This window comes from Actinocorallia herbida (assembly GCF_003751225.1).
Classification (GTDB): domain Bacteria; phylum Actinomycetota; class Actinomycetes; order Streptosporangiales; family Streptosporangiaceae; genus Actinocorallia; species Actinocorallia herbida.
Genome location: NZ_RJKE01000001.1, coordinates 1,406,839 through 1,634,010, shown reverse-complemented (window position 1 = coordinate 1,634,010; position 227,172 = coordinate 1,406,839). Strand labels below are relative to the sequence as shown.

Sequence of the window (227,172 nt, the reverse complement as noted above, 5' to 3'; positions counted from 1 at the left end):
GCCTCGGGGGCTCGGCACCCCCACCGCCGTGATCCGCCCGTCCCCGTCCAATGAAAAGGCCCCCTCCGCAACGGCCCGACAGCAGAGAGCTTAGCGTCGCGAGAGGGGGACTTGGGAGCGCGAAACCCCTTACGGATAAGGGTTTTCCGGGCTTTGTCCGGGGTGGTGGCCGCCGCCGGAGGCGGCAAGGGTCAGGGCGTCCTCGACCCCGTCGGCGATCGGCACGCGCCGGTGCAGCCCGGTGATCTCGAACAGCCGGCGCTGCGCGGGGCGCACCCCGTAGAGCCAGACGCCGCCACCGTGCGCGGCGGTGCGGTTCGCCAGCGCCACCAGCGCGTTCAGCCCGGAGGCGTCGCAGAAGGTGACGCCGCGGAAGTCGATGACGATCGACGTGAAACCCGCCTGGAGCACGCCGGACATGTGATCGCGCAGCGTCCGGGCCGACCTCAGGTCGATCTCCCCCGCGACCCGCACCACGGCGGTCTCGTGGCGGCCTTCCACCAGTTCGGCGCGCAGCGCCCGGTCGTCCGCGGCTCCGTGGCAGCGCAGGGCGCCTGAGCGCATCGGCTCGGACCTCGGTCGGCGGAGCATGTACTCCCTCTCGTAGGCCAATGGGATCGGCCGCGCGCCCGCACCCGGGCCGGGGCCATCATGGTCATCCTCGCAGTCCGGACGATCCGGGCATCGGAGCGCCATGGTCCGCAACCGGCCGGGGCCGTGAGCAACCTCAGGGCCCTGACTGGGTGGTCAGGATCTAGCTGACGGAACGCTGCGCCCGCGCCGAAGCGTAGAGACAGACTGCCGCGGCGGTGGCCAGATTGAGGCTTTCGGCCTTGCCGTGGATCGGGACGCGCACGACGTCGTCGGCCAGCGCCCTGACTTCTTCGGGAAGACCCCACGCCTCGTTGCCGAACACCCATGCGGTCGGCCTGGCCAGGGAACCGTCGTCGGCGAGGTCGTCCAGGGTGTGCGTGCCCGCGCCGTCGGCGGCCAGCACCGTCAGGCCCGCCTCCTTCAGCGCCGGGATGAGGGTGGTGTAGCGGGGCCCGGTCACGACCGGGAGATGGAACAGACTGCCCGCGGACGCCCTGACGCACTTGCCGTTGTAGGGGTCCACCGACGCGTCCGTGAAGATCACCGAGGCCGCGCCCGCGGCGTCGGACGCGCGCAGGACCGTGCCGGCGTTGCCGGGGTCTCGCACGTGGGAGAGGACCGTCACCAGCTTCGGCGCGCCGGAAAGGGCGCGCTCCAGCGGGACGTCCAGGAAGGCGCAGACCGCCAGCAGCCCCTGCGGGGTGACGGTCTGGGCGAGTTCGGCCATGACCTCGCCGCTTGCGCGGAGGACCGGGACACCCGCCTGGAGGGCGAGGTCGACCAGGTCCGCGTGGCGGGAGGCCGCCTCGGCCGTGGTGTAGAGCTCCACCAGGCCGGTGCCCGAGGCGGTCTCCAGGGCGAGCGCTTCGCGCACCGCCTGCGGGCCTTCGGCCAGGAACTTGCGATCCTGCTGCCGGAAGGCCCGCTTGGCGAGCCTGCGAGCGGACTTCACCCGAGGGGATCGGACACTGGTCAGCTCGACGAGGCCCGCCATCTCGGCGTCCTCAGGCCTCGGCCGGGAGAGCGCTCTTGGCGACCTTCACCAGCGCCGCGAAGGCGTCGGCGTCGTTCACCGCGAGCTCGGCCAGCATGCGCCGGTCGACCTCGATCTCCGCGATCTTCAGGCCCTGGATGAACCGGTTGTAGGTCATGCCGTTCAGGCGGACCGCGGCGTTGATGCGCTGGATCCACAGGCGGCGGAACTGACCCTTGCGGTCCTTGCGGTCCCGGAAGGCGTACGTCATGGAGTGGAGCTGCTGCTCCTTGGCCTTGCGGTACAGGCGCGACCGCTGGCCGCGGTAGCCGCTCGAACGCTCCAGGACGACCCGACGCTTCTTGGCGGCGTTGACCGCCCTCTTCACGCGTGCCACGTGACTGACTCCTTCGTGGGGGTGGGGCCCTTTGTCGTGGCCCTACCGGTCGTACATGTGGTCGGAACGGCTGCTTACTTGCGCAGCAGCTTCTTGATCATGGGGGTGTCGGCGGCGGAGACCACCGCGTTGCCGTCCAGGCGCCGGGTGCGCTTGGTGGGCTTGTGCTCCAGCAGGTGGTTCTTGTTGGCACGGCGGCGCACCACCTTGCCGGAGCCGGTCAGCTTGAAGCGCTTCTTGGCACCGCTGTGGGTCTTGGTCTTCGGCATGGCGGCCGTCTCCCTCTTTCTTCTAGGCGTGGCTGACCGGACGTGCAGGGGAAAGATGCACGCCTGGTCAGCTTTCTGCGTACATCCCGACCGGGGGTCTCGCTCTCGCAAGACCCCCGGTCGGGTGGGTCTCACTCGGAGCCGGGCTCCTCCGCGGATCCCTCCACGGTCGCGGATCCCTCCGCGGTCGCGGTCTCGTCTGCGGGCGCGGATTCCTCCGCGAGCGCAGATTCCTCCGCGGGTGCCTCCGACTCGCCTTCCGCATCTCGCGGGGCGTTGCGCTGGGCGCGGGCCTCGGCCTGCTCGGCCTTGGCCTCGGCCTTCTTCTTGTGCGGCCCGATCACCATGATCATGTTCCGGCCGTCCTGCTTGGGGTTCGACTCGACGAACCCCAGGTCGTTGACGTCCTGCGCGAGCCGCTGGAGCAGCCGGTAACCGAGTTCCGGACGGGACTGCTCGCGACCGCGGAACATGATCGTCACCTTGACCTTGTCCCCGCCCTTGAGGAACCGCTCCACGTGACCCTTCTTGGTCTCGTAGTCGTGCGGGTCGATCTTCGGGCGGAGCTTGATCTCCTTGATGATCGTGTGCGCCTGGTTGCGCCGCGCCTCACGCGCCTTCATCGCGGACTCGTACTTGAACTTGCCGTAGTCCATGAGCTTGGCCACCGGAGGCCGCGCGGTGGGCGCGACCTCGACGAGGTCGAGGTCGGACTCGCGGGCAAGGTCGAGCGCCTTGGCGATGGGGACGATGCCCACCTGCTCGCCATTGGGCCCGACGAGCCGGACTTCCGGCACGCGAATGCGATCGTTGATGCGCGGTTCGTTGAAACGCGTTTCGGCGCTGATGGGACCTCCCGGGGCCTGCTCTACGTGGATGGAACCTGTCGCAGGAGCCCCCGAAAAGAGATAAGCCCCGCACGACGCGCATGCGAGGCCACCATCGGTCGACCCCTGTGCACACATCCCACAATACGCGATGCAACACAGCAGCCTGTCGGCGCATTCCTACGCCGGACCGATACCCATCAGCCTCGAAGGCCGATCAGGTGGGAGCAGTCTCCACTTGCGCGCTCGAACCCCCAGAGGGGCCCAAGCCGGTCAGTGTCCAAGGCTACCAGAGCGTCAAGACAACCACGAATTGACCGACAGAACACCGTACGCGGCCGACTCATCGGCGGTCGCGCTCCACCGCGTCGAGGACGAGGGGCCACGGCGGTTCCGCCCACGGGCCGCGGGGCGGGTCCGGCTCGAACTCCCCCGGCCCGTAGATCACCCGGACGCCCATCGCCCGCAGGTAGGCCAGTGAGGACTCGAAGACGGGGTTCGCCGCGAGGCGGGTGTTCACGAACGGCAGGACTCCCGCCGGAATCCCTGTGGGCACCCACTCGGCGAGCAGCCCGAGCGCGTAGTTGTCCGCGATCCCCTGCGCCCACTTGTTGATCGTGTTGTACGTCGCCGGCGCGACGACGACCGCGTCGGGATCCGGCAGCCTTCGGGGCTCGTCCGGCCGCCGGTACCTGCTGAAGACCGGCCGCCCGGTGATCTCCTCGATCACCGGGACGTCGAGGAACTCCTCCGCCGCGGGCGTGGCCACCACACAGACGTCCCAGCCCCTCCCCCGCGCCTCGGTCAGCAGTTCGGGCAGCCGCGCGGCGGATCCGGCGGCGCAGACGATCACATAGAGCACACCCCGGCGATCACTCACCCGCCAAGTCCACAGGTCCCGGCGGCTTCGCGCAACCCGGCCCGACGGCGAAGGCCGCCCCGGGTGGGGGCGGCCTTCGGGCGGGTGCGGGGAGCGGGTCAGCGCTTGCGGCCGAAGCGCTTGTCCCGGTCCTTCTTCTTCTCGCGGATCTTCATGGTCACCGTCACGGGCGAGCCCTCGAAGCCGAACTCCTCGCGGATGCGGCGTTCGATGAACCGGCGGTAGCCGGGCTCGAGGAACCCGCTGGTGAACAGGACGAACCGGGGCGGGCGGGTGCCCGCCTGGGTGGCGAACAGGACACGGGGCTGCTTGCCGCCGCGGATGGGGTGCGGGTGCGAGGAGACCAGGTCGGTGAAGAACTGGTTGAGCTTGCCCGTCGGGACGCGGTGGCCCCAGCTGTCCAGGGCCGTCTCGATCGCGGGGACCAGCTTCTCCATGTGGCGGCCGGTCTTCGCCGAGATGTTGACGCGCGGGGCCCAGCGGGCGCCCACGAGCTGGCGCTCGATCTCGCGGTCGAGGTAGAAGCGGCGCTCCTCGTCGACCAGGTCCCACTTGTTGTAGGCCAGCACCAGGGCTCGGCCCGCCTCCACGATCGTGTTGACGATGCGGAGGTCCTGCTCGGCGAGCGGCTCGCTGGCGTCCACCAGTACGACCGCGACCTCCGAGCGCTCCAGCGCCGACTGGGTGCGCAGGATCGCGTAGAAGTCGGCGCCCTGGTTCTCGCGGTGCCGCTTGCGGATGCCCGCGGTGTCGATGAAGCGCCAGGTCTTGCCGCCGAGGTCGATCAGCTCGTCGATCGGGTCGCGGGTGGTGCCGGCGACGGAGTCGACGACCACCCGGTTCTGCTTGGCCAGCTTGTTCAGCAGGCTGGACTTGCCGACGTTCGGACGTCCCATGAGCGCGACCCGGCGCGGACCGCCGACCGCCTCGCCGAGGCGCTCGCGCGGCGCGGGCTCGGGCAGCGACTCCAGGACCCGGTCCAGGAGGTCGCCGCTGGAGCGGCCGTGCAACGCCGAGACCGGCATCGGCTCGCCGACGCCCAGGCTCCACAGGGCCGTGGCCTCCAGCTCCGTGCGGGTGTCGTCGGCCTTGTTGGCGGCGAGCACGACGGGCTTCTTGGCGCGGCGGAGGATCTCCACGACGGCCTCGTCGATGTCGGTCGCGCCGACGTTGGCGTCCACCACGAACAGCACCACGTCGGCGAGCTCGACGGCGAGCTTGGCCTGCTCGGCGATGGCCGCGGCCAGGCCGCGCGAGTCGGGCAGCCAGCCGCCGGTGTCCACCACGGTGAACTCGCGGCCGTTCCAGTTCGCCTTGTAGGAGACGCGGTCGCGGGTGACGCCGGGAACGTCCTCCACGACCGCCTCGCGACGGCCGATGATCCGGTTCACCAGGGTCGACTTGCCGACGTTCGGACGGCCCACGACGGCGACGATCGGCAGTACGGCGGGCTCCGCCTCACCGTCCTCGGTCAGCTCCTCGTAGGCGGCCGGGTCGAAGTCGTCGGGGTCGTAGGTCTCGAACTCTTCTTCGAGCGTGAAGTCCTGCTCGGTCATGATGTCCTCTTCGGTTGCGTCCCGCCCGCACCGGAGGACTCGTCATCCGGTGCTAGGCGCGCTCTTTCACGAGCCGCACGACCGCGTCGATCACCTCGGCGAGCCCCAGCTCGGTCGAGTCGATCTCCACGGCGTCGTCGGCCTTGGTCAGGGGGGACGTGGCACGGGTGGAGTCCAGCTTGTCCCGCCTCGCCTGGTCGGCCTGAGTGGCCTGGACCGAGACAGAGGGGTTGGCGATCTCCTTGGCCCGGCGCTGGGCCCTGGCCTCCTCGCTGGCGGTGAGGAAGACCTTGACGGGGGCGTCCGGCGCGACCACGGTGCCGATGTCGCGGCCCTCGGCCACGATGGCCCCGGCGGCCATGATCTCACGCTGGAGGCGGACCAGCAGCCCGCGCACCTCCGGCACCCGGCTCACCGCGCTGACCGCTCCGGTGACCTCCGCGGAGCGGATGGGCTCGGAGACGTCGGCCCCGCCGACGAAGACGCCGGGGGCGTCGGGGTCGGTGCTGATCTCCAGGGAGACCTCGGGGGCGCGCAGCGCGACCGTCGCCGCGTCCTCGACATCGACGCCCTGATCGAGCATCCACCAGGTGACTGCTCGGTACATGGCGCCGGTGTCCAGATAACGGTACCCGAGGACGCGGGCCACTCCCTTGGCCGCGCTCGACTTGCCGGAGCCGGACGGGCCGTCCATGGCGATGATCAGCGTCATTTCTCACTCTTTCGCGGGTCTGCCGGGCCGCGCGGACCGGCGGAAGGGGGTCAGGGCAGGACGGGGACGGACCAGCCGCGCTCGCGCAGGGCCAGCGCGAGGGTCTCGGCGGCCTCGGGCTTGACGGAGAGTTCCGCCACACCGACGGGGAGGCCGGGCGAGTGCTCGATCGACACGTCCTCGATGTTGACCCCGGCGTCGCCGGCGGCCTCGAAGATGCGGGCGAGTTCGCCGGGCCGGTCGGGGATGACGACCTGGACGAGCGCGTCCGTCACCGGGGTGCCGCCGTGCTTGCCGGGGATGCGGGCGCGGCCGGTGTTGCCGCGGCCGAGCAGATCGCCGACCTTGGCCATGATCACCTCGGCGACGTCGGGTCCGGCGCTGGAGGAGGCGCGCAGCATGGCCGCGGCCAGGGCCAGGTCGGCGGCGACGGCGTCGAGCACCTCGGCGACGGGTTCGGCGTTGGCCGTGAGGATGCCGACCCATAGGGCCGGGTCGCTGGCGGCGATCCGGGTGACGTCGCGCACTCCCGTCCCGGCGAGGTCGAGGGCGACGTCGGGGGCCTGCTCGAGACGGGCCGCGACGGCCGCGGACACCACGTGCGGGCCGTGGCTGACCAGCGCGACCGCCTTGTCGTGCTCGATCGGGTCGACGAGGTGGACCTCGGCGCCGCACGCGCGGGCCAGTTCCGTCACGGCCTCCAGGGCCGCGGGGTCGGTCGCCGGGGTCGGGCACAGCGCCCAGGGGCGGCCGAGGAACAGGTCGGCGCGGGCCGCGGCGGGGCCGGAGCGCTCGCGCCCGGCCAGCGGGTGCCCGGGGACGTACCCGGCGAGGTCGCAGCCGAGTTCGATCGCGTCCATGACGGGGCGGGCCTTCACGCTGGCGACGTCGGTGTAGTACCGGGCCATGCCCTCCTTCTGGGCCTCGGCGAGCACCCGGGCGACCGACGCCGGGGGCACCGCCAGGACGGCGATGTCGGCGGGGCCGCCGGACGACTCGGCGAGGGCGGTGCCCGCGCCGAGTTCGACCGCCATGGCCAGGGACGCGGCGTCGGAGTCGGCCAGCAGCACCTCGGCGCCCTGGCCGCGCAGAGCGAGCGCCACCGAGGTGCCGATGAGGCCGGTGCCGATCACGACGACTCGCGGGTTCTGCGTCACGGGAGGGACCTTACCGGGGTGGGAGGGCGTCACTGGGCGATGTCGACGCGCAGCGCGGTCGCGCCGCGCAGGTAGACGTGCTGCATCGCCGAGCGGGGCTTGTCGGTCTCGATGTGCGCCATGAGCCTGATCACCAGCGGCAGCGCACCGGGCTTGTCGATCTCGGTGGCGCAGATCAGCGGGACCTCGCTGAACCCGAGCTTGCGCGCGGCCAGCGCGGGGAACTCGGACGTCAGGTCGGGGGTGCTGGTGAAGATCACGCTGATGACGTCGTCGGTGGTCAGCTCGTTGCGGGACATCACCTCGGCCACCAGCTCGGTGGTCGCCTCAAGGATCTGGTCCCTGTCGTCGGCGTCCACCTGGATGGCTCCCCGCAGGGCGCGTACTGCCACTTTTCCTCCTGGACTCAAACTGAACCGCGGCGCTCGGGGACGGCTACAGGCCGACCGCCTTGTAGAGCTCCGCCACTTCCTTCTCCGTCAGCGCGCGCACCCCGCCCGGCTTGAGCCTGCCGAGCTGGATCGGGCCGAACGCGGTGCGGGCGAGGCGCCGCACCGGGAATCCGACCTCCTTGAGCAGGCGCCGGACGATGTGCTTGCGCCCTTCGTGCAGGACGACCTCCACGAGCGCGCGCTTGCCGGTCGTCTCGACGAGGCTGAACCCGTCGACCTTGACGGGCCCGTCCTCCAGCACGACGCCCGTGCGCAGCCGGCGGCCGAGGTCGCGCGGGATCGGCGCGGGCACGTCGGCGAGGTAGGTCTTGGTCACGCCGTACGACGGGTGGGTCAGGCGGTGCGCCAGCTCCCCGTCGTTGGTGAGCAGGAGCAGGCCCTCGGTGTCGGTGTCGAGGCGGCCGACGTGGTAGATCCGCTCGGTCAGGTCCTCGACGAAGTCGATCAGGGTGCGGTTGCCGTGGCCCTTGGCCATGGTGCTCTCCACGCCGATCGGCTTGTTGACCGCGTAGTAGCGGAACTCGTTCCAGGTGGAGATCTTGCGCCCGTCGACCTGGATCTCGTCGGTCTGCGGGTCGACGCGTTCGCCGAACCAGCTGACGGTCTGGCCGTTGACCTTCACGCGGCCCGCGGAGATGATCTGCTCGCAGGCGCGGCGCGAGCCGACCCCCGCGTCGGCGAGGACCTTCTGGAGGCGGACGCCCTCGCCGCTGGTGGCGTCGCCGGTGGTGTTCATGCTGAGACGTCCTCGATGTCGGTGATCTCGTCGGGCAGGTGCGGCGCGAGCTCGGGCAGCTCCTCCAGGGAGCGCAGCCCCAGCCGCTCCAGGAAGTAGCCCGTGGTGCGGTAAAGGGTGGCCTGGGACTCGGGGTCCTGGCCGGCGTCCTCGATGAGGCCGCGCAGCGTGAGCGTCCGGATGACGCCGTCGCTGTTGACGCCGCGGATCGCCGAGACCCGTGCCCGGCTGACGGGCTGGCGGTAGGCGATCACCGAAAGGGTCTCCAGCGCCGCCTGGGTGATGCGGGTCTGCTGTCCTTCGGTGACGAAGCGCTCGACCACGGGGGCGCAGAACTCGGCGGTGTAGAACCGCCAGCCTCCCGCGATCTCCCTCAACTCGAACCCCCGGCCCTGCGCGCGGTATTCCCCGGCGAGCTCGGCGAGGGCCGCGGCGACCTGCACGGTGGGGACCTCGAGGAGCTGGGCGAGGGTGATCTCGGCCACGGGCTCGTCGACGACCATGAGGACGGCCTCCAGGGACGCCTTGAGCGGCGGAAGCTCCTCGGTCGGGACGCTCATGGCCGGCCTCCTGGGTCGTGTTCCTCGTCGGGTCCGGGGTCGCCGGCCTGGTCTGCGTCCTGCGCGGGCGGCGACTCGAACTCGTCGTCGAGCGCGATGTCGCCTTCCTCGCTTCCGGTCCAGGTGACGTGCAGCTCACCCAGGGGTTCGATCTGCTCGAACGCCACAGCCTGCTCGCGGTAGAGCGTCAGGAGGGCCAGGAAGCGGGCGACGACCTCGAAGGTGCCCGCGCAGTCTGCGGTCAGCGTCCGGAAAGTGGCCTTTCGCAGGCGCCGCAGCATCGCCACAAGGATAGCGCCCTGTTCCTCCACGCTCGCCTGCGGCGTGTACATGTGGGTGACCGAAACACCCGGCGGGGCGGGTTTGGGCTGGAAGGTCCGCCGGGCCAGGGAGGCGAACTCCGCGGGGCCGAGTCCCAGCAGCACCTCGGGCAGCAGGTTGGCGAACCGAGGCTCCATGGGCACCAGGCGCGGGTAGCGCCGGGCCTCCTCGGCCATCCACGCCTCGAACGCCTTGGCGACGGACTTGTAGGCCCGGTACTGGATCAGCCGCGCGAAGAGCAGGTCGCGCGCCTCCAGCAGGGCCAGGTCGTCTTCGTCGTCGACCTCGCCGGACGGAAGCAGCCGAGCCGCCTTCAGGTCCAGCAGGGTCGCCGCGACGAGCAGGAAGTGGGACGCCTGATCGAGGTCCCAGCTCCGCCCGAGGGTCCGGATGTGGGCGATGAACTCGTCGGTGACCTTGTGGAGCGCGACCTCGGTGATGTCCAGCTTGTGCTTGGCGATCAGGCCGAGGAGCAGGTCGAAAGGACCGGAGAAGACGTCCAGGTGAACCTGGAAGCCCTTGCCGGTCTCCTCTTCCCTCTGCAGCTCCTCCACGGCGTCGAGCCTAGTGGAGGCGAACACCCCTAAGTGAGCTGCTGCCAGCGCTGGATGACCTCTTTGGCCAGCTCGCGGTAGTGGCTGGCGCCCATGGAGGACGGGTCGAAGGTGGTGATCGGCTCGCCCATGACGGTGGCGTCGGGGAACCGGACCGTGCGGTTGATGACGGTGTGGAAGACCTTGTCGCCGAACGCCTGGACGATCCGCTGGAGCACCTCGCGGGTGTGCAGGGTGCGCGAGTCGTACATGGTGCCGAGGAAGCCGTCGATCACCAGGGTGGGGTTGATCCGCTGCTGGACCTTCTCGATGGTCTCCATGAGCAGCGCCACCCCGCGCATCGCGAAGTACTCGCACTCCAGCGGCACGATGACGCCCTGGGCCGCGGCGAGCGCGTTGATGGTGAGCAGGCCCAGCGACGGCTGGCAGTCGATGAGCACGTAGTCGTAGTGCTCGCAGGCCGACTTGAGCTTGCCCGAAAGGATGTACTCGCGGCCGACCTCGTGGACGAGCTGGACCTCCGCGCCGGAGAGGTCGATGTTCGACGGCAGCAGGTGCATGCCGTCGACCGTCGTCTCCAGGAGGATGTCGTCCCACTCGGTGTCGCTCTCGAGCAGCATGTTGTGGACGGTGACCTCGAGCTGCCGCGGGTCGCCCTGGCCGAGGCCGACCGACAGGGCGCCCTGCGGGTCGAAGTCGACGAGCAGGACGCGGCGGCCCTGCTCGGCGAGCGCCGCGCCGAGGTTGATGGTCGTCGTCGTTTTGCCGACGCCGCCCTTCTGGTTGCAGATCGCCACGATGCGGGCCGGGCCGTGCTCGGCCAGCGGCGCCGGGTCGGGGAACGTCGGGACGGGCCGTCGGGTGGGACCCAGCGCGCCTCCGGGCTCGGTGGCGATCGCCGCTGAGAGCACGCTTTCCGCGCCTGCGTCTGGCATCAGGTTCAAACCTCCCCGACGGCGCGGACACGCCATCGTCGTCGCGAGCCTAAGACGCCACGGGCAGCAGCGGCAACACGACTCGCGGGAGTCACGGAGGCCGCGCTGCTGGCGCGGGAGTGCGCCGGCGCGAACGCCTCACGCGGATCTCGGTCCGTTACCCGAGTGTAGACCTGCGCCGTCGCCGCCGAGGCGTCTCCCGTCGAGTTCCTGGCGGACGCGCGTGTCGGCGGCACGGTTCCGCAGGTGCACGGCGCGCGCGGCGCAGGGGGGTGTGTCAGGCGTCACCGGCCCCGGCGGGAGCCTGCGGGCCGAACGGGACCTCCCTGTCGCGCAGGTCGGCGAAGTCGCGCGCCCGCGCGGCGAACAGCGCGAGGATCGCCGAGACGGCCAGGGCGTTGTGCACCCGGCCGCCGAGCACCGCGGCGACCGCCTCGTCCAGCGGCACCCACTCCTGCGCCAGGTCGGCCTCCTCGTGCACCCGCACGAAGTCGATCTCCGCGGCGGGCACCTCGGACAGGCCGCGGGCGAGGAACACCCGGACCTTCTCGTCGCTCATGCCGGGCGTCTGGAACGTGTCGACGAGGGTGTGCCAGGTCTCCGCCCGGTACCCGGCCTCCTCCAGCAGCTCCCGCTCGGCGGTGCGCCACATCGGCTCGCCGTCGACGTCCCTGAGCCCCGCGGGCAGCTCCCACAGCAGGTGGGCGCACGGGTGGCGGTACTGCCGCAGGAGCAGGACCCTGCCCTGGTCGTCCAGGGCGAGGGTCCCGACGGCGCCCGGGTGCGTCACGTACTCGCGCCGCACCGTCTCGGGGCCGTCCGCGCCGGGCATCACCACGTCGTCCTCGACGACGGTGATGATCCGGCCCTTGAAGTGCTGGGTGGACCCGACGGTGGGCCACCTCTCGGGGATGTCGCGCAGGTCCATGGCGATCATCTTCCCCCTGATCAGCCCTTGCGGTCGAGCGCCGCCGCGACCAGGCCCGCGAACAGCGGGTGCGCGCGGGTCGGCCGGGAGCGGAACTCCGGGTGCGCCTGGGTGGCCACGAAGAACGGGTGGACGTCGCGCGGCAGCTCGACGTACTCCACGAGCCGGCCGTCGGGCGACAGGCCGCTGAAGACGATCCCCGCCTTCTCCAGGTCGCCCCGGTAGGCGTTGTTGACCTCGAAGCGGTGGCGGTGCCGCTCGGAGACGCGCGGGGCGCCGTCGTACAGCTCACGGACGATGGAGCCTTCGGCGAGGTCGGCCGGGTAGAGGCCGAGCCGCATGGTGCCGCCGAGGTCGCGCTCGCCGGAGATCACGTCGAGCTGGTCGGCCATCGTGGACACGACCGGGTGCTTCGTGTGCTCGTCGAACTCGGCGCTGTCGGCGTCGGGGATCCCGGCGACGTTCCTGGCCGCCTCGATGACCATGCACTGGAGGCCCAGGCAGATGCCGAGGGTCGGCAGGTGGCTTTCGCGGGCGTGCCGGATCGCGCCGAGCTTGCCCTCGATGCCGCGGACGCCGAAGCCGCCCGGGATGAGGACGCCGTCGACGCCGTCGAGCTGGGCCTTGGCGCCCTCGGGGGTCTGGCAGTCGTCGGACTTGACCCAGCGGATCTTCACCCGGGCCTCGTTGGCGAAACCGCCGTGGCGCAGCGCCTCGGTGACCGACAGGTAGGCGTCGGGCAGGTCGATGTACTTGCCGACCATGGCGATCTCGACCTCGTGCTTGGGCTCCTTCACGCGGCGCAGGAGGTCGTCCCACACGCCCCAGTCGACGTCCCGGAAGGGCAGGTCGAGGCGGCGGACCACGTAGGCGTCCAGGCCCTCGGCGTGCAGCACCTTGGGGATGTCGTAGATCGACGGGGCGTCCACGCAGGACACGACGGCCTCGCGGTCGACGTCGCACATGAGGCTGATCTTGTGCTTGATGCTCTGCGAGACCGGGCGGTCCGAGCGCAGCACGATCGCGTCGGGCTGGATGCCGATGTTGCGCAGGGCCGCGACGGAGTGCTGGGTCGGCTTGGTCTTGAGCTCGCCGGACGGGCCGATGTAGGGCAGCAGCGACACGTGCAGGAAGAACACGTTGTCCCGGCCTATCTCGTGCCGGATCTGGCGGACGGCCTCCAGGAACGGCAGCGACTCGATGTCGCCGACCGTGCCGCCGACCTCGGTGATCACGACGTCGACGTCGGGGCCCGCCATGCCGCGGATGCGGTCCTTGATCTCGTTGGTGATGTGCGGGATCACCTGGACGGTGTCGCCGAGGTACTCCCCGCGGCGCTCCTTGGCGATCACGTTCGAGTAGACCTGGCCCGTGGTGACGTTCGCGCTGCCGTGCAGCTCGGTGTCCAGGAAGCGCTCGTAGTGGCCGATGTCCAGGTCGGTCTCGGCCCCGTCGTCGGTGACGAAGACCTCACCGTGCTGGAACGGGTTCATCGTGCCGGGGTCGACGTTGAGGTACGGGTCGAGCTTCTGCATCGTCACCCGCAGGCCGCGCAGCGTCAGCAGGCGCCCCAGGCTGGAGGCCGTCAGACCCTTGCCGAGGCTGGAGGCGACGCCGCCGGTGACGAAGAGATGCTTGGTCGTGCGCGAGGAATCTGCGAGGCGCAAAAGAACTCCCGTGGTCGTTGTGCGGCGGTTTGCGGTGGGCCGGCGGTGCGGGCTATGCCCACCGCTCCGGCGGTGCCGACCAGGTGGAAGACCACCCTGTCCACGGGGTACCAGAATAACACTTGCCCGACGCCGCAGCGTCGCGGCCTGATCGCGACGCTCGCGATCAGGCCTCCCCGACGGCGCGAACGAACGCCCCGGCCGCGTTTCGCGGCCGGGGCGTTCGTCAGGTCGCGGGGGTTATCCCGGGAAGCCGTTGCGGTCGGTCATGGTGGCGCCGACCTCGGAGAGCGCCGCGTGGTTGTGCAGCGGGGAGGACGGCATGATGACGCGGAGCTGGCGGGTGAGCTCGTCGATGAGGCTGCGGGCCTGGTCGGCGGCGTTGCGGGCGGCGTCGCGCTCCTGGGACAGGGCGCCGAGCTGGGCGCGCTGCTCGGTGACCGCCTCGGCGAGCTGGTCGACCCAGGCGTCCCGCTCCTTGATCTTGGCGAGGGCGTCGTCGCGCTCGGTGGCGATCTGGCGGACGGCGCTCATCGCCCCGTCGCGCTCGCGGGTGAGCTGCTCGGAGCGCGAGAGCGCCAGGGTCGCCTCGGACTCGGCGCGCGCCTTGTCCTGCTGGGCGGCCTCGCGGGCGGCCTCGGAGATCTTGGCCTGCTCCAGCGCCTGTGCCGCGGTCTCCATCGCGTTGGCGCGCTCGCCCTCGGCGGCGTCGGCCCGGCGGCGGGAGTCCTCGGCCTGGCGGGCCGACTCGGCGGCCTGACGGCCCGCCTCGCCCGCCTGACGGCGCGCCTCGTCGGCCTCCTGCGCGGCGTTGCCCGCGGCCACCTGGAGGGCCTGGGAGGTCTTCTCGGCGTCCGTGAGGGCCGCGCGGACCGAGGCCAGCTCGGTGCGGACGGTCTCCATCGCCCGGGACAGCTCGGCGATCCGTTCCTCGGCGACGCGCCGGGCGTTGGAGGACTCCTCGACCGAGCGCAGGGCGTCGTCGCGGGCGGCCTGCATGTTGTCGTGCTGGGTGACCAGCTGCCGCATCGCGGCCTCGGTCTCGGTGACGCGCCGCTCCGCGGTCTCGGCGCGGGTGCGGGTGCGCTGCACCTCCGCCCACGCGGTCGCGGCGTCGCGCTGGGACTTCTCCCGCTCGCTCTGCGCGGCGGCGAGCTGGGCCTGGGCCTCGGTCTGCACGTCGCTGATGCGGCGCTCACCGGCCGACAGCGCCTCGCCCAGCAGCTCGGCCATCTGCTTGAGCCGGTCGACGAGATCCCAGCCCGCGGCGAGGGTCGGGTCGTTCGACGCGGCGGCCTTGCCGGTGGGCGCGGCCAGCGGAGGCGCGGTGAGGAGTTCCCGGGGCGCCTGCGCGGGGGAAGGCGACCAGGACAGGCCGCCTGGCTGTGCGGGGCGCTGGCCGCCTGTTCCGTTGAGGTCACTCACGGTAAAGACTCCATCAGGGGATCATCACGACGTCGTTGAGGGAAGACTCTACGACCGGGCAGCGGGTCTGTCTCCCCCGTCCCACCATACGGGCACCGTCACGGGAGTTCGGCTGTGCTGACAGAATGTCAGATCATGGAGCCGCGCACCCTGTATCCACAGATCGAACCGTATGACTCCGGAACGCTGACGACGCCGGACGGCGACGAGATCTACTGGGAGGTCTGCGGCAACCCGCAGGGCAAGCCGGTGGTCATGCTGCACGGAGGCCCCGGCGGAGGCTGCACGCCCGCCCACCGCCGCCAGTTCGATCCGGAGCGGTACCGGATCGTCCTGTTCGACCAGCGCAACTGCGGGCGGAGCCTGCCTTCGGCGGCCGACCCCGAGGTGTCGCTGGCGCGCAACACCACGTGGCACCTCATCGACGACATGGAGCAGCTCCGCGAGCACCTCGGCATCGAGGCGTGGCTGGTCTTCGGCGGCTCCTGGGGCAGCTGCCTCGCGCTGGCCTACGCGATCACCCACCCGGAGCGGACGACGGAACTGGTCCTGCGCGGGATCTTCATGCTGCGCCCGTTCGAGCTGTTCTGGTTCTACGAGTACGGCGCCTCGCTGATCTTCCCCGACCTGTGGGAGAAGTACGTCGCGCCGATCCCGGAGGAGGAGCGGGAGAACCTCCTGGAGGCGTTCCACGAGCGGCTGAACGACCCCGACCCGGCCGTCCGGGTCCCGGCCGCCCTGGCGTGGGCCACCTGGGAGGGCGCCACGATCACGCTGCTGCCGGACGCCGAGCACGCCGGGCAGTTCGCCCACCCCGACTTCGCGGTCACCTTCGCCCGGATCGAGAACCACTACTTCACCAACGGCGGGTTCTTCTCCTCCGACGAGTGGATCCTGGACAACCTCGACAAGATCCGGCACATCCCCGCGGTGATCGTCCAGGGCAGGTACGACATGTGCACCCCCGCCGCGACCGCCTGGGACCTCCACCAGGCCTGGCCGGAGGCCGAGTTCCACCTCGTCGACGGCGCGGGCCACGCCTTCGACGAACCGGGCATCCTGCACCGCCTGATCGAGGCCACGGATCGTTTCGCAGGAAAGTGACGACCGATATCCGATATGCGAAAAATGCCTGCCATCTGATCGACACCTGACGGCCATCCTGCGGAGCCCCCGAGGACGCCGTGCGCGGAGAGAACCGAAGCGCACCGTCCTTCCTCCCAAGGAGACCCCCCATGGACCGTCGTGTCTTCATGCGCGCGAGCGTGCTCGCCGCCGGAACCGCAGCATTCTCCGGATCCCTGGTGAAGGGCGCGCTCGCCGCGCCCGCGCAGAACGCCACGTCCCCCTACGGCGCGCTGCTCGCCGCCGACGCCAACGGCATCCAACTGCCCTCCGGGTTCACCAGCCAGGTCGTCGCCCGGACCGGCCAGGTGGTGTCCGGCACGTCCTACAGCTGGCACCAGGCCCCGGACGGCGGCGCGTGCTTCGCCGACGGCACCGGCTGGATCTACACCTCGAACTCCGAGGTGAGCGCCGGCGGCGCCTCGATGATCAAGTTCGACGCCTCCGGCAACGTGACGGCGGCGTCGCGGATCCTGTCGGGCACCAGCACCAACTGCGCGGGCGGCAAGACCCCGTGGAACACCTGGCTGTCGTGCGAGGAGATCAGCCTCGGGCGGGTCTGGGAGACGTACCCGTTCGGCGGCACCGCCGTCGCGCGCCCGGCGATGGGCCGCTTCAAGCACGAGGCCGCGGCGGCCGACCCCGTCCGCCAGGTCATCTACCTGACCGAGGACGAGACCAACGGCAGGTTCTACCGGTTCGTCCCGACCACCTGGGGGAACCTGTCCGCCGGCACCCTCCAGGTGCTGGTCGCCGGGACCGCCACCTCCGGCTCCTTCACCTGGACGACCGTCCCCGACCCCGACGGCTCCCCCACCACGACCCGCACCCAGGTCTCCGGCTCGAAGTCCTTCAACGGCGGCGAGGGCTGCTGGTACGCGAACGACACCGTCTGGTTCACCACCAAGGGCGACAACCGGGTGTGGCAGCTCAACCTGCTGACGAACACCTATGAACTCGCCTACGACGACGGCCTCGTCACCGGCACCGCGACGCTCACGGGCGTCGACAACATCACCGGGTCGTCCTACGGGGACCTGTACGTCGCCGAGGACGGCGGCAACATGGAGATCAACATGATCACCCCGGACGACAAGATCTCGGTGTTCCTGCGGATCACCGGGCAGTCGTCCTCGGAGATCACCGGCCCGGCGTTCAACCCGGCCGGGAACCGCCTGTACTTCTCGTCGCAGCGCGGCACGTCCGGCTCGTCCTCCGGCGGCATCACCTACTGCGTCACCGGCCCGTTCCGCACCTGATCCGGCCGGATCCGCCCCGGACGGACGGGCCTCCCCGCCCGTCCGTCCGGGCCCGGTCAGTCCAGAACGGGGAAGTTGCTCCGGAACGTGCCGTGCGGGTCGTAAGCGCGCTTCACCTCGCGGAGCCTCTCCAGGGTCTCGGCGGGGAACGCCGCCGAGACCCGTTCACCCCCGGCGAGGAAGGTGTAGGGCTTGCGGCCCGCGAGTACCGGGCCCATCGCCGCGACGATCCGGTCCAGCGTGGCGGCCACGCCGGCGGCGGCCTCCGCGCCGGGCGTGACGCCCATCATCGACAGCAGGAACGGCTCGGCGACCGGGCCGCAGGCGCCGGAGTCCACCCGGGTGTAGGCGCCGCCGAGGTGGCGGAGCTGGACGAACACCAGCGGGTGGACCGTCCCGGCGGCGGCCAGGTCGCGCAGGACGGCCGCGGCGCCGTCCAGGTCGGTCAGCAGTTCGCCCCGGTGCAGGCTCGGCATCGGGTCGGTCGGTTCGGCGCAGATCATCCCGAGCGCGGCGGGGGGCAGTGCTCCTCGGGTGTCGAAGACCACGCCGTCCACCGCCTCGAAGGCGGCGAGCAGGGCTCGGCCCTCCTCTGCCGGGCCGAGGTGCGCGGCGTCCACGACGACCGCCGAGAGCCCGCGCAGCGGCTCGGGCAGCTCGGGGAAGGGCGGGAACTGCATCAGGGAGCACCAGACGCTCAGTTCCTCAGGCGCCCCCGCCGTCGCCTTGGCATAGGCCTCAAGGACCGCGAAGGCCTGGTGCGCGGGCCAGACGAGCCGTCCGCCGTAGACCTCCGGGGCGGGGAAGAGCTCGACCTCCAGGGCGGTGACGAGCGCGTGGTCGCCCCCGCCGCCGCACAGCGCCCAGAACAGGTCGGGCTCGGCCACGGCGGAGATCCTGCGGAGCACGCCGTCGGCATCCACGACCTCAAGCGCGCGCACGGACGCCGAACCCGGGCCCCTGCTGCGGCCGTACCAGCCGAGGCCGCCGCCGAGCGTGTAACCCGCGACGGTCACCACCGGCGAGCTGCCCGCCGGGAAGGTCAGCCCGTACGCACCCGCGGCCTCCAGCAGCGCTCCGCAGGGCACGCCCGCGCCGACCCTCGCCACCCGGTTCTCCGGGTCGATCTCGACGGCGTTCAACGCGCCCGTCCTGACCACGACCGCGCCGTCCAGGGCGGTGGTGGCGCCGTGGCCGCTCGGCTGGGCCGCCAGCGTCAGGCCCTCCGCCGCCGCGTAGCGGACCAGCGCCGCCGCGTCCTCGGCGTCGGCGATCTCGACGACGGCGCGGGGGCGCTGCGGCACGCCGACCGACCAGCCGAGCGCGGCCCGCTCGAAGCCGGCGTCACCCTCGATCAGGACCCTGCCGCGCACCGCCGTGCGCAGTCCTTCGATCGGCCGCTCGTTCCCCGTCATGTGCTCTCCCTTTCCAGCGGCCCTGGGCGCGTGCCCGGGCCCGTCTCCCCGTCGGTTCCGGCGGCCCGCCGTCCCCGCCGTTCTTGCCGCGCCGGGTGGTCTCGCCGACGCGGTCCCTCACTGTCGCGGTCGTCTCTTGTGGGCCGTTTGCGCTGTGTTTGCGGGCTGATTGCGCCCGATCGAAAGAGCCGCCAACCGGGGACCTCCGCACGAACGTCCAAGAGGTGTCGAATGTCGCGGAGGGCACAATGGCGGAAGTGGCGGTGCGTCTGTTCGGCGTGCTGGAGACCGACCTCGGGGCGCGGACCGCGCGTCCCGGCACGCCCAGGCAGCGGGCCCTGCTGGCGGTCCTCGCGCTGGAGCCGGGCCGCGTCGTCCCGCGCGACAGGCTCGTCGCCGCGGTGTGGGAGGACGCCGCGCCGCCGAGCGCCACGGCGACGCTCCAGGCGCACGTGTCCCAGCTCCGCCGCGCGCTGGAACCGGACCGGGCGCCGCGCGCGGAGCCGCGGTTGCTGCTCACCCGCGAGCCGGGCTACCTGCTCGCGCTGCGGCCGGACCAGGTGGACCTCGGCGCGTTCGAGGCGCTCGCCGAGGACGGCCGCAGGGCGCTGCGCGGCGGCGCGCGCGCCGAGGCCCGCGCCCTGCTGGACCGGGCGCTGGCGCTCTGGCGCGGCGAGCCGCTCGCGGAGTTCGCCGGGCTCGCCTTCGCCCAGCCGGTCCGGACCCGCTTCGGCGAGCTGCGGGCCACCGCGCTGGAGCACCGCATGGAGGCGGCGCTGGACCTCGGGGAGTCCGCCGCGTGCGTCGCCGACCTGGAGCGCCTGGTGGCCGAGCACCCGTACCGGGAGCGCCTGTGGGCCCTTCTGGTCCTCGCCCTCTACCGCACGGGCAGGCAGGCCGACGCGCTCGCCGCGCTCCGCCGCGTCCGGGCCCTGCTGGCCGAGGAGCTGGCCCTGGAGCCCGGCCTCGACCTGCGCGACCTGGAACGCGCCGTCTTCGAGCAGTCCCCCGCCCTGGACGCCCCCGCACCACCGTCCGTGCCCGTCTCCCCCGGCCATGCCTCCCCCGCCGCGGCACCCGCCGGCCCGCCTCCCGGCGCGTCAGACCCCGGCGCCGCCGGTTCCGGTACGACCGGCCCCGGCGTGGAGGGATCCCGGATCGACGTGCCGGGGGCCGGTGCGGCGGGCGGGGTGTTCGTGGGGCGGGTGCCCGAGTTGCGCAGATGCGCCGAGCTGCTGGCGGAGGCGCGGCGCGGCAGGGGCGGCGTGGTGCTGCTGAGCGGTGCGGCGGGGGTGGGCAAGACGCGGCTGGCGCGGGCGATCGCGGCGGAGGCCGAGGCGCTCGGCCTGCCCACGGCGTGGGGCAGGTGCGCCGAGGACACCGGCGCCCCCGCGTTCTGGCCGTGGCTCCAGGTGCTCGGGGACTTGGGCGCGCGGGACGCGGAGCTGATGCTGGCGGGTCGCGACGGGACCGTGCGGGAGCCTTTCGCGCTGCACTCCGCCGCCGTGGCGGCGCTGGCCACCGGGCCCGCCAAGGTGATCGTCCTGGACGATCTGCACTGGGCCGACGCGGCCTCGCTGCGGCTGCTGGCGTTCGCCGCGGCCGACCTGCACCGGCTGCCGCTCGTGGTGGTCGCGACGCTGCGGCTCGAACCGGGGGCCGCGCCCGAGCAGCTCGGCGACGCCCTGGGGGTCCTCGCCCGCGAGGACAGGGTGACGCGGATCGATGTGCCGCCCCTGACCGTCGCCGAAGTCGGCGCGTTCCTCGCGGCGCACGGTGCGCCCGGCGGCCGGAGGGTCGAGGTCCGCCTTCACGAGCGGACAGGGGGCAACCCCTTCTATCTGGGCGAGCTGCTCCGGCTGCCGGTCTCCGAGCGCTGGGTCGGCGACGGCGTGCCGGTGACCGTCCGGGAGGTCATCGCCCGGCGCGTCGCGCGGCTGCCCGCCGGGACCGGCGCGCTTCTGCGGTGCGCCGCCGTCCTCGGCCGCGAGTTCTCCCCCGAACACCTCGCCGCCGCCTCCGGCGCGTCCGCCGCCGACGTCCTGGACCGGCTCCAACCCGCGGTGGAGGTGGGCCTGCTCACCGAGGCGCCGGACGGGTTCGACTACGGCTTCGCCCACCCGCTCGTGCGGGACGCGCTGTACTCGGGGCTGAGCCGGCTGGACCGCTCGCGGCTGCACCTGCGCGTGGGCGAGGCGATCGAGGCCGCCGCCGGGATGGACCGGACGGTCCGGCTGCCCGCCCTCGCCCACCACTACGGCATGGCCGCACCCGTGGGCGGGGCGGCCAAGGCCGTCGAGTTCGCCGTGCTCGCGGCCCGTCAGGCGACCGCCCAGAACGCGCACGACGAGGCCGCGGCGCACTGGCGGCGGGCACTGGCCGCGCTCGGGACCGCCGACCCCGCCCGACGCGGCGCGCTGCTGGTCGAGCTGGCCGCCTCGCACCAGGCGCGCGGCGACGCCACGGGCGCCCGCGCGGCCCTGAACGACGCGATCGACCTCGCCGGGCAGGCCGGCGACCGGGAGATCCTGGTGGCCGCGCTGGGCGTCTCCGGCGGGCACTCCCAGTGGTTGTTCCGCGACTACGGCGAGAGCGACGACCGCACGATCGCGCTGCTGAAGGCGGCGCTGTCCGGGCCGCTGCCGGACGCGCGCAGAGCAGAGCTGCTCGGCACCCTGGCGCAGGAGCTGCACTACTCGGGCAGGTCGGCCGAGGGCGGGCCGCTGGCCGCCGAGGCGGTCGCGACGGCGCGGCGGACGGGCGACCCCGCACTGCTGGCCCGCACCCTGAACAACCTCGTGCTCGTCCTCTACGTGCCGGGCAGGGAGGCCGAGCGGCTGGCGGCCCTGACGGAGATGCTGGCGCTCCCCGGGCTGGTCGGCGCCGCCGAGGCGGTGGCGCGGGTGTTCCTGGCGACGGAGCTGGTGCGCGGCGGTGACCTGCCCGGCTGCCGCCGCGAACTCGCCAGGGCCGCGCAGATCGGGACGGCGACGAGGGACCGGACCGTCCAGGGCATGGGCCGGGTCGCCGAGACCGCCCTGGCCGTCCTGGAGGGCCGCTGGGGAGACGTCGAGGCCCTGATCGACGACTACAGCGCCCTGCTCGCCGACTCGACGCTGTGGGGCCTGGAGTTCTGCCGGTGGAACGCCCTGCTGTCGTGCCACGAGGCGTGGGGAACGGTCGGTGAGCTGCTGCCGGGACTGCTGGAGGCCGCGGAGCGGATCGAGCCGCTCCGTCCGGTCGCGGTGCTGGCCGCGCTGGACGCGGGGGACGAGGCGACGGCCCGAGCGCTCGTCACCCGGTGGGGCGCGGTCATCCGGCCGGTGTGGACGCAGTGCTATCTGACGGCGGTGTGGGGCGAGGTCGCCGCCCGTCTGGGCACGCCCGACCCGGGCGAGCTGTACCGGCGGCTGCTGCCGCACGGCGACGAGCTGATCATCGCGGGGATCGGGATCACCGCGCGCGGCTCGGTGCACCGGGTGCTGGCGGAACTGGCGGCGGCGATGGGCGAGCCCCGGACGGCCCGCGCGCACGCCGAGCGCGCACGGCTGGTCCACGCACGGCTCGGCCTGCCGCACTGGGAGCGGGAGAGCGCGGCCCTCCTGGACCGGCTCCGCGATCCGGTGGGGCTCTGACGCGGCCGGAGCCGCGAACCGGGGAGGCCGGGGGAATGGCACGAGGCCCCCGCGGTCTCCCACGGGGGCCTCGGCTCACGTTCGGTCAGAGGCCGCGGACGTTCTCCGCCTGCGGACCCTTGGGACCCTGGGTGATGTCGAATTCCACCCGCTGGGCCTCCTCCAGGTTCCGGTAGCCCGAACCCTGGATGGCACTGAAGTGGACGAACACGTCCGGGCCGCCCTCATCCTGGGAGATGAAGCCGTAACCCTTCTCACCGTTGAACCACTTGACGGTGCCCTGCGCCATACTGCACTCCTGGTTTGTCGCTCGGGCCCGCACCGCGCGGGCCCGTGGCCGCTGCGAGGCAGTTTCCCCCATAAATGACGAAAACCCGCGAAAGATGAACTCCGCGGGCATCGACACTCGATCAGGCGAAAGTACAGCTACGACCGCTGCACAAGGTAGCACACCGAGAACTCCCGGTGTCTTAGGCGCTGATCAAGTCGTCCTACTACGGCCACCTTGTTATCGCCTGACCGAATCCCATTCGGTATGGTTGCCGCAAAAGTACCGGGAGGTGGCTCAGGGTGGGAGCGGCGATCGCCGGTCTCGGCATGACCGAGATGGGCAAGGTGTACGGGCGCAGCGCGCGCAGGCTGGCGGCGGACGCCGTCCGGCTGGCGGCGGCGGACGCGGGCCTGGCGCTGGAGGAACTGGACGGGCTGCTGATCAGCCACGGCATGGGCGGGTCGCCCGGCATCGAGCTGGCCGACGTGCTCGGCCTGCGCGACCTGCGGCTGCTGACCGTCATGAACGCCTTCGGCGCGACGGCCGGGGCGATGATCGCGAGCGCGGCGATGGCGGTGCAGAGCGGGTCGGCCTCGGCCGTCGCCTGCGTCTTCGCCGACGCGCCGCTGCGGCCCAAGGTGTCCGCGGGCGCGGCCTACGACAGCACGCCGCGGGAGTTCCGCGGCTACGGCGGCATGACCGCCGCGCAGGGGTTCCGGTCCGTCAACGCGCTCTACGCGCTCGCGGCGCAGCGGCACATGGCCGAGTACGGGACGACGAGCGAGCAGCTCGGCGCCGTCGCGGTCTCCACCCGTGAGTGGGCACGGCTCAACCCGATCGCGCAGATGCGCGACCCGATGACGACGGCCGACCACCAGGCGTCCCGCTGGGTCGTCGAACCCCTGCACCTGCTGGACTGCTGCCTGGTCTCCAACGGGGCGGTCGCGGTGATCGTCACCGCCGCCGACCGGGCCGCCGACCTCGCCCAGCCCGCGGTGCACATCCTCGGCTGGGGCCAGGGCCACCCGGGCAACCGGTACGAGCGCGGCAGCGACTTCGGCCTGACGACCGGGGCCACGATCTCCGGCCCCGCCGCGCTGAAGATGGCCGGGATGACCGTCGCGGACATCCAGATGTGCCAGCTGTACGACTGCTACACCATCACCACGCTCCTCACCCTCGAGGACTACGGGTTCTGCGCCAAGGGCGAGGGCGGCGAGTTCGTCGCGTCCGGGGCGCTCGGGCCGGGCGGCGCGCTGCCGACCAACACCGGCGGCGGCCAGCTCTCGGGCTACTACATGTGGGGCATGACGCCGGTGTCCGAGGCGATCATCCAGGCCCGCGGCCAGGCCGGGGAGCGCCAGGTGGCGCGCAACGAGACGATCCTCGTCAGCGGCAACGGCGGCATCCTCGACCACCACAGCACCCTCATCCTCAGCCCGGCGCAGGCCGGCTCCAGCACCACGACGGGACGGTGACCCCGATGACCCCGCCCACGATCCGCCGCGACGGCCGCTCCGACGCGTTCTTCGACGCCGCCGGCCGCGGCGAGCTCGTCATCAAGCGCTGCGCCGACTGCGCGGCCTGGCACGCCCCCGAGGCGAGCGGCTGCCATCTGTGCGGCGGCGCCGCGCTGGAGTGGACCCGGGCTTCCGGCGACGCCGTCCTCATCACCTGGGCGAAGGTGCACCCACGCGGCGAGGGCGACGCCCTGCACATCGCGTTCGTCGAACTGGCCGAGGGCCCGTGGCTGCACGCCGCCCTCGACGGCGTCGACGACCCCTCCGCCGGTCTCGCCCTCAAGGCGGCCTTCGTCCGGCCCGACGACGGCGAGCCCCTGCTCGTCTTCCGCACGGCCTGACTCCCACCCCACCCTGATCATGAGGGAGCACCATGAAGACCGATGTGTGCGAGATGTTCGGGATCGAGTTCCCGATCTTCGCGTTCAGCCACTGCCGGGACGTCGTCGCGGCGGTCACCAACGCGGGCGGGCTCGGCGTCCTGGGCGCGGTCGCCTACAGCCCTGAGCGGCTCGAGGAGGAGCTGGCCTGGATCGACCGGGCGACCAACGGCCGTCCCTACGGCGTCGACGTGCTGGTCCCGGGCAAGATCGACGCCTCGGCCCGCGAAGGCGGCGACCCCCTGGCCGCGGTCCCCGCCGAGCACTGGAAGTTCCTCACCCACCTGTTCGAGAAGTACGGCGTCCCCGCGCCGGAGCTCGGCCGCGGCGCGAACGCCGACAAGGCGGCGCGCAGCGGCTCGCGGGCGGTCACCGGCAGCGGCGCGACCGAGCTGATCGACGTGTCGCTCAACCACGGCATCCGGCTCATCGCCAGCGCGCTGGGCACCCCGCCGCCCATCATGGTGGAGAAGGCCAAGGCCGCGGGCGTCCCCGTCGCCGCGCTCGTCGGCACCGTCGAGCACGCGGCGCGGCAGGTCGCGGCGGGCGTCGACCTCATCGTCGCGCAGGGCGGCGAGGCCGGCGGGCACACCGGCGAGATCTCCACGATGGTGCTGGTGCCCCAGGTCGTCGACGCGGTCGCGCCGATCCCCGTGCTGGCCGCGGGCGGCATCGCCACCGGCCGCCAGGTCGCCGCGTCGATCGCGCTCGGCGCGTCCGGCGTGTGGTGCGGCTCGGTCTGGCTGACCACCGAGGAGGCCGAGACCCCGTCGACGGTCAAGGCCAAGATGCTGGCGGCGACCGCCAAGGACACCATCCGGTCGCGCTCGCGCACGGGCAAGCCCGCCCGCCAGCTCCAGTCCGCCTGGACCGCCGAGTGGGAGGGCCCCGACTCCCCCGGCGCCCTGCCGATGCCGCTCCAGATGATCGTCGCCGAGGCCGCCATGCGCCACCTCGTCAAGCACGCCGAGAACGGCAACGAGGGCGCCACCCAGCTCGTCAACTACTTCGTCGGCCAGGTCGTCGGCCTGATGAACACCGTGAAGCCCGCGAAGCAGGTCGTCTACGACATGGTCGAGGAGTTCGCGGACAGCGTCGACCGCCTGTCCGCCCTCACCGCGCAGGACTGAGCCCACGGCCGCGGCTCCCCCCGCGGCGATGATCCATGCGGGCCTGACGGGCCGGGCCGCGGGCCCCGCATGGATCCCCGCCGCTCGGCACCGGGAGCGGGGCGGGTGCGTCCAATGACCGGAAAGGGAGTTCCGCCGGGCCCGGCCGGGGGAACCTCCGGTCCGGAGGGGGACAGATGCTCGCGTTTCTGACTGGGCTCGGGCTTGCCGGCGCGGCGGGGCTCAACGCCTACATTCCGATCCTCGTGGTGGGCGTGCTCGCCCGCTACGGGGACGTGGTCGTGCTGCCGTCGCAGTTCGCGTGGATGGAGAACGGGTGGGCGCTGACGGCGCTCGCCGTGCTCCTGGCCGCGGAGATCGTGCTGGACAAGGTGCCGCTGGTCGACAGCCTCAACGACACGGTGATGACGTTCGTGCGGCCCGCCGCGGGCGGCGCCGTCATGGCCGCGAGCACCGCGGCCGAGAAGATCGACGCGTCGATCGGCACCGGGGCGTCCCTGCTGCACGACCAGCCGTGGATCGGCTGGGTCATCGGCATCGTCACCGCGCTGACCGTGCACGGCACCAAGAGCGCGATCCGGCCGATCGCCAACGCCGGGACGCTCGGCACCGCCGCGCCGGTCCTCAGCACCACCGAGGACGTGTTCTCACTCGGCCTGAGCGTCGTGGCGATCCTCGCGCCGCTGCTCGGCATCATCCTCGTGGTGATCCTGCTGGCCGTGACGACGCGGCTCATCGTCCGCGCGCGGCGCCGCAAGGGGCGGGAGGGACGGGCCTGGACCGTCCGATTCGCCAGGGGAAACCCGCCCGAGCGGTAGGCGAGGCGGGGACGGGTAGAAGAATCGTTCCTCGCCGCAGGAGATGTCAGAACTTTTTGCTGGAACACCCTCCGGACGACCCGTCGTATTGCCACACTTTTCACCATTCTGAGTAACCGAAGAGCAACCGACTGCGAAGGCGGGGGCGTGATCCTGACCAACCAGGAGACCCCGGCGGGGTCTGCCGCGCGCGGCCCGATCTACGCCGCGGTCATCGAGGCGTTCCGCACGGACCCCGCGCTCACCCACGAGGCCGTGGCCGACCGGGCCGGGGTCTCCCTCCCCGCGCTGCGGCTGCGCTGGCCGGCGATCGCCGACCTGCTGATGGAGGCGCTGGTCGCCGGCTGCTTCCCCACCCCGCCCGACCCGGGCGAGCTGGGGCTGCGCGAGGAGCTCGTGGCGTTCATCTCCGACCTGCTGCGCGAACAGGCCCTGCACCACGACCTGATGACGGCCTTGGCCGCCCGCCTGCCGGTGGACCCCGAGCTCAACCGGGCCTACCGGCGCCGGATCATCCTGCCGCGCAACGAGGTCGCCAAGCGCATCGTCGGCAGGGCGGTCCTGCGCGGCGAGGTCGACCCCGACGCCGACCTCGACCTGGCCTTCTCGGCGGTCCCCGCCTACCTCGGCTACCGGATGGCGCTGCTCGACCCCGTCAGCGACCCCGGGGCCGCCGAGCGGCTCGCCGACCGGCTGGTGCTGCCGCTGCTCAGGAGATGCCGGCCTCTTTGAGGTCGCGCAGCTCCCGCTTCAGCTCCTTGATCTCGTCCCGCAGCCGGGCCGCGACCTCGAACTGGAGATCGGCGGCGGCCTGGTGCATCTGGTCGGTCAGCGAGGCGACCAGGCCCTCCAGCTCCGCACGTGGCCGGTCGGTGACCAGATCGGCGGTGTGCCTGCCGACCTCGGCGCGGCTGCCGAAGCCCGGCACGGGGGCCTTCCCGCGCGACTGGGCCCTGCCGGAGCCGCCCATCATCACCGCGGTGTCCTCGTCCTCGCGGACGATGGAGTCGAGGATGTCGGCGATCCTCTTGCGCAGGGCCGTCGGCTCGATGCCGTGCTCGGTGTTGTAGGCCTCCTGCTTGGCCCGGCGCCGGTTGGTCTCGTCGATCGCCCGCTCCATCGACGGGGTGATCTTGTCGGCGTACATGTGGACCTCGCCGGAGACGTTGCGGGCCGCGCGGCCGATCGTCTGGATCAGCGATGTCTCCGAGCGCAGGAAGCCCTCCTTGTCGGCGTCCAGGATCGACACCAGGGAGACCTCGGGCAGGTCGAGGCCCTCGCGGAGCAGGTTGATGCCGACCAGCACGTCGAACTCGCCCTGGCGCAGCTCGCGCAGCAGCTCGATCCGGCGCAGGGTGTCGACCTCGCTGTGCAGGTACCGGACGCGGACGCCCAGCTCCAGCAGGTAGTCGGTGAGGTCCTCGGCCATCTTCTTGGTGAGGGTGGTGACCAGGACCCGCTCGTCCTTCTCGGTGCGGACCCGGATCTCGTGCACCAGGTCGTCGATCTGGCCCTTGGTGGGCTTGACGACGATCTGGGGGTCGACCAGGCCCGTCGGGCGGATCACCTGCTCCACCACGTCGCCTTTGACCCGGCCGAGCTCGTACGGGCCCGGGGTGGCCGACAGGTAGACGGTCTGGCCGATCCGCTCCAGGAACTCCTCCCACTTGAGCGGCCGGTTGTCCAGGGCCGAGGGGAGCCGGAAGCCGTGGTCGACGAGCTGGCGCTTGCGGGAGGCGTCGCCCTCGTACATCGCGCCGATCTGCGGGATGGTCTGGTGGGACTCGTCCACCACCAGCAGGAAGTCGTCGGGGAAGAAGTCCAGCAGGGTGTTCGGGGCGGTGCCCGCCTCGCGGCCGTCCATGTGCCGGGAGTAGTTCTCGATGCCCGAGCAGGAGCCGATCTGGCGCAGCATCTCCAGGTCGTAGGTGGTGCGCATGCGCAGCCGCTGGGCCTCCAGCAGCTTGCCCTGGCCCTCCAGGACGGCCAGGCGCTCGGCCAGCTCGGCCTCGATCCCCTCGATCGCCTTGATCATCCGCTCCTCGCCCGCGCCGTAGTGGGTGGCGGGCAGGATGTGCAGCTCGGTGTGCTCCTCGAGCACCTCGCCGGTGAGCGGGTGCAGCGTGGACAGCTTGTCGATCTCGTCGCCGAACATCTCCACCCGGACGGCGAGCTCCTGGTACTGCGGGATCACCTCGATGGTGTCGCCGCGGACCCGGAACGTGCCGCGGGTGAAGGCGAGGTCGTTGCGCGCGTACTGGATGTCCACCAGGCGGCGCAACAGCTTGTCGCGGTCGATCTCGTCGCCGACCTTGAGCTTGATCATCTGGTTGATGTACTCCTCGGGCGCGCCGAGGCCGTAGATGCAGGAGACCGAGGCGACGACCACCACGTCCCGCCGGGTCACCAGGGACGAGGTCGCCGAGTGCCGCAGGCGCTCCACCTCGTCGTTGATCGAGGAGTCCTTCTCGATGTAGGTGTCCGTCTGCGGGACGTACGCCTCCGGCTGGTAGTAGTCGTAGTAGGAGACGAAGTACTCGACCGCGTTGCCCGGCAGCATCTCGCGCAGCTCGTTGGCGAACTGGGCGGCGATGGTCTTGTTGGGCAGCATCACCAGGGTCGGCCGCTGCACCTGCTCGATGAGCCAGGCGACCGTGGCGGTCTTGCCGGTGCCGGTGGCGCCCAGCAGCACCGAGTCCTTCTCCCCCGCCCAGACCCGTTCGGCCAGCGCGGCGATCGCCCCCGGCTGGTCCCCCGACGGCGTCATCTCGGTGACGACCTCGAAGGGCTTGCGGATGCGCTGAAGATCGAGTTCGTCCCGCACGGTCCACCTCCCACAATGTCCACCTCCACCGTACGGCCCGCCACCGACAGAATCGCCCGCGCGGGAACGGCGGGCCCGGGCTCGCGAACGCCAGGGGGACCGGGAGGCCGCCGTACGGCATCCCGGTCCCCTTCCGCCTCCGCGCCCTACCGGCGGTCGGGCCTGCCGCCCGGGTCGATCGGCGTGTCGCGGCGGGTCGTCTCGGCCGGGTTCCCGGCGCCGACGTGGCGGCCGACCCCGTCCTCGAACCGCTCGACCTCGATCCGCTCGCGGCGGATCTCGTCGCGCATGATCCGCTCCTCGGGGACCTGCTTGACGTTCAGCCTGACCCGCTCGACCGCGTGCGTCTCCTTGACCGCGAAGGCCCGCTGGCCGCGCAGCACGATCTCGACGGTGTCCTCGCCGATCTGGTCGGCGCCGGGCGTCTGGGACTCGGTCACCGGGACCCGCTCCAGGTCGAACTCCTCGTGCACGAGCCGGACGCGCTCCTCCACGGGCACCACGTCGACGTACTTGTGCAGCCGGACCCGGCCCAGCTCGACCTGCTCGGTGCGGAAGTGGATGCGCTCCTCGCAGCGGGTGAGCGACAGCTCCTCCGGCCGGTGCGCCTCGAAGTCGCGGGCGCGGGCCGACTCGCGGCCCAGGTCGCGGGCCGAGGTCTCCCGGGTCCCGCCGGGCGTCGCGGTGCCCGCCATGCCGGCGATGTTGGTCATGCCCGTGTCGCCCGTGGTGCTCTCGGCGCGGGTGTCCCGCCGGCCGGTCGTCCGGCCGGCCGCGCCCGCGGCCCCCGCCGCGCCCGCCGCGGCGGCCGAGGTGGCCTTGCCGGACATGCCCGTCGGGGTCGTGGTGGTGGTGCCGAGGCCGTAGTAGCTGCGCAGCCGCGCCTCCTGCTCCGGCGTGATGTGCCGGTCGACGGCCAGCTCGGGCGAGTCCTTGACGCGGTTCTTGTCGTAGGGCACCACGAGGTCGCGGCCGGACAGGGAGCTGCCGGCGAGCGGGACGAACCTGTCCTTGCCGCCGAGCATCCCGCCCATGCGCAGGCGCGCCCATTCCTGGTTGCCCGTGACGTCGTCGAAGAAGATCTGTTCGACGGTGCCGAGTTCCTCGCCGCCGGGCCCGGTCATCCGGGCGCCGAGCAGTTTCTTGATGTCCATCGGTGTGCTCATGGTGTCTGCTCCGAAATCGCTGGATCGGGAACGGGCGGTCAGCGAGCCTTGACCGTCGTCCAGTCGGTGCCGCCGTTCTGGCGGAGACGCACCTCCCTGAGAGTGGTTCGGGACGGGATCTGGAAGACGTAGGCCCCCTGGACCGACTGGCCCGGGGGAACGGCGGTCTCCAGGGCCTGCCCGCCCTCCAGCAGCTGCCCCACCTTCCGCTTTCCGGCGAAGTAGGTGGTCGGCCCGGTGTAGCCGCGCTGGAAGCCCGCGGTCGCCGAGCAGGGCTGCCCGCCGTCGTTCTTGACCGTGGTGGTCACCACGGCGAAGGACTGGCCGCTCGGCGCGGTCACCGTCGCCCCCGTCTGAGAATTGCGAATGGCGCCCACGGGGGCCGAGAACGTCGTCCCGGTGAAGACGAGGCGGCAGGACCCGCCCCCGGCGGTCGGGGCGACCGGCGCGGCCGGGACCGTGACGGTCTGGTCGACCGCGGTCACCGTCACCGTCGGGGTGGTCCGGACCACGGGCTCGCGGGACATGTTGGCGATGCCGAGCCCTCCGAGCATGAGGCCCGCGGCCGGCACCAGCAGCCATGCCGGGTTGAAGTCCTTGCGCGGCCTGGCCGACCGGTCGGTCCCGGTGGCGCCGGAGTCCACGCGCGCGGTCCCGAGCGGCTCTTTGCGCGCCTCTCTCTGGCCGCCGCCTTGCGCGGCGCGCTCTTCGGTGAAGTGCTCCCCGGTGCCCTCCGTGGCGCGCCTTTCGGTGCCGTAGGCGCCGGATTCCTCGGGTCCCAGGTGCTCTTGCGGTCCCCGGAGGGTCCCGAACGCGCCGGACTCCTCGGCGCCCGGTCCTTCCCCGGGGGCGCCCTTGCCCGGGGGGACGCCCGGACCGGGCTCTTCGCGTCCCGTGCCGCCGCCGCTCCCGTCCCGCTCGTCGCCCGCCATGTACGGCTCCCCCGATACTCGGTGGTCCTCCTGGACCGCTAGATCGCTCATTCCCCCCAGAAAGGACAGGGCTGCGCGCCCCGGCCATTCTTTGGGGAATTCTTGAGGCTGTCGCCGACCCGGGTTCTTTGTTTACGATGGCCAGGCCGCCGACAGGTACGGGGATCGCATTGGCACGGTTCGCCCTCTGGCTCGTCAAGAACGCCGACGGCGCGATCGCGCTGCTCGTCGCCGCGGTCGTCGCCGTCATCGGCCTGACCGACGACCCCGACCCCCAGCTGGTGTCGGGCGCCACCCTGCTGGTCCTCGGCCTGCTGTCCGCGGGGATCCTGCGCGACCGCTACCGGCGCGTGCCGGTCGAGGAGGAGGTCCGCGCGTCCCTCTCCAGGCTCACGGTGCTGCCCGAGCGGCTGGAGCGGATCGAGGAGTTCGAGCAGCTCGTCCGGCGCTCCCGGCTCGCCCTCGACGAGTCGTCCGCGGTCCAGATCCTCGGCGGCGCCGAGGTCGCCGCGGCGCTGGCCACCGCGCGGGAGGGCACCGACCGGTGGACCTTCAAGGGCGGCACCGGCACCTACATCCGGGCGGTGACCCTGCCCGAGCTGGTGACCGCCGCGCGCGTGGGCGGCCGGACCCTGCTCGTCCGCCTGGAGATCATCGACCCGTCCGACGGCGACGTGTGCGACACCTACGCGCGGTTCCGCCGGGCCGGGGCCGACAGCACGGCCGCCGCCGAGCCGTGGACCCTGGAGCGGACCCGCAAGGAGTCCTACGCGACCATCCTGGCCGTCTGCTGGTACACCGAGCGGTTCCGGCTGCTGGAGGTCGTCATCGGGCTGTCCCGGCAGATGACGACGTTCCGGTGGGACCTGTCGGCCTCGTGCGTGATCATCACCCGCGAGGAGCCCAGCGGCCCCGCGCTCAAGGTCGACAAGGGCAAGTTCTACTACGACTGGTGCGCCGCCGAGCTGCTCAACAGCCTCGACCAGGCCCGCCGGGTCCCGCTGGAGCAGGCCCGCAGCGCCCCGTTGTCGGACGAGCCGACCATCGAGGAGGTCCGGCGGCTCTTCCAGGCGCTCGGCCTCGCCCTGCCCCGCTCGTTCTCCGACCGGGACGTCATGGACATCGCGCGCCGGGCCCTGCGCGCCGTCGACCCGTACCCGGACGAGCGCGCTCCCCGGGAGCGGTAGCGATGCGCTACGCGGAGCTGCACCGGCTGTGCTCGGCGGGCCCGGCGCCGGAGGTGGCGCGCTGGGCGCACGAGACGCTCACCGAGGCGTCCGCGGGGAGGATCGAGGGGGTCCTGCATCCGCTCGGCTTCCTGTGCCTGCCCGTCGAGCGGCACTCGGGGACCGGCGTCTGCCTGCACCTGTGGTCGCCCGAGCTGCCTCCGGCCCCCTCCACCACCTCGCTGTGGCACTGCCACAGCTGGGAGCTGCTCAGCCTGCTCCTGTACGGCGGCCTGCGGAACACGCTCGCCACCCTCGCCGACGGGCCCGACCTGCGGGTCTTCCGCGTGGTCAGCGCGCCCGACGGCGACACGCTCGAGGCGACGGACCGGACCGTGCGGGCCGTGCCGTCCGACGGGGGCACCTTCACCCGCGGCGCCGTCTACCGGCTGCCCGCGGGCAGCTTCCACCGCACCGAGGTCACGGGCGAGACGGCGACCGTCGCGCTCGGGGCCGACCGGACGGGCGCGCACGACCTCACGCTCGGCGCGCCCGGCCTGCGCTCCCACCGGGTGCGCCGCCGCCGGGGCGACCCGCGGCAGACGGCAAGGCTCGCGCGGCGGGCCGCCGACCTCCTCCTGGCGAACGGAGCACACCCATGATCGACCTTCGGCGGGCGCACGCGGTGGCGGTCGAGGCGGCGGAGGCAGCGGGGGCGGTCCTGGCGCCCGGCGCCCGGTTCGACGTGCGGGCGAAGGGCGGCGCGGGCGACCTGGTCACCGACCTGGACCTGCGGTCCGAGAAGATCATCATCGACCGGCTGCTGAGCGCCTTCCCCGACCACGCCGTCCTCGCCGAGGAGTCCGGGAGGACGCCGGGGAACGGGCCGCTGTGGGTGATCGACCCCCTGGACGGCACCCACAACCTGACGATCGGGCTGCCCGCCTACTCGGTGGGGGTGGCGCTCTGCGTGGACGGGGCGCCGGCCGTCGGGGTGGTGCACGATCCCGTCACCGGGCAGACGTGGTCGGCGGTGCGGGGCGGCGGGCCGCTCGGTCCGGGCGGGACGCCGCTGCCGCCGCCGGAGGCTTCGCCCCGCAAGGGGCTCATCGTTTCGTACATCGTCGGGTACCCGGTGAGCCGGGACGATCCGACCGCGATGGCGCACCTGTACGTCCTCAACCGCAGGTGCAGCCGGGTCCTCGCGCTGTGGTCGCCGCAGCTCACCTGGATCATGCTCGCGCGCGGCCTCATCGACGCCGTCATCGGCTACCGCACCGGCCCGGTCGACCTGCCCGCGGGCGCCCTCATCGCCACCGAGGCGGGCGCCCGGCTCACCACGCTGGACGGCGCGCCGTTCCCGGTGTGCGTGGAGGCGCCCGAACACACCTTCGTCGCGGCCCGCCCTGAGGCCGCCGCCGAACTCCTGCCGATGCTGGCGTCGGCCGCGGCGCTCCGGATGCCCGAACCCGCCTGATCTCTCCGGTGGCGGCGGGCCGGTGCGCGCGGCGCCGCGGCCCGCGGCCGTGGCTCCCCGGGCCCGGCCCGCCGCGGCGGGCCGGGCCCGGTGCCCCGGGTCAGAGCGCCTTGAGGAACTTCGCGGCGACGGGGGCCGCGGCCTCGGCGCCGGTGCCGCCGTCCTCGACGATGACGGCGAAGGCGACATCGCCCTTGTAGCCGACGAACCAGGCGTGGGTCGGCGGGTTCTCGCCCGACCCGTACTCGGCGGTCCCGGTCTTGCCCGCGCTGCCCGCGGGGAACGCGACGGCGTGCGCGGTGCCCTCGGTGACGACCGCGGGCATCAGGACGCGCAGGGCCTTGCGGACCCCGGGGTCGAGCGCGTGGTCGGGTTCTGCCTTCTTGCCCCCGGCGTCCAGGGCCGCGCCGACGAGGTCGGCGGGGACGAGCCGGGGCGAGCGCCAGGTGCCGTCGGCGGCCGCGGCGGCGACCGAGGCCATGTTGAGCGGGCTGGTCAGCACCTCGCCCTGGCCGAACGCGGCGGCGGCCAGCGCGGTGTCGTCCTCGACCGCGGGGAACGCGGCGCGGACGGCGGGCAGGCCGGCGAGCACGGGGGCGTTGAAGCCGAACTGGGCGGCGACCTCCGCGAGCCGCCCGTCGCCCAGGTCCTTGACGGCCAGGTCCGCGAAGGTGGTGTTGCAGGAGTGCGCGAAGGCGTCCCGCAGGGGCACGCTTCCCAGCTTCTCGAAACCGGCGTTCTTGAAGGTCCGGCCGCCGATCTCGGTGGTCGCCGGGCACGGCACGGTGTCGGTGACCTTGAGGCCGCCCGCGACGAGCGCCGCGGCCGTCACGATCTTGAAGGTCGAGCCGGGAGGGTACTGGCCCATCAGCGCGCGGTTGTATCCGCCGGGCTTGTTCGCGACGGCGAGGATCTCGCCGGTGGAGGGCCGCACGACCACCATCGAGGCGTTCTTCTTGACGGAGGACAGCGCGTTCCCCGCCGCCCGCTGGACGCGCGGATCGATGGTCGTCTCCAGCGGCTGCCCGTCGGCCCCGTCGAACGAGGCGAGCTTCGCGACGGCCTTCCCGTCGCCGTCGCCCTCGACGATCCGGACCTCGAGCGACGGGGTTCCGGCGAGCCGCTCGTCGTACTGCCGGTTGAGTCCGTCCTGGCCGATCGGGTCGCCCTCCCGATAGGGCGCGCCGAGCTCCTTGACCTGGTCGGCGGTGGCCGGTCCGACGGGGCCGAGCAGCTGCTGCACCGAGCCGGACGAGCTGCCGCGCAGGTCGGCGCCGTCGGCCCCGGTGATCGCCGCCCGGTCCGGGAAGACGCGGACGGCCGTGAGCCGCCGTCCGTCGGCGAGGTCGGGGTGCAGGACGGACGGCGCCCAGGCCACCCGCCACTCACCGTCCTTCTCGGTGAGACCGAAGGTGCCGTCGTACTTCCACACCTGGCCCTCGCCCAGGGTCAGCTCGGCCCGGTAGTGGGCCTTGGCCGTGTCGCCGTCCCCCACCGAGACGATCTTGATGGTCTGGGCGGTGACGCCCAGATCGCTCCAGGTCTTCGTGAGCCGCTCGGGCAGATCGGCGGGATCCCCGTCGGCGATCCGCGCCATCGTCGCGGCGTCCTCGCCCTGCCAGGCGGCCGCGAACCGCTCCGCGACGGGCTGCGGCCCGTCTCCCCTGGTCAGCGCCCACAGCGTGCCCGCTCCGGCCGCCACCAGGACCGTGGGCACCGCCGCGATCACCACTGCCTTGCGCCGCATCGACGTCTCCCCTTCCCCCGATAGGAGATCCCAGGACAGCAGAAGATCACGAATATGTCCAAGTTCAGTATTGATCACATATTGATAGGTAAAGCGATATAGTCCCTGCTCATGAACCTCGTGGGGCATCTGGAGTGCTTCGTGGTGGTCGCCGAGGAACTCCACTTCGGCCGGGCCGCGGCGCGGCTCGGCATGGCCCAGCCACCGCTCAGCCAGCGCATCCAGCGCCTGGAGCAGGAGCTCGGCACCCGGCTGTTCGACCGCTCCAGCCGCCGGGTCGCGCTCACCGAACCCGGCAGGGTGCTGCTGGAGGACGCCCGCGACCTCCTGGTGCGGGTCGAGCGTATCCGCGGCCTCGCCGACCGGGCGGGCGACCGCGCCGTGCTGCGCGCCGGCCTCCCCGAGGACCTCGACGGACGGGTCGTCGCCGCCCTCATCGGCGCCTACCGCGACGTGCGCCCCGACCTCCCCCTCGACCTGCGGCCCGCCGCCACCGCCGACCACCTGCGCGCGCTGGCCGAAGGGCTCCTCGACGTCGCCGTGCTCCGCCACCCCTGCGACGTCTCCGGACTCGCCCTCGGGCCGATGCTCGGGCAGCCGCTCGGCGTCCTGCTCCCCGAGGACTCGCCCCTCGCCGCCGTCCCCGTCCTCCCCCTGGCCGACCTGCGCGGCCACGACCTCGTCGTCGACGGGAGCGCCGCGCCGCGCGCGGACCTGCTCGCCTCCTGCGCGCGCCACGGATTCACGCCCGAGGCCGTGCACGAGTCCCCGCATCCGCAGTTCACGCTCGGCCTCGTGCTCGCCGGGGACGCCGTCGCGCTCGTCCCGCGCGCCCGCGCCGTGCCGGGCACCGCGTGGCGTCCCCTGGACGGCGACCCGCTGCTGTGGCGGACGTCCTGCGCGTGGCGGGCCGACACCGCGCCCGACGGGCCGCTCGCCGACCTCGTCGACGTCACGACCCGCGTCCTGCGCGCCGAGGCCGCCATGGCCCCGGTGGCGTCCCGGGTCGTCCCCCGCCCGTCGTCCGGGTTCCTCGCGTGAGCGCCGGGACCGGGGCCGTGGGCCGGATCGAGGCCGAATTCCGCGACGCGGGAGTGCACGGACGGCTGCACGCGCTCGACCTGGACTCCGGCGCGGAGGTCGCGGCCGGGGCCGACGAGGCCGTCGTGCTCGCGTCGGTGTTCAAGGTGCCGCTGCTCGTCGCGTTCTTCCGGCGGGCCGCCGCCGGGGAGCTCGACGCGCGCGCCCAGGTGGTCCTGCCGCCCGAGGCGCGGATCGCCGGGGCCACCGGGACGTCGGTACTGCTGGACGAGGTGCGGATGTCGCTCCGCGACCTCGCCTGCCTGATGATCACGGTGAGCGACAACACCGCCGCCGACGCGGTGATGGACCACGTCGGGCTCGACCACGTCAACCGCGCGATGGCCGAGCTCGGCCTTGACCGCACCCGGATCGTCGGCAACGCCCGCGACCTGCACGCCTCGATGCTCGCCGACGCGGGCGCCGACGACGCCGCCGCCCTGTGGGCGCGCCTCGGGGAGCCCGGCGTGCTCGCGCGGCTGTCCGCGCTCGACCCTGCCCTGGCCACCCGCGGCACGCCGCGCGAGATGACGCGCCTGCTCGCGGCGGTCTGGCGCGACGAGGCCGCGCCGCCCGACGCCTGCGCGCTGATGCGCCGGATGCTCGGCCTCCAGGTGTGGCCGCACCGGCTCGCGTCCGGATTCCCCTATGACGACGTCGTCGTCAGCGGCAAGACCGGCACCCTCCCGACCGTCCGCAACGAGATCGGCGTCGTGGAGTACCCCGACGGGGGCCGCTACGCCGTCGCGGTGTTCACCCGCTCGCGGAGCACCGCCTCCGCGCAGCCGCGGGCCGACGCCGTCATCGGGACCGCCGCGCGCCTGGCCGTCCAGGCCCTGCGCGCCGGAGGGTGACCCGGGCGGCTACAGCAGGACGAGCGCGGCGACCGAGGCGGGGAGCGCCACCGCGGCGAGGAGCGCGCCGTGGGCGGCGAACCTGCCGATCGGCACGGTGAGTTCGAAGCGGCGGCACCACTCGAACCACAGCAGGGTCGCCAGGGACGCCCAGGGGGTGACGAGCGGGCCGACGTTCGTGCCGATGAGCAGGGCGAGGAGCTGGTCCTCGTGGCCCAAGGGCACGGCGGGCTCTCCCGCGGTGTAGGCGGGCAGGTTGTTGATGACATTGGACAGGCCCGCGCCCACCGCCGACGCGCGCAGCGCGCCGCCGAGCCCGTCGTCGGTGCCGATCAGCGCGGTCATGACGGCGTCGAGGCCGAACCTGACGAGCACGGGCACCACGAGGAACAGCCCGGTGACGAACACGAGCAGCCGCCAGGGCACCAGCGACGGCCGCAGCGCGGACGCGTCGCGGACGCCGAACACCAGCACGAGCGCCAGCGCCGCCCCGCCCGCCGCGAACTCGACGGGGACGCCCGCGAGGACCCCCGCGACGAAGCCGAGGCAGGCCACCGCCGCCGCCCCGCACAGGACGCGGTCCCTGACGCGCTCGGGGGCGGGCGGCTCATAGGCGTCGGCCCCGCGCGCCCCGCGCCGCCAGTACAGGAACCACAGCGCCACCATCGTCACCGCGATCGCGACGACCTGGGGCGCCCACATGCGGGCCGCGAAGTCCCGGGGGGCGAGGTCGACCCGTTTGGCCGCGAGCAGGTTCGTCAGATTCGAGACCGGCAGAAGGAGGCTCGCGGTGTTCGCGAGCCAGACCGTGGTCATCGCGAGCGGGAGCGCGGCGATGCCCGAGCGGACGGCCAGCGCCAGCATGACGGGGGTGAGCAGGACCGCCGTGGTGTCCAGGTTCAGGAAGATCGTCGTGAGCGAGGCGAAGGCCGTGCACAGCAGGAACAGCCTGCCGTACCGGCCCCGTCCCGCGATGGCCATCCGGGCGGCGACGACGTCGAAGACCTGCGCGGTCTTCGTCAGTTCCACCAGCACGATCACCGCGACCAGGAACACCAGCAGGGGCGCGATCCTGCGCAGACCGGCCTCGGCGTCGGCGGCGGGCAGCAGCCCGGTGAGCACGAAGACCACGCCCGCGGCGAGCAGCCCGAAGCGGATCCAGTCCAGCACGGGGACACGGCGCACCCAGGTCATCCGGCGACGGCCCCTCTTCTCGCGGTGTGGAAGCGCAGTCATGATCTCCTGACGGGGCCCGTGATCTCAACCGGACGACGATCTCCGCCGTCTTCCGCCGGGGGATTCTCATCCACCGGTGATCCAGTGATACTGACCAGATGACGACGGGGCAGCGGACGGACGTCTTCGTTTCCTACTCGCCCGCCGACGAGCGCTGGGCGGCGTGGATCGCGTGGGAGCTCGAGGACGCCGGGTACCGGACGATGATGCAGGCCTGGGACTTCGTGCCGGGCACCAACTTCATCGACTTCATGGACCGCGGGGTGAGCGAGGCGCAGGTCGTCGTGGCGGTCCTGTCGAGCAACTACCTGCGCTCGCGGTACGGCCGGATGGAGTGGCAGGCGGCGATCCGGGCCTCGCCCGACGACCCGTCGGCGAAGCTCATCACGGTCCGGCTGGAGGACTGCGAGCTGGAAGGGCTGCTCTCCACCATCACCTACGTCGACCTCGTGGGCGTCCCCGACGAGGAGACGGCGCGGGACCTCCTGCTCACCCGGGTCCGCCAGGCCGTCGAGGGCCGCGCCAAGCCCGCCGAGCGGCCGCCCGGCCCGTTCGCTCCGGTCCCGGCCGAGCCGCTGCCCGCGGAGGGCGCCCGGCCCGCCCGCCGCGCGCCCTCCGCGCAGCCCGGTTTCCCGTCCGGCGCGGCCGACGCGGCGGCGGGACCCGACCGGGTCACCGTCCTGCACCTCGCCGGGCCGCGGTTCGGCCGGACGCTCGCCGCCGAGCCGTTCGACGCGGCCGAGCTCCAGGAGCGGGTCGCAGCCGACCTCGCCGAACTGCACGCCAAGCCCGATCTGGTGGTCGTCACCGGCGACCTCACCGAGTCCGGCAGCCGCCGCGAGTGCGCCGAGGCCGCCGCGTTCCTCACCGGGCTGCGCGCCCAGCTCGGCCTGGAGCCGCACCGCATCATCGTGGTGCCGGGCGTCCGGGACGTCACCAAGGCCGCCTCGCGGTCCTACTTCGAGCTGTGCGACGCCGACGACGTCGAGCCGCAACCGCCGTACTGGCCGAAGTGGCGGCACTTCGCGGGGCTGTTCGCCGAGCTGTACCGGGGCCTGGACGGCACCGTGTTCGACAGCGCCCAGCCGTGGACCCTGTTCACCGTGCCCGAGCTGCGCCTCGCCGTCGCCGGGCTGAACTCGACGATGGCGGTCAGCCACCGCGCGGGCGAGGACCACGGCCAGGTCGGCCACGCCCAGGCCGCCTGGTTCGCCGGACGGCTGCGCGGCCTCGGCGAGGACTGGCTGCGCGTCGGCGTGGTCGCGCACAGCCCCGAGACCGACTCCCCCGGCCGGCTGCGCGACGCCGACCTCCTCGGCCGGATCGTCGTCCCGTCCCTCGACCTCGTGCTGCACGGCGGGACGGGCGCGGCGGCCGACCTGCCGTCCGGCGCCGCGGTGTTCCCCTCCCCCGCGCCCGGCCGCCTCCAGGTGCTCACCGTCGACCACACCGGCGTCACGGTGGCCCGGCTCGGTGCGGAGCCGGTGCGGGTGGAGCGCCCCGGCCTGCTGCGCCGCAGGCCGCCCCCGCCCGCCGTGCCCGCGCCGCGCCCCGCCGCCGACGACCCGCCGGGCCCGGCCGAGGTGCTGCTCGACCAGATCACCGAGGCGTGCGAGACGCGCTTCCCCGGCGCCCGGGTACGCCGCGTGGCGGCCGACCCGCCGCATCTGCTGGTGACCCGGATGGAGGACGGGTTCGTCCGCCAGTTCCGGATCGGCGCCCACCCCGGCACCGTCGGCGAGGCCGAGATCGCCGAGTTCCTCCGGCACGTCCACGCGGGCGGCGACGCGCACGGCTCGGAACTCGTCCACCTCGGCGAGCCGCCGTCCCGAGAGCTGCGCGAGGACGCGCTGCGGCGGGGGGTCAGGCTGCGCAGCCTGACCGAGTTCCAGGGCCTGCTCGACCTCTCGGCGTACGTCGCGGGCCAGACCGCGCGCCTGGAGGCCGACCCGCTCTACCCGCCCGGCATGTACGTCCCGCAGCGGTTCCGCGAACTCGACGGCGGCGACAGCACCGCGGTCCGCGAAGGGCTCGTGGCCGAGATGCTCCGCATGCTCGGCGCCGACCACGGCAGGTTCCTGCTCCTGCTCGGCGACTTCGGGCGCGGCAAGACGTTCTCGCTGCGCGAGGTCGCCCGGCGCATCCCCCGGGAGCTGCCGTCGCTCATCCCGATCCTCATCGAGCTGCGCGCGCTCGACAAGGCCCAGTCCGTCGAGGCGCTGGTCGCCGCCCATCTCGCCGCGCACGGCGAGGAGCTGATCGACCTGCGCGCGTTCCGCTACATGCTGCGCCAGGGCCGGATCGTGCTGCTCTTCGACGGATTCGACGAGCTCGTCACCCGGGTGACCTATGACCGGGCGGCCGACCACCTGGAGACCCTCCTGGCCGCCGCCGAGGGCGAAGCGAAGATCGTCGTGGCCTCCCGGACCCAGCACTTCAAGTCGCACGCCCAGGTGTTCACCGCGCTCGGCGAGCGGGTCGGGACCGTGCCGAACCGGCGCGTGTGGGGCGTCGAGCCGTTCACACCCGCGCAGATCCGCGCCTACCTCGGCAACCGGTACCGCGACGAGGGCGCCGCCGACCGGCGGATGGCGCTGCTGCGCGGGGTGGAGGAACTGCTCGGCCTCGCCCAGAACCCGCGGATGCTCGGGTTCATCGCCGACCTGCCGGAGGAGCGGCTCAGGCTCGTCGCGCAGGCCCGGCGCACCGTCAGCGCCGCCCACCTCTACCAGGAGATCCTCACCTCCTGGCTGGCGCACGAGGAACGGCGGATGCGCGGCATCCCCGGCTCCCCCGACGGGCTCTCGCTGGCCGACCTGTGGCTCGCCGCGGGCACCCTGGCGCTGCGGCTGTGGGAGACCGGCGAGTCGCACCTGCGCCTGGACGAGCTGGGCGAGGTCGCCGAGACGCTGTCCGGCCTCGCCGAGACCGACATGTCGCCCGGCCAGACCACGCACGCGGTCGGCGCGGGCGGCCTGCTCGTGCGCAGCGACGACGGCATGTTCGGGTTCATCCACGGCTCGGTCCCCGAATGGCTGGTCGCCCGCAGGATCGCCGACGACCTCGCCGCGGGCGCCGACCCCGCCCCCCTCGGCCGCCGCGCGCTCTCCCAGCTGTCCGTCGACTTCCTGTGCGACCTCGCCGACCCCGAGGCGTGCCGCCGCTGGACCGCCGAAGTCCTCGCCGACCCCTCGGCCGGCGACGTGCAGCGGGCGAACGCCGTCAAGATCTCCACCCGGCTCCGCACGCCGCCGCGCACCGACCTGCGCGGCGCGAACCTCCAAGGCGAGGACCTGTCCTACCGGAACCTGTCCGAGGTCGACCTCACCGGCGCCGACCTCACCGACGCCCATCTCGTCGGGGCCGACCTCACCCGGGCCGTGCTGCGCGGCGCGTCCCTCGCCGGAGCTCGGCTGGACGAGGCGCGGCTGACCGGGGCCGACCTCACCGGCGCCGACCTCAGCCGGGCCCGCCTCGTCGGCACCGACCTGCGCGACGCGGTCGTCACCGGCGGCACCTGGACGCGCGCCGCGCTGATCGCCACCCGCGGAGGCGCGGCCGAACGGGTCGGGCCGCGCGGGGCCGCCGTGGTGCCGGGCGACCCGGTGGACGCGCAGTTCGCGCCCGCCGCGATGGGGATCCCGTTCGGCTTCCACTTCCAGAACAGCCGCATCCCCGCGCCCGTCTCCTACAGCCCCGACGGGTCCACCGTCGCGTTCGGCGCCGAGGACGGCTCGGTGCTGCTCTGCGACTCGCGCACCGGGCTCCCCCTGCGCACGCTGCGCGGCCACCACGACCGGGCCTACGCGGTCGTGCACGCCGGAGACGACCTCCTCGTCACCGGGGCCGCCGACGGCACCCTGCGAATCTGGGACGCGGCGACCGGCCGTGCCCACGGGCCCGGGGAGCGCCGGGTCATCGAGGTGCACCCGGACGGGGTCTGGCCGGTCGTCGCCGACGGTACGAGGCTCGCCGCGGGCGCCGCCGACGGGGTCGTCCGGCTGTGGGACCTGACCGTCGAGGACGGTCCCTACCTGTCCCTGCCCGGACACGACGCCCCCGTCTACACGTGCGCGTTCAGCCCGGACGGGGCGTGGATCGTCACCGGGGACAGCCGCGGGACCGTCCGGGTGTGGACGGCACGAGGCGAACCGGCACACCGGATCGAAGGCGACGGACCCGTCTACCGGCTGCTGTTCACCGACGAAGGACAGCTCGCCACCTGCGACTCCCTCGGCAAGGTCCGCCTGTGGGACTTGCCTTCCGGGGCGGTCCTGCGCGAGTTCTCCGGGCACACCGGACGGGTCTACGCCCTGTGCTCGCGCGGCTCCCTGCTGGTCTCCGGCGACACCGACGGCGGCGTGCGGCTCTGGGACCTCTCCGGCCGCAACCCGTCGCGGTCCCTGACGGGGCACACGGGGGCGATCTACAACGCGCTGCTCGACCCGTCGGGAGAGCTCCTGGCCACCTCCGACAGCGACGGCGCCATCTTCCTGTGGGACGTCGCGGGCGCCGAAGGCGTCTGGCCCGCCTCGTTCGGCCGACGCGCGCGGGTGCTGAGCGGGCACCGCGGCGCGGTCTGGCCGCCCGTCTTCCGGCCCGACGGCGGCCAGCTCGCCACCGTCTCCAACGACGGCACCGCGCGGCTGTGGGACACCGCGACCGGCGCCGGCCGGCACACCCTGCGCGGCCACGGCAGGCGCATCACCACCGTCACGTTCAGCCCCGACGGGTCGACCCTGGCCACCGCGGGCAACGACGGCGTCGTCCGCCTGTGGGACCCCGCGACGGGCGCCCCCGCGGGCACGCCCCTGACCGGCGAGGCCGACCGGCTCACCTCCGTGGTGTTCAGCCCCGACGGGCAGCGCCTCGGCACCGCGACCAACGACGGCGGCGTCCAGCTCCGCCAGGCGGCCACCGGCGCGTTCGAACGCGAGCTGTCGGTCGGCACCGACCACGTGTGGGCGCAGGCGTTCAGCCCGTCCGGCGACATCCTCGCCACCGCCAACGACGACGACACCGTCCGGCTCTGGTACCACACCACCGGAAGGGAGGTCGGCAACCTCGACGCCCACCGCGGCCGTGTCAGGTGCATCGACTTCTCGCCCGACGGCGCCCGCGTCGCCACCGGCTGCGACGACAGGCTGGTCCGGATCTGGGACACCGCGACCGGCGCGCTCCTGCACACCCTGGAAGGCCACGGCGACCGCGTCTACCAGGTGGTGTTCGACCCGTCCGGCGCGCTACTGGCCAGCGCGAGCAACGACGGCACCGCCCGGCTGTGGAACGCCGCGACCGGCGCGACCCTGCGCAGCCTCGGCGGCCACGCCGGCCGCCTGTGGACCGTCGCGTTCTCCCCCGACGGCGGGACCCTCGCCACCGCCGGCGACGACCTCGTGATCCGGCTGTGGGACGCCGCGACCGGCGAGCCCATCGCCGCCCTCACCGGGCACACCCGCCGGGTGTGGTCCGTGGCCTTCTCCCCCGACGGCGACCTCCTGGCCAGCGGCGGCGACGACGGCACCGTCATCCTGTGGACGGTGCCGCCCGACCCGTCCCGCGCCGCGCTCCGCTGCACGCTGCTCGGCCTCGCCGAAGGTTGGGCGATGGTCGCGCCCGACGGGCGGTACAAGCACGAGGGCGCGGTCACCGGCCAGTTCTGGTGGTCGGCCGGGCTCTGCCGGTTCGAGCCCGGCGAGATGGACGAGCACCTGCCGTCGGTCCGGCGGCTGCCCGTCGAGGAACCGCTCTGACCGGGCCGCGCCCGCCGCACCGCGTAACGGTTACGCACGGTAGCGGGGAAGGTGTGGCGGGAGGGTCCGAGGTGGCCTACGGTGGTCGTCGCCCGCCGTCCCCGGCGGTCCTTTGCTCCCGTGGAGGGTTGCGCATGCCACGACTCGGCGCCGTGCTGGTGACCGCCGTCTCCCTGCCCCTCGTGCTCCCCGCCGCACCCGCCCTGGCCGGCCCCGCGGCCGCGCCCGCCGCCCGCGCGGACGCCGGCGACGTCGTCGTCATCGCGCACCGGGGGGCCTCGGCGTACGCGCCGGAGAACACCGTCTCGGCGATCCGCGAGGCGGGCCTGCGCGGCGCCGACCTGGTCGAGGTCGACCTCCGGCAGACCAAGGACGGCAAGCTCGTCGTCATGCACGACGCCGGGCTCACCCGCACCACCGACGCGCGCCGCAAGTTCCCCAAGCGCAAGTCGTGGCGGGTCCACGACCTCACCCTCGCGCAGGTGCGCAAGCTCGACGCGGGCCTGTGGTTCGGCCGTGTCCACCGCGGCGAGAAGGTGCCGACCCTCACCGAAGCGCTCAAGGCGGTCAAGGCGGCGCGACTCGGCGTGATCCTGGAGTTGAAGAACCCCGGGCAGTACCCGGGCATGACCTCCCAGGTGGCCAAGGCGCTCAAGTCCGACTCCTACTGGCTCACCGAAGGCCGCGCGCTCGTGCAGAGCTTCGACTGGCCCGCGGTCCGCGAGATCAACGGCAAGCTGCCCGCGGCGGTCCGCACGGGCGTGCTCGGCCGCCCGAACTTCGCCGACATGCTGGGCGCCCGGTTCTACGCCGACGTCCTGCACGTCGAGAAGGGGTCGGCGGGGGCCGCCTACGTGGCGCAGGCGCACAACGCCCTGTACAGGGTGTACGCCTACACCGCCAACGACGGCGCGGCGGCCCGCCGCCTGGTCGCCTCCGGCGTCGACGGCATCACCACCGACCGGCCCGACGTCCTGCGCGCCGCCCTCGACGCCTGACGGACCGGGGCCCGGGGGCGTCCTACAGGGACGCCCACAGTTCGTCGACGCGGGCGTGCAGCTCCGCCAGCGTGCCGGAGTTGTCGATGACCCGGTCGGCGATGGCCAGGCGCTGCTCCCGGGTGGCCTGCGCGGCGATCCTGGCCCGCGCGGCCTCCTCGGCCATCCCCCGCTGGGAGGTGAGCCGCTCGATCTGGACCTCCACCGGCGCGTCCACCACGACGACGAGGTCGTACAGCGGCTTCAGCCCGTTCTCGGCGAGCAGCGGCACGTCGTAGACCACGACCGCGTCGTCGGGCGCGGCCTCCAGCAGCTCCTGGCCGCGCGCGCCGATGAGCGGGTGGGTGATCGCGTTCAGCGCCTTCAGCTTCGCGGCGTCGGCGAACACGATCGCGCCGAGCGCCTCCCGGTCGAGCGCGCCGTCCGGCCGCAGGACGCCCTCGCCGAACTCCTCGACGATCGCCGCGAGACCCGGCGTGCCCGGCTCCACGACCTCGCGGGCCAGGGCGTCGGAGTCGATGAGCACCGCGCCGTGCCCGACGAGCCGGCGCGACACCTCGCTCTTGCCCATTCCGATGCCACCGGTCAGGCCGACGCGCACTCTCGGCATGCTCTCCTCATTTCTGGCTGTCCCCGGCCGCGGGGGCGGGTCCGGGGGACGATGGGGACCGCTCAGTCGGCGTCCGGCAGGGACTTGCGCAGATGGACGTGCACGAGCTGGTCGGAGACCCGCTCCCGGCGGAACTCGGTGTAGCCGTGCCGCCGGTACAGCCGCAGGTTCTGCTCCGACAGATGGCCGGTGAACAGCACGAGGGACGTCGCCAGGCCGCGCATCTCCGCCTCGACCGCGCGCAGCAGGGCGGTGCCGATGCCCTGCCCCTGCCGGTCGGGGGCGACGACGAGCCGCCCCACCAGGCAGGTCGCGCCCTCGACCGCGGTGCGGACCGCGCCGACCAGCCTGCCGTCCTCCACCGCCTTGAGCACGACCGCCGGGCCGTCCAGCAGCGCGACGACCCGCTCCTGCCGCTCCACCAGGGGCGGCAGGAACGGGTCGCCGTACAGCTGGGCCTCGGAGACGTACGCGGCGCGCTGGAGGGTGATGATCTCCCCCGCGTCCGCGACCTCCGCCGCGCTGATCTCGATCAACGGCCGACCTCGGCGGTGACCGCGACGAGCCCGCCGTCGTCCACCGACGAGTCGCCGAACACCACGTCGTCGGTGCCGAAGATGTTCTGGGTGACGCCCTTGGCCAGGGTGCCGGGGGCCCTGCGCAGGCCCGCCGAGGTGAGGACGCCGATCTCCTCGGCGTCAGCCTCGGTGCTGAGGTCGCCGGTGACGATCGTGCGCGGCGCGCCGCTCCACGCCTTCACCAGCGCCGACATCTCCACGGCCCTGGCGTCGTCGTGCTCGTCGCCGGGGGCGAGCCGGGTCGTCCACACGTCGACCGTCGCGTCGCCCTCGCCGAGCCGCGCCCACACGTAGCCGCGGACCTGCTCGCCGCTGAACACCCGCGCGCTGCCCGTCGACTGGACCGGGACGGCGGTGAGGATCGCGTTGCCGTACTGGGAGTCGGCCGCGGGGCCCCACACCAGCTTCATCTCCAGCCGGTCCGACAGCCAGACGCCGAGGTCGGCGGTGCCGGAGGCGGTCGCGCCCCGGCCGACGTCCTGGAGCGTCACCACATCGGCGTCCTGCGTCTCTACGAGCCGGGCGATCCGCTCGGGGTCGAGCCTGCCGTCGTGCATGGCCTGGTCGATGTTGAGCGACACCACCCGGATCTCGGCCGCGCCGCCCGTGGGCGCCTTCGTGGCGGCCGACTGGCCGAACAGCACCGGCGGCACCAGCAGCAGGAGGCAGCCGCCGAGTGCCGCCAGGGCGCGCTGGGGGGCGCGCGCGGGCAGCGGGCCGCCGCGCGCCGCGGCGATCGCGGCGAGCAGGCCGAGCAGGATGCCCGCGAGGCCCGACAGGGCGTTGTTGGGGAACGGCAGCGGGTGCTCGGGGTTCAGCGTGTAAGGCACGAGGATCGCCACCAGCGCGAGGCCGCCGAGGGCCGCGCCGAGGTCGACCCGCCAGATCGGGCCGCCGGTCCCGGCCAGCCGCAGCGGCGCGCGGCAGGCCACCGCGAGCAGCCAGGCCGCGAGCAGCTGGGCGGGCACGACCGCGAAGACGACGAGCTTGCCGTCGAGCGCGTAGGTGCCCGCGACCGCGCCCGCGCAGACGCCCAGCAGGGTGCCGCCGAGGACGCCGACGCCGCCGGGCACGGCCCGCACCGCGAGGCCCGAGGCCAGGAACGCCAGGGCGAGCGCCTGGCCCGCCCAGACGACGTAGCAGGCCGTGGTCAGCGAGAGCCAGCCCGCGGACGCCACGAACGCCGGATTGGACAGGACCAGCACCTGGAGGGCGATGAAGGGGCCGAGGGCCGCAGCGCCGAGCGCGTCCCGCCAGCTGATGCCGGGGAACGGCACCGCGGGCGAGGACATCTCCCTGGCCAGCGCGGCGATGCCGGCCGCGACGACGATCAGGCAGACCGCCCACGGGCCGATCCCGCCGCGCCACACCCCGTCCCAGGTGCCGAACAGCATCCTGATGCTGGTGTCGAAGGCCAGGCCCGCGGTCGCCGCGATGGAGAACCCCACGCCGGAAAGGCCGCGGGAGCTCTCGTACAGCGCGGGCAGCGCCAGCAGGCCGAACGCCGTCCCGACGACGGCGAGGTTGAGCACGGGGCCGGTGCCCTGCGCCACCACGCGGGTGAGCAGGAGGCCGCCGACCCCGATCACCACGAGCCAGCGGGGGCCGCGCAGGGCCCGGATCGCCGGGGCGAGGAAGGCGACGGCGGCGGCGACCAGGCCGAGCCCGAGCGCCGCGCCGACGGAGGTGTTGGCGAAGGCCGGAAGGCTGTAGCGCAGTGTCTCGGCGAAGACCGCCACCGTCACGGCGATGAGCGTCAGCCGGGCGACGCCCCGGGGAACGATCGAGGGCCCCGCCGTACCTCCGGCAGGGCCCTCCATCTGGGCGCCAATGTCAGTCGTGACCACGTTGGTTGCAATCCCTCTCAGGGGACGGCCGCCGGCCACGCGGCGGGCGGCCGCTCATCGATCAGGCACCTCATTGCCAAACGACCAGCCGCCGGAGACGAATCCAGCGGCTGGTCGATGGGTTGTCCTACTGGTTGCCCGACAGCTTCTCGCGGAGAGCCGCCAGAGCCTCGTCGGTCGCCAGGGCGCCACCCGTGGTCTCCTCAGCGCCACCGCTGTAGGAGGTGGTCTGGCCGCCGCCCTCGCCGCCCGCAGCCTCGGCGTCGGCCTTGCGGGCCTCGTCGATCTGCTTGCGGTGCGCCTCGAAGCGGGTCCGGGCCTCGGCGTACTGCCGCTCCCAGGTCTCGCGCTGCGAGTCGAAGCCTTCCAGCCACTCGCCGGTCTCGGCGTCGAAGCCTTCGGGGTACTTGTAGTTGCCCTCGGCGTCGTACTCGGCCGGCATGCCGTACAGGGTCGGGTCGAAGTCCTCGTCGGTGACCTCGACGGCGCCCTCGTTCGCCTGCTTCAGCGAGAGGCTGATGCGACGGCGGTCGAGGTCGATGTCGATGATCTTGACGAAGATCTCGTCGCCGACCTGGACGACCTGCTCCGGGATCTCCACGTGGCGCTCGGCCAGCTCGGAGATGTGGACCAGGCCCTCGATGCCCTCCTCGACCCGGACGAACGCACCGAACGGCACCAGCTTGGTGACCCGGCCGGGCACGACCTGGCCGATCTGGTGGGTGCGGGCGAACTGCTGCCACGGGTCTTCCTGGGTCGCCTTCAGCGACAGGGAGACGCGCTCGCGCTCCATGTCGACGTCCAGGACCTCGACCGTGACCTCCTGGCCGACCTCGACGACCTCGGACGGGTGGTCGATGTGCTTCCAGGACAGCTCCGAGACGTGCACCAGGCCGTCGACGCCGCCGAGGTCCACGAACGCACCGAAGTTGACGATCGAGGACACGACGCCCTTGCGGACCTGGCCCTTCTGGAGGGTGTTGAGGAACGTCTGGCGGACCTCGGACTGGGTCTGCTCCAGCCAGGCACGGCGGGACAGGACCACGTTGTTGCGGTTCTTGTCCAGCTCGATGATCTTGGCCTCGAGCTCCTTGCCGACGTACGGCTGGAGGTCGCGGACGCGGCGCATCTCGACCAGCGACGCCGGGAGGAAGCCGCGGAGGCCGATGTCGAGGATGAGACCACCCTTGACGACCTCGATGACCGTACCGGTGACGATGCCGTCCTCGTCCTTGATCTTCTCGATCGTGCCCCAGGCCCGCTCGTACTGAGCGCGCTTCTTGGACAGGATCAGGCGACCTTCCTTGTCCTCCTTCTGGAGGACCAGGGCCTCGACCTCGTCACCGACGGAGACGACCTCGTTGGGGTCGACGTCGTGCTTGATCGAAAGCTCGCGGGACGGGATCACGCCCTCGGTCTTGTAGCCGATGTCGAGCAAGACCTCGTCTCGGTCGACCTTGACGACGGTGCCTTCGACGATGTCGCCGTCATTGAAGTACTTGATGGTCAGGTCGATCGCGGCGAGGAAATCCTCGGCGGAACCGATGTCGTTGACCGCTACCTGCGGGGTGGTCGAGGTGGCTTCGGTGCTGCTCGTCATGTGTGGACTGGCTCCGGGTACGGACATGAGTCGACTGGAAAAGCGCGAGGGCCCATTTCGTCCCTGCCCAAGACCGGAGATGAGGAGCCGAGCTCCCCGAGATGACCGATGTCGACCAGATCGAGCGTGCGCCTGCTCCGTCCGAGGTGCCGCAGGCCCATAGCGCAGCGATCAGCATATGAGATGAGAGGCCACGAGGTCAATCCGGCCATCCGGGAGGAGATCTACCCGGGGACTCCCGGGGCGCGGGCGGCGCCCCGGGAGGCGCTCAGTAGAAGCGTCCCTGGGCCGCCCAGTCGGGGTCGAGGCCGCCGATGACCGACGACGGAGCGGTGACCGTGGCCTTGTCCCCGTCGGAAGTGAACCGCTGCTCCGGGTTCTTCTCCAGCCATTCGATCCAGGCCGTGGAGCAGAACTTGTCGCAGCCGTCCTCCTTGACCTTATCCTCCGACCGGATGCGGGCGATACTGGTCGGGTCGAACTCCTTGGCGAAGACCGAGACCGACGGCCGCCACCCCGCAAGGAAGATCCCCTTGAAGTCCCAGGTCGGGCCTTTGGCCACGAACGCGTTGTCCTTGGCCTTCGAGCGCGGCGGATTGCCGAACGGATACGCGAACGTGACGGACCGGGTGCCGGAGATCTTCTCCACGACCGACTCGTTCTTCGAGATCTCCGACTCGACGCTCTTGCGCGCCATGCCCGCGAGGTTCGGATGCGTCTGGGTGTGGTTGCCGATCTCGAACCCGTGCTGGACCAGCCACGTGACGCCCGGGTTGGCCTCCTCGCCGAGCTGGAACGGGTCCTTGTTGATGTAGAACGTCGCCACCGGACGGAAGGACGGGTACCGCGACGCCACCTCGAACAGGACGCCGACCGCGGTGTCCGGCACGGGGTTGCCCGCGGGGTCCAGCGCGAACTGGGTGGGATTGCCGTCGTCGAAGGTCAGCACGACGGGGTGGGCCCCGGCCGGGATGTCGATCGTCCCGCGCACGAAGTCGGCCGCGGTGATCGGCACATAGTTCCCCTTGGCCAGGGACTCCAGCTCCTTGCGCAGCTCCTCGGGAGTGCGGTCGATCGAGGAGAACGGCTTGGCGATGATCCGGTGGTACATGATCACCGGCACCTGGCCGAGCTCGTTGGCCTTGGCCGCGATGGCCGCCGCCGAGGCGGGCTGCGGAGGCGGCGGGGTCGTCTTGGTCGGCGTCGGCTTGGCCGTCGGCGTGGCGGTCGCGGCCGCGGGCGCGGCGGTGGCCGCCCCCGAAGGCCGGGCGACGACCTCGGAGGCGTCCTCCTCCGGCCGTGGCGCGAGCAGGAGGCCGAACAGCAACGCTGCGCCGAGCACGAGCACGGCGAACTTGTGAAGGGTGGGCACGGGATCTCCGGGAGAAACGGGAGGCACCAGACTAGAGCGGTGGGACCCTTTGCGTCCCGTATCCTGCCGCGCGCCGCGCGCGTGTCTGGTTCAGCCGGTGGCGATGATCCCGGCGGCGGCCAGCGCGAGGACCGCGGGCCCGGCGAGCCCGGCGAGCAGCCCGGACAGCGTCGCCGAGCCGCAGGCCAGGCGTTGCCCGGCCATCAGGGCCGCCGAGGCGCAGGCGAGCGCCGCCACGGTCCAGCGCAGCCAGGGCTGGAAATCCGGCTCGGTGCCGAGCACGAGGAACGCCACGGAGGCGGTGCCGAGCACGCAGCCGGACAGCACCGCGGGCCACGGGCGCCCGGTGCGCCCCATGAGCGCGGCGCCGATCCCGGCGAGCGCGGCGATGCCCGGCGGCACGAGCACGGTGAACGCCTCGCCGTTCGAGTGGCCGAGGGCGTATCCGAGGTAGGACACCGCGGTCCAGTCGCCCCACAGCAGCAGCACGGCCACCCGGGCCCGGTCCCGGCGCGCGATCGCCAGGCCGGCGGCGAACGAGACCGCGGCGAACGGCAGCAGCCAGACGAAGGGGCCGCCCGGGACGTCGGCGAGGCTCCCTGCGCCGGCGAGGAGGTTCGCGCCGTGGAGGTCGGTGTCGAAGCCCCAGGGCTCGGCCTCCATCACCGCGACGCCCGCCCCGCCGAGCACGAGCGCGCAGGCCGCGCGCACGAGGATCGGCCCGCGCGCGGCGACGGCGTGGGCTGCGAGGATCAGAAGGAGCAGCGCGAGCGCGTCGGAGGCGGAGGTCCGGCCGATGCCGACGGGGCTCAGCGCCAGCGCGAGGCCCGCGAGAACGCCCGCGCCATGCCCGAAGCGCGTACCGACCGCGGCGTACAGGGCGAAGACGGACGCACCGGCACAGGCCGTGCCGATCAGGTAGTAGGGGTGCGGATCGGCGCCCATTCCCAGGAAGTGCAGGAGAGCGGCAAGGGCGGCGAGCACCCAGAGGACCGGACGGGCCCACCGGGGGTCTTCGGGGCCACCGAGCAGGGTGCTCCGGATCATGCGCATAAATGCGAGATTGACACGCGATAACGCCCTCCGCAAAGGTCTGCGGAGGGCGTTATCGGCTATTTCATCTGGCCGAATATCTCAGTCGGCGCATCTCACTCGGCCGACAGCAGGTAGAGCGAGCCGTCGCCGACCTCGTCCACCACCGTCGCGTTCTCCTCGACCCAGGTGTCGACCTCTCCCCCGCCGTCGCCCTGGGGCCCGCGGCCCCCGCCGACGACGATGTACCTGAGGCTGCCGTCGGCGACGAGCGCCTTGAGCCGCTCGACCGTCATCGCGTCGTCCGAGCCGGTGAACCCGCCCATCGAGATCACCGGACGGCCCGTGCCGAGGATGAGCGTCGCCGCGGTCTGCGCGTCGGAGACCGCCACGAGCCACTTGGCCGAGCCCTGGTTCTCCTCCAGGTAGGCCACGGTCTCGTCGTCGAGACCGCCCCGGCCGCCGAAGCCCCCGCCGCCGCCGAACCCGCCCCGGCCGTCCTGGCCGGACGTGTCGGCCTGTCCGGTCTGGTCCGTCTCGCCGGTCTGGTCCGTCTCGCCGGTCGGACCCGGTTGCGCGTCCTGGTCCGTCTGGCCGGTGCCCGACCCGTCCTGGCCGCCCGGGAACCCGGTCGGCGCCTGGCCGCCGGGGAAGCCCTGGCCGCCCCCGCCGGGGAAGCCCTGGCCGTCCGGCGTCCCGGACGGTCCCTGGCCGCCGCCGGGGAAGCCGCCGCCCCCGCGGCCCATCCCGCCGAAGCCGGCGCCGGTGTCCGGCCCCGCGGTCGGGTTGGTGCCGTTCACGGGCCCGCTCGCCGTCGAGACGGCGTAGGCGGCGGGGCCGGCGAGCCCCGCGACGAGCGCGGTCGTCAGCGCGCAGGCCGTGAGCACCCGGCCCGCGCGCGGTCCATAGGCCACGATCAGCAGCGCGAGGACCGCGGCGAAGGCGGCGCCCGCGACGACCCAGGCGACCCACGGCTGCCAGTCGGGCGTGCGGTGCAGCACTTCGAAGGCCCAGACGCCGGTGACCGCGACGGTCAGCGGGAGCACCCAGCCGAGCGCGCGGGGCGCCCGCCACAGCAGCGCGCCGCCCGCCCCGACGAGCGCGGCCACGGCCGGGGCCACGGCCGTCGTGTAGTACGGGTGGAAGGTGCCCTCGGCGAAGCTGAACACGGCGTAGTGCAGCAGCAGCCAGCCGCCCCACAGCACGAGCAGCGCCCGCGCCGGGTCGGTGCGCCCGGCGCGCCCGACCAGCGCCAGGGCCGCGACGCCGAGCAGCACGGCCGCGGGCAGCAGCCAGGAGATCTGGCCCGCGATGATGTCGTTGAACAGCCGGCCGGCCCCTGCCTCGCCGCCGAAGCTCGCCCCGCCGCCCATGCCGCCGCCGCCGGACTCGTTGCCGAAGATCCGGCCGAGCCCGTTGTAGCCGATCACCAGGTCCCACACCGTGTTGTCGGTGCTGCCGCCGATGTAGGGGCGGCTGTCGGCCGGGATGAGCGCCACGACGCCCATCCACCAGCCGCCGGCGACGATCAGCGCGACGCCCGCGAGGAGCAGGTTCCTGATCCTCCGGAAGAGCGACGCGTCGGCCAGCACCAGGTAGGCCGAGGCGAAGGCGGGCAGCGGCAGGAAGCCCTGGAGCATCTTGGTGTTGAAGGCGCAGCCGAGCAGCGCGGCGCAGCCGAGCAACGGGAGCAGCCTCCCGTTCGCGATCGCCCGCCGGCAGCACCAGGCCGCGCCGACGAGCAGCAGCACCAGCAGCGTGTCCGGGTTGTTGTCCCGGTTGATCGCCACCGTGATCGGGGTCAGCGCGAGGACCAGCGCGGCGACGCTCGCCGCCGCGGCGGCCCCGCCCGCGCCGAGCCGCTCGGCCAGGCCGCGGCGCACCGAGGAGTACAGGACGCCGACGGCCGCGACGCCCATGAGCGCCTGCGGGAGCAGCATGCTCCAGCTCGAGTAGCCGAAGATCCGCGCCGACAGGCCCATCACCCACAGCGCGAACGGCGGCTTGTCGACGGTGATGAACGAGCCCGCGTCGAGCGCGCCGAAGAACCAGGCTTTCCAGCTCTCCGCCCCGGAGTAGACGGCCGCGGCGTAGTAGGTGTTGGCGTCGCCGGACGCCGAGAGGTTCCAGGTGTACAGGGCGCCGGTGAGCACCAGCAGCGCCCAGAGGAGGGGACGGGCCCAACGGGGGTCGTCGGCCCTTCCGAGGAACACGCGCGCTATCAGGGGGCGCTCCTTCACGGACGGCGCCCCTGCGGGCGCGTCGAGGACTGCGGTCATGAGGCGTTCTCCTTGGCGGTGCGCGGGCCGAACACCCACACGCGCATCAGCAGGAACCGTAGAAGGGTGGCCAGGGCGTTCGCCACGAGGACGACGGCGACCTCCAGCCCGCGCGAGGGCCGGTCGGCCAGCCCGTGCAGGAGGGCGAGGGCGCCGGTGGACAGGCCGAGGCCGATGAGGAAGGCGATGCCGCCCTGCACCTGGTGGCGCAGCGCGTCGGCCCGTCCGGTGACGCCGAAGGTGAAGCGCCGGTTGGCCGCGGTGTTGCCGACGGTCGTGATCAGCAGGCTCAGGGCGTTCGCCGCGAGCGGGGACATGATCGAGCGCAGCAGGACATAAAGGACGAGCTGTGCGACGGTGCTGGCGATCCCGACGAGGGCGAACCGCGGGATCTGGCGGGCCATCCCGCGCGGGAGGTCCCGCGAGAGCGGGGTGGGCGCCTTGGCGCCGAACCGGCCCCGCGCGATCCGGCGGGCGACCCTGGCCATGCCCTTGAGGTCGTCCAGGGCGGTCTTGGTGACGTCGACGCGGCTGTCGGGGTCGTCCACCCAGTCGACGGGCACCTCGTGGATGCGCAGGCCGGTGCGCTGGGCCAGCAGCAGCAGCTCGGTGTCGAAGAACCAGGCGTCGTCCTCCACCTGGGGCAGCAGCGCCTGGACCACCTGGGTGCGGGCCGCCTTGAAGCCGCACTGGGCGTCGGAGAAGCGGGCCGCGAGGGTGGTGCGCAGCAGCAGGTTGTAACAGCGCGAGATGAGCTCCCGTTTCATCCCGCGCACCACGTTCGAGCCCCGGCCGAGGCGGCTGCCGATCGCGAGGTCGGAGTGGCCCGTCAGCAGCGGCGCGACCAGCGGCAGGAAGCCGTCGAGGTCGGTCGACAGGTCGACGTCCATGTAGGCGACCACGTCGGCGTCGCTGGCGCTCCACACGTGCCGCAGCGCCAGGCCCCGGCCCTTGCGGTCGAGCCGCACCGCGCGCACCCGGGGCAGGTCGGCGGCGATCCGCGCGGCGACCTCGGAGGTGCGGTCGGTGCTGGCGTTGTCGGCGACGGTGATCCGGAAGCCGTAGGGGAAGCCTTCGGAGAGGTAGGCGTGCAGGCGGCGGACGCTGGCCTCCAGGACGTGCTCCTCGTTGTAGACGGGGATGACGACCTCGACCAGCTTCTCCGGACGGCGGGGCGCCGGAAACGCGGCCCGCGCTTGACTCCCTTCGGGGAGGTCGATGGTTGCGCTCATGGCAGTGAAGATGCCTAGTGGCCCTGGGAAGGCCCTGATGCGCGGCTTAACGGCGGATGAGAGTCCCCGGGAGGGCCAGCCGGGCGACCGTTCCGCCGCCCGTGGCGGGCGCCAGGGAGACGTCCCCGCCCGCGTCCCTGGCGACCTGCGCGACGATCGACAGGCCGAGCCCGGACCCGGGCAGGCTGCGCGCCGACGGCGACCGCCAGAACCGCTCGAAGACGTACGGGAGGTCGTCCTCGGCGACGCCGGGGCCGTGGTCGCGCACGAGCAGGACCCCGTGGTCGAGGCTGACCTCCACGGACCCGCCGGGCGGGCTGAACTTCACCGCGTTGTCGCAGAGGTTGACCACCGCGCGCTCCAGGCCGTCGGGGTCGCCTTCCACCCACCACGGCTGGAGGCTCGCGCTGACGGTCAGCGTCGGCCCGCGCAGGCGGGCGCGCTCCACCGCGCGTTCGACCACCTCGTGGAACGCGACCTCGGTGTGCTGGCGCGGCTTGGCGGCGGGGCTGCCGAGCTGGAGGAGGTCGCCGATGAGGGAGGTCAGCTCGCGCATCTGGGCGCGGACGCTGTTCAGCAGCCGGGACTTGGTGTCGGGCGGCAGCTCCCGGCCGGTCTCCTGGCTGCGGATCAGCAGGTCGATGTTGGTGCGCATGCTCGTCAGCGGGGTGCGCAATTCGTGCCCGGCGTCGGCGACGAGGTTGCGCTGGCGCTCCTGGGACGCGGCGAGCGCCGTGGTCAGCGTGTTGAACGACCTGCCGAGGCGGGCGATCTCGTCGGTGCCCTCCTCGGGGAGGCGCACCGACAGGTCCTCGGTCCGCGCGACCTCCTCGACGGCGTCGGTGAGGTTGTCGACGGGCTTCAGCGACGCGCGGGCGATCATCAGCCCGGCGATGGCGGAGCCGACGATGCCGCAGGCCGACACCAGCAGCAGGGTGAGGGCGAGTTCCCGGAGCGGGTCGGTGACCTGGCTGAGCGGCAGCGCCGTCATCGACGTGATCCGGTAGTTCTCGGCGTTCAGGACCTCGGAGGTGGTGATGATCCGGACGTCCACCGTGTTGCCGTCGGTGTCGAGGGCCGAGCCGTCGTGCACGACCCGTTCGCTCTCCCCGCGCGCCACCGCGAGGTCGGCGTCGGTGACGGTGATCTTGCCGCCGTTGGGAATCGTGCAGACGCTGCCGTCGGGCAGGACCACCTGCTGGAGACGGCCGCCGGGCCTGGGCCCCCCGCCGAACGGGCCCTCGCTCTCGTCGGTGAGCGGCTCGGACGTGCACTGCCCGGCCGCGATGTCGATCTCGCGCCTGCTCCAGTCGCCGAGACCGTCGCGGCCCGGCGGGCGGTCGGCCTGGATGCCGAGCTGCCGGTCGAGCTGGCTGTACAGGGCGTCGCGGACGAGGAACCAGCTCGCGACGGCGCAGGCCGCGACGGCGACGGCGACGGCCGCCGAGGCCAGCAGCGCGATCCGCCCGCGCAGCGGAAGCCGCCTCATGAGCCCGGACGCAGCACGTACCCGACGCCGCGGACGGTGTGCACGAGCCGGGGCATCCCGTCCACCTCGGTCTTGCGGCGCAGGTACATGACGTAGACGTCGAGCGAGTTGGAGGCGGGCTCGAAGTCGAAGCCCCAGACCGTCTCCAGGATCTGCTCGCGGGTGAGCACCTGGCGGGGGTGCGCCATGAACATCTCCAGCAGCATGTACTCGGTGCGGGTCAGCTCCAGCGCGCGGCCCTCGCGGGTGACCTCGCGGGTGAGGGTGTTCATGCGCAGGCCCGCGAACTCCAGCACCTCGTCGGTGTCGCCCTCGGCGGGGCGCGGCCCGCCCGTCATGGCGCTGCGGCGGAGCAGGGCGCGGACCCTGGCGAGCAGCTCGTCGAGCTCGAACGGCTTGACGAGGTAGTCGTCGGCGCCCGCGTCGAGGCCGGTGACGCGGTCGCCGACCATGTCGCGGGCGGTGAGCATCAGCACGGGGGTGGCGTCCCCTCCGGTGCGCAGCCGGCGGCAGGCCGTCAGCCCGTCCATGCGCGGCATGAGCACGTCGAGGATCACCAGGTCGGGGCCGAGCTTCTCGGCCTGCTCCAGCGCCTCGACGCCGTCGCCCGCCTCGCTGACCTGGTAGCCCTCGAAGATCAGGCTGCTGGCCAGGGACTCGCGGACGGCTGGCTCGTCGTCCACGACGAGAATGTGGGCGCGCGGCTCGTCCGGAGTAGTCATGCCCTCACGGTAGCCACCCGGCGCGGGTGCTCCGTGGACCGCCGGGCTTTCTCAGCGCACTCTCACCGATTTCTCAGGCGTCCTCGACCGCCCTGGTCAGAAGGCTCCCGGCCACGGCCCGAGCGGGCGCTCCCAGACGCGCTCGACGCTCTCCTTGGTGTCGTAGACCCGGAAACCGCGCCTCGTGTAGTTCGGGAGCGCGGCGGGGCCGTCGAGGGAGCAGGTGTGCAGCCAGACGCGCGAGGTCGCGGGCAGGTCGTGCCGGTCGCCGACGGTCCAGGCGCGGCGGACGGCCTCGGTGAGCAGATGGCCGCCGAAGCCCTTGCCGGTGAAGGACGAGAGCAGGCCGAAGCAGATGATCTCGACGGCGCCGTCGGGGCCAGGGCTGAACTCGGCGTATCCGGCGGGCGTGCCGCGGTCGTAGGCGACCCAGGTCTCCGCGCCCGGACGGGCCAGCCACTCGGCCCAGTCGGCGTAGTTCCAGGGCAGGCGGTCGCTCCAGTTGTAGTCGCCGCCGACGCCGAAGTACAGGTACCGGCTGAGCTCGGGGCTGGGCACCTCGGCGCGGACGACCTCCAGCGCGGCGGGACGGGCCGGGACGAGGTCGTCCGGCGAGGTCTGCTCCAGGTACCAGGTGGTGATCTCGGTCTCGACGGTCTCCATGAACGCCGATGATAGGGCCAGGTCAGCGGGTTCCCGGTGATCCGTCCTGGTTCGTGTGACCTATCAGACTTTTCGGTAGGATCCCCGCATTATGACCACGCCGACCCGGCCACTGCGCAAGGACGCCGCACGCAACCGAGCCCGTGTGCTGGACGCCGCCCGCGCGCTGTTCGCCGAGCGCGGCCTGGACACCACCCTGGAGGAGGTCGCCAAGACCGCGGGAGTGGGCATCGGCACCGTCTACCGGCGCTTTCCCACCCGCGAGGACCTCGTCGACGCGGTCTTCGCGCTCCGCCGCGAGGAACTCAGCGCCCTCGCCGAGGACGCACTCGCCGAACCCGACCCGTGGACGGCCCTGGAACTGTTCCTCCAGCGCTTCTCCGACGAGCACCTCGCCGACCGGGGCCTTCGCGAGCTCATCCTCGCCCCCGGCGAGGACGACCGCCTGAACAACGCCCTGGGCCTGCTCATCCCGCCGATCGAGCTCCTCCTCGACCGCGCCAAGCTGGCCGGCGCCGTCCGCCCCGACCTCGGCGTGGGCGACCTCACCCTCCTCCTCATGGCCGTCGCCACCATCGCCGAGCACACCCGCCACGCCCCCGGCCGCCCCTGGCTCCGCTACCACACCCTCGCCCTCGAGGGCCTCCGCCCCACCCCCACCTCCCTCCCCGTCGCCCCCCTGACCGGCCCCGACCTCAACGCCGCCGTCCGAGCCTGGATCAACGGCTCCTGACGGCCCACCGAGCCGGTCGCCCGAAGTCGCGGCCGGACCCGGTCACCGGGCGGGCGGCGTCCCCGGGCCCCGTCGCCGCCGATCGCCCGCGCCCCGCCGAGGCGCCCGGCGGCCTGACGCCGACGTCACGAATCCGACGACCGTGGCCGGTACCAAGAGCCCGTGCGCGAAGGGCGGGCCCATAAGCGGCGACCGGTGCCGACGACGCGGGGCGCGGACGCACGGCCTCGGGTCGAAGCCGGTGCGGAGACGCGCGCGGGGCCGGGTCGCGGGGTTATGGGTCGGGGCCGGTGCGGAGCGTGCGGGAGCGGGGCGAGCCGGGGGCTCGGGGGTGGGATCGGCGGGTTTTCCGGGGCTGGTGGAGCGGGCGAGGGTGGGGCGGCCGTAGGGTGGGCACCGCCGCCACCTGCCACGACATTATGGAAAGCACGCCATGAACACCTCAAGTGATGCCCGGTTCGCCACCGGAAGCCATGATCTGCCGGTCAGTGATGCTCTTGCCGAATTCTTCCGGCACGGGTGGGCGGCGAGCGACGTGCCGGTGGAGCCGGTGCCCGCCGCCGTCTACGCGGCGAAGCGGCGGGCCGCGGTGTCGGCGCGGTTCCCCGGCGAGCGGCTGGTGATCCCCGCGGGCGGGCTCAAGGTCCGCAGCAACGACTGCGACTTCGCCTTCCGGCCGCATACGGCGTTCGCGCACCTCACCGCGGAACTCGCCACCGAGGCGGTGCCGGACGCGGTGCTGGTCCTGGAGCCGACCCCGTCCGGCCACGAGGCGGTGCTGTACACGCACCCGCGCTCCCCGCGCGACGACACCCCGATGGGCGCCCAGTTCTACCGCGACCGCCGCCACGGCGAGCTGTGGGTCGGGCGGCGCCGGACCCTCGGCGAGACCGAGCGGGCCCTCGGCCTGGAGGCCGCCGACCTGGAGTCCCTGCCCGGCCGGATCACCTCCGGCGGCGCGCCCGTGCGGGTCGTCCGCCAGGTCGACGAGACCGTCGACGGCCTGGTCCCCGCGCACGCGAACCCGACGGCCGACCACGAGCTGCACGCGGTCCTGGCCGAGCTGCGCCTGATCAAGGACGAGTACGAGGTGGCCCAGCTCAAGGCGGCCGTGGACTTCACCGTCGCCGGGTTCGGCGACGTCGCCGCCGAGCTGCCGTCCGCGCTGCGCCACCCGCGCGGCGAGCGCTGGGTCGAGGCCACCTTCAACCGCCGCGCCCGCCTGGACGGCAACGGCACCGGCTACGAGACGATCGCCGCGGCCGGCGCGCACGCCTGCGTGCTCCACTGGATCCGCAACGACGGCCCCGTCCCCGACGGCAAGCTGCTGCTGCTCGACGCCGGCGTCGAGACCGACTCGTTCTACACCGCCGACATCACCCGCACGATCCCCGCGAACGGCCGCTTCACCGACGCCCAGCGCCGCGTCTACGACCTCGTGTACGCCGCCCAGGAGGCCGCGATCGCCGCGGTCAAGCCCGGCGCCCGCTTCCGCGACTTCCACAACGCCGCGACACGCGTGCTCGCCGAGGGCCTCGACGACTGGGGCCTCCTGCCCGGCGGCGCCGAAGCCGCCCTCGACCCCGACTCCGGCCTCTACCGCCGCTACACCCTGTGCAGCTCCGGCCACATGCTCGGCATGGACGTCCACGACTGCGCCAAGGCCCGCGCCGAGACCTACCTCGACGGCGTCCTCGAGCCCGGCCACGTCCTCACCGTCGAACCCGGCCTCTACCTCCAGCCCGACGACCTCACCCTCCCCGAGGAGCTCCGCGGCATCGGCGTCCGCATCGAAGACGACCTCGTCGTCACCGAGACCGGCGCCGTCAACCTCTCCGCCTCCCTCCCCCGCCAGGCCGACGACATCGAAGGCTGGCTGGAGAGCACCCGCTCCTGACCCGTGTCCCGCGGGCCGCGCACCGACCTCCGATCGGTGCGCGGCCTTCGCCCTTCACACCATGAGTTCACCGATCAGGACGATCACGGCCTGGCCGGTGAGGTGGACCCGGCCGCCTTCCAGGCGGACGCCCACCTTGCCGGAGCGAGCCGAGACCTGGACGCCGGTGAGGGTGTCGCGGCCGAGGCGCTCGGCCCAGTAGGGGGCCAGCATGCAGTGGGCGGAGCCGGTGACCGGATCCTCCGGAACCCCGACCGAGGGCGCGAAGAACCGGGAGACGAAATCGGCGTCGCCCGCTTCGGCGTCGGCGGGCGCGGTGACGCAGACACCCCGCGCGTCCAGGGTCTCCAGCAGCGCGAAGTCCGGGCGCATCCCGCGGACGACCGCCGCGTCGGGCACCGCGACGAGCAGGTCGTTCTGGGCGTTGCGCGCGGTGAACACCGGTTCGGCCCCCAGCGCGGCGGCCAGCCCCGCCGGTGGCTCGACGCGTTCGGCGGGCACCGCGGGAAAGTCCAGCCGCAGCCCTTCATCCTCCTGCTTGACCGTGAGCAGCCCGCTCAGCGTGGAGAACTCCAGTGTCTGCCATGGCTCGGCGAGCCCCTCGGCATAGATCGCCCGCGCCGCCGCCAGCGTCGCGTGCCCGCACAGCCGCACCTCGGTCGCCGGGGTGAACCACCGCAACTCGAACCCCTCGTCGAGCGCCCGCACGAACGCCGTCTCCGAGTGCCGCATCTCCGCAGCCACCGCCTGCATCCACCTGGGCTCCGCGGGCTTCTCCAGCAGGCACACCCCCGCCGGATTCCCCTGGAACGCCTGATCCGTGAACGCGTCCACCACAAAGATCCGCATGCCCCCACCCTACGCACACCCACGCTGACCTGCGCGAACCCCTGTGGAGAACCCCCGGCGCTTCCTGCGGACCGGACCGGGCCTCCCTCACCTCACAGAGCCCACCGCCGGAGGCCGCGTCGTCTTCAAGGCGCTCCAGGACGCGGCTCAGGAGGGCCGACGTGCGGCGTGGGTCCGGACGAGTCCCTCGACGCCGCGGAGGAAGGTGTCGCCGATCCGCACCGGGTCGAAAAGGCAGCCGGCCGCCGTGGCGCCGTCGCGGAGCATGACGAAGTGCTGCGCGGCGGGCCCGGCCTCGGTCTGCCGGATGTTCATCGCGACCGCGTCCCCGGACGGCCCGACCCTGACCAGCGCGATCGGCTGCGCCGTTCCCGGCGCCCTCTTCTTCCTCATGTCCGCCGTCCGTCTCGGCCGCACGGCGAGGGGAGACCGACGCGGAACCGGCCGGGCCGGGCGCCGTGCGGTTCAGTCCATGCCGCGCTTGCCGGGGGTCCAGAAGGGCTTGACGACGATGTCGCGGCGGGGCCAGGAGCGGTCGTGCAGGAGGTGGCGCTTGACGGACTGGCAGGTCTTGGCCTCCCCCGCGAGGTAGGCGATGGTGCCGGGCTTCAGGTCCGACAGGGCCGCGACGGCCTCGACGAGGCGGGCGGAGTCGTGGGCGGAGTCGGTGCCGCGGTCCAGCCAGGTCACGTCGGCGTCGAGGGGCAGGCGGTCGGCCGGGTCGCCGGTCTCCACGACGGCCCGCGCGGCCGCGCCGAGGCCGCGGGTCAGCGCGCCGAAGGCCACCGAGGCCGTCTCCTCGCCGACGAACAGGTGCCCCGCCGCACCCTCGCGGAGGGTGAGATTGCCTTCGGGGGCCTTGAACATGATCTCGTCACCCGCCTTCACCTCCCTCCCCCAACGCGCGCCGGGGCCGTCCCCGTGGGTGAAGACGCGCAGTTCGACCGCGCCGCCTTCGTAGTCCCACACCGAGTACGTCCGCAAGAGGTCGAACGCGCCGCGCAGCGACAGCTCCCCCACCTGCACCCTGACCTGCTGCCCCGGCTTCCACTCCAGCCCGGGCACCCCTTCGACCCGCACCCGCCGCCACCGGCCGCCCGCGTCCTCGGCCGCCGCCACGGTGCCGCGCACCAGCAGCCTGTCGAGCACCCATCCGCCCCTGGCCATCGCGACCCCTCTCGATATATCGCTGAGAATCTAAAGAATAGGACGCGACATATCGCCAAGACAATGTGACCCCCATCACATGACCGAAGGGCGCGTCCCCGGAACGGGGGCGCGCCCTTCGGCGGTGCTCGGGTCGCGTTACGCGATCGGGCGGGCGTTCGGCGGGATCGGGTACGGCAGGGCGGTGGAGCCCTGGAGGTCCTGGTCCACGCGGGAGGCCGCGGAACGGCCTTCGGCGATCGCCCAGACGATCAGGGACTGGCCGCGGCCCATGTCGCCGGCGACGTAGACGCCGTCGACGGAGGTGCGGTAGTCCAGGTCGCGGACCACGTTGCCGCGCCCGTCCAGCTCGACGCCGAGCTGCTCGAGCAGACCCTCGCGCTGCGGGCCGAGGAAGCCCATCGACAGCGTGACGAGCTCGGCCGGGATCTCCCGCTCGCTGCCCTCGATCGGCTTGAAGCCGGTCGACGGGCCCTCGACGTCCACGAGGCGCAGCGACTTGACGTTGCCGTCCTCGTCGGCGGTGAAGCCGAGCGTGTTCGCCGCGTAGACCCGGGGGCCGCCCGCGGCCTCCAGCTCCTCGTGCGCGCTCTCCATCTTGAACAGGATGGGGAACGTCGGCCACGGCTGGTGGCCCGGACGGGCCTCCGGCGGCCGCGGCATGATCTCCAGCTGCGTCACCGAAGCGGCGCCCTGGCGCAGCGCGGTGCCGATGCAGTCCGCGCCGGTGTCGCCGCCGCCGATGACGACGACGTGCTTGCCCTCGGCGGAGATGGTCGGCTCCGCGATGACGCCCTCGGCCACCTGGTTGGCGATGGGCAGGTACTCCATCGCCTGGTGGACGCCCTTGGCCTCGCGGCCCGGGACGTTCAGGTCGCGCCAGGCCGTCGCGCCGCCCGCCAGGACGACCGCGTCGTACTCGGCGCGCAGCTCCTCGGCGGTGATGTCGACGCCGACGTCGACGCCGGTCTTGAAGACCGTGCCCTCGGCGCGCATCTGGTCGAGGCGCCGCTCGACGTGGCGCTTCTCCATCTTGAACTCGGGGATGCCGCGGCGCAGCAGTCCGCCGAGCGCGTCGGAGCGCTCGTAGACGACGACGTCGTGCCCGGCCCGGGTGAGCTGCTGGGCGGCGGCCAGGCCCGCGGGGCCCGAGCCGATGACGGCGACCTTCTTGCCGGTCTTGACGGCCGGGGGCTGGGGCTTGACCCAGCCTTCGGCGAACGCCCGGTCGATCAGCTCGACCTCGACCCGCTTGATGGTCACCGGGTCCTGGTTGATGCCCAGGACGCAGGCGGTCTCACACGGCGCGGGGCACAGCCGCCCGGTGAACTCCGGGAAGTTGTTCGTCGCGTGCAGCCGCTCGATGCCCTGGCGCCAGTCCTGCTTGTAGACCAGGTTGTTCCACTCGGGGATGAGGTTCCCGAGCGGGCAGCCCTGGTGGCAGAACGGGATGCCGCAGTCCATGCACCGGCTGGCCTGGCGCTCCAGGGTCGGGCGCTGGAAGTCCTCGTAGACCTCCTTCCAGTCACGGATGCGCACGTCCACCGGCCGGCGGGCGGGCAGCTCCCGCTGCGTGACCTTCAAGAACCCCTTGGGGTCTGCCATTTCTCGCCTCCTATCCCTGAGCAGCGGCCATGATGGCCTCGTCGACGTCGCGGCCTTCGGCTTCGGCGGCGGCCTTGGCCGCCAGCACCCGCTTGTAGTCCCGCGGCATGATCTTGCTGAACCGCTCGACCGCGCTCTCCCATTCGGCGAGCAGCTTGGCCGCGACGGTGGAGCCGGTCTCCTCGGCGTGCCGGGCGACGAGCCCGTGCAGCGCGTCGCGGTCGTCGGCGCCCAGCGCCTCGATCTCGACCATCTCCGGGTTGACGCGCTGCGGCTGGAGGTCCAGCACGTAGGCGACGCCGCCGGACATGCCCGCCGCGATGTTGCGGCCGGTCGGGCCGAGGATCACCGCGCGGCCACCGGTCATGTACTCGAGGCCGTGGTCGCCCACGCCCTCGACGACCGCGGTGGCGCCGGAGTTCCGGACGCAGAACCGCTCGCCGACCAGGCCGCGCAGGAACGCCTCACCGGAGGTCGCGCCGTACAGCAGCACGTTGCCCGCGATGATCTGGTCCTCGGCGTTGAACTGGGCCGACGGGTCGGGCTGGACGGTGATCCGGCCGCCCGACAGGCCCTTGCCGAGGTAGTCGTTGGCGTCGCCGATCAGCCGCAGGGTGATGCCCGCGGGGACGAACGCGCCGAACGAGTTCCCGGCGGAGCCGGTGAAGGTGACGTCGATGGTGTCGGCGGGCAGGCCCTCTCCGCCCCACTTCTTGGTCACCTCGTGGCCGAGCATGGTGCCGACGGTCCGGTTCACGTTCCGGATCGGCAGCTCGAGCTTGATCCGGTCGCCGAACGCGACGGCGCCTTCGGCGAGCTGGATCAGCGTGTTGTCGAGCGCCTTCTCCAGCCCATGGTCCTGGGTCGTGACGCACTGGAGCGCCGCGCCCTCGCGCAGTTCCGGCAGGTGGAAGATCGGCGACAGGTCGAGGCCCGCGGCCTTCCAGTGGTCGATCGCCGCGCGGGTCTCCAGGACGCCGACCTGGCCGATGGCCTCTTCCAGGCTGCGGAAGCCCAGCTCGGCCAGCAGCTCGCGGACCTCTTCGGCGATGAACTCGAAGAAGTTGACGACGAACTCGGGCTTGCCGGAGAAGCGCTCGCGCAGGACCGGGTTCTGGGTGGCGACGCCGACGGGGCAGGTGTCGAGGTGGCAGACCCGCATCATGACGCAGCCGGACACCACCAGCGGGGCCGTCGCGAAGCCGTACTCCTCGGCGCCCAGCAGGGCGGCGATGACGACGTCGCGGCCGGTCTTCATCTGGCCGTCGGTCTGCACCACGATCCGGTCGCGCAGCCCGTTCAGCAGCAGCGTCTGCTGGGTCTCGGCGAGGCCGAGCTCCCAGGGGGCGCCCGCGTGCTTGAGCGAGGTGAGCGGGGACGCGCCGGTGCCGCCGTCGTGGCCGGAGATCAGCACGACGTCCGCGTGCGCCTTGGACACGCCCGCCGCGACCGTCCCCACGCCGACCTCGGAGACGAGCTTCACGTGGATGCGCGCCTGCGGGTTGGCGTTCTTCAGGTCGTGGATGAGCTGGGCGAGGTCCTCGATCGAGTAGATGTCGTGGTGCGGCGGCGGCGAGATGAGGCCGACGCCGGGCGTCGAGTGCCGGGTCTTGGCCACCCACGGGTAGACCTTGTGGCCGGGCAGCTGGCCGCCCTCACCGGGCTTGGCGCCCTGGGCCATCTTGATCTGGATGTCGTCGGCGTTGGTCAGGTACTCCGAGGTGACGCCGAAGCGCCCGGAGGCCACCTGCTTGATCGCCGAGCGGCGGGAGTCGCCGTTGGCGTCCGGGGTGAACCGGCGCGGGTCCTCGCCGCCCTCACCGGTGTTGGACTTGGCGCCCAGCCGGTTCATGGCGATCGCGAGGGTCTCGTGCGCCTCGGCCGAGATCGAGCCGTAGGACATCGCGCCGGTCGAGAACCGCTTGACGATCGAGGCGACCGACTCGACCTCGTCGATGGAGATCGACGGCCGGTCGGACTTGAAGGAGAACAGCCCGCGGAGCGTCATCAGCTCGGCCGACTGGTCGTCGACGAGCCGGGTGTACTCCTTGAAGATGTCGTACTGGCGGTTCCGGGTGGCGTGCTGGAGCTTGAACACCGTCTGCGGGTTGAACAGGTGCGGCTCGCCCTCCCGCCGCCACTGGTACTCGCCGCCGACCTCGAGGGTGCGGTGCGCGGTCTCGTTGCCGCTCGCCGGGTAGGCGCGGGTGTGCCGGGCGGTGACCTCGCGGGCGAGGTCGTCGAAGCCGATGCCGCCCATCTGCGAGGAGGTGCCCAGGAAGGCGCGGTCGATGACCTCGGCGCCCAGGCCGATGGCCTGGAAGATCTGCGCGCCGGTGTAGGACGCGACGGTCGATACGCCGATCTTGGACATGACCTTGAGGACGCCCTTGCCGTACGCCTTGACCAGGTTGCGCGCGGCCTTGGCCTGGTCGACGCCCTTGAGCTCGCCCGCGCGGACCAGGTCCTGGACGGTCTCGATGGCCAGGTACGGGTTCACCGCGGAGGCGCCGTAGCCGATGAGCAGCGCCATGTGGTGGCACTCGCGGGCGTCGCCGGTCTCCACGACGAGGCCGACCCGGGTGCGGGTCTTCTCGGCGATGAGGTGGTGGTGCACGGCGCCGGTGAGCAGCAGCGACGGGATCGCCGCGCGGGCGGAGTCCGCGCCGCGATCCGACAGGACGATCATGCGGGCGCCCGCGGCGATCTCGCGGGACACCTCGGAGCAGATCTCCGCGAGCCGCTTGACCAGGGCCGCGCCGCCGCCGGCGACCGGGTAGGTGCCGTGCACGACGTGGGCCTGCAGATGCGGCAGGGAGCCCTCGTCGTTGATGTGGATGATCTTGGCGAGCTCGTCGTTGTCCAGGATCGGGCTCTGCAGCACGAGGCGCTTGCAGGAGTCGGGTCCGGGGTCCAGGAGGTTGCCCTCCGGGCCCAGCGTGGACTGGAGCGAAGTGATCATCTCTTCGCGGATGGCGTCCAGCGGCGGGTTGGTGACCTGCGCGAACAGCTGCTTGAAGTACTCGAACAGCAGCCGCGGCTTCTCCGAGAGGGCGGCGACGGGCGTGTCGGTGCCCATCGAGCCGATCGGCTCGGCGCCGGTCGCGGCCATCGGGGTCAGGATGATCCGCAGTTCCTCGGCGGTGTAGCCGAAGGTCTGCTGGCGCTTGACCAGGGTGTCGTGGGTCGGCACCTCGCGCTCGCGCGGGGGCAGCTCCTCGAAGCGCACCAGGCCCTCGTCGAGCCACTCCTGGTACGGGTGCTCGGCGGCGAGGGACGCCTTGACCTCGTCGTCCTCGACGATCCGGCCGGCCTCGGTGTCGACCACGAAGATCTTGCCGGGCTGGAGGCGGCCCTTGCGGACGACCTTGGCCGGGTCGATGTCCAGCACGCCGGACTCCGACGACAGCACGACCAGGCCGTCCTCGGTCACCCAGAAGCGGCCGGGACGCAGGCCGTTGCGGTCCAGGACCGCACCGACGACGGTGCCGTCGGTGAAGGAGACGGACGCGGGGCCGTCCCACGCCTCCATGAGGGTCGAGTGGAACTCGTAGAACGCCCGCCGGGCGGGGTCCATCTCGGTGTGGTTCTCCCACGCCTCGGGGATCATCATCAGCACCGCGTGCGGCAGCGACCGGCCGCCCAGGTGCAGCAGCTCCAGCGCCTCGTCGAACGACGCGGTGTCGGACGCCTCGATGTCGATGACCGGGAAGATCCGGGAGATGTCACCGGGCAGCACGTCGGAGGCGAGCAGCGCCTCGCGGGCGCGCATCCAGTTCCGGTTGCCCTTGACGGTGTTGATCTCACCGTTGTGCGCCAGGTAGCGGTACGGGTGCGCCAGCTCCCACGCCGGGAAGGTGTTGGTGGAGAACCGGGAGTGGACCAGCGCGATCGCCGTGTCGTACCGGCGGTCGGAGAGGTCGGGGAAGAACGGCTCGAGCTGGGGCGTGGTGAGCATGCCCTTGTAGACGATGGTCCGGCTGGACAGGCTCGGGAAGTACACCGGCACGTCCTGCTCGATGCGCTCGCGGGCGCAGAACACGACGCGGTCCAGCTCGATGCCGCGCCGGCCGGCGAAAGGCCCGTCGGCGGCCGCGGTGAGGAAGAGCTGGCTGAAATGCGGCATGACGCGCCGCGCGGCGGGGCCGCAGAAGGTCGAGTCGATCGGCAGCTCGCGCCAGCCGAGGACCTCGAGGCCCTCCTCGGCCGCGACGGCGTGGATGTGCGCGACCGTGGCCGCGCGCTCCGCTTCGTCGGCGGGCAGGAAGGCGAGTCCAGCCGCGTAGGTGCCGGCTTCGGGAAGCTCGAAGTCGACGACCTCGCGGAAGAAGGCGTCAGGAATCTGGGTGAGGATGCCGACCCCGTCGCCGTCGTCCGGCTCGGCGCCGACGGCGCCGCGGTGGTCGAGGTTCCGCAGGACCGTCAGCGCGTTCTCGACGATCTCGTGCGTCTTGCGCCCGTGAAGGTCGGCAACGAGGCCGACGCCGCAGGCGTCGTGCTCGTTGGCCGGGTCGTAGAGCCCCTGCGCTTCAGGCTGACCAGGTGTGAGGGCAGCAGCCGCCATCAACCCTCCCGTAAAGTTCACTGTCAACTGACAAGTGCAGTTCGGGACGGCGTTGGCCCTGCTGCGAGTATTACCTAAAGGTTACATCAATGCCCAGATCATGCCCGACTGGGTGGGTTGGCGAAACTTTCGAGAACGCATCATTTCGCCGGTAGCTGTCTTCGTCGATCAGCTCCAGGGCACGCCGTCGGACGGTTCCGACCCTTACGGACCGGGCCGTCTTGTATGCCTACCCCATCATAGCCGGACAAACCAGACCCACCAGGTCTAGACCTGTCCGTTCATCCGTGATCAACCTCACGGAAACACGCAGGTCATGCAGGTCATCAGGCTGCGCGGCCGTACAGGGCATCGGCTTCGGCGGCCGTCACCAGCACGGAGAGGAGCGCGGCACTGCGCCCATCGCCGGTGCCGTCCGTCCGCTGCACCCACGCGATCAACGCGTAATGGCCCATCGCTATTCCACGGGCCATGCTGAAGCCCTCCCCGAACAGCTTGGGCGCGCCGTCCGGCACCCGGACGAAACCGCCGGAACCGGCGCCGAACGCCTCCACGGCGTCTCCGGCGGCCTCGGCGTCAGTCAGGTTGTAGACCGCGACGACCGCGGCGAAGCCCTTCTTGGGGTCGGTGTAAAGTCCGCGGACCGCTTGACTGCATCCGGCCTTGCCGAGCGCCTCGGCGAGGCCCTTGCCCCAGATCGCGTCGGCGCAGTCGGCGTCCTCGACCGAGGACCTGCGGACGATCTCGGCGCCGGTGGTCTCGTCGCTCAGCGAGCCCTTGGGGAACATCTCGTCGGCGGTCAGCGGCTCGGGATCGAGCTCCCGGGTCTCGATCTGCGCGAACACGTCGGTGGACGGCGACGACGAGTAGGTGCCGGGGCTGAAACCGGTCAGCTCGGGCACCCCCAACCGGACGCCGCCGTCGGCGGTGCGGCCCGCCGTCTTCTCGGACGGGCGCAGCGCCAGCACCGCGACGACGGCGACGCACGCCAGCGCCAGCAGGGCCGCGGCCGCGCCGAAGAACAGCCGGGACCGCCGTTTGCCCGCGCCGGGCCGTTTCTGGGACTTCTTGGCGCCAGGCTTCGCCGACCCCGTCTTGGGGGCGGGCTTCCGCCCGCCGCTGGAACCGCCGCTCCGCCCGTCCCGGCCGCTCTCCTCGGCGAGCTCGGGCCGCACCGGGTTCGGGCCGGTGGGCGCCGCCTCGGGCTCGGAAGGGCGCGGTACATGGCGGCCCTGGGCCGGATGCGGCGCGCCGTGGTGCCGCGGCGGCCCCGCGTGCGGGTGGGGACGGCGGGGATCGCTCATCGGGGGTCGAGCAGCACGATCCGACCCCAGGCGAACTCCTCGGGCTTCTGGACGGCCAGGCTCGTGTCGATCAGCTCGTTCATCGCGTCGGGCGTGCCGCCGTCGGCCCGGCCGACCCAGCTCATGATCACGTAGTGGCCGATCGCCTGGCTGTAGGCGGCGGTGAAGCCCGAGCCGAAGTCGGCGGAGGCGCCGTCGACCGCCAGGGTGCGCACGAACCCGCCCTTGAGCTCGGGGTCGAGGGCGTTCAGCACCTGCTGGGCCGCACGCTGGTCGACCAGGTTGATCGCCACGAACATGCCGGCGCCGGTGCCGTCCTTCGACAGATAGGCGCCGCGGGCGATCTGGGTGCACTCGCCGCGCGCCAGGGTCTCGGTGAGCAGCTTGCCCCAGACGGCCGAGGCGCAGTCGTCGGTGACGTCGGAGTCCTTGAGCTGGAACGTGTAGTTCCGGTAGGTCGTCTGCTTCATCTCGTCGAACACCTCGCCCTCGGTGAAGGGGCGGGTGTCGGTCTTGCGGGCCGTGACCTTTCCGGCGCTCTGGCCGGGCGACTGCGGGACGTACACGTCGGGCACGTAGGAGCTCGCCCCGCCCGCGTCGGCCTTGTCCTCCTCGCCGCCGGACGGCAGGAGCAGCCACGCGGCCACCGCCGCCACGATCAGGACGACGACCACGCCGATCACGACGAGGATCTTCGTCCTGCCGCGTCCCGCGTTCCCGCCGGCCTCCGGCCAGATCTCGTCCTCGGCGGGTTTGGTCCGCGCGCTCGTTCCGCCCACCGGTCCTCCTGGCATTTCAGACATCGCGTCGAGAGCTTACCGAGCATCGGCGCGGCAGGGGCGCGGTCCGCGACCCTGCCGCACTTTCGCCGGGACGGATCGGCCGCCCCGGCCCTCGCTCAGGCGCGGTCCTTGACCGCCGCGTCGTCGTCCACCGGCCGCTCGGCGTCGTCCTCGGCGTCCTCGGCGTCGGCGTCCTCGGCGGGCGCGGTGGCACCGGCGGCGACGGGCTCGGAAGCCTCGTCATCGGCTTCGGCGTCCGCGGTGTCGGCGCCGCTCTCGGCGGACGGCGCGGGCACTTCGGCCTTGGCCTCCTCGCGGGGCTCCTCGGCGTCGTCCTCCGCCACGGCCTGGTCCTCGGCCTCGGCGTCGACCTCGGCCTTGGCGTCGGTCCCGGCCTCCTCCGCCTCTTCGGCGTCGGGCTCCTCGGCGGCGTCGGCACGGGCCGCCTCGGCCGTCGCCGCGGCCTCCTCGGCGGCGCGGGCGCGTTCCTCCGGCGGGACCGCGGACAGGTCCTCGGTCGGCTCGGTGTCGGCGGGGTCGAGCGGCTTGTCGCCCTCGGGGTCGGGGACCGCGTCGGCGTCGGGGAAGTAGCTGTGGCCGTCGTCCAGCCGCTCGGGGACGCTGCCCTTGCCCCGGTTCAGGTACAGGTAGGCGGCCGCGGCCAGGAACCCCACGAGCGACGTGTAGGTGTTGAGGCGCAGGCCGAGGAACTCGTGCGCGTTGTCGATGCGCAGCAGCTCGATGCAGCCGCGGCCCAGGGTGTAGCCCGCGACGTACAGGGCGAAGGTCCGGCCGTGGTTGAGGTTCCACTTCTTGCCGGCCCAGATCAGCACGACCGCCAGGACGAGGCACCACAGCGACTCGTACAGGAAGGTCGGGTGGTAGGTCGAGACATCGGCGAACTCGGGCTTCACGACGCCGAAGGAGTCCTTCGGCCGGTGCGCCAGGTCGATCTCCACCGCCCACGGCAGGGTGGACGGGCGGCCGTACAGCTCCTGGTTCCACCAGTTGCCCCAGCGGCCGATCGCCTGGGCCAGCGCGATGCCCGGCGCGACCGCGTCGGCCAGCGGGGCGAGCCGCACCCCCTTCTGGCGGCAGCCGAGCCACGCGCCGAGCGCGCCGAGCGCGATCGCGCCCCAGATGCCGAGGCCGCCGTGCCAGATCTTCAACGCGTCGATCGGGTCGCGGCCCTCGCCGAAGTACATCTGGTAGTCGGTGACGACGTGGTAGAGCCGTCCGCCGACGAGGCCGAACGGCACGGCCCAGACGGCGATGTCGATGACGGTGCCGGGTTCGCCGCCCTTGGCGACCCAGCGCCGGTCGCCGAGCCAGACGGCGACGATCACGCCGATGATGATCATCAGCGCGTAGGCCCGGAGGGGGAACGGGCCGAGGTGCCAGACGCCCTGGGACGGGCTCGGGATCGAGGCGAGCAGCATGCCCGTGACGTTACCGCGTTCGCGCCCCTTCTTGGGCACGCGAAAGGCGGCGGGCGAACGCCCGCCGCCTCCGTGACAGGCGCGTCAGGACGTCCCGGTGACCGCCTTGGTGAGATCCTCGGCCGTCCAGGCGCGGTCGGTGATGTTCTTGCCGTCGAGCAGCACCGTCGGCGTGGACTCGACCTTGGCGACATTGAACGCGTGGTCGGTCATGGCCTGGACCTGCGCGGACTTCTCGTTGCCGTTCACGCATTTCTCGAAGGCCGAGCCGCTGATCCCGTACTCGGCGGCCCAGGAGATCAGGTCGGCGTTCGCGAAGCCGGTCTTGCCCTCCTCGGGCTGCTCGGCGTAGATCCGGTCATGGAATTTGACCCAATTGTCGCCTGGCGCGCAGAGTGCGGCGTTGGCGGCGCGCTCGGAGTTGGACTTCAGCGGGTCCTGGCTGAACAGCCGGAACGGCCGGTAGACGACCTTGGCCTTGCCCTGCTCGGCGAGCTGCTTGAACGTCGCGCCGTTGGTCTCCTCCAGCTTCTGGCAGGCCGGGCACTGGAAGTCCTCGTAGATCTCCACGACGGGAGAGGTCACCCCTTCCTTGGCCATGACGATCGAGCCGTCGTCCTGCCTGCTCGTCGGGGCCAGCGGGCCGCTGTACTCGGCCTTGTCCCCTCCCCCCGAGTTGGCCAGCACCACGATCCCGACCGCGACCGCGATCATCGCGAGCGCGCCCCCGGCCACCGCAAGCGTCTTGACCTGACGGTCCCGCTTGGCCTGGATCCTGCGCTCCTCGGCGATCCTGTCCCGCGCGGAACGCTCCCGCGAGGCCTTGCCCATCCGATCCCCCTCGATCGTTCGCTGTTGCGCCGGCCCCGCCTACAGGCCGAGCCGGCGGTCCACCGCCAGGCGGCCCGGCGCGAAGACGGTGATCCACACCGCCAGGGCCAGATATCCGACGTCCCGCAGGATCTCCTGGAGGTACCTGGTCTCCCCCGCGGCCACGGTGCCGCCGCCGCCGAAGCAGCCGCAGTCGATCGTGAGCCCGCGCGCCCAGGCCGAGGCGATCCCGCCGATGAACACGAGCATCAGCACGCCGGCGAGCACCGCGCTCAGCCGGGTCGCGAAGCCGAGCACCAGCAGCAGCGCCAGGACCATCTCCAGCACGGGCAGCCCGTGCCCGACCGGCCCGATCAGCGCGTCCGGCAGCAGCTCGTAGGCCTCCACCGCCTGCCGCTGGAGCGGCGCGGGCTCGGTGAACTTCGTCCACCCCGCCCAGAACAGCACGCCCGCGAGCACGAGCCGGGCCGCGAAGGTCACCCACTCGGTCCGGGCAGGACGGCGCGGCTCGGCCGCCCACTCCGGTTCCGCGCCCTCGCGTGTCTCGGCCACCATGCCCCCCACCTCACCTTTCCCGCCGGATCGCACCGGCAGGCCGGCCGGACGCGTGCAAGACCCCGATGAACGCCGATCGGGCATGACGAACGCGCTGCGTGCACTATGCGTCACCGAGAGCAAAGACTACCGGCACGAAAGAGCCGGTGCCCCAGTCCTCGGGGCACCGGCTCAGGGCCTTTGGTCCTCTGTCCGTCGGCTATCCGCGGGCGCGGACGCCCGCGGCGAGCTCCTCGGCGAGCGTGCGGGCGTCCCGGACGCCGTCGGCGAGGGTGGGCGCGTCGAGGATCCGGCGGATGAAGGCCGAGCCGACGATGACGCCGTCGGCGAAGCCCGCGACCTCCGCGGCCTGCGCGCCGGTGCCGACGCCGAGGCCGAGGCCGACCGGCAGGTCGGTGTGCGCCTTCGTGCGGGCCACCAGGCCGGGCGCCCCGGTGTTGATGGCGCTGCGCGCGCCGGTGACGCCCATGAGCGACGCGGCGTAGACGAAGCCCCGGCAGACGTCGGTGATCTTCTTGATCCGCTCCTCGGTGGAGCTGAGCGCGACGAGGAAGACCTTGTCGAGGTCGAGGGAGTCGGCGACCTCGAGCCACTCCCCGCCCTCTTCCGGCGTGAGGTCGGGCGTGATGAGGCCGGCGCCGCCCGCGCTCTTCAGCTCGCGCGAGAACCGCTCGACGCCGTAGCGGTCGACGGGGTTCCAGTACGTCATGACGAGCGTGGCCGCGCCGGTGGCCGCGACCGCCTCGACCGTGCGGAACAGGTCGGCCAGGTGGGTGCCGCCGGTGAGGGCGCGGTGCACCGCGTCCTGGATGGTCGGGCCGTCCATCAGCGGGTCGGTGTACGGCAGGCCGATCTCGATGACGTCGCAGCCGCCCGCGACCATCGCCTTGGCGACCTCGATGCCTCCCTCGACGCTGGGGAACCCGGCGGGCAGGTAGCCGACGAGGGCCGCGCGGTTCTCCGCCCTCGCCTTGTCGAACGCGACGGAAACGCTCACTGTCCATCCTCCGGCATCAGGCCGAAGTAGGCGGCCGCGGTGTGCATGTCCTTGTCGCCGCGGCCCGACAGGCACACGACGATGGTGGCGTCCGGGCCGAGCTCCTTGCCCACCTTGATGGCCCCCGCCAGCGCGTGCGACGACTCGATCGCCGGGATGATCCCCTCGGTGCGGCACAGCAGCGCGAACGCGTCCATCGCCTCGGCGTCGGTGATCGCGGCGTAGGTGGCCCGGCCGGTGTCCTTGAGCCACGAGTGCTCCGGGCCGACGCCGGGGTAGTCCAGGCCCGCGGAGATCGAGTGCGACTCGATCGTCTGGCCCTCGTCGTCCTGGAGGAGGTAGGTGCGCATGCCGTGGATGACGCCGACGGAGCCGGCGGTCATGGTGGCCGCGTGCCTGCCCGTCTCCACGCCCTCGCCGGCGGCCTCGAAGCCGTACAGCTTGACGCCCTCGTCGGGGATGAACGCGTGGAAGATCCCGATCGCGTTGGAACCGCCGCCCACGCAGGCGACGATCGCGTCGGGCAGGCCGCCCCACTTGTCCAGGCACTGCTCGCGCGCCTCGACGCCGACGACCCGGACGAAGTCGCGGACCATCATCGGGAACGGGTGCGGGCCCATCACGGTGCCGATGACGTAGTGCGTGTCGTCGACGGAGGCGACCCAGTCGCGGAACGCCTCGTTGACCGCGTCCTTGAGCGTGCGGCTGCCGTTCTTCACCGGGATGACCTCGGCGCCGAGCATCCGCATGCGCGCGACGTTCAGCGCCTGGCGCTTGGTGTCGACCTCGCCCATGTAGACGGTGCACTCCAGGCCGAGCAGGGCGGCCGCCGTGGCGGTGGCCACGCCGTGCTGGCCCGCGCCGGTCTCGGCGATCACCCGGGTCTTGCCCATGCGCTTGGTCATCAGCGCCTGGCCCAGCACGTTGTTGATCTTGTGCGAGCCGGTGTGGTTGAGGTCCTCGCGCTTGAGCAGGATGCGGGCGCCGCCCGCGTGCTCGGCGAAGCGCGCGGCCTCGGTGAGCAGGCTCGGCCGACCCGCGTAGTTGGTCAGCAGGTCCTGGAACTCGGCCTGGAAGGCCGGGTCGTCCTTGGCCTTCAGGTACTCGGTCTCGAGCTGGTCGAGCGCGGCCATGAGCGCCTCGGGCGCGAAGCGGCCGCCGAACCGGCCGAAGCGCCCCGCGGCGTCCGGCACGGCGTTGTCGATGGTCATGAGGACTTTCCTGTTGGGCAGCGGATTGTCTGGAACGCCCTCGCCGGCTACTTGCCCTGGCGCAGGGCCGGGTGCGCCCCGGCCGCGACGAGGTCGGCGACGGCCGCGCGCGGGTCCTTGCCCGTCACCAGGCTCTCGCCGACCAGAACCGCGTCCGCGCCCGAGGACGCGTAGGACAGCAGGTCGTGCGGGCCGCGGACGCCGGACTCGGCGATCTTGATGCGGTCGGAAGGGATCAGCGGGGCCAGGCGCGCGAACGTGCCGCGCTCGACCTCCAGGGTCTTGAGGTTGCGGGCGTTGACGCCGATGACCTTGGCCCCGGCGGCCACGGCGCGCTCCACCTCCTCCTCGGTGTGCACCTCCACCAGCGGGGTGAGCCCGATGGACTCGGCCCGCTCGATGAGGGACACCAGCGCCTCCTGCTCCAGCGCCGCGACGATGAGCAGCGCCAGGTCCGCTCCGTAGGCGCGGGCCTCCCACAGCTGGTAGGAGGAGACGATGAAGTCCTTGCGCAGGACGCAGATGTCGACGTTGGCGCGGACTTCGGCGAGGTCGTCGAGGCTGCCGCCGAAGCGGCGGCGCTCGGTGAGCACGCTGATGACCTTGGCCCCGCCGGACTCGTAGTCGCGGGCCAGCGAAGCCGGGTCGGCGATCGCCGCGAGCGCGCCCTTGGACGGGCTGCTGCGCTTGACCTCCGCGATGACCGCGACCCCGTCGCCGCCGAGCGCGGCGAGCGCGTCCCGGGGCGGTGCCGCCGCGGCGGCCCGCTCTTTCAGCTCCTCCAGCGCGACGGTGCGCTGCCGGTCCGCCATGTCCGCGCGCACTCCGTCGATGATCTCGTCGAGAACGCTCACGGTTGTCCCCTCGTCACGGTTGCTGTACCTGCCGATGTTAGCCGCCTCACGGGCCCTCACTCACACACGCCCCCGCTCTCACGGGGCCAGCGCCTGCCCGAACGGCAGGTTGCGGACGACCCAGAAGACGAGGATCGCGCCGGTCAGCGCGAAGATCGCCCAGCGGTTGCCCAGACCTGTCCGGACCGGGGTGCCGCGCACTGAGGCGACCGTCCACAGCACCCACAGATAGGCGGTGACGGGGATCAGCGCGAACGCCAGCGCGTTCAGCCCGACGGCCTCGGCGATCCGGCCGTGGACGAGCGCGTGCGTCATCCGCAGGCCGCCGCAGCCCGGACAGGCCAGGCCCGTCAGCGCCAGGAACGGGCAGACCGGGTAGTGGCCCGCCTCGTTCGGGTCGACCGCGCCCACATAGGCGACCGCGGCGGCCCCCACCGCCAGCAGCGCCAGCGGGACGGCCACGGCCCTCCCCCGGACCCCCTGAGCCCCCATCACCCGATCCACGGTAGCGCTCCCCGCCCCCGGGTTCGCGCGTGCACCCCCGGTCGGCCCGCGTCCGCGTCAGACGTCGGCGGCGTAGCCGACGCCCCGGACCGTGCGAATGGGGCTGGCCTGGCCGAGCTTGGCCCGGAGCTGGGCGACGTGCACGTCGACGGTCCGCACGCCCGCGCCGCCGCCGGGGCTCCACGCGGCGGCCAGGAGCTGCTCGCGGGTGAAGACCCGGCCGGGGTGGCGCAGCAGATGGGCGAGCAGGTCGAACTCGGTCGCGGTGAGCGTGGCGGGCCGCTCCCCCGCGCGCACCGAGCGGGTCCGCGGGTCCAGCACCAGCGCGCCGGCCCGCAGCACGTCGGCCGCGGTGTCCTCCGCGTGCGCGCGAAGGGCCGCGCCGACGGCCGAGACGAGGGCGCGCGGGCTGAACGGCCGGACCACCGCCTGCTCGCCCGCCTCCACGGTCCGGCCCTGCGGCAGGACCCGGATGACGGGCGCGGGCCGCGCCGCCTCGGCGACCCGCCGGTACAGCTCCGCGGCCGTCACCGCCGGCGGCATCTCCGACAGGTCGACCACGACCACGTCGGGCCGCACCCGCACGACCGCCGCGGCCGGACGCGACCGGTCCTGCTCCACGACGACGGCGTAGCCCTCCCGGGCCAGATAGAGCCGCTCCAGCTCCGCGACGTCCGGATCATGCTCGAAGACGAGAACGGTACTTATGGTCGCTCCTTCGCCACCCACGGTCACTCCTTCGTCGCTCCCGCACCCGGCCGCCGGCGACCACGGCCCCACTCGCCGGGCGGTGCCGCGGCCTCCCGGTCCGGGCGCCGTCACCCGGACACCGGCATTCAAGATCATCGCACCCTGAGACGCCCGAAATCCCCACCTCTCGAACACCGCGCCACAGGATCCCCGACCCCCGGGGCAGACCACCCGAGAACCGCGAAACAGGGCATGGCACCCCGAAATCCCCGCTTCCCGGGCATCACCCGATTCCGGTGCGCTGCCCCCATGGCCCACGATCCCAGGGCAGGCGCACCCCGAATCTACGTCAATGGGGCGTCACCCCCGGAAATCCACGACTCCGGGGGCGACACCCCATTCAGGGCGTCGCGCCCGGCACCCACGATCCCAGGGCGGCGCACCCGGATCCGTGATCCCAGGGCAGGCGCACCCGGGCTGCGTCCAGGGGCGTCAGCGGGGGGCCGTGGGGGCCTCGGTGTCGGCGTCGGCGTCGGCGGTGGGGTCCTCGCCGCGGTCGAGGGACTTCCACAAGGCGGCGGGGTCGTCGGGGGCGGCGGCCTTGGCGGGGCGGGCGCCGCGCTCGTAGCGGGCGGACATGCCGGGCCAGGCGCGGCCGCGGACCGCGGTCCACAGGCCGGCGAGGGCGATCACGAGACCGCCCGCGGCGGCGAGCCAGGGCCAGGCCGTGGCGGCCACGGTGACCGCGTCGGTGGAGCCGACCACGATCGTGCCGGAGTCGCCGAGCAGGGCCGCGCGCGCCGAGGAGGCGTCGGTCGCGGTCAGCGCGAGCAGCACGGTGCCCGCGCCGAGCAGGGCGAGCAGGGCGCCGACGGCGATCCGGGCCGCGCCGCGGACGGCGAACACCGCGGCCATCGCCGCGAGCGCCGCCCAGCCGAGCGCGCCCGTGGCGGAGAGATCGGCGCCCGTCAGGTCGGACATGCCGGAGGTGTGCCCGGAGCCGGACCCCGCGAAGGCGGCCTGCGCCCAGACGCGCCCGGTGGCGAAGACCACGAGGGCCGCGCCCGCGGCGCACACGAGCGCGACGGAGCCCATCTCACGACGCGACGGCGCGGGAGCCGCGGCGGCCTCCCCCGGCGTGCCGGAATCCTCCGGCGTGCCGGAGGATTCCAGGGCGTGCGGGGCGGTGGTCACCGGCCCGGCTGGCCGACGAGCGCGCCGAGGTCGTCGGCGTCCCAGCAGGTGCGGTCGCCGGTGTGGCAGGCCGCGCCGACCTGGTCGACCTTGACGAGGATCACGTCGCCGTCGCAGTCGAGGGCCGCGGACTTCACCCACTGGGCGTGCCCGGACGTCGCACCCTTGACCCAGTACTCCTTGCGGCTGCGCGACCAGAAGGTGCAGCGGCCGGTCGTGAGGGTGCGGTGCAGCGCCTCGTCGTCCATCCACCCCATCATGAGCACTTCGAGCGTGTCGTGCTGCTGCACCACGGCCGGGACGAGCCCGTCCTCGGTGCGCTTGAGGCGGGAGGCGATCTTGGGGTCGAGTGCGGTGCTGTTCGGAGCCGCGGGCGCTTGCGCTGACATGGACAGAACTCTATCCCTGCTTTTCGGCCGCGCCTCCGGCACCCGGCCCCGGGCGAGAACGCGAGACCCGCCTCGGGCGGGGTGCTCGAGGCGGGTCTCGGGGTTCGGTCTCGGGGTACTACAGGGGGCGGACCTGGTCGGCCTGCGGCCCCCGGTTGCCCTGGGTCACCTCGAACTCGACGCGCTGGGCCTCCTCCAGGCTGCGGTAGCCGGAGCTCTGGATGGCCGAGTAGTGAACGAAGACGTCGGGTCCGCCGCCGTCCACGGCGATGAAGCCGTAGCCCTTCTCGGCGTTGAACCACTTCACGGTGCCCTGCTGGGGCATGGTCTTTCTCCTTGCGGCAAAACACGGTTCCACACCTCGTGGCCCCACCGCGGTCTGCACGGGGAGTCCTCGCCCCCGGGTACCGTCCCCGGGAAAGCCAAAACGCCCGCTGTCCATCGTTCGCGCGGGCGTTATACCACTGGCAGAACACGTAACGAACCAAGACTGCTACCGCTGAGTCGAGAGTATCACCGTAGGGCGACGGCCCGCGATAGCAGAAAACCCTGCCCAGTAAGGTATTTCCCCCGTTCACGGCCCATACCGGACCGATTCCACAGATCCGTTCCGCATCCCCACCGGCACCTTCCGCATCCATCGTGCGCACAGGGCCTGGACACGGGCTTGATCACGTGAAGCTCACGGGGCAGAGACGGCTCGATCTCGAAATCGAGATACGCCGGTTTCCGGATTTGTTCGTGTCCAGAAACTTTCCGCGATCTTGGGGCACGGTGCGCCTTTCGGCGGCGGCGCACCGTGCCCGTCGGGTCCTCCGGACGGGCGGCCCCTTCCCGTCAAAGGGAGCGCTGGGCGCGCCAGGAGGCGTGGAGGTCCGCGTAGACGCCGGGGACGGCGACGAGGTCGGCGTGCGGGCCGCGCTGGACGATCCTGCCCTTGTCGAAGACGAGGACCTCGTCGGCGGCCTCGGCGGTGGACAGGCGGTGCGCGATCGCGACCGAGGTCCGGCCGCGCGTGATGCCGTCCAGCGCACGCTGGATGCGCACCTCCGTGGCCGGGTCGACGGCGGAGGTCGCCTCGTCCAGGACGAGCAGGTCCGGGTCGGCCAGGTAGGCGCGGGCCAGCGCGGCGAGCTGCCGTTCCCCCGCCGACAGGGACTCCCCGCGCTGCCCGACCGGGGTGTCCAGGCCACGCGGCAGCCCCGCGAGCCAGTCGGCCAGCCCCAGCTCGGCGAGGGCCGCGGTGATCTCCTCGTCCGACGCCGAGGGCCGCCCGTACCTGATGTTCTCGCCGAGCGTGGTGTCGAACAGGAACCCGTCCTGCGGCACGATGACGATCCGCTCGCGCAGCGAGGAGAACCGCACCCGGTCCAGCGGCACCCCGTCGACCCGGACGGTCCCCTCGGCGGGGTCCATCAGCCGGGTCAGCAGCTTGGCGAAGGTCGTCTTGCCCGAGCCCGTCTCGCCCACGACCGCGATCCGGGCCTGCGGCGGGATCCGCACGTCGACCCCTTCCAGGACCCGCGGCCCCGACGGGTAGGCGAACGCCACGTCCTCGAAGCGGACCTCGACGGGCCCGCGCGCGAGCACCTCGCCGTCCGCGCCCGGGTCGGCGACGTCCGGCTCGGTGTCCAGCACGCCGAGGACCCGGCGCCAGCCCGCGATCGCGTTCTGCGCGTCGTTGAGGATCTCCGTCGCCTGCTGCATGGGGCTGACGAACAGGGTCACCAGGAACAGGAACGCCACGAGCTCGCCCGCGGTGATGCCGCCGCCGATCCCCAGCAGCACGCCGCCGACGACGACGGCCCCGGTGGCGACCGCCGCGACGATCTCGCTCGTCGGGAAGGTCAGCGCGACGAGGGCCTGCGCCCGCTTCTGCGCGGTGCGCCCCTCCTCGACGGCCTGGTCCACCCGCTCGGCGGTGCGCCGTTCGGCCGCGTAAGCCTTGATCACCGGCGCGCCGACGACGGACTCGCTGACCGCGGCCAGCAGGTCGCCCATCCGCTCGCGGACCGCCAGGTAGGCGCGCGAGATCAGCTTCTGGAAGAAGCGCAGCGCGAACGCCAGCGGCAGGAAGGCGACCCAGACGATGAGGGTGAGCTCCCAGGAGTAGACGGCCATCAGCCCGGTGACGACGACGATCTCGCCCGCCGAGACGAGGAACATCAGCCCGCCCCACTGCATGAACTGGCTGATCTGGTCGACGTCGCCGGTGACGCGCGACACGAGGCCCCCGCGCCGCTGCCCGCCCTGGGTGAGCATCGACAGGTCGTGCACGTGCCGGAACGCCTTGACCCGCAGCGTCGCGAGGGAGCCCTCGGTGCGCCGGTAGAGCCGGACGTTCATCAGATAGGCCGACAGCGCGGTGACGACGGTGGCCGCCGCGCACAGCAGGACGGCGTTCCTGACGTACCCGAGGTCGCCCCCGCCGGCGCCGGGCAGGCCGTGGTCGATCGTCTGCTGGACCGCGATCGGGATGACCACCCGGCCCGCGGTGGCGACCAGCGCGAGCAGCAGGGTCAGGCCGAGGCCGCGCCGGAACTCCGGGGTGATCGCGAGTCCCCGGCGCAGGGTGGCGAACGCGCCCTCGTCAAGGGCCGTCTCGTTCAGTGCGGTCATGCCCTCACGTCCTCTCCCGCGTCGGCTCCGTCGGCCCCTTCCAGCGCCGTCCCGTCGGGCGGGCCCTCGTCGGGCCGCTCGGCCTCGGCGTGCTCGTAGGCGTTCACCAGGTCCCGGTACGCGGCCGAGCGGGCGAGCAGCTCGGCGTGGGTGCCGCGGTCGGCGACCCTGCCGCGCACGAGGTGCACGACCTCGTCGGCGAGCGAGATGGTGGCCTTGCGGTAGGCGACGACCACGACGCTCGCCGCGCTCTCGCGCAGGCCGCCGAGGATGCGCTCCTCGATCTGCGGGTCGACGCTGGAGGTCGCGTCGTCCAGGACGAGCAGGCGCGGCCTGCGGACGAGCGCGCGGGCCAGCGCGAGGCGCTGGCGCTGGCCGCCCGACAGGGTCGCGCCGCGCTCGCCGAGCCGGGTGTCGAGGCCGTCGGGCAGGCCCGCCACGAACCCGTCGGCCTGGGCGAGGCGCAGCGCCGCCCAGAGGTCGGCGTCGGCGAGGTCGCCTTCGAGGTCGACGTTGCCGCGCACGGTGTCGTCGAACAGGAAGGTGTCCTGGGGGACGAGGGCCGCGGCGCGGGCGACCTCGCCGGGCGCGAGGTCCCGCACGTCGGTCCCGTCGAGCCGGACGGCGCCCGCACGCGGGTCGACCAGCCGGACGAGCAGGGACGCCAGCGTGGACTTGCCCGAGCCCGTCGGCCCTACGACGGCCACGGTCCGGCCGGGCGCGACGCTCAGGCTCGCGCCGGAGAGCACCGTGGTGTCATCGGCGTACCCGAAGGTCAGGTCCTCCGCCTCCAGGCGGGCGGCGACCTCGACGGCGAGAGCGCCCTTCCCGTACGGCATCGCGCCTTCGGCGTCCAGGACGGCCCGGACCCGGTCCCACCCGACGACGCTGCGGGGCAGTTCGGCGAGGACCCACCCGAGGGACCGGACCGGCCACGACAGCAGCGTGAACAGGTAGCAGACCTGGACGAGGTCGCCGGTGTCGATCGCCCCCGCGTCGAGCCTCATCGAACCGAACAGCAGCACCGCGAGCACCCCGAAGCGGGGCAGGGACTCCAGCACCGGGTCGAACAGGCCGCGCACCCTGCCGACGTCGACGTTGGCGTCGCGCAGCCGTTCGGCGGCGGTCCGGAACCGCTCGGTCTCCGCGGCCTCCCGCCCGAGGGTCTTGACCACGAGGCCGCCCTCGAAGCTCTCGTGCGCGACCTCGCTCACCTCGGCCCGCAACTGCTGCGCGCGCGCCACCCTGGGCGACAGGACGCGCTGGTAGACGAGGTTGAGCAGCGCGATCAGCGGAAAGAGCAGGAAGCCGACGACGGCCAGGGGAAGGTCCACCGCGAGGATCGAGAAGGCCGCGAAGACCAGCATGAACACCACGCCCACGGCCATCGGCAGCGGCGCGATGGGCGCCCACGCGGCCTCGATGTCGCTGCTCGCGTTGGACAGCAGCTGGCCGGTCGGGTGCCGGTGGTGCCAGGCGAGGGGCAGCCGCAGGTACTGGCGGGTCACCGACCTGCGGAAGCGGGCCTGGAGGTTGTACTGCATGAGACCGGCCCAGAAGCGCCGGCCGGCCACCCCGAGCGCCTTGAGCACCGAGACGGCGACGATCGCCGCCCCGCCCGCGGCGAGCGCCCCCTTCGTGGTCTCCCCCGCGGCGAAGGCCGGGAGGATCACCCGTTCGGTGACCTCGCCGAGCACCCAGGCGCTCGCCACCGTCATCCCGCCGTAGAGCGCGCTGGCCACGACGGACAGCGTGAACATGAGCGGTTCGGTGCGGATCGCCACCCCCAGCACCCGTAGGCCTGCGCGCAGTACCCGGGGGTTGACCCGTTCTGTCACGAAAGATCTCCCAGCGTTACCCAATGATTTCGGCATCCATCCCTACCATCGGGCACCGACGGTTATTCCCGGAAGATCACTCGGAGGTGACAAAAGCCGATGACGGGGTGATGTCCGGTGATCATCCGGGCCCGTCAGGGAAAAGGCACTTGCCCCCCGTGTCCTCACCTGCGCATGCTGGCGTGGTGGACGCACATGTGACGCAACCCGTCGACACCCTGCACGGCCAGCTCCAGCGCGGTCTCGGCCGTGCCGCGAGGCGCGCGGCGCGCACCCGCGGCTCAGGGGAGTTCGTGTACGACTGCGTCCGCAGGGACCCCAGGTGGGATCGCCAGGTGGAGTCGCGCAGCCTCTACTACGCGCGCCTGATCGTCGACCTCGAGCTGCCCGTCCACCCGCTGTCGGACCACCTGTTCGACCCCGCCGACGCCGACGACGGCGACGAGTGGCGCGCCTCGCTCACCATCGACACCCTCACCGACCTCGTCCGGCTGAGCCGCCGCGAGGCCGCCGCCCCGCTCCGCCGCTACGCGGCCGACGGGGCGCACTGGTTCGAGGCGCTGGACGCCCTGGTCTCCCTCGGCGACCCCGCCCTGGTCCCCGGACTCGGCGCGGTCGCCGCCGCGCGCTGCGACGAGGACGACCTGCACTGGCTCGTCGACGACCCGGGCAACCCGGTGATCCGGCAGTGGGCCGCCGAGTACCCGGTGATCGCCGAGGCCGTCTCCAGGCGGGGCTCCGGCCCCACCCCCCGTGCCCGGGAGCACGCCCGCCCGACCGGCTCCGACGGCGAACTCGTCGCCCTGGCCCACCAGCGCTCGGACGCCTCCGTGGAGGCCATCCTGGAACTCGGCAGACGCCGCAGTCCCGCCCTGTTCGATCTCGCGGAGGAGTTCCTGCCCGAGGGCGCCGGAAGATGGCGCGGCGTGATCTGCCGGGCGCTGCGCGAATGCGGGCCCGCGGCCCTGCCGAGCGCGCGCCGCTGGGCGTCCGGCACACCGGGCTGCCGGAAGGTCGCGATCGCGATCCTCGCCGGGCACGGCACCGCCCAGGACGTCCCCGTGCTCGTCGACGACCTCGCCGCCGCCCTCAAGGCCAACGCCTGGGGCCGGGCCGCGCACCCCGTCGAAGGGCTCGGGCGGCTGCGCGCGGGCGCGGCGGTGTCGCTGCTCAAGGAGGCCTGGACCGCCACCGAGTACGCCTACCTGCGGCCGCGGCTGCTCACCGCGCTGCTGCGCACCGCCCCGCACACCGCCGAGGCGTACGCCGCCGAGGCCCTGTGGGACTGCGAGGAGGAGGCCCGCCGGATCGGCGCGAGCATGGCCCCCCTCACCGAGGACAACGGCCTGCGGCTGCGCCGCCTGGCCACCTGCGCGGCCGAGGAGCCCGGTGTGGTCTCCGCCGCCGTCGACAGGTCCGCGCCCGACCTGTGACGCCCGACGGGTGACGGCGCTCGAGATCCCCGCCGGAAATCGTCGCCTGGTATCGGCCGGACCCCCCGCGTCCTCCCTCCGGAGCACGGGAGAGTGGTCCCCTGGCGCGATGTGCGCGCCGCCGCGCTCCGCCTACACTCGCTCGCATGATCTCCGCTAAGACGCGCCTCCTCCTGGCCGCCCCCCTGCTCGCCCTCGCCCTCGGCACGGTGTCGGCCTGCTCGAGCGAGAACACCGACTGCGCCCTCACCACCGGCACCTGTACCGTCACCTTCGACCGCGGCGTCGACGCCAAGGCGAGCGTCCTGGGCGTCGACGCCCAGCTCGTCGAGGCCACCGACACCACCGTCACCGTCAACATCGGCGGCAAGAACGTCACCGTCCCCCTCGACGGCCAGGAACAGTCCGGCGACTTCAACATCCGCGTCAAGTCCATCACCCCGGACAACGTCATCCTGGAGATCTCCACCGGCGTCACCGTCACCGAATAGCCCCGGCGCCGCGGCTCCTTCGTCGACGAAGGAGCCGCGATGCGAGAGTCAGCCGAGTCTCTTCACGATCGCGGAGGCGAGGCGGGCGGCGGAGCCCGGGGCGTGGTGCAGGAAGAGGGACGGCTCGGCGAGTTCGAGTTCCAGGAGGACGGGGTCGCCGTCGGGGCCTGGGATGAAGTCGATGCGGGCGTAGAGCGGGTTCCCGGGGGCCGCGGCCAGGACGGCGGCGGCGAGGGCGAGTTCGGCCTTCGAGGCCGCGCGGGGGGTGATCTGCTCGCGTTCGTCCTTGGTGTCGGCGATCATCGGCTGGACGCCGGCGCCCGCGGTGAGGATCGGGGCCTTGCGGACGGCGTGGCTGAACTCGCCGTCGAAGAAGACCAGGGCGGTCTCCCCCGCGGTGTCGACCGCGTCGAGGTAGGGCTGGACCATGACCGTGCGGCCCTCGCCGCGGAGCCGCGCGAGGTGCGCGGCGGCCGGGACGGCCTCCTCCGCCGACCATCGCGCGGTGTCGCGGGCGCCCGCGGAGACCGCCGGCTTGATCACGTAGTCGGGCCATTCGGGCAGCTCAGCCGGGTCCCAGAGCGTCGGCACGACGGGCACGCCCGCCGCGCCGAGCTCCCGCAGATAGCTCTTGTCGGTGTTCCACCGCAGCACCTCGGCGGTGTTCTCCAGCCGGGGCACCCGCGCGGCCCAGTCCAGGAACTCCCCGAGCCGCGTCGAGTAGTCCCAGGTGCTGCGCACGAGGACGAGGTCGTACGCGGCCCAGTCGGCCGGGCCGTCCCAGCGCACCGCCTCGGCGCGATGGCCCAGCGCGCCGAGCTCGGCGATGAGCGCGGGAGTGTCCTCATCGCCTTCGGGCAGGTCGACGAAAGTGGCGATCGCAACATTCACCCCGCCAGGTTATGCGTATGACTGGCTGCTTTCGCCCGCGCCGGGGACCCGGGCGAAAGCAGCTCTCAGCGGACCTCGTGGCCGGCGGCCCTGATGGCGCTCTTCACCTCGGAGATGAGGAGGTCGCCGAAGTGGAACACCGAGGCGGCGAGGACGGCGTCGGCGCCCGCCTCGACCGCGGGAGGGAAGTGCTCCAGGGCGCCCGCGCCGCCGCTGGCGATGACGGGCACGCCGACGACCTCGCGGACCCGGCGCAGCATCTCGAGGTCGAAGCCGGTCTTGGTGCCGTCGGCGTCCATCGAGTTGAGCAGGATCTCGCCCACCCCGAGCTCCTCGGCCTTGCGGCACCACTCGATGGCGTCGATGCCGGTGCCCTTGCGCCCGCCGTGCGTCGTCACCTCGAAACCCGAGGGGGTGTCGGCGCAGCGCCGCGCGTCGGCCGACAGCACGATGCACTGGCTGCCGTAGCGGTGCGCGGCCTCGCGCAGGAACTCGGGCCTGGCGATCGCCGCGGTGTTGATCGACACCTTGTCGGCGCCCGCGCGCAGCAGCTTGTTCACGTCCTCGACGGTGCGGATGCCGCCGCCGACGGTGAGGGGGATGAACACCTGCTCGGCGGTGCGGCGCACCACGTCATAGGTGGTCGACCGGTCGCCGGAGGACGCGGTGATGTCCAGGAACGTCAGCTCGTCGGCGCCCTCGGCGTCGTACCGGCGCGCCAGCTCCACCGGGTCGCCCGCGTCGCGCAGGTTCTGGAAGTTGACGCCCTTCACGACCCGGCCGGCGTCGACGTCCAGGCACGGGATCACTCTCACGGCCACGCTCATGCCACTGCCCCCCGGTACGCGTCGACTTCCACTTCCACCAGCATCCGCGAGTCGAGCAGGCCGGCGACGATCAGCATGGACGCCGCGGGCCGCACGTCGCGGAACAGCGAGCCGTGCGCGCGGCCCACCGCGTCGGTGTGCTCGGCCGAGGTGACGTACATCCTGGTCCGCACGACGTCCCGGATCGACAGCCCGAGCCGCTCCAGCGACCACAGGGCGATCTGGAACGCCGTGCGGGTCTGCTCATAAGGATCACCGACGTGGACGACCTCGCCGTCCACCGTCGAGGTGCAGCCGGAGACGAACGCCATGTCGCCCGCCAGCACCGCCCGCGAGTACCCGATCAGGTCCTCCCAGGGTCCACCCGAGGAGATCCGTTCGATCATCGAGTGAGCTCCAGCGCTTCCTCGAGCGTGAAGGCCTGCGCGTAGAGCGCCTTGCCGACGATCGCGCCCTCGACGCCGAGCGGCACGAGGTCCTTCAGCACCTTGAGGTCCTCCAGGGAGGACACGCCGCCGGAGGCGATCACCGGCTTGTCGGTGCGGCCGCAGACCTCGCGCAGCAGCTCGACGTTCGGGCCGCGCAGCGTGCCGTCCTTGGTGACGTCGGTGAGGACGTAGCGGGGGCAGCCGTCGGCCTCCAGCCGGTCCAGCACCTCCCACAGGTCGCCGCCCTCACGGGTCCACCCGCGCGCGGCGAGGGTGGTGCCCCGCACGTCGAGGCCGACGGCGATGCGGTCGCCGAACTCGGCGATGGCGCGGCGGGTCCACTCGGGATCCTCGAGCGCGGCGGTGCCGAGGTTCACCCGGGCGCAGCCGGTGTCGAGGGCGGCGCGCAGGGAGGCGTCGTCGCGGATGCCGCCGGAGAGCTCGACCTTGACGTCCAGCCGTCCGGTGACCTCGCGCAGCAGCTCGCGGTTGGAGCCGCGGCCGAAGGCGGCGTCCAGGTCGACGAGGTGGATCCACTCGGCGCCCGCGCTCTGCCAGGCGAGGGCCGCGTCGAGGGGGTTGCCGTAGCCGGTCTCGGTGCCGGCCTCGCCCTGCACCAGGCGCACGGCCTGGCCATCGGCGACGTCAACGGCGGGAAGGAGCGTCAGGGTCATGCCGGAAAGCCTACCGGGAACGGCCTTGACCGGCGTTTTCCCCTCCCCGCAACGAATGATCTTCCTATCCGGCACGCGTGCCGCGCGGACAAGCCCCGGCACCTGGGATCACACTTCGTGATCGTCGGATCACTCGCCTTCCCAGTGAGAGGGGCGCTCCCCTTGCTCTCGACCCTTTCGCGGGTCCTGTCCGTCCCGCTCGCCGCCCTGGTGGCCCTCCTGCCCGTCCAGGCCGCCCCGGCGGCCCCGGCGGGCACGGGCCCCTACCAGCGGGGCCCCGCGCCCACCGAGGCGTCCCTGACGGCCTCGGGCGGCCCCTTCGCCGTCGCCAGGACCCGGCTGGTGGCCGGGCGGGGCACCGCCGCGGGCACCCTGCACTACCCCGTCGACATCTCCCAGGGGACGTTCGGCGCGGTGGCGATCATGCCGGGCTTCCTCGGCACCGAGAAGTCGATCGCCGTCTACGGCCCGCTCCTCGCCTCGCACGGGTTCGTGGTGCTCACCCTGAACGCCAAGCACCGCACGGACCGGCCGGACGCCCGCGCCACCCAGCTGCTCGCCGCGCTGGACCGGCTGGCCACCGGCCCCGTCCGCGACCGGATCGACCCGTCCCGCCTCGCGGTCATGGGCCACTCCATGGGCGGCGGCGCGGTGCTGCGCGCGGCGGCCCAGCGGCCGGGCCTCAAGGCCGCCGTGCCGCTCGCGCCGTGGCACCTGGAGCGGGACTGGCGGACGATCCGGGTGCCGACCCTCGTCTTCGGCTCCGACGACGACCGGGTCGCGCCCGTCCGCAGCCACGCCGAGCCGTTCTACCAGAGCATGACGCGCGCTCCGGAGAAGGCCTACATCGAATTGCGCAAGCGCGGGCACCTGAGCTTCATCACGCCCAATCCGGTGATCACCAAGTACACGGTGTCCTGGTTGAAGCGTTATGTCGATGAAGACACCAGATACGACCGGTTTCTATGCCCAGGTCCGGCTTTCCCGACCCGAGAGATCAACGAATACCGGGGCACCTGCCCCTCCTGACCCAACACGGCACATCCGCCCCCGAGGCCGACCTATCCTGGCAAGTGGAGTTACCCGCTGGTCCGTATAACGGATCACGCTGTTAACACGTCCGCAATCCGCCCATCACACAAGCGAGGACCATCAAAAGAGTGCCTCGAAATGGATCGGTCCAGTACGGCCGTTACCTGCCCATCGAAGAACACGCGATCGTCGGCGATCTGCGCACCGTCGCACTCGTCGGCACCGACGGGACCATCGACTGGTTCTGTCCGGGGCGCTTCGACGCCCCGTCCCTGTTCGCCTCCCTGCTCGACGCGCGCAAGGGCGGCTTCTTCTCGCTGTCCTGCCGGTCGGCCAACCGCCCCAAGCAGCTCTACCTGCCCGACACCAACATCCTCATGACGCGCTTCCTCACCGCGGAGGCCGTCGGCGAGGTCATCGACTTCATGGTGCCGGAGACCAGCGGGTCGGCCCCGCCCCGCGACCTCATCGTGCGCCAGGCGCGCGCGGTGCGCGGCCGGGCCACCTTCGAGCTGGGCTGCTACCCGGCGTTCGACTACGCCCGCGCCTCGCACGAGATCGAGATCGTCGAAGGGGTGGGCGCGGTGTTCACCTCCTCGGCCGGCCGCTTCGTGCTGCGCTCCAACGTGCCGCTGATCCACGACGGCGACGGGGTGAAGGCGACGTTCACGCTCGATGAGGGCGAGACCGTCGACGTCGTCCTGGAGTGGCAGGGCCAGGTGCACCCGCTGGTGCCGGGTGAGGCGGACGAGATGTTCCTGCGCACCCAGGAGTTCTGGCAGAAGTGGATCGGGCAGTCCCGCTACCGGGGCCGCTGGCGTGAGATGGTCCACCGCTCCGCGCTGGCGCTGAAACTGCTCGTCTACCACCCCACCGGCGCCCTGGTCGCCGCGCCCACCACGTCGCTGCCCGAGGGGATCGGCGGCGTGCGCAACTGGGACTACCGCTACGCCTGGCTGCGCGACTCGGCCTTCACGATCTACTCCCTGATGCAGCTCGGCTTCCTGGAGGAGGCCGCGGCGTTCATGGAGTGGCTCCAGCTCCGCTGCGAGGAGGCCACCCTCGAGCGCGACGTCATGATCATGTACTCGGTCGACGGGTCCGACAAGATCCCCGAGCACACGCTGGACCACCTCGAGGGCTACCGCGGGTCCCGTCCCGTCCGGATCGGCAACGGCGCCGCGGGGCAGCGCCAGCTCGACGTCTACGGCGAGATCATGGAAGCGGTGTACATGTACAACCGCGAAGTCCCGATCTCCTACGACCTGTGGCAGACCCTGTCCAAGCGCCTGGACTGGCTCGCCGACCACTGGGAGGAGCCGGACGAGGGCATCTGGGAGGTCCGCGGCGGCCGCCAGCGCTTCACCTACTCGGGCCTGCAGACCTGGACCGCGTTCGACCGGGCGCTGCGCCTGGCCCGCGACCGCGGCCTCCCGGCACGGTCCAACAAGTGGCAGCGCCTCGCGGCCAAGGCCTACCGGTTCGTCCAGCAGGAGTGCTGGGACCCGGAGATCGGCGCCTACGTCATGCACCCGGGCAGCAAGCTGCTCGACGCGGCCGTGCTGTGCATGCCGATGCTCAAGTTCTCCGGCCCGACCGACCCGCGCTTCCTCATGACGCTCGACCACCTGGGCAAGGAGCTCGTCTCCGACAGCCTCGTGCACCGGTACGCCGCGACCGGCCACGACGGCCTGGAGGGCGAGGAGGGCACCTTCAACCTCTGCTCCTTCTGGTACGTCGACGCCCTGACCGCGGCGGGACGCGTCAAGGAGTCCCGGATGGTCTTCGAGAAGATGCTGACCTACGCCAACCACGTCGGCCTGTACGCCGAGGAGATCGGCCCGTCCGGCGAGGCGCTCGGCAACTTCCCGCAGGCGTTCACCCACCTGGCGCTGATCAGCGCCGCGGTCAACCTCGACCGCGCGCTGGACAACAACGGCACACTGGTCCGCCCGTAGGCACCACGAGACCGCCCGGCCCCTCTCAGGGGCGGGCGGTCTTCGTGTTTCCCCGGGTCGTGCTCGTCAGGCCGTCAGGCGGCGACCTTGGCGTGCATCTCCCAGACCATGACCTCCGCCGCGTCCGTCGCGGTGACCTTCTGGCCGCCGGTGGCGGTGAATCGCACGGCGTCGCCCTCGCGCAGCGCCCCCGCGCCTTCCAGCTCGACGTCGCCGCGTGCGACGAACAGGTGCAGATAGGGCGCGTCCGGCAGGGTCACCGACCCGCCCGCCTCCAGCCGCGCGACGTGCAGCGCCGCGAACTTGTTCTTGATCCGGATCGCCGTGTCGAACTCGTGCTTGGCCATGCCGGAGGCGACCGTCTTGAGGCCGCCGCGCAGGAGCTCGTCGCCGATCTCCAGCTGCTCGTAGCCGGGCTTGATCCGCGCCTCGTCGGGAACCACCCACATCTGAATGAAGTGGACGGGCTCGGCGTGCTCGTCGCCGCCCTCGAGGCTCCAGGAGTCGTTCTTCTCCGAGTGCAGGATCCCGGTCCCCGCGCTCATCCGCTGCGCCAGCCCCGGGTAGATCACCCCGTTGTGCCCCTCGGAGTCCTGGTGCACCAGGGACCCGCGCAGCACCCACGTCACGATCTCCATGTCCCGATGCGGATGCGTCTCGAACCCCATCCCGGGCTTCACGGTGTCGTCGTTGTTGACCAACAGCACGCCGTGATGCGTGTTGTCCGGGTCGTAGTGCCCCCCGAACGAGAACGAGTGCTTGGAGTCCAACCAGTCGATCTTGGTCTTGTCCCGCTCATCCGCCCGCCGGATGTCCACCGCCGCCGCCTGCATCAGACGCACCTCCCTGGTTGGTTGAACTTTAAACCATCCACCCCGCCCGCGCATTCCCCGCCCCCGCGATCACCGCCGGTCGAACGCCAGGAACGCCGCCACGGGCACCACCAGCAGCGACACCACCAGCACCGCGAACCGCTCCATCCCCCCGAACCCCAGCCCCCAGGCGAAGCCCTGCACGGCCACCAGGAACACCACCACGGCCCCGAACCGCGCCCTCCGCGCCCGAGCCGCGGCCCCCGCCGCCCCCGTGGGCAGCACCTTCCCCACGGCCCGCCGCACCCTGGTCCGCCGAACCTGCCGCACCCGATTCCGCTCGGCCGCCGCAGCCGCCGCAGCCTCCCGCTCGGCCCTCCGCCGAGCCCTCTCCTTGCTCATCCCCCCAGTATCACCGTCCAGCGCCCCTCACCGGCCCCTCCGAAGACCGGCGGGCCGGCCGGCAGGCGGCCCGATGCCCGAAGATCGCCCGTCGTCACGGTGAACTCGCCGTCGAGCAGCCTCTCGGCGAGGCCGGACCGCAGTCGCGCCGTCTCCTCCGCGACCCTGCGGTGCACGGCCTCCTCGGCGTCGAGGGACGCCAGGACCGCCAAGATCGCCTCCTGCTCCGCCGTGGGGGGAAGAACCACCGGCAGGTCCAGGAGCGTGCGGGTCCGGAGACTGGCGATCACCGAGCGGGGCGAGCGGGCGACGAGCCATCTCACCGTCTCCCGCCGAGCGAGAACCTGGAGCAGATGGCGGGGGCGGAGGGCGGTTCGCTCCTTGACCCGGATCCGCAGGCACGACGTTCCGGTGAGCCAGCCCTCATGCTCCGCGCCGACCTGCGCGACCCGGCCGAGTTCCCCGCACCGGACGCAGACGAGATCCCCCTCCTCGAGACGGAACCTTTCCAACCCCGCCGCAACGTGCGGTGGCACCTTGCGGGCCCCGAACCCTCTGATCCCGTGGTCCTGCCCGATCTGCCCGGCGGCCACGACGCCGACTCCCGGCCCACCCATGGCGAGGAAGGAGGGACGCACATTGGAGGGAAGAGATCCCGCCCTCGGAGCGTCTCGGCCGGGGCCGGAGATCCGGGATGTCTGCGGCGCCAGTTGCTCACCGCGCCGCGCCGCACGCCGCAGCGGCGGGCGATCTCGGCCATCGTGACCAGATCCGCCACAGCGCCTCCTCAGAACCTCGGCGCGGTGAGGCCCGCGCAGACGTCGTCCTTGCGCGACAGGACCTCCGCGACCCGCGTGACCGCGGCCACGTGGTCGGCCAGATCGATCGACAGGTACCGCGGCATCCGGCGGATCTTCTCGTGGTCGGCGGCGAGGTCACGGTCGTGGACGGGCTCGTGACGCATGATCCGGTTGCGCAGGCAGACGAGGGAGAGCAGCCCGTCCCTCTGCTTCGGCATGCCGCCCGGGGCACGGTCGTTTCCGCCCCTGTGCCAACCGCATCGGAAATGCTCAAGAGGTGTCGACACTCCGGCGTGCCGCGGCCGGCGCGTACATGCACGATGCTCCGGCCAGGCGGCCGGAGCATCGTGCATGTACGGGCGCGCGCTACACGGTGGTGAGCCAGTTGGTGAGGAGGGTGGCGCCGGCGTCGCCGGACTTCTCCGGGTGGAACTGGGCGGCGGAGAGGGGGCCGTTCTCGGCGGCGGCGACGAAGGGTTCGCCGTGTTCGGCCCAGGTGACGATGGGAGGGGCCATGCGCTCGGGGTGGAGTTCCCATTTGCGGACGGCGTAGGAGTGCACGAAGTAGAAGCGGGTGTCGGGGTCGAGGCCGCGGAAGAGGACGGAGTCCGACGGGGCCTGGACGGTGTTCCAGCCCATGTGCGGGATGACCGGGGCGTGCAGGCGCTCGACGGTGCCGGGCCACTCGTTGCAGCCCTCGGTGGTGATGCCGTGCTCGACGCCCTCGGCGAAGAGGATCTGCATGCCGACGCAGATGCCGAGGACCGGGCGGCCCCCGGCCAGGCGGCGGCCGATGATCTGCTCGCCGCGGACCGACTTGAGGCCCGCCATGCAGGCGGCGAACGCGCCGACGCCCGGGACGACCAGGCCGTCGGCGTTCAGCGCGGTGTCGAAGTCCGACGTGACGGTGACCTCGGCGCCGACCCTGGCCACCGCGCGTTCGGCCGAGCGCAGGTTCCCCGACCCGTAGTCGAGGATGACGATGTTCTTCATTCCCATCCCTCCCTCACAGCCTGCCCATCGCGGCGAGGACCGACAGCACGGTCAGCACCGCGAGGATCACCGCCGCGACCTTGAGTCCCTGCCTGATGAAGCTGTACACGCCGGAGGCGAGGAACAGCGCGACCGCGAACAGCAGCATCGCCGTCCACGGCACCGAGATCCCGAAGAGGCCGACCGTCCCCTCCTCGGCGAGCACCCCGGCGGCGAACCCGGTCACAGGGCTCCCTTGGTGGACGGGATGCCGTGCACCCGCGGGTCGAGTTCGCTCGCGTAGCGCAGCGCCCGCGCCAGGGCCTTGAACTGGGCCTCGACGATGTGGTGGGCGTTGCGGCCGTACGGCACGTGGACGTGCAGGGCGATCTCGGCGTTGGCCACGAACGACTCGAAGATGTGCCGGGTGAGCGTGGTGTCGTACTCGGGGCCGATCATCGGCGCCATGTTCTCCGGCTCGGAGTGCACGAGGTACGGGCGGCCGGAGAGGTCCACGGTGACCTGGGCGAGTGACTCGTCCAGCGGGATCGAGGCGTCGGCGAACCGGCGGATCCCGCGCTTGTCGCCGAGCGCCTGCTTGAACGCCTGGCCGAGCGCGATCGCGGTGTCCTCGATCGTGTGGTGGCTGTCGATGTGCAGGTCGCCCTCGGTGCGGACGGTCAGGTCGAACGAGCCGTGCTTGCCGAGCTGGGCGAGCATGTGATCGTAGAAGCCCACACCGGTGGCGACCTCGACCTCCCCCGTGCCGTCAAGGTCGATCTCGACGAAGACCTTGGTCTCCTTGGTGGCCCGCTCGACGCGGCCGATCCTGCTCACTGTGTCTCCTTGAGGGATTCCTGCAGGGCGGCGCGGAAGGCCGCCATCTCCTCGGGCGTCCCGACGGACACCCGCAGCCAGCGCGGCGGGCCGACGGCCCGGATGAGGACGCCGCGGTCCAGCATGCGCTGCCACAGCGCGTCCCGGTCGGCGAACTCCCCGAACAGCACGAAGTTGGCGTCGGAGTCGGCGACCTCGAGCCCTTCGCCGCGCAGCCAGTCCACCACCGCGTCGCGCTCCGTCCGCAGCTGCTCGACGTAGCCGAGCAGCTCGTCCCTGAAGGACAGCGCCGTCCGCGCGACGGCCTGGGTGACCGACGACAGGTGGTAGGGCAACCGGACCAGCAGCAGCGCGTCCAGCACCGCCGGGTCGGCGGCGAGGTAGCCGAGGCGCGCCCCGGCCAGCGCGAACGCCTTGGACATGGTCCGGGTGACGATCAGGCGCGGGTGGCCTTCGAGCAGCTCCAGCGCCGACGGGGTGCCCGCGCGGCGGAACTCCCCGTACGCCTCGTCCACGACGACCATGCCGGGCGCGACCTCGAGCACCGCCTCGATGGCGGCGAGGTCCAGCGACGTGCCGGTGGGGTTGTTCGGCGAGGTGAGGAAGACGATGTCCGGCCGGTGCTCCTGGACGGCGGCGACGGCCCGTTCGGCCTCCAGCCCGAAGTCCTCGGCCCGGTAGGCGTCGATCCAGCGGGTGTTGGACACCTTGGAGATCGTCGGGTGCATGGCGTACGACGGCTCGAAGCCCATCGCGGAGCGGCCGGGGCCGCCGAACGCCTGGACGATCTGCTGGATGATCTCGTTGGAGCCGTTGGCGGCCCACACCCGGGAGGCGTCCAGCGCGACGCCCGACTCGGCGCGCAGAAAGGCGGCGAGGTCGGCGCGCAGGGCGAGCGCGTCGCGGTCGGGGTAGCGGTTGAGCGTCCCCGCGGTCTCGGCGACGGCCTCGCCGAGCGCCTTCACCAGCGCCTCGGACGGCCCGTAGGGGTTCTCGTTGGTGTTGAGCTGCACGGGCACGTCGAGCTGCGGCGCGCCGTAGGCCTTCTCCGCGCGCAGGTCCTCGCGCAGCGGGAGGTCGGACAGAGACGTCATGAAGGGATCTCCCAGTCGAAGCGGGCCTTGAGCGCGGCGCCGTGCGCGGGCAGGTCCTCGGACTCCGCCAGCGTGACGACCCGGGCGGTGGCCTCGGCGAGCGCGGCGCGGTCGTACTCCACCACGTGGATGCCGCGCAGGAACGACTGGACGGACAGGCCGGAGGAGTGGCAGGCGCAGCCGCCGGTGGGCAGCACGTGGTTGGACCCGGCGAGGTAGTCGCCCAGGGACACCGGCGCGTACGGCCCGACGAAGACCGCCCCGGCGTTGCGGACGCGGGCGGCGACGGCCGCGGCGTCTGCGGTGTGGATCTCCAGGTGCTCGGCGGCGTAGGCGTTGACGACGGCGAGCCCGGCCTCCAGGTCGGAGACCAGCACGACCGCCGACTGGCGCCCGGACAGCGCCTCGCCGACCCGCTCGCGGTGCTTGGTGCGGGCGACCTGGACGGCGAGTTCGGCTTCGACGGCCTCGGCCAGCTCGACCGAGTCGGTGACCAGCACGGAGGCGGCGATGGTGTCGTGCTCGGCCTGGCTGATCAGGTCGGCGGCGACGTAGGACGCGTCGGCCGTGGCGTCGGCGAGGACCGCGATCTCGGTCGGCCCGGCCTCGGCGTCGATGCCGACGACGCCGCGCAGGTACCGCTTGGCGGCGGCGACCCAGATGGAGCCGGGGCCGGTGATCAGGTCGGCGCGGCGGCACTCCTCGGTGCCGTAGGCGAACATCGCCAGGCTCTGCGCGCCGCCGGCGGCGTAGACCTCGTCGACGCCCAGCAGCGCGCACGCGGCCAGGATGGTCGGGTGCGGCAGGCCGCCGTGGTCCTTCTGGGCGGGCGAGGTGACGGCCAGGGAGCCGACCCCGGCCTCCTGGGCGGGCACCACGTTCATGACCACGCTGGACGGGTAGACGGCCTTGCCGCCCGGGACGTAGAGCCCGACCCGGTCGACCGGGACCCAGCGCTCGGTGACGGTGCCGCCGGGCACCACGGTGGTGGTGACGTCCTTGCGGCGCTGCTCGCGGTGCACGATCCGGGTCCGCCGGATCGCCTCCTCCAGCGCGTCGCGGATGGCGGGGTCGAGGTTCTCCAGCGCCGCGGTGATCGCCTCGGCCGGGACCCGGGTGGTGCTCAGCTCCACCCCGTCGAACTGCGCGGTGTAGCGCAGGACCGCCTCGACCCCGTGATGCCGCACGTCCTCACAGATCGGCCGCACCTTTTCCAGGGCGGCCTCGACGTCGAAGTCGGCGCGGGGCAGCACGTCGCGCAGGTCGCCGGGGAGGGCGCCGCGCAGGTCGATTCGGGAAATCACAGAGCCAAGTCTACGGACAGCGACGCCGGGGTCGGGAATCGGTTTCAGGTGCTGAGACGCCGAGCGGGGCCGATGGGGCCGGTCAGACGCGGGCGGGGGTGGCCCAGTCGGCGAAGGCGGGCTCGCCGGAGAAGTCGGCGGAGGCGGTGCCGCCGCCGGGCAGCCGGGCCTCGGTGCGGGCGCCGGAGCGGCGGTGGGGCACGTGGTGGTGGGCCAGGAAGCGGGTGAGGGTCAGCTGGGGGTCGGCGGGGAAGAGCGAGACGGCCTTGCCGATCAGGGCGGGCACGGCGGCGGCGTCGAAGGCCGGGGGCGGGATCGCGGGGTCGTCGACGAGCAGGTAGGCCGAGCCCCCGTCGTAGCCCGCGCCTATGTAGCCCGACCCGCCGAGCACCCCGGCGGCCGCGACGGCGATCAGATGGCCCGCGTGGCCGCCCTCGAACCATGAGAGGTCGACCTCGGGGTCGGTGAACTCCGGCACGCCCAGGCGGGTGCCCAGCTCCCGGACGGCCATGGTCGGCACGACGGCGGGGTGGGCGGGGCCGAACTGGGCGTTGGCCCATCCCCACAACCAGGTACGCTCTCGTGAGGCGTAGCTGCCGAGGAGGTTCACCCTTACAGTGGTCTCCCCGCTGGTGTAGGTCCGGCCGTTGAGGTCGGCGCTCCAGTCGGCGCGGGGCAGTCGGGCCGCCAGGATCTCCTGCTGGGACAGGACGATGGCGGACAGCGCGGCACCGAGGCGTTCGAACGCCGAGCTGAATCCTGACATGTTCGGAACACTACCCGCGGCGGCCCGGTTTGTGTCCCCTTCCCGGAGGGACCCCTCGGTGGCGTTACGCTGCGAGAGATCAACTTTCCGGGACGTCAGGAGCGTGACTATTTGGCCCGGCAACTGCGCGTCTGGGCGACCCTGACCGGGACGCTGGCCCTGGTCGGCGTACCCGCCGGGCTGCTGTGGGTGTGGCTGGCCGTCCGGCCGGAGTACATCATCGTCTCGGGGAAGGCGCACCTCCTCGACCCCGAGACGCAGGACCTCATCGGCGCCGACGGCAGGTTCGCCGCGGTCTGCGCGGCCTTCGGCCTGGCGGCCGGGGCCCTCGCCTACTGGCGGGGCGGCAGGGGCCGCGACGTCGCCCTGGTCCTCGCGCTGGGCACGGGAGGCCTGCTCGGCTCGTTCGTCGCCTGGTGGCTCGGCCACCGGTTCGGCCTCGCCGCGTTCACCCGGGCGGTCGCCTCCGGGGCCGACGGCACTCGGGTCCTCGGCCCGCTCGACCTCCAGGCCAAGGGTGTCCTGACGCTCTGGCCGCTCGTCTCGGTGATCGCCTTCGGCGTCCTCGAGGCGCTGGACGTCGCCCGGCGGCTACCTGCGGCCGATGGCGGCCAGCCCGGCGCCGGTGAGGCGGACGAGGTCGGCGGGGGCGAGTTCGATCTGGAGGCCGCGCCGCCCGGCGGAGACGTAGACGGTCGGGAACGCTGACGCGCTGTCGTCGACCACGGTCGGGAGCCGCTTGCGCTGCCCGAGCGGGCTGATCCCGCCGACCACGTAGCCGGTGGCCCGCTCGGCATCGGCGGGCTCGGCCATCTGGGCCTTCTTGCCGCCGACGGCCGCGGCCAGCGCCTTCAGGTCGAGCTGGCCCGCCACGGGCACCACCCCGACCGTCAGCCTGCCGTCCACCTCGGCCAGGAGGGTCTTGAACAGCCGCTCGGGCGGGACGCCGAGCGCCTCGGCCGCGGCCTCGCCATAGGAGGCCGCGTGCTCGTCGACCTCGTAAGGGTGCAGGCTGTACTGGATCCCCGCCTTCGCCGCCGCGACGGTCGCCGGGGTGCCCTTGGATGCGCCTTTCGCCATGGGCCCTGAGCCTAGACGCCCGAGGCGTCGAGGCCGGCCTCGATGACCGCGTTCATGATCCGGGCCAGGTGCTCGCGGGAGAAGCTCGGCGCGAGCGGCAGCATCGCCTCGACGATCGCGGCCTCCCGGGCGGCGTCGCGCCCCCGGTGCCCGCCGACGGGCTTGATCCGCTGCACCTCGGCCGCGAGGGCGGCGCGGCGCTCCAGCAGCGCGGCGAGTTCCGCGTCCACCTGGTCGATGGCGGAACGCACCTCCGCCAATGTGGCGGTTTCTGAATCAATCGGGCGCATGATCCCATCGTAGTGAAGTTCCGGGAGAGTCCCGGACGGGAAGGGTGGGGATCATGGCAGACCAACCGCAGCAGAAACTCCTCGTGATCGGGTTCGACGACCCGCTCAAGGCGAGCGAGTTCATGCTCACCGCGGCCCGGATGCAGAAGCACGAGCAGCTCCAGGTGCACGACGCGGTCTTCATCGAGCGGGAACCCGACGGCAAGTCGATCGTCCGCGAGACCCGCGACGTCACCCCGGGGCGGGGCGCCCTGGGCGCGGGGATGTGGGGCCTGCTGCTGGGCACCCTGCTCGGCGGGCCGGTCGGCGGGCTCGTCGCGGGCGCGGCGAGCGCGGGCGGCGGCGCGCTGCTCGGCAAACTGATCGACACCGGGATCAAGGACGAGAAGATCGCCGAGCTGCGCGAGGCGGTCCCGCCGGGCAGCACCGCGCTCGCACTGCTGATCAGCCACCTGTCGGTCGCCGACCTCCAGCGCGAGCTGGCCCGCTTCCCCGGCGCGTCCCTGGTGGAGTCCGACCTCTACGACGCGGCGATCCACGCTGTGCGCGTCAGCCTGGGCGAGATCGAGGGCTGAGCCCCCTACAGCTCGCGCCTCATCCAGACGTGCGGGATGCCCGCCTCCATCTCCTCCGGACCGTACTCCCCTGGCCCGGTGCACGGGCACTTTGAGAACCCGGCTTCGCCGGGGCGCCCGTGCACCGGGCAGAACGCGGTGTAGCCGAGGCGGGCGTAGAACCCCGCGGCGTGGGTCTGAGCGTGCAGTTCGATCGCGCTCAGGCCGCGTGCGCGCGCGTGGTCCTCCACCGCCCGCACCAGCGCCGCGCCCAGGCCCGTGCCCCGGGCCGGCTCGCGCACCGCGAGGCGGCCGAGCACGCCGACGCCCTCGCGCACCCGCGTGAGCAGCCGGACCGTGCCGAGCGGGACGTCGCCGGAGCGTGCGACGAAGTGGTCGGCGACGTCGTCGAGGTCATCGACCTCGATCTCCTCGGGCACGCCCTGCTCGCCGACGAAGACCTCGAAGCGGACCTCGAAGGCGTCTCCGAGGCCCTCCGCGCCCTCCACGAGGACGATCTCCGGCTCCGGCGCCATCACCATCAGGACTCCGCCGCGACGACGTCCAGCGCCTTCTGGAGGTCGTCGGGGTAGGCGCTGGTGAACTCGACGTACTCGTCGGTCGCCGGGTGCATGAAGCCCAGCTTGACCGCGTGCAGCCACTGGCGCTGGACGCCCAGGCGCGCGGCGAGGGTCGGGTCCGCCCCGTAGAGCAGGTCGCCGACGCACGGGTGGCGCAGCGCCGACATGTGCACCCGGATCTGGTGGGTGCGGCCGGTCTCCAGGGTGATGTCCAGCAGGGACGCCGCCCGGAACGCCTCGATCGTGTCGTAGTGGGTGACCGAGGGCCTGCCGCCCGCGACCACCGCGAACCGCCCGTTGCCGGACGGGTGCCGGTCGATCGGCGCGTCCACGGTGCCCCGGAACGGGTCCGGGTGGCCCTGGACGAGGGCGTGGTAGCGCTTGGTCACCTCGCGGTCGTGGAAGGCGCGCTTGAGGCGCGAGTAGGCCCGCTCGCTCTTGGCCACCACCATGCAGCCGGTGGTGTTGGCGTCCAGCCGGTGCACGATCCCCTGGCGCTCGGCCGCGCCGCTCGTGGCGACGGTGTGGCCCGTGCCCAGCAGGCCGCCGATCACGGTCGGGCCGGTCCAGCCGGTGGTGGGGTGGGCCGCGACCCCGATGGGCTTGTTGACCACGATGATGTCGTCGTCCTCGTACACGATCGCCATGCCCGGCACGGGCTCGGCGATCGGCACGGGGGCGCTCGGCGGCGGCGGGAGCAGCACCTCCAGCCAGGCCCCGGCGGTCACCCGGTCGGACTTGGCGACCTCGCGGCCGTCGATCTGCACGTCGCCGGCCGCGATCACCTCGGCGGCGCGGCCGCGCGAGAGGCCGAACAGCCTGGCCAGCGCGGTGTCGACCCGTTCGCCCTCAAGGCCCTCGGGCACGTAGAGGGAGCGCTGATCGCTCATTCCTTCACCTCCGGCGCGGCGTCGGCCGGGGTCCTGTCGGCGGGTGCCGGGGCGTCCTCGACGGATTCGTCAGGGGCCTCCTCGGCGGCCTCCTCGCGTGACGCCTTGGTCTCGCGGGAGCCGTCCGGCTGGTAGCCGAGCCCGGCGAGGAGGACGGCGAAGGCGCCGCCGAAGAGGATGCAGGAGTCGGCGAGGTTGAACACCGGCCACCCGTCGAAGAACGGCCAGGCCGGCCACTCGATCCAGTCGACGACATGGCCGTGGAAGACGCCCGGCGCCCGGACCAGCCGGTCGATCAGGTTGCCGACCGCGCCGCCCAGCAGCAGGCCGAGCGTGATCGCCCACGGGGTGCTGCGCAGATCCTTGGCGTAGCGGATGATCGCCACGGCCACGCCGAGCGCGATGATCGTGAAGATCCAGGTCATCCCGGTGCCGATGGAGAAGGCCGCGCCCGCGTTGCGCACCACGCGCAGCGTGCTGATGCCGAGCGGCAGCTCGATCGGGCGCTGGCCCTCCAGCGTCGCCACGACCACGATCTTGGCGACCTGGTCGATCAGCACGGCCAGCAGTGCCACGCACCCGAACAGGACGATATGACGTCGGGGCCGGGACCCCGTCTGCGCATCGGAAATGGTCCCGGCTCCCTGAGAATCGTTGGCGTCGCTCAGCGACGCTCCTCGCGTTGTTTGCATGTCACACACAGAGTCGCCCGCGGGAAGGCCTGGAGGCGCGCTTTGCCGATCGCCTGCCCGCAGTTGTCACATACACCATAGGTGCCCGCGTCGATGCGCGCGATCGCGCGCTCGTTCTGCTCCAGCAGATCGCGGCAGTTGTTGGTCAGCGCGAGCTCGTGCTCCCGCTCGTAGGTCTTGGCGCCCGCGTCGGCCTGGTCGTCGCCCGCGCCCTCGCCGGAGTCGCCGTGTTCGGCGGCCTGGTTCTGCGCGGCCCTGATCTCCGCGGTGAACTCCTCGATCTCCGCGCTCAGCCTGGTCCTGACCTCGGCGAGCTCCTTGACCGTCCAGTGTTCCTCGCCCTCGCGCACGGGGAGCGCGTCGGCCTTGGCCGCCGCCTTCGCCTTCTCGGCTGCCGCCTTGTCGGCGGCGGGCTTGGACTGTGCCGACTTGTTCTTCACGCTCGCGGTTCCGGCCATCGCGGGCCCCCTCGCGTCGAGCTTCTCTTCGACGGGCAGTGCGGGAAGCATAGGTCTCCATTCGGCGGGACGGCAAACACCCGGGGGCGCTGCCGATCGGTCACCACCCGCATATGCCCCACGACGCGGTGTCAGGAACCGCGCAATTGGTCGATCTTTTCAGTGAGCTGGATCACATCACCGTCGATCTCGGCGACCTTTCCCCGACTGGTCGCGCCCGCCGGCGGCCGCACGCCCCGGGACCCGCCCGGATCACCGGCCGCACAGCCATCTTCCTCACCTTCCCTTGGGTGCTCCTTGACCGAAGACCCCGACGGCCGGAAACCGGGTCGAGCGCGATCACCGAGTGGCTCTACAATCGTGACAGTCGTCGGCAAGGCAGCGATGGGGCAATCACCCCGGAGCCGCCGGAAGAACGGCCCCGGGCCTTCACCCGAGGCCCAGTAGAACCGGCAGCCGGACTGAACGAAGTGGATCGCGCCCGAAGCGTCGGGCTCGGTCAAGAGGGGTGGTACCGCGGCCCGGCGAGCGCATCGCCCGAGGTCGTCCCTTCAAGACTCACCAGACTTCCGTCCCAGAAGTTCAGTCTTGAAAGGTGCGACCGCCGTGTCCTTCCGGCCCCTGCCCGCCCAGGTGGATCTGCCCGCCCTCGAACGCGACCTGCTGAGCCGCTGGCAGGACGAGAAGATCTTCCAGCGCTCCCTCGACCGCAACGCCGACGGCCCCCGCTGGGTCTTCTACGAGGGCCCGCCCACCGCCAACGGCATGCCCGGCGTGCACCACGTCGAGGCCCGCGTCTTCAAGGACGTCTTCCCGCGCTTCAAGACCATGCAGGGCTTCAACGTGCCCCGCAAGGCCGGCTGGGACTGCCACGGCCTGCCCGTCGAGGTGGCCGTCGAGAAGGAGCTGGGCCTGTCCGGCAAGCCCCAGATCGAGGCCTACGGCATCGCCGAGTTCAACGAGCGCTGCCGCGCCTCGGTCATGCGGCACACCGACGCGTTCGAAGAGATGACCGAGCGCATGGGCTACTGGACGGACCTGGCGAACGCCTACCGGACCATGGACCCTGCCTACGTCGAGTCGGTCTGGTGGTCGCTCAAGGTCATCTGGGACAAGGGCCTGCTCTTCCAGGACCACCGGATCACCCCGTACTGCCCGCGCTGCGGCACCGGCCTGTCCGACCACGAGCTGGGCCAGCCCGGCGGCTACGAGACGGTCTCCTCCCCCTCGGTCTACGTGCGGATGCCCGTCACGTCCGGCCGCTTCGAGGGCGCCGACCTGCTCATCTGGACCACCACGCCCTGGACCCTGGTGTCCAACACCGCGGTCGCCGTGCACCCGGACGTCACCTACGTGGTGGCGGTCAAGGACGGCGAGAAGCCGGTGATCGTCGCCGAGCCCCTGCTGGAGAGCGCGCTCGGCGAGGGCTGGACCGCCCGCGAGTCCTTCTCCGGCACCGAGCTGGAGCGCACCCCGTACTCCCGGCCGTTCGAGCTGGTCGAGATCCCGGGCGCCCACTTCGTCCTGCTGGCCGACTACGTCACCGTCGAGGACGGCACCGGCCTCGTCCACCAGGCCCCGGCCTTCGGCGCCGACGACCTCCAGACCTGCAAGCGCTACGGCCTGCCCGTGGTCAACCCGATCGGCCCCGACGGACGCTTCGCCGAGGACGTCCCGATGGTCGGCGGCGTCCTGTTCAAGGAGGCCGACGAGCGCCTCACCGAGGACCTGCGCGAGCGCGGCCTGCTGTTCCGCGGCAGCCACTTCGAGCACAGCTACCCGCACTGCTGGCGCTGCCACTCCGCGCTGCTGTACTACGCGCTGCCCGCCTGGTACATCCGCACCACCGCGGTCAAGGACGCGCTGCTCCGCGAGAACGCCGGGACGAACTGGTTCCCCGAGACGATCAAGGAGGGCCGGTACGGCGAGTGGCTGCGCAACAACGTCGACTGGTCCCTGTCGCGCTCGCGGTACTGGGGCACGCCCCTGCCGCTGTGGATCTGCCCGGACGAGCACGTCACCTGCGTCGGCTCGCTGAAGGAGCTGTCGGAGCTGGCCGGCGAGGACCACTCCGAGCTCGACCCGCACCGCCCGTTCGTCGACGACGTCACCTTCGGCTGCCCGGTCTGCGCGCAGACCGCCAAGCGCGTCCCCGACGTCATCGACGCCTGGTACGACTCGGGCTCCATGCCGTTCGCCCAGCACGGCGCGCCGTACACCGACCTGCCCGAGTTCGAGGCCAACTACCCGGCCCAGTTCATCTGCGAGGCCACCGACCAGACCCGCGGCTGGTTCTACTCGCTGATGGCCGTCGGCACCCTGGTGTTCGACAAGTCCTCGTACGAGAACGTCCTGTGCCTCGGCCTGATCCTCGCCGAGGACGGCCGGAAGATGTCCAAGCACCTCGGCAACGTCCTCCAGCCGCTCCCCCTCATGGAGCAGCACGGCGCCGACGCGCTGCGCTGGTTCATGGCCTGCTCCGGCTCCCCGTGGGCGGCCCGGCGCGTCGGCCACGCCGCCCTTGAGGAGATCGTCCGGAAGGTCCTGCTGACCTACTGGAACACCGCGTCGTTCTTCGTCCTGTACGCCAACGCCGCGGCGGCCCAGGACGGCGCCTGGACCCCGGCGCGACTCGCCGAGGCGCCCGCCCCGGCCGACCGGCCGCTGCTGGACCGCTGGGCGCTCGCCGAACTCCACCGCACGACGGCTGAGGTCACCGCCGCCCTTGAGGTGTTCGACACCCAGGCCGCGGGCCGGCGCCTGACCGAGTTCGTCGACGACCTGTCCAACTGGTACGTCCGGCGCTCCCGCCGCCGCTTCTGGGAGGGCCCGACCACCCCGGAGAACCACTCGGCCTTCGCGACCCTGTACGAGTGCCTGGAGACCCTCACCCGGCTCATGGCCCCGCTCGTCCCGTTCCTCACCGACCACGTCTGGGACGTGCTCAAGCCCGAGGGCGCGCCGGAGTCCGTCCACCTGGCGGACTGGCCGACGGCCGACCCCGCGCTCGTCGACACCGCGCTCACCGCCCAGATGGCGCTCGTCCGCCGGCTGGTCGACCTCGGGCGGGCGGCGCGCACGTCCTCCGCGGTCCGCATCCGCCAGCCGCTCGGCCGCGCCCTCGTCGGCGCGCCGGGCTGGGCGGGGCTGCCCGAGGCGCTGCGCGCGCAGATCGCCGAGGAGCTGAACGTCGGCGCGTTCGAGGACCTGTCGTCGATCGGCGGCGACCTCGTCGAGTACGAGGTGAAGCCGAACTTCCGCGAGCTGGGCAAGCGGTACGGCAAGCAGACCCCGCTGGTCGCCAAGGCGGTCACCGCGGCCGACCCGGTCGAGCTCGTCGCGGACGTGCGCGCGGGCGCCCACACCTTCGAGGTGCCCCAGGTCGGCACGGTCGAGCTGGGCGCCGGCGACGTCATCGTCACCGAGCGGCCCCGCTCCGGCTGGGCCGTGGAGTCCGCGGGCGGCGAGACCCTCGCCCTCGACCTGGAGATCACCCCCGCGCTGCGCCTGGCGGGCCTCGCCCGCGAGGCCGTCCGGATGATCCAGGACGCCCGCAAGCAGTCCGGCCTCGAGGTCACCGACCGCATCCGGCTGGTCTGGACCGCGACCGACGGCGACATGGCCGCGGCGCTGCGCGCGCACGGTGCCGAGGTCGCCGGAGAGGTCCTCGCCGACGCCCTCACCGAGGGCGCCGCCGAACCCACCCACACCGACGCCGACCTGGGTCTGGCGTTCGCCCTGAGCCGGGTGTGACGCATCGGGGTGGACCCTTAGGGGTCCACCCCGACATTCCCCGCATCTCGCCCGAGAACCCTGGGGAGACCCTTCCGCCTAGGCCATAGTGGAAGGCGTGGAACTCGAAAAGAAGCCCGACCTTCGCGCCTCCGACGCCGACCGGGACGAGGTCGCGGCGCTCCTCGGCACGGCCATGGCCGAAGGCCGCCTCAGCCCCGAGGAGCACTCCGAGCGCCTCGAGCTGCTGTACGCCGCCAAGACCTACGCAGAGCTCGCCCCCCTCACCGCCGACCTCCCCCAGGACTCCGCGCGGCCCCGGGTCTCGCTGCGCAAGGACGACGCCGAGCTTCCCCCGCCGTCAAGGCCGTCCAGCACGATCACCTGCGTGCTGAGCGGCGTGGAGCGCAAGGGCCGCTGGCTCGTCGAACCGGTCACGACGGTCAACTGCGTGCTGGGCGGGGTCGAACTCGACTTCCGGAACGCGGTGCTCACCCAGCGCGAGGTCGTCGTCAACGTCAGCTGCCTCCTGGGCGGCGTCGAGGTGACCGTGCCGCCGGGCGTCCGGGTGGAGGTCGACACCACGGCCGTCCTCGGCGGCGCGGGCGACCCGAAGAACGACACCCTCGACCCGAACGCGCCGGTCATCCGCTTCACCGGCTTCGTCCTGCTCGGCGGCCTCGACTTCAAGCGCAAGCCCCCCAAGGGCAAGGGCCGCTGGAAGGACCTCCTGGGCTGATCCCCGGGCCCCGCCGAGCCCCGGGCGGAAAGACGACAGCACCCCGCGCCCATCGGGCACGGGGTGCTTCGCTGCTCGGCTGCGGATCAGACCGCGGGCTCCTTGTCGGGCTGGCAGACCAGGCAGGGGGTGCAGCCCCGGTCCTTGGCCTCGCCGCGCGGCAGGGACTCCAGATCCTCGTCGTCCTCGCCGATGTCCTCGATGAGGGCGCACTCGGGCCGGTGGTAGCGCTTGGTGCCGGACAGGATCCGCACGAGCGGGCCCTCGGCGGCCGACTCCGCCACGTCGTCCCCGGCCTCGTCGTGCTCCTCGGCCTCGACGGCCAGGGCGTCGTCGGACTCCCGGGACTCCGGCACGCTCACCAGGGGCCCGGCCTCGGCGGCCACCTCGGCCGCGGGCGCGGGCACGATCGGCAGCGGCGCGGAAGGCTCCTCCGGCTCCGGCTCCGGCTCCTCGTCGATGACCTTGACCTGACCGGTCCTGGCGACGGGCTCGGCGGCGACGGGCTCGACCACCCGCTTCCAGTGGCCGTCGCCCTCCTCGGCGGGCTCCGGCTCGGACTCGGCGGGGTGGTCCTGAATCGGGAAGTCCTTGTCGAGCGGGCTCGGCGGGAACGGCGTGGGCACCCAGTCCGTCACGGTGTCCTCCACCGGCGACAGCGACGGGGCGGGCAGCGGCGCGGGCGCCGGGTCGACGGGGGTGCTCCACCGGTCGACGGGCTCGGGCCGCTCGGGCCGCTCGAACCTGTCGGCACCGCCGAACGAGGTCTCGCCGCGGTAGGCGGAGGTGTCGCTGGTGTAGGAGATCTCGCCGTACGGCGAGTCGCTGCCGTAAGGCGCGTCGCCGCCGAACGGGGCGTCGGCGTACGGCGCCGCGGAGAACTCCGTGCGCCGGGTGTCGGCGATGGTCGGGAACGGCTCGGCTCCCGGACGCGGGGCGTCCGACCCGGTGGCGCCCGACGGCTCACCGTCGAGGCCGGAGGACGCACCGTCCTCATCCGCCGGACCCGCAATGGCGCGCGCCGCCAGTGCGGTGTCCGGCAGACAGGCGGTGCAGGGGCTGAACCCCTCCTCCTGCGCCTCGACGTAGGTGAGCTCCTCGGTCTGGCGGCCGGCGAGCTGCCGGCAGCTGTCGAGGTGGTAGCGCTTGCGGCCGGGCACCACGTGCACGATCGCGTCCTCGGGGACCTGACCCGACGGCATCGGGAAGGCGACCGGTGTCGCCTCCTCGCGCTCGGCGGGCTCCTCCTCGACCGTCCGGGCTGCGGCCTGTCGGGCGGCCCGGCCCGGCTGGCGGGACTTGGGCGCCGCGGCGCGGGCCGGCGCGGTGCCGAACAGCTCCTTGCGGCGCAGGAAGACCCCTATGGCCAGGCAGAGGAACGACACGATGCTGACGGCTATCGAGATGTACATCAACTGCAGCCCGTGCAGTCCTACGACCGCCTCGTCCTGCACGACTATCCCCGCCACCAGCAGCGCGATCGCACCGATCACGAGCAGGCCACTCAGGATGATCACTAGGTCTCCCTAACTCCCCGGTTCCCGGTCTCGCGGCGGTGCCTCGCGGCCGGTGCGGACGCCTCAACGGGCGGGACCACCGCCGTGGGCAGCACCCTATCGCCTGACGACCGTGTCACAGGTCAGGCGATGACATGCCGTGTCTGCGGAAGGCCATAGCGCCCACCGCAGGACACGTCCGTCCCCTCGCGCGAAACCGGCTCATCCCGCCGGCGACGGGTCAGCGTCGGTCCTGCGGAGGCTCGCCCACGTGGAACGCACCCGTCGCGCCGCCGTGCTGGGCGGGCTCGGACGGGGGCGGGAACGGAGTCGGGCCGGTGACGACGGGCGCGGACTGCGTGGCCCCCGCGTGCACGGGCACGGCGACGGGCTGCTGCGGTCCGGTCAGCGAAGGCTGGAACGTCTCGGCGCCGGCCTCGAGTTCACGCAGCTGACCCTCGAGGTAGGCCTTGAGGCGGCTGCGGTACTCGCGCTCGAAGGCGCGCAGGTCGTCCACGCGGCGCTCCAGCTCCTCACGCTGCTGCACGAGCGAGCCCATGACCTGGCGGTGCCGCTCCTGGGCGTCGCGGTCGAGCTGCTCGGCGCGGGACCGGGCCTCGGAAACGATCTGGTCGGCCTGGCGGCGCGCCTTGCCGAGAATGTCCTCCGCCTCGCGGCGGGCCCGGCCGAGGTGCTCGTCGGCTTCGCGGCGGGCGTCGGCGATCGCCTGGTCGGCGGTCTGCTGCGCCAGCGCGAGCACGCGCGCCGCGGTGTCCATGTTGTCCTCGGTGGAAGGCCGCGGGTTGATCTGCTCGGCGGCGTGCTGGGTGAGGCCCATGACCGGCTCGACCTGCTGCGGCTGCATCGGCGGCTGCTGCTGGAGCATCGGCTCGGGCATCTGCGGTGCCAGGTCGGGCTTGGGCTCCACGATGGGCGCGGCCATCGCGGGCACCTTGCCGCGCAGGCACTCGGCCAGCTTCGCGCGCAGCTCCTCGTTCTCCTGGATCAGCCTGTCGAGCTCTGCCTCGACCTCATCAAGGAAGGCGTCTACCTCTTCCTCGTCATAACCGGGCCGCAGCCTGGTCGTACTGAACTGCTTGTTCCGCACATCCGCGGGTGTCAGCGGCATGTTGGTCTCCTTGGCGCGCTTGGAGTCTGTCCACAGGACGGTATCCGATCAAAGCCCCACGGCGAAGACGATCATGTCGTCAGTGCACCGACCACCCTGATGAGGATCAAGACGATCAGGAACAGCACCATGAAACTCAGGTCGAGACTCACGTTACCCAATCGCAACGGTTTGAAGATACGCCTCAGCCGCACGAGGACCGGCTCGGTGATCGTCCAGATCGGTTCGGCGAACAGGAGGACGACTCCCTGGGGCCGCCAAGGCTGCTTAGACGTGCTCTCCGCGTACAACTTGAGGTAATCGAGGATCAACCTGCCGATCAAGACCAGCAGGAACAGATACAAGATCACCGTAAGAACGGCTCCAACGACTGTCACGGACACTCTCGCATGTGGCTGTCAGCTTTGGTTGAAGAATCCGCGTTCTGCCATCCGGGCCTTGTCTTCGGCGGTGACCTCAACATTGGCGGGGGACAGCAAGAACACCTTGTTAGTAACGCGCTCGATGCTCCCATGGAGCCCGAAGATGAGGCCGGCCGCGAAGTCGACGAGACGCTTGGCGTCGCTGTCGATCATCTCGGTGAGGTTCATGATCACCGGCGTGCCCTCACGGAAGTGCTCGCCGATGAGACGTGCCTCGTTGTACGTCCTCGGGTGAAGCGTAGTGATACGCGCCAAATCGGAGAGGGCGGGCTGGGTGCGCTCGCGCGGCGGAGCCGGGGGGTCGAGGGCGAGCTGCGCCGCGGCGTCCTCCTCGACCGGCTGCCTGCGGCGCGGGACGGCGGTCTCGGCCGCGGTCTCCGCCTCGTCGTAGTCCTCGTAATCGTCGTAGTCGTAGCGGTCGTCCTCGACGAGGCCGAGATAGACCGCCATCTTGCGCATCGCGCTGGCCATGGACCCCTCCGATCCGAAATCCCGTCCAGAGTGTCTGGTTTCGACCCTCTTGTCGGACGGCGTCCGCTACCTACAGGGCGGACATTACCCGACGATTGCCCGTCTGCCGCCGAGCAACGCCGTACCGATGCGGACGTGTGTCGCACCACAGGCGATCGCCTCGTCGAGGTCCCCGCTCATGCCCGCCGAGACGATCCGCGCCTCGGGATGATCCGCCCTGATCGCGGCGGCGAGTTCGGCGAGCCTGGCGAAGGCCGGACCCGGGTCCTCCCCCAGCGGCGCCACCGCCATGACCCCGCCCAGCTCCAGCCCGGGAGCCTGCGCGATCGCCTCGGCCAGCGCCGGAACGTCCTCGGCCCGAGCGCCCCCGCGCCCGTCGGCCTCCGGGGGATCGAGCGAGACCTGGACGAGGCAGCGCACCGGCTCCGGCCGCTCCACCGCCTCCGCCGACAGCGCCGTGACCAGCCTCGGCCGGTCCACGGAGTGGACGACCGAGGCGTACCGCAGCACCGACTTCACCTTGTTCGTCTGGAGCCTGCCGACGAAGTGCCAGGTGAGCGGAAGATCACGGCACTCGGCGGCCTTGGCGCCCGCCTCCTGGTCGCGGTTCTCCCCGACGTCGGTCACCCCGAGCCCGGCCAGCAGCCGGACGTCGGAGGCGGGCCTGGTCTTGGTCACCGCGATCAGCGTGATCTCGGCCGGGTCGCGCCCGGCCTTGTCGCACGCGAGCGCGATGCGCGCGCGGACGCCCTCCAAGGCGTCCGCGAGCTCATCTGCACGAGTCATGATCCTGTTTCGGGGAGGGGCTACTTCAGGAAGTCCGGCACGTCGATCTCTTCTTCGAACTCGACCGGGGGCGTGCGACGCCGGACCGGCTCGCCGCCGAGGAAACGGTCCATCCGGGTCACCGCGGGCGGCTCCGGCGCCGGCCGCGGCACCTTAGGGTGCGCCGCGTCCGACTCTTCGTCACCGGCGGCCTCGGCGACCGGCTCCGTCTCGGCGACGGGCTCGGGGGTCCGCTCCGCCGCGGGCGCCGAGGTGGGTTCCGGCACCGAAGCGGTGGATTTCGCCGCCGCCTCGGTGACCGTGGGCCGGGGAGGAGGCGGTGGCAGTTTCTTGGCCTCCGGTTCGGGTGCCGCCGGCTGGAGCTCGTCGAAGCCCGCCGCGATCACGGTGACCCGCACCTCGTCGCCCAGCGCGTCGTCGATGACCGCGCCGAAGATGATGTTGGCGTCGGACGCCGCGGCGTTGGACACGAGCTGCGCGGCCTCGTTGATCTCGAACAGGCCGAGATCCGACCCGCCGGAGATGCTCAGGAGGACGCCGTGGGCGCCGTCGATGCTGGCCTCCAGCAGCGGGCTGGAGATCGCCATCTCGGCCGCGGCCACCGAGCGGTCGTCGCCGCGGGCCGAGCCGATGCCCATGAGGGCGGAGCCCGCCCCGGACATGACCGACTTGACGTCGGCGAAGTCGAGGTTGATCAGGCCGGGGGTGGTGATGAGGTCGGTGATGCCCTGGACACCGGACAGGAGCACCTGGTCGGCCGCCTTGAAGGCGTCCAGGACGCTGACCTGCCGGTCGGAGATCGACAGCAGCCTGTCGTTCGGGATGACGATCAGGGTGTCGACCTCGTCGCGCAGGGTCTCTATCCCCGCCTCGGCCTGCATCGCGCGGCGCTTGCCCTCGAAGCTGAACGGCCGGGTGACCACACCGATGGTCAGCGCGCCGAGGGTGCGCGCTATGTTCGCGACGACGGGGGCGCCGCCGGTGCCGGTGCCGCCGCCCTCTCCCGCGGTGACGAAGACCATGTCGGCCCCCTTGAGGACCTCCTCGATCTCCTCGCGGTGGTCTTCGGCGGCCTTGCGGCCGACTTCGGGGTTGGCGCCCGCGCCGAGGCCGCGGGTCAGTTCGCGGCCGACGTCGAGCTTGACGTCGGCGTCGCTCATGAGCAGCGCCTGCGCGTCGGTGTTGATCGCGATGAACTCGACGCCCTTGAGCCCCTCTTCGATCATCCGGTTGACGGCATTGACACCGCCACCGCCGATGCCGACGACTTTGATGACCGCGAGGTAGTTCTGCGGTGCTGCCACGGTGAGGGGCCTTTCCGCTAGCTTGCTGTTCGGACTACTCGTACTACGGGGACTAACCTTTACCCTCTACTTGAGGCTTACAGTTATGTAAACCTGAGGGCTGCTAGGGACAGTAGGGCCGCCCCCCATCAGGGTCAACTAACCGCGCACCGAGGAATTCGGCGTGTCGTAGTGCGCGCCGCTCGCCCCGATTCGCGGGAATTACCGATCATCTGGTAGTGACCACTCCCGGGGCACTCACATCTATGGTCCGGGCCGCCTTTCCCGCTTTCGTGGAAAGCAGCGCCTCCAGCAACTTGATCTTCTCGGCGCCCCGCTCGGCCGCACCCCAGACCACGGCGACGCCCCCGTTCAGCCGCAGTACGACGTGTTCGGGACCCGGCACCTCGACCTCGGTCAGCCGGGCCCGCCACCCGTCCGGCAGATCGCGCAGCACCGCGAGGCCCGACCTGGTCGCCGGATCGCCCGCGCCGGGCGCCGCCACGACGAGTTCCGGCAGGTGGCCGGGCTTGCGCGGGCCGGTGAGAACTGTCACACCGAATCGATCGAGCTGCGCGTAGCCGCCCTCCCCCGCCACCACCGCCACCGGCACCCGTTCGACGACCCGGATCACCAGGGTCGTGGGCCACGCCCGCTCGGCCTTCACCGACTCCACCTCGCGCACCGCGGAGATCCGCCGCTCGACCGCGCCGGCGTCGAGCCGCGCCATCGGGGTGCCGACGGGGACCAGCGCCACGTCCAGCACCTGCTTGCGGCTGAGCAGCGACAGGCCCCGCACCTCCACGTCCCGCACGACCAGCAGCCGCGAGCCGAGGACGACCCAGACGGCCGCGCCGACGAGCCCCGCGAGCAGCAGGACGACGAACAGCACCTTCCAGCGGTCGCGGCCCTGCGGACGGGCGGGCTCGGCGGCCGGGGGCGCGGGACGGGTCCTGGCGGGCGGGGGCGTCTGGGGCATCTGACGATGATGGCGCGCCGGACGTGTCCCGTCCGTCCCCGACACGCCCGAATGGACGTGCCGGGGCGCGTCCCTCAGGCCAGCAGGCCGAGGATCGCGGGGCCGAGCGTGGTGACGTCGCCCGCGCCCGCGGTGATGACGACGTCGCCGGGCCGGGCGAGCGCGACGACCTCGGCGGCGGCGGTGGCGAAGTCGGGGAGGTAGTGCACCTCGGGCCCGGCCGGGACGGCGTCGGAGATGAGCCGTCCGGTCACGCCGGGCTCGGGGTCCTCCCGCGCGCCGTAGACGTCGAGCACCACGGCCACGTCGGTGGCGCCGAGCGCCGCGCCGAACTCGGCGGCGAAGAAGCGCGTGCGGCTGTACAGGTGGGGCTGGAAGACCGTGATGATCCGGGCCCGGCCCGTCTCGCCCACGTAGTCGCGGGTGGCCGACAGGTCGGCGGTCAGCTCGGTCGGGTGGTGCGCGTAGCTGTCGAAGACCTGGACGCCGCCGGCCTCGCCCTTCAGCTCCAGCCTCCGGCGGGCGCCTCCGAACTCCGCGAGGCCCTTGACGACGGCGTCGCGGTCGGCGCCGAGCGCGGTCGCGACCGCGATGACGGCCGCGGCGTTGAGCGCGTTGTGGCGGCCGGGGACGGACAGCGCGACCTCGCCGAGTCCCGGCACCTGGAAGGTCGAGCCGAGACCGCGCGGGGTGAAGGCGGTGACGCGGAGGTCCGCGTCCTCGGCCTCGCCGTAGGTGATCACCTTGGGGGCGGCCGCGGCGAGCTCCCGGACGACGGGGTCGTCGATCCCGGCGACGAGGACGCCGCCCGGCTCGATCCGCTCGATGAACCTGGCGAAGTTCGCCTTGACCTCGGCGAAGCCGCCGTAGTTGTCGAGGTGGTCGGCCTCGACGTTGGTGATCACCGCGACGCGCGGGGTGTACATGAGGAAGGAGCCGTCGCTCTCGTCGGCCTCGGCCGCGAACACGTCTCCGCCGCCCTCGTCGGCGCCGAGCCCGGTGGTGACCAGCTGGCCGCCGATGCAGTACGACGGGTCGAGCCCGGCGGCCTGAAGGGCGACGGTGAGCATGGAGGTGGTGGTCGTCTTGCCGTGGGTCCCGGCGACGGCGACGGCCCGCCTTCCGGCCATGAGCGAGGCGAGGGCGGCGGCCCGGTGCAGGACGCGCAGTCCCCGCGCGCGGGCCTCGACCAGCTCGGGGTTGGTCTCGCGGATCGCGGTGGAGACCACCACGGTGTCCGCGTCGCCCAGGTGGGCGGCGTCGTGGCCGACGTGGACCCGGGCGCCGAGGTCGCCGAGTTCGCGGAGGAGCTCGGAGTCCTTGGCGTCGCTGCCGGAGACGGCCATGCCGCGGGCCAGCATGATCCTGGCGATGCCGGACATGCCGGCGCCGCCGATCGCGATGAAGTGGACGCGGCCCAGCCGATCGGCGGGGACGACGTCGACGGGGCTGACCAGACTCAACGGCTTTCTACCTTCTGCATCTCTCGTGACCTGTGGGGCCTGGGCGTCGTTCGACCTGCCGCCTAGCGGCCGGCGCGGACGACCTCGAAGACCATCCGCGCGAGGGTCGCGTCCGCGTCGCGGCGGCCCATGGACGCGGCGGCCTCCGACATCTGGACGACCAGGTCGGCGTTCCGCAGGATCGGCAGCACGTGGTCGACGATCCACTGCGGGCTGAGCCGGCTGTCCTCGACCATGATCCCGCCGCCCGCGTTGACGATGGGCGCGGCGTTCAGGGCCTGCTCGCCGTTGCCGATGGGCAGCGGGACGTACGCGGCGGGCAGGCCGACGGCCGACAGCTCCGCGCAGGTCATCGCGCCGGACCGGCACATCGCGAGGTCCGCCGCGGCGTAGGCGAGGTCCATCCGGTCGCAGTACGGGATGGTGACGTACTGGGGCTCGCCGGGACGGCCGGGCTCGGCCTCCTCGGTGTTCTTCTTGCCGACGATGTGCAGCACCTGCACCCCGGCGGCGCGGAACGCGGGCGCGGCGGCGACCGCGGCCCGGTTGAGGGAGCGGGCCCCCTGGGAGCCCCCGAAGACCAGGAGGGTCGGCAGGTCGGCGTCGAGCCCGAAGTAGCTGCGGGCCTTGTCGCCGATCGCCAGCCGGTCGAGTTCGGCGATCTGGCGGCGGATCGGGATGCCGACGAACTGGGCGTTCGGCAGCGGGGTGTCGGGGTGGGAGACCGCGACGTGGTCGGTGAAGCGGGCGCCGAGCTTGTTGGCGATGCCCGGCTTGGGGTTCGCCTCGTGCACGACGATCGGGACGTGCCTGCGCCGGGCGGCCAGGTAGGCGGGGCTGGCGACGTAGCCGCCGAACCCGACCAGGACGTCGGCGCCGGTCCGGTCCAGCACCCCGGCCGCCGCGTTGATCGCGCTGTTGAGGCGGCCGGGGACGGCCAGCAGCTTCGGGGTGAGCGTGCGGGGCAGCGGCACCGGCGGGATGAGCGCCAGGTCGTAGCCGCGCTGCGGGACCAGGGTGGTCTCCAGGCCGCGCTCGGTGCCGAGGCAGGTCACCCGGGTGGACGGGTCCATTCTCCGGAGCGCGTCGGCGAGGGCGAGCGCAGGCTCGATGTGACCGGCGGTGCCGCCACCGGCGAGAACAACCCTCATGACGCGACGACCTTTCTGGCGAGAGATCCCGGGATCTCGGACGGGGGGTTCATCTGGACCGGCCCAGACCCAGCCAGCTTAGAGCGCGGGCGGCCGGTCCGGGGCCACGTGCGGCGAGAGCCTGCCGGGCTCCCGGCTCGCGTTTGGCGAAGGACAGCAGGACGCCCAGCCCGATGAGGGTCGGGATCAGCGCGGAACCACCATAGGAGACCAGCGGCAGCGGGATTCCGGTAATGGGTAGGACGTTGATGACGGCCCCGATGTTCACGATCGCCTGCACCACCACCCAGGCGGTGACGCCGGTCGCGGCGAGCCGCATGAACGGGTCGCGCACCCGCCGGGCCACCCGCAGGCCCGCGTAGGCGAGCAGGCCGAACAGGCCGAGGACGATCAGGGTGCCGACGAGGCCGAGCTCCTCGCCGAGGACGGCGAAGATGAAGTCGGTGTCGCCGTGCGGCAGGTACTCCCACTTGGCGCGGCCCTCGCCGAGCCCGGTGCCGAACAGGCCGCCGGAGCCGAGCATGTACAGGCCCTGGTTGCTCTGGTATCCGGCCCCGAGGGGGTCGCCGGTGGGGTCGAGGAAGCCGGTGAGGCGGTTCATCCGGTAGGGCTCGACGACGATCAGGATGGCGGTGAGCAGGACGACGAGCCCGGTCATCCCGACGAACAGCCGGGCCGGGGCGCCGATCACCCACAGCAGCGCCAGGAAGATCGTGAAGACGATGAGGGTGGTGCCGAGGTCGTTGCCGAGCATGACCAGCAGGACGAGCAGGCCCGAGCCCGGCAGCAGCGGGATCAGCAGCTGCCGCCAGTCGTTGAGCATCCGCAGCTTGTCCTTGCGGGCCAGCAGGTCCGCGCCCCACAGCACCAGACCGAGCTTGGCCGGCTCGGACGGCTGGAGCTGGATGCCGCCGCCGAAGCTGAGCCAGCGGGTGGCGCCGTTGACGTTCTGGCCGAGGCCCGGCACCAGGACCAGGGCGAGCGCCAGGACCGACAGCAGCAGGATGGGGTAGGCGGCGACCCGGAAGAACCGGGGCGGCAGCATCGCGGTGACCGCCATGAGGGGAAGGCCGATCGCCACCCAGGTGGCCTGCTTCTGGAGCAGGGTGAAGGCCGAACCCGTCGACTTCAGCTGGTTCACCGACGACGCCGACAGCACCATCGTCAGGCCCAGCGCCAGCAGCAGCAGGGTGCAGCCGATCACCAGGTAGTAGGAGGTGAGCGGCCGGTCCAGCAGGCCGAGCACGTGCGCGAGGTGGGCGCGGGGCCCGCGGCGGGCCCCGCTCTGCGGCTCTCCGCCGGCCGTGACCGTCACGCGACCGGGCTTCCGCCGTCCCCGGGGCCCGCCAGCCGGTGCACGGCCGCGGCGAACGCGTCACCGCGCGCCCCGTAATCGGCGAACATGTCCATCGACGCCCCCGCCGGGGCGAGCAGCACGGTGTCGCCGGGACGGGCGAGCCGGGCGGCTTCGGTCACCACGAGATCCATCGCACCAGTGTCGGTGGCGGCGACGTCCAGGACCGGGACATCCGGGGCGTGTCGCGCGAGCGCGTCGGCGATCTGGGCGCGGTCGGCGCCGAGCAGCACCGCCCCGCGCAGCCGCGGCGCGGCGGCGCGGACGAGGTCCTCGACGTCGGCGCCCTTGAGCAGGCCGCCCGCGATCCACACGATCTGCTCGTAGGCGGCCAGGGAGGCCGCCGCCGCGTGCGGGTTGGTGGCCTTGGAGTCGTCGACGTAGGCGACCCCGTCGACTTCGGTGACGAGCGCGATGCGGTGGGGGTCGGGCCGGAAGGCGCGCAGCCCCTCACGGACCGCCTCGCACGAGACGCCCACCGCTCTGGCCAGGGCCGCGGCCGCCAGCGCGTTCGCGACGTTGTGGGGGGCGAAGGGCGCCACGTCGGCCAGGGAGGCGAGCTCCTCGGCCGAGCGGACGGGGTCCTCGGTGGTCGCCCGGTCGACGAGGAGGTCCTCCACCACGCCGAACTCGCCGGGCGCGGGGGTGCCGAGGGTGAACGCCTGGGCGTCCGGCCCGGCGAGCGCGACCGTGACGGGGTCGTCGGCGTTGCAGACCCGGACGGTGCCCGGGCCGTAGATCTTGGCCTTGGCCGCGCCATAGGCGTCCAGGGAGCCGTGCCAGTCCAGGTGGTCGGGCGCGACGTTGAGGATCACCGAGGCGCGCGGGTCGAGGCTCGACGACCAGTGCAGCTGGTAGCTGGACAGCTCCACCGCCAGCACGTCGTGCCCCGCCGTCACCGCCTCGACGATCGGCTCGCCGACGTTGCCGACGGCGACCGCGTCCAGGCCGGCGGCGCGCAGGATCGAGGTGAGCATCCGCACCGCGGTGGTCTTGCCGTTGGTGCCGGTGATCGCCAGCCACGGGGCGGCGCCCTCTTCGGGGCGCAGCCGCCAGGCCAGCTCGACCTCGCCGATGACCTCGACCCCGGCGGCCGCCGCAGCGGCCAGCAGGGGCGCGGTCGGCTTCCAGCCGGGCGAGGTGACGACGAGGTCGGCGCCCTCGGGGAGGGTGTCGCCGTCCCCGAGCCGGAGCCGGACGCCGACGGCCTCCAGCTCCGCGGCGCCGTCGACCTCGGTGCGGGCGTCCACGCCGGTGACGACGGCCCCGCGCCCGGCCAGCACGCGGGCCGCGGCCCGGCCGGACACGCCGAGGCCGGCGACGACGACGCGCACGTCCTTGAAGATCATTACTTCGGCACCCACTCCAGGTAGAACAGTCCGACGCCGGCGGCGACGCACAGCCCGCAGATCAACCAGAACCGGACGACGATCGTCGTCTCCGCCCAGCCCGACATCTCGAAGTGGTGCTGGAGTGGCGCCATCTTGAACAGCCGCTTGTTCTGCCCGAGCAGCCTGCCGCTCAGCTTGAACCAGCCTACCTGGAGGATCACCGACATCGTGATCAGCACGATCAGGCCGCCGAGGATGGCCAGCAGGATCTGGGTGCGGGTGGTGATCGCCAGGCCGACCAGGACGCCGCCGAGCGCCAGCGAGCCGGTGTCGCCCATGAAGATCTTCGCGGGGGGCGCGTTCCACCACAGGAAGCCGAAGCAGGCGCCGAGGACGGCGGCCGCGACGACCGCGAGGTCGAGCGGGTCGCGGACCCAGTAGCAGTGCGGCTCCAGGCCCTGCGCGCAGCTCTGCCGGAACTGCCAGTTGCCGATGATCACGTACGCGGCGAGGATCAGGCCGACGGTGCCCGAGGCGAGGCCGTCGAGCCCGTCGGTCAGGTTCACACCGTTGGACACGCCCTGGATGAGGATCAGCGCCCAGATCACGAACAGGTACGGGCCGATGTTCGGCCCGAAGTCGCGCAGGAACGACAGGTAGGTGTCGGCCGGGGTGATGGTCAGCTCGTTGGGGAACTGGAGGCACCCCACCGCGAAGATCACGCCGACGATGACGATGCCGGTCGCCTTGGCCCGGCTGCGCAGGCCGAGGCTGCGCTGCTTGAAGACCTTGATGTAGTCGTCGATGAAGCCGACCACGCCCAGGCCCGTCATGAGGAACAGCACGAGGCCGGCCGAGATCGTCGGCTGGGTCCAGGTGATCAAATGCGCCGCGGCGTACCCGAGCAGGGAGCCGACGACGATGACGGTGCCGCCCATCGTGGGGGTGCCGCGCTTGCTGAGGTGCGTCGCCACACCGTCTTCGCGGATCATCTGGCCGTAGCCGAGACGGACCACCAGGCGAATCCACAGGGGGGTGCCGAGCAGGCCGATGAAGAGGGCGAAGCCGCTCGCCAGGATTACGTTGTTCACGCCGAAGCCTCCGGGGGGGCGTCCGCGAGCAGTGCCTGGGCCACCCGTTCCAGGCCTGCGACCCGGGAGCCCTTGACGAGCACCACGTCGCGCGGGGCCAGCCGTTCGCCCAGCACGGCCACGGCCGTACCGACGTCATCCACCTGTACGCACTCTCCGTTCCATGTCCCGATCCGCTTCGCGCCCTCGAGGAGGGGAGCCGCGTCCGGGCCCACCGCGATGAGACCGGCCACTCCGGTCCGCGCGGCATGTTGTCCGATCTTCTCGTGTTCCGCAACGGAGGACGGACCGAGTTCCGCCATCGGGCCTAGGACCGCGTAGGTCCGCCGCCCCTCCGCCATCCGGGCGAGCGCGTCGAGGGCGGCCCGCACGGACTCGGGATTCGCGTTGTAGGCGTCGTTGACCACGGTCAGGCCGTCGGCCCGGTGGGTGACCTCCATCCGCCAGCGGCTCAGCTGCGCCGCCTGCGAGAGCGCCTGTGCGACGAGGGTCACAGGCAGGCCCGCCGCCCGTGCCGCCGCCGCGGCGGCCAGCGCGTTGGAGACGGCGTGCGCGCCGTGCAGGCGCAGGGTGACGGGCGCGGCGCCTTCGGGGGTGACGAGGGTGAAGGACGCCCTGCCCTCGCCGTCGTAGGTCTCGGCCTCCGCGCGCACGTCGGCCGAGGGGTCCCGGCCGTAGGTGACGACCCTGGCCGCGGTCCGCGAGGCCATCGCCGCGACCAGGGGGTCGTCGGCGTTGAGCACCGCGGTGCCGTCGGCGTCCAGCGCCTCGACCAGTTCGCCCTTGGCCTGCGCGACGGCCTCGCGGCCGCCGAACTCGCCGAGGTGGGCGGTGCCGACGTTGAGGACCACGCCGATCGACGGCCTGGCGATATCGGTCAGGTAACGGATGTGGCCGACGCCGCGCGCGGCCTTCTCCAGCACCAGGTAGCGGGTCGCCGCGTCGCCGCGCAGCACGGTCAGGGGGTGCCCGATCTCGTTGTTCAGCGACCCGGGCGGCGCGACGGTCGGCCCGGCCGCGGCGAACACCTGGGCCAGGAGGTCCTTGGTGGAGGTCTTGCCGGACGAGCCGGTGACGCCGACGACCGTCAGCTCGGGGAGCTCGGCCAGGACGCCCCGGGCCAGCCGGCCGAGCGCCGCGACCACGTCGGGGACGACCGCGGTCGGGATGCCGGGCAGCGGCCGGGTCCCGAGCACCGCGACGGCGCCCTTGGCGACCGCGGCGGGCGCGAAGTCATGGCCGTCGGCCCGCTCCCCCGGCAGCGCGACGAACAGCGCGCCGGGCTCGGCGAGCCGGGAGTCGATGACGACGGGCCCGGTCACCACGCAGGCGGCCGGGTCCGCGGGGCCGCCGTGGGCGGTGCCCCCGGCGAGCGCCGCGATCCGGTCCAGGGAGAGGGCGATCACTGGCGCTCCCGGATGGCCTTGGCGAGGACCTCGCGGTCGTCGAACGGGATGACGCGCCCCGCGGCGTACTGGCCGACCTCGTGGCCCTTGCCCGCGACGACCAGGACGTCGCCGCGGCCCGCCCTGGCGACCGCCAGCGCGATCGCGGCGGCCCGGTCGGGCTCGACGACCAGATGGGCGCGCTCGCCCTCGGGGACCTTCAGGGCGCCCTCGACCATCGCGGCGAGGATCGCCAGGGAGTCCTCGGTGCGCGGGTTGTCGTCGGTGAAGACGGCGAGATCGGCGAGCCGCACCGCGGCCTCGCCCATGAGCGGGCGCTTGCCCTTGTCGCGGTCGCCGCCGCAGCCCAGCACGATGATCAGCCGTTCCGCGGTGACCGGCCGCAGCGTTTCCAGCACCGCCTCGACCGCGCCCGGCTTGTGCGCGTAGTCGACCAGCGCCGCGAACTCCTGGCCCTCGTCGACCCGCTCCATCCGGCCCGGCACGCCCGGCATGTGCGCCACGCCCAGGACCGCGCGCTGGAGCGGCAGGCCCGCCTCGACCAGGGCGACGATCCCGCCGAGCGCGTTGGCGACGTTGAAGGGGCCGGCGAGGTCCACCCTGGCGTCGGCCTCGATGCCGAGCGGGCCGACGATCCGGAAGGCGCTGCCGTCGGCGCCCATCCTGACCTCCTCGGCCCACCAGTCGGCCGACCTGTCGCCCGACGGCGAGAACGTGGTGATCGGCACCCCCGCGCGGGCGACCAGTTCGCGCCCCCACGGGTCGTCGATGTTGACGACGCCGACCCGGCTGCGCGCCGGGGTGAACAGCGCGGCCTTGGCGTTGAAGTAGTCGCGCATCGTCGGGTGGTAGTCGAGGTGGTCCTGCGACAGGTTGGTGAACAGCGCCACGTCGAAGACGGCGCCGCCTACCCTGCCCTGGTCCAGCGCGTGGCTGGAGACCTCCATCGCCATCGCGCCGATGCCGCGCTCGCGCGCGGTGGCGAGGATCGCGTGCAGGTCGGTGGCCTCGGGGGTGGTCAGCGACGACGGCATGCGCTCGCCGGCCATCCGGGTCTCGACCGTGCCGATGACGCCGGCGGGCAGGCCCGAGCCTTCCAGGCCCGCCTCCAGGATGTAGGCGGTGGTCGTCTTCCCGCTGGTGCCGGTGACGCCGACCAGGAGGAGGCTCAGCGCCGGGTCGCCGTAGACGTAGGCGGCGGCGTCGCCGAGCACCGGGCGGACCGCGCGGACCACGATGACGGGCAGGCCCGTCGCCTCGGCCTCGGCGGCGCCCTCGGCGTCGGTGAGGATCGCGGCGGCTCCCGCGTCGGCGGCCTGCGCGGCGAACCGGGCCCCGTGGAACCGCGCCCCGGGGAGCGCGGCGTACAGGTCGCCCGGCTGGACCTGGCGGGAGTCGTGCGTGATCCCGGAGACCTCGCCCTCGCCCCGCCACTGCACCCCCAGCCGCTCGGCGAGGCCGGTGAGCGGCCGCGCCGGATTGCTCGAAGGACGCATCTGGTAACTCTCTCGTGCGGACATTGCTCTGTGGGACGCCGGAGGCGACGTCCCGGTTGGCGGTCAGTCGGCGAACATCTTCAGCGTCGGCGCGACAGTCCCCGTGGGCGGCACCTTCCGGGACTTCAAGGCGAAGGACATGACCTTCTGGAAGACCGGGGCGGCCGTATCGCCACCGTAGTACTTCTTCTTGGGATCTTGCAGCACGACCTGGACGACGAGCTGTGGATCGTCGGCCGGAGCCATGCCCGCGAACGAGGCCGTGTACCCCTTGTAACCTCCCGCCTTCTCCACGTAGCGCTCGGCCGTGCCCGTCTTGCCCGCGACACGGTATCCCGGGATCTGCGCGGCGGGCGCGGTGCCCTCGCGGCCCACCGCCCCTTCGAGCATCCGGATGAGCTGGTGGGAGGTCGCCTCGCTGATCACGCGGCGGCTCGCCGGAGCGGGCGCGGCGGTGAACGCGCCGTCCTCGTCCAGCGTCCCCGCGACGAGGGTCGGGGTGACCCGCACCCCGCCGTTGGCGATCGTGGCGTACACGCTGGCCATCTGGAGCGAGTTGACCGACACCGTCTGGCCGAAGGAGATCGGGTACCTGTCGGTGCCGCTCCAGGTCGAGGGCGGGTGCAGCAGGCCCCGGGTCTCCCCGGGAAGGCCGACGCCCGTCTCCGCGCCGAAGCCGAACGCCGTCAGATAGTTGTAGAGCTTGTCGTCGGGCAGGTTCTCCGACGCCATGATCGTGCCGACGTTGCTGGACTTGGCGAGGATGCCGCCGAAGGTGATGTTCTTGTAGGTCTCGTGCTCGTGGGAGTCCTTGAACTTCTTGTCGTACTTCCAGAGGTGGTCCGGGACGTCGAACGTGCTCTCGGGGGTGACCAGGCCCTCCTCGAGCAGCGCGCCGGCGGTGATCACCTTGCCGGTGCTGCCCGGCTCGAACGCCTCCTGCACCACCCGGTTCTGGAGCTCGCTGGAATCGGCCTTGGCGTACTCGTTGGGGTCGAAGGTCGGCACCGACGCCATCGCCAGGACCCGGCCGTCCGGGGTCATCACCACGACGGTCCCCGACTCGGCCTTGAACTCCTTGACCGCGTCCGCCAGGGCCGTCTGGGCCTCCCACTGGATGTCCTGGTCCAGGTGCAGGCGCAGCCCCTGGCCGGGCACGGGCTCCTGGGTCTGGCCCTCGCCCATCGGGATGTGCTGGCCGTCGCCCGCGCTGATCTCCACCCGCTGCCAGCCGGGCACGCCCTTGAGCAGCTTGTTCTGCGCGTACTCCAGCCCCGCGCCGCCGTCGCCCGCCTGGTTGACGAACCCGACGACGTTCGCGGCGACCGCGTCCGACGGGTAGGACCGCCGCGACTCGGGCACCACGCCGATGCCGCGGTAGCCGAGCGACAGCACCAGCCGCCCCTTCTCGGGGGTCACCGAGTGCGCCAGCACGACGTACCGGCTGTCGGGCGTGCTGATGGCCTCCAGGACCTTCTGCACGTCGAGGCCGAGCATCGACGACAGGCGCGCGGCGACCTCGGTCCGCTTGGCCGGGTCGATGAGCGACGGGTCGGCGAAGACGCCCCTGGCCTCCTGGGTGAGCGCCAGGGGGCGGCCGGAGGCGTCGGTGATCGTGCCGCGCACGGCGGGCAGCTCGATCCGGCGCAGCCGCTGGTCCATCGCCAGGGCCTCGTACTTGCCCGAGTCGATGCCCTGGAGCTGCACGAGCCGTCCGGCGAACAGCGACAGCACGAACGCGATGATGAGCAGCCCTGCGTTCAGCCGCTTCATCGGGTCCTTGAGCCGCATCGTCTGGCGCCGCCTGGGCGGCGGACGGCGCGGCGGGCGCGGCCGGGGCGGCTGGGTCCGCTCCTGCGCCCTGTCCTGGGTCCGGTCCTGGGTCCGGCCGGACGCGGGCGCGGCCTTGCGCGGCCCTGAGCCGCGCGGCGCGGCGGGGTCGGGCAGCGTGCCCGCGCCGCCGCCCGGCCTGCGGCGCGGCGTGGCCGGACGCGGGCGCCGCCCCGGCGGGACCGCCCCGCCGGGGGTGCGCGGGCGGTCCGTCACCGCTCCCCCGGGGCCGCGGGGTCGGTCTGCACTTCCGGCTGGGTCCCGGTGTAGCCGGGGATGCCGTCCCCGGGCACGATCGCGCCTGGCACCCCGATGACGCCCGCCGCGGCGGCAGCGGCGGCGGCCGCCGACGGGACGGGCCGCTTCTTGCCGCCGGTGACGGTGCCGTCGACCGGGTCGACGAACGCGAGCTGCTCCGGCTGGACCATGCCCTCGTTCTCGGCCTTGGCCGCCAGCCGCTCGGGGGCCTCCTCGCGGGCGATGTCCTCGACCAGCTGCTGCTTGTCCTGGATCAGCTGCCGCTCGCTCTTCTGGAGGGCGCTGAGGGTGAAGGAGTCGCGGGCCAGCACGGTGTTGAGCACCAGCAGGCTCACCAGCGCCCCGCCCATGAGGCAGAGCACGAGCAGCACGAACGGCGCCCTCGGCCGTCCGTCGTGCGCCGGCGCCTTGGGCCGTGCGGCCTTGGGGCGCGGCTCCTTGGCGGGCGGCGCGGCGGGGCGGCGCGCGGGCGCCGGGCGCGGGTCCTTGGCGGGCGCGCGGCGGCGCGGCGCGGCGCGACCGGGCACCGGGTCGGCGACGGGCTTCGCGGCGGGCTTGGCGGGGGGCTTGGCGGGGGGCTTGGCCACGGGCTTCGTCGCGGTCCTGCCCTCCGCCTTGGCCTCCGTCTTGCCCTCTGCCTTGGCCTCGGCCTTGCGGGACGGCTTCCGCGCGGTCTTCGCGGCCGTCTCGGCGGTGTCCGGGGACGCCTTGCGGGACGGCCTGCGCGCGGGCGCGGTCCGGGCCTCCTCCTCGGCGGGGGCGCCCTCCCCCGTCTGGACCGGCTGTCCGGGAGCGGGGGCCTCCTCCCGGCGGGCGGGCTTGGTCCCGCGACGTCCGCGCGGTCCGCCGCGCTCGATCGTCGTCATGCGTCCTCCCGGATCCGCTCGGCGGCGCGGAAGCGGACCGAGGCGGCCCGCGGGTTCCCGGCGATCTCCGCCTCGGTGGCCTGCTCCCCGCCCCTGGTCAGCAGGCGGTACTTCGGTTCCATCCCGGGCAGCGGCACGGGCAGCCCGGGCGGGGTGTGGTCGGTCGTGCGGTCGGCCAGGACCCGCTTGGTGATCTTGTCCTCCAGCGAGTGGTAGGACAGGACGGCGATCCTGCCGCCGACCGACAGCGCGTCGAGCGCGTTGGGCAGCGCCCGCTCCCACACCGTCAGCTCGCTGTTGACCTCGATGCGCAGCGCCTGGAAGGTGCGCTTGGCGGGGTTGCCGCCGGTGCGCCTGGCCGCGGCCGGGATCGCGGCGCGCACCAGCTCGGTGAGCCGCATGCTGCCGGTGAACGGCTCCTTCGCGCGCTCCTTGACGATCGAGGAGACGATCCGCTGGGCGAAGCGCTCCTCGCCGTACACGCGCAGGATCCGCACCAGCTCGCCGGGCGGGTAGGTGTTGAGCACCTCGGCGGCGGTGGCCCCGCGCGTCTGGTCCATCCGCATGTCCAGGGGCGCGTCGTAGGAGTAGGCGAACCCCCGGTCCGGCTCGTCCAGTTGCGGCGAGGACACCCCCAGGTCGAACAGGACGGCCTGGACGGTCGGCTCGCCGAGCCGGGCGAGCACCGAGGGCAGCTCGTCATAGACGGCGTGGACCAGGGTGACGCGGTCGCCGAACGGGGCGAGCCGCTTGCCGGCGCGCTCCAGCGCGACGGTGTCGCGGTCCAGGCCGAGCAGCCGCAGGGAGGGGAATGCGCTGAGCATCGCCTCCGCGTGCCCGCCCATGCCGAGTGTCCCGTCGACATAAAGCGAACCCGGCGCCCCCACGGCGGGCTCAAGCGTCCGCAGGACGCGGTCAAGCAGTACCGGAACGTGTCCGGGATCGATCATGGTGGTACTCCCCCACGGCAGCCGACCGCTCGCGGTCGATCGGACATGCGTCTCCGGGAGGGGCGTTCGCCCGGCCAGGTCCCCAACCGCTTGCCCTGAGGAAGGGCCACCTGGCGCCGGGGAAGCTGCGCCAGCTGGCGGGGAGAGCGGGTGGAGACCTGGCCGGACGGAAATACCCATCCCGGGTCAAACTAGAGAATTCCCGGCAGCACCTCCTCCGAGAGGTCGGAGAAGGACTCCTCTTCGGCTGCGAGATAGGACTCCCAGGAAGGTGCGTCCCAGATCTCCAGCCGGGTGTTGGCGCCGATCACCACGCAGTCGCGGCCCAGGCCGGCGTAAGCGCGCAGCGCGGGCGGGATCGTGATCCTGCCGCTCTTGTCGGGGACCTCATCGGAGGCGCTGGCGAAGAAGACCCTGCTGTAGGAGCGCACCGCCTTGGCGGTGACCGGGGCCGTCGACAGGGCGTGGGTGATCCGCTCGAACTCCGCCACGGGGAAGACATACAGGCAGCGTTCCTGGCCCTTCGTGATCACCAGTCCCCCTGACAGCTCCTCGCGGTACTTGGCCGGCAGGAACAGCCGCCCCTTGTCGTCCAGGCGCAGCGGATGGGTGCCGAGGAACAAGGCCCCACCCCCTGGCGCCGTATTCCCTACAGCTCGGGAAAGCCATAAATCAGTGGGACCCTTGCCCCACAGCGCCCCACTGTACTCCACTCCTCCCCACCGTCAACTACAAAAACGTGCGTTTTTGCACCCCGCCGCCCCTCGAAACCCCTGCTCAAGGCAGGTGGGGCGAAGTGGGGGCGGCCGCCCCCTCGACGGCGCGGCGCGACCGCGGGAACGGCCCGCGGAATGATCTTCGGGGCGCCCTCCCCACCGAGTCGGTGTGGAACTTTCCACCGTCGGTGCGACGGGCGGGCGGCCAAGGCCGTACTGTCGGTAACACCGGCAAAAGACGGATAATGCTGCGACCGGACCATGGGCGTCAGAAGCCCCTACATTGGGCCGTGGGGAAATCACCGAGCAGGGCGGAGAGTTCGTGACAGTGGGTGTGCGAAGCGGCGCCGGAACCGGATTCGGTGACGTGGCCGGCGTCGCGGGGAAGATCAGATCCGCGGTCGAGTCGGTCATCGAGGGCAAGAGCGAAGCCGTCAACCTCGCCTTGACCGTGATGCTCGCCGAAGGCCACCTCCTCATCGAGGACGTCCCCGGCGTCGGCAAGACGATGCTGGCCAAGACGCTCGCCCGCGCGGTCGACGGCACGGTCCGCCGGATCCAGTTCACCCCCGACCTGCTGCCCAGCGACATCACCGGCGTGAGCGTCTTCCAGCAGGACCGTCGCGTCTTCGAGTTCGTCCCCGGCCCGATCTTCGCCACGGTCGTCGTCGGCGACGAGATCAACCGGGCCTCGCCGAAGACCCAGTCGGCCCTCCTTGAGTGCATGGAGGAGCGGCAGGTCACCGTCGACGGCGTCACCCACCCGCTGGAGCGGCCGTTCATGGTCATCGCCACCCAGAACCCGGTGGAGATGGAGGGCACCTACGCCCTGCCCGAGGCGCAGCGCGACAGGTTCACCGCCCGGATCTCCATGGGCTACCCCAGCTACACCGCCGAACTCGACATGCTCGACGCGCACGGCGCGGCGAGCCCGCTGGACTACCTCCAGCCCGTCGCCACCGTGGAAGAGGTGCGCGGGCTCGTCGAGACCGTCCGGCGCGTGCACACCGCCCCCGCGATCAAGCAGTACGCGGTCGACCTCGTCACCGCCACCCGCGAGCACCCCGACCTCCGCCTCGGCGCCTCTCCCCGGGCCACCCTCCAGCTCGTGCGGGCCGCCCGCGCCCGCGCCGCGCTCGACGGGCGCGAGTACGTGCTGCCCGACGACCTCCAGGCGCTCGCGGGACCGGTGCTCGCGCACCGGCTGCTGCCGACCGCCGAGGCGCGGGTCGAGCGCCGCAAGCCCGAGCAGATCGTCGCGGAGATCGTGGCTCGGCTGCCCCTGCGCGGCTGAGGTGGGATTCGTCACCGCGGCGCTGGAGGCACTGACCACGCGCGGGAGGTCGTTCGTCGCGGCGGGGTTCACCGCGGTCGTGTGCTCGTTCCTGCTGGGCGAGCGCGATCTGCTGCGCGCGGGCCTGCTGATCCTGCTGCTCCCCCTGATCTCCGCCCTCGCGGTCTCCCGCACCCGCTACCGGCTGGCCTGCGCGCGCCGCCTGTGGCCGTCCCGGCTCCCGGCCGGGCACGAGGCACGGGCCGACCTGAGACTGGAGAACGTCTCCAAAATGCCCTCGGGCCTACTGCTGGTGGAGGATCGCGTGCCGTTCACCCTCGGCGGCCGGGCCCGGTTCGTGCTGGACCGGATCGAACCGCACGGCTTCCGGGAGCTCGGCTACCGGCTGCGCTCGGACGTCCGGGGCAGGTTCCGGGTCGGGCCGCTCACCGTCCGGCTCGCCGACCCGTTCGGCCTCGTGGAGCTGGCCCGCTCGTTCAGCCTCACCGACACCCTGACCATCACGCCCCGGATCGTCGACCTGCCCGCGCAGCGGATGCTGTCGTCGTGGGACGGCGACGGGGAGAGCCGCTCGCGCGCGATCGCGGTGGGCGGCGAGGACGACCTCGCACCGCGCGAGTACCGGCGCGGCGACGACCTGCGCCGGGTCCACTGGCGGTCCACCGCGCGCTACGGGGAGCTGATGGTGCGGCGGGAGGAGCAGCAGTGGCAACGCCGCGCGACGCTCCTGCTCGACACGCGCCGCACCGCCCACCCCTCGGAGGAGTCGTTCGAGCTCGCCGTGTCCGTCGCGGCCTCGGTGGGCGTGCACCTGGCCGAGGAGGGCCTGGCGCTCCGCCTGGCCACCGACGCGGGACAGGAGGCCGCAGTGAGCTACCCGGCGGGCCCGGAGGCGGGCGGGGAACTCCTCGACGCCCTGGCCGTCGTGTCCCTTTCCGACGAGCCGAGCCTCGTTCCCGGGGCCGCCACGCTGGCGGGACCCGGTCCCGGCGGCGCCGGGGGCCTCGTCGTCGCCGTCCTCGGCCGGATCACCCCCGACGAGGCGCGCATGCTCGCCGCCTCGGGCGGCGCGGGCGCGCCGATCGCGCTCCTGACCGCCGGGGAGGGCGCGGAGGGCGCCGCCGTGCTGCACGCCGCGGGGTGGCGAGTGCTCGCGCCGACCTCGCTGGAGGTCCTGCCGTCGGTCTGGGCGGGGGCGGGCCAGTGACGCCCCTCGGAGAGGACCCGGACATGAAGCCGCGGCCCGCGCTGGCCGTCGCCGCCGCGGCGGCCTCGGCGCTCGCCGCGACGAGCCTCGTGCCGCTGTTCCAGGACCGGTCGTGGGCCCTGCCCGCGCTGGGCGCGATCGCCGTCGTGGCCCTGGCGGGCGCGGTGGTGCGGCGGTTCCGGCTGCCCCCGGTCTTCACCCTCGTCGGCGCGTTCGCCGCGCTGCACCTCTACCTCACCGCGTACTTCACCGGCGCCCACGCGCTGCTGTGGGTGATCCCGACCACCGACTCGATCTCCGAGATGCTCTCCCTGCTCCGCGAGGGCAGGCACACCGCCCAGACCTACGCCGCCCCCCTGCCCGTCGACGACGGGGTGCGGATCATCGCGGCGTTCGGCGTCGGGCTCGTCGCGGCGACGGTGGACCTGCTCGCGGTGCGGCTGCGCCGCGCCGCCCCGGCGGGGCTGCCGCTGCTGGCGATGTACAGCGTCCCGGTCGCGGTGCCGTCCGAGAGCGTCAGCTGGATCTCCTTCGCGCTCGGCGCCGGCGGCTACCTCGTGCTGCTGGCGATGGAGGCCCGCGAGCGGGTGGGCGCCTGGGGCCGGACGGTCCCGTCGCGGCTCGACGGCACCCTGGGCGTGCCCCGGCTGCCCGCGGGCAAGCGGGTCGCCCTCGCCGCGATCGGGGTGGCCGTGGGGATCCCCGCACTGCTGCCCGGCCTCGGCGCGCACGGCATCCTCGATCTCGACGAGCGGCGGACCGGCGGCTCGGCCACGATCACCACCGCCGACCCGCTGGTCGACCTCAAGCGCAAGCTCACCGACCTCGGCGACACCGAGGTCCTGCGGTACACCACCGACGACCCGCGACCCGACTACCTGCGGATCTTCGCGCTCGACAAGTTCGAAGAGGAGCGCTGGACGTACTCGCCGCTCGCGGCGGGCACCGCCCCGCGCGTCGCCGACGGCATCACCCTGCCGCGGGTGCCCGGCCTCAGCGCCTCCGCCCACGTGAACGCGCGGACGGAGATCACGATCGGTCCCGACGTGCGGGACATGAAGTTCCTCGCGCTGCCCTACGCGCCCCGGAACGTCAGCGTCGAGGGCGACGACTGGCGGGTCGACCGGCAGTCGCTCATGGTCTACTCGACCGGCTCCGACGCCGACGGCCTGACCTACTCCGTCGTGAGCCGCCGCGCGACCCCCACCGCGGCGCAGCTCCGCCGGGCGTCCGGGGGCGGCCCCATGGAGTACACCCGGGTCCCGGAGCTGCCCGCCGAGCTCCAGTCGATGGTCCAGCAGATCACCGCGAAGGCCAAGACGCAGTTCGACCGGGCGCTGGCGATCCAGCGCTGGTTCACCCGGGAGTTCACCTACTCGCTCGAACCCGCCCCGCCCACGCAGCTGTCGGACCTCATGGCCTTCCTGAACGACCGGCGCGGGTACTGCGAGCAGTTCGCGGCGACCATGGCGCTGATGACGCGGTCGCTGGGCATCCCGACCCGGGTCGTCGTCGGGTACGCGCCGGGGACCCGGCAGCCCGACGGCAGCTACCTGGTCAAGCAGCGGGACGCGCACGCCTGGCCCGAGCTGTACTTCGAGGGCACCGGCTGGGTGCGGTTCGAGCCGACCCCGGGCGGGACGGGCGCCCCGACCTCCGTCGGCACGCCCGACTACACGGCGCCGCGCAACCAGGACGGGCAGACGGGCCAGCAGGAGAGCGGCCCGCAGACCCAGACCCCGGTCCCGTCGGCCTCGGACACCCCCTCCGCCGAGCCGACCGAGACGGCCGGCACCGCCGCGGTGCCGGAGGACGCCGAGACCGACGCCGCGCTGCCGTTCTTCCTCCAGCCGCTGCTGTGGCTTCTCGTGGTGTGGCCCCTCCTGCTGATCGGCGCGCTGCCGCGGCTGGTGAGGGAGGGCGCCTCACGGCTGCGCTGGCGGAGGACCGCCGATCCGGCGACCGCGGCCTGGGCACAGCTGCGGGCCGACAGCCTCGACCACGCGCTCGGCTGGCAGCGGTCGGAGTCGCCGCGGGCCGTCGTGGCCAGACTCGGACCACGCCTCGGCCCCACCGCGGCCCAGCCGCTGGCCCGTATCGCCCTCGCCCAGGAGCTGGCCAGGTACGCGCCGCCCGAGGCGCTGCCCCCGCAGGGCAGGGAGGGGCTGCGCGAGGACGCCGCGGCGGTCCGCAGCGCCATGTCCGAGTCCGTCCCCGGCCCCGCGTCGGTCCGGGCCCGGGTCCTGCCCGCCTCGTCCCTGGACGCGGTGCGGCGTGGCTGGACCGCCCTGCGGGACGCCCTCGCCCGGCGGCTCGGGCGCTGAGCCCGCGGGCCGGGCGACGCGCCCGGCGCGCCGTGGGACACGAGAACGCGGGGACACGAGGACGCGAAAAGGCCGCGCCCGTCAGGGGCGCGGCCTTTTCGCAGTACAAAGCTCGCCGGCGTTACTGCTCCTCGGAGCGGCGCCGCCAGCGCTCCTCCAACTTGTTCATGAACCCGCCGGAGGACTGACGGCCTCCGCCACGCGGGGCGGGGTTTCCGTCGGGCTCGAAGTCGGCGGTCACGCCGATCCCCGTCATCCGCTTCCAGCTCGACAGCGCCCAGACGCCGCTGGCGAGCATCAGAAGGAAGCCGGTGACACTGATCGCGACGGTGACGCCGCCTTTTCCGACGGCCAGACCGGCCATGAGCACGAAGATGCCCACCACCAAGCCCAGCACCGCCTTGATGATCTGACGCTTGTAGTGGCTCCGCGGATTGGTGGTACGGACGGCATGCGCGAACTTCGGGTCTTCCTCATACAGCGCATGCTCGATCTGGTCGAGCAGACGTTGCTCGTGCTCAGAGAGCGGCACGGTGCCTCCCAACGACTGCCCCGTGGTTCCGGTGCCTGGCGCTCCTTGGCCGGACGGGGACCTGGCTAACGGTGATATGCCCAGAATACGAGCCGAGACGACCTGAGTGAAGAAAACCCGGGCGGTAGGACCAGAACCTATGCATCGGCGCCTCCCCTTGCGCTCCCGGCGTCCCGGGCGTCACTCACGCCCCGCCGGGGTCTGCGGGATCCGGGCGGCAGTAGCGCCGCGGGCCTGATCGCCCCGCTGCCGAACCGTCGCGCCGCCTCGTCCATCGCCTGCTCCGCCTCACGCCAGCCCGTCTCCGGCTCGTCCAGGGCCAGCTGGCGGGGTGCCTCGCCCGCCTCGGACAGATTCTCCAGACGGACACCGATCAATCGGAGTGGTACCCGCTCCCGCCCGGATGCCTCGAACAGCTCGCATGCTGTGAGATAGATCACACGAGAAAGATCCGTGGGCTCGGCCAGAGTCCGTGACCTGGTGATCGTCGAGAAGTCCGGTTCGCGCAGCTTGATGCTGACCGTCCTGCCGCGCAGGCCCGCCGCGCGCAGCCGCTCCCCGGTCCGCTCGGCGAGCCGCAGCAGCTCCCTCCGGACCTCGGCGGGATCGGCGACGTCGATCTCGAAGGTCTCCTCCGCGCCGATGCTGCGATCGGGGGTCTCGGGGGTGACGCCGCGCGGATCCCGGCCCCAGGCCAGCTCGTGCAGATGGGCGCCGAGCGCGTTGCCGAGCTCCGCCCGCAGGGTCGCGACGGGGATCGCGGCGAGTTGGCCGACCGTGGCCAGGCCGAGCGCGCGCAACCGGGCCTCGGTGCGCTCCCCGACCCCCCACAGCGACGCGATGGGCAGGGGGTGCAGGAACTCCAGCACCCCGTCGGCCGGGACGACGAGCAGGCCGTCCGGTTTGCAGCGGGTCGAGGCGAGCTTGGCGAGGAACTTGGTCGGCGCCACCCCGACCGAGCAGGTCAGCCCCAGCTCGCCCTGGATCCTGCGCCGGATCAGCGCGGCGATCTCGGCCGGCCTGCCGAACAGCTTCGCCGCGCCCGCGACGTCGAGGAACGCCTCGTCCACCGAGAGCGGCTCCACCAGGGGCGTCACCGACCTGAGGATCTCCATGACGCGCCGGGAAGCCTCGCCGTACCTGCCGTGCCTGGGCGTCAGGACGACGGCCTGCGGGCACAGCCGCAGCGCCCGGGTCATCGGCATCGCCGAGTGGACGCCGAAGCGCCGCGCCTCGTAGGAGGCCGCCGACACGACCGCGCGCGCCCCCTTCCCGCCCACCAGGACGGGACGGCCGCGCAGCTCCGGCCGCTCCAGCAGCTCGACCGAGACGAAGAAGGCGTCCATGTCGACGTGCAGGATCGGGCACCCGGAGTCGTCGGCGAGCGGGCCGCGCGACGGGCCCGGCCGGTGGAGCTGCTGTTTACGCGACACGGGGCCGGCGCGCGGTGAGATGGAGCCGCGCCGCGAGATCGGCGAGGACGGGGTGGGCGCTGGCCGCGGTCTCCAGCGCGGCGAGCGCCTCGGCGGCGCGTGGATCGGCCTCCGCCGCGGCCCCCGGGACGAGGTCGCCGAAGACCCGGACGCCCTGGATCCGCGGCTCGGCGAGACCCGCGCCCGCGGCGAGCTCCAGCAGCCCCGCGCGGGTGAACCGGCGCGGGACGGGGTCGCGGTCGCCCCAGCGGCCGTCCTCGGCCGTCAGCGCCCGCTGGGCCTCCGCGAAGTGCCCCGCCACGGCCCGGTGCACCACCGCGGCCAGCGCGCCCGGCACGAGCAGGCTGACGGTCCCGCCGGGCCGGGTGACCTCCACCAGGGCGGCGAGGCCGCGTGGGACGTCTTCCAGGTACTCCAGGACGCTGTGGCACAGCACGAGGTCCGCGCGGGCGGGCCCGACCAGGGCCGCCACGTCGGCGGCCTCCCCCTGGACTCCGTGCACCGCCACCCCGGCCTCGGCGGCGCGCCGCTCCAGGATCGCCAGGGCGTCGGCGTTGGGATCCACCACGGTGACGTGATGGCCGAGGGCGGCCAGCGGCACCGCGTAGTGGCCGGTGCCGCCGCCGACGTCCAGGACGTCCAGCGGGCCGCCCGCCAGCACGGGCCGCAGCGCCTCGCGCACCACGGACACCGGATCGGCGGACGCCCGCGCGCCGCGTGGCCCGGCGTGCCGCGGACCTGCGGGATCGGGGTGCGCGGCGGCCGAGCCGGCGCGGGACAGGCCTTCCTCCACGGTCATGCCACCACCCTAACCACGGGCTGTGACATTCCGCTGGAGGGGCCGGTGGCGGGCATGCGCGAGGCCCGGCCCCCGCCCTCGGGGTCCGGGCCTCGATCACCGTGCTTACAGCGCCAGGCTCGGCTTGAGCTCCTGGAGCCGCGACAGCAGGCCGTTGACGAACTTCGGCGACTCCTCGGTCGAGAAGTCCGTCGCCAGGGCGACGGCCTCCGAGAGGGCGACGCCGTCGGGCACGTCGTCCGCCCAAAGCAGCTCGAAGGCGCCGATGCGCAGGACCGTCAGATCGACGGCGGGCATCCGGTCGAGGGTCCAGCCGACCGCGTAGGTGGCGAGCAGCTCGTCGATCCGCTCGCGGTGCCGGGTCACCCCCTCGATGATCCGGACGGCGTGCGCCTGCTCGGCCAGCTGCTCGCCCTTGGGCTTGTCGCGCCGCAGCGCCACCTCGCCCGGCGAGATGTCCCGCTGCTGCGCCTCGAAGAGGATCTCGAAGGCGTACTTGCGGGCCTTGGACCTAGCCGCCATCAGGCGCGGCCGAGGTAGTCGCCGGTCCGGGTGTCGACCTTGATCTTCTCGCCGGTCGTGATGAACAGCGGGACCTTGATCTCCGCGTCGGTCTCCAGCGTGGCGGGCTTGGTGCCGCCGGTGGAGCGGTCGCCCTGGAGGCCCGGGTCGGTGTGCTTGACGATGATCTCCACGGTGACGGGCAGCTCGACGTAGAGCACCTCGCTCTCGTGGAGCGCCAGCATCGCCTGGCCGTTGTCCAGCAGGAACTTGGCCGCGTCACCCAGGACGGCCGGCGAGACGTAGAGCATCTCGAACGTCTCGTTGTCCATGAAGACGTAGTCGTCGCCGTCCTTGTACGAGAACTGCATGTCGCGCTTGTCGACGGTCGCGGTCTCGATCTTCAAACCGGCGTTGAAGGTCTTGTCCACGATCTTGCCGGACTTGACGTGCTTCAACTTGGTGCGGACGAAGGCGGGCCCCTTGCCCGGCTTGACGTGCTGGAACTCCACCACCGACCACAGCTCGCCGTTGTCGAGCTTCACTACCAGGCCGTTCTTGAGGTCGTTCGTCGTCGCCACTCGAATCGTCTTTCCGTATCGGCCGCGGCCCTGTACGTCACAGGACCAGCAGCTCCTTGGTGGTCTGGGTGAGGATCTCCGGGCCGTCCGCGCGGACCACGAGCGTGTCCTCGATCCGCACACCGCCGCGGCCGGCGAGATAGACGCCCGGTTCGGCGGTGACGGGAACTCGATCCCCCAGTTTACCGGTCCTGGAGGGGCCGAGCATCGGCGCCTCGTGGATCTCCAGGCCCACTCCGTGGCCGAGGCCGTGCGTGAAGTCCGCACCGTGCCCTCCCGCGGCGATCACCGTGCGGGCCGCGGCGTCCACCGCGGCGACGTCCGCGCCCGGCACCGCCGCGGCGACCGCCGCGCGCTGGGCCTCGGCGACGAGCCCGTAGACCTCCCGCTGCCAGGCCGCGGCGGACCCGACGGCGACGGTCCTGGTCATGTCGGCGTGGTATCCGCCGACCTGGGCGCCGAAGTCCATCGTCACCAGGTCGCCGTCGGCCAGCGGCCGGTCGCCCGGGACGTGGTGGGGCACCGCCCCGTTGGGGCCGCTCGCGACGATCGAGGGGAAGGCGATCCCGTCGGCTCCGAGGTCGATCATGTGCCGCTCCAGGGCGACCGCGACGCGCCGCTCGGTGACGCCGGGCGCGAGCAGCGGCAGGACCAGCGCGAACGCCCGGTCGGTGAGCGCGCAGGCGCGGCGCAGGAGGTCGATCTCCGCCTCGTCCTTGACCGCGCGCAGCTCCTCGACGAGGTGGCCGAGCGGGGTCGCGCGCACGTCGCAGAACAGCCGCGCGTGGTCCTCGACGGTGACGTCGTGCGCCTCGAAGGCCAGCTCGGGCCCCGCCCGTTCGATCAGCGCCTCGGCGACGCGCGGCGTGATCACCGTCTCCAGGTCGGGCGCGGCGACGGCGGCGGTCCCGGCATAACGGCCGTCTGTGGCCAGTACGGCGCGGCCGTCGGCGAACACCAGGGCGGCGGCGTTGGAGGACTCGAGGCCGGTCAGGTAGCGGACGTTGACGAGGCGGGTGATCAGCGCGGCCGGGGCCTGGAGCCTCGCGGCGAGCGCGGCGCGGCGCTGCTGGTGGATCTGCGGCATCCTTCGAGCCTAATTCGCCCGGCCGCGGGCGGCGCGGGCGGCGCGCTCCACCGGCTTTCCTGATCGATTCCCTTGATCGGCGGCTGCCGCTTCCCCTAGCTTGTGCCGTTCAACGTGAGTCTTCTTCATATCCGTCCGGCCCCGCACCCCCTGAAGGAACGGCACATGACGTCAGTAAGCCGCAGAAGGATGCTCGGAGGCGCCGTGGTCTCCGCGGCCTCGCTCGCCGCCCTCCCCGCCACCAGCGCCTCGGCCGCCCCGGGAGACCCCGGTGAGCCCCTCGAGGTCGACGTCTGCGTCGTCGGCGGCGGTCTCTCCGGCCTCACCGCCGCCCGGGACCTCGTCGCCGCGGGCAAGTCCGTCGTCGTCCTCGAAGGCCGCGACCGCGCGGGCGGGCGCGTCTACGGCATGACGCTCGGCGACGGGACCGTCACCGAAGGCGGCGCGGAGTTCATCGGCCCGACCCAGGACCGCATCGCCGCCCTCGCGCAGAGCCTCGGCGTCCAGACGTTCCCCACCTACAACACCGGCAAGAACGTCTACTACCGCAGCAACAAGCGCTCCACCTACGCCACCGACGGCCTCCTCGGCGCCGTCCCGCCCGACTGGGGCGTCGTCGACCTCGAACTGGCGATGACCACGCTCAGCGGCATGGCCGCGACCATCACCCCCGGCAGGCCCTGGACCGCCGCCAAGGCCGAGGAATGGGACTCCCAGACCTTTCACACCTGGTCGCGCCTCAACACCGTCAGCGCCGGCGCCCGGTTCCTGTTCGACGCGTTCATCTCCTCGACCCTGTCGGTCCGCTCCAAGGAGGTCTCCCTCCTCTACGTGCTGAACTACATCGCGTCCGCCGGCAACGCCGCGAACGCCGGGAACATCGACCGGCTCATCAACACCGCCGGCGGCGGGCAGGAACTGCGCATCACCGGCGGCTCGCAGGAGATCCCGCTGCGCCTCGCCGCCCAGCTCGGCGACCGGGTGAAGCTGAACACCCGCGTCCGGCGGATCACCCTGGACGGCGGGCCGCGCGCCCTCGTCGAGAGCGACGCCCTCCAGGTGTCGGCCAAGCGCGTCATCGTCGCGATGTCACCGCAGCAGACCGCGAGCATCGAGTTCCGGCCCGGCCTGCCCGCCTCGCGCGCCCAGCTGATCCAGCGCTTCCCGATGGGATCGGTCGCCAAGTTCGTCGCGGTCTACCCGACCCCGTTCTGGCGGGCCGACGGCCTCACCGGCCAGGCCGTCGCCGACTCCGGCGCCATCGACGCGACCTTCGACAACAGCCCCGCGGACGGTTCCCGCGGCCTCCTCATGGGCTTCGTCAACCAGACGAACATGCGCAGACTGCACGGCAAGAGCGACGCCGAGATCGCCACCGCCTGCCTCGCCTCGTTCGTCAAGCTCTTCGGCGCCCAGGCCGCCGCCCCCTCCCACTACGCCTACCACCTGTGGGACGCCGACCCCTTCAGCGGCGGCGGCCCCACCGGCATCGCCGCCCCCGGCGTCCTCACCGAGTTCGGCGAAGCCCTCCGCGCCCCCCACGCCCTCATCCACTGGGCCGGCACCGAAACCGCCGACTTCTGGACGGGATACATGGACGGCGCCGTGAGGTCGGGCGAGCGGGCCGCCTCCGAAGTCGTGGCATTGGTCTGAGAATCGTTCAGACCGAGCTCTTGCCCGACCTGTTCGTCGGCCCGGCCTCCGGTCCCCAGGGGGCCGGAGGCCGGGCCGGAAATCACGCTTCTTCGACCAAGCCCTTGAAGCGTTCGATGAGGGCGAGCTTGCCCTTGTGGTCGGCGGCGACGGGGGTGATGTTGAAGGTGGTGACGCCGGCGGCCTTGAAGGCGGCGATGCGCTCCTTGACCCAGGATTCGGGGCCGATGAGGGACATGTTCTTGAGGAGTTCGGCGGGGACCTTCTCGGCGGCTTCGGCCTTCTTGCCGGCCAGGTAGAGGTCCTGGATCTCCTCGGCCTCCTTCTCCCAGCCGTAACGGCGGCACAGGGAGTTGTAGAAGTTCTTGCCCTTGGCCCCCATGCCGCCGATGTAGAGGGCGAGGTGGGGGCGGCCGAAGTCGAGGTAGCCCTCGACGTCGTCGCCGATCGCCAGGGAGGCGGCCACGGAGATGCCGAGGTCGCCCAGCTCCGCGGAGCGCTTGGCCTTGCCCTTGGCGAGGGAGTCGCCCCACACGTCGCCCGCCTTCTCCGGCAGGAAGAAGATCGGCTGCCAGCCGTCGGCGATCTCCGCGGCGAGCTCCACGTTCTTCTCGCCGATGGCGGCGATCTCGACCGGGATCGACTTGCGCACCGGGTGGTTGATGATCTTCAGCGCCTTGCCGAGACCGGTGCCCTTCTCCGCGGGCAGCGGCAGCGTGTAGTACTTGCCCTCGTAGTTCAGCGGCGCCTCGCGCTTCCACACCTGGCGGCAGATCTCGATGACCTCGCGGGTGCGGCCGAGCGGCGCGTGGTAGGGCAGGCCGTGGAAGCCCTCGATGACCTGCGGGCCGGACGCGCCGAGGCCGAGGGTGAAGCGGCCGTCGGAGACGTAGTCGATGCCCGCGGCCGTCATCGCCATGAGGGCGGGGGTGCGGGAGTAGATGTTGAGGATGCCCGAGGCGATCTGCAGCCGCTCGGTCTTGGCCGCGATGTAGCCGAGCTGGCTGACCGCGTCGAAGCTGTAGGCCTCGGGCACGTAGACGATGTCGAGCCCGGCCTTCTCGAAGTCGACGAGCTCGGTGACGGCTTCCTTGAAACCGCCCGCGTAACCCAGGGGCATTCCGATGCGCATAGTGGTGATCTCCTCGAAGAAGGTGCCGACCTACCGAATGAGATTCAGTATGCCGGGCGTCATATCCGGATGGTTCAGGTGGGGTGGCCGGTCAGGAGCCCGTGGCCGCGGCCGCGGCCGCGTCCGTGAGCGCGTTCAGCGCGGGCCGGTACAGCGTCCGGCGGATGGCCCCGAAGCTCTTGCCGTCCTTGGCGCCCAGCGCGGTCGCGACCTCGACGGCCTTGGCCAGCACCTCGTCCTCGGCGACGGCGTGGTGGGCGATCCCCGCCGCGACCGACTCGGTGCCCGTGTAGCGGCGGCCGGTCAGCGCGGCCTCGTGCACGGTCTCCTTGGGCAGCTTCGCCTGGATCAGCGCCACCATCGCCGGAGAGAACGGCATCTTCAGGTCGATCTCGGGCAGGCAGAACCAGCCGCGGTCGGCCCGCATGACGCTGAAGTCATGGGCCAGGGACAGCATCCCGCCGCCCGCGAAGGCGTGCCCGTTGACCGCCGCGACGGTCGGCAGGTTCAGGCCGAGCATCCGCGCGTACAGCGCGTGGACGCGGCCTAGATACCAGTCGAACTTGTCTCCGTTGCCCGACAGCCAGTCCAGGTCGAGGCCATTGGAGTAGAACTTGCCCTCGCCGGTGGTCACGAGGGCCTTGGCGGTGCCCTCGACCTCGTCGAGCGCCTTGCCGAAGGCGTCGAGGAAGTCCGGGCTGAACCGGTTCTCCCCCTGGGTCAGGCGCAGGACGAGGACCCCGGACCCGGCGTCGTCGATCTCGATCATGTGTCCTCCGATAGGGGGATCATGCGGCTCTTCGCTGATTATGATGACCGTCATAGGGATACTGGCATAATGAGACAATGAGTGCCAAGCAGCGCATGGTGCGCAGTGCCGCGTACCTGTTCCGGGAACGCGGCTACAGCGGAACAGGATTCCGCGACGTGATCGCGCACAGCGGCGCGCCGCGCGGCTCGATCTACCACCACTTCCCCGGCGGCAAGGTGGAGCTCGCCGTCGAGGCGATGCGCTACGCGGGCGACTTCATCGCGGCGGGCACCGAGTCGGCGATCAGCGAGGACCCGCGCGCGGCCATGCACGCGTTCATCGGCTGGTGGCGGCAGGTGCTGCTGCGCAGCGGATTCCAGGCGGGCTGCCCCATCGCCGCCGTCACCATCGAGTCCCACGAAGAGGCCCCGCAGCTCGCCGAAGCCGCCGCCGCGGCCTTCCGCCGCTGGCGCGAGACCCTCGCCGCGGGCCTCGTCTCCGGCGGCTGCCCGCCCGCCCGCGCCGCCACCCTCGCCACCCTCATCGTCTCCGCCGTAGAGGGCGCCACCATCCTCTCCCGCGCCGCCAAGAACACCGACGCCCTGGACGCCATCGCCGACGAACTCGAATCCCTCGTCGCCTCCGCGATGACCCCGCCGGACCCCCCCGAAGAAACAGACGAGGACTGACCCGCGGCCGACCACGCCCAAGCCGACGGCCCGAGCCCCTCCAGAGCGACGATCGACACCACCCGAGAAGACCGCCCGAACGCCACACGACCCGCGAAAGCGCACCGCGCCCGGGGCTGCGCGATCAACACGCGAGAAGACCGCCCGAAGGCCACAAAGCCCGATAGCGCACCGCATCCGGGCCGACGATCGACACACCCGAGAAGACCGCCCGAACGCCACACGACCCGCCGAACCGCACCGCCCCCCGAACCGCGATCGGCGTCGCCTGCGAAGACCGGTCAAAGGGCGATCGACACCACCCGAGAAGACCACCCGAACGCCACACGACCCGCCGAAGCGCACCGCGCCCCGAACCGCGATCGGCGTCACCTGCGAAGGGCGGTCCAAGGGCGCGGGCCCCGGCGGCGCAGCGCACTCAGCGACGATCAATGCCGGGAGGTCTGCCGATGGGTACGAGGCCCGGCAGAACGCCGCGGCCCCAGACCGCGAGCGGCGTCGCGGGCGGCGGGCGGCGGGCGGGTACGGCCCGCGGCGGAGGCGGGGCTAGAGGAGGTTCTTGAGGGCGTGGAGGGCCAGGACGTAGGAGTTGAGGCCGAAGCCGGCGATGACGCCGGACGCGACGGAGGAGACCACGGAGGTGTGGCGGTACTCCTCGCGGGTGTGGGGGTTGGAGATGTGGACTTCGATGAGGGGGGCCGTGCGCTGGGCGAGGGCGTCGTGCAGCGCGTAGGAGTAGTGGGTGAAGGCCGCGGGGTTGAGGATGATCGGGGTGCGGGCGTCGGCGGCGGCGTGCACCCAGCCGATCATCTCGGCCTCGTCGTCGGTCTGCCGGACCTCGACCTTCAGGCCGAGCTCGGCACCGGTGCGGCGGCAGAGGTCCACGAGGTCGTCGAAGGTGTCGGCGCCGTAGATCTCCGGCTCACGGGTGCCCAGGCGGCGCAGGTTGGGGCCGTTCAGGACCAGGACCGTCGTCACCGCGCCACCTCCAGGTAGGCCGCCTGGAGCAGTTCCTCCGACGGGCCCGCGAGGCGGCCGCACTCGCCCAGGGAGTCCAGCACGACGAAGCGCAGGGTCGCGCCCCGGGTCTTCTTGTCGACGTTCATGACCTCGCGCAGCGCGGGCCAGGCGTCCGCCCGGTAGGAGGTCGGCAGGCCGACCGAGGCGAACACCTCGCGGTGCCGCGCCACGAGGTCGGCGTCGATCCGGCCGGCCAGGCGGCCCAGCTCGGCGGCGTACACGCAGCCGATGGCGACGGCGTGGCCGTGCCGGAAGGCGTAGTGCTCGACCTTCTCGATCGCGTGCGCGAGAGTGTGGCCGTAGTTGAGGATCTCGCGCAGGCCCGACTCCTTCAGGTCCGCGCCGACCACGTCGGCCTTGACCTGGACGGCCCGCTCGACGAGCTCGCGGGTGTGCGGACCGGACGGGGAGGCCGCCCCCTCGGGGTCCTCCTCGACGAGTTCGAGGATCCGCGGATCCCGGATGAACCCCGCCTTGATCGTCTCGGCGAGGCCGGAGATGTAGTCCTCGCGCGGGACCGTGGCGAGCGTGCCGAGTTCGCACAGCACCCCGGCGGGCGGCGCGAAGGCGCCCACGAGGTTCTTGCCCTCGGCGATGTTGATGCCGGTCTTGCCGCCGACCGCGGCGTCGACCATCGCGAGCAGGGTGGTCGGGACCAGGACGCACCGGACGCCGCGCAGCCAGGACGCCGCGGCGAACCCGGCGAGGTCGGTGGCCGCTCCCCCGCCGACGCCGACGATCGCGTCGGAGCGGGTGACGCCGAGCCTGGCGAAGTCCGACCAGAGCCCGGCGAGCACCTCGACGTTCTTGGCCGCCTCGCCGTCGGGCACCGGCAGCGCGTGCACCGCGTACCCGGCGCCGCGCAGGACGTCCAGGACGGGGCGGACCAGCTCGGGCAGGTCCGCGGAGTGGACCACCGCGACCGTCCTGGCCTTCTCCCCGACGAGGGCGGGCAGCTCGCCCAGCACCCCGGTGCCGATCACGACGTCGTAGGGCTGCTCGCCGCTTACCGTGATCCTGCTCGCGTCGCTCATCGCACGGTCTCCAGGGCCGCCGCGATCTCGGCGACGACCTCGTCCTCGGCGCGGCCGGTGGTGGCCGCGGTGATCTCGGCGAGCCGCTGGTAGATCGGCAGCCGCTCGGCCATGAGCTTGCGCAGTTGCGAGCGCGGGTTGAACACCAGCAGCGGGCGCACGGAGTTCAGGCCGACGCGCTTGACCGCCTCTTCCAGGGAGACGTCGAGGTACACCACGCGGTGCCCGGCCAGCAGCTCCTGGGTCTCCGGGGCGAGGATCGCGCCGCCGCCGAGAGCCAGCACCCCGTCGTGTTCGGCGAGCGCGTCACGGACCGCGGCCCGCTCCAGCTCGCGGAAGCGCGCCTCGCCGTCGTCGACGAAGATGTCGCCGACCGGTTTGCCGGTCTTGAGCACGATGTCGGCGTCGGTGTCGCGGAAGTCCACCCCGAGGAGGGCGGCGAGCGCCACCCCGATCGTGGTCTTGCCGCTGCCGGGGGGACCGATGAGGACGGCGCGGGGGCTCACTTGACCACCAGAGACTCGAGGTAGGCGCGGGCGTTGCGCGCGGTCTCCTCCACGGTGTCCCCGCCGAACTTCTCCAGCACCGCGTCCGCCAGGCACAGCGCCACCATCGCCTCGGCGACGACGCCCGCGGCGGGCACCGCCGTGACGTCGCTGCGCTGGTTGATGGCCTTGGCCGGCTCGCCGGTGAGCACGTCGATCGTGTCGAGCTGGCGCGGCACCGTGGAGATCGGCTTCATCGCGGCGCGGACCCGCAGGACCTCGCCGTTGGTCATGCCGCCCTCGATGCCGCCCGCGCGGTTGGTCCTGCGGTGCACGCCCTCGGGGGTGCTCTCGATCTCGTCGTGGGCGCGGGTTCCCGGGCGGCGGGCGGTCTCGAAGCCGTCGCCGACCTCCACGCCCTTGATCGCCTGGATGCCCATGAGGATCCCGGCGAGGCGCGCGTCGAGGCGGCGGTCCCAGTGCACGTAGCTGCCGAGGCCCGGGGGCAGGTTGTAGGCGAGGACCTCTACGACGCCGCCGAGGGTGTCGCCCGCCCTCTTCAGCTCGTCGACGTGCGCGACCATCGCCGCGTCCGTCTCGGCGTGGAAGCAGCGCGCCGGGGTGGCGTCGATCGCCTCCAGGTCCTCCGGGGTCGGCAGCGGGGCGTCCGCGGGCACCGCGATCTCGCCGAGCGAGACCACGTGGCTCAGCACCTCGACGCCGACGGCCTGGCGCAGGAACGCCCTGGCGACCTCGCCGAGGGCGACGCGCGCGGCGGTCTCCCGGGCGCTGGCGCGCTCCAGGACCGGGCGGGCGTCGTCGAAGGCGTACTTCTGGATGCCCGACAGATCCGCGTGACCCGGGCGCGGCCGCGACAGCGGCGCGTTGCGCGCCTGGGCGGCGAGGACGTCGGGGTCGACCGGGTCGGCCGACATCACGGTCTCCCATTTGGGCCACTCGGTGTTGCCGACCTCGATCGCGATCGGCCCGCCGAGGGTCGATCCGTGCCTGACCCCTCCGAGGATCGACACCTTGTCCTGCTCGAACTTCATCCGGGCGCCCCGGCCGTGTCCGAGCCTGCGGCGGCGCAGGCCCTCGGCGACGTCCGCGGACGTCACCCGCACTCCGGCGGGCATGCCCTCGACGATCGCGACGAGAGCGGGCCCGTGGGACTCCCCAGCGGTCAACCAGCGCAACATGACGGCAATTCTTCCACCTTCCGGCGACCGGCCGGGACCGGCGTCCACCTGCTGAGATACGGCGTGCCCCGCGCGGGCGGCCCCGGCTAAGGCCCGCAGCAGGATCGCGGCGAGGGTCCCGGCCAGCAGGAACGGCCCGTAGGGCAGTTCCGAGCCGCGCGTGGCGCGGCCCAGGACGAGCAGCCCGAGCGCCCACACGGCGCCGGAAAGATGGATCACCAGGAGCCCGGTCACGACCGCGGCGACGCCCATCCAGCCGAGCACGAGCCCGAGCGAGACCGACAGGACCACGTCGCCGAACCCGATCCCGCGATCCGGCGAGAACCACCACAGCACCCCGTAGAACCCGAAGAGGGCGACCGCGCCGAGCAGCGCCCCCGCCAGGCTCCGCCCCTCCTGCGGCGAGGCCAGCCACAGCAGCCCGGCCAGCGCGAACGGCAGCGGCAGGGTGAGCGGCTCCGGCAGCGTCCTGGTAGCGGCGTCGACGAACGCGAGGACCGTCCCCACGGCCCCGAGCAGCGCGAACGCGGCGAGCTCCGGCCGCGGCCCGACCCGCCAGAACAGCAGCCCGAGCACAGCCGCGACCACCGCCGCGACCGCCACCGGACGGCCGCGGACGGGCTCGATCCACGACGCCGTCTCGCTCATGGCCGCACACTAACGCGAACCCCCGGCCTCCCGCCGAGCCCCCTGTGGATAACTTTTCCGCGATCTTTCCGGTCCCTGCGCCGGGGCGGGGCGCCGCCGCGCGCGAGCGCGGAGACCGTCGTCGCCCCACGGCGACGTCGGCGCGAGGACCGGGGCCGGGCCGACCGGGAATCGGGTCAGCGGCGGGCGATGCCCAGTTCGACGCCGCCGACGATGCGGCCGCGGAGGACGTCGGCGAGGCGGTCGCCGATGCGGCGGACCGCGGCCTGCTCGTCCATGCCGGGGTCCACGTGGAAGCGGACGGACAGCTCGGTGTCGTCACCGGGGCCGACCCGTACCCCGGTGACGCCGGTCTCCGGGCGGAAGGCCGCCTCGATCGCGGCGAGCACGTCGGGGTCGCGGTGCGGCGGCGGGACGGGCGCGCCCTCGGCCAGCAGGTGCAGGCGGACGCCGTCGACGGCGAACGGGACGGGCCCCGCGACGTCCACGACCAGGGCGTCGGCCCCCTCGTCCAGGGCGGTCCGGCAGGCGTCGCGGGCGTGCGCGGGGACCGGGCGCGCGTCGGCCCGCCACAGCTGGAGGGTCTTCAGCGAGGTGAACGCGAGGACGCCTTTGCGGCCGTCCTGGCCGGTGAGCATCGGCAGGGCGATCTCGCTCTCCTTCTCCCGGCGCAGGCCGTCGACCTCCTCCTCGGAGGTCGCCATCGCGACGATGGGGATGAGCAGCCGGGAGGCGGCCAGCGCCTCCAGCACGGTGTGCTCCGCGGCCCGTCCGCCCGCGTAGGCGGTCAGCGCGGCCTGTAGCCGGGGATCGGCGCTCCCGTCGTCGTCGGGGAACTGCGGCTTGATGAGATTCGGTCCGGACACGCACGGAAGGGTATAGGCATCGGCGCTCACCGAGGGTGCCGTTTCCCTCACCCGTCCGTAGGCGGCTCAGCCGGGAGGGCTTCCCTTGAGCCGGGCGACGGCGGCGTCGATCACCTCGGCGCGCTTGCAGAAGGCGAAGCGCACGTAGTGCCTTCCCCGTGCGGGATCGGCGTAGAAGACCTGCGTCGGGACGCACACGACGCCCGTCCGCTCGGGAAGCGCGCGGGCGAAGGCCAGCCCGTCGTCGTGGCCGAGCGGACGGAGATCCGCCTGGACGAAATAGGTGCCTTCAGGACGAAAGACCTGAAATCCCACGGACTCCAGCCCTTCGATGAGCCGGTCCCGCTTCGCCTGGAGGGAGCGGCGCAGCTCCTCCACCCAGGCCGTCTCGTGGGCGAGCCCGTGGGCGACGGCCTCCTGCCACGGCCCGGCGCCCACGTAGGTGAGGAACTGCTTGACCGTCCGGACCGCCGCGACCAGGGGGGCGGGCGCGCACACCCACCCGGTCTTCCAGCCCGTGACGGAGAAGGTCTTGCCCGCCGAGGAGATCGTCACCGTCCTCTCCCGCATGCCGGGGAAGGACGCCAGGGGCAGGTGCTCCACCCCGTCGAAGACGAGGTACTCGTACACCTCGTCGGTGATCGCCAGAAGGCCGCGATCCACGCAGAGCTCCGCTATCGCGGCGAGCTCCTGCCGGGTGAAGACCGTGCCGCAAGGGTTGTGCGGGGAGTTGACGAGGATGGCCCGGGTGCGCGGGGTGACGGCCCTGCGCAGCTCGTCGGGGTCGAAGGTGAACCTGCCGCCTTCCGGCCGCAAGGTCACCGGGCACAGGGTGGCCCCGGAGAGGGCTACGGAAGCCGCGTAGGAGTCATAGAACGGCTCGAAGGCGATCACCTCGTCACCCGGCCCCACCAGTGCCAGGATCGCCGCCGCGACGGCCTCGGTGGCCCCGACGGTGACGAGGACCTCGGTCTCGGGGTCGTAGGACTGCCCGTACCGGGCCAGCCGCTGCGCCGCCACGGCCTCGCGCAGCACCGGCAGGCCGGGACCCGGCGGGTACTGGTTGCGGCCGCCCTCGATCGCCTCGACGGCCCGGCGCAGGACACCGCGCGGACCGTCCTCGTCGGGGAAGCCCTGGCCCAGGTTGATCGCCCCGGTCGCCGCCGCCAGCGCCGACATCTCAGCGAAGATCGTCGTCCCGAAGCCCCGCATCCGCCCGACCAGTGGTTCGCTCACGGCGCCACCTTAGACTGGCGACATGCGCGCCGCACTCTGCCAGATCGACGTCACCGACGACCCGGCCGTCAACCTCACGGCGGTCCGCGCCGCCCTCGAGGAGGCCGAGGGGGCCGACCTCGCGATCTTCCCCGAGGCGACCCTCGTACGGTTCGGCAACAGCCTGAAGGACTTCGCCGAGCCCTTGGACGGCCCGTTCGTCACCGCGCTGCGGGCCGAGGCCGCCGCCCGGGGCACCGCCTTGATCGTCGGCACCTTCGAGCCCGCGGACGACGGACGCGTCCACAACACGCTCGTCGCGATCGACGCCGAGGGCGCGCTCGCCGGGACGTACCGGAAGATCCACATGTTCGACGCCTTCGCCTACAAGGAGTCCCAGGCCGTCGCGCCCGGAAGCGAACCCGTCGTGGTGGAGCTGGCCGGCGCCCGGATAGGGCTGATCACCTGCTACGACATCCGCTTCCCGGAGCTGGCGCGCGCGCTGGTGGACCGGGGCGCCGACCTGCTCGTGGTGGCCGCCGCCTGGGCCCAGGGCACCTTCAAGGAAGAGCACTGGACGACCCTCGTGCGCGCGCGGGCGATCGAGAACACGATCTGGACCCTCGCGGTCGACCGGGCGCCCGACCTCACCGACCCGCCGCGCGGCGCCCGCATGGGCGTCGGCCGCTCCCTGGCCGTCGACCCCATGGGCACCGTCACCGCCGACCTGGGCCCCTTCCCCGCCATCCGCACCGTCCCGGTCGACCTCACCCTGACCGCCCGGGTCCGCGCCGTCATCCCGTCCCTGAACCACCGCCGCCTCTGACGCCCGCCCGGCATCGCGCCGCACATGACACGCGACGCCGGCCCCGGCCGGCGCCACCACCGAGCAGCGCCCCAGAGCGCTCCGGCGTCCTCCAGCCGAAGCCCGCCCTGGCGCGCGGGTGAAGCCCTCGCTCTGGCGAAGACCCGGCCGCGAAACAGGCGGGGCCACCCGCGCGGTGGGCGCCTCGGGGCACCGCGCCACCTCGGGGCACCGCGCCACCTCGGGATGCCGCGCCACCTCGGGATGCCGCGTCGCGCGGTGGTCGGAGCTGCGCGGAGCGCCGGGGGCCGGGGCGTCCCCGGTGGGGGGTGGGGCGGGGGGCGTTTGGTCTAATCGGGGCGTGGCTGGAGGGAAGAGGACGGCGCGGGAACTGATCGGGCTGACGCTCGACGCGGGGACGTGGGTGTCGTGGGACGGCCCGCCGGAGGAGCCCGACGGGTATGCCGAGGAGCTCGCGGCGGCGCGGGAGCGGTCGGGCTGCGACGAGGCGGTGCTCACCGGTGAGGGGCGCGTCGGCGGACGGCGGGTGGCGCTGATCGTCAGCGAGTTCGCCTTCCTCGCCGGGTCGATCGGGGTGGCCACCGCCGACCGGATCGTCGCCGCCGTAGAACGGGCCGCCCTTGAGGGGCTGCCTTTGCTCGCCGCGCCCGCCTCGGGCGGCACCCGTATGCAGGAGGGCACCTTCGCGTTCGTGCAGATGGCCCGGATCACCGCGGCCGTCATGGCGCACAAAGCCGCCCATCTGCCTTATCTCGTCTACCTCCGGCACCCGACGACGGGCGGAGTCCTCGCCTCATGGGGATCGCTCGGCCATGTGACGGCCGCCGAACCGGGCGCCCTCATCGGCTTCCTCGGCCCGCGCGTCTACGCCGGGCTGTACGGGGAGGAGTTCCCCGCGGGCGTCCAGGTCGCGGAGAACCTCGCCGCACGCGGCCTCGTGGACGCGGTCATCCCGGCCGAGGACTTGCGCCCGGCCGTCATCCGGATCCTCTCCGTCCTGGAAGCGAGGCCGGAGCCTTCGAGCCCGACACCAGGACCTGAGCCTTCAGGCGAAGCGAAGCCGGAGTCTTCGGGCGACGCCAAGTCGGGATCTTCGGGGCCGTCCGAAGGACGAGCCCTTCGGGCGATGCCCTTCGAGCGTTCGATGCGGGCGTGGGACGCGGTGCTGGCGACCCGCGAGCCCGATCGTCCGGGGGTGCGGGAACTGCTGCGCGAGGCCGCGGACGTGACGCCGCTGTCGGGGACCGGCGCGGGCGAGAACGATCCGGGGCTGCGCCTCGCGCTGGCCAGGTTCGGCGGCGCGGGCTGCGTCGTCGTCGGCCAGGACCGGGTCAGCCAGCGGACCGGCCACCCGCTCGGCCCGGCCGGGCTGCGGGTCGCGCGGCGCGGCATGCGCCTCGCCGCCGAGCTGCGGCTGCCGCTCCTGACCGTGGTGGACACGCCGGGCGCCGTGCTGTCGGCCGACGCCGAGAACCGCGGCCTGGCCGGGGAGATCGCCCGCTGCCTCGCCGACCTCATCACCCTCGCCGCCCCGACCGTCTGCCTCCTGCTCGGTGAGGGCACCGGCGGCGCCGCCCTCGCCCTGCTGCCCGCCGACCGGGTCCTGGTCGCCGCCCACGGCTGGCTCACCCCTCTGCCCCCCGAAGGCGCCTCGGTCATCGTCCACCGCACCCCCGAGCGGGCCCCCGACCTCGCCGAGGCCCAGGGCATCACCGCCCCCGACCTCCTCGACCGCGGCATCGCCGACGAGATCGTCCCGGACGCCCCCGCCGCGCTGGCCCCGCTCCTCGAACGCGCCCTCCGCACCGCCTCCGACCTGCCCCCCGAAGGCCGCACCGCGGCCCGCGCCGCCCGCTTCGCCCGCTGAGCCCCCGACACCGGGAATCCGCCCGTCCCCGGTACTCCGGGGACGGGCGGGGGCGGGGTCAGGGGGTGAGGAGTTTCTTTTGGACTTTGCCCAGGGCGTTGCGGGGCAGGGAGTCGACGAAGTGGACGGTCCTGGGGCGTTTGTGGGCGGAGAGATCTCGGGCGACGAAGTCGATGAGGTCGGTCTCCGCGATGCCGTCGGCGATGACGAAGGCGGTGACCTGCTCGCCCAGGTCGGGGTGGGGGGTGCCGATGACGGCGGCCTCGCGTACGGCGGGGTGGGCGAGGAGGGCGGCCTCGATCTCGCCCGCGCCGATGCGGTAGCCGCCGCTCTTGATGAGGTCGGTGGAGGCGCGGCCGACGATCCGGTGCCAGCCGTCCGGGCCGATCGCGGCGATGTCGCCGGTGCGGAACCAGCCGTCGGCGAGGGACTCGGCGGTCGCGTCCGGGCGGTTCAGGTAGCCCTGGAAGACCGTCGGGGTGCGCACGAGGAGCTCGCCGGGGGTCGCGCCGTCGTGCGGCACGTCCTCGCCGTGCTCGCCGACGAGGCGGGTCTCGACCCCGCGCAGCGGCAGGCCGACCTGGCCGGGGCGGCGCTCGCCGTCGTGCCGGGCGCTGACGGTGATCAGCGTCTCGGTCATCCCGTACCGTTCGACGGCCCGGTGCCCGCTGCGCGCGGCGAGCGCGTCGAACACGGGCGCGGGCAGGCCCGCGCTGCCGGAGACCAGCAGCCGGGCGCCGCGCAGCGCCTCGGCCGCGCCGGACTCCACCACCCGCGACCACACGGTCGGGACGCCGAAGTACAGGCTCCCGCCCGCCTTCGCGTACGCCTCGGGCGTCGGCCTTCCGGTGTGCACCAGACCGGACCCTACGCGCAGCGCCCCGAGGACACCGAGGACGAGCCCGTGCACGTGGAAGAGCGGGAGGCCGTGGACGAGGAGGTCGTCCGGCGTCCACGCCCACGCCTCGGCGAGCGCGTCGAGGTCGGCGGCGATGGCGGCCCGGGAGACCATGACGCCCTTCGGCGCGCCGGTGGTCCCGGACGTGTAGAGGATCAGCCCCGTCGCGTCCTCGGACGGCTCGGGGAAGGCGCCCGACCCGGAGCCCGTCGAAGGCACCGTGGGAAGGCCGAAGACCTCCCCATCGGAGGGCGCCCCCACCAGGAGCTCGGCCCCTGAGTCGGCGAGGATGTGCCCGCGCTCGGCGGGCCCGGAGTCCGGCGGCACCGGCACCACGGGCACCCCGGCGACCAGCCCGCCGAGCACCGCCGCGACCGTGTCGACGCTCGCCGTCGCGTTCACCGCGACGGCCCGCGCCCCGCCGATCCGCCCGGCGACGGCCCGCGCCCGCCCCGCCAGCTCCTCCCGCGTCACCTCGACCCCGGCGACGCTCACCACCCCGTCGCGTTCCGCACCCAGCAATCCCATGCCGCCCATCCTCCCGCCTCCCCCGAAAGGGCCGCACCGCAGGGCCCGCCGCCGACCGGGCGCCACCCGGCCACCGCCGTGCCGGAGGGCACGGCGGTCGCGCGCCGCTAGAGCTTCGAGGCGACTTCGCGGAGGGCTTCGGCGAAGACCTCGGTGGGCTGGCCGCCGGAGACGGCCCACTTGCCTTCGAAGAGGAAGAAGGGCACGCCGCTGATGCCCAGCCGACGGGCCTCGTCGATCTGGGCGGCGACCTCGGGGGCGCCCTCCGCGGAGGCCAGGAGCGCCCGGACGCGGTCGGCGGGCAGGCCGGCCTCTGCGGCGAGCTCCACGAGGGTCTCGGGAGCGTTCAGGTCGCGGCCTTCGGCGTGGTGGGCGCGGAAGAAGCGGGCGACGACGGCGTCCTGGACGCCTTCCTCGCCGGCGAGCCAGATGACGCGGTGGGCCTGGAGGCTGTTGATCTGCCGGGCCAGCTCGGGCTCGAACGGCAGTCCGGCGTCCTCGGTGAGGGCGCGCAACCGCTGGTGCGCGGCGTGCACCTTGTCGGCGCCGCCGAACTTCTCGGCGAGGACCGTGCTCGCGAGGCCCGCCTCGGGCTCGGCCGGGGACGACGGGTCGAGCTGGAACGGGCGCCAGACGATCTCGACCTCGCCGGGGAACTCCTCGACGGCCTGACGGAAGCGGGCCTGTCCGAGATAGCACCAAGGGCACACCACGTCGGAATAAATCTCGATTTTCACCCCGGTGCCAACACCATGACCTGGGCCCGCATTCCCGCCCGTGGACCGGTAGCCTCGTGCGGTCCGAGATCCACCACCGAGGAGCACACAAGCGATGGCGCTGACCAAGCCCGAGATCGACTTCCCCGAGGGCAACCCGCCCGCCAACCTGGAGATCACCGACCTGGTGGTCGGCGAGGGCGACGAGGCCAAGAAGGGCCACCAGGTCCACGTCCACTACGTCGGCGTGGCCTTCTCCACCGGCGAGGAGTTCGACTCCTCCTGGAGCCGCAACGAGGCGTTCGTCTTCCCGCTCGGCGCGGGCCGCGTCATCAAGGGCTGGGACATGGGCGTGGCCGGCATGAAGGTCGGCGGCCGCCGCAAGCTGGTCATCCCCGCGCACCTGGGCTACGGCGCGCGCGGCGCGGGCGGCGCGATCGGCCCGAACGAGACGCTGATCTTCGTGGTCGACCTGCTCGGCGTCAGCTGAGACCCGGGCACGTCGGAAAGGGGACCCACCGCGAGGCGGGTCCCCTTTCCCGTGCCGAACCGTGCCGCGCGTCAGCCCTGGAGGACCTCGGGGTCCAGCGCGCCGCAGGCGACGCCCCGCTGGAGCCGGTCGAGCAGCGCGGCCGAGCGCTCCGGCGCGGCCTCGAGCCGCCCGATCGCCGCCTCCACCCCGCTGAGGTGGAAGTCGAACAGCGCGGCATAGCGGGCGGGCAGGTGCGCCGGATCGGTGTCCCAGCCCTGGTAGAAGCCGTGCGCGAGGGAGTGCCTGACCTCGGTGGCGTGCGCCTGCCAGGCCGGGACGACCTCGTCGGCCGAGTCGTCCCTGGGCGTCAGGTGCGGGGGCCCGTCGGACAGCCGGACGCCCCAGCCCGCCGTCGTCGTCTGGAGGACGTGCCGGGCGAAGTCGCAGACGGGGTGGTCGAGCCGCCGCTGCTCCTCGGGCAGGCCGAGCGCCGAGGCGTAGTCGAGCCCGCCGAAGTGGACGGTCTGGATCCGGCCCTGCCCGGAGACCAGGACCCGCCGGACGCCGAGCCCGCCGCGCTGGTCGGCGAGGCCCGCGGGCGCGTCGATCTGCACCTCGAAGCGCAGTGTGCCGTTGGGCAGGCCGAGTGCGGCCTCCAGCCTGTCGAGGAAGTCGGTGAAGACCGCGACCTGCTCGGCCCCCGTGACGTCCGGCAGGGTGATGGTGAAGCCGCCGGGAAGCCTTCCGAGCCTGTCGCGCAGGGAGGTGAGGAAGCCGTCGAGGGTCCGCATCGCCCGCGCGTGCCCGCCGCCGGAGAACGACTTGACGCGCACGCCCCAGAAGTGCGGGAGCTGCTGGGCGTTGTAGGAGGTCGCGACGGCCTCGACGACCTGCTCGACGTGCCCGTCCTCCTCGGTGTCCGACCACCGGTCGCCGTAGGCGGGGCCGAAGTCGATGCGCAGATCCTCGATCGGCTCGCGCGCGAGCTTGGCCGCCACCCGCGCCCGGATCTGCCCGGCCAGCGACGGGTCGAGCATGAACGACGCGCCGAACGAGCCGTCGCCCGGCGTGTGCTTGTTGAGCAGCCGCAGCGCCTGCGCGCCCCAGTCGGCGGTGGTGGTGCGCGAGAAGCGGTCGGCCGGGACGAACACCGTGTGGACGGGCTGGCGGCCCTCTGCGGTACCGGTGCGGCCCGCCGACGCCGCGGCCAGTGCGCGGACCCGCTCTGCCAGATCGTCGGTCGTGGAGACGCTGAGGTTCACAAGGAGATGATCCCCCAAGAACTGGCGAACGCGTCACCTGGTTTGAGAGTGATGAGGTCCACTCCGGTGTTGAAGGCGTTCGGCGGGCAGGTCATCGGCTCCGCGGCGAGGCCCGTACGGGCGCGTTCGCCCATGTGGTCGGCGGTATAGAGCTGGAGCCACGGGTGGCCGTCATCGGCCCACAGCCCGACGGTGCGGCCGCCGCCCGACAGGCCCACCCAGGCGCGGCCGTCGGCGAACTCCAGGCCGGTGTAGGCGGTGTCGATGCGGCGGGCGCCGAAGACGCCGCCGGAGCTGAGGTCGTACCGGGTGCCCGCGACGGGCACGGGCGCGCCGGACGGGATGAGCCGCTCGTTCACGGGCTGGTAGTGGCTGGCCCCGAACGTCACGGTGCACTCGTCGAGCGGCCGGCCGACGGTGAGGTACGGGTGGGCGCTCTGCCCGTAGGGGGCGTTGCGGGTGCCCGCGTTGGCCGCGCCGAGCCGGACGGTCAGGCCGGTGCGCGCGTCGAGGGAGTAGGTGACCGACAGGTCGAGCCGGTAGGGGTAGCCGGGGCGGCCGAGCAGCCGGTGCACGAGGGTGACGCGGTCGGCCTCGTGCTCGGTGACGGTCCACGGCTCCCACCGGACCAGGCCGTGGATCGCGCAGTCGCGGTCCGGCTCGGTGATCGGGGTGTGCTGCTCGACTCCCTCGAAGACGTAGGTGCCGTGCGCGATGCGGTTGGGCCACGGGGCGAGGATCTGCCCCGCCGCGCCGTCGACCACCTCGTCCGGGGCGAAGCCGATGACGAGGGGGGCGCCCTCGTGCGTCAGCTCCCGCAGGCTGCCGCCCTGCTCGGTGGCCGCGGCCCGGTAGCCGCCCGCGGCGATCTCGTACTGATTCCCCGAAAGCATCATGGTGACATTCTCGCGGAACGCGCGCCCTGCAAGATCCCTCCGGCGGCCACATCTCCCTGACCTGGGAGCGAGAACGGGATCTAAAGGACGTCCAGGCGGGCGAGCACGAACCGTGCCTCGCCGGGCGCCGCCGAGACCACGGGCTTGCCCAGCCGTCGGGCGGCCTCGCGCAGTAGGGCCGCGACTTCCCCTGCGGGGCGTTCCGCGGCCAGCACCACCGCCTCTATGACGGGATCGGCGTCGAACGCCGCGAGGGCCTGGAGGGTGGCCCGGCCGCAGACCGCCGCGGACAGGTCGCGGGAGCCGACGGGAAGGACGCGCCCTCCCTTTTCCGCGAGTACCTCGACGACCTCCGCGGTGGCCTCGGGCGAGACCCCTACGACGCCGTAGGGGCCGGGTGGAAGAGAACCCGTGCAGGCGCAGGGCCCGAGGACGAGTCTGCCGAGCATCGCCGCCTCGTCCTTGAGCGCGATCTCCTGCGCGACCGAGAGCTCCTCCCCCGGGAGCAGTACATCGCGTCCGCCGTGCAGGGCGTCCAGCGCGGCGCGGTAGGCGTCCGGTCCCCCGACCGTCAGGGGTGGGGTCACGCGGTCGCCCGGCGCACGGCTTCGCCGCGCAGCGCCAGGGTGGCCCGCGCCCCCGCGAGCAGTCCCCAGGCGAGATCCTGACCTCCGGCGCGGCCGGGCCTGGCCAGCCGCCCCACGGCGGGGACGAGCTGTTCACGCCCGGCAAGGCCGCGCAGCACGGCGGCGGCCTCGGCGGCGGGCCTTCCGGCCGCGGCGCAGTGCAGCGCGGCCGCGCCCATGGGCGTCGTGCGGGTCTCGGTGTCGGCGGTGACGGCCGCGGCGAGCCAGCCCGCGAGCCAGACGGCCCGGCCGCCGCCGTCGAGGACCGAGCCCAGCAGGCGCAGCGAGAGGAGCAGGCCGGCGAGGACGTCGTCGCCGCTGGGCGTGAGGCCGGGCCCGAGCCCGACGATCCGCTCGGCGGCCGGGACGGCGCGGGCGAGGTCGCCGGCCGCGCAGTGCGCGGCGAGCGCCGCGGGGCCGGGGTGCCCGGCGAGCCCGCAGGCCGCCGGGTCGAGCACGTTCTCCAGGGCCATGACGGAGTGGCGCAGCCCCGCCGTGGTGAGCGGCCCGAGGACGGGCCGGGGATCCCACCAGCGTTTGACCCGGACCCCGAAGTCGCCGGCCTCGACCAGCCCGTCCCCCACCCACGCCTCGTCGCCTTCGCGGACTCCGGCGAAGGGCTGGTGGCGCGAGACGGACGGCACGATCACGGAGTTGGCGGGGCGGGCCTCGTCGGATCCGGCCAGCACCACCACCCGCGGGTCGGCGCCGGATTTCAGCAGCAGGTACACCGACGACGGGAACACCGCGACGACCCGGGCGGGCGTGCGCGGCCGTTCCAGGACCTCGCGCAGGGCGAGGCTGGCCGCGCCCGGCACGGGGGGCAGGCTCGTTCCGTCGGCAGGTTCGGTCACCAGGAGCCGGGGAGCCGGGCGGTCCGTCACGGGCTTGTTCCTCCAGGGGTCGGCGCGTTGAACGGACGTTAACGCTCGTTCACACGATGGCCGTATGGAGAAAGTTGCCAAGGATACTTGTCATCCTTCGTCTTTCTTGTGATGGTTACACCTCCGATGGAAACACGCACCGACCTCTGGACCCGCAGGACCGGCGAGACCCACACCGTCCCGCCGCGGCTGCGCCTCGCCAGCACGGGCACCCTGAAATACGGCCTCCCCGTCCGCGAGGTGCTCGGCGTGTCCACCCTCGCCGACGCCGAACTCGTCGCGGGCGCGGCGGGGCTCGACCGGATCGTGCAGCGCCTGAACGTCATGGAGGTGCCGGACGTCCTGGCCTGGGTGAAGCCGAACGAGCTGCTCCTCACCACCGGATACCCGCTGCGCAACCGGCCGGAGGCGCTCGGCCACCTGGTGACGGGGCTGAACGAGCGGGGCGTCGCGGCCCTCGCCGTCAAGCCCGGGGCCTATCTTGACGAGCTGCCGAAGGAGATGCTGGCGCGCGCCGACCGGCTCGGCTTCCCGCTCATCCAGCTCCCCGAGCACGTCGGCTTCGACGACATCCTCAACCAGGTGCTCACCGACATCCTCAACCGGCAGGCCGCGATCCTCGCCCGCACCGAGGAGGTGCACCGCGCGCTCGTCCAGATCGTGCTGGCCGGAGGCGGACTGCCGGAGGTGACGGCGGAACTCGCCGAACTCCTCGACGGCGCCGTGCTCGCGCTGGACGGCGACGAGCGGGTCCTGGCCGGGGCCGGTTCCGCCGCCGACCTGAAGACCCTCGAGCTCTGGCTGGAGCGCCACCACGGCCTCGGCCTGCACGGCGACCGGGTGGTCGTGCCCGTCGCCGCGGCGGGTGAGGACCACGGCCTGATCGCCGCGTACTTCCCCGGCCGCGAGCTGAGCGACACCGAGGTCGGCATCCTGGAGCGGGCCGCGACCGTCGCCGCGCTCGTCGTCACCAAGCAGCAGGCCGTCGCGGCGGTGGAGAGCAAGTACCGCGCCGACTTCCTGCGCGACGTCCTGGCCGGCCGGGCCGGGGACGCCGAGCGGGTCGTCGCGCACTGCGCCGGGTTCGGCTGGGATCTCGCCAGGCCGGTCGCGGTGATCGTCGCCTCACCCGATCTGGAGTCCGACGGGTCGGCCGTCCCCGTCCGGCAGCCGGACAGCGCCAAGCACGCCCAGGAAAGGCTGGCCGCGGCCTGGGCCGCCGCCGTGCGCCGCCGGGACCGGGACGCCGCGGTCGCCGCGTTCGCGCACGAGGTCGTCGCGGTCGTCGGCCTGCCCGCCGAGGGCACGCTCGCCGATCTCGTGGCCGGGCTGGTCCGGGAGGTCTCGACCGCCGAGGGCCTGGAGTTCACGACCGGGGTGAGCCGCCCGGCGCCGGGCCCCGCGACGCTGCCTGAGGCCTACGACCAGGCCGGCAAGGCGGTCCGGGTGGGCAGGCAGCTGCACGGGCCGGGCGAGACCGCGCACTTCGACGCCCTGGGCGTCTACCGGCTGCTCAGCCTCGTGGACGACAGCGCGGAACTGCACGCGTTCGTCGCCGAGACCCTGGGCGACCTCGCCGGGGACGCCGATCCCGAGGCCGCGGACCTGCGCCGCACCCTCCAGGTGCTCCTGGAGACCAACCTCAACGTCGCCGAGACCGCCCGCCGCCTGCACTTCCACTACAACACCCTGCGCTACCGCATCGGCAAGCTGGAGCGCATGCTCGGCCCGTTCACCGAGGACCCGCACCTCCAGCTCAACGTCAACCTGGCGCTGCGGGTCCTGCGGATGCGCGGCATCTAGCCCGGGGCGTTGCCGCCCAGCGACACCGGGAGGTAGTTCTCCAGGGCCGCGGGCTTGAAGCCCTGCTCCTCGATCCAGCCGAGCATCGTCGTCATCTGCTTGGCCAGGCCCTTGCGGTAGTGCATGAGGATGATGTCGCCCGGCTTGAAGCCCTGGCCTCCGTCGCCGCGCGCGAACGCGTCGGGGACGCCCTGGGGCGAGGTGGTGCCGTTGTAGTACTCCGCCGACCACAGGATGATCGACTTCAGGCCGCACTCCTTGGCCACCTGCTTGGTGGTGTCGTTGAAGGCGCCGAAGGGCGGGCGGAAGATGGCGGGACGGCGGGCGTACTGCTGCTCGATCGCGTCGGACGCGCCGCAGATCTCCTTCTTCTGGCCCTCGGCGTCCAGCCCCGGGAGGTTGGCGTGGTTGACGGTGTGGTTCTCCATCTGGGAGCCGGCGTTCTTGAGCGCCCAGAAGTAGGGACCGTGCATGGGGATGTAGGAGGTCGTGAGGAAGGTCAGGATCGGGACCTTCCGCTCCCGGATGATCTTGACGAACTCCGCGTCGTACTCGTAGCCGTCGTCGATCGTCAGGAAGACGACCTTGTCCTGCGTCTCTATATTGGTGATGACGGGCGGCAGTCCGTCGGCAGAGGCGGCGGGCAGGGTGTAAGAACCCTTCGCCGGGAGGGTCCAGTCCTGATCCGGGATGACCGCCGCGGCCCGCACCTCGGCCGCGTCCGGGCCGCCGAGGGCCGCCGACCGAATCGAGGGCCACACTCCGGCGGCGACCGCGAGGGCCACCGCGACAGCACTGGACAACAGGGGGAATCCGCCGCGCATGGCGACCAATCTTGCACACCTCCGCGATCACTGGCGAACTCATTCGCGCTTGTGACGCCGGAAAGCGCCGCTATGTTCGGTTCCGTGAGCGGCGCCAGGTCCGGAGACGGTTCGGGAACGGGATCCGGCCACATTTCCTAAATGCCGATTGACTTTGTAGGGATTGAGGGGTCATGCTGAGACGATGCTGCGGGAAGAACTTCGCAAGGGCGACGGCGACCGGGAGATGAACTGGGAGGAGATGCGCGGAGTCGGCCACCACACCCCGACCGACCGGTTCTTCGTGCACCACCACACCGACGCGCCCGTGATCGACGTCTCGACCTGGACGCTCACCCTGCACGGCGACGGCCTGAAAGACGGCCCGGTCACCTTCGACCACCACGACCTGAAGGCCATGCCGTCGGTGACGATGAGCGCCTTCCTGGAGTGCGCGGGCAACGGCCGGACCTTCTACACCTCGCAGCAGAACCAGCGGGTCTCCGGCACGCCCTGGGGGCTCGGCGCCATCGGCGTGGCCGAGTGGACCGGGGTGCCGCTCCGGCACGTCCTGGAGCACGCCGGCCTCCGCGACGACGCCGTCGACCTCATGCCGCGCGGCCTCGACTCCTCCTACGTCGAGGACGGCGTCGACCACGGCAGGTTCCGCAGGCCGCTGCCGGTCACCAAGGCGATGAAGGACGTCCTCGTCGTCTGGGAGATGAACGGCGCGCCGCTCACCCGCGAGCACGGCTTCCCGATCCGGCTGATCGTCCCCGACTGGGTCGGCGTCGCCTCGATCAAGTGGCTCGGCGACATCGAGGTGTCCACCTCGGCCCTGCACTCTCCGTGGAGCACCGACTTCTACCGGCTGTTCGGCCTCGGCTACCCCGACGAGGGCAGCGCGCCGCTCACCACGATGCCCGTCAAGAGCGCCTTCGAGATCGCGCCCTACGCCAAGCTCACCCGCGACGAGGAGGTCCTGCTCACCGGCCGCTCCTGGTCGGGCAACGGCCCGATCCGCTCGGTCGAGGTCAGCACCGACGGCGGCCGGAGCTGGGCGCCCGCCCGGATGGTCGGCCCCCGGCTGGCGCACACCTGGGCCCAGTGGGAGCTGCCCTGGTGTCCGGACCGGCGCGGGCCCGCCGTCCTCATGGCACGGGCCACCGACGAGCTCGGCGTCACCGAGGCGCTCGGATCCCCTTACAACGCCAAGGGCTACCTGTGGTCCGGCGTCGTCCGCCACGAGATCACCGTCGTCTGACCCGGGTCACCCCCGGGCGGTGCTGCCCGACCCGCCGAAGGGCTCGTCGCCCCGGAAGGTGTCGCCCGGGCCGCTGGTGAGACCGCCGGGCTCCCCCGGGCCGCCCGGCTGGTCGAGCGGGTCCGGGCCCTCCTTCTGCGTCGGGCCGCCCCGCCGCGGCCGGTAGATGGTCCAGCCGAGGAAGCACAGGCCGAACACGAGCATGGCCAGGCCGACCCACAGGTTGATGTCGACGCCCTGGGCCTTGGCCTTGGCCGCGGCGTCGTCGATGATCCCGAGGATCGTCAGGATGATCCCGTAGATGCTGAAGATGCCGCCGATGACGGTCCGGATGTCGAGGAGGACGGCGAGCGGATTGGTGCGCATGGCGGGCTCCTACCAGAAGGGGATGTAGCAGGCGAGGGACAGCACCAGCGCACCGAGGCCGAGCTTCACCGGCGACCGGTACCACTTGTCGTCTCCCGTCTGGAAGTCGTCCGGCCGGTCCGACGGGATGCCGCGGACGAGGCCGCGCAGCTCCGCGGTCGACTTGGCGGTGCGCGCCGTCATCTTGCTGACGACGATCGACACCACGACGTCGACGACGAAGGCGATGCCCGCACCCCAGAAGCTGGCGTTGAGGTCGGTGCCGTAGAAGTCGCGCAGGACGCCCGTCTCATAGAGCACGTACGAGACGACGGCGCTCAGCGTGCCGATGAGCAGGCCCCAGAAACCGGCCCAGGGCGTCATCCTGCGCCACAGGAGGCCGACGATGAAGGTGGCGAACAGCGGCGCGTTGAAGAACGAGAACAGCTGCTGCATGTACGCCATGATGTTGCTGTACTGCGCTGCGATGAAGGCGGTGAAGATGCCGCAGACGACGCCGATCACCGTGACCCACCGGCCGGTGTTCAGGTAGTAGTGGTCGGTCCGCCCCTTCATCAGGTACGGCTTCCAGATGTCGTAGGTGAAGACCGTGTTGAAACCGGAGACGTTGGCCGCCATGCCCGCCATGAACGACGCGAGCAGGCCGGTGAGCGCCACCCCGAGGACGCCGTTGGGCAGCACGTCGCCCATGAGCAGTGGGATGGCATTGTTGTAGTCGGCGCCGGGCTGGCTGAGCTGCGGGAACACCACGAGCGCGACCATGCCCGGCACGACCGTCAGGATCGGAATGAAGATCTTCGGGAAGGCGGCGACGATCGGCGTCATCCGGGCCGCCGCGGTGTTCTTGGCCGACAGGCCGCGCTGGACCTCCGCGAAGTTCGTCGTCCAGTAGCCGAAGGAGAGCACGAAGCCGAGGCCGAGGACGATGCCGAGCCAGCTGGCGTTCATCGGGTTCGGCGTGCCGAACCCGGTGTCGGCCCAGGTGTGCAGGCCCGGGTTGCCGAGAGGGCTCTGGTTGATCGCGTCCTTCAGCCCCGAGATCCCGCCGACCTTGCGCAGCCCCAGGTAGACGACGGGGATCAGGCCCGCGACGATCACGAAGAACTGGAGCACCTCGTTGTAGATCGCCGAGGACAGGCCGCCCAGCGTGATGTAGATGAGGACGAAGATCGCGGCGACCACCACCGAGACCGGCAGCGGCCAGCCGACGAGCGCCCGCATCACCAGCGCCAGCGCGTACAGGTTGATGCCGGCGATGAGCACCTGCGCGATCGCGAACGAGACGGCGTTCAGCAGCTGGGTGGCGGAGTTGAAGCGGCGCCGCAGGAACTCCGGCACCGAGTGCACGCCCGACTTGTAATAGAACGGCATCATGACGATGCCGAGGAACACCATCGCAGGGACGGCGCCGATCCAGTAGTAGTGCGTGGTCATCAGGCCGTACTGGGCGCCGTTGGCGGCCATGCCGAGGATCTCGGTGGCGCCGAGGTTCGCCGACAGGAAGGCGAGGCCGGTGATCCACGCGGGCATCGACCGGCCCGACAGGAAGAAGTCGACGCTGGAGCGGACGGTGAGCCGTGCCGCGAAGCCGATGCCGAGGACCGTCGCGAAGTAGATCGCGAGCAGCAACCAGTCGATGCCGTTGACGTCCAACCGGAGGTCGTCGTTGGCCTGCGCGAGGAAGATCACCTCGAAGAATCTTCCCAGCGCCTCCACCGGCAAGCTCACGCGAATGCATGAGGTTTCACAGGATCCGGGCAACGAACCCGGCGGTCCGCGCGGGTCAGGCGGGCTCGGCGCCCTCGCCGCGGTCGGCGATGAACGCCTTCAGTTCGGCGACGGCCTCGCGGGCCGCCTCGCCTTCGGAGCCCTGGATGCCGACGAGACCCTTGGTGGTGCCGTCGGCGAGGTCGAGGTAGGGCCAGGGGGCGCCGACGCCGAGGCTGACGCCGACGATCTCCGCCCAGGCGTACCGGTGCTTGCGCAGCGGATTGACCACGGTGAGGCCGTCGTCGTCGGCGACGACCTTCACCCGGGCCAGCAGGGACAGCACCCACACCACGAACAGGCCGAACAGCACGATGCCGATCCGGTCACCGGTCTTGAAGGTGTCGGAGATCGCGATGGCGAGCCAGACCATGGTGGCCATGATCAGGACCGCCATCGCGATGGCGGTGGCCCGCGTCTTGCGCGGCCGCCAGGTGGTGGTGCCGGGCATCTCGCTAGTCGACGATCTTGGAGATCGGGATCTCCAGGATGTCGCGGCCGCCCGCGGCCTTGACGTTCGGGATGAGCTCGTTGATGCCGGCCTTGGCGACGACGCTCTCGACCGCGTACATCTCGCCGCCCGCGAGCGGCGTGACGGTCGGGGAGGCCATGGCCGGGACGACGTTCAGCACGTCCTGGAGCTGCCCGGCGGGCACGTTCAGCTTGATGAGCACCTGGCCGCGGGCCCGGATGACGCCCTGGAGCAGGAGCGCGATGTCCTCCATCGCGGCGCGCTTCTCGGGGTTCTCGTAGGCCTCGCGGTTGGCGACCAGCTCGGTGTAGCTGGTGAGCAGCGTGTCGAGGATGCGCAGGCCGTTCTTGCGCAGCGACGAGCCGGTCTCGGTGAGGTCGACGATGACGTCGACGATGTCCGGGACCTTCGCCTCGGTCGCGCCGTAGGACGGGAAGACCTTGGCCTTGACGCCGTGCTTCTCCAGGAACCGGTCGGTGAGGGCCGGGAACTCGGTGGAGATCCGGACGCCGTCGGGCAGGTCGGCGACCGTCTGCCAGGGCGCGTCCTCCGGGACGGCCATGATCACCTTGACGGGGTTGGAGGTCACCTTGGAGTACTTGAGCTCGCCCAGGGACACCACGTCGGCGTCGGTCTCGGTGATCCAGTCGCGGCCGGTGATGCCGAGGTCGAACAGACCCTGCTCCAGGTAGGTCGGGATCTCCTGGGGGCGCAGCACGCGGACCTTGTCGATGCGCGGGTCGTCGATCGAGGCGCGGTAGTCGCGCTCGCTGGCGCGGCGGACCGACAGGTCGGCCGCGGCGAACAGATCGAAGGTCGCCTTCTCCAGGGAACCCTTGGGCAGAACGAGGGAGAGCACGGTGAGGCCTTTCGGTGTGAAAAGACGGGAAGGACGGGTCCGGGGCAGGTCAGGAGCTGCGATGCTCCCCGGCATGCCCGGCGTGTCCACCGTGCCGCGTGCCTCGCAGGTCGAATGCCATGCCGAGCGCGGTCACTTCGCCTCCTCCACCGGAAACTTCGGGAAATACCGGATCTTGTGGGGATCCGGGACCCTGATGCGGTTCACGTGCCCGCGTGTTGCGGGCACGTGAACTTTACCGCAGTGTTCAGCGGCCGCCGTCGCGGGCCCGCAGGTCGCGCAGGGTCAGCGCGGCGTCCAGGGCCGCCACGACCGACTCCCAGCCCTTGTCCTCGGTGCTGCCGGGCAGGCCCGCGCGGGCGCGCGCCTGGTCCAGGTTCTCGCAGGTGAGCACGCCGTTGCCGACGGGCGTCGCCTCGTCGAGCGAGATCCTGGTCAGCCCCGCGGTGACCGAGTCGCACACGTAGTCGAAGTGAGCCGTCTCACCCCGCACCACGCAGCCGAGCGCGACCGCGGCGTCGTGGTCGCGGGCGAACTGCTGGGCCACGACCGACAGCTCGAGCGTCCCGGCGACCCGGGCCACGACGGGTTCCGCGCCGCACGCCTTGGCCGCCTCGACGGCCCGGGCCAGCAGCTGGTCGGTGATCTCGCCGTGCCAGCGCGCGGCCACGATCCCGATGGTGAGGCCCGCCGCCTCGACGGTGGTGTCCTCCGGACGTCCCGCTCCGCTCATCACAGTCCTTCGATCTGGTGTCCGAGACGGTCGCGCTTGACCGTCAGGTAGCGCCGGTTGTGCTCGGTGACGTGCACGGGGAGCGCCTCGCGCCCGGCGACGTCGAGGCCGAACGAGGAGAGCGCGGCGATCTTCTCCGGGTTGTTGGTCAGCAGCCGCACCGACTTCACGCCGAGGTCGGCGAGGATGTGCGCGGCGTTGGTGTACTCCCGGGCGTCGACGGGGTGGCCGAGCTCGAGGTTGGCGTCGACGGTGTCGGCGCCGCCGTCCTGGAGGCCGTAGGCGCGCAGCTTGGCGATGAGGCCGATGCCGCGCCCCTCCTGCCCGCGCAGGTAGACGACCACGCCGCGACCGGCCTCGGAGATCGCCTCCATCGCGGCGTCGAGCTGGGTGCCGCAGTCGCAGCGGTCGGAGTGCAGCACGTCGCCGGTGAGGCATTCGGAGTGGACGCGGGTGAGCACGTCGGCGCCGTCGCCGAGGTCGCCGAGGACGAGGGCGATGTGCTCACCGCCGTCGATCGCCGAGGTGTAGCCGACGGCGCGCCAGGAGCCGAACCGGTTCGGGATGACGGTCTCCGCGGCGCGCGCGACGAGGCTCTCATGCCGCTTGCGGTAGGCCACGAGCTGCTCGATGGAGATCAGCTTGAGGTCGTGCTCCTTGGCGAACACCTCGAGCTGGGGCAGCCGGGCCATGGTGCCGTCGTCGTTGACGATCTCGCACAGGGCGCCGGCCGGGCGCAGGCCCGCGAGGCGGGCGAGGTCGACGGTCGCCTCGGTGTGGCCGCGACGGACCAGGACGCCGTGCTCGCGCGCCCGCAGCGGGACGACGTGGCCGGGGCGGCGCAGGTCCGACGGGACGGTGTCGGCGGAGGCCAGCAGCCGGGTCGTGTGCGCGCGGTCGGCGGCGGAGATGCCGGTGGACACGCCCTCGGCCGCGTCCACCGAGACGGTGTAGGCGGTGCCGCGCACGTCCTGGTTGGAGTGGTACATCGGCGGAAGGTCGAGCCGCTTGCAGTCGCTGTCGGGCAGCGCGATGCACACGTAGCCGGAGGTGTACCGGATCATGAAGGCCATGAGCTCGGGGGTCGCCTTCTCGGCCGCGAAGATGAGGTCGCCCTCGTTCTCGCGGTCCTCGTCGTCCACGACGACGACGGGCCGGCCCAGCGCGATGTCGGCCAGGGCCTCCTCGATGGTGTTGAACGTCGTCACTTCCGGTCTCCGATCATGCGCTCGACGTACTTGGCGACGACGTCGACTTCGAGGTTGACGGGGTCCCCGACGGCCTTGCGGCCCAGGGTGGTCAGCTCCAGCGTGGTGGGGATGAGGCTGACGGTGAACGAGTCGGCGGCGGCCTCGACCACGGTGAGGCTGATGCCGTCGACGGTGATGGAGCCCTTCTCCACGACGTACCGGGACAGCGCCGCGGGCAGTGACACCCGGACGAGCTCCCACTTGTCGGAGGGGGTCCGCGCCACGATGGTCCCGACCCCGTCGACGTGGCCCTGCACGAGGTGCCCGCCGAGGCGGTCGGCCAGGCGGACGGGCCGCTCCAGGTTGACCCGGGAGCCGGGGGTGAGGGCGCCGAGGCTGGACCGCGCCAGCGTCTCGTGCATCACATCGGCGGTGAAGACGTCGTCCTTGAGGTCGACGACGGTCAGGCAGACGCCGTTGACCGCGATCGACGCGCCGTGGACGGCGTCGGAGGTGACGATGGGGCCCTTGATGGCCAGGACGGCCGAATCGGGCCCGTCGGTCTTGCTGACGATCTCGCCGAGCTCTTCGACGATTCCGGTGAACACTCCCCTGTCCTCCCTGTCTGGCGGGGAGCTCCGGGGGTCTAGGAATAGCCGAACGAGCCCTGGTCAGGGCATGGTTCGGCGCGCGCGCTGCCTCCCATCCGGACTATGACCGTCGGTACCGGAATCTCACCGGATCAGCCGGCCGATGGCTTCGGCCGGGTCGCGGACTTTACCGCCGGTTCGGAATTGCACCGACCCCGGAGCACGCTTTGCGACGCGGTATGCGCCGCATTCTCAATTCTTACCGCCACCGCGGGGGTGGCCGGGCACTGCGATCTTGCGGTACTGCCGAGTTCGCTGCCGGATGCGGGTTTCATCCCCCATCGGCCTCATATCTCGGTAACAAGTCTGCCATGGCAGATGTTCCGCTCGCCATACCGGCCCCCCTCTGACCACATTGGGCCAACCAAGCGCTCGCTTGGTTGGCCCGGAGCGACGGGTGGGTCAGGGGCGACCGAAGCCGATGGGGCGCGGGTGCTCCGCCTTCTTGTCGGCGAGGGCGCGCAGTTCGCGGATCGCCGCGGACGGGTCCTCGGCCCCGTAGACGGCGTTGCCCGCGACGAACACGTCGGCGCCCGCCTCGGCGGCGCGCTCGATGGTCTCGGCCGACACCCCGCCGTCCACCTGGATCCACAGGTCGAGGTCGCGGCCCTTGACCATCTCGCGGGCCCGCCGGATCTTCGGCAGCACCACGTCGAGGAACTTCTGGCCGCCGAAACCCGGCTCGACCGTCATCAGCAGCAGCATGTCCAGCTCGCCGAGCAGGTCCTCGTAGTGCTCGACCGGGGTCGCGGGGTTCAGCGCCAGCGACGCGCGCGCGCCCGCGGAGCGGATCATGCGCAGCGTGCGGACCGGCGCCTTGGCCGCCTCGGCGTGGATCGTGACGCTCTTGGCCCCGGCCTCGGCGTAGGCGGGGGCCCAGCGGTCGGGGTCCTCGATCATCAGATGGCAGTCGAGCGGGAGCGCGCTGTGCTTGAGCAGCGCCTCCACGATCGGCAGCCCGAGAGTGAGGTTCGGAACGAAGTGGTTGTCCATCACGTCGACGTGCACCCAGTCGGCGGCGTCGGAGATGGCGGCCACCTCCTCGGCGAGACGCGCGAAGTCGGCGGAAAGAATGCTCGGAGAGATCTGAATGCCCATGGTGGGACCGAGTCTAGGCTCCCCGACCCGCCCGCCCCTCACTCACCCGAGTGAACCCCCAGGTGAACCCCCAGGTGAACCCCCAGGTGAACCCCCAGGTGAACCCCCAGGTGAACCCCCAGGTGAACCCCCAGGTGAACCCCCAGGTGAACCCCCAGGTGAACCCCCAGGTGAACCCCCAGGTGAACCTCACCCCAAGCCCCCACCACCGAACACCCCCCTTCCAGGGAGCGCCGAAGGCGCGGCCCCGCCCCTTCACCCCTTCACGAGCACCCCGCACAGACTGTTTCCAAGAACCCCGCCCCTTCGCACCCCCACCAGAAGCACCCACGCGGGTTGCTCCCAGGGAACACCGCCGGGCCCGGCACCTCCCGCAATCGTCCCAGGGGAACACCGCCAGGCCAGGCGCCGTGCTCGCGCAGTCGTCCCCGGGGAACACCGCCAGGCCCGGCACCTCCCGCAGCCGCCCCAGGGAACACCGCCAGGCCCGGCACCTCCCGCAATCGTCCCAGGGAACACCGCCAGGCGCGGTGCTCGCGCAGTCGTTCCAGGGAGCGCCGTCAGGCGCGGCCGCGCACGTGATCGGGCGCCCCTGGGCCGCCCCGTAGGCCCCCAAGGGCCGAAGGGGCGGCCCAGGGCGCGAAAGCGCCCGATCACCAGCCCGACCGCAGGCCCCCAGGGCCGGAGGTCGGGCCAGCAAACACAGCCGGCCAGTGAACACGCCGGCGAACACATCCTCAGGCGGTACGCCGTACCAGAGCCAGGAACATCGCGTCGGTGCCGTGGCGGTGGGGCCAGAACTGGGCGTAGGGGCCCGTGCCCAGGCCGGACAGGGTCGGGGCCACGCCGGCGAGGACTTCGACCGCGTCGAGGCGCTTGATGTCCTCGCGGCCGCGCAGCACGTCGTCGACGACGACGCGGGTCTCGGCGAGGTGCGGGGAGCAGGTGACGTACGCCACGACGCCGCCGGGCCGGACGGAGTCCAGTGCGGTCGTCAGCAACCGCCGCTGGAGCGGTCCGAGTGAGGCGAGGTCCTGCGGGGTGCGCCGCCAGCGGGCCTCCGGGCGGCGGCGCAGCGCGCCGAGGCCGGAGCACGGGACGTCGACGAGCACCCGGTCGAAGGAGCCGGGCTCCCATGCGGGCTCGGTGCCGTCGGCGACCAGCACCCGGGTGTTGTCGCCGACGACGCGGGTGATCAGCTCGGCGCGGTGCGGCTGCACGTCGCAGGCCAGGAGTTGCGCGCCGCGTTCGGCGCCGAGCGCCGACAGCAGCGCGGCCTTGCCGCCCGGGCCGGCGCACAGGTCGAGCCAGGCGTCGTCCTTGCCGTCCACCTCGGCGGCGGCCAGCGCGAGGGCGACGAGCTGGCTTCCCTCGTCCTGGACGCCCGCGCGGCCCTCGCGGACCGCGGCGATCTCGCCGGGGTCGCCCTCGGGAAGGTAGGCGGCGTAAGGCGAGTAGGCGGCGGGACCCGCGCCCAGGTCGTACAGATCCTCCACCGCGATCCGGCCGGGCCGGGCCACCAGCGTGACGCCCGGGCGCTCGTTGTCGGCCGCGAGGAGGTCCTCGATCTCGGCGGCGCCGACCGCGTCGCGCAGCGCCGACACCACCCACTTGGGATGGCTGTAGGTCACCGACAGGCGGCCGAGCTCGTCCTCGGGGGCGATGACGACGAGCCAGGCGGGCAGGTCGCGCGAGGTGACGCGGCGCAGCACCGCGTTGGCGAACTTCGCCTGCCCGGGCCCGGCCACCGACCGGACGAGGTCGACGGTGGTGGACACCGCGGCGTGCGCGGGGATGCGGGTGCGCAGCAGCTGGTGGACGCCGAGGCGGAGCAGGTCGCGCAGCGGCGGGTCGATCTTGGCGACGGGGCGGTCGCTGCACAGGTCGAGGATCGCGTCGTAGGTGCCGCGTCCCCTGAGCGTCCCGTAGGTGAGCTCGGTGGCGAGGGCCGCGTCACGGCCGCTCAGTTCCCGCTCGCGCAGGACGCGCGGCAGGAGCAGGTTGGCGTAGGCGTCGCGCGTGTCGACCGCGCGGAGCACGTCGTAGGCGGCGCGGCGTACGGCGTCGCCGGGCGTGCGGCGCTTGGCCTGGCGCGCGGGCCTGCGGTTGTCCTGCGGCCGGGCGCGGTGGGCGCTTCTGCGGCGCTGTTCAGGCATGGGTTCTCCCCCGGACGTCTTGGGCGGCGCGGATCAGGCGAAGCGGTCGGTGTCGGTCAGGCGCAGGCCGCGCGCCCAGTCGACGGCCCGCATCCGCTTCTTGCCGGGCGCCTGGACCTCGCTCAGCGCCACCGGGTGGGTGGCGGTGCCGACGAGGACCTCATTGCGGGTGACCTTGATCTCACCGGGTGCGAGCGGGCCCCCGCCCGCGGCGGGGCGGACCGGGCCGAGCTTGATCCGGTCCTCGCGCAGCGTCGTCCACGGGCCGGGCGCGGGCGTGCAGGCCCGGACGAGGCGGTCGACGCGCATCGCGGGCGCGGTCCAGTCGACGCGGGCGATCTCGGGCGTCAGCTTCGCCGCGTACGACACGCCCTCGTCGGACTGGGGGACGGCCCGCAGGCCGCCGATCTCCAGGCCGTCCATGGTGTCGGCGAGGAGGCGGGCGCCCGCGACGGCGAGCCGTTCCAGCAGGGTGCCGCTGGTGTCGTCGGGCCGGATCGGCTCGGTGAGATGGCCGAAGACGGGGCCGGTGTCCAGCCCTTCCTCGATCTGGAACGTCATCGCGCCGGTGATCTCGTCGCCGGCGAGGATCGCGTGCTGGACCGGGGCCGCGCCGCGCCAGGCGGGCAGCAGCGAGAAGTGCAGGTTCACCCAGCCGAGCCGCGGGATGGCCAGCGCCTCCTTGCGGAGGATCGCGCCGTAGGCGACGACCGGGCAGCAGTCGGGCGCGAGTTCGGTCAGGCGGGCCAGGAACTCGGGGTCGCTCGCCTTGGCGGGCTTCAGCACCTCGATCCCGGCGGCCTCGGCCACTTCGCCGACGGGGCTGGCGACCAGCTTGCGGCCGCGCCCTGCGGGGGCGTCCGGGCGGGTGACGACCGCGACGACCTCGTGCGAGGACTCCAGCAGGGCTCTGAGCGGCGGCACCGCGGTCTCCGGGGTGCCGGCGAAGACGAGTCTCATCGCGGCCTCAGATCGCCCGGCCGAAGGTGCTGTGCGGCGACGCCCGGACGACCGGCGCGGGCTCGCCGAACCACTCGGCCTCCCGGATCGCCTTCATCGCCAGCTTGCGCTGCTCGGTGTCCATCCGGTCGATGAACAGGATGCCGTCGAGGTGGTCGGTCTCGTGCTGCACGCAGCGCGCGAGCAGCTCGGTGCCTTCGACGGTGATCGGCTCGCCGTGCATGTTGAAGCCCTTGGCGACGACGCCGTAGGCCCGCTGGGTCGGAAAGGACAGCCCCGGCAGGGAGAGGCACCCTTCGTCGCCGTCCTGGATCTCCTCGGTGAGGTCCAGTGACGGGTTCACCAGGTGTCCCAGCACGTCGTCGACGAAGTACGTGAACACCCGCAGGCCCACGCCCAGCTGCGGCGCGGCCAGCCCCGCCCCCGGCGCTTCGATCATCGTGTCGGTGAGGTCCTTGACCAGGGTGCGCAGCTCCCGGTCGAAGTCGACGACGGGCTCGGCGGGGGTGCGCAGCACGGGGTCGCCGAAGAGACGGATCGGCTTGACGGACAAGACGGCTCCTCGCTCGAAGGTTCTACGGATCGCCACTCAGTGTATGCGCGCCAGGGACACCGCGCCGTCCGCCGTGGTCGACCGGCCGCCCGAGCGGATTCTGGCTCCGCCCCGGCCACGGGCTCCGACGAGAAGCCACGCCGGTGTGATCGGGCGCCGGGATCCCGAGCGCCCGATCACCGGAGCGACCGTTTATTTGGAGCGGGCCTTGAAGACCGCCTTGCGGGCGGCCTTGGCGAGGTCGCGGTCGTGGTGGTGTTCGCCGATGGCCTCCAGGACGTCGGCGACGTCGGGGTGCGGGATCCGCCAGATGTCGGTGATGAGGCCGGTGAGGTCGGCCTCCTCCGGGGTGTCGGACAGGGCGAGGTGCACGGCGTCGTGCGGGCCGAGCGCCTCGGTCATGCCGGCGACGGTGTCGACGAACATCCACTGCATGTCCGCCTCGGTCGGCATGGCCGACTCGTCGCCGTGGCCGTTCAGCCACATCAGCGCGTACGGGCGGGTCTCGGGGAACTCCAGCGCGCCGCGGATGAGCTGCTCGGCGGGCCGGTCGACCTGGCCGAGCACGACCGCGGCGATGTTGCGCTGCGCGGGGCGGCCCTGCCGCATGAGGTGCAGCAGGCCCTGCGCGGCCTCCTCGGCGGAGCGCTTGGCGAGCCAGAGCGCGATCTCCTCCTCGGCGGTGTCCTCGCGGTGGAAGCCCAGCCCCTTGATGAGGTCCTCGGCCGTCGACTCGGCGAGGTCGCCGATGAGCGGCGCGGTGTAGCCCTCGGCGAGGAGCAGCTCGCGCACGGCGAACAGTCCGAGCGGGGTGAGGGCCGCCTCGTCGGCGGTGGCGAAGGTCACGGCGCCCCAGCGCGCGAGGTCCTCCAGGTCGAGCCGCAGCGCCTGCGGGACGCCCTCGGCGAAGACCTCTCCGTCGGCGACGTCGTACCCGGCCTGGATGTGCTCCAGGAGGTCGACCACGAGCTGGCCGATCGCGACGGGTTCTCCGCTCTCGTACATCCGCAGCAGGACGCCGGGCAGCTCGCTCCAGACGACCTCGACGGGGCTGAGCGACGAGCCTTCGGCGTACTCCTGGCCGACGAGGCCGTCCAGGAGGGCGATCCACAGGGCGAGGACCTCTTCGTCGGACGCCGAGTCCGGGCGGTCGCCCTGGCGGATCTCGGCGCCGTCGGTCTCGATGACGCCGACCTCGCCGAGCGCGTCGTACATCCGCTCGACCTCGGGGAACACGCCGCCGCCCGCGCGGGGCACGGGCAGGCCGAGCGCGGTCGCGGCGGCCTCGGCGTCGGCGGCCGACAGCCTGCCGTCGGTCGCGGCGCGCGCGCCGATCCAGTCGGCGAGGCCGAGCGCCTCGCGCAGCAGGCCGGACTCGCGGGCCGTCGCGGCGAGTTCGGCCACGGCGGCCAGGCGCACCGGCGGCACCACGTTCTCGGCCGCGAACTGGCGCATGGTGCGCTGCATCCGCTCCTCTTCGGGGAGCGCCTCGAACGCCGCGATCCACGCCTCGACGGCTTCCTCGTCGTCCAGGTCGATGCCCTCGGCGGCCATCATGCGGCCGAGGAACTCCATCGCCTCGCCGTCGTCGCCGCTCGCTTCGGCCAGCGCCTCGGCCAGGCGTGGAGCCAGGTCGTCGAGCAGCGCCCGGCACCGCGCCGCGACGGGCTCGGCCAGCTCACCGCCGCGCGCCAGGTACTCCACCAGGGCCCGAGCCGCGCCGAGCACGGCGGGGGCGTCGTCGGGACCCGCCACGACGTTCTCGGGGAAGTCCTCCAGGAGGGTCTCCTCGAGCAGTTCGGCGGTCAGCTCCGCCGTCTCGTTCAGATCCAGCAGGGACACGATGATGCGCGCCCCGTGCAGATCCGCGCCGCCGCGCTCACCGGCCCACTCGTCGAACCCGGCGACGGTCTTCTCCACCCACTTCTCAGCCACCCGTCAACCCTAAAGGAGAACCCACCCGCCCGCTCCCAAAGCGCCCCCGCGCCTCCCCCCGACATCACGGCCGGCGACCGGATCCGGGCCTCCCGCCCTTCCGCGAACGGCCTGGACCGTGCGCCGGGGGTCACAGGAGTTCGAGCGGGTCGAGTTCGACGCGGACGGGGTCGGGGGCCCGCCGGGCGCTGCGGATGGACTGGGCCTCCTTGAGCGCGCGGGCGAGGTCGGTGGAGCCGGTGCGGGGGACTCGCAGGAGGGCGCGCTCGCGTCCTTCGGCGTGCGGGACGGGGCCGAGCAGTTCGGCGTCCTCGGGCAGGCGGGCGTGCTCGATGAGGTCGCGGATGGCGGCGGGCGGGCCGGTGAGGGAGGCCATCCTGGCGACGGGCGGGAAGTGCAGCTCGCGGCGTTCGTCGAGTTCCCGCTCGGCGAAGGTGACCGGATCCCAGCGGACCGCGGCCTGCACCGCGGGGATCCCGCCGTCGGCGGCGAGCACGACGGCGCCGTGCGGGCGGACCAGGGCCGCGGCGTTCAGCCACCGGCGCAGGGCCTCCTCGGCGACGCGCAGGTCGGGCCTGCCGAGCATCGCCCACCCGTCGAGGAGCAGCGCGGCGGCGTACCCGCCCTCGGCGACGGGTTCGGCCCCGGGCGTGGCCACCACGAGTTCCGGCTTCCCGGACACCTCGGTGAGAATCGCGTCACGTCCCGAGGTCCGGACCGTCACCCCGGGGAAGGCGCGGCCCAGCTCTTCGGCGGTGCGCCCGGCCCCGACGACGACCGCGCGGACCCGGGTGCCGCCGCACTCGGGGCAGCGCCAGGCCGCGGCGATCGCGCCGCACCAGCGGCAGGCGGGCGCGCCGCCCGCCGAGCCGAGCGCGAGCGGCCCCGCGCAGGCCGGGCAGCGGGCGGGCTCGCGGCACTGGGCGCAGGCCAGCGCGGGCAGGTAGCCACGGCGCGGCACCTGCACCAGGACGGGTCCTTCGGCGAGCGCGGCGCGGGCCGCCCGGAACGCCAGCGCGGGCAGCCGCGCGGTCCGGGCCGCCTCGTCCCTGGCCAGTTCGGCGTCGTCGCCCGCGGGCCTGACCCGCGGCATCGCCGCCCGGATCGTCTCGCGCGCCGCCGTCAGCGGGTGCGCCCACCCGGTCTCGACGAGCCGGGTCGTGTCCGCCGTCCGGGTGATCCCGCCGAACAGCGCCCCCGCGCCCGCCCGGTGCGCCCGCAGCACCAGCACCTCCCGCGCGTGCGGATAGGGCGCGTGCGGCTCCGCGTGCACGTCGTCCCCGTCGTCCCAGAGCACCACGAGCCCGAGATCGCGCACCGGCGCGAACATCGCCGCGCGCGTCCCCACCACGATCCGCGCCTCCCCCCGCTCCACCCGCAGCCACTCCCCGTACCTCCGCTCCGGCCCGTCCTCCGCCCGCAGGACCACGAACCCCTCCCCCGCCCCGGCGCGCGCGCCCTTCGGCGCGGCCACGGCGTCGGCTCCCGGGGACGCCGACGCACCGTCGGGCCCCTCGATGGACTCGGGCGGGCCCTGCTCGCCGCTTCGCGCGGATTCCGCCGATTCCCCGGGCGCGGCCGCCGCGTCGGCGGACGAAAGTTCGCCGGGCCAGGCGGGCACGGCCGCCGGGGCCTCCGCCGAGTCGGCGGGGACGCCGGGAGGAGCAGGCGGAGCCGACGGCTTCTCGGCGCCGGCGTCGGGTGGCGGCGCCGCCGAGAGAGAAGGCCCGGCGGAGGAAGGGGCGTCCGAGGGGGCCGTCTGCTCGGTGGAGAGTTCGGCGGTGAGGGCGGCGGCCACTCGGGCGGCCTGCCGGCCGTCGGCGACGATGATGAGGGCGCCTCGGCCGGAGGCCGCGGTGGCGCGGGCGGCGCGGGCCAGGGCGGCGGGCCACTCGGGGCCGGGCAGGGCGGTCCAGACCGCGCGGGGCGAGCGGCCCTCGGCGAGGGCGGCCAGGTAGGAGGGGCCCGCCGGGTAGGCGGCCCACGGGCCGGGGTCGGCGGGCGGCGCGGGGCGCGGCGCGGGTTCGGCCGGACGCCGCTTCTCGGCGCGGGCGTGCCTGGGCGGGACGGCGAGGCGCACCACGTCGGCGAAGGTCCCGGCGTACCGGTCGGCGACCTCGCGCGCCAGCGCGGCGATCTCGGGGCCGAGAACGGGCTCGGGCGACACCACGCGCTCCAGGAACAGCAACCTGCCCTCGTGCTCGCTACCGGGGACGCGTTCCAGGAGGAATCCGTCCAGGAGCTTGCCGTGGAAGCGCACCCGCACGCGGCAGCCGGGCACGGCCTGCGCGTCGAGCCGCGCGGGCACGAGGTAGTCGAACACCCGGTCCAGGTGCGGCAGCGGCACGTCCACCGCGATCCGCGCGACCGGCAGCTCCGCCGCCGCCTCGGGCACCCCCGCCTGCTGCTTCCCGCCCGCCTTCTTCCGCACCGCCGCCGCTTCGGCCGCGGCCTCCGCCGCCAGCCCCTCCGTCCCCGGAATCAGTCCGTCCTCGCCCACCCCCCACACCTATCACCCCGCGCCCCCTGCCCCCGCCGCTCGTTGTGGAAAACCCGCCCGGCCCCCGCCCCCACCAGCGCCCGGCCGCCAGAACGCCTCTGCCGAAATCGACGCGGTCGATCGGCCGGCCCGCTCCCGCTAGGGTCCTGTGCGTGGGACGTCCCCTGAGCGAGCTCGACGCGGTCGACTGGAGCGCGCTGCACCATGCGTACGGCGACGCCTCCGACGTCCCCGGGCTGCTCCGCGCGCTCGGCGGAACCGACGAGGAGGCGGCCGAGGAGGCCTTCGGCGCGTTGTTCGCGGCCCTGTGCCACCAGGGCAGCCGGTTCGACGCGAGCGCCGCGGCCGTGCCGTTCCTCGCCGGGCTGCTCGAGAACCCGCTCGCGGACGTGCCGGGGCTCATCCTGCTCGGCCGGCTGGCCACCGGGGACGACGACCAGTGGTCGCTGCCGCGCCCGGCCGAGATCTCCGGGGACCCCGACCTCGATCCGGACGCCCTGGCCGCCTACGAGGCAGTGCGCCGGGAGGTCCCCGGGCTCGTCGGCTTCCTCGGCGATGGCGACCCGTACGTCGTCCGCGCCGCGGCCTGGGCGCTCTCGTGGTTCCCCGAAGAGGCCGGGGCCGTCCTTCCCCCGCTGCACGACGTGCTCTCCTCGGCCCCTCTCCCGGCCACCCGCACGACCTGCCTCCTCGCGGCGGCGCTCCTCGGCGATCGTGCCCTCTTCTCCCTGCCGGTCCCCGACGGCGACTGGCCTTACGCGACCGCCGCGCTCCTCGCCCTGCGCGACGACCCTCCCGCCGCCGTCGTCGACGCGGTCCTCGACGCCGCCCGGACCCTGCCGAAGCACGCGTTCCAAGACGACGACATCCCCTACTTCTACGGTGACGTCCCCGGCGTCCTCGCCTCGGCCCTGCGCTGCGCACCCGCCGCGCGCCGCCGCGAAGCGGCCGTCGCCCTGACCCGCCTTCGGCAGCGCACCGGCCACTCGTTCCCGATCGACGCGGGCCTCGTCCACCTCCTCCTGGAAGAGGCCGCCGCCACCCCCGGCGCCCACCTCTCCCCGCTGGAGCGCGCGCACCTGGCCGCCCTCCCCCGCCACGCCGCCCACGCCTATCCCGGGCTCCTCCCCCACGCGCTCCACTCCCTCGGCCTCCCCGACGCCTTCCCCGACCTGGCCTCTCTCCTGGCCTCCCGCGGCCTGCCTTCCTTCCCCTGACCCGGCGCACACGCACCGGAACCGCTGGAACGGGCGCGGAACGCACGGAAGCCCGCACCCCGGGCGGGGTGCGGGCTTCGCGGAGTGCGCTGTGCGTTACAGGCCGACGGCGGCGCGGAGGGCCTCGGCGCGGTCGGTGCGCTCCCAGGAGAAGTCCGGCAGCTCGCGGCCGAAGTGGCCGTAGGCGGCGGTCTGGGAGTAGATCGGGCGGAGCAGGTCGAGGTCGCGGACGATCGCGGCCGGACGCAGGTCGAAGACTTCCAGGACGGCGGCCTGGAGCTTGGTGATGTCGACCTTCTCGGTGCCGAAGCCCTCGACGAAGACGCCGACGGGCTGGGCCTTGCCGATCGCGTAGGCGACCTGGACCTCGGCGCGGTCGGCCAGGCCGGCGGCGACGATGTTCTTGGCGACCCAGCGCATCGCGTAGGCGGCGGAGCGGTCGACCTTGGACGGGTCCTTGCCGGAGAAGGCGCCGCCACCGTGCCGGGCGTAGCCGCCGTAGGTGTCGACGATGATCTTGCGGCCGGTGAGGCCGGCGTCGCCCATCGGGCCGCCGATCTCGAAGCGGCCGGTCGGGTTCACCAGCAGCCGGTAGCCGGAGGTGTCGATGTCGAACTCGGCGAGGACCGGGTCGACGACGAGGTCCTTGATGTCCGGGGTCAGCAGCTCCTTGAGCGAGATGTCAGGGGCGTGCTGGGAGGACACGACGACGGTGTCGAGGCGGACGGCGCGGTGGCCGTCGTACTCGATGGTGACCTGGGTCTTGCCGTCCGGGCGCAGGTAGGCGACGTCGCCGCTCTTGCGCACCTCGGACAGGCGCTGCGCCAGCCGGTGCGCGATGGTGATCGGCAGCGGCATGAGGGTGGCGGTCTCGTTGGTGGCGTAGCCGAACATGAGGCCCTGGTCGCCCGCGCCCTGGCGGTCGAGGTCGTCGCCGGCCTCGCCCTCGCGGTTCTCGTAGGCGTCGTCGACGCCCTGGGCGATGTCGGGGGACTGCGCGCCGATGGAGACCGAGACGCCGCAGGAGTGGCCGTCGAAGCCCTTGGCCGAGGAGTCGTAGCCGATCTCGAGGATCTTCTCCCGGATGACGCCGGGGATGTCCACGTAGGTCTCGGTGGTGACCTCACCGGCCACGTGCACCTGACCAGTGGTGATCATGGTCTCGACGGCGACGCGGCTCTTCGCGTCGTCCTTGAGCATGGAATCGAGGATCGCGTCACTGATCTGGTCGGCGATCTTGTCCGGGTGGCCCTCGGTGACCGATTCAGAGGTGAAGAGGCGACGGGACACTACGTGTACTCCTTGCAGCGGCTGCTGACTTGAACCAGTAGCAGGGTAGCGGGGCGGGACCGGGTCCGGTACCGGCCCCCGTGGTGGATCAGGCGAACGAAGTCTAGCCGTACCGGCCCTCGCGGCGCTTAGGCGGCGCTTGGGCGGGGCGGCGGGATCCGATCAGGCCAGGAGGGCGGCGATCTCGTCCCAGACGGCGGAGGCGAGCTGGTCCTTGCTTCCGCGCGGGATCTCGCGTTCGGCCCCGGTCGCCGCGAGGATCACCCCGGCGTTGTCGGGTGCGCCGAACGTCAGGTTCTCGCCCACCTGGTTGACCACGAGCAGGTCGCAGCCCTTGCGTGCGAGCTTGGCCCGGCCGTGGTCGAGGACGTCGTCGGTCTCGGCGGCGAACCCGACGATGACCTGTCCGGGCGTCCGCCGGGTGACGAGCTCGGCCAGGATATCGGGATTCTTCACCAATTCGATAGGCAAAGTCTCGTTTTTATCGGTCTTCTTGATCTTCGAGCCCTGGAAGACCGACGGCCGGAAGTCGGCGACGGCCGCGGCCATCACCACGACGTCGGCGGCGGCCGCGACGGACTGGACCGCCTCGCGCATCTCCAGCGCCGAGCCCACCCGCACGACCGAGACCCCGGCCGGGTCCGGCAGCGCGGTGTTGGCGGCGACGAGGGTGACCTTCGCGCCGCGGGCCGCGGCGACCCGGGCGAGGGCGTAGCCCTGCAAGCCCGAGGAGCGGTTCCCGATGAAGCGCACGGGGTCGATCGGCTCACGGGTCCCGCCGGCGGAGACGACCACGTGTCTTCCGACGAGATCGCGCGGATCGCCCGCGAGGACGCGCCTGGCCACCTCGAACAGCTCGGCCGGGTCGGGCAGCCGGCCGGGGCCGGTGTCCCTGCCCGTCAGCCGGCCGGACGCGGGCTCGACGACGATGTTGCCGCGCTCGCGCAGCAGCGCCACGTTCGCCCGGGTCGCCGGGTGCTCCCACATCTCGGTGTGCATCGCGGGCGCGAACACCACGGGGCACCGGGCGGTCAGCAGCGTGTTGGTGAGGAGGTCGTCGGCGATGCCGTGCGCGGCCTTGGCCAGCAGGTTGGCCGTGGCCGGGGCGACGACGACGAGATCGGCGGTCTGCCCGATCCGCACATGGGGGACGTCGGCGATGTCCTCCCACACGCCCGTCTGGACGGGCTGGCCGGACAGGGCGGCCCAGGTGGGCTCGCCCACGAACCGCAGGGCGTCGGCGGTCGGCACGACCTTGACGCTGTGCCCCGACTCGGTGAGCCGCCGGAGCAGTTCGCACACCTTGTACGCGGCGATCCCGGCGCCGACGCCGAGGACGACCTTCGGACCGGTCAACCTCGCTCAGCCCTCGGTCGGCTCGGTGTGCAGCAGACCCTCGCGCACCTCGCGCAGGGCGATGGACAGCGGCTTCTCCTGGACCTGGGTCTCGACCAGCGGCCCCACGTACTCCAGCAGGCCCTCGCCGAGCTGCGCGTAGTACGCGTTGATCTGACGGGCCCGCTTGGCCGCGATGGACACCAGGCCGTACTTGGTCTCGACGACGCCGAGCAGGTCGTCGATCGACGGGTTGGTGATGCCCTCGTTGTTCGCAGCCACAGTGCGCCTTTCAAAAGTGGATCAGTGATCGCGGGAAGTGAGCAGCGATCGCCGGAGAGTGAGCAGTGATCTCAGAAAGTGATCAGTGGTCAGCCATCAAGGCTAGCAGCTCCTCGCATACACCAGGTACCGAGTGATTGACCAGGGTGGTGTCGAATTCCTTCTCCGCGGCGAGCTCGACGCGGGCGGCGGCGAGGCGCCGCTCGATCACCTCGTCGGACTCGGTGCCGCGGCCGACCAGGCGGCGCACCAGCTCTTCCCAGGACGGCGGGGCGAGGAAGACCAGCCGCGCGTCGGGCATCGTCTCGCGCACCTGGCGCGCGCCCTGGAGGTCGATCTCCAGCAGCGTGGGGACGCCGCGGGCGAGCCGCTCCTCGACGGGCTCCCGCGGGGTGCCGTAGCGGTTGCCCGCGAACTCGGCCCATTCCAGCAGGGTGCCGTCGGCGATCATCCGGTCGAATCCGGCGTCGTCGGTGAAGTGGTACTCCACGCCGTCGGTCTCGCCGGGACGGGGCTTTCTGGTCGTCACGGACACCGACAGCCAGACGCCGGGGTGGTCCTCGCGCAGACGGGCGACGACAGTGCTCTTGCCGACGCCGGACGGCCCGGACAGGACCGTGAGGCGCTTGAGCACCCGGGAACGGGAGAGTGAATCGGAGGTTTCCATCGCGCCCAAGGTTTATCACGACCCCGCGGCGACGTGCGGGGTGTCCTGCCGGGTCAGGGCCGTCCGGGGTCTCCGGCGGCGGGCCGACCCGGCGGGACGCGCACCGCTACTTGTTGCCCAGCTCGCGCTCAAGCGAGGCGCGCTGGTTGGCGCCCAGGCCCCGCACGCGGCGGGACTCGGCGATGCCGTGCCGCTCCATGATCTGCTTGGCGCGGACCTTGCCGACGCCGGGCAGCGACTCCAGGAGCGCGGACACCTTCATCTTGCCGACGATGTCATCGGCAAGGCCCTGCTGAAGCACGTCGGAGAGGGAGATCTCCTGGTTCTTGAGCTTGACCTTGACCTCTGCGCGCTCCCTGCGGGCCAATGCGGCCTTTTCCAGGGCCGCGGCACGCTGTTCGGGGGTAAGGGGCGGAAGAGCCACGCCGGTCACCTCGTGTTTTCCACTCGACGGAGTCGGACGCCCCGGAAACTAGCGACTTTCCCCCCCATAAAGCAACGTGATGCGCGGTTATTCCGGTGAGATATCCACGAAATTCTCTATCCGTAATCGAGTCATCACCCTGCGTCTATACGAATCGCCGGAAAGCCCGACTGCCTGGGCTTTCGCTCAACCCGCGGCGCGCAGTGCCGCCGCGATCTCGGCGGCGGCTCTTCCCGGGTCCGAATCACGGGTAATTGGGCGTCCGATAACCAGCAGATCGGCCCCCGCGGCGAGTGCCGACTCGGGAGTCGCGATGCGCGTCTGGTCGTCGGCGGCGGAGCCCGCGGGACGCACTCCGGGCGTGATCAGGTCGATTCCGGCGCCGACCTCCGCGCGCACGAGGGCGACCTCGCGCGGCGAGCACACCAGCGCGCGGGCGCCCGCGCCGACGGCGAGGGCGGCGAGGCGGCGGACCGCGTCGTCGGCCGGGCCGGCGAGGCCGATCTCGGCCAGATCGCCCTCCCCCATCGAGGTCAGCACCGTGACCGCTGTGATCTTCGTCTCGGGCGCCGCCGCGGCGGCCGCCTTGATCATCGTGGTGCCGCCCGACGCGTGCACCGTCAGGTAGGCGGGGGTGAGATCGGCGACGGCGCGCACGGCCTTCTCGACGGTCGCGGGGATGTCGTGCAGTTTCAGGTCGAGGAACAGGCGCTCGCCGCCCGCCTCGCGGACCCGGGTGACGACCTCGCGGCCGTAGCGCAGGTACAGCTCGAGGCCGACCTTGACGGTGCTGACGTGGGGGGCGACCTGCCCGGTCCAGCGCACCGCGGTGGCGATGTCGTCGGTGTCCAGGGCCACTGCGATGGGCGCGGGCTTCATGAGAACTCCTCGATACGGGTGCGCGGGCGCGCGATCTGCGGTCCCGCCGAGGCGGGCCGGTGGGCCAGCCCGACGGCGTCGCCCGGCCGGGCCATCCCCCGGGCCGCGAGGGCCTCCTCCAGCTCCCTGAGGATGCGCTGGGGGGCCGACGGGTCGTGCAGGAGGGTGGTGCCGACCGAGACGGCGGTCGCGCCCGCCACGAGGAACTCCAGGGCGTCGGACCCGGTGGCGACGCCGCCGCCGCCGATGATCGGCAGCTCGGGGATCGCGGCGTGGACCTGGTAGACGCAGCGCAGCGCGACGGGCCGCAGCGCGGGCCCGGAAAGGCCGCCGGCGACGCCGCTGAGAGCCGGGCGCAATGTGGCCGGATCAATGGCGAGTCCGGAGACCGTGTTGATGAGTGACAAACCGGTCGCCCCGGCGTCGGCACAGGCCAGTGCAATGGTCGCGATATCTGTCACGTCCGGCGAAAGCTTGGCCAATACCGGGACGTCCCGATGAATTGCGCCGCGCACCGCGCGGACGACGTCCGCCGCGGCCGCGGGCGAGGCCGCGAACATGCGGCCCCGGTCTTCGGCGTTGGGGCAGGCGACGTTGACCTCGACCCCGACGATCGGACGGGCCGCGGGCGAGGCGGCGAGCCGCCCGGCGATCTCGGCGAACTCCTGCACGCTGCTGCCGCCGACCGAGACGACGACGGACACGTCGTGGCCCGCGAGCCAGGGCAGGTCCCGGGCGAGGAACGCGTCGAGTCCCGGTCCGGGCAGCCCCATCGCGTTGAGCAGCCCGCTGGGCGTCTCGGCGATCCGGGGCGTCGGCCGGCCCGCGCGCGGGCGGCCCATGACCGTCGCGGTCGTGAAGGCGCCGAGCCGGGCCAGGTCGGTGTAGGGGGACAGCTCACGGCCGGTCCCGCCGCAGCCGGACGCGGTGAGCAGCGGGTTGGCGAGCGTGACGGCGCCGATCCGGGTGCTCAGGTCCACGGGTGTCCTCCTGCTGCCGAGGGATGGGGCCCCGCCGCACCTGCGGACGGGCGCGTCAAGGTGCCGCCTCCAGGGCGGTCTGGGGGGCGCGTGGGCCGCCCAGGGCGTCCAGGGGGATGGTGCCGAGGTCGTTCCAGCGGATGCGCTCGCCGCGCAGCACGGGGCCTTCGACGCAGGCGCGGACCATGCGGGTGTGGCCGTCGTCGCCGATGACCGGCAGCACGCACGACGCGCACACGCCGATGCCGCAGGCGCCGGTCTCGCCGAGCAGTTCGCCGAGGCTGACCTGGCAGGGGATGCCGAGGGCCGAGGCGATGCCGCTGACGGCGCTGAGCAGCCCCGTCGGCCCCGCGGCGTAGATCACGTCGGCCTCGGTCCGGTCGATGATGCCGGGGAGCAGGTCGGGGAGCATCCCCGCGGTGCCGAGGGAGCCGTCGCGGGTGATGACGGTGGAGCTGTCGCCGATCCGCTGGGCGCTGAGCGCCCCGTACACCTGGTGGGCGTGCGGGGCGGCCAGCACGAAGTGCACCTTGCAGTCGCGCTGCCGCAGCGCGTCGGCCAGCGCGAACAACCCGGACGAGCCGTGCGCGCCGCCGATGAGCAGGCACGCGGCCGGGTCGCGCGGCAGCGGGAACGGGCGGCCCAGCGGGCCGATGAGGTCCAGCGCGTCGCGGGAGCGGCGGGAGGCCAGCCACCGGCTGCCCGGGTCGTCGGCGGAGAAGACGAACTCGACGGTGCCGCCGTAGTCGGGCTTCACCTCGTAGACGGGCAGACAGCGCCGCGCGAGCAGCGAGGTGTGCTCGCCGCCGACGGCGACCGCGACGAACTGGCCGGGCCGGAACCTCTCGGCCACCGCGGGCGCCACGACGGTCATCGCGTGGTAGGCCGCCACCTGCCGGACCGTGAGGACGGTCCCGGGGGACTGGACGGGTCCGGTCCCTGCCTGGCCGGATGCCTCGGTGGAGATGGCGGCCTCCCTATCGACTGGTCGTGTCGGTGCTGACCCCCTGGGCGGTCGCCCCGCTAGGAGTTGCGGGCGCCGCGCAGGTGCTGTGCGTGCTCCTGGAGGGAGCGGACGCCCACGTCACCGCGCGTCACCGCCTCGATGCCCTGGACGGCGGCGGCGAGGCCCTGCACGGTGGTCACGCAGGGGATGCCGCGCAGTACCGCGGCGGTGCGGATCTCGTAGCCGTCGAGCCGCGGCCCGGACTGGCCGTCGCCGAACGGAGTATTGACGATGAGATCCACTTCGCCGTCCATGACGCGCCGCACGACGGTGGGTTCGCCGTCCGGCCCGGGGCCCTCGCTGTGCTTACGGACGATCTTGGCACGGACGCCGTTGCGCCGCAGCACCTCCGCGGTTCCCTCGGTGGCAAGAATCTCAAAACCGAGGTCCGCCAGCCGCTTGACCGGGAAGATCATGTGCCGCTTGTCCCGGTTGGCGACCGAGACGAACGCCCGTCCCTTCGTCGGCAGGGAGCCGTAGGCCGCGGACTGGGACTTGGCGTAGGCGGTGCCGAAGACCTCGTCGATGCCCATGACCTCGCCGGTCGAGCGCATCTCCGGGCCGAGGACCGTGTCGACGCCCTGGCCTTGGGCGTTGCGGAACCGGTTGAACGGCAGCACCGCCTCCTTGACCGCGATGGGGGCGTCCAGGGGCAGGTCTCCCCCGTCGCCGGTCGCGGGCAGGAGGCCCTCGGCGCGCAGCTGCGCGATCGAGGCGCCGAGCATGACCCGGGCGGCCGCCTTGGCGACCGACACCGCGGTCGCCTTGGAGACGAACGGGACGGTCCGGGAGGCGCGCGGGTTGGCCTCCAGGACGTACAGGACGCCCGCGGACAGTGCGTACTGGACGTTCATCAGGCCGCGCACGCCGATGCCGCGCGCGAGGCGCAGCGTGGACTCGCGGATCCGCTCGATGTCGTGCCGGCCGAGCGTGATCGGCGGGAGCGCGCACGCGGAGTCGCCGGAGTGGATGCCGGCCTCCTCGATGTGCTCCATGACGCCGCCGAGGTACAGCTCCTCGCCGTCGTACAGGGCGTCCACGTCGATCTCGATCGCGTCGTCGAGGAAGCGGTCGACCAGGACGGGCCGGTCGGCGCTGACCTCGGTCGCGGTGGACATGTAGGCCACGAGGGCGGCGTCGTCGTAGACGATCTCCATGCCGCGCCCGCCGAGCACGTAGGACGGCCGGACGAGGACGGGGTAGCCGATCTCGTTGGCGATCGACACGGCCTCGTCGGCGGAGACCGCGGTGCCGTGCTTGGGCGCGGGCAGGTCCGCCTCGGCGAGCACCTGGCCGAACGCGCCGCGGTCCTCGGCGAGGTGGATGGACTCGGGGCTGGTGCCGACGATCGGCACGCCCGCGTCCTTGAGCCGCTGCGCGAGGCCGAGCGGGGTCTGCCCGCCGAGCTGGACGATGACGCCCACGACCGTGCCGGTCTGCTGCTCGGCGTGGACGACCTCCAGGACGTCCTCCAGGGTGAGCGGCTCGAAGTAGAGCCGGTCGGAGGTGTCGTAGTCGGTGGAGACCGTCTCGGGGTTGCAGTTGACCATGACGGTCTCGTAGCCCGCCTCGGACAGCGTGAACGAGGCGTGGACGCAGGAGTAGTCGAACTCCACGCCCTGGCCGATGCGGTTCGGGCCCGAGCCGAGGATGAGGACCTTGGGCTTCGTGCCCTGCGGGACCTCGGTCTCCTCGTCGTAGGAGGAGTACAGGTACGGGGTCGTGGCGGCGAACTCCGCGGCGCAGGTGTCGACGGTCAGGTAGACCGGCCGGACGCCCAGCGCGTAGCGGACCTCGCGGACGACCGCCTCGTTCAGGCCGCGCAGCTGCGCGATCTGGGCGTCGGAGAAGCCCGCGCGCTTGGCGCGGAGCAGCTTCGGCGCGGTGAGCGCGTCGTCGGCCATGGCGATGTCGGCGGCGACCTCGTTGATCCCGGCGATCTGGTCGAGGAACCACGGGTCGATGCCGGTGATGCCGTAGACCTGCTCGATCGTCGCGCCCGCGTTCAGCGCCTGCTGCACCTCGTGGATGCGGCCGTCGTGCGGGACCTTGATCGAGGCGAGCAGCTCCTCCAGCGGCGGAACGTCCTCGCCCCAGGTGAAGCCCGCGCCCTTCTGCTCCAGCGAGCGCAGCGCCTTCTGGAGCGCCTCGGGGAAGCTGCGGCCGATGGCCATCGCCTCGCCGACGGACTTCATGTGGGTGGTCAGCGTGGGGTCGGCGCCGGGGAACTTCTCGAACGCGAACCGCGGCACCTTGACGACGATGTAGTCGAGGACCGGCTCGAAGGAGGCCGGGGTGACCTTGGTGATGTCGTTGGGGATCTCGTCCAGCGTGTAGCCGACGGCCAGGCGGGCGGCGATCTTGGCGATCGGGAAGCCGGTGGCCTTGGACGCCAGCGCCGAGGAGCGCGACACCCGCGGGTTCATCTCGATGACGATCATGCGACCGGTCGAGGGGTGCACCGCGAACTGGATGTTGCAGCCGCCGGTGTCGACGCCGACCTTGCGGATGACGGCGATCGCGACGTCCCGCATGTGCTGGTACTCGCGGTCGGTGAGGGTGAGCGCGGGCGCGACGGTGATGGAGTCGCCGGTGTGGACGCCCATCGGGTCGAGGTTCTCGATGGAGCAGATGACCACCACGTTGTCGTTGCGGTCGCGCATCAGCTCCAGCTCGTACTCCTTCCAGCCGAGGATGGACTCCTCGAGGAGCACCTCGCTGGTCGGGGACGCGGCGAGGCCGGCGCCGGCGATCTGGCGGAGGTCGGCCTCGTCGTAAGCGAAGCCGGAGCCCAGGCCGCCCATGGTGAAGGACGGGCGGACGACCAGCGGGTAGCCGAGCTGCCCGGCGGCGGCCAGCACCTCGTCCATGGTGTGGCAGATGAGGCTGCGCGCGACCTCCGCGCCCAGCTCCTCCACGATGCCCTTGAAGATCTCGCGGTTCTCGCCGCGCTGGATGGCGTCGAAGTTCGCGCCGATCAGCTCGACCCCGTACCGCTCCAGGACACCCGCCTCGTGCAGCGCGACGGCGCAGTTGAGCGCGGTCTGGCCGCCGAGGGTCGGCAGCAGCGCGTCGGGGCGCTCCTTGGCGATGATCTTCTCGACGACCTCGGGGGTGATCGGCTCGACGTAGGTGGCGTCGGCGAACTCGGGGTCGGTCATGATCGTCGCGGGGTTGCTGTTGACCAGGATGACCCGCAGGCCCTCGGCCTTGAGCACGCGGCACGCCTGGGTGCCGGAGTAGTCGAACTCGCACGCCTGGCCGATGACGATCGGGCCGGAGCCGATGATCAGAACGGACTTCAGGTCCTCGCGCCGAGGCATTCAGACACCTTCCTTGAGGTTGCGCGCGTGCTGCATCAGGGCGCAGAACTGGTCGAACAGGACCGTCGAGTCGTGCGGGCCCGCCGCGGCCTCGGGGTGGTACTGCACCGAGAAGGCGGGGCGGTCCAGCAGGCGCAGGCCCTCCACGCAGCCGTCGTTGAGGTTCACGTGGGAGACCTCGGCGCGGCCGAACGCGGTGTCGAACGGGCCGTCCAGCGGCGCGTCGACGGCGAAGCCGTGGTTGTGCGCGGAGATCTCGATCCGGCCGGTGCGGCGGTCCTGGACGGGCTGGTTCACGCCCCGGTGGCCGAAGCGCAGCTTGTAGGTGCCGAGGCCGAGCGCCCTGCCGAAGATCTGGTTGCCGAAGCAGATGCCGAAGAACGGGGTGCCGGAGCCGAGCACGCCGCGCAGCGCCTCGACCTGGCGGTCGGCGGTGGACGGGTCGCCGGGGCCGTTGGAGAAGAAGACGCCGTCGGGGTTCAGCGACAGGATCTGCTCGGCCGTGACGGTCGCGGGCAGGACCGTCACCTCACAGCCGCGCTCGGCCATCCGGTAGGGCGTCATCGCCTTGATGCCGAGGTCGACGGCGGCGACGCGGAATCGGGTCTCCCCGCGCGCGGGCACGACGTACGGCTCGGTGGTGGCGACCTCGGCGGCGAGGTCGGCGCCGGCCATCTGCGGGCTGGCGAGGATCCTGGCGTGCAGGGCGCGCGGGTCGGTCTCCACCGAGGAGATCGCGGCGCGCATCGCGCCGCGGTCGCGCAGGTGGCGGGTGAGCGCGCGGGTGCCGGGCATCGCGATGCCGACGACGCCGTACGCCTTCAGCTCCGCGTCGAGGGAGCGCTGGGCGCGCCAGTTGGACGCCACCCGGGCGGGCTCGCGCACGACGTACCCGGCGACGTGGATCCGGCGGGACTCCGGGTCGAGGTCGTTCACGCCGGTGTTGCCGATGTGCGGGGCGGTCATCGCCACGATCTGGCGGTGGTAGGAGGGGTCCGTGAGGGTCTCCTGGTAACCGGTCATCCCGGTGTTGAAGACGACCTCGCCGAAGGTCTCCCCCTCGGCGCCGAACGTCTCACCGTAGAACACCCGTCCGTCTTCGAGGACGAGCATGGCCTGCGTCATACGAGCTTTCCTTCCAGCACCGTGGGGCGGCCGCGCAGGAACGTGGCGACGACCCGTCCGGGCAGTTCGAGACCGGCGTACGGGGTGTTGCGGCTCTTGGAGGCGAACGTGGTCGCGTCCACCTGAGCGCGGTAGGCCGGGTCGTACAAAGTGATGTTGGCCGGAGAGCCGGACTCCAGCGGACGGCCGTGGCCGCCCAGGCGTCCGATCTCGGCCGGCTTGACCGACATGCGGTCGGCGAGGCCCGCCCAGTCGAGCAGGCCGGTGTCCACCATGGCCGCCTGCACCACGCTCAGCGCGGTCTCCAGGCCGATCATGCCCATGGCCGCGTCGGCCCACTCGGTCTCCTTGTCCTCCACCGCGTGGGGGGCGTGGTCCGTCGCGACGCAGTCGATGGTGCCGTCGGCGAGGCCCGCGCGCAGCGCGTCCACGTCGGCCTGCGTGCGCAGCGGCGGGTTGACCTTGTAGATCGGGTCGTAGGAGCGGCCGAGCGGCGAGTGCTCGCAGCACGCGTCGGTGAGGAACAGGTGGTGCGGGGTCACCTCGGCGGTGACGTTCCAGCCCTTGGACTTGGCCCACCGCACGATCTCGACCGACCCGGCCGTCGACACGTGGCACACGTGCAGGCGGGAGCCGACGTGTGCGGCCAGCAGGCAGTCGCGGGCGATGATCGACTCCTCGGCGACCGCGGGCCAGCCGCGAAGGCCGAGCCGGTCGGACACCTCGCCCTCGTTCATCTGGGCGCCCTCGGTGAGCCGCGGCTCCTGCGCGTGCTGGGCGACGACGCCGTCGAACGCCTTCACGTACTCCAGCGCGCGACGCATGATGACCGCGTCGTCGACGCAGTGGCCGTCGTCTGAGAACACCCGCACGTTCGCCGCGGACTCCGCCATCGCGCCCAGCTCGGCGAGCTTCTTGCCCGCCAGGCCCTCGGTGACCGCGCCGACCGGGTGCACGTCGCAGTGGCCGAACTCCCGGCCCAGGTGCCAGACCTGCTCGACGACGCCCGCCGTGTCGGCCACGGGGGTGGTGTTGGCCATCGCGTGCACCGCGGTGTAGCCGCCCCTGGCGGCCGCGCGGGTGCCGGACTGGACGGTCTCGTTGTCCTCGCGGCCCGGCTCGCGCAGATGCGTGTGCAGGTCCACCAGGCCGGGCAGGGCGACGAGCCCGGAGGCGTCGATCACCTCGGCGGCGGGGGCCTCGATCCCGATGCCGATCTCGGCGATCTCGCCGTCCCGGATCAGGATGTCCCGGACGTCACCGCCGAGGATCGCGGCGTTCCGGATGAGGTACTGGCTCACTTGTCGGCTCCGATCGCGGGCTGGGCGCCGCCCAGCAGGAGGTACAGGACGGCCATGCGCACGCTGACGCCGTTGCCGACCTGCTCGACGATGGTCGAGCGGGCCGAGTCGGCGACCTCGGCGGCGATCTCCACGCCCCGGTTCATCGGGCCCGGGTGCATGACGATGGCGTGCTCGGGGAGGTGGGAGTACCGCTCGGCGGACAGGCCGTACCTGCGGCTGTACTCCCGGACCGTCGGGAAGTAGGCGGCGTTCATGCGCTCGCGCTGGACGCGCAGCATCATCACCGCGTCGCTCTTGGCCAGCACCGAGTCGAGGTCGTAGGAGACCTTGCACGGCCAGGTGCCGACCGAGACGGGCAGGAGGGTCGGCGGGGCCACCAGGGTGACCTCGGCGCCCAGCGTGGACAGCAGCAGCACGTTGGAGCGCGCGACCCGGCTGTGCAGGACGTCGCCCACGATGGTGATCTTGCGGCCGTCCAGGGAGCCCAGGTGGCGGCGCATCGTGTAGGCGTCGAGCAGCGCCTGCGTGGGGTGCTCGTGGGTGCCGTCGCCGGCGTTGATGACGTTGCCGTTGATCCAGTCGGCGAGCCGGTAGGGCGCGCCGGACGCGCCGTGCCGGATGACGACGGCGTCGGCGCCCATCGCCTCGAGGGTCAGCGCGGTGTCCTTCAGCGATTCGCCTTTGGACACGCTGGAGCCCTTGGCCGAGAAGTTGATGACGTCGGCCGACAGCCGCTTGGCCGCCGCCTCGAAGGAGATGCGGGTGCGGGTGGAGTCCTCGAAGAAGAGGTTGACCACCGTGAGGCCGCGCAGCGTCGGCAGCTTCTTCACCGAGCGTCCGCTGACCCGGGCCAGCTCCTCGGCGGTGTCGAGGACCAGCAGCGCGTCGTCGCGGGTCAGGTCCTTGGCGGAGATCAGATGCCGCTTCACTTGCCGTCCCCCTTCGGCCCCAGCAGGACCGCGTCGCGCCCGTCGACGTCGTGCAGGAGGACGCGGACCGTCTCCTGGCTGGACGTCGGCAGGTTCTTGCCCACGTAGTCGGCCCGGATGGGCAGCTCCCGGTGGCCGCGGTCCACCAGCACGGCGAGCTGGACGGCGCGCGGGCGGCCGAGATCGTTGAGGGCGTCCAGGGCCGCGCGGATCGTGCGGCCGGAGTAGAGCACGTCGTCGACGAGCACGACGGTCTTGTCGTCGATGCCCTCGGCGGGGAGCTCGGTCTTGGTCAGGGCCCGCGCGGGCTTCATGCGCAGGTCGTCCCGGTACATCGTCACGTCGAGCGATCCGCAGGGGATGTCGAGGCCTTCGACCTCGTGGAAGCGCTCGGCGAGCATCCTCGCGAGGTTCACTCCCCGCGTCTGGATGCCCAGCAGGACGACGTCGGAGCCGCCCTTGGTGCGTTCGAGGATCTCGTGCGCGATACGGGTGAGCGCCCGGCGGATCTCCGGGGCCTCCAGGACCGCCTTGTAGGGCGCGTCCTGGCTTTGGGCAGCGGTCACTGCACCAACCTCCTTTCCCGCCTCACGGGACGGGGCTTAAAGGACGTCATGTCCTCATCACGGTAGCAGTACCGTCGCCTTGCGTCGTCCCCCGCGGCACCTCCATAACACCAGGTGAGAGGGGTCACACGAGGTGGCGGGGTACCTGGCGATAACCTCCTGCCCGGGGGGGCGGAACGGCTCGCGGAGGGTCAGAACCCCGTGACAGATTCGACCGGATTTTTCCGAACAGCTTGACCTTTGGCCGTCTCCGTTTTACCGTCACTGTCCGTAACCATACTCAGGGTGGTCATCCGACCCCGTGTCGGACGCCCTGGGAGAACCACGACTATGAGAGTGAGCCTGGGGGCCGCAAAGATGCCGTCTGAATACGCAAAGGCTCTGGGCGCACGACTTCGTGCCATCCGGACGCAGCAGGGCCTGTCCCTGCATGGTGTGGAGGAGAAGTCGCGCGGCCGTTGGAAGGCCGTCGTCGTCGGTTCGTACGAGCGGGGCGACCGCGCCGTCACCGTTCAGAAGCTGAACGAGCTCGCCGAGTTCTACGGTGTGCCCGTCAACGAGTTGCTCCCCGGTGGTGCCGCGCCGAGCCCCCTGGGCCCGACGCCCAAGCTCGTCATCGACCTTGAGCGGCTCAGCCAGCTTCCGAAGGACAAGGCCGGCCCCCTCGCAAGGTACGCCGCGACCATCCAGTCCCAGCGTGGCGACTACAACGGGAAGGTCCTGTCGATCCGGCAGGAGGACCTCCGTTCGCTGGCCGTCATCTACGACAAGTCCCCGGCGGAGCTGACCGAGGAACTGATCAGCTGGGGCGTGCTCGACGCCGAGGCGCGCCGCGCCGTCGAGGGCTTCTGACGCCTCCCGGCCTTTGGCCCGGTCCACGTCCGTTGGACCGGGCCATTTCCCTGCCCACGGCGGCGTTCAGGCGGGCTCGGGGAGCCTTCCCTCGGCCGGGGCCAGGGCCTTGGCGACGCGCGGGGCCGCCAGCGCCGCGGCGACCACGCCGAGCGCCAGCACCGTGCAGGTGCCGAAGGCCAGCAGGAACCCTTCCCTGGCGCCCGCGAAGGCCGCGACCATGACCGCCGTCGCCTGCGTGCCCAGCCCCGCCCCGACCGTCCTGAGCAGGGTGTTCACGCCCGTCGCCACGCCCGTCTGGGCGAGCGGGACCGCCGCGACGACCAGGGCCGCCACCGCCGCGTAGGCGAGACCGATGCCCGCGCCGCGCACGGCGTTCGTGGCCATCAGATGCCACATCTCGGTGTGCAGCAGGAGCATCGCCCCGTACGACGCGGAGGTGAGGATCCCCCCCACCGCGAGCACCGCGCGGGCGCCGATCCGCCGCGCCGCCATCCCCGCGAGCATCCCCGTGACGGTCATCGACAGGCTCGCCGGGAGCGCCACGAGCGCGGTGTCGGTCGCGGTGCCGCCGAACCCGAACCCGTCGCGCACGGGGGCCTGCACGAGCAGCGGCATGAGCACGCCCGCGGCCATCAGGCAGAACCCGGCGAGGATCGAGCCGAGGTTGGCCGTCCACACGCCGCGCAGCCGCAGCATCCGCGGGTCCATCAGCGGCTGCGGCACCCGCCCCTCGACCCGCACCCACACCGCGCAGAGCACCACCGCGGCCCCGGCGAGCCCGAGGACGCCCGGCGACGCCCAGCCCCAGGACGGGCCCTGGGTGAGACCCGCGAGGCCCGCGCCCATCCAGCCCGCGAACAGGACCGCGCCCCACCAGTCGACGCGCTGGCCGGGGCTGCCGTCGGTCTCCGGGAGCCTCCGGGCGAGGAACGTTCCCACCAGCAGCAGCGCGGCGGGCACGGCGACCAGCCAGCGCCAGCCCGGACCGTCGATCACCGGCCCGGCCAGCACCCAGGCCGCCGCGCCGCCGAACGCCAGCATCGACGACATCACCCCGATGCCGGACACCTCACGGTCCCCCGCGTGCGCCCGGATGAGCGTGTAGGCGAGCGGGAACACGCCGCTGCCCACGCCCGCGAGCGCCCGTCCGGCGAGCAGTACGGGCAGGGCCGGGGCCATCGCCGTCACGACCTGGCCCGCGAGGCCGAGCGGCAGCACCCACCGCAGGACCCGCCGGGCCCCGAACAGATCCCCGAGTCTGCCGATCACCGGGGTGGCCACCGCGGCGCTGAGCGTGATCCCCGTGATGGCCCAGGCCACGCCCGCCGCGCTGCCGCCCAGCTCGTCCTGCACGACGGGCAGCGCCGGGGTCATCACCGCCACCGGCATCGCGTACCCCACCACCCCCAGGAAGGCCAGCACCCAGACCAGTCCCCGACCACCCCAGAGCTTCTCCATAAGGCGATAGATTCTCACCTTTGCCCGTATTTGTCGGCAGGTGGGGTGTCGCTCGGACGGGTGGCATCGCCGGTGATCGGGGGAAGGGGAGCAGAGGGGACGGGCTGCGACCTGCCTGTTCTCCCTCTCCACGTCCGCGCTAACGCAAGGAGCCTTCTCCCATGCCGCTGTCCCGTGAAGAACGCCAGGCCTTCTTCGCCGAGCCCCACGTCGCAGCCCTGTCCGTCGACCAGCCGGGGCGCGGGCCCCTGTCGGTGCCCGTCTGGTACCAGTACGCACCGGGCGGCGAGGTGTGGATCCTCACCGGCCGCGACTCCCGCAAGGCCGAGCTCATCGGGAAGGCGGGCCGGTTCACCCTCATGATCGACCGGCTCGATCCGACCATCCGGTACACCGCCGTCGAAGGGCCGGTGACCTCCACCGAGGACGCCACCCTCGACCAGCTCAAGGAGATCTCCGCGCGCTACCTGCCACCGGAGATGGTCGACGGGTACGTCGAGTCCGCGCTCCGCGAGCACGGGCCGTCGGTCGTCATCCGGATGCGGCCCGAGCACTGGGTGTCGTCGGACCTCGGGAACCTCTGACCCACCGGGCGTCCGGGCCGCTCAGGCGGCGGCCCGGACCCTCCGTGACGGCCGGGGGCGCTTCGGGGAATAGCCGCGCGCATGAGATAGTTCAACCTTCAACCAACTTGGGCGGGTGCGCGGCACCTGCCCTGGAAGCTCGAAGGGAGCCGTCACCATGCAGTTCGGCATCTTCAGCATCGCCGACATCACCCCGGACCCCACCACCGGGAAGGTTCCGACGGAGCAGGAGCGCCTGCGGAACATCGTGGAGATGGCGAAGCTGGCCGAGGAGGTCGGGCTCGACGTCTTCGCCCTCGGCGAGCACCACAACCCGCCGTTCGTCACCTCGTCGCCGACGACCACCCTCGGCTACATCGCCGGGCGGACGTCGAAGATCCTGCTGTCGACCGCGACCACGCTGATCACGACCAACGACCCGGTCAAGATCGCCGAGGACTACGCGATGCTCCAGCACCTGTCGGGCGGGCGCGTCGACCTCGTCATGGGACGCGGCAACACCGGCCCCGTCTACCCGTGGTTCGGCCAGGACATCCGCGAGGGCCTCAACCTCGCCATCGAGAACTACCACCTGCTGCGCCGGCTGTGGACCGAGGACGTCGTCGACTGGGAGGGCAAGTACCGCACGCCGCTCCAGCAGTTCACCTCGACCCCGCGCCCCCTCGACGGGGTGGCGCCGTTCGTCTGGCACGGCTCGATCCGCTCCCCGCAGATCGCCGAGCAGGCCGCCTACTACGGTGACGGCTTCTTCCACAACAACATCTTCTGGCCGCTGCGGCACACCGCGCAGATGGTCGAGTTCTACCGGCAGCGGTTCGAGCACTACGGGCACGGCTCGGCCGACCAGGCGATCGTCGGGCTCGGCGGGCAGTTCTTCGCCCGGCCGAACAGCCAGGACGCCGTCAAGGAGTTCCGGCCGTACTTCGACAACGCGCCCGTCTACGGACACGGGCCGTCGCTGGAGGACTTCACCCGCGAGACGCCGCTGACCGTCGGATCGCCCGAGCAGGTCGTCGAGCGGTACCTGTCGATGCGCGAGAACGTCGGGGACTACCAGCGCCAGCTCTTCCTCGTCGACCACGCGGGCCTGCCCCACAAGACGGTGCTGGAGCAGATCGAGATCCTGGGCACCCGGATCGTCCCCGTCCTGCGCAAGGAACTCGACGCGCTGCGGCCCGCGCACGTCCCGGACGCGCCCACGCACGCCTCCCGGGTCGCCGCCCGCGACGCGGCCCTCGCCGCCGAAGGCGAGACCCCCTACTCCGACGCCTACCGCTTCGGCACCGGCGACAACTGGACCGGCCTCACCGCCGAGGGCGGCGAGCAGGCCCAGCGCGAGGCGCTGGCCAAGGACCGGCGCGAGAGCACCCGCCTCGCCGACTCCGCAGCCGGCCGCGAGGCCGCAGAGGCCGCGGCCGCCGCCGAGCCCGCCCAGACCGAGAAGGGAACCGACGATGAGTGACCCGATCCGCCCGCTCCGCCTCGTGGTGATCGCCGCGGGGCTGAGCGTCCCCTCCTCCACCCGGATGCTCGCCGACCGCCTCGCCGCGGCCACCCGCGACGTCCTGGAGAGCGACGGGCACTCGGTGACGATCGACGTCATCGAGGTCAAGGACCTCGGCCACGACATCGTCGACGCGACCCTCACCCACTTCGCGGGAGAACGCCTCCAGAAGGCGATCGACCTGATCCGCGGCGCCGACGGCGTCATCGCGGTGACGCCGACCTTCAACCTGTCCTACGCGGGCATCTTCAAGTCCTTCATCGACGTCATCGACCCCGGCACCTTCACCGGCGTCCCCGTCCTCCTCGGGGCGACCGGCGGCACCGCGCGCCACTCCCTCGCCATCGACTACGCCCTGCGCCCCCTCTTCACCTACCTCAAGGCCGACATCACCCCCACCGGCGTCTTCGCCGCCTCCGAGGACTTCGGCGCCCCCACCACCGCCCAGTCCCCCAACTCCCTCACCACCCGCACCCTCCGCGCCGCCACCGAACTCGCCCAGTACGTCCTCCGCTTCACCGGCGCCACCGCAGGCGCCGTCACCCCCACCCGCGCCCCCTCCTCCCCCACCCACTCGATCAACCAGTCCGGCCGCCCCGCCCCCCTCACCGAGTTCACGGACTTCACCCCCATGGCCGACCTCCTCACCCCCACCCCCACCCCCGCCCGCCAGACCCCCTGACCGCGAACCCCGCCGACCACCCCGACCGACAAGACCAGAACAGCGGTCCCACCCCACGACCACCCACACCCCAGCCCAACACAGCGCCCCGACCACCCACAACGACCTCGCCCAAGCCGCCCAAGCCAAGACCCGCCCAACGGCCCGACCCGCACCCACCCGCCTCCCGACACCCCCGACGCACACACTCACCCTCCGAGACGAGACCCGCACAACGCCCAGCCCGCGCCCGCCGGCACAACACGGCGACCCCAACCACACGCGACGGCCACGGACCCGCCGCACAAGACGCGACCGCCGCAGCAATCCCAGCCCGCGACCACCCGCGCCCGCCGACACGACACAGCCACCCCAACCACACGCGACGGCCGCGCGACCACCACGCAAGGTACGACCGGCGCGGCAATCCCAGCCCGCGACCACCCGCGCCCGCCAGCACGCCACGGCCACCCCAACCGCACGCGACGGCCGCGCGACCACCACGCAAGGTACGACCCGAACGGCGGGCTCGACCCACGACCGTCCGCGCCCTCGGCACGACACGGCACACCCGACCGCATGCGACGACGAGGGCGCTCGCCGCACGAGATGCGTCCCGCACGCGACCCCCGCACCGGCTCGGCACGGCGGCCCCGGCCACGCGCAGCGGCCTCGCCCGGGTCAGGCCGGACGCGGCCGGCGTCGCGGTCTGAGACCACGCGCCGGCCGTACGAGACGCGACCCGCGCGGCAGGGCAGACACGCGACCGTCCGCGCCCTCGGCACGGACACGGCGACGTCGGCCGCACGGGCGAGCGGCGTGCCGGGCCCGGCACGCGGCCATCGGCGCCGTCAGCGGGACCGGGCGGCCTCGGACCGGGCGACGACCTCGTCGCGCGGGCCTGGCGGGATGCGAGGAGCGCAGCGGTCTCGGGGAGGGGGCAGGTGCGTCTCCGGCGCGGGATGGCGATCCCGGTCGAAGGCGGCGCGCTCTGTGCGGGACGGGCCACTGCGGCCGTCCGCGGCGTGCGGCACGCCGAGTTCGGCCTAGCGACCGCGCGGCCGCCGCACGGAGCGGGGACCTCTGCGGGCGGCCCAGGCGTGCTCTCGCGGGTCGGGCCTCTGGGGGGCGAACGGCGGGAGAGGCCCCGGGCGGGGTGTGCGGATGACGTCGCGGATCCCCTCGGCCCGTATGCGTGAGCACCGGACCTCAGGCCGACGCGGGCCCCGGAGACCACGAGTGGCGAGGTCGAGGGTCGGAGTGCCGACCGCCTGAGTGAGAGGCCGGGTGGGGTTCCTTCCTTCGGGGCGTGGGGAGGGAGGGCGTCCCTCCCTCTGACCGCAGGGGGATCAGCCGGTCAGAGGGAGGGACTGCTGGGTGGGGATGCGCAGGGTGTCTTCGACGAGGGTGAGGAAGGTCTCGGTGGTGCGGAGGAGTTCCTCGGCTTCGGCGGGGGTGGTGGCACCTGGCAGGCCCGCCTCCGCGGCGGCGCGGGTGGGGGCACCCGCGGCGAAGAAGGCGGCCCACTCGGCGAAGAGGGGCTCGGCCTGCTCCAGCAGGACCCAGGCGGTGCGTGGGCGGCCGCGGGTCGGGGCGACGGGGCCGCGGACGGCCAGGACCGCGGCGGCGGCGCGCAGCGCGGCGAGGTGAGCCGTGGCGTAGCGGACGTTGGGGTGCGAGGACTCTGCGGCTTCCGCGAGAAGCCTGCGGGCGTCCCGCAAGAGGTGCTGGGCGTGGGTCGGGGCAACCTTCCGGATCGGCGGACCCGGAGGCATCGGATGCACGGACATGGCATTCGCCTCCTTCTCGGCCGGACGGAGCCGGACGGCCCCTCCCGGGACGAACTCCTCGCGCCCCTCTCCCTTCGGCGGGCCCGGTCGGACCGGAGGCTTCCCCTCCTCCAGCCCGACCGGAGCGAACCGTCCGGTTTGCGCTGCCTCCGGCTCGCCTGTGCCTCGGATGCGGGCCGCGAGTCCCGCACCATGTCGAACATCGGTTCGACATGTCCCCAGTAAACCCCAACCGCCAACGTTCGTCAATACGTTCGATTGGCGCGTCCCGTGATCCACGGAACCCCAGGTCGACCAGGTACCCCGATGAGAACACAGGGGACCGACAGAACGCGGAGACCCCTGTGGATAACCCCGCGGAGCGACCCGGAGAGCGCGCCGGAGAACCCGTGCGATGACCGTGTCCCGCGCGACTAGGCTTCCGCCATGCACCCGAACACCGCCCATGTCGCCGCGGTCCTCGCCACGTCCGGAGCGAGCGGCGAGGTCGTCGAGCTGGACGAGGCCGCGCCCACCGCACAGGCCGCCGCCGACCTGCTCGGATGCCCCCTGGGCGCGATCGCCAACAGCCTGGTCTTCGACGCCGACGGCGCGCCGCTCCTCGTCCTCACCAGCGGCGCGCACCGGGTGGACGTCAAGCGCGTCGCGGAGTTCATCGGCGCGGCGAAGGTCAAGCGGGCGACCCCCGAGTTCGTGCGCGAGGCCACCGGCCAGCCGATCGGCGGCGTCTCCCCCGTCGGCCACCCCTCCCCGATCCGCACCCTCGTCGACACCTGGCTCGACCGCCACGAGACGGTCTGGGCCGCGGCCGGCCATCCCCACACCGTCTTCCCCACCACCTACGCCGAACTCCTCACCCTCACCTCCGGCACCCCTGCCGAAGTGGCCTGACCCCTCCGCGCAGCGAGTGGCCCCCGCAGCGGCCTCCCCGCCCCTCGGCACCGGCCCCTGCTCACCGCCTCGCCCCTGCTCCGTACCTCCTGGGCGGCGTTCCGCGTCCGCGAACTCCGCCCCTGGGCAGGAGGGGTCGCGCCGCGGCCCCGGGGCGGAGCTTCAGGTGACGAGTTCCCTAGAGTGATCGGGTGGTTCGTGCCCGGGCCGGAGGGCATGGCCGCCCGGATCTCGAGCGCCCGATCACCGCGCCGCCAACGGCGGGGCGAAGTGCGCATACCGACCATCCGACGCGACGGAGGAGTGACGAACATGGAGATCTGGCACAACCCGCGGTGTTCCAAGAGCCGGGCTGCGCTTGCGGCGTTGAGCGGGAGCGGGGCGGAGTTCACGGAGCGGCGGTATCTGGAGGACGCGCCCACGGTCGCCGACCTGGAGGACGTGCTCACGCGGCTGGGGATGGAGCCGTGGGAGATCACGCGGATGGGGGAGCCCGTCGCGAAGGAGCTGGAGTTGAAGTCGGCGGAGCATGACCGGGGGCGGTGGATCGAGGTCCTCGCGGCGCATCCGTCGCTGATCCAGCGGCCGATCATCCTCACCGATGACGGCCGGGCGTTCGTCGCCCGCGACGAGGCGTCGGTCGAGGCGGCCCTGGGCCGCTGAGAGCCCCGACGAGACGGGCTTTCCCGGCAGACGCGGCGGGGGTTCCTGTGGTACACAGGTCACGGAAGGTGTCCTGGGGTGGGGAGCGCCGATGAGCATGCAGGTCGCGGCGAGTCGAGATCCGAACTTCCGCGGTGCCGACGCCGCAGCGCTGTCGCAGCTGATCCGGCAGATGGAACGCGCGGCAGACGACATCGGCACCTGGCTCTCCGCCCATCCCCCGCCGGCCGGTGTCGCCGCCGACGGCTACCGGGACGCCCGCGTCGTCCAGCAGTGGGTCGCCGACCAGCTCGGCATGCTGAACCGCCGCCGCGCCGCCGCGTCCGCCGCACTCGACGATCCGGACATCCCCGTCGGCACGCCCCCGGGCACGGATTCCGCGGATTCGCCGGGTTCGGGCAACGGCCCTGGCACGGACGACGACCCGGTCCCCTCCCCCGACGTCCCCGCCGACACCGACGCCGAAGGCGGCACCGGCTCCGGCACGGATGACGACGACCTGGACGCGGGCACCGGCCCCGACACCGACACCGACGGCACGGACGCGAACGGCGGGACCGGCACGGGCGCGGGCACCGGGTCCGGCACCGGCGCGACCCCCGGCCTGGGCAACGGCACGAGCGACCCCGACATCCCCGCCGACGCCGAAGGCACCGGCCAGGACGGCACCACCCCGACCCACGGCCAGGGCACGGGCGGCACCTCCACCGGCGACGACCCGAGCACCGGCACCCCGCACGACGGCTCCACCGGCCACGGCGACCAGGACCACGGCTCCGGCACCGGGCACGAAGGCGAGGGCACCGGCCAGGGAACCGGCGACTCCGGCACCCAGGGCTCCGGCACGAACGGAACGCCGGGAACGGGCACGGAAGGTTCCGGCACCGACGGCGGACCTGGGTCCGGCACGGAAGGCTCCGGCACCGACGGCACGCAAGGCGACGGCACCCAGGGATCCGGTACGGACGGCACGCAAGGCGACGGCACGCAAGGCTCCGGCGCGGAAGGCGACGGGGCGGGCGGCCCCGCGAGCGGGGAAGGCTCCGGAGGGGTCTCGGGCGGGGTCGTCGACGCCTATGCGGCGGTCGAGTCCCTGTCCGCGGGCGACGGGGTGGACGCCCAGGTGTGGGCGAACCTCGAAACCCATGCCGGGGACGGCGACTACACCGCCTCGTTCTACGACCGCCTCGGCGCCGAAGGCACCGCGCAGCTCATCGAGGCCGCCGACGGCGACCCCGCCAAGCTCGACGCGATCGCCGCGTCCCTGTCCACCGCCGACGTCCAGCTCGACCTCGACGCCCAGTGGACCGCCGACGTCCGGGCCGAGGCGGCCTCGCTCGGTGTCGGGGACGACGCGGCCGACGTGCTGGGCGCGACCCCGATGGGCGGCGCCGCCGCCGCGGGGGGCACGAACAGACTGACGGGCGCCGGTACGGGCGCACCGACGGAGTAGGCGTGCCCCGGCGCGTCCGACGACAGGCGAGGTGACCTCATGGGTATGCCGTCCGCTCCGCCGCCTCCGGGCAGCGTCCCCCCTCCGTTCGGTACGGGCGAGGCGCCTCCGGGGACGTTGCCGAACCCCGCCTACCGCGAGCTGTACCAGCAGTACACGGCGGCCTATGGCAGCGTCGACGCCCTGCGCGAGGCGGTGAACGCCCCTTTCCGGACGTTCACCGCCACCGACGCCTGGCTCGGCCCTGAGGCCCGGGCCTGGGGCGCGGAACTCGGCTCGAACCGCCGCAGACTCCAGTCCGCCGCGGACAAGATCCTCTGGTCGATCTACAACCGGGTGCGCGCCACCCCGCGCTTCCTCACCCCGGGCTGACCCCGCGCCCCCGCGACGTGCCGACGCCCGGTCACGTCGAGGCGGCCCGCCGGTCCGGTCGGCGTCCCGCGCCGCCACCCGCGCACGCCCGGCGTCCGTGAACCCCCCGACCGCTTCGATGACCTCCGCGAACGCCCAGAACGAACAGCCCGCGCATCCGGAGCACCCTTCGGCAAGGCCACAGCTCGCCGTGCCTCGCGCCAGGCACGCGCGGCGAGACTCGAGTCGACGAAAGCGGGGTGCGCCCGGACATGAAACGCGCGAGCCCCTCGCCGACCGTTCGGCAAGGCCGCAGCCCTCCATGCCGCGCGCCCCGCCCGCGCGCCGACCGCGCGGCAAGCGCGGGCCGACCCTGAACCGCGCCCGGCCCGGGCGGGGCGCGAGCCTCGCGCCGACCGTTCGCCAAGCCCGCAGCCCTCCATGCCGCGCGCCCCGCTCGCGCGCCGACCGCGCGGCAAGCGCGGGCCGGCCATGAACCGCGCCCGGCCCGGGCGGCGAGGCCCGCGCCGACCGGAAGGCGGGGCGCGGCCGGACGGGTGGTCCGGGAGCCGGGAAACGCGCCCCGGCCGAGTGCGCGGGGCCGACTTGGCGGCGCGGCTCGGGGGGTGTGGGGGCGGCTTGGGTTGGCTGTGGGGGGTGGGGCGGTCGTAGGCTCGGGCGGGTGAGAGAGCCGACGCTGCGTGAGATCGACGCGAAGACGTTCCGACGGCTGCTCGGCGGGCTGCTCGAGGTCTACATCGCGGCGATGGATCCGCCGCCCGCCCAGCTTCCCGGCCGGCAGTCGATCATGCTGCGGCATGCGACGTATCCGGGGTTCCGGGCGCTGGTGGTGGAGCAGCGCAGGGTGTTCGGGGCGACTCCCGTCGCGTTCGCCTACGGGTTCCACGGCGCGGCGGGCCAGTGGTGGCACGACGTGGTGGACCGGGAGCTGCGCGAGCGCAGCGGCCGGGAGCACGCGACGAGCTGGCTCAGTGACGCGTGGGAGGTCGCCGAGCTGCATGTGCGCCCCGACCACCAGGGCCAGGGCCTCGGCCGGTCCCTGCTGACGACGCTGTGCGCGGGCCGCAGGGAGCGCACCGCGGTCCTGTCGACGCTGGACCGCAGGCCGCAGACCCCGGCCCAGCACCTGTACCGCTCGGTCGGCTTCCACGACCTGCTCAGCGCGTTCGAGTTCCCCGGGGGCGGACCGCCGTACGCCGTCATGGGCGCGCGGCTCCCGCTGGCCCGGGTCGAGGCCCCGGCCGCGCACGTCCCCCGTTGAGCCGTCAGACGGCGGCGCGGGGCCGGGCGGCGGCCGCGCCGAGGAGGCCGAAGACCTCGCGGGTGGCCGTCGAGCGGTTCATGGTGATGAAGTGGATGCCGGGGGCGCCGCCCTCCAGGAGTTCCTGGGACAGCAGGGCGCAGTGCTCGACGCCGAGGTTCCGGACGGCCTCGGGGTCGTCGCCGAGGGCGTGGAAGCGCTCGGCGAGGTCGGCGGGGAAGGGCGCGCCGGACAGCTGCGCCGAGCGGGTGATCGTGCTGAGCTGGGTGACCGGCATGATCCCGGGCAGGATCGGGATGTCGCAGCCCTCGGCGGCGACGCGGTCGCGCAGCCGGAAGTAGTCCTCGGCGCGGAAGAACATCTGGGTGATCGCGTAGTCGGCGCCCGCGCGGCACTTCTCGACGAACCTGCGGGTGTCGGTCGCGATGTCGGGCGACCTGGGGTGCTTGTAGGGGAAGGCCGCGACGCCGACGCTGAAGTCGCCGCAGGCGCGGATCATCTTGACGAGTTCGCCCGCGTACTCGACGCCCTCCGGGTGCTTGATCCACTCGCCGTTGGGGTCGCCGGGCGGGTCGCCGCGCAGGGCGAGGATGTTGTTGACGCCGACGGAGGCGAACCTGCCGACGAGGTTGCGCAACTCGGCCATGGAGTGGTTCACCGCGGTGAAGTGCGCCACGGGCGTCAGGGTGGTGTCGGTGGCGATCCGCTCGACGATGTCGACCGTGGTGTCGCGGGTCCCGCCGCCGGCCCCGTAGGTGACGGACACGAATGACGGGTGCAGCGCCTCGACCTCGCGGATGGCCCGCCACAGGTTGAGGAGACCCTGCTCGGTCTTCGGGGGGAAGAACTCGAAGGAGAAGGTCTTCTCGCCGGAGGCCAGAAGCTCGCGGATGGTGGGGCGCGCAGACGTCATGGCAGCAGGGTACCGATCCACATGCTGAGATGGGCAGTCCCGGGACCCGGGTGACCCGACAAGAACAGAGATACAGCAGATACCACAAAAGCACATAAAACGAACGGGCCGCCATTAGGCTGGACGCCATGACCTCCAGCCGCGTCCGCAAAGAGGTCGACGAGGCCCTGTACGCCTTCGTCGACAGGCAGCGCCCCGTCCTCTTGGCGATCACCGAGGACCTCGAGCCGATGCTCTCGGCACTGGACACCCTGCTGTCGGGCGGCAAGCGGCTGCGGCCGGCGTTCGCCTACTGGGGCTGGCGCGGCGCGGGCGGCGTCGACGGGCCCGAGGTCTTCTCCGCGGCGGCCTCCCTGGAGCTCCTCCAGGCCAGCGCGCTGATCCACGACGACGTCATGGACGGCAGCGACACGCGCCGCGGCCAGCCGTCGGTGCACCGCAGGTTCGAGGCGATGCACGCCCGCGAGGGCTGGCCGGGCTCGGCCGAGTCCTTCGGGACGGGCGCGGCGATCCTCCTCGGCGACGTCACCCTCGCCTGGTCCACCGAGATGTACGAGGCGTCCGGCCTGTCCGAGGCGGCGCTCGCGCCCGGTCGGCCGATCTACGACATCATGCGCACCGAGGTCATGTGCGGGCAGTACCTGGACATGCTGGAGCAGGCCCGCGGCACCGGCGACGTGGAGAGCGCGCTCAGGGTCGTGCGCTACAAGGCCGCGAAGTACACCATCGAGCGGCCCTTGCACCTCGGCGCGGCGATGGCGGGCGCGGACGCGGCCTACCTGGAGAGCCTGTCGGCTTACGGCCTCCCGCTGGGCACCGCCTTCCAGCTCCGTGACGACGTCCTCGGCGTCTTCGGCGACCCGACCGAGACGGGCAAGCCCGCCGGGGACGACCTGCGCGAAGGCAAGCGGACGGTCCTGATCGCCCTCGCGATGCAGAGCGGCACCCCCGCCCAGCGCGAGACCCTCAACCACCGCCTCGGCGACCCGGACCTCGACCTCGCCGGCGTCGAGGAGCTGCGCGGCATCCTCACCGAGACCGGCGCGCTCGACGGCTGCGAGAAGATGATCGACAGGTTCGCGGCCGACGCGCACCGCGCCCTCGCCGAGATCGAGCTCACCCCCGAGGCGCGCACCGCCCTCACCGACCTCGCCGTCGCGGCCACCGCGCGCCGCGTCTGACCCGTCCCGCGACGCATCGCGAAGGCCCCGCTCCGGCGGGGCCTTCGGCGTTTCCGGGAGACCGCGCCCGAAACCAAGTAAGCGCTCGCCGACAAGTTATGCTCTGGCCGGATCACGCAAGCGAGGAGGAGCCGCATGGCAGGTCGGGTGTTCGTCGTCGGTGTCGGGATGACCAAGTTCGAGAAGCCGGGGTCCAAGGACTGGGAGTACCCCGACATGGCCAAGGAGGCAGTCGAGAAGGCGCTGCAAGACGCCGGGGTGTCTTACGAGCAGGTCGAGCAGGCGTACGCGGGCTCCGCCTACGGCTCCATGGGACAGCGCGCCCTCTACGAGGTCGGCATGACCGGGATTCCGGTGATGACCGTCTCCAACGCCTGCGCGACGGGCTCGTCCGCGCTCTTCCTGGCCCGCAACGCCGTCCGCGGCGGGCTCGCCGACTGCGTCCTGGCGTTCGGCATGGAGAAGATGGAGAAGGGCTCCCTCGGCGCGGGCATGGCCGCGTCCAAGGTCACCATCGTCGACCACCACCTCAGGGCGATGGTCGAGGGCCGCGGCGGCTGGGAGGCCGCCGCGCCGATGCCGCAGATGTTCGGCAACGCGGGCCGCGAGCACATGGAGAAGTACGGCTCCACCCCCGAGCACTTCGCGTGGATCGGCTGGAAGAACCACAAGCACTCGGTGCACAACCCCTACGCCCAGTTCCAGGACGAGTACACCCTGGACCAGGTGAAGGACGCGCCGATGATCTTCAACCCGCTCACCAAGCTGCAGTGCTCCCCCACCTCCGACGGGGCCGCCGCCGCGATCGTCGCCAGTGAGCGGTTCGTCGAGGAGCACGGCCTGTGGGACCAGGCGATCGAGATCGCCGGGCAGCACATCGCCACCGACACCGTCGACAGCTTCGCCGAGAAGTCCTCGATCCAGGCCGTCGGCTTCGGCTGCTCCAAGCGCGCGGCCGACAAGGCCATGGCCGAGGCCGGGATCACCATCGAGGACGTCGACGTGATCGAGCTGCACGACTGCTTCAGCGCCAACGAGCTGATCAGCTACGAGGCGCTCGGCATGGCCCCCGTCGGCGAAGGCCACAAGCTCGTCGAGGCCCAGGCCACCACCTACGGCGGCAAGTGGGTCGTCAACCCGTCCGGCGGCCTCATCTCCAAGGGCCACCCCCTCGGCGCCACCGGCCTCGCGCAGTGCGCCGAGCTCACCTGGCAGCTCCGCGGCCAGGCCGGCGCCCGCCAGGTCGACGGCGCCCGCGTCGCCCTCCAGCACAACATCGGCCTCGGCAGCGCCTGCGCCGTGGCCGTCTACCGCCCCGCGCGCTAGGCGGACGCCCGCGTCCCGGTCCGTCGAACCCCCGCGGGCCGGGACGCGTCCTAAGAGGAGGAATCACCCGGGAGGTATCGGGCTCAAGGCTCGAAAGCGCCCGATCACCGCGCCGCCGGAGGCGGGGCCGAAGAGCACAGGGGGCAGGGGGCGTGCAGGGCATTTCGCTGTTGCCCGTGGCGGGGACCGACCCGTGGGAGAAGTTCGTCGGGGAGTTCGCGGAGGCGCCCACCGGGTGGCTGCTGGAGGTCGCGCGGACCGGGGATCCGCTGGCGGCCCGGCGGGCGCTCGCGGCGCTGATGGACGTGTACCCGTGGCGGGAGGACGAGCAGACCTGGGCGGAGTCGGTGCTGCGCGGCATGATCACCGCACGGGACCGGCTGCATCCCGGGCTGCTGCTGGCCGTCCTCGAGGTCTACGAGGACATCGCGACCCCGGCCTGCGCGCCCGACGTCCTGGCGCTCTTCCGTCATCCGGAGCCCCTGATCGTCCAGCTCGCGTTCGACGTCCTGGAGGCGGTCGGCGCGAACGCGCTGGCCGCGGCGACCCTCGACGCGGCGCTCCCGCTCATCGAGCACACCCACGCCGACGTCCGGCTCGCGGCCGCCGCCCTGATCGGGGGCCTCCAGGACTGGGAGGGCACTCCCGTCACCGTGCCGGTGCCGCGGCTCACCGGGGCCGTCACCGGCCTCCTCGCGGCCCCGGACCCCGCGGTCCGGCGGCACGCGGCCCGCACGCTGGTGCGCTGGGACCTCGACGGCCTGCGCGCCGACGCCGCCCTGGCGCCCCTGCTCGGCTCCCCCGACCCTGAGCTGCGCGCCGCCGCCGCGGAACGGCTGATCCGCTCCGGCGACCCCGGCGCCTTCGCGCTGCTGCGGGACGAGCTCGCCTCCCCCGGCGTCCACTGGGCGTTCGTGACCGCCGCCGCGCTCGTCGCCGACGGCCTCCCGAGACGCCTGCGCGGGGATCTCCGCAGGCCGCTCAAGGCGCTCAAGGACGCCGGATGGCCCTCGCTCGACCCCGCCGACCGCGAGACCCGGGCGGCCCGGCTGCGCACCGCCCTGCGCGCCGTGGGCCGCTGGTGAGCGGGCGCTAGAACAGCATGCCGCAGACGAACCCGAGGGTGGAGACGACGACGAGCGCGATGATCATGCGGCTGCGGTAGCGCGGGACGCTCTTGGGACGGGCCGCGGGGGCCGCGGGACGGGCCTCGGCGCGGAGGAAGCGCACGATCTCGGGCGCGGTGGGGCGGGCCGCGGGTTCCTTGTCGAGGCAGCGCACGACGAGGCCGCGGAGGTTGCCGCGCAGGGCCCCCAGTTCGGGTTCGCGGTCGGTGATGCGGCGCATGACGGCGGCGGTGGGGCCGGCGCCGAACGGGGGGCGTCCGGTGGCCGCGTAGACGACCGTGGCGCCCCAGGCGAAGACGTCGGACTCCGGGCCGATGTGGAGGTCCTCGACCTGCTCCGGGGACATGTACGCGGGCGTGCCCAAGGGATGGGTGGTCTGCGGGGTGCGGCCGTCGAGGAACCGGGCGACCCCGAAGTCGATGATCTTCGCGCCGCGCGGCCCGAGCACCACGTTGCCGGGCTTGAGATCGCGGTGCACGACCTGGGCCCGGTGGATCGCGGCGAGCCCGACGGCGCAGCGCAGCGCGATCTTGTGCAGTTCCGGCCCCTTGAGCGGCCCGGATTCGGCGACCTCCTCCTGGAGCGTCCTGCCGCGCACGTACTCGCTGACGAGGTAGGGCCGCTCCGCGGTGACCTTGGCGTCCAGCACCCGGGCGACCTGCGGGGCCTCCACCCGGCTCGCCGCGCCCGCCTCCTTGATGAACCTGCCGCGCGCCTTCGGCGAGGCGATGGGCCCGCCCTTGAGCACCTTGACGGCGACGGCCCTCCCCTCCCGGTCCTCGGCGAGGTAGACCACGCCCTGGCCGCCCTCGCCCAGGCGCCCCGTCAACGCGTAGGGGCCGATCTTGCGGGGGTCCTCAGGACGGAGCGGGGCGTCATGCTGGCTCGGCACAGGCGGCGACCTTACGGGGGACGGGGGCCGGAAGCCGAGTTATACCAAAAGGAAAGGGCCCGGAAGGGGGAAATCCCCTCCCGGGCCCGCATCGCTACCAGTGCGGCGGGACGTCTTCGCGCAGGCGCGCGTCGTTGCCCTCGTCCTCGCGCCAGTCTCCCCAGCCTTCCGCCCGCTCGTCGCTGGTGAGGTCGGGCAGGAGCGGCGCCGTGTCTTCGGGGTTCATGTCCTCATTATCGCCCGGCTCAGGCCGAGGCCCGGCCGCCCAGGGCGGCACGGAGATCCACCGCCGCCTTGTGCGGGTCGGGCGCCTCGGTGAGGGCCCGGACCACGACGATCCGGGTCGCCCCCAGCTCCAGGAGCTCCGGCAGGTTCCCCCCGTCGATGCCGCCGATGGCGAACCACGGCCGCCGCGCCGTCTCCGCCGCGGCCCGCACCGGCGCGAACCCCGCCGCCGGACGGCCCGGCTTGGTGGCCGTCGGCCAGACGGGCCCGACCGCGAAGTAGTCGACCTCCGCCTCGGTCTCGGCCGCCTCGACCTGGTCCACCCCGTGGGTGGAGCGCCCGATGAGCATGTCCTGGCCGATGATCCGGCGGGCCGCGGGCACCGGCAGGTCGTCCTGGCCGAGGTGCAGGATGTCGGCGCCCGCGGTGAACGCCACATCCGCCCTGTCGTTCACGGCCAGCAGCGCCCCGTGCCGGTCGCAGGCCGCGCGGAAGACCTCCAGGGCGGCGAGCTCCTGCTTGGCCTCGATGCCCTTCTCGCGGAGCTGGACGATGTCCACGCCGCCGGAGAGCACCGCGTCGAGGAACTCCGGCAGGTCGCCCTGCTCCGGCCGGGAGTCGACGCACAGGTAGAGCCGGGCGGTGGCCAGCCGTGCGCGCAGGGCCACCGCCTTGTCGCTCGGAACCACCTCAGAGCGCCAGGGCCTGGGCGCGGCGCCGCACCTCGGTGCCGCGGTTCTCCCGGAGCGCCTGCACGGGGCTGCCGGGCAGGGTGTCGTCCGGGGTGAACAGCCAGCGCAGGGCCTCGACGTCGTCGAAGCCCGCGTCGCCGAGCAGGGTCAGGGTGCCGGGAAGTCCCTTGATGATCTCCGCGCCCTCGAAGAAGTCCGCGGGGACCTGCGGTCCGCCTCCGACGGACCGGTAGGCGGCGATGAGCTTGCCCTCCTTGACCCACTGCTTCACCCGTCCGGCCGGGAGGCCGAACAGTTTCGCGGCACCGGTCAAGGTGTGCCATTCCCCCACAAGGGAGTCGAGTTCCGGATCGATGTCAACGTGCGTCTTCGTCACGGTTCCGTGTCTACCATCCGGCGGAGGCTACGAAACCGTCAGCACGGCGTTTCGGATGGCTACGGCCGGATCCGCGAGCTTCGTCACATCGATCGGCGTCCCCTGGCCGATGATCCGCCGGGCCTGGACGAGGTCGCGCGGCTTGTCCACGGTGAGGATCGCCTCGAGCCTGTCGCCGAGGACCCAGCAGACCGCCCATTTCCGCTCGGAAGGGTCGCCCCGGAAGATCATCTTCTCGGCGCCCGCCTGGTGCCCGGCGAACTGGACCATCCGCCCGAACTGTTCGGACCAGAAGTAGGGCGCCTCGTCGTAGACGGCCTCGGCGTCGCCCAGCAGGGCGGCGACCGCGACCTCGGGGGCGTTCAGCGCGACGTCCCAGTGCTCGACCCGCATCCGCCGCTCGTACCGGCCCGACCACCAGGCCGCGCAGTCGCCGACCGCGACGATCTCCGGTCGGGAGGTGCGCAGGGACCCGTCCACGACGATCCCGCCCACTCGCGGATCCAGCTCCAGCGCGTCGCCGAGCCAGCCGAGCGCGGGCCGCACCCCGACGCCGACGACGACCGCGTCGGCGTCCAGGAACTCCCCGCCGACGAGCGCGACCCCGCCGTCCTCGATCGAGGCGACCTTGACGCCGCAGCGCAGCTCGACGCCCGCCTCGGCGTACCAGGGCACGGTCAGCGCGCCCAGCTCGGTCCCGAGCGCGACGGCCACGGGGGTCTCGGCGGCCTCCAGGACGGTCACCCGGCAGCCGAGCTTGGCCGCGCTGGTCGCGACCTCGGCGCCGATCCATCCGGCCCCGACGACGACCACGCGCGCCCCGGAGACGAGCAGGGGACGCAGCTCCAGCGCGTCCTTCATGGTCCGGATGACGTGCTGGGGACCCGGCCCAGGCAGCCTGATGGGATCCGCGCCCGTGGCGATCACCAGACCGTCGTAAGTCAGGTCGCCGGCCGTCGTCTCCAAGACGCGTTCGTCGGCCCGCAGCCCCGTGGCGGTGACGCCGAACCTGACGTCGCAGTCCAGCGCGTCCCAGGCGGCGTCGACCGTGGTGTCGTCGCTGTCTCCGGTGAGGACCGCCTTGGACAGCGGCGGCCTGTCGTACGGGAGCACCTCCTCCGCACAGACGAGGGTGAGCGCGCCCGTGTACTCCCTGGCCCGCAGCGCCTCCACGGCGCGCACTCCGGCGAGACCGCCGCCGACGACGATGACCCGTTCCATGCAAAACCCTCCACGACACCCACAGACCGGCCTCGGGACCGGATGACGGCCGTTCGCCGGATCCAGTCATAGCCGGACCGGCAAGGTGCCGCCACCATAGCCGTCGCGAAGAACGGCGTTCTGCACAGGGATGCCGGATATCTCATGATTGCTGCTCAGGGCATACGCTGGTGGCGAAGGCACGGGAGCCCCCGCGGGGGCTGAGAGGGGAGCGCGCGGCTCCCGACCGTAGGAACCTGATCCGGGTCATGCCGGCGAAGGGAGCGAACGCGCTTGATCGTGATCATCGGAGCCGGGGTCGTCGGCCTCGGCATCGCCTGGCGGGCGGCCCAGCGGGGCCTGTCCGTCACCCTCGTGGACCCCGCGCCCGGGTCGGGCGCGAGCCACGTCGCGGCCGGGATGCTGACCCCCGTCGGCGAGCTGCAGTACGGCGAGGAAGACCATCTGATGCTCGGCATCGACTCGCGCGACCGCTACCCGGCGTTCGCCGCCGAGCTGCGCGAGCTGACCGGGATCGACGTCGGCTACCAGCGCGAGGGCAACCTCTCGGTCGCCTACGACGGCGACGACCTCGCCTTCCTCCGCGACCAGCACGAGTTCCAGGCGTCCCTGGGCCTGCGCACCGAGCTCCTCACCGGACGCGAGTGCCGCGGGCTCGAGCCGATGCTCGCCCCGTCCGTGCGCGGCGGAATCCTCGCGCCCGACGACGGCAGCGTGGACCCGCGCAAGGTCCTCGCCGCCCTTCTCCAGGCCTGCGCCGACGTGCCCATCGTCCGGCAGCGCGCGCGGGAGATCGTCGTCGAAGGCGGCCGCGCCAAGGGCGTCCGGCTGGAGGACGGCACGGTGCTGGCCGCCGACCAGGTCGTCCTGGCCGCCGGGAGCTGGTCGGGCGGACTCGACGACCTGCCCGTCCGGCCCGTCAAGGGCCAGATCATCCGGCTGCGCTCGCCGCGGCCGTTCCTCACCCGCGCCACCCGCGGCCTCGTCCAGGGCTTCTCGATGTACCTCGTGCCCCGCCCCGACGGGGAGCTGGTCGTCGGCGCCACCCAGGAGGAGCTGGGGTTCGACGGCCGGGTCACCGCGGGCGGCCTCTGGGAGCTGCTGCGCGACGCCCGCGCGCTCTTCCCGGGCGTCACCGAGCTGGAGTTCGCCGAGGTCAAGGCGTCCTTCCGCCCCGGCTCCCCCGACAACGCCCCGATCCTCGGCCGTTCGGGGACCGAGGGCCTGGTGTACGCCACGGGCCACTACCGCAACGGCATCCTGCTCGCCCCGCTCACCGCCGACGCCGTCGCCGGGGTGCTGGCGGGCGGGGACCTGCCCGAGGTGGCCCGCCCCTTCACCGCAGCCCGTTTCGCCCCCGTGGAGACCCGATGAGAGTGCACGTCAACGGAGACCTCCGCGACCTCGCCGCCGGCACGACCGTCGCCGACGTCGTCGCGGGCACGGCGGGGCGGAGCGCGGCCGCGGAGGGCCGCGGGATCGCGGTGGCGCTGAACGACGAAGTGGTGCGGCGCGCGGCATGGCCCGCGACGCCGGTGAACGAGGGCGACCGGGTGGAGATCATCACCGCGGTCCAGGGAGGCTGAACGTTGGACGCGCTGGAGATCGCCGGAGAGAAGCTCGGCTCGCGGCTCATCATGGGCACGGGCGGCGCCCCGAGCATGCACGCGCTGGAGGAGGCGCTGCTGGCCTCGGGCACGGCCCTGACCACGGTGGCGATGCGCCGGGTCGACCCGGCGGCCAAGGGCTCGGTCCTGGAGCTGCTCGACAGGCACGGGATCCGGGTGCTGCCCAACACCGCGGGCTGCTTCACCTCCGGCGAGGCGGTCCTCACCGCGCGCCTGGCCCGCGAGGCCCTGGGCACCGACTGGGTGAAGCTCGAGGTCATCGCCGACGAGCACACCCTGCTGCCCGACCCCATCGAGCTGCTGGACGCCGCCGAGCGCCTCGTCGCCGACGGGTTCAAGGTGCTGCCGTACACGAACGACGACCCCGTCCTGGCCCAGCGCCTGGAGCAGGCGGGCTGCGTGGCCGTCATGCCGCTGGGGGCGCCGATCGGGTCGGGCCTCGGCATCCGCAACCCGCACAACATCGAGCTGATCGTGGAGCGCGCGGGCGTGCCGGTCGTCCTGGACGCCGGGATCGGCACCGCGAGCGACGCGGCGCTGGCGATGGAGCTGGGCTGCGACGCGGTGCTGCTGGCGACCGCGGTCACCCGCGCGCGCAGGCCGGCGCTGATGGCGACGGCGATGCGCCACGCGGTCGAGGCGGGCCGCGCCGCGCGTCTGGCGGGGCGGATCCCTCGGCGGCATCTGGCCCAGGCGTCGTCGGCGTTCGACGGTCTGGCGACTTCGGGCCACCCGACCAGCAGCGATCAGGACAAAGCATGATCACAGTTCCAGAACGGGTGAAAACGTAGTCCCGCAGACCGATGAGACCGGGTCCGATTCGCCCTTAGACTGCCCGGATGGACGCGACAGCTGTGGATCCTCTCGTCGGGCGAGTGCTCGACGAGCGTTACCGCATCGAGTCGAAGGTGGCCAAGGGCGGAATGGCCACGGTCTACGTCGGCCGTGACTCGAAGCTCGACCGGATCGTCGCCGTCAAGGTGATGCACGCGCACCTGGCGCAAGACGACCAGTTCGTCCGGCGGTTCATGGGCGAGGCGAAGGCAGCGGCCGCGCTCTCCCATCCCAACGTGGTCGCCGTCTACGACCAGGGCACCGACGGCGCGTACACGTACCTCACCATGGAGTACCTGCCCGGCAGGACCCTGCGCGACCTCCTCGACGAGCGCGGCCGCCTCCCGGCCCGCGACGCCCTGGGCATCATGGCGCCGGTCCTGTCCGCGCTCGGCGCGGCCCACCGGGCCGGGCTGATCCACCGCGACGTCAAGCCGGAGAACGTCCTGCTGACCCGCGACGGCCAGGTGAAGGTCGCCGACTTCGGGCTGGCCCGCGCCGAGACCGACAGCAAGCAGACCAAGACCGGCATGATCATCGGCACGGTCGCCTACATGGCGCCCGAGCAGGTGATCGACGGCCGCGCCGACGCCCGCTCGGACGTCTACGCCGCGGGCATCCTGCTGTTCGAGCTGCTCACCGGACGCCAGCCGCACCAGGGCGACACCCCGCTCTCGGTGGCCTACGCGCACGTCAACGACCCCATCCCGCTGCCGTCCCAGCTCGTGCCCGACATCCCTCCGCGCATCGACGCGCTGGTCATGTCGGCCACCGCCAAGGACCCGGCCGGGCGGCCCATGGACGCCGGCCACTTCTACGCGCTGCTCGCCGACCCGAACCTCCCGCTGCCCGCGCCGGGCTCCGCGGGCGTGCCGGGCCTGGCGATGCGCAACTCCGGCGAGCAGCCCCGGCCGCCGGCGCAGGGCCCGTACCACAGCGGCCCGCACACCGGCCCGCAGGGCGGCGGCGGTCCCGACGGCGCCACCTCGGTCTTCCAGCAGACGGGCACGGACAACCGGACCTCGGTCCTGCCCGGCGGCGCGCCCAACCACACCGCGGTCCTGCCCCGCGGCGAGGAGCCGCCGCGCGGGGAGGACGTGCTGCTGCTCGACCGGATCATGCACTTCGTCACCGGCAGGTTCGTGCTGCTGACGCTCGGCCTCATCGCCTCGATGGTGCTCGGCTGGGCGGTCTGGTACCAGGTGTCCGGCAAGTACGACCATGTCCCGGAGATCATCGGGGTGTCCCAGGAGGACGCCACCCGCACGCTCAGCTCCGACGGCATCCAGTACGAGATCGCCGACCAGCGGGTCTTCTCCGACGAGGCGCCCAAGGGCACCGTCGCGGCCGTCACACCGGGCGAAGGCGCCAAGATCCAGCCGGGCGTCAAGGTCGTCCTGACCCTCTCCAAGGGCCTCACCCCGATCGAGATCCCGGACGTCGCGGGCAAGTCCATGGACGACGCGCGCGAAGAGCTGAAGGCGTTCAAGGTCAACGAGGAGGAGCGGGCGTCCAGCGAGCCGGAGGGCATGGCCGCGGGCACCGACCCCAAGGCGGGCACGAAGCACTCCCCGGACGAGCCGATCACGCTGTACGTCTCCAGCGGCCTGGCGATGCCCGACATCGTCGGCAAGGCCAAGGACGACGCCTACGGCCAGCTCGACGCGATCAAGGCCAAACTGGACGGCAACTTCAACGTCAACGAGGTCGAGCAGAACGACCCGGGCAAGCCGGACGGCACGATCCTCTGGCAGGACCCGAAGGCGGGCACCGTCCTCGCCCCCGGCTCGACCGTGACCATCGGGGTCAACAAGCGCGACAACTGCTTCCTCGAGCAGGTCAACCCGTTCTGCAACGACGACCAGCCCGACGCCAACGGCAACGTGCTGATCCCGCACCTGCTCGGCAAGACCGTCGACGAGGCCAAGGCGGAGCTGGAGCGGCGCGGCTTCGTCGTCGTCGTCAACGCGACGGTGAACAGCGGCCGGGTGCTCAACATGAACCCGGGCGGCGGCAACCGGGTGCCCAAGGGCACCACGATCACGATCATGCACTAGCGCCGTCCCGCGCGCGGGGCCGGTCCTGTCAGACCGGTCCCCTACCCTGGGACGACCATGAGCGAGCTGACGAGCCCCATCGGGGCGCATGTACCGGTGGCCGGTGGCCTCGGCACCGGAGGACTGAAGTACGCCGCCGAGATCGGCGCGGAGGCCGTCCAGGTCTTCGTGAGCAATCCACGGGGCTGGGCGCAGGCCGCGGGCAAGCCCGCCGAGGACACCAAGCTGCGCGAGAGCCCGCTGCCGGTGTACGTCCACGCGCCCTACCTGGTGAACTTCGGCTCGCCCACCGAGGAGACCCTGGAGAAGTCGGTCCAGTCGGTGGCGCACGCGCTCGCCCGCGGCGCCCAGATCGGGGCGCGCGGCGTGGTGGTGCACACCGGTTCCGCGGTCACCCAGACCCGCGAGGAGGCGCTGCGGCAGGTGCGCGAGCATGTGCTGCCGCTGCTGGACGCGCTGCCCGAGGACGCCCCCGACCTGCTCCTCGAGCCGATGGCCGGGCAGGGCGGCATGCTCTGCGCGACGGTCGACGAACTCGGCCCCTACTTCGACGCCCTGGACCGGCACCCCAAACTGGGCGTCTGCCTGGACACCTGCCACGCCTTCGCCGCGGGACACGACCTGGCCGCCGAGAACGGCGTCACCAAGACGCTGGACGAACTCGTCGCGACGGTCGGCGCGGACCGCCTCAAACTGATCCACGCCAACGACTCCAAGGACCTCTGCGGCGCCAAGAAGGACCGCCACGAGAACATCGGCCGTGGCCACATCGGCGAAGCCCCCTTCGCCGCCCTCTTCCGCCACCCGGCCGTGGCCGGCGTCCCCTTCATCATCGAAACCCCGGGCCGTTCCCCCGAACCCCACAGAACCGACATCGACACCCTCAAGCGCCTCCGCACCGCCGACCCGTCCTGACCCGATGCCCCCGGCAGTTCCCAGGCGGCCCCACTGCCGTCCCCGACCACGGACGCGCCTCGGGATCTCACCGCCGACCGGACCCGCCGCCGTTCTCGACGGCTGACGGACCCGTCGCCGGATCCGGTGCGCCTTCCCCACGTTTCCCGAGGACCCGCAGCCGTCCTGGACGATCACGCGCCCGCCTCAGGGATCCGCGCGGAGTCCATCGGAGAGATCCGGGCGGGCCCGCCGTCCCAGGCGGTGGGCCCGCCTCGGGATCTCACGCGGCTGCTCGGCCTGGCGTCGGATCTCGCGGGGCGCGGTCGGGATCCGGGCGGGACCATCGCCGTCCCAGCGGCCACGGGCCCGTCGTCGCTCGGCGAGCGGTCGGTCGCGGCCGGGGCGGGCGGCGATCCGCGGGGGTCCTGCCTTCCGGAGAGCAGATGCTCGATCACGGAAAGTAGTTGAAAACGCTCAGGCGCTGAGACGGACAACCCCCCGACTGTCCGCTCAGCGCCTGAGCCTGCACCGCCGTCTCCCACCCCCCCGGTACGGGAGGCGGCGGCTGATGGTCCTCACCCGGGGTCAGACCGGCCCCGGGAAGGACCTCCAGAATCGTCTTGCTGAAGAGAACATTACGGGGCCGCGCGCCCTCCCGAGGGCACTGCGCGCCCCCGCGCGACCAACGGCATGTAGTCAGCGATGTACGTAGCGTAGTTGTCGGACGAGCGGTCGATTCTGCGGGACGAAAGGTCGAGAGCCGCCGTTTCCCCTCGTCGTCGCCCGGTCGGCGGCCCCTCACCGGGCGTCGGCTTCCCCGCGGAACCCCCGGACGAGCAGATCACGCACCTCACGGGTATGCCTGCGGCTCACCGGCAGCGTCGTCGCGCCGACCCGGACCGCGGCCCTGCCCCCGTCGAAGCACAGCTCGGTGATGTGCGAGGCGGCGACGAGCGTGCTCCGGTGGATCCGCACGAATCCCGCGTCCGCCCAGCGCCGCGCCAGGACGGCCAGGGGGATCCGCACGAGGTGCTCGGCGCCCTCGGTGTGCAGCCTGACGTAGTCACCGTGCGCTTCCACATGGGTCACCGCCGACCGGCTCACCAGCCGGGTCCGCCCGCCCAGCTCGACCGGGATCAGCTCGTCGTCCGGTACGGCCCGCTCCCGGCGCGCGACCCGCTGCACCCGGCCGACCGCCTCGGCCAGGCGCCGCTGGCGGACCGGCTTGAGCAGGTAGTCCAGCGCGCCCAGCTCGAACGCGGCGACGGCGCAGTCGTCGTGCGCGGTCACGAAGACCACGGCCGGCGGCTCGGCGAAGCCGGCGAGCAGCCTGGTGAAGTCGAGGCCGTCGAGGCCGGGCATCCGCACGTCGAGGAACACCGCGTCCAGCCGCTCCCCCGCGGCCATCATCCGGCCGAGCCCGCGCAGCGCCTCGGCCGGGTCGCCCGCGCCGGTGACCCGCTCCACCCGGGGATCGGCGCGCAGCAGGTGGACCAGCTCTTCCAGGGCGGGCAGCTCGTCGTCGACGGCCAGGACGCGCAGGGGGGCGGGCTCGGCCGGGAGGTCGGCCGGGGACGAGAAGGAGGACGAGGGCGCAGAGGACATGGCAGGACCCTCCCGCCCTCACGGAGCGCGCGCAATCACTTCCGCCAGGTGACTATCGGACCGGGTCCCGGCACACCGCGCAGATCATGACGATCACCGCGCGACCGGGCCGGGGCGTCAGTCCTCCTGGTAGGAGTACCGCTGCTCCCGCCAGGGGTCGGCGGTCGTGTGGTAGCCGCGCTCCTCCCAGAAACCGCGCTGGTTCCCGATGAGGTACTCGAAGCCGCGGGACCACTTGACGCTCTTCCACGCGTACAGGTTCGGCACCACCGCCCGGACGGGGAACCCGTGGTCGGGCGTGATCTCCTCGCCGTTGTGGTGTGTGGCGAACACCGTGCCCTCGGCGGTCAGGTCCTCGATGCGGATGTTCGCGCTGTACCCGTACTCGGCCCAGAGCATCACGTGGGTCACGTCCGGGTGCGGGGGGACGAGCTCGGTGAGCGTCCGGCCCGTCACGCCCTCCCACAGGTTGTCGGGGATCGTGAACTTGGTGACGCAGTGGAAGTCGGCGACGACGGCCGTGCGCGGCAGCTTCTGGAACTCCGTCCAGTCCCACCGGCCCTCCGAGCCGTCTGCGGTGGGCCCGTAGACGCGGAAGTCCCAGCGTTCAGGACGGAACCGCGGCACCGGACCGTAGTGCAGCACCGGGAATCCCCGGGGCACGTACTGCCCCGGCGGCAACGATTTCTCTGGGGAGGTCATCTTCCGGCCCAGTCTGCCACCCCCCGGGTGACGGACGTCCCCCAGCCCCGGTGTTCGGAGCACCCGCGATCATGGTCTACAGTTCTGCCATGCGCACCAGCAGCTTTTACTTTTGGTATGACGAGCCCGGATTCGCCGGGTCACTCGTCAGCCGACTGCTGCGCTGACGCGAACTGACCTCCGAAGCCCCGGGCCATCACAGGCCGCGGGGCTTTTTTCATGCCCGCTCATCGTTTTCCAGACCTCTGCAAGGAGAAATCCCATGGTCGTCGTGATGGCCCCCGAGGCCACCGAGTCCGACATCGACAACATCGTCGCGCTGGTGGGCGCGGCGGGCGGCGAGGCCTTCGTCAGCCGCGGCGTCAACCGGACCATCGTCGGCCTCGTCGGCGACATCGAGCGCTTCGGCACCCTCAACCTGCGCGGCCAGCGGGGCGTCAGCGACGTCGTGCGGATCTCCGCCCCCTACAAGCTGGTCAGCCGCGAGAACCACGCCGAGCGCTCCGTCGTGCGGGTCGGCGGCGTGCCGATCGGCCCCGGCACCATGACCCTGATCGCGGGCCCCTGCGCGGCGGAGACCCCCGACCAGACCCTCCAGGGCGCGCTGATGGCCAAGGCCGCGGGCGCCTCCCTGCTGCGCGGCGGCGCGTTCAAGCCCCGCACGTCGCCGTACGCCTTCCAGGGCCTCGGCGAAGCGGGTCTGAAGATCCTCGCCGACGTGCGCGCCGAGACCGGCATGCCGATCGTCACCGAGGTGGTGGACGCCCGGGACGTGGAACTCGTCGCCGAGTACGCGGACATGCTCCAGATCGGCACCCGCAACACCCAGAACTTCGCGCTGCTCCAGGCCGTCGGCGACGCGGGCAAGCCCGTCATGATCAAGCGCGGCATGAGCGGCACCATCGAGGAGTGGCTGATGTCGGCCGAGTACGTCGCGCAGCGCGGCAACCTCGACGTGGTGCTCTGCGAGCGCGGCATCCGGACCTACGAGAAGGCCACCCGGAACACTCTGGACATCTCCGCCGTGCCCGTCGCGCAGCGCCTGTCCCACCTGCCGGTCATCGTGGACCCGTCCCACTCGGGCGGCCGCCGCGACCTGGTGCTCCCGCTCACCCGCGCCGCCATCGCCGTGGGCGCCGACGGCGTCATCATCGACGTCCACCCGCACCCGGAGACCGCCCTCTGCGACGGCCCCCAGGCCCTCGTCCACGCCGACATGGCCGAACTCGCCGAACTGGTGCAGGCCCTCCCGCCCGTCGTCGGCCGCCGGCTGACCCCGGCGCCGGAGAAGGTCGTCGCGGGCTGATCACCCGCGCCTCACCGATCACCGCCGCGCCTCGCGGGGCGGTGATCGGGCGCTGGGAATCCCGGCGCCCGCCCTTGCCGCCCGCCCGCGGGACTCCGGGCGGACGCCGGGGCGCCCGATCACCGCCCGCGCCGAGGACGGGCGACGAAGACGGGATTAGGATCGGGGCATGACGCGCATCACGTGCCCGCCCACCGCCCCCTGACCGGGGCGACCATCCGCTGAAGCGCGGTCCCGCCGAGGGGCCGTGCGAGGTGTCGCGCTCGCGCTCGACACGCGGGTGCCGTTCGCGTTCGTCACACGGTGACGGACGCGGGTGAGGCGCGCCCCGGAGACGGAATCGGTTTCCTTCGACTTCCGCTTCAGGAGCGCTCGACGTGCTGTCCTCCTCTTCCTTCTCTTCTTCCTTCTCCGGTGCGGGTGCCGGGGCCGTCCTCGTCGTGACGGCCGCGGCGCTGTGGGGCACCACGGGTGCGGTGCTGGTGCTGGCGCCCTACGGCGTCTCCGCGTTCTCGGCCGGTGCGGCCCGGATCGTGCTGGGCGGCCTTCTCCTGGTCCTGGTCGCGGGCCGGGCCCTCGCGGGGCTGCTCGCCGGGCCGCGCACGGTGTGGGGCCTCGCGGTACTCGGGGCGGCCGGTGTCGCCGTCTCCCAGACGACCTACTTCGTCGCGGTCTCCCGGACCGGTGTCGCGGTCGCGACGATCGTCACGATCGGCAGTGCGCCCGCGTTCGCCGGGCTGCTGGCCCTGCTGTCCGGCACGCGCCTCGGCCGCCGGTGGCAGGCGGCGACCTGCCTCGCGGTCGCGGGCAGCGCGCTGCTCGTCGGCGGCGGCGCGGCCGACCCGGCGGGGATCGCGCTCGCGCTGGTCTCCGGCTGCGCCTACGCGGTCCAGTCGGCCGCCGCGGAGCGGCTGGTACGCGACGGGCTCGACCCGCTGGCCGCCGCGGCCGCGGTGTTCGGCCTCGCGGCGCTCGCGCTGCTGCCCGCGCTGGCCGCGGGCGACGTCGCCTGGCTGGCGACCGGGCGGGGCGCCGCGGTCACGGGCTATCTCGGCGCGGTGACGACCGCGGTCGCCTACCTGCTGTACTTCCGGGGGCTGCGCACCACCGACACGACGACGGCGACCACGCTGACCCTCGTCGAACCGGTGATCGCCGCGGGGCTCGGGCTCGCGCTGCTGGGCGAGCACCTGTCCGGAGCCGGAGGTGCGGGGCTGGTCCTTGTGGCGTCCGGGCTGGTTCTGCTGCTGCGGACGTAAGGGAATCTCCGGACATTGCGGCAAGATGCTGCGAAAGGCCACGTGCGAACGGAACGATGGGGCCCATGGCCTTTGAGGACGAGGCGGCCGAGCAAGGGCTGCGCGAGCTGATGTCGGGCGATCCGGTACGGGCGCTGGCCGCCGCCGACGCGGCGCGCGCCCGGACCGTCTACCCGGTGCTCGTGCCGGCCGGCCCCATGTTCGGGGTGGCCGAGCGGATCGCGGGCGGCTGGCGAGTGCGCAGCATGGGCGAGGCCACCCCGCAGTGCGCCCGCGACGACCTGGCCACCCAGCTCCGGCAGGAGGCGCAGCGCGTGCCCGACGCGGAGCCCTACCAGGCGGCCGCGCGGCGGCTCGACTGGCAGCGGCACGACCAGCTGACGGTCGCGGGCCGCCCGTTCCGGGTGATCCGGGTCGAGCAGCTCCTGCGGATGAACGCCACCGCGCCCGAAGGCCCGCGCCCCACCGACCCCGACCCGCGGTTCCGCCGTCCGCGCCCCCGGCCGCCCGAACTGCTGACACCCGACGGGCCGCACACCCCCGACCGGCTCTCCCTCGCCGCGGAGTTCGCCGATCTCGCGGCCCGCCCCGGCCTGTTCGAGGGCGACGCGCTCATCGACGCCCAGCGCGCCCTCGACACCCATCCCGTGCCCGTCCCGATGGCGGCCGCCTTCTCCGTCGCGGAGTTCCTGCATGACGGCTGGCGCTCGGCGACCGCCGCCTGCACCACCCCGCACCTGGCCCGCGAGGCCCTCGCCGAGTACCTCCAGCAGGTGATCCCCGCCGTGGAGCGCCCCGCCCCCGCCACCCGCCGCGCCTACGAGGAGGCCGCGACCCTCCTCACCACCGCGCGGCTGGACGAGATCGCCGTGGCCGGCCGCCGCTTCCGCGTCGTCCGCCTCGAAAAGATCGCCCGCTTCGGCGAAGACGGCCCGGAAATGCCCAGACCCTCCGACTTCGACCCCGATCCCCCCATAGAGATCATGGCCATGCGCCTCCGCGCCGACGGCATCATCGAATAGCCGCACCGCGCTCGATCGCCGCGCCTCCGGCACAGCGGTGATCGACCCGCGTCTGCTCTGCCCGCGCCTCCGGCACGCGCGGTGACCGCGCGCTGGTGGACCTCCGTCTTCCCTCCGGCCTGCTCACCCGGCGGCGCACAGACCTTCGGTCCAGACGAAGGCGCGCCCGACCACACCGGTGCGATTCCTCGTGGAAGGCGCGTGGCCCGGCCGGAACCCGGCCGGGGCCGCTCCTCGTGCCGGGCCACGCTGCGCGCCGGGCGGGAGACCCATCAGGGCCATTCCTCGTAAAGGCCCGTGGCGGGCCGGAACCCGGCCGGGGCCGTTCCTCGTCCTGGGTTATTCGGCCTGGGTTATTCGGCGCCGTAGACGGGGTGGTGTTCCTGGACGGAGTCGGCGAGTTGCTCGGCGAGCTCTTCGGCGTCGAGGCGCTTCTCGATCTGGCGGAGGTCGGCGATCTTGGCGGCGGTCTCCGGGCGGCGGGGGGCGAGGATGGAGCAGCAGTCCTCGTCGGGGAGCTCGGAGATCGACAGGGTGCCGATGCGGCGGGCGGAGTCCATGATCTCGGACTTGTCCATGCCGACGAGGGGGCGCAGGATCGGCAGGTCGACGGCGTCGTCGAGGGCCGTCATGTTGATCAAAGTCTGGCTGGCGACCTGGCCGAGGGAGTCGCCGGTGATGAGGGCGCCGTCCTTGCGGCGTTCGGCGAGCACCTCGGCGGTCTTCAGCATGAGGCGGCGCTGCGCGACGATCGCGAGGCGGTCTTCCCCCGCGGCCTTGATCTGCTGCTGGGCCTTGCCGAACGGCACGACGAACAGGCGCGAGCCGCCCTGGAACTTGTCGAGCTCGCGGACCAGCGCGTACGCCTTGTAGATCGACTCGGGGCCGGTGAAGGGCATGCCGGAGAAGTGCAGGTAGTCCACCCGCAGGCCGCGGCGCATCATCCGGTAGGCCGCGACGGGCGAGTCGATGCCGCCGGACATCAGCACGAGGCCGCGCCCGCTGGAGCCGACGGGCAGGCCGCCCTGGCCGGGGGTGCCGTCGGTGTAGACGAACACCTCGTCGCGGTCGACCTCGATGGAGACGGTCAGGTCGGGGCGCTTGAGGTTGACCGGCAGGCCGAACTTGACGTTGATCGCCGAGCCGACCGACACGCCGATCTCGGCGGAGGTGATCGGGAACCGCTTGTCGCGGCGCCGCGGCCGGACCGCGAAGCTGCCGCCGAGGGCCGACGCCGGGTGCTCGCCGACCATGTCGAGGGCGGCCTGCGTCATCGCCTCGACGGTCTTGTCCACCCGCCAGCAGCGGTGCACGATCACGATGCCCATGACGTCCTCGAGCCGCTTCGCGACCCTCTCGACGTCGTCGACCGCGGCGCTCTTGGCCCGGATGACGATCACGCCGGACCGCTGCCACAGCACGGTCTCCACGCCGGTCGACGCCAGCGCGTTGCGGATGTTGTTCTGCAGGCGCTGCTCGAACTGGTGCCGGTTCTTGCCCTTGAGCACGATCTCGCCGAGCTTCAGCAGAACGCAGGGCTCACCGATGACGGACGCCGCGGGCATGACCAAACCTCCAGGAGGGGCTGACTGGGAACACCTTTCAGTGTCGCCCATCCGGAGCAGCACTTCGAACGATTTTCCCGCCTCGTCTCCGGGCCCGGCCCGCTCAGAACAGAGCTTCCGCCTCGGCGTAGCGGTCCGGGGGGACGGTTTTCAGGGTGGTGATGGCTTCGCGGAGGGGGACGCGGAGGATCTCGGTGCCGCGGAGAGCGGTCATGACGCCGAAGGCGCCCGCCTGAACCGCGTCGATGGCGTGCAGGCCGAAGCGGGTGGCGAGGACGCGGTCGTAGGCCGTCGGGGTGCCTCCGCGCTGGAGGTGGCCGAGGACGACGGCGCGGGCCTCGCGCCCGGTGGCCTTCTCGAGCCGGTCGGCGAGCCAGGCGCCGACCCCGCCGAGGCGGACGTGGCCGAAGGCGTCCTCGCCGCCTTCCTGGAGGGTCAGGGCGCCCTCGATCGGGCGGGCGCCCTCGGAGACGCAGACGACCGCGGCGTGCCCTCGCCGGAATCGCGCCTCGACCCGGCCGATCACCTTGGCCGGGTCGAAGGGCCGTTCGGGGATGAGGATCACATCGGCGCCCCCGGCGAGTCCCGCGTGCAGCGCGATCCATCCGGCGTGCCTGCCCATCACCTCGCAGACGACGGCCCTGTGGTGGCTCTCGGCGGTCGTCCGGAGCCGGTCGAGGGCGTCGGTGGCGATCGAGACCGCGGTGTCGAAGCCGAACGTGTAGTCGGTCGCCGCGAGGTCGTTGTCGATCGTCTTCGGCACCCCGACGAGCGGGACGCCCTGGCCGTGCAGCGCCTCGGCGACGCCCAGGGTGTCCTCGCCGCCCATCACGATCAGCGCGTCGACGCCGAGGGCGGCGAGGTGTCCGGTGATCTTCCGCGCCCCGTCGGGCTCGTTCAGCGGGTTCGTCCGCGACGAGCCGAGGATCGTCCCGCCCTGCGCGAGGATCCCCCGCACGGCCGACACGGGCAGTTCCACCGCGTCGCCTTCCAGCGGCCCCCGCCACCCGTCCTTGAACCCGGTGAACGTGTGCCCGTACTCCTGGACGCCCTTGCGCACCACCGCGCGGATCACCGCGTTGAGCCCGGGGCAGTCGCCGCCGCCGGTCAGCATCCCGATGCGCATGAGCGCCGGCCCCTTCCCCGCGACGGTGATCCACCCACCGGGGGCATGCCCCGGACGGTTCACGGGGAAGCGACGAAGCCGCGGAACGGAAACGAAGCAGAGCAACCTTTGGGACGAAAGCGGCAATTCTTAGGCCCGGCCGAAGACCCGCGCCTTCGTGAAGGCCGCGAGGACAAGGCCGCCCGGGAAGAAGCGCAGCGCCGGGGCGCGGCGGGGGCGGGCGTCGGAGGCGCCCGCGGGAGGGTAGTGCCACAGGGCTTCGCGGACGGCGAGGGCCGCGCGGGCTTCGGGGGCGAGGGCCGCCCGGTGGGCGCGGGCGAAGTCCCAGCCGTCGAGCCAGGAGCCGCGGGTGGGCCGGCCCGCGGCCCAGCACAGGTACTCCTCGCGGTGCAGGACGAGGGCCGGCCAGGGGTGCAGGACCTCGCCGAACCTCTTGCGCAGGAGGGCGCGGGCCGCGGCGTCGACGTGCGGCGCG

The 227,172-nt window shown here is 72.7% G+C and carries 208 protein-coding genes, 2 pseudogenes and 2 riboswitches (1 of these 212 only partly in view); of the genes and pseudogenes, 56 read left to right on the top strand and 154 right to left on the bottom strand.

Annotation, left to right across the window (positions count from 1 at the left end; genetic code table 11):
- Positions 1-129: 129 nt before the first annotated feature.
- The 17 genes from EDD29_RS07735 to EDD29_RS07655 all read right to left on the bottom strand — a co-directional run bounded on the left by EDD29_RS07735 (position 130) and on the right by EDD29_RS07655 (position 14,943).
- Entirely contained in the window at positions 130-564 is a 435-nt protein-coding gene (locus tag EDD29_RS07735; protein WP_170201317.1) for an STAS domain-containing protein, read from the bottom strand.
- Positions 565-754: 190 nt separating this feature from the next.
- On the bottom strand, positions 755-1,588 hold the full coding sequence (locus EDD29_RS07730; RefSeq protein ID WP_123663693.1) for a TrmH family RNA methyltransferase: 834 nt from the start codon (positions 1,586-1,588) through the stop codon (positions 755-757).
- Positions 1,589-1,598: 10 nt separating this feature from the next.
- Positions 1,599-1,964 carry a 50S ribosomal protein L20 gene (gene rplT, locus EDD29_RS07725; protein WP_123663692.1) on the bottom strand — a complete coding sequence of 122 codons (366 nt, stop codon included), beginning with the start codon at positions 1,962-1,964 and terminating at the stop codon, positions 1,599-1,601.
- 74 nt (positions 1,965-2,038) lie between these two features.
- Positions 2,039-2,233, bottom strand: coding sequence for a 50S ribosomal protein L35 (rpmI, locus tag EDD29_RS07720; protein ID WP_106398591.1), 195 nt, complete (start codon positions 2,231-2,233; stop codon positions 2,039-2,041).
- Between the two features lie 131 nt (positions 2,234-2,364).
- Positions 2,365-3,081 (bottom strand): translation initiation factor IF-3, encoded by a 717-nt coding sequence (gene infC / locus EDD29_RS07715; RefSeq protein ID WP_281281019.1) that lies wholly within the window; start codon positions 3,079-3,081, stop codon positions 2,365-2,367.
- Positions 3,082-3,403: 322 nt separating this feature from the next.
- Positions 3,404-3,940: a flavoprotein gene (locus EDD29_RS07710; RefSeq protein ID WP_123663688.1), complete on the bottom strand. Its 537-nt coding sequence runs from the start codon at positions 3,938-3,940 to the stop codon at positions 3,404-3,406.
- Between the two features lie 98 nt (positions 3,941-4,038).
- Positions 4,039-5,496 (bottom strand): ribosome biogenesis GTPase Der, encoded by a 1,458-nt coding sequence (der, locus tag EDD29_RS07705; protein ID WP_123663686.1) that lies wholly within the window; start codon positions 5,494-5,496, stop codon positions 4,039-4,041.
- 52 nt (positions 5,497-5,548) lie between these two features.
- Positions 5,549-6,208, bottom strand: coding sequence for a (d)CMP kinase (cmk, locus tag EDD29_RS07700; protein WP_123663684.1), 660 nt, complete (start codon positions 6,206-6,208; stop codon positions 5,549-5,551).
- A 50-nt stretch (positions 6,209-6,258) separates the two neighbouring features.
- Complete coding sequence (locus EDD29_RS07695) at positions 6,259-7,365, bottom strand: prephenate dehydrogenase (RefSeq protein WP_123663681.1); 1,107 nt, start codon at positions 7,363-7,365, stop codon at positions 6,259-6,261.
- 29 nt (positions 7,366-7,394) lie between these two features.
- Positions 7,395-7,757: a chorismate mutase gene (gene aroH, locus EDD29_RS07690; RefSeq protein ID WP_123663679.1), complete on the bottom strand. Its 363-nt coding sequence runs from the start codon at positions 7,755-7,757 to the stop codon at positions 7,395-7,397.
- Between the two features lie 43 nt (positions 7,758-7,800).
- Positions 7,801-8,553, bottom strand: a complete 753-nt coding sequence (locus EDD29_RS07685; RefSeq protein ID WP_123663678.1) for a pseudouridine synthase — start codon at positions 8,551-8,553, stop codon at positions 7,801-7,803.
- Complete coding sequence (gene scpB / locus EDD29_RS07680) at positions 8,550-9,113, bottom strand: SMC-Scp complex subunit ScpB (protein ID WP_123663676.1); 564 nt, start codon at positions 9,111-9,113, stop codon at positions 8,550-8,552. Before scpB ends, EDD29_RS07685 begins: the two co-directional genes overlap by 4 nt.
- Positions 9,110-9,979: a segregation and condensation protein A gene (locus EDD29_RS07675; RefSeq protein WP_123670340.1), complete on the bottom strand. Its 870-nt coding sequence runs from the start codon at positions 9,977-9,979 to the stop codon at positions 9,110-9,112. The genes scpB and EDD29_RS07675 overlap by 4 nt, the downstream gene beginning before the upstream one ends.
- A 38-nt stretch (positions 9,980-10,017) precedes the next feature.
- The gene (locus tag EDD29_RS07670; protein ID WP_246052578.1) at positions 10,018-10,923 is read right to left on the bottom strand and encodes a ParA family protein; all 906 of its coding nucleotides are present in this window, start codon (positions 10,921-10,923) and stop codon (positions 10,018-10,020) included.
- Positions 10,924-11,200: 277 nt separating this feature from the next.
- Positions 11,201-11,860 carry an NUDIX domain-containing protein gene (locus EDD29_RS07665; RefSeq protein ID WP_123663671.1) on the bottom strand — a complete coding sequence of 220 codons (660 nt, stop codon included), beginning with the start codon at positions 11,858-11,860 and terminating at the stop codon, positions 11,201-11,203.
- Between the two features lie 11 nt (positions 11,861-11,871).
- The gene (locus tag EDD29_RS07660) at positions 11,872-13,518 is read right to left on the bottom strand and encodes a CTP synthase (RefSeq protein WP_123663669.1); all 1,647 of its coding nucleotides are present in this window, start codon (positions 13,516-13,518) and stop codon (positions 11,872-11,874) included.
- A 240-nt stretch (positions 13,519-13,758) separates the two neighbouring features.
- Entirely contained in the window at positions 13,759-14,943 is a 1,185-nt protein-coding gene (locus EDD29_RS07655) for a coiled-coil domain-containing protein (protein WP_123663667.1), read from the bottom strand.
- 135 nt (positions 14,944-15,078) lie between these two features.
- Between EDD29_RS07655 and pip the strand changes: the two genes are divergently transcribed.
- Complete coding sequence (pip, locus tag EDD29_RS07650; RefSeq protein ID WP_123663665.1) at positions 15,079-16,047, top strand: prolyl aminopeptidase; 969 nt, start codon at positions 15,079-15,081, stop codon at positions 16,045-16,047.
- Positions 16,048-16,178: 131 nt separating this feature from the next.
- On the top strand, positions 16,179-17,327 hold the full coding sequence (locus EDD29_RS07645) for an alkaline phosphatase PhoX (RefSeq protein WP_123663663.1): 1,149 nt from the start codon (positions 16,179-16,181) through the stop codon (positions 17,325-17,327).
- A 56-nt stretch (positions 17,328-17,383) separates the two neighbouring features.
- Here the strand turns inward: EDD29_RS07645 and EDD29_RS07640 are convergent, their stop codons facing one another.
- Positions 17,384-18,742, bottom strand: a complete 1,359-nt coding sequence (locus tag EDD29_RS07640; protein WP_123663661.1) for an FAD-binding oxidoreductase — start codon at positions 18,740-18,742, stop codon at positions 17,384-17,386.
- Between the two features lie 257 nt (positions 18,743-18,999).
- Here EDD29_RS07640 and EDD29_RS07635 point away from each other — a divergent pair, with 257 nt between their 5' ends.
- The gene (locus tag EDD29_RS07635; RefSeq protein WP_170201316.1) at positions 19,000-22,377 is read left to right on the top strand and encodes an ATP-binding protein; all 3,378 of its coding nucleotides are present in this window, start codon (positions 19,000-19,002) and stop codon (positions 22,375-22,377) included.
- Positions 22,378-22,462: 85 nt separating this feature from the next.
- On the opposite strand, the gene EDD29_RS07630 is transcribed toward EDD29_RS07635, so the two are convergent.
- Positions 22,463-22,666: a cold-shock protein gene (locus tag EDD29_RS07630; RefSeq protein ID WP_123663657.1), complete on the bottom strand. Its 204-nt coding sequence runs from the start codon at positions 22,664-22,666 to the stop codon at positions 22,463-22,465.
- A 281-nt stretch (positions 22,667-22,947) separates the two neighbouring features.
- Between EDD29_RS07630 and EDD29_RS07625 the strand changes: the two genes are divergently transcribed.
- The 5 genes from EDD29_RS07625 (at position 22,948) to EDD29_RS07605 (ending at position 27,228) form a co-directional block, all read left to right on the top strand.
- Complete coding sequence (locus tag EDD29_RS07625; RefSeq protein WP_211359596.1) at positions 22,948-24,126, top strand: thiolase family protein; 1,179 nt, start codon at positions 22,948-22,950, stop codon at positions 24,124-24,126.
- A gap of 5 nt (positions 24,127-24,131) precedes the next feature.
- The gene (locus EDD29_RS07620; RefSeq protein ID WP_123663655.1) at positions 24,132-24,509 is read left to right on the top strand and encodes a Zn-ribbon domain-containing OB-fold protein; all 378 of its coding nucleotides are present in this window, start codon (positions 24,132-24,134) and stop codon (positions 24,507-24,509) included.
- Between the two features lie 32 nt (positions 24,510-24,541).
- Positions 24,542-25,678, top strand: coding sequence for an NAD(P)H-dependent flavin oxidoreductase (locus EDD29_RS07615; RefSeq protein WP_123663653.1), 1,137 nt, complete (start codon positions 24,542-24,544; stop codon positions 25,676-25,678).
- A 176-nt stretch (positions 25,679-25,854) separates the two neighbouring features.
- Positions 25,855-26,496, top strand: coding sequence for a DUF4126 family protein (locus EDD29_RS07610; RefSeq protein ID WP_123663651.1), 642 nt, complete (start codon positions 25,855-25,857; stop codon positions 26,494-26,496).
- A gap of 147 nt (positions 26,497-26,643) precedes the next feature.
- Positions 26,644-27,228 (top strand): TetR-like C-terminal domain-containing protein, encoded by a 585-nt coding sequence (locus tag EDD29_RS07605; RefSeq protein WP_123663649.1) that lies wholly within the window; start codon positions 26,644-26,646, stop codon positions 27,226-27,228.
- Here EDD29_RS07605 and uvrB read toward each other — a convergent pair.
- From uvrB to EDD29_RS07590, 3 genes are all read right to left on the bottom strand, one after another.
- A complete protein-coding gene (gene uvrB / locus EDD29_RS07600) occupies positions 27,206-29,320 on the bottom strand; it encodes an excinuclease ABC subunit UvrB (protein WP_123663647.1) in 2,115 nt (704 codons plus the stop codon). The two genes, EDD29_RS07605 and uvrB, sit on opposite strands and share 23 nt — an antisense overlap.
- 146 nt (positions 29,321-29,466) lie before the next feature.
- Entirely contained in the window at positions 29,467-30,486 is a 1,020-nt protein-coding gene (locus EDD29_RS07595; protein ID WP_148085897.1) for a YsnF/AvaK domain-containing protein, read from the bottom strand.
- Positions 30,487-30,524: 38 nt separating this feature from the next.
- Entirely contained in the window at positions 30,525-31,469 is a 945-nt protein-coding gene (locus EDD29_RS07590; protein WP_148085896.1) for a hypothetical protein, read from the bottom strand.
- Between the two features lie 119 nt (positions 31,470-31,588).
- Here EDD29_RS07590 and EDD29_RS07585 point away from each other — a divergent pair, with 119 nt between their 5' ends.
- Genes EDD29_RS07585 through EDD29_RS07575 form a run of 3 tightly spaced genes read left to right on the top strand, consistent with a single transcriptional unit; the run spans position 31,589 to position 34,061 of the window.
- A complete protein-coding gene (locus EDD29_RS07585) occupies positions 31,589-32,605 on the top strand; it encodes a hypothetical protein (protein WP_246052576.1) in 1,017 nt (338 codons plus the stop codon).
- A gap of 2 nt (positions 32,606-32,607) precedes the next feature.
- A complete protein-coding gene (locus EDD29_RS07580; protein ID WP_123663639.1) occupies positions 32,608-33,246 on the top strand; it encodes a hypothetical protein in 639 nt (212 codons plus the stop codon).
- Positions 33,243-34,061, top strand: coding sequence for an inositol monophosphatase family protein (locus tag EDD29_RS07575; protein ID WP_170201315.1), 819 nt, complete (start codon positions 33,243-33,245; stop codon positions 34,059-34,061). The genes EDD29_RS07580 and EDD29_RS07575 overlap by 4 nt, the downstream gene beginning before the upstream one ends.
- A 100-nt stretch (positions 34,062-34,161) precedes the next feature.
- Here EDD29_RS07575 and EDD29_RS07570 read toward each other — a convergent pair whose 3' ends face one another.
- On the bottom strand, positions 34,162-35,808 hold the full coding sequence (locus EDD29_RS07570) for a penicillin-binding transpeptidase domain-containing protein (protein WP_123663637.1): 1,647 nt from the start codon (positions 35,806-35,808) through the stop codon (positions 34,162-34,164).
- 111 nt (positions 35,809-35,919) lie between these two features.
- On the opposite strand from EDD29_RS07570, the gene EDD29_RS07565 reads away from it, so the two are divergent.
- Positions 35,920-36,849, top strand: coding sequence for a LysR substrate-binding domain-containing protein (locus EDD29_RS07565; RefSeq protein ID WP_123663635.1), 930 nt, complete (start codon positions 35,920-35,922; stop codon positions 36,847-36,849).
- Positions 36,846-37,742: a serine hydrolase gene (locus tag EDD29_RS07560; protein WP_246052574.1), complete on the top strand. Its 897-nt coding sequence runs from the start codon at positions 36,846-36,848 to the stop codon at positions 37,740-37,742. Before EDD29_RS07565 ends, EDD29_RS07560 begins: the two co-directional genes overlap by 4 nt.
- Before the next feature lie 9 nt (positions 37,743-37,751).
- Here the strand turns inward: EDD29_RS07560 and EDD29_RS07555 are convergent, their stop codons facing one another.
- Positions 37,752-38,978, bottom strand: coding sequence for an ArsB/NhaD family transporter (locus tag EDD29_RS07555; protein WP_211359595.1), 1,227 nt, complete (start codon positions 38,976-38,978; stop codon positions 37,752-37,754).
- Positions 38,979-39,076: 98 nt separating this feature from the next.
- Here EDD29_RS07555 and EDD29_RS07550 point away from each other — a divergent pair, with 98 nt between their 5' ends.
- Together EDD29_RS07550 and EDD29_RS07545 are read left to right on the top strand one after the other, a co-directional pair.
- Positions 39,077-44,731 carry a WD40 domain-containing protein gene (locus EDD29_RS07550; RefSeq protein ID WP_123663631.1) on the top strand — a complete coding sequence of 1,885 codons (5,655 nt, stop codon included), beginning with the start codon at positions 39,077-39,079 and terminating at the stop codon, positions 44,729-44,731.
- A gap of 134 nt (positions 44,732-44,865) precedes the next feature.
- Positions 44,866-45,729 carry a glycerophosphodiester phosphodiesterase gene (locus EDD29_RS07545; RefSeq protein WP_123663629.1) on the top strand — a complete coding sequence of 288 codons (864 nt, stop codon included), beginning with the start codon at positions 44,866-44,868 and terminating at the stop codon, positions 45,727-45,729.
- A gap of 22 nt (positions 45,730-45,751) precedes the next feature.
- On the opposite strand, the gene coaE is transcribed toward EDD29_RS07545, so the two are convergent.
- The 11 genes from coaE to EDD29_RS07490 all read right to left on the bottom strand — a co-directional run bounded on the left by coaE (position 45,752) and on the right by EDD29_RS07490 (position 59,153).
- Complete coding sequence (gene coaE / locus EDD29_RS07540; RefSeq protein ID WP_123663627.1) at positions 45,752-46,339, bottom strand: dephospho-CoA kinase; 588 nt, start codon at positions 46,337-46,339, stop codon at positions 45,752-45,754.
- Between the two features lie 62 nt (positions 46,340-46,401).
- The gene (locus tag EDD29_RS07535) at positions 46,402-46,875 is read right to left on the bottom strand and encodes a GNAT family N-acetyltransferase (protein ID WP_123663625.1); all 474 of its coding nucleotides are present in this window, start codon (positions 46,873-46,875) and stop codon (positions 46,402-46,404) included.
- Positions 46,872-48,764, bottom strand: coding sequence for an endonuclease/exonuclease/phosphatase family protein (locus EDD29_RS07530; protein WP_148085895.1), 1,893 nt, complete (start codon positions 48,762-48,764; stop codon positions 46,872-46,874). Before EDD29_RS07530 ends, EDD29_RS07535 begins: the two co-directional genes overlap by 4 nt.
- 127 nt (positions 48,765-48,891) lie before the next feature.
- Complete coding sequence (gene rpsA / locus EDD29_RS07525) at positions 48,892-50,364, bottom strand: 30S ribosomal protein S1 (RefSeq protein ID WP_123663621.1); 1,473 nt, start codon at positions 50,362-50,364, stop codon at positions 48,892-48,894.
- A 268-nt stretch (positions 50,365-50,632) separates the two neighbouring features.
- Positions 50,633-51,736, bottom strand: coding sequence for a polysaccharide deacetylase family protein (locus EDD29_RS07520; protein WP_123663619.1), 1,104 nt, complete (start codon positions 51,734-51,736; stop codon positions 50,633-50,635).
- A 90-nt stretch (positions 51,737-51,826) separates the two neighbouring features.
- Entirely contained in the window at positions 51,827-52,783 is a 957-nt protein-coding gene (locus EDD29_RS07515; RefSeq protein ID WP_148085894.1) for a hypothetical protein, read from the bottom strand.
- Positions 52,784-52,884: 101 nt separating this feature from the next.
- Positions 52,885-55,047 (bottom strand): ArnT family glycosyltransferase, encoded by a 2,163-nt coding sequence (locus tag EDD29_RS47595; RefSeq protein WP_211359594.1) that lies wholly within the window; start codon positions 55,045-55,047, stop codon positions 52,885-52,887.
- Positions 55,044-56,279 carry a bifunctional glycosyltransferase family 2/GtrA family protein gene (locus tag EDD29_RS07505; protein WP_123663616.1) on the bottom strand — a complete coding sequence of 412 codons (1,236 nt, stop codon included), beginning with the start codon at positions 56,277-56,279 and terminating at the stop codon, positions 55,044-55,046. Before EDD29_RS07505 ends, EDD29_RS47595 begins: the two co-directional genes overlap by 4 nt.
- A gap of 46 nt (positions 56,280-56,325) precedes the next feature.
- Complete coding sequence (locus EDD29_RS07500) at positions 56,326-57,768, bottom strand: sensor histidine kinase (protein WP_123663614.1); 1,443 nt, start codon at positions 57,766-57,768, stop codon at positions 56,326-56,328.
- On the bottom strand, positions 57,765-58,490 hold the full coding sequence (locus EDD29_RS07495; RefSeq protein WP_123663612.1) for a response regulator transcription factor: 726 nt from the start codon (positions 58,488-58,490) through the stop codon (positions 57,765-57,767). The genes EDD29_RS07500 and EDD29_RS07495 overlap by 4 nt, the downstream gene beginning before the upstream one ends.
- A gap of 96 nt (positions 58,491-58,586) precedes the next feature.
- Positions 58,587-59,153, bottom strand: a complete 567-nt coding sequence (locus tag EDD29_RS07490) for a GNAT family N-acetyltransferase (RefSeq protein ID WP_123663610.1) — start codon at positions 59,151-59,153, stop codon at positions 58,587-58,589.
- 91 nt (positions 59,154-59,244) lie between these two features.
- Between EDD29_RS07490 and EDD29_RS07485 the strand changes: the two genes are divergently transcribed.
- Positions 59,245-59,886 (top strand): TetR/AcrR family transcriptional regulator, encoded by a 642-nt coding sequence (locus tag EDD29_RS07485; RefSeq protein ID WP_123663608.1) that lies wholly within the window; start codon positions 59,245-59,247, stop codon positions 59,884-59,886.
- A gap of 433 nt (positions 59,887-60,319) precedes the next feature.
- Positions 60,320-61,783 (top strand): aminopeptidase P family protein, encoded by a 1,464-nt coding sequence (locus EDD29_RS07480; protein ID WP_123663607.1) that lies wholly within the window; start codon positions 60,320-60,322, stop codon positions 61,781-61,783.
- A 54-nt stretch (positions 61,784-61,837) separates the two neighbouring features.
- Here EDD29_RS07480 and EDD29_RS07475 read toward each other — a convergent pair whose 3' ends face one another.
- From EDD29_RS07475 to EDD29_RS07375, 20 genes are all read right to left on the bottom strand, one after another.
- Entirely contained in the window at positions 61,838-62,632 is a 795-nt protein-coding gene (locus tag EDD29_RS07475; protein WP_123663605.1) for a PhzF family phenazine biosynthesis protein, read from the bottom strand.
- A 147-nt stretch (positions 62,633-62,779) separates the two neighbouring features.
- A complete protein-coding gene (locus tag EDD29_RS46215) occupies positions 62,780-63,025 on the bottom strand; it encodes a hypothetical protein (RefSeq protein ID WP_211359593.1) in 246 nt (81 codons plus the stop codon).
- Positions 63,026-63,097: 72 nt separating this feature from the next.
- Positions 63,098-63,799 carry a siderophore-interacting protein gene (locus tag EDD29_RS07465; protein ID WP_123663603.1) on the bottom strand — a complete coding sequence of 234 codons (702 nt, stop codon included), beginning with the start codon at positions 63,797-63,799 and terminating at the stop codon, positions 63,098-63,100.
- Positions 63,800-63,937: 138 nt separating this feature from the next.
- Positions 63,938-65,404, bottom strand: a complete 1,467-nt coding sequence (locus EDD29_RS07460) for a glutamate synthase subunit beta (protein ID WP_123663601.1) — start codon at positions 65,402-65,404, stop codon at positions 63,938-63,940.
- Positions 65,405-65,414: 10 nt separating this feature from the next.
- Positions 65,415-69,968 (bottom strand): glutamate synthase large subunit, encoded by a 4,554-nt coding sequence (gene gltB, locus EDD29_RS07455; RefSeq protein ID WP_123663599.1) that lies wholly within the window; start codon positions 69,966-69,968, stop codon positions 65,415-65,417.
- 326 nt (positions 69,969-70,294) lie between these two features.
- Entirely contained in the window at positions 70,295-71,272 is a 978-nt protein-coding gene (locus tag EDD29_RS45300; protein WP_170201314.1) for a hypothetical protein, read from the bottom strand.
- A complete protein-coding gene (locus tag EDD29_RS07440; RefSeq protein ID WP_123663595.1) occupies positions 71,269-72,051 on the bottom strand; it encodes a hypothetical protein in 783 nt (260 codons plus the stop codon). Before EDD29_RS07440 ends, EDD29_RS45300 begins: the two co-directional genes overlap by 4 nt.
- A 119-nt stretch (positions 72,052-72,170) precedes the next feature.
- Positions 72,171-73,493, bottom strand: coding sequence for a prolipoprotein diacylglyceryl transferase (gene lgt, locus EDD29_RS07435; protein WP_123670335.1), 1,323 nt, complete (start codon positions 73,491-73,493; stop codon positions 72,171-72,173).
- Between the two features lie 84 nt (positions 73,494-73,577).
- Positions 73,578-74,324 carry a DsbA family protein gene (locus EDD29_RS07430; RefSeq protein WP_123663593.1) on the bottom strand — a complete coding sequence of 249 codons (747 nt, stop codon included), beginning with the start codon at positions 74,322-74,324 and terminating at the stop codon, positions 73,578-73,580.
- A 39-nt stretch (positions 74,325-74,363) separates the two neighbouring features.
- A complete protein-coding gene (locus EDD29_RS07425; RefSeq protein WP_123663591.1) occupies positions 74,364-74,879 on the bottom strand; it encodes a MauE/DoxX family redox-associated membrane protein in 516 nt (171 codons plus the stop codon).
- 199 nt (positions 74,880-75,078) lie between these two features.
- Positions 75,079-75,876, bottom strand: a complete 798-nt coding sequence (gene trpA / locus EDD29_RS07420; protein ID WP_123663589.1) for a tryptophan synthase subunit alpha — start codon at positions 75,874-75,876, stop codon at positions 75,079-75,081.
- Complete coding sequence (trpB, locus tag EDD29_RS07415) at positions 75,873-77,087, bottom strand: tryptophan synthase subunit beta (RefSeq protein ID WP_123663587.1); 1,215 nt, start codon at positions 77,085-77,087, stop codon at positions 75,873-75,875. Before trpB ends, trpA begins: the two co-directional genes overlap by 4 nt.
- A 47-nt stretch (positions 77,088-77,134) precedes the next feature.
- A complete protein-coding gene (trpC, locus tag EDD29_RS07410) occupies positions 77,135-77,941 on the bottom strand; it encodes an indole-3-glycerol phosphate synthase TrpC (RefSeq protein ID WP_123663585.1) in 807 nt (268 codons plus the stop codon).
- A 78-nt stretch (positions 77,942-78,019) separates the two neighbouring features.
- Entirely contained in the window at positions 78,020-78,403 is a 384-nt protein-coding gene (locus EDD29_RS07405) for a DUF2752 domain-containing protein (RefSeq protein ID WP_246052572.1), read from the bottom strand.
- A gap of 99 nt (positions 78,404-78,502) precedes the next feature.
- Positions 78,503-79,174, bottom strand: coding sequence for a winged helix-turn-helix transcriptional regulator (locus EDD29_RS07400; protein WP_246052570.1), 672 nt, complete (start codon positions 79,172-79,174; stop codon positions 78,503-78,505).
- A gap of 453 nt (positions 79,175-79,627) precedes the next feature.
- Positions 79,628-80,230: a Trp biosynthesis-associated membrane protein gene (locus tag EDD29_RS07395; protein ID WP_123663579.1), complete on the bottom strand. Its 603-nt coding sequence runs from the start codon at positions 80,228-80,230 to the stop codon at positions 79,628-79,630.
- Positions 80,231-80,325: 95 nt separating this feature from the next.
- Positions 80,326-80,718, bottom strand: a complete 393-nt coding sequence (hisI, locus tag EDD29_RS07390; RefSeq protein WP_123663577.1) for a phosphoribosyl-AMP cyclohydrolase — start codon at positions 80,716-80,718, stop codon at positions 80,326-80,328.
- A 118-nt stretch (positions 80,719-80,836) separates the two neighbouring features.
- Positions 80,837-81,043 carry a cold-shock protein gene (locus tag EDD29_RS07385; RefSeq protein ID WP_123663575.1) on the bottom strand — a complete coding sequence of 69 codons (207 nt, stop codon included), beginning with the start codon at positions 81,041-81,043 and terminating at the stop codon, positions 80,837-80,839.
- Between the two features lie 512 nt (positions 81,044-81,555).
- Positions 81,556-83,337 carry an ABC transporter ATP-binding protein gene (locus EDD29_RS07380; protein WP_123663573.1) on the bottom strand — a complete coding sequence of 594 codons (1,782 nt, stop codon included), beginning with the start codon at positions 83,335-83,337 and terminating at the stop codon, positions 81,556-81,558.
- The gene (locus tag EDD29_RS07375) at positions 83,334-85,211 is read right to left on the bottom strand and encodes an ABC transporter ATP-binding protein (RefSeq protein WP_123663571.1); all 1,878 of its coding nucleotides are present in this window, start codon (positions 85,209-85,211) and stop codon (positions 83,334-83,336) included. The genes EDD29_RS07380 and EDD29_RS07375 overlap by 4 nt, the downstream gene beginning before the upstream one ends.
- 149 nt (positions 85,212-85,360) lie before the next feature.
- Between EDD29_RS07375 and EDD29_RS07370 the strand changes: the two genes are divergently transcribed.
- Both EDD29_RS07370 and EDD29_RS07365 read left to right on the top strand, forming a co-directional pair.
- Positions 85,361-86,608 (top strand): hypothetical protein, encoded by a 1,248-nt coding sequence (locus EDD29_RS07370; protein ID WP_246052568.1) that lies wholly within the window; start codon positions 85,361-85,363, stop codon positions 86,606-86,608.
- Between the two features lie 146 nt (positions 86,609-86,754).
- Positions 86,755-87,099, top strand: a complete 345-nt coding sequence (locus EDD29_RS07365) for a hypothetical protein (RefSeq protein ID WP_123663567.1) — start codon at positions 86,755-86,757, stop codon at positions 87,097-87,099.
- A gap of 48 nt (positions 87,100-87,147) precedes the next feature.
- On the opposite strand, the gene EDD29_RS07360 is transcribed toward EDD29_RS07365, so the two are convergent.
- The 4 genes from EDD29_RS07360 to priA form a co-directional block, all read right to left on the bottom strand.
- Positions 87,148-87,990, bottom strand: coding sequence for an ATP-grasp domain-containing protein (locus tag EDD29_RS07360; RefSeq protein WP_123663565.1), 843 nt, complete (start codon positions 87,988-87,990; stop codon positions 87,148-87,150).
- 65 nt (positions 87,991-88,055) lie between these two features.
- Positions 88,056-88,817 (bottom strand): imidazole glycerol phosphate synthase subunit HisF, encoded by a 762-nt coding sequence (hisF, locus tag EDD29_RS07355; protein ID WP_123663563.1) that lies wholly within the window; start codon positions 88,815-88,817, stop codon positions 88,056-88,058.
- Entirely contained in the window at positions 88,814-89,203 is a 390-nt protein-coding gene (locus tag EDD29_RS07350; protein WP_123663561.1) for a RidA family protein, read from the bottom strand. The genes hisF and EDD29_RS07350 overlap by 4 nt, the downstream gene beginning before the upstream one ends.
- A complete protein-coding gene (priA, locus tag EDD29_RS07345; RefSeq protein ID WP_123663559.1) occupies positions 89,200-89,919 on the bottom strand; it encodes a bifunctional 1-(5-phosphoribosyl)-5-((5-phosphoribosylamino)methylideneamino)imidazole-4-carboxamide isomerase/phosphoribosylanthranilate isomerase PriA in 720 nt (239 codons plus the stop codon). Before priA ends, EDD29_RS07350 begins: the two co-directional genes overlap by 4 nt.
- Before the next feature lie 162 nt (positions 89,920-90,081).
- On the opposite strand from priA, the gene EDD29_RS07340 reads away from it, so the two are divergent.
- Entirely contained in the window at positions 90,082-90,948 is an 867-nt protein-coding gene (locus EDD29_RS07340; protein WP_123663557.1) for a dienelactone hydrolase family protein, read from the top strand.
- A gap of 131 nt (positions 90,949-91,079) precedes the next feature.
- Positions 91,080-92,909, top strand: a complete 1,830-nt coding sequence (locus EDD29_RS07335; protein ID WP_246052565.1) for a glycoside hydrolase family 15 protein — start codon at positions 91,080-91,082, stop codon at positions 92,907-92,909.
- A gap of 74 nt (positions 92,910-92,983) precedes the next feature.
- Here the strand turns inward: EDD29_RS07335 and EDD29_RS07330 are convergent, their stop codons facing one another.
- The 10 genes from EDD29_RS07330 to EDD29_RS07285 all read right to left on the bottom strand — a co-directional run bounded on the left by EDD29_RS07330 (position 92,984) and on the right by EDD29_RS07285 (position 99,896).
- Positions 92,984-93,742, bottom strand: a complete 759-nt coding sequence (locus tag EDD29_RS07330; protein ID WP_123663553.1) for a pirin family protein — start codon at positions 93,740-93,742, stop codon at positions 92,984-92,986.
- Between the two features lie 69 nt (positions 93,743-93,811).
- Positions 93,812-94,123 (bottom strand): hypothetical protein, encoded by a 312-nt coding sequence (locus tag EDD29_RS07325; protein WP_123663551.1) that lies wholly within the window; start codon positions 94,121-94,123, stop codon positions 93,812-93,814.
- Complete coding sequence (locus tag EDD29_RS07320) at positions 94,120-94,740, bottom strand: restriction endonuclease subunit S (RefSeq protein WP_148085893.1); 621 nt, start codon at positions 94,738-94,740, stop codon at positions 94,120-94,122. Before EDD29_RS07320 ends, EDD29_RS07325 begins: the two co-directional genes overlap by 4 nt.
- 170 nt (positions 94,741-94,910) lie before the next feature.
- On the bottom strand, positions 94,911-95,141 hold the full coding sequence (locus EDD29_RS07315) for a hypothetical protein (RefSeq protein WP_123663547.1): 231 nt from the start codon (positions 95,139-95,141) through the stop codon (positions 94,911-94,913).
- A gap of 148 nt (positions 95,142-95,289) precedes the next feature.
- Positions 95,290-95,916, bottom strand: a complete 627-nt coding sequence (hisH, locus tag EDD29_RS07310; protein ID WP_211359592.1) for an imidazole glycerol phosphate synthase subunit HisH — start codon at positions 95,914-95,916, stop codon at positions 95,290-95,292.
- A 13-nt stretch (positions 95,917-95,929) separates the two neighbouring features.
- Positions 95,930-96,142, bottom strand: coding sequence for a hypothetical protein (locus EDD29_RS07305; RefSeq protein WP_123663543.1), 213 nt, complete (start codon positions 96,140-96,142; stop codon positions 95,930-95,932).
- Complete coding sequence (gene hisB / locus EDD29_RS07300) at positions 96,139-96,732, bottom strand: imidazoleglycerol-phosphate dehydratase HisB (protein WP_123663541.1); 594 nt, start codon at positions 96,730-96,732, stop codon at positions 96,139-96,141. Before hisB ends, EDD29_RS07305 begins: the two co-directional genes overlap by 4 nt.
- Entirely contained in the window at positions 96,729-97,826 is a 1,098-nt protein-coding gene (locus tag EDD29_RS07295) for a histidinol-phosphate transaminase (protein ID WP_123663539.1), read from the bottom strand. The genes hisB and EDD29_RS07295 overlap by 4 nt, the downstream gene beginning before the upstream one ends.
- Positions 97,823-99,130, bottom strand: a complete 1,308-nt coding sequence (gene hisD, locus EDD29_RS07290) for a histidinol dehydrogenase (RefSeq protein ID WP_123663537.1) — start codon at positions 99,128-99,130, stop codon at positions 97,823-97,825. Before hisD ends, EDD29_RS07295 begins: the two co-directional genes overlap by 4 nt.
- Positions 99,131-99,212: 82 nt before the next feature.
- On the bottom strand, positions 99,213-99,896 hold the full coding sequence (locus tag EDD29_RS07285; protein WP_211359591.1) for a DUF6882 domain-containing protein: 684 nt from the start codon (positions 99,894-99,896) through the stop codon (positions 99,213-99,215).
- Positions 99,897-100,007: 111 nt separating this feature from the next.
- Between EDD29_RS07285 and EDD29_RS07280 the strand changes: the two genes are divergently transcribed.
- Positions 100,008-100,604: a hypothetical protein gene (locus tag EDD29_RS07280; RefSeq protein ID WP_246052564.1), complete on the top strand. Its 597-nt coding sequence runs from the start codon at positions 100,008-100,010 to the stop codon at positions 100,602-100,604.
- Here the strand turns inward: EDD29_RS07280 and ybaK are convergent.
- Both ybaK and EDD29_RS07270 read right to left on the bottom strand, forming a co-directional pair.
- Positions 100,488-100,976 (bottom strand): Cys-tRNA(Pro) deacylase, encoded by a 489-nt coding sequence (gene ybaK, locus EDD29_RS07275; RefSeq protein WP_123663535.1) that lies wholly within the window; start codon positions 100,974-100,976, stop codon positions 100,488-100,490. The two genes, EDD29_RS07280 and ybaK, sit on opposite strands and share 117 nt — an antisense overlap.
- An 11-nt stretch (positions 100,977-100,987) precedes the next feature.
- Positions 100,988-101,227, bottom strand: a complete 240-nt coding sequence (locus EDD29_RS07270) for a chorismate mutase (RefSeq protein ID WP_342774403.1) — start codon at positions 101,225-101,227, stop codon at positions 100,988-100,990.
- A gap of 92 nt (positions 101,228-101,319) precedes the next feature.
- On the opposite strand from EDD29_RS07270, the gene EDD29_RS07265 reads away from it, so the two are divergent.
- Positions 101,320-101,841 (top strand): DUF1269 domain-containing protein, encoded by a 522-nt coding sequence (locus EDD29_RS07265; RefSeq protein WP_123663531.1) that lies wholly within the window; start codon positions 101,320-101,322, stop codon positions 101,839-101,841.
- A gap of 5 nt (positions 101,842-101,846) precedes the next feature.
- On the opposite strand, the gene EDD29_RS07260 is transcribed toward EDD29_RS07265, so the two are convergent.
- From EDD29_RS07260 to EDD29_RS07245, 4 genes are all read right to left on the bottom strand, one after another.
- The gene (locus EDD29_RS07260; protein WP_425454954.1) at positions 101,847-102,362 is read right to left on the bottom strand and encodes a GNAT family N-acetyltransferase; all 516 of its coding nucleotides are present in this window, start codon (positions 102,360-102,362) and stop codon (positions 101,847-101,849) included.
- Positions 102,362-103,291, bottom strand: a complete 930-nt coding sequence (locus EDD29_RS07255; protein ID WP_123663529.1) for an RluA family pseudouridine synthase — start codon at positions 103,289-103,291, stop codon at positions 102,362-102,364. Before EDD29_RS07255 ends, EDD29_RS07260 begins: the two co-directional genes overlap by 1 nt.
- Entirely contained in the window at positions 103,288-103,878 is a 591-nt protein-coding gene (lspA, locus tag EDD29_RS07250; RefSeq protein WP_281281018.1) for a signal peptidase II, read from the bottom strand. Before lspA ends, EDD29_RS07255 begins: the two co-directional genes overlap by 4 nt.
- A 77-nt stretch (positions 103,879-103,955) precedes the next feature.
- The gene (locus EDD29_RS07245) at positions 103,956-104,333 is read right to left on the bottom strand and encodes a TraR/DksA family transcriptional regulator (RefSeq protein ID WP_246053373.1); all 378 of its coding nucleotides are present in this window, start codon (positions 104,331-104,333) and stop codon (positions 103,956-103,958) included.
- Positions 104,334-105,047: 714 nt separating this feature from the next.
- Between EDD29_RS07245 and ileS the strand changes: the two genes are divergently transcribed.
- Both ileS and EDD29_RS07235 read left to right on the top strand, forming a co-directional pair.
- Positions 105,048-108,194: an isoleucine--tRNA ligase gene (ileS, locus tag EDD29_RS07240; RefSeq protein ID WP_246052560.1), complete on the top strand. Its 3,147-nt coding sequence runs from the start codon at positions 105,048-105,050 to the stop codon at positions 108,192-108,194.
- 97 nt (positions 108,195-108,291) lie between these two features.
- On the top strand, positions 108,292-108,912 hold the full coding sequence (locus tag EDD29_RS07235) for a DUF1707 SHOCT-like domain-containing protein (RefSeq protein ID WP_123670331.1): 621 nt from the start codon (positions 108,292-108,294) through the stop codon (positions 108,910-108,912).
- An 86-nt stretch (positions 108,913-108,998) separates the two neighbouring features.
- Here EDD29_RS07235 and EDD29_RS07230 read toward each other — a convergent pair whose 3' ends face one another.
- From EDD29_RS07230 to mraZ, 18 genes are all read right to left on the bottom strand, one after another.
- Entirely contained in the window at positions 108,999-110,429 is a 1,431-nt protein-coding gene (locus EDD29_RS07230) for a hypothetical protein (protein ID WP_123663523.1), read from the bottom strand.
- Between the two features lie 220 nt (positions 110,430-110,649).
- Positions 110,650-111,537 carry a DivIVA domain-containing protein gene (locus EDD29_RS07225; RefSeq protein ID WP_123663520.1) on the bottom strand — a complete coding sequence of 296 codons (888 nt, stop codon included), beginning with the start codon at positions 111,535-111,537 and terminating at the stop codon, positions 110,650-110,652.
- A gap of 71 nt (positions 111,538-111,608) precedes the next feature.
- Entirely contained in the window at positions 111,609-111,887 is a 279-nt protein-coding gene (locus EDD29_RS07220; protein ID WP_342774402.1) for a YggT family protein, read from the bottom strand.
- Positions 111,888-111,935: 48 nt separating this feature from the next.
- The gene (locus EDD29_RS07215) at positions 111,936-112,430 is read right to left on the bottom strand and encodes a cell division protein SepF (protein ID WP_123663518.1); all 495 of its coding nucleotides are present in this window, start codon (positions 112,428-112,430) and stop codon (positions 111,936-111,938) included.
- 84 nt (positions 112,431-112,514) lie between these two features.
- Entirely contained in the window at positions 112,515-113,216 is a 702-nt protein-coding gene (locus EDD29_RS07210) for a YggS family pyridoxal phosphate-dependent enzyme (RefSeq protein WP_123663516.1), read from the bottom strand.
- Between the two features lie 20 nt (positions 113,217-113,236).
- Entirely contained in the window at positions 113,237-114,520 is a 1,284-nt protein-coding gene (gene ftsZ / locus EDD29_RS07205; protein ID WP_123663514.1) for a cell division protein FtsZ, read from the bottom strand.
- A gap of 208 nt (positions 114,521-114,728) precedes the next feature.
- A complete protein-coding gene (locus tag EDD29_RS07200) occupies positions 114,729-115,478 on the bottom strand; it encodes a cell division protein FtsQ/DivIB (RefSeq protein WP_123663512.1) in 750 nt (249 codons plus the stop codon).
- Between the two features lie 74 nt (positions 115,479-115,552).
- Positions 115,553-116,941 (bottom strand): UDP-N-acetylmuramate--L-alanine ligase, encoded by a 1,389-nt coding sequence (murC, locus tag EDD29_RS07195; RefSeq protein WP_123663510.1) that lies wholly within the window; start codon positions 116,939-116,941, stop codon positions 115,553-115,555.
- A 62-nt stretch (positions 116,942-117,003) separates the two neighbouring features.
- A complete protein-coding gene (murG, locus tag EDD29_RS07190) occupies positions 117,004-118,092 on the bottom strand; it encodes an undecaprenyldiphospho-muramoylpentapeptide beta-N-acetylglucosaminyltransferase (RefSeq protein ID WP_123663508.1) in 1,089 nt (362 codons plus the stop codon).
- 49 nt (positions 118,093-118,141) lie between these two features.
- On the bottom strand, positions 118,142-119,407 hold the full coding sequence (ftsW, locus tag EDD29_RS07185; RefSeq protein WP_123663507.1) for a putative lipid II flippase FtsW: 1,266 nt from the start codon (positions 119,405-119,407) through the stop codon (positions 118,142-118,144).
- Positions 119,404-120,795 (bottom strand): UDP-N-acetylmuramoyl-L-alanine--D-glutamate ligase, encoded by a 1,392-nt coding sequence (gene murD / locus EDD29_RS07180; protein ID WP_123663505.1) that lies wholly within the window; start codon positions 120,793-120,795, stop codon positions 119,404-119,406. Before murD ends, ftsW begins: the two co-directional genes overlap by 4 nt.
- Positions 120,795-121,868 carry a phospho-N-acetylmuramoyl-pentapeptide-transferase gene (gene mraY, locus EDD29_RS07175; protein ID WP_123663503.1) on the bottom strand — a complete coding sequence of 358 codons (1,074 nt, stop codon included), beginning with the start codon at positions 121,866-121,868 and terminating at the stop codon, positions 120,795-120,797. The genes murD and mraY overlap by 1 nt, the downstream gene beginning before the upstream one ends.
- The gene (locus EDD29_RS07170) at positions 121,865-123,274 is read right to left on the bottom strand and encodes a UDP-N-acetylmuramoyl-tripeptide--D-alanyl-D-alanine ligase (protein ID WP_123663501.1); all 1,410 of its coding nucleotides are present in this window, start codon (positions 123,272-123,274) and stop codon (positions 121,865-121,867) included. The genes mraY and EDD29_RS07170 overlap by 4 nt, the downstream gene beginning before the upstream one ends.
- Positions 123,271-124,770 carry a UDP-N-acetylmuramoyl-L-alanyl-D-glutamate--2,6-diaminopimelate ligase gene (locus EDD29_RS07165; RefSeq protein WP_123663499.1) on the bottom strand — a complete coding sequence of 500 codons (1,500 nt, stop codon included), beginning with the start codon at positions 124,768-124,770 and terminating at the stop codon, positions 123,271-123,273. The genes EDD29_RS07170 and EDD29_RS07165 overlap by 4 nt, the downstream gene beginning before the upstream one ends.
- 63 nt (positions 124,771-124,833) lie before the next feature.
- The gene (locus EDD29_RS07160; RefSeq protein ID WP_123670329.1) at positions 124,834-126,561 is read right to left on the bottom strand and encodes a peptidoglycan D,D-transpeptidase FtsI family protein; all 1,728 of its coding nucleotides are present in this window, start codon (positions 126,559-126,561) and stop codon (positions 124,834-124,836) included.
- 251 nt (positions 126,562-126,812) lie between these two features.
- Positions 126,813-127,724, bottom strand: coding sequence for a cell division protein FtsL (gene ftsL / locus EDD29_RS07155; protein ID WP_211359590.1), 912 nt, complete (start codon positions 127,722-127,724; stop codon positions 126,813-126,815).
- Positions 127,721-128,674 carry a 16S rRNA (cytosine(1402)-N(4))-methyltransferase RsmH gene (gene rsmH / locus EDD29_RS07150; RefSeq protein WP_123663497.1) on the bottom strand — a complete coding sequence of 318 codons (954 nt, stop codon included), beginning with the start codon at positions 128,672-128,674 and terminating at the stop codon, positions 127,721-127,723. Before rsmH ends, ftsL begins: the two co-directional genes overlap by 4 nt.
- 191 nt (positions 128,675-128,865) lie before the next feature.
- Positions 128,866-129,297, bottom strand: coding sequence for a division/cell wall cluster transcriptional repressor MraZ (gene mraZ, locus EDD29_RS07145; protein WP_123663495.1), 432 nt, complete (start codon positions 129,295-129,297; stop codon positions 128,866-128,868).
- A 415-nt stretch (positions 129,298-129,712) separates the two neighbouring features.
- Here mraZ and EDD29_RS07140 point away from each other — a divergent pair, with 415 nt between their 5' ends.
- Genes EDD29_RS07140 through EDD29_RS07130 form a run of 3 tightly spaced genes read left to right on the top strand, consistent with a single transcriptional unit; the run spans position 129,713 to position 134,215 of the window.
- The gene (locus EDD29_RS07140) at positions 129,713-130,684 is read left to right on the top strand and encodes an AAA family ATPase (RefSeq protein ID WP_123663490.1); all 972 of its coding nucleotides are present in this window, start codon (positions 129,713-129,715) and stop codon (positions 130,682-130,684) included.
- 1 nt (position 130,685) lies between these two features.
- Positions 130,686-131,891 carry a DUF58 domain-containing protein gene (locus EDD29_RS07135; RefSeq protein WP_123663488.1) on the top strand — a complete coding sequence of 402 codons (1,206 nt, stop codon included), beginning with the start codon at positions 130,686-130,688 and terminating at the stop codon, positions 131,889-131,891.
- Between the two features lie 23 nt (positions 131,892-131,914).
- Positions 131,915-134,215, top strand: a complete 2,301-nt coding sequence (locus EDD29_RS07130) for a transglutaminase TgpA family protein (RefSeq protein ID WP_148085892.1) — start codon at positions 131,915-131,917, stop codon at positions 134,213-134,215.
- Positions 134,216-134,336: 121 nt separating this feature from the next.
- On the opposite strand, the gene EDD29_RS07125 is transcribed toward EDD29_RS07130, so the two are convergent.
- From EDD29_RS07125 to EDD29_RS07100, 6 genes are all read right to left on the bottom strand, one after another.
- Positions 134,337-134,747 carry a DUF3040 domain-containing protein gene (locus EDD29_RS07125; protein ID WP_123670328.1) on the bottom strand — a complete coding sequence of 137 codons (411 nt, stop codon included), beginning with the start codon at positions 134,745-134,747 and terminating at the stop codon, positions 134,337-134,339.
- 137 nt (positions 134,748-134,884) lie between these two features.
- On the bottom strand, positions 134,885-136,180 hold the full coding sequence (locus EDD29_RS07120; protein WP_123663484.1) for a DNA polymerase IV: 1,296 nt from the start codon (positions 136,178-136,180) through the stop codon (positions 134,885-134,887).
- Positions 136,170-136,979: a methyltransferase domain-containing protein gene (locus EDD29_RS07115; RefSeq protein ID WP_123663482.1), complete on the bottom strand. Its 810-nt coding sequence runs from the start codon at positions 136,977-136,979 to the stop codon at positions 136,170-136,172. The genes EDD29_RS07120 and EDD29_RS07115 overlap by 11 nt, the downstream gene beginning before the upstream one ends.
- Positions 136,980-137,084: 105 nt before the next feature.
- Positions 137,085-137,501 carry a transcription antitermination factor NusB gene (gene nusB / locus EDD29_RS07110; protein ID WP_123663480.1) on the bottom strand — a complete coding sequence of 139 codons (417 nt, stop codon included), beginning with the start codon at positions 137,499-137,501 and terminating at the stop codon, positions 137,085-137,087.
- Positions 137,501-138,061 (bottom strand): elongation factor P, encoded by a 561-nt coding sequence (gene efp, locus EDD29_RS07105; protein ID WP_123663479.1) that lies wholly within the window; start codon positions 138,059-138,061, stop codon positions 137,501-137,503. Before efp ends, nusB begins: the two co-directional genes overlap by 1 nt.
- A gap of 37 nt (positions 138,062-138,098) precedes the next feature.
- Positions 138,099-139,148, bottom strand: coding sequence for a M24 family metallopeptidase (locus EDD29_RS07100; protein WP_123663477.1), 1,050 nt, complete (start codon positions 139,146-139,148; stop codon positions 138,099-138,101).
- 165 nt (positions 139,149-139,313) lie between these two features.
- Here EDD29_RS07100 and EDD29_RS07095 point away from each other — a divergent pair, with 165 nt between their 5' ends.
- Positions 139,314-140,801 carry a flavin monoamine oxidase family protein gene (locus tag EDD29_RS07095; RefSeq protein ID WP_211359589.1) on the top strand — a complete coding sequence of 496 codons (1,488 nt, stop codon included), beginning with the start codon at positions 139,314-139,316 and terminating at the stop codon, positions 140,799-140,801.
- Positions 140,802-140,883: 82 nt separating this feature from the next.
- On the opposite strand, the gene EDD29_RS07090 is transcribed toward EDD29_RS07095, so the two are convergent.
- On the bottom strand, positions 140,884-141,933 hold the full coding sequence (locus EDD29_RS07090) for an LLM class F420-dependent oxidoreductase (RefSeq protein WP_123663473.1): 1,050 nt from the start codon (positions 141,931-141,933) through the stop codon (positions 140,884-140,886).
- 91 nt (positions 141,934-142,024) lie between these two features.
- Complete coding sequence (locus tag EDD29_RS07085; protein WP_123663471.1) at positions 142,025-142,702, bottom strand: enoyl-CoA hydratase/isomerase family protein; 678 nt, start codon at positions 142,700-142,702, stop codon at positions 142,025-142,027.
- A 77-nt stretch (positions 142,703-142,779) separates the two neighbouring features.
- On the opposite strand from EDD29_RS07085, the gene EDD29_RS07080 reads away from it, so the two are divergent.
- A complete protein-coding gene (locus EDD29_RS07080) occupies positions 142,780-143,373 on the top strand; it encodes a TetR/AcrR family transcriptional regulator (protein WP_211359588.1) in 594 nt (197 codons plus the stop codon).
- A gap of 546 nt (positions 143,374-143,919) precedes the next feature.
- Here EDD29_RS07080 and aroQ read toward each other — a convergent pair.
- From aroQ to EDD29_RS07050, 7 genes and pseudogenes are all read right to left on the bottom strand, one after another.
- A complete protein-coding gene (gene aroQ / locus EDD29_RS07075; RefSeq protein WP_123663467.1) occupies positions 143,920-144,351 on the bottom strand; it encodes a type II 3-dehydroquinate dehydratase in 432 nt (143 codons plus the stop codon).
- Positions 144,348-145,427: a 3-dehydroquinate synthase gene (gene aroB, locus EDD29_RS07070; RefSeq protein WP_123663465.1), complete on the bottom strand. Its 1,080-nt coding sequence runs from the start codon at positions 145,425-145,427 to the stop codon at positions 144,348-144,350. Before aroB ends, aroQ begins: the two co-directional genes overlap by 4 nt.
- Positions 145,424-145,933 (bottom strand): shikimate kinase, encoded by a 510-nt coding sequence (locus EDD29_RS07065; protein ID WP_123663463.1) that lies wholly within the window; start codon positions 145,931-145,933, stop codon positions 145,424-145,426. The genes aroB and EDD29_RS07065 overlap by 4 nt, the downstream gene beginning before the upstream one ends.
- Positions 145,930-147,111, bottom strand: a complete 1,182-nt coding sequence (aroC, locus tag EDD29_RS45295; protein WP_170201836.1) for a chorismate synthase — start codon at positions 147,109-147,111, stop codon at positions 145,930-145,932. The genes EDD29_RS07065 and aroC overlap by 4 nt, the downstream gene beginning before the upstream one ends.
- A 204-nt stretch (positions 147,112-147,315) precedes the next feature.
- Positions 147,316-147,759, bottom strand: a pseudogene (locus tag EDD29_RS45290) (prepilin peptidase); the annotation flags it as partial.
- 176 nt (positions 147,760-147,935) lie between these two features.
- Entirely contained in the window at positions 147,936-148,625 is a 690-nt protein-coding gene (locus tag EDD29_RS07055; protein ID WP_123663458.1) for an SseB family protein, read from the bottom strand.
- Positions 148,626-148,691: 66 nt separating this feature from the next.
- Positions 148,692-149,837 (bottom strand): pyridoxal phosphate-dependent aminotransferase, encoded by a 1,146-nt coding sequence (locus EDD29_RS07050; RefSeq protein WP_425455009.1) that lies wholly within the window; start codon positions 149,835-149,837, stop codon positions 148,692-148,694.
- A 46-nt stretch (positions 149,838-149,883) separates the two neighbouring features.
- Between EDD29_RS07050 and EDD29_RS07045 the strand changes: the two genes are divergently transcribed.
- Together EDD29_RS07045 and EDD29_RS07040 are read left to right on the top strand one after the other, a co-directional pair.
- The gene (locus tag EDD29_RS07045) at positions 149,884-150,666 is read left to right on the top strand and encodes a carbon-nitrogen hydrolase family protein (RefSeq protein WP_123663454.1); all 783 of its coding nucleotides are present in this window, start codon (positions 149,884-149,886) and stop codon (positions 150,664-150,666) included.
- 340 nt (positions 150,667-151,006) lie between these two features.
- Entirely contained in the window at positions 151,007-152,533 is a 1,527-nt protein-coding gene (locus EDD29_RS07040) for a carboxyl transferase domain-containing protein (protein ID WP_123663452.1), read from the top strand.
- 58 nt (positions 152,534-152,591) lie between these two features.
- Here the strand turns inward: EDD29_RS07040 and EDD29_RS07035 are convergent, their stop codons facing one another.
- Both EDD29_RS07035 and EDD29_RS07030 read right to left on the bottom strand, forming a co-directional pair.
- On the bottom strand, positions 152,592-153,959 hold the full coding sequence (locus tag EDD29_RS07035) for an acyl-CoA synthetase (protein WP_211359587.1): 1,368 nt from the start codon (positions 153,957-153,959) through the stop codon (positions 152,592-152,594).
- A gap of 107 nt (positions 153,960-154,066) precedes the next feature.
- A complete protein-coding gene (locus EDD29_RS07030) occupies positions 154,067-154,696 on the bottom strand; it encodes a DsbA family oxidoreductase (protein WP_123663448.1) in 630 nt (209 codons plus the stop codon).
- Between the two features lie 94 nt (positions 154,697-154,790).
- On the opposite strand from EDD29_RS07030, the gene EDD29_RS07025 reads away from it, so the two are divergent.
- Entirely contained in the window at positions 154,791-155,165 is a 375-nt protein-coding gene (locus EDD29_RS07025; protein WP_123663446.1) for an FKBP-type peptidyl-prolyl cis-trans isomerase, read from the top strand.
- 71 nt (positions 155,166-155,236) lie between these two features.
- Here EDD29_RS07025 and EDD29_RS07020 read toward each other — a convergent pair whose 3' ends face one another.
- The 4 genes from EDD29_RS07020 to EDD29_RS07005 form a co-directional block, all read right to left on the bottom strand.
- Positions 155,237-156,409, bottom strand: coding sequence for a DUF6986 family protein (locus EDD29_RS07020; protein WP_123663444.1), 1,173 nt, complete (start codon positions 156,407-156,409; stop codon positions 155,237-155,239).
- Entirely contained in the window at positions 156,406-157,305 is a 900-nt protein-coding gene (locus EDD29_RS07015; protein ID WP_123663441.1) for an aldose 1-epimerase family protein, read from the bottom strand. The genes EDD29_RS07020 and EDD29_RS07015 overlap by 4 nt, the downstream gene beginning before the upstream one ends.
- Before the next feature lie 80 nt (positions 157,306-157,385).
- Entirely contained in the window at positions 157,386-157,892 is a 507-nt protein-coding gene (locus EDD29_RS07010) for an AllF/FdrA family protein (protein WP_123663439.1), read from the bottom strand.
- Positions 157,889-158,815, bottom strand: a complete 927-nt coding sequence (locus EDD29_RS07005; RefSeq protein ID WP_123663437.1) for an oxamate carbamoyltransferase subunit AllH family protein — start codon at positions 158,813-158,815, stop codon at positions 157,889-157,891. The genes EDD29_RS07010 and EDD29_RS07005 overlap by 4 nt, the downstream gene beginning before the upstream one ends.
- A gap of 126 nt (positions 158,816-158,941) precedes the next feature.
- Here EDD29_RS07005 and EDD29_RS07000 point away from each other — a divergent pair, with 126 nt between their 5' ends.
- Positions 158,942-160,618: a PucR family transcriptional regulator gene (locus EDD29_RS07000; RefSeq protein WP_123663435.1), complete on the top strand. Its 1,677-nt coding sequence runs from the start codon at positions 158,942-158,944 to the stop codon at positions 160,616-160,618.
- Here the strand turns inward: EDD29_RS07000 and EDD29_RS06995 are convergent.
- Positions 160,615-161,442 (bottom strand): polysaccharide deacetylase family protein, encoded by an 828-nt coding sequence (locus EDD29_RS06995; protein ID WP_123670327.1) that lies wholly within the window; start codon positions 161,440-161,442, stop codon positions 160,615-160,617. The two genes, EDD29_RS07000 and EDD29_RS06995, sit on opposite strands and share 4 nt — an antisense overlap.
- Before the next feature lie 184 nt (positions 161,443-161,626).
- Here EDD29_RS06995 and EDD29_RS06990 point away from each other — a divergent pair, with 184 nt between their 5' ends.
- A complete protein-coding gene (locus EDD29_RS06990; RefSeq protein WP_123663433.1) occupies positions 161,627-162,685 on the top strand; it encodes a sulfite oxidase in 1,059 nt (352 codons plus the stop codon).
- 6 nt (positions 162,686-162,691) lie between these two features.
- On the opposite strand, the gene EDD29_RS06985 is transcribed toward EDD29_RS06990, so the two are convergent.
- From EDD29_RS06985 to EDD29_RS06925, 13 genes are all read right to left on the bottom strand, one after another.
- Positions 162,692-163,051, bottom strand: a complete 360-nt coding sequence (locus EDD29_RS06985; protein ID WP_123663431.1) for a hypothetical protein — start codon at positions 163,049-163,051, stop codon at positions 162,692-162,694.
- Positions 163,052-163,060: 9 nt separating this feature from the next.
- Positions 163,061-164,779 (bottom strand): sodium:solute symporter family protein, encoded by a 1,719-nt coding sequence (locus EDD29_RS06980; RefSeq protein WP_246052557.1) that lies wholly within the window; start codon positions 164,777-164,779, stop codon positions 163,061-163,063.
- Between the two features lie 55 nt (positions 164,780-164,834).
- Positions 164,835-165,269 carry a PH domain-containing protein gene (locus tag EDD29_RS06975; RefSeq protein WP_123663429.1) on the bottom strand — a complete coding sequence of 145 codons (435 nt, stop codon included), beginning with the start codon at positions 165,267-165,269 and terminating at the stop codon, positions 164,835-164,837.
- A 4-nt stretch (positions 165,270-165,273) separates the two neighbouring features.
- Positions 165,274-166,149: an ATP phosphoribosyltransferase gene (gene hisG / locus EDD29_RS06970; protein ID WP_123663427.1), complete on the bottom strand. Its 876-nt coding sequence runs from the start codon at positions 166,147-166,149 to the stop codon at positions 165,274-165,276.
- A gap of 247 nt (positions 166,150-166,396) precedes the next feature.
- The gene (gene ribH, locus EDD29_RS06965; protein ID WP_123663425.1) at positions 166,397-166,882 is read right to left on the bottom strand and encodes a 6,7-dimethyl-8-ribityllumazine synthase; all 486 of its coding nucleotides are present in this window, start codon (positions 166,880-166,882) and stop codon (positions 166,397-166,399) included.
- The gene (locus EDD29_RS06960) at positions 166,882-168,090 is read right to left on the bottom strand and encodes a bifunctional 3,4-dihydroxy-2-butanone-4-phosphate synthase/GTP cyclohydrolase II (RefSeq protein ID WP_123663423.1); all 1,209 of its coding nucleotides are present in this window, start codon (positions 168,088-168,090) and stop codon (positions 166,882-166,884) included. The genes ribH and EDD29_RS06960 overlap by 1 nt, the downstream gene beginning before the upstream one ends.
- Entirely contained in the window at positions 168,087-168,680 is a 594-nt protein-coding gene (locus EDD29_RS06955) for a riboflavin synthase (protein ID WP_123663421.1), read from the bottom strand. The genes EDD29_RS06960 and EDD29_RS06955 overlap by 4 nt, the downstream gene beginning before the upstream one ends.
- Before the next feature lie 80 nt (positions 168,681-168,760).
- A riboswitch (FMN riboswitch) is annotated at positions 168,761-168,890 on the bottom strand.
- Between the two features lie 234 nt (positions 168,891-169,124).
- The gene (rpe, locus tag EDD29_RS06950; RefSeq protein ID WP_123663419.1) at positions 169,125-169,820 is read right to left on the bottom strand and encodes a ribulose-phosphate 3-epimerase; all 696 of its coding nucleotides are present in this window, start codon (positions 169,818-169,820) and stop codon (positions 169,125-169,127) included.
- Between the two features lie 737 nt (positions 169,821-170,557).
- Positions 170,558-171,976 (bottom strand): RsmB/NOP family class I SAM-dependent RNA methyltransferase, encoded by a 1,419-nt coding sequence (locus EDD29_RS06945; protein WP_123663417.1) that lies wholly within the window; start codon positions 171,974-171,976, stop codon positions 170,558-170,560.
- Positions 171,977-172,009: 33 nt separating this feature from the next.
- Positions 172,010-172,936 carry a methionyl-tRNA formyltransferase gene (fmt, locus tag EDD29_RS06940; protein ID WP_123663414.1) on the bottom strand — a complete coding sequence of 309 codons (927 nt, stop codon included), beginning with the start codon at positions 172,934-172,936 and terminating at the stop codon, positions 172,010-172,012.
- Between the two features lie 7 nt (positions 172,937-172,943).
- On the bottom strand, positions 172,944-173,489 hold the full coding sequence (gene def, locus EDD29_RS06935; protein WP_123663412.1) for a peptide deformylase: 546 nt from the start codon (positions 173,487-173,489) through the stop codon (positions 172,944-172,946).
- A gap of 192 nt (positions 173,490-173,681) precedes the next feature.
- The gene (locus EDD29_RS06930) at positions 173,682-175,424 is read right to left on the bottom strand and encodes a hypothetical protein (protein ID WP_148085891.1); all 1,743 of its coding nucleotides are present in this window, start codon (positions 175,422-175,424) and stop codon (positions 173,682-173,684) included.
- A gap of 130 nt (positions 175,425-175,554) precedes the next feature.
- Positions 175,555-177,924, bottom strand: a complete 2,370-nt coding sequence (locus EDD29_RS06925) for a primosomal protein N' (RefSeq protein ID WP_211359586.1) — start codon at positions 177,922-177,924, stop codon at positions 175,555-175,557.
- A 152-nt stretch (positions 177,925-178,076) separates the two neighbouring features.
- Here EDD29_RS06925 and EDD29_RS06920 point away from each other — a divergent pair, with 152 nt between their 5' ends.
- Entirely contained in the window at positions 178,077-179,141 is a 1,065-nt protein-coding gene (locus tag EDD29_RS06920; protein WP_123663408.1) for a hypothetical protein, read from the top strand.
- 96 nt (positions 179,142-179,237) lie between these two features.
- Here EDD29_RS06920 and metK read toward each other — a convergent pair whose 3' ends face one another.
- The 13 genes from metK to pyrR all read right to left on the bottom strand — a co-directional run bounded on the left by metK (position 179,238) and on the right by pyrR (position 193,251).
- Positions 179,238-180,431 (bottom strand): methionine adenosyltransferase, encoded by a 1,194-nt coding sequence (gene metK / locus EDD29_RS06915; RefSeq protein ID WP_123663406.1) that lies wholly within the window; start codon positions 180,429-180,431, stop codon positions 179,238-179,240.
- 162 nt (positions 180,432-180,593) lie between these two features.
- Complete coding sequence (coaBC, locus tag EDD29_RS06910) at positions 180,594-181,787, bottom strand: bifunctional phosphopantothenoylcysteine decarboxylase/phosphopantothenate--cysteine ligase CoaBC (RefSeq protein WP_123663404.1); 1,194 nt, start codon at positions 181,785-181,787, stop codon at positions 180,594-180,596.
- Between the two features lie 6 nt (positions 181,788-181,793).
- On the bottom strand, positions 181,794-182,048 hold the full coding sequence (rpoZ, locus tag EDD29_RS06905; protein ID WP_123663402.1) for a DNA-directed RNA polymerase subunit omega: 255 nt from the start codon (positions 182,046-182,048) through the stop codon (positions 181,794-181,796).
- Between the two features lie 82 nt (positions 182,049-182,130).
- Positions 182,131-182,715, bottom strand: a complete 585-nt coding sequence (gene gmk / locus EDD29_RS06900) for a guanylate kinase (RefSeq protein ID WP_123663400.1) — start codon at positions 182,713-182,715, stop codon at positions 182,131-182,133.
- 106 nt (positions 182,716-182,821) lie between these two features.
- Positions 182,822-183,139 carry an integration host factor, actinobacterial type gene (mihF, locus tag EDD29_RS06895; RefSeq protein ID WP_211359585.1) on the bottom strand — a complete coding sequence of 106 codons (318 nt, stop codon included), beginning with the start codon at positions 183,137-183,139 and terminating at the stop codon, positions 182,822-182,824.
- Positions 183,140-183,325: 186 nt separating this feature from the next.
- Positions 183,326-184,018 carry an orotidine-5'-phosphate decarboxylase gene (gene pyrF / locus EDD29_RS06890; RefSeq protein WP_123663396.1) on the bottom strand — a complete coding sequence of 231 codons (693 nt, stop codon included), beginning with the start codon at positions 184,016-184,018 and terminating at the stop codon, positions 183,326-183,328.
- Entirely contained in the window at positions 184,015-184,998 is a 984-nt protein-coding gene (locus EDD29_RS06885) for a dihydroorotate dehydrogenase (RefSeq protein WP_123663395.1), read from the bottom strand. The genes pyrF and EDD29_RS06885 overlap by 4 nt, the downstream gene beginning before the upstream one ends.
- 55 nt (positions 184,999-185,053) lie before the next feature.
- Positions 185,054-185,872, bottom strand: coding sequence for an iron-sulfur cluster-binding protein (locus EDD29_RS06880; RefSeq protein WP_123670324.1), 819 nt, complete (start codon positions 185,870-185,872; stop codon positions 185,054-185,056).
- A gap of 149 nt (positions 185,873-186,021) precedes the next feature.
- Positions 186,022-189,327, bottom strand: a complete 3,306-nt coding sequence (gene carB, locus EDD29_RS06875) for a carbamoyl-phosphate synthase large subunit (RefSeq protein ID WP_123663393.1) — start codon at positions 189,325-189,327, stop codon at positions 186,022-186,024.
- Positions 189,328-190,452: a glutamine-hydrolyzing carbamoyl-phosphate synthase small subunit gene (gene carA, locus EDD29_RS06870; protein ID WP_123663391.1), complete on the bottom strand. Its 1,125-nt coding sequence runs from the start codon at positions 190,450-190,452 to the stop codon at positions 189,328-189,330. It abuts the gene before it with no gap.
- Positions 190,449-191,753, bottom strand: coding sequence for a dihydroorotase (locus EDD29_RS06865; protein WP_123663389.1), 1,305 nt, complete (start codon positions 191,751-191,753; stop codon positions 190,449-190,451). The genes carA and EDD29_RS06865 overlap by 4 nt, the downstream gene beginning before the upstream one ends.
- Positions 191,750-192,685 carry an aspartate carbamoyltransferase catalytic subunit gene (locus EDD29_RS06860; RefSeq protein WP_123663387.1) on the bottom strand — a complete coding sequence of 312 codons (936 nt, stop codon included), beginning with the start codon at positions 192,683-192,685 and terminating at the stop codon, positions 191,750-191,752. The genes EDD29_RS06865 and EDD29_RS06860 overlap by 4 nt, the downstream gene beginning before the upstream one ends.
- Entirely contained in the window at positions 192,682-193,251 is a 570-nt protein-coding gene (pyrR, locus tag EDD29_RS06855; RefSeq protein WP_123663385.1) for a bifunctional pyr operon transcriptional regulator/uracil phosphoribosyltransferase PyrR, read from the bottom strand. Before pyrR ends, EDD29_RS06860 begins: the two co-directional genes overlap by 4 nt.
- 357 nt (positions 193,252-193,608) lie before the next feature.
- On the opposite strand from pyrR, the gene bldD reads away from it, so the two are divergent.
- Positions 193,609-194,103, top strand: coding sequence for a transcriptional regulator BldD (gene bldD, locus EDD29_RS06850; RefSeq protein ID WP_123663383.1), 495 nt, complete (start codon positions 193,609-193,611; stop codon positions 194,101-194,103).
- 66 nt (positions 194,104-194,169) lie between these two features.
- Here bldD and EDD29_RS06845 read toward each other — a convergent pair whose 3' ends face one another.
- The gene (locus EDD29_RS06845; protein ID WP_123663381.1) at positions 194,170-195,564 is read right to left on the bottom strand and encodes an MFS transporter; all 1,395 of its coding nucleotides are present in this window, start codon (positions 195,562-195,564) and stop codon (positions 194,170-194,172) included.
- A 161-nt stretch (positions 195,565-195,725) separates the two neighbouring features.
- Between EDD29_RS06845 and EDD29_RS06840 the strand changes: the two genes are divergently transcribed.
- From EDD29_RS06840 to EDD29_RS06830, 3 genes and pseudogenes are all read left to right on the top strand, one after another.
- Positions 195,726-196,148, top strand: coding sequence for a pyridoxamine 5'-phosphate oxidase family protein (locus EDD29_RS06840; protein WP_123663379.1), 423 nt, complete (start codon positions 195,726-195,728; stop codon positions 196,146-196,148).
- A 157-nt stretch (positions 196,149-196,305) separates the two neighbouring features.
- Positions 196,306-197,382: pseudogene (locus EDD29_RS06835) on the top strand (LLM class flavin-dependent oxidoreductase); the annotation flags it as partial.
- Between the two features lie 220 nt (positions 197,383-197,602).
- On the top strand, positions 197,603-198,334 hold the full coding sequence (locus EDD29_RS06830) for a CE1759 family FMN reductase (protein WP_123663375.1): 732 nt from the start codon (positions 197,603-197,605) through the stop codon (positions 198,332-198,334).
- A gap of 1,328 nt (positions 198,335-199,662) precedes the next feature.
- Here the strand turns inward: EDD29_RS06830 and EDD29_RS06825 are convergent.
- Positions 199,663-200,103, bottom strand: coding sequence for an SAV_6107 family HEPN domain-containing protein (locus EDD29_RS06825; protein ID WP_211359584.1), 441 nt, complete (start codon positions 200,101-200,103; stop codon positions 199,663-199,665).
- A 426-nt stretch (positions 200,104-200,529) separates the two neighbouring features.
- Between EDD29_RS06825 and EDD29_RS06820 the strand changes: the two genes are divergently transcribed.
- From EDD29_RS06820 to EDD29_RS06800, 5 genes are all read left to right on the top strand, one after another.
- Positions 200,530-200,994 (top strand): YbaK/EbsC family protein, encoded by a 465-nt coding sequence (locus EDD29_RS06820; protein ID WP_123663373.1) that lies wholly within the window; start codon positions 200,530-200,532, stop codon positions 200,992-200,994.
- A gap of 312 nt (positions 200,995-201,306) precedes the next feature.
- Positions 201,307-201,657, top strand: a complete 351-nt coding sequence (locus tag EDD29_RS06815) for an ArsC/Spx/MgsR family protein (RefSeq protein WP_123663371.1) — start codon at positions 201,307-201,309, stop codon at positions 201,655-201,657.
- Positions 201,658-201,748: 91 nt separating this feature from the next.
- Positions 201,749-203,110 carry a hypothetical protein gene (locus EDD29_RS06810; protein ID WP_123663369.1) on the top strand — a complete coding sequence of 454 codons (1,362 nt, stop codon included), beginning with the start codon at positions 201,749-201,751 and terminating at the stop codon, positions 203,108-203,110.
- Between the two features lie 39 nt (positions 203,111-203,149).
- On the top strand, positions 203,150-203,482 hold the full coding sequence (locus EDD29_RS06805) for a hypothetical protein (protein WP_246052556.1): 333 nt from the start codon (positions 203,150-203,152) through the stop codon (positions 203,480-203,482).
- A 661-nt stretch (positions 203,483-204,143) separates the two neighbouring features.
- Complete coding sequence (locus EDD29_RS06800) at positions 204,144-204,743, top strand: GNAT family N-acetyltransferase (RefSeq protein ID WP_246052555.1); 600 nt, start codon at positions 204,144-204,146, stop codon at positions 204,741-204,743.
- A gap of 4 nt (positions 204,744-204,747) precedes the next feature.
- Here EDD29_RS06800 and metF read toward each other — a convergent pair whose 3' ends face one another.
- Positions 204,748-205,656 carry a methylenetetrahydrofolate reductase [NAD(P)H] gene (gene metF / locus EDD29_RS06795; protein ID WP_211359583.1) on the bottom strand — a complete coding sequence of 303 codons (909 nt, stop codon included), beginning with the start codon at positions 205,654-205,656 and terminating at the stop codon, positions 204,748-204,750.
- Positions 205,657-205,784: 128 nt separating this feature from the next.
- Between metF and EDD29_RS06790 the strand changes: the two genes are divergently transcribed.
- The 3 genes from EDD29_RS06790 (at position 205,785) to EDD29_RS06780 (ending at position 209,248) form a co-directional block, all read left to right on the top strand.
- Positions 205,785-206,837 carry a polyprenyl synthetase family protein gene (locus tag EDD29_RS06790; protein ID WP_123663355.1) on the top strand — a complete coding sequence of 351 codons (1,053 nt, stop codon included), beginning with the start codon at positions 205,785-205,787 and terminating at the stop codon, positions 206,835-206,837.
- A gap of 135 nt (positions 206,838-206,972) precedes the next feature.
- On the top strand, positions 206,973-208,163 hold the full coding sequence (locus EDD29_RS06785; protein ID WP_123663353.1) for a thiolase C-terminal domain-containing protein: 1,191 nt from the start codon (positions 206,973-206,975) through the stop codon (positions 208,161-208,163).
- Positions 208,164-208,339: 176 nt separating this feature from the next.
- Positions 208,340-209,248: a HEAT repeat domain-containing protein gene (locus EDD29_RS06780; RefSeq protein WP_211359582.1), complete on the top strand. Its 909-nt coding sequence runs from the start codon at positions 208,340-208,342 to the stop codon at positions 209,246-209,248.
- A gap of 7 nt (positions 209,249-209,255) precedes the next feature.
- Here EDD29_RS06780 and EDD29_RS06775 read toward each other — a convergent pair whose 3' ends face one another.
- The 5 genes from EDD29_RS06775 to EDD29_RS06760 form a co-directional block, all read right to left on the bottom strand.
- Complete coding sequence (locus tag EDD29_RS06775) at positions 209,256-210,182, bottom strand: serine/threonine-protein kinase (RefSeq protein WP_123663351.1); 927 nt, start codon at positions 210,180-210,182, stop codon at positions 209,256-209,258.
- Positions 210,183-210,276: 94 nt separating this feature from the next.
- The gene (locus EDD29_RS47590; protein ID WP_281280851.1) at positions 210,277-210,408 is read right to left on the bottom strand and encodes a hypothetical protein; all 132 of its coding nucleotides are present in this window, start codon (positions 210,406-210,408) and stop codon (positions 210,277-210,279) included.
- Between the two features lie 19 nt (positions 210,409-210,427).
- Positions 210,428-211,096: a thiamine phosphate synthase gene (gene thiE / locus EDD29_RS06770; protein ID WP_246052554.1), complete on the bottom strand. Its 669-nt coding sequence runs from the start codon at positions 211,094-211,096 to the stop codon at positions 210,428-210,430.
- A gap of 1 nt (position 211,097) precedes the next feature.
- A complete protein-coding gene (locus tag EDD29_RS06765) occupies positions 211,098-211,475 on the bottom strand; it encodes an Rv2175c family DNA-binding protein (protein ID WP_123663349.1) in 378 nt (125 codons plus the stop codon).
- 27 nt (positions 211,476-211,502) lie between these two features.
- Positions 211,503-212,696 (bottom strand): NAD(P)/FAD-dependent oxidoreductase, encoded by a 1,194-nt coding sequence (locus EDD29_RS06760; protein WP_123663347.1) that lies wholly within the window; start codon positions 212,694-212,696, stop codon positions 211,503-211,505.
- 171 nt (positions 212,697-212,867) lie between these two features.
- Positions 212,868-212,976: riboswitch (TPP riboswitch) on the top strand.
- Here EDD29_RS06760 and thiO point away from each other — a divergent pair.
- The 5 genes from thiO to EDD29_RS06735 all read left to right on the top strand — a co-directional run bounded on the left by thiO (position 212,976) and on the right by EDD29_RS06735 (position 218,130).
- Positions 212,976-214,070: a glycine oxidase ThiO gene (gene thiO / locus EDD29_RS06755; protein ID WP_342774477.1), complete on the top strand. Its 1,095-nt coding sequence runs from the start codon at positions 212,976-212,978 to the stop codon at positions 214,068-214,070. It overlaps the preceding riboswitch by 1 nt.
- Positions 214,067-214,282 carry a sulfur carrier protein ThiS gene (gene thiS, locus EDD29_RS06750; RefSeq protein WP_123663345.1) on the top strand — a complete coding sequence of 72 codons (216 nt, stop codon included), beginning with the start codon at positions 214,067-214,069 and terminating at the stop codon, positions 214,280-214,282. Before thiO ends, thiS begins: the two co-directional genes overlap by 4 nt.
- A 3-nt stretch (positions 214,283-214,285) precedes the next feature.
- Complete coding sequence (locus EDD29_RS06745; RefSeq protein ID WP_211359580.1) at positions 214,286-215,086, top strand: thiazole synthase; 801 nt, start codon at positions 214,286-214,288, stop codon at positions 215,084-215,086.
- A gap of 77 nt (positions 215,087-215,163) precedes the next feature.
- Positions 215,164-217,215 carry a Stk1 family PASTA domain-containing Ser/Thr kinase gene (locus tag EDD29_RS06740; protein ID WP_123663343.1) on the top strand — a complete coding sequence of 684 codons (2,052 nt, stop codon included), beginning with the start codon at positions 215,164-215,166 and terminating at the stop codon, positions 217,213-217,215.
- A gap of 57 nt (positions 217,216-217,272) precedes the next feature.
- Positions 217,273-218,130: a deoxyribonuclease IV gene (locus EDD29_RS06735; protein WP_123663342.1), complete on the top strand. Its 858-nt coding sequence runs from the start codon at positions 217,273-217,275 to the stop codon at positions 218,128-218,130.
- Between the two features lie 780 nt (positions 218,131-218,910).
- On the opposite strand, the gene EDD29_RS06730 is transcribed toward EDD29_RS06735, so the two are convergent.
- A complete protein-coding gene (locus tag EDD29_RS06730; protein WP_123663340.1) occupies positions 218,911-219,717 on the bottom strand; it encodes a LytR/AlgR family response regulator transcription factor in 807 nt (268 codons plus the stop codon).
- A 117-nt stretch (positions 219,718-219,834) separates the two neighbouring features.
- Positions 219,835-220,419 carry a molybdopterin-dependent oxidoreductase gene (locus EDD29_RS06725; RefSeq protein WP_123663338.1) on the bottom strand — a complete coding sequence of 195 codons (585 nt, stop codon included), beginning with the start codon at positions 220,417-220,419 and terminating at the stop codon, positions 219,835-219,837.
- Positions 220,420-220,681: 262 nt separating this feature from the next.
- Between EDD29_RS06725 and aroF the strand changes: the two genes are divergently transcribed.
- The 3 genes from aroF to EDD29_RS06710 all read left to right on the top strand — a co-directional run bounded on the left by aroF (position 220,682) and on the right by EDD29_RS06710 (position 224,006).
- The gene (gene aroF, locus EDD29_RS06720; RefSeq protein WP_123663336.1) at positions 220,682-221,725 is read left to right on the top strand and encodes a 3-deoxy-7-phosphoheptulonate synthase; all 1,044 of its coding nucleotides are present in this window, start codon (positions 220,682-220,684) and stop codon (positions 221,723-221,725) included.
- Positions 221,726-222,102: 377 nt separating this feature from the next.
- Entirely contained in the window at positions 222,103-222,984 is an 882-nt protein-coding gene (locus tag EDD29_RS06715; protein ID WP_123663334.1) for a DMT family transporter, read from the top strand.
- 65 nt (positions 222,985-223,049) lie between these two features.
- Positions 223,050-224,006 carry a DUF5954 family protein gene (locus EDD29_RS06710; RefSeq protein WP_123663332.1) on the top strand — a complete coding sequence of 319 codons (957 nt, stop codon included), beginning with the start codon at positions 223,050-223,052 and terminating at the stop codon, positions 224,004-224,006.
- 353 nt (positions 224,007-224,359) lie between these two features.
- Here EDD29_RS06710 and thiI read toward each other — a convergent pair whose 3' ends face one another.
- From thiI to EDD29_RS06695, 3 genes are all read right to left on the bottom strand, one after another.
- Positions 224,360-225,571 (bottom strand): tRNA uracil 4-sulfurtransferase ThiI, encoded by a 1,212-nt coding sequence (thiI, locus tag EDD29_RS06705; protein WP_246052553.1) that lies wholly within the window; start codon positions 225,569-225,571, stop codon positions 224,360-224,362.
- Positions 225,572-225,674: 103 nt separating this feature from the next.
- The gene (locus tag EDD29_RS06700) at positions 225,675-226,697 is read right to left on the bottom strand and encodes a 6-phosphofructokinase (protein ID WP_123663330.1); all 1,023 of its coding nucleotides are present in this window, start codon (positions 226,695-226,697) and stop codon (positions 225,675-225,677) included.
- 129 nt (positions 226,698-226,826) lie between these two features.
- A protein-coding gene (locus EDD29_RS06695; RefSeq protein WP_123663328.1) for an SCO6045 C-terminal-like domain-containing protein crosses the window boundary here: on the bottom strand, positions 226,827-227,172 show its 3' portion. Its footprint extends 89 nt past the window's final position; only the last 346 of its 435 coding nucleotides appear in the window; its start codon lies off the right edge, out of view; it ends in the stop codon at positions 226,827-226,829.

Excerpts from the sequence above, each read along its gene's own strand:
- EDD29_RS07735 (WP_170201317.1), bottom strand. The coding sequence starts at position 564 with ATGCGCTCAGGCGCCCTGCGCTGCCACGGAGCCGCGGACGACCGGGCG.
- EDD29_RS07730 (WP_123663693.1), bottom strand. The coding sequence starts at position 1,588 with ATGGCGGGCCTCGTCGAGCTGACCAGTGTCCGATCCCCTCGGGTGAAG.
- rpmI (WP_106398591.1), bottom strand. The coding sequence starts at position 2,233 with ATGCCGAAGACCAAGACCCACAGCGGTGCCAAGAAGCGCTTCAAGCTG.
- der (WP_123663686.1), bottom strand. The coding sequence starts at position 5,496 with ATGACCGAGCAGGACTTCACGCTCGAAGAAGAGTTCGAGACCTACGAC.
- cmk (WP_123663684.1), bottom strand. The coding sequence starts at position 6,208 with ATGACGCTGATCATCGCCATGGACGGCCCGTCCGGCTCCGGCAAGTCG.
- EDD29_RS07685 (WP_123663678.1), bottom strand. The coding sequence starts at position 8,553 with ATGAACACCACCGGCGACGCCACCAGCGGCGAGGGCGTCCGCCTCCAG.
- scpB (WP_123663676.1), bottom strand. The coding sequence starts at position 9,113 with ATGAGCGTCCCGACCGAGGAGCTTCCGCCGCTCAAGGCGTCCCTGGAG.
- EDD29_RS07670 (WP_246052578.1), bottom strand. The coding sequence starts at position 10,923 with ATGCCAGACGCAGGCGCGGAAAGCGTGCTCTCAGCGGCGATCGCCACC.
- EDD29_RS07665 (WP_123663671.1), bottom strand. The coding sequence starts at position 11,860 with ATGATCGCCATGGACCTGCGCGACATCCCCGAGAGGTGGCCCACCGTC.
- pip (WP_123663665.1), top strand. The coding sequence starts at position 15,079 with ATGGAGCCGCGCACCCTGTATCCACAGATCGAACCGTATGACTCCGGA.
- EDD29_RS07645 (WP_123663663.1), top strand. The coding sequence starts at position 16,179 with ATGGACCGTCGTGTCTTCATGCGCGCGAGCGTGCTCGCCGCCGGAACC.
- EDD29_RS07640 (WP_123663661.1), bottom strand. The coding sequence starts at position 18,742 with ATGACGGGGAACGAGCGGCCGATCGAAGGACTGCGCACGGCGGTGCGC.
- EDD29_RS07630 (WP_123663657.1), bottom strand. The coding sequence starts at position 22,666 with ATGGCGCAGGGCACCGTCAAGTGGTTCAACGGTGAGAAGGGTTACGGC.
- EDD29_RS07620 (WP_123663655.1), top strand. The coding sequence starts at position 24,132 with ATGACCCCGCCCACGATCCGCCGCGACGGCCGCTCCGACGCGTTCTTC.
- EDD29_RS07615 (WP_123663653.1), top strand. The coding sequence starts at position 24,542 with ATGAAGACCGATGTGTGCGAGATGTTCGGGATCGAGTTCCCGATCTTC.
- EDD29_RS07610 (WP_123663651.1), top strand. The coding sequence starts at position 25,855 with ATGCTCGCGTTTCTGACTGGGCTCGGGCTTGCCGGCGCGGCGGGGCTC.
- EDD29_RS07595 (WP_148085897.1), bottom strand. The coding sequence starts at position 30,486 with ATGAGCACACCGATGGACATCAAGAAACTGCTCGGCGCCCGGATGACC.
- EDD29_RS07590 (WP_148085896.1), bottom strand. The coding sequence starts at position 31,469 with ATGAGCGATCTAGCGGTCCAGGAGGACCACCGAGTATCGGGGGAGCCG.
- EDD29_RS07580 (WP_123663639.1), top strand. The coding sequence starts at position 32,608 with ATGCGCTACGCGGAGCTGCACCGGCTGTGCTCGGCGGGCCCGGCGCCG.
- EDD29_RS07575 (WP_170201315.1), top strand. The coding sequence starts at position 33,243 with ATGATCGACCTTCGGCGGGCGCACGCGGTGGCGGTCGAGGCGGCGGAG.
- EDD29_RS07570 (WP_123663637.1), bottom strand. The coding sequence starts at position 35,808 with ATGCGGCGCAAGGCAGTGGTGATCGCGGCGGTGCCCACGGTCCTGGTG.
- EDD29_RS07565 (WP_123663635.1), top strand. The coding sequence starts at position 35,920 with ATGAACCTCGTGGGGCATCTGGAGTGCTTCGTGGTGGTCGCCGAGGAA.
- EDD29_RS07555 (WP_211359595.1), bottom strand. The coding sequence starts at position 38,978 with ATGACTGCGCTTCCACACCGCGAGAAGAGGGGCCGTCGCCGGATGACC.
- EDD29_RS07550 (WP_123663631.1), top strand. The coding sequence starts at position 39,077 with ATGACGACGGGGCAGCGGACGGACGTCTTCGTTTCCTACTCGCCCGCC.
- EDD29_RS07545 (WP_123663629.1), top strand. The coding sequence starts at position 44,866 with ATGCCACGACTCGGCGCCGTGCTGGTGACCGCCGTCTCCCTGCCCCTC.
- coaE (WP_123663627.1), bottom strand. The coding sequence starts at position 46,339 with ATGCCGAGAGTGCGCGTCGGCCTGACCGGTGGCATCGGAATGGGCAAG.
- rpsA (WP_123663621.1), bottom strand. The coding sequence starts at position 50,364 with ATGACGAGCAGCACCGAAGCCACCTCGACCACCCCGCAGGTAGCGGTC.
- EDD29_RS07515 (WP_148085894.1), bottom strand. The coding sequence starts at position 52,783 with ATGATCCGGAGCACCCTGCTCGGTGGCCCCGAAGACCCCCGGTGGGCC.
- EDD29_RS47595 (WP_211359594.1), bottom strand. The coding sequence starts at position 55,047 with ATGACCGCAGTCCTCGACGCGCCCGCAGGGGCGCCGTCCGTGAAGGAG.
- EDD29_RS07505 (WP_123663616.1), bottom strand. The coding sequence starts at position 56,279 with ATGAGCGCAACCATCGACCTCCCCGAAGGGAGTCAAGCGCGGGCCGCG.
- EDD29_RS07500 (WP_123663614.1), bottom strand. The coding sequence starts at position 57,768 with ATGAGGCGGCTTCCGCTGCGCGGGCGGATCGCGCTGCTGGCCTCGGCG.
- EDD29_RS07495 (WP_123663612.1), bottom strand. The coding sequence starts at position 58,490 with ATGACTACTCCGGACGAGCCGCGCGCCCACATTCTCGTCGTGGACGAC.
- EDD29_RS07490 (WP_123663610.1), bottom strand. The coding sequence starts at position 59,153 with ATGGAGACCGTCGAGACCGAGATCACCACCTGGTACCTGGAGCAGACC.
- EDD29_RS07485 (WP_123663608.1), top strand. The coding sequence starts at position 59,245 with ATGACCACGCCGACCCGGCCACTGCGCAAGGACGCCGCACGCAACCGA.
- EDD29_RS07480 (WP_123663607.1), top strand. The coding sequence starts at position 60,320 with ATGAACACCTCAAGTGATGCCCGGTTCGCCACCGGAAGCCATGATCTG.
- EDD29_RS07475 (WP_123663605.1), bottom strand. The coding sequence starts at position 62,632 with ATGCGGATCTTTGTGGTGGACGCGTTCACGGATCAGGCGTTCCAGGGG.
- EDD29_RS46215 (WP_211359593.1), bottom strand. The coding sequence starts at position 63,025 with ATGAGGAAGAAGAGGGCGCCGGGAACGGCGCAGCCGATCGCGCTGGTC.
- EDD29_RS07465 (WP_123663603.1), bottom strand. The coding sequence starts at position 63,799 with ATGGCCAGGGGCGGATGGGTGCTCGACAGGCTGCTGGTGCGCGGCACC.
- EDD29_RS07460 (WP_123663601.1), bottom strand. The coding sequence starts at position 65,404 with ATGGCAGACCCCAAGGGGTTCTTGAAGGTCACGCAGCGGGAGCTGCCC.
- gltB (WP_123663599.1), bottom strand. The coding sequence starts at position 69,968 with ATGGCGGCTGCTGCCCTCACACCTGGTCAGCCTGAAGCGCAGGGGCTC.
- EDD29_RS45300 (WP_170201314.1), bottom strand. The coding sequence starts at position 71,272 with ATGAGCGATCCCCGCCGTCCCCACCCGCACGCGGGGCCGCCGCGGCAC.
- lgt (WP_123670335.1), bottom strand. The coding sequence starts at position 73,493 with ATGCTGCTCGCCTCGATCCCGAGCCCGTCCCAGGGCGTCTGGCACCTC.
- EDD29_RS07430 (WP_123663593.1), bottom strand. The coding sequence starts at position 74,324 with ATGGGCAAGGCCTCGCGGGAGCGTTCCGCGCGGGACAGGATCGCCGAG.
- EDD29_RS07425 (WP_123663591.1), bottom strand. The coding sequence starts at position 74,879 with ATGGTGGCCGAGACACGCGAGGGCGCGGAACCGGAGTGGGCGGCCGAG.
- trpB (WP_123663587.1), bottom strand. The coding sequence starts at position 77,087 with ATGACCATCGACAACGCCGTGCCGGACGCCGCGGGGCGCTTCGGCCGG.
- EDD29_RS07395 (WP_123663579.1), bottom strand. The coding sequence starts at position 80,230 with ATGGGCTCCGTCGCGCTCGTGTGCGCCGCGGGCGCGGCCCTCGTGGTC.
- hisI (WP_123663577.1), bottom strand. The coding sequence starts at position 80,718 with ATGTCAGCGCAAGCGCCCGCGGCTCCGAACAGCACCGCACTCGACCCC.
- EDD29_RS07385 (WP_123663575.1), bottom strand. The coding sequence starts at position 81,043 with ATGCCCCAGCAGGGCACCGTGAAGTGGTTCAACGCCGAGAAGGGCTAC.
- EDD29_RS07380 (WP_123663573.1), bottom strand. The coding sequence starts at position 83,337 with ATGACCGCACTGAACGAGACGGCCCTTGACGAGGGCGCGTTCGCCACC.
- EDD29_RS07375 (WP_123663571.1), bottom strand. The coding sequence starts at position 85,211 with ATGCCGAAATCATTGGGTAACGCTGGGAGATCTTTCGTGACAGAACGG.
- EDD29_RS07365 (WP_123663567.1), top strand. The coding sequence starts at position 86,755 with ATGATCTCCGCTAAGACGCGCCTCCTCCTGGCCGCCCCCCTGCTCGCC.
- hisF (WP_123663563.1), bottom strand. The coding sequence starts at position 88,817 with ATGAGCGTGGCCGTGAGAGTGATCCCGTGCCTGGACGTCGACGCCGGC.
- EDD29_RS07350 (WP_123663561.1), bottom strand. The coding sequence starts at position 89,203 with ATGATCGAACGGATCTCCTCGGGTGGACCCTGGGAGGACCTGATCGGG.
- priA (WP_123663559.1), bottom strand. The coding sequence starts at position 89,919 with ATGACCCTGACGCTCCTTCCCGCCGTTGACGTCGCCGATGGCCAGGCC.
- EDD29_RS07330 (WP_123663553.1), bottom strand. The coding sequence starts at position 93,742 with ATGCAGGCGGCGGCGGTGGACATCCGGCGGGCGGATGAGCGGGACAAG.
- EDD29_RS07325 (WP_123663551.1), bottom strand. The coding sequence starts at position 94,123 with ATGAGCAAGGAGAGGGCTCGGCGGAGGGCCGAGCGGGAGGCTGCGGCG.
- EDD29_RS07320 (WP_148085893.1), bottom strand. The coding sequence starts at position 94,740 with ATGGGTGGGCCGGGAGTCGGCGTCGTGGCCGCCGGGCAGATCGGGCAG.
- EDD29_RS07315 (WP_123663547.1), bottom strand. The coding sequence starts at position 95,141 with ATGCCGAAGCAGAGGGACGGGCTGCTCTCCCTCGTCTGCCTGCGCAAC.
- hisH (WP_211359592.1), bottom strand. The coding sequence starts at position 95,916 with ATGAAGAACATCGTCATCCTCGACTACGGGTCGGGGAACCTGCGCTCG.
- EDD29_RS07295 (WP_123663539.1), bottom strand. The coding sequence starts at position 97,826 with ATGACGTCTCTGTCCGACCTCCCGCTGCGCGAGGACCTGCGCGCGGAG.
- EDD29_RS07285 (WP_211359591.1), bottom strand. The coding sequence starts at position 99,896 with ATGTCAGGATTCAGCTCGGCGTTCGAACGCCTCGGTGCCGCGCTGTCC.
- ybaK (WP_123663535.1), bottom strand. The coding sequence starts at position 100,976 with ATGGCGAAAGGCGCATCCAAGGGCACCCCGGCGACCGTCGCGGCGGCG.
- EDD29_RS07265 (WP_123663531.1), top strand. The coding sequence starts at position 101,320 with ATGGCAGACCAACCGCAGCAGAAACTCCTCGTGATCGGGTTCGACGAC.
- EDD29_RS07260 (WP_425454954.1), bottom strand. The coding sequence starts at position 102,362 with ATGGTGATGGCGCCGGAGCCGGAGATCGTCCTCGTGGAGGGCGCGGAG.
- EDD29_RS07255 (WP_123663529.1), bottom strand. The coding sequence starts at position 103,291 with ATGAGCGATCAGCGCTCCCTCTACGTGCCCGAGGGCCTTGAGGGCGAA.
- EDD29_RS07225 (WP_123663520.1), bottom strand. The coding sequence starts at position 111,537 with ATGCCGCTGACACCCGCGGATGTGCGGAACAAGCAGTTCAGTACGACC.
- EDD29_RS07215 (WP_123663518.1), bottom strand. The coding sequence starts at position 112,430 with ATGGCCAGCGCGATGCGCAAGATGGCGGTCTATCTCGGCCTCGTCGAG.
- EDD29_RS07210 (WP_123663516.1), bottom strand. The coding sequence starts at position 113,216 with ATGACTCGTGCAGATGAGCTCGCGGACGCCTTGGAGGGCGTCCGCGCG.
- EDD29_RS07200 (WP_123663512.1), bottom strand. The coding sequence starts at position 115,478 with ATGCCCCAGACGCCCCCGCCCGCCAGGACCCGTCCCGCGCCCCCGGCC.
- murG (WP_123663508.1), bottom strand. The coding sequence starts at position 118,092 with ATGAGGGTTGTTCTCGCCGGTGGCGGCACCGCCGGTCACATCGAGCCT.
- murD (WP_123663505.1), bottom strand. The coding sequence starts at position 120,795 with ATGATCTTCAAGGACGTGCGCGTCGTCGTCGCCGGCCTCGGCGTGTCC.
- EDD29_RS07165 (WP_123663499.1), bottom strand. The coding sequence starts at position 124,770 with ATGCGTCCTTCGAGCAATCCGGCGCGGCCGCTCACCGGCCTCGCCGAG.
- EDD29_RS07160 (WP_123670329.1), bottom strand. The coding sequence starts at position 126,561 with ATGCGGCTCAAGGACCCGATGAAGCGGCTGAACGCAGGGCTGCTCATC.
- ftsL (WP_211359590.1), bottom strand. The coding sequence starts at position 127,724 with ATGACGACGATCGAGCGCGGCGGACCGCGCGGACGTCGCGGGACCAAG.
- rsmH (WP_123663497.1), bottom strand. The coding sequence starts at position 128,674 with ATGATCGATCCCGGACACGTTCCGGTACTGCTTGACCGCGTCCTGCGG.
- EDD29_RS07130 (WP_148085892.1), top strand. The coding sequence starts at position 131,915 with ATGAAGCCGCGGCCCGCGCTGGCCGTCGCCGCCGCGGCGGCCTCGGCG.
- EDD29_RS07115 (WP_123663482.1), bottom strand. The coding sequence starts at position 136,979 with ATGACCGTGGAGGAAGGCCTGTCCCGCGCCGGCTCGGCCGCCGCGCAC.
- nusB (WP_123663480.1), bottom strand. The coding sequence starts at position 137,501 with ATGGCGGCTAGGTCCAAGGCCCGCAAGTACGCCTTCGAGATCCTCTTC.
- EDD29_RS07100 (WP_123663477.1), bottom strand. The coding sequence starts at position 139,148 with ATGCCGCAGATCCACCAGCAGCGCCGCGCCGCGCTCGCCGCGAGGCTC.
- EDD29_RS07095 (WP_211359589.1), top strand. The coding sequence starts at position 139,314 with ATGACGTCAGTAAGCCGCAGAAGGATGCTCGGAGGCGCCGTGGTCTCC.
- EDD29_RS07090 (WP_123663473.1), bottom strand. The coding sequence starts at position 141,933 with ATGCGCATCGGAATGCCCCTGGGTTACGCGGGCGGTTTCAAGGAAGCC.
- EDD29_RS07085 (WP_123663471.1), bottom strand. The coding sequence starts at position 142,702 with ATGATCGAGATCGACGACGCCGGGTCCGGGGTCCTCGTCCTGCGCCTG.
- EDD29_RS07080 (WP_211359588.1), top strand. The coding sequence starts at position 142,780 with ATGAGTGCCAAGCAGCGCATGGTGCGCAGTGCCGCGTACCTGTTCCGG.
- aroB (WP_123663465.1), bottom strand. The coding sequence starts at position 145,427 with ATGAGCGACGCGAGCAGGATCACGGTAAGCGGCGAGCAGCCCTACGAC.
- aroC (WP_170201836.1), bottom strand. The coding sequence starts at position 147,111 with ATGTTGCGCTGGTTGACCGCTGGGGAGTCCCACGGGCCCGCTCTCGTC.
- EDD29_RS07050 (WP_425455009.1), bottom strand. The coding sequence starts at position 149,837 with ATGCGGGGCTTCGGGACGACGATCTTCGCTGAGATGTCGGCGCTGGCG.
- EDD29_RS07045 (WP_123663454.1), top strand. The coding sequence starts at position 149,884 with ATGCGCGCCGCACTCTGCCAGATCGACGTCACCGACGACCCGGCCGTC.
- EDD29_RS07035 (WP_211359587.1), bottom strand. The coding sequence starts at position 153,959 with ATGGGATTGCTGGGTGCGGAACGCGACGGGGTGGTGAGCGTCGCCGGG.
- EDD29_RS07025 (WP_123663446.1), top strand. The coding sequence starts at position 154,791 with ATGGCGCTGACCAAGCCCGAGATCGACTTCCCCGAGGGCAACCCGCCC.
- EDD29_RS07015 (WP_123663441.1), bottom strand. The coding sequence starts at position 157,305 with ATGATGCTTTCGGGGAATCAGTACGAGATCGCCGCGGGCGGCTACCGG.
- EDD29_RS07000 (WP_123663435.1), top strand. The coding sequence starts at position 158,942 with ATGGAAACACGCACCGACCTCTGGACCCGCAGGACCGGCGAGACCCAC.
- EDD29_RS06995 (WP_123670327.1), bottom strand. The coding sequence starts at position 161,442 with ATGCGCGGCGGATTCCCCCTGTTGTCCAGTGCTGTCGCGGTGGCCCTC.
- EDD29_RS06990 (WP_123663433.1), top strand. The coding sequence starts at position 161,627 with ATGCTGCGGGAAGAACTTCGCAAGGGCGACGGCGACCGGGAGATGAAC.
- EDD29_RS06985 (WP_123663431.1), bottom strand. The coding sequence starts at position 163,051 with ATGCGCACCAATCCGCTCGCCGTCCTCCTCGACATCCGGACCGTCATC.
- EDD29_RS06975 (WP_123663429.1), bottom strand. The coding sequence starts at position 165,269 with ATGCCCGGCACCACCACCTGGCGGCCGCGCAAGACGCGGGCCACCGCC.
- ribH (WP_123663425.1), bottom strand. The coding sequence starts at position 166,882 with ATGAGCGGAGCGGGACGTCCGGAGGACACCACCGTCGAGGCGGCGGGC.
- rpe (WP_123663419.1), bottom strand. The coding sequence starts at position 169,820 with ATGGGCATTCAGATCTCTCCGAGCATTCTTTCCGCCGACTTCGCGCGT.
- EDD29_RS06945 (WP_123663417.1), bottom strand. The coding sequence starts at position 171,976 with ATGCCTGAACAGCGCCGCAGAAGCGCCCACCGCGCCCGGCCGCAGGAC.
- fmt (WP_123663414.1), bottom strand. The coding sequence starts at position 172,936 with ATGAGACTCGTCTTCGCCGGCACCCCGGAGACCGCGGTGCCGCCGCTC.
- gmk (WP_123663400.1), bottom strand. The coding sequence starts at position 182,715 with ATGGAAACCTCCGATTCACTCTCCCGTTCCCGGGTGCTCAAGCGCCTC.
- pyrF (WP_123663396.1), bottom strand. The coding sequence starts at position 184,018 with ATGAAGCCCGCGCCCATCGCAGTGGCCCTGGACACCGACGACATCGCC.
- EDD29_RS06880 (WP_123670324.1), bottom strand. The coding sequence starts at position 185,872 with ATGACCGTCGTGGCGCCCGCGGTGGCCGAGAGGTTCCGGCCCGGCCAG.
- carB (WP_123663393.1), bottom strand. The coding sequence starts at position 189,327 with ATGCCTCGGCGCGAGGACCTGAAGTCCGTTCTGATCATCGGCTCCGGC.
- carA (WP_123663391.1), bottom strand. The coding sequence starts at position 190,452 with ATGACGCAGGCCATGCTCGTCCTCGAAGACGGACGGGTGTTCTACGGT.
- bldD (WP_123663383.1), top strand. The coding sequence starts at position 193,609 with ATGCCGTCTGAATACGCAAAGGCTCTGGGCGCACGACTTCGTGCCATC.
- EDD29_RS06845 (WP_123663381.1), bottom strand. The coding sequence starts at position 195,564 with ATGGAGAAGCTCTGGGGTGGTCGGGGACTGGTCTGGGTGCTGGCCTTC.
- EDD29_RS06840 (WP_123663379.1), top strand. The coding sequence starts at position 195,726 with ATGCCGCTGTCCCGTGAAGAACGCCAGGCCTTCTTCGCCGAGCCCCAC.
- EDD29_RS06830 (WP_123663375.1), top strand. The coding sequence starts at position 197,603 with ATGAGTGACCCGATCCGCCCGCTCCGCCTCGTGGTGATCGCCGCGGGG.
- EDD29_RS06825 (WP_211359584.1), bottom strand. The coding sequence starts at position 200,103 with ATGTCCGTGCATCCGATGCCTCCGGGTCCGCCGATCCGGAAGGTTGCC.
- EDD29_RS06820 (WP_123663373.1), top strand. The coding sequence starts at position 200,530 with ATGCACCCGAACACCGCCCATGTCGCCGCGGTCCTCGCCACGTCCGGA.
- EDD29_RS06815 (WP_123663371.1), top strand. The coding sequence starts at position 201,307 with ATGGAGATCTGGCACAACCCGCGGTGTTCCAAGAGCCGGGCTGCGCTT.
- EDD29_RS06810 (WP_123663369.1), top strand. The coding sequence starts at position 201,749 with ATGAGCATGCAGGTCGCGGCGAGTCGAGATCCGAACTTCCGCGGTGCC.
- EDD29_RS06805 (WP_246052556.1), top strand. The coding sequence starts at position 203,150 with ATGGGTATGCCGTCCGCTCCGCCGCCTCCGGGCAGCGTCCCCCCTCCG.
- metF (WP_211359583.1), bottom strand. The coding sequence starts at position 205,656 with ATGACGTCTGCGCGCCCCACCATCCGCGAGCTTCTGGCCTCCGGCGAG.
- EDD29_RS06790 (WP_123663355.1), top strand. The coding sequence starts at position 205,785 with ATGACCTCCAGCCGCGTCCGCAAAGAGGTCGACGAGGCCCTGTACGCC.
- EDD29_RS06785 (WP_123663353.1), top strand. The coding sequence starts at position 206,973 with ATGGCAGGTCGGGTGTTCGTCGTCGGTGTCGGGATGACCAAGTTCGAG.
- EDD29_RS47590 (WP_281280851.1), bottom strand. The coding sequence starts at position 210,408 with ATGAACCCCGAAGACACGGCGCCGCTCCTGCCCGACCTCACCAGCGAC.
- EDD29_RS06760 (WP_123663347.1), bottom strand. The coding sequence starts at position 212,696 with ATGGAACGGGTCATCGTCGTCGGCGGCGGTCTCGCCGGAGTGCGCGCC.
- thiS (WP_123663345.1), top strand. The coding sequence starts at position 214,067 with ATGAGAGTGCACGTCAACGGAGACCTCCGCGACCTCGCCGCCGGCACG.
- EDD29_RS06740 (WP_123663343.1), top strand. The coding sequence starts at position 215,164 with ATGGACGCGACAGCTGTGGATCCTCTCGTCGGGCGAGTGCTCGACGAG.
- EDD29_RS06735 (WP_123663342.1), top strand. The coding sequence starts at position 217,273 with ATGAGCGAGCTGACGAGCCCCATCGGGGCGCATGTACCGGTGGCCGGT.
- EDD29_RS06730 (WP_123663340.1), bottom strand. The coding sequence starts at position 219,717 with ATGTCCTCTGCGCCCTCGTCCTCCTTCTCGTCCCCGGCCGACCTCCCG.
- EDD29_RS06725 (WP_123663338.1), bottom strand. The coding sequence starts at position 220,419 with ATGACCTCCCCAGAGAAATCGTTGCCGCCGGGGCAGTACGTGCCCCGG.
- aroF (WP_123663336.1), top strand. The coding sequence starts at position 220,682 with ATGGTCGTCGTGATGGCCCCCGAGGCCACCGAGTCCGACATCGACAAC.
- EDD29_RS06710 (WP_123663332.1), top strand. The coding sequence starts at position 223,050 with ATGGCCTTTGAGGACGAGGCGGCCGAGCAAGGGCTGCGCGAGCTGATG.
- thiI (WP_246052553.1), bottom strand. The coding sequence starts at position 225,571 with ATGCCCGCGGCGTCCGTCATCGGTGAGCCCTGCGTTCTGCTGAAGCTC.
- EDD29_RS06700 (WP_123663330.1), bottom strand. The coding sequence starts at position 226,697 with ATGCGCATCGGGATGCTGACCGGCGGCGGCGACTGCCCCGGGCTCAAC.